Origin of the sequence: Micromonospora sp. WMMB482, assembly GCF_019038635.1 — a bacterium.
Lineage (GTDB): Bacteria > Actinomycetota > Actinomycetes > Mycobacteriales > Micromonosporaceae > Micromonospora > Micromonospora marina.
The window spans coordinates 6160915-6391600 of record NZ_JAHOPD010000020.1 but is presented as its reverse complement, the minus strand read 5'-3'; the positions used below and the strand labels follow the sequence as shown (position 1 = coordinate 6391600).

General features: G+C 73.1%; 177 protein-coding genes (1 of these 177 cut by a window edge). 98 read left to right on the top strand and 79 right to left on the bottom strand.

The window, feature by feature from the left end; translation table 11 throughout:
* Positions 1-204 precede the first annotated feature (204 nt).
* Positions 205-2187, top strand: a complete 1983-nt coding sequence (locus tag KSK32_RS30880; RefSeq protein ID WP_216935200.1) for a cellulase family glycosylhydrolase — start codon at positions 205-207, stop codon at positions 2185-2187.
* A gap of 146 nt (positions 2188-2333) precedes the next feature.
* On the opposite strand, the gene KSK32_RS30875 is transcribed toward KSK32_RS30880, so the two are convergent.
* On the bottom strand, positions 2334-3074 hold the full coding sequence (locus tag KSK32_RS30875) for an alpha/beta hydrolase (protein WP_216935198.1): 741 nt from the start codon (positions 3072-3074) through the stop codon (positions 2334-2336).
* Positions 3075-3453: 379 nt separating this feature from the next.
* Between KSK32_RS30875 and KSK32_RS30870 the strand changes: the two genes are divergently transcribed.
* From KSK32_RS30870 to KSK32_RS30860, 3 genes are all read left to right on the top strand, one after another.
* Positions 3454-4755: a DUF1800 family protein gene (locus KSK32_RS30870; protein ID WP_216935197.1), complete on the top strand. Its 1302-nt coding sequence runs from the start codon at positions 3454-3456 to the stop codon at positions 4753-4755.
* A gap of 11 nt (positions 4756-4766) precedes the next feature.
* The gene (locus KSK32_RS30865) at positions 4767-6008 is read left to right on the top strand and encodes a DUF1501 domain-containing protein (RefSeq protein WP_216935195.1); all 1242 of its coding nucleotides are present in this window, start codon (positions 4767-4769) and stop codon (positions 6006-6008) included.
* Between the two features lie 128 nt (positions 6009-6136).
* Positions 6137-6775, top strand: coding sequence for a nitroreductase family protein (locus KSK32_RS30860; protein ID WP_216936456.1), 639 nt, complete (start codon positions 6137-6139; stop codon positions 6773-6775).
* A gap of 82 nt (positions 6776-6857) precedes the next feature.
* On the opposite strand, the gene KSK32_RS30855 is transcribed toward KSK32_RS30860, so the two are convergent.
* The gene (locus tag KSK32_RS30855; RefSeq protein ID WP_254188853.1) at positions 6858-7241 is read right to left on the bottom strand and encodes a hypothetical protein; all 384 of its coding nucleotides are present in this window, start codon (positions 7239-7241) and stop codon (positions 6858-6860) included.
* Between the two features lie 152 nt (positions 7242-7393).
* Positions 7394-7993, bottom strand: coding sequence for a TetR/AcrR family transcriptional regulator (locus KSK32_RS30850; RefSeq protein WP_216935191.1), 600 nt, complete (start codon positions 7991-7993; stop codon positions 7394-7396).
* A gap of 129 nt (positions 7994-8122) precedes the next feature.
* On the opposite strand from KSK32_RS30850, the gene KSK32_RS30845 reads away from it, so the two are divergent.
* On the top strand, positions 8123-9358 hold the full coding sequence (locus KSK32_RS30845) for an alkane 1-monooxygenase (protein ID WP_216935189.1): 1236 nt from the start codon (positions 8123-8125) through the stop codon (positions 9356-9358).
* Positions 9359-9794: 436 nt separating this feature from the next.
* Positions 9795-12041, top strand: coding sequence for a tetratricopeptide repeat protein (locus KSK32_RS30840; protein WP_216935187.1), 2247 nt, complete (start codon positions 9795-9797; stop codon positions 12039-12041).
* A 166-nt stretch (positions 12042-12207) separates the two neighbouring features.
* Here KSK32_RS30840 and KSK32_RS30835 read toward each other — a convergent pair whose 3' ends face one another.
* Complete coding sequence (locus KSK32_RS30835) at positions 12208-12765, bottom strand: helix-turn-helix domain-containing protein (RefSeq protein ID WP_216935185.1); 558 nt, start codon at positions 12763-12765, stop codon at positions 12208-12210.
* Positions 12766-12841: 76 nt separating this feature from the next.
* On the opposite strand from KSK32_RS30835, the gene KSK32_RS30830 reads away from it, so the two are divergent.
* A complete protein-coding gene (locus tag KSK32_RS30830; protein ID WP_216935183.1) occupies positions 12842-14461 on the top strand; it encodes an FAD-dependent oxidoreductase in 1620 nt (539 codons plus the stop codon).
* 118 nt (positions 14462-14579) lie between these two features.
* Here the strand turns inward: KSK32_RS30830 and KSK32_RS30825 are convergent, their stop codons facing one another.
* A complete protein-coding gene (locus KSK32_RS30825; protein ID WP_216935181.1) occupies positions 14580-16142 on the bottom strand; it encodes a S8 family serine peptidase in 1563 nt (520 codons plus the stop codon).
* 302 nt (positions 16143-16444) lie between these two features.
* Between KSK32_RS30825 and KSK32_RS30820 the strand changes: the two genes are divergently transcribed.
* Entirely contained in the window at positions 16445-17419 is a 975-nt protein-coding gene (locus KSK32_RS30820; protein WP_216935179.1) for an ATP-binding protein, read from the top strand.
* Between the two features lie 198 nt (positions 17420-17617).
* Entirely contained in the window at positions 17618-20305 is a 2688-nt protein-coding gene (locus KSK32_RS30815; protein ID WP_216935178.1) for a penicillin acylase family protein, read from the top strand.
* Between the two features lie 282 nt (positions 20306-20587).
* On the opposite strand, the gene KSK32_RS30810 is transcribed toward KSK32_RS30815, so the two are convergent.
* The 9 genes from KSK32_RS30810 to KSK32_RS30770 form a co-directional block, all read right to left on the bottom strand.
* On the bottom strand, positions 20588-20932 hold the full coding sequence (locus tag KSK32_RS30810) for a helix-turn-helix transcriptional regulator (protein ID WP_216935176.1): 345 nt from the start codon (positions 20930-20932) through the stop codon (positions 20588-20590).
* 16 nt (positions 20933-20948) lie between these two features.
* Entirely contained in the window at positions 20949-21845 is an 897-nt protein-coding gene (locus KSK32_RS30805; RefSeq protein WP_216935174.1) for a metal ABC transporter permease, read from the bottom strand.
* Positions 21838-22671: a metal ABC transporter ATP-binding protein gene (locus KSK32_RS30800; RefSeq protein WP_216935172.1), complete on the bottom strand. Its 834-nt coding sequence runs from the start codon at positions 22669-22671 to the stop codon at positions 21838-21840. Before KSK32_RS30800 ends, KSK32_RS30805 begins: the two co-directional genes overlap by 8 nt.
* Positions 22671-23465, bottom strand: a complete 795-nt coding sequence (locus KSK32_RS30795) for a metal ABC transporter solute-binding protein, Zn/Mn family (RefSeq protein ID WP_289256437.1) — start codon at positions 23463-23465, stop codon at positions 22671-22673. Before KSK32_RS30795 ends, KSK32_RS30800 begins: the two co-directional genes overlap by 1 nt.
* A 457-nt stretch (positions 23466-23922) precedes the next feature.
* Positions 23923-25353 (bottom strand): ABC transporter ATP-binding protein, encoded by a 1431-nt coding sequence (locus KSK32_RS30790; RefSeq protein WP_216935170.1) that lies wholly within the window; start codon positions 25351-25353, stop codon positions 23923-23925.
* Complete coding sequence (locus KSK32_RS30785) at positions 25350-26189, bottom strand: ABC transporter permease (protein WP_216935168.1); 840 nt, start codon at positions 26187-26189, stop codon at positions 25350-25352. The genes KSK32_RS30790 and KSK32_RS30785 overlap by 4 nt, the downstream gene beginning before the upstream one ends.
* Positions 26186-27148: an ABC transporter permease gene (locus KSK32_RS30780; RefSeq protein ID WP_289256436.1), complete on the bottom strand. Its 963-nt coding sequence runs from the start codon at positions 27146-27148 to the stop codon at positions 26186-26188. The genes KSK32_RS30785 and KSK32_RS30780 overlap by 4 nt, the downstream gene beginning before the upstream one ends.
* A gap of 3 nt (positions 27149-27151) precedes the next feature.
* Complete coding sequence (locus tag KSK32_RS30775; protein WP_216935167.1) at positions 27152-28651, bottom strand: ABC transporter substrate-binding protein; 1500 nt, start codon at positions 28649-28651, stop codon at positions 27152-27154.
* Positions 28652-28971: 320 nt separating this feature from the next.
* Complete coding sequence (locus tag KSK32_RS30770) at positions 28972-29697, bottom strand: class I SAM-dependent methyltransferase (RefSeq protein ID WP_216935165.1); 726 nt, start codon at positions 29695-29697, stop codon at positions 28972-28974.
* Positions 29698-29844: 147 nt separating this feature from the next.
* Between KSK32_RS30770 and KSK32_RS30765 the strand changes: the two genes are divergently transcribed.
* On the top strand, positions 29845-30048 hold the full coding sequence (locus KSK32_RS30765; RefSeq protein WP_216935163.1) for a ferredoxin: 204 nt from the start codon (positions 29845-29847) through the stop codon (positions 30046-30048).
* Positions 30049-30082: 34 nt separating this feature from the next.
* On the opposite strand, the gene KSK32_RS30760 is transcribed toward KSK32_RS30765, so the two are convergent.
* Genes KSK32_RS30760 through KSK32_RS30740 form a run of 5 tightly spaced genes read right to left on the bottom strand, consistent with a single transcriptional unit; the run spans position 30083 to position 41519 of the window.
* Positions 30083-31810, bottom strand: a complete 1728-nt coding sequence (locus KSK32_RS30760) for an ABC transporter ATP-binding protein (protein WP_216935160.1) — start codon at positions 31808-31810, stop codon at positions 30083-30085.
* Positions 31807-33534, bottom strand: coding sequence for an ABC transporter ATP-binding protein (locus KSK32_RS30755; RefSeq protein WP_216935158.1), 1728 nt, complete (start codon positions 33532-33534; stop codon positions 31807-31809). The genes KSK32_RS30760 and KSK32_RS30755 overlap by 4 nt, the downstream gene beginning before the upstream one ends.
* The gene (locus KSK32_RS30750) at positions 33531-40037 is read right to left on the bottom strand and encodes a non-ribosomal peptide synthetase (protein WP_254187260.1); all 6507 of its coding nucleotides are present in this window, start codon (positions 40035-40037) and stop codon (positions 33531-33533) included. The genes KSK32_RS30755 and KSK32_RS30750 overlap by 4 nt, the downstream gene beginning before the upstream one ends.
* A complete protein-coding gene (locus tag KSK32_RS30745) occupies positions 40034-40291 on the bottom strand; it encodes a tautomerase family protein (protein WP_216935156.1) in 258 nt (85 codons plus the stop codon). The genes KSK32_RS30750 and KSK32_RS30745 overlap by 4 nt, the downstream gene beginning before the upstream one ends.
* Positions 40292-40301: 10 nt before the next feature.
* On the bottom strand, positions 40302-41519 hold the full coding sequence (locus KSK32_RS30740) for a DegT/DnrJ/EryC1/StrS aminotransferase family protein (protein WP_216935154.1): 1218 nt from the start codon (positions 41517-41519) through the stop codon (positions 40302-40304).
* Positions 41520-41730: 211 nt separating this feature from the next.
* Here KSK32_RS30740 and KSK32_RS30735 point away from each other — a divergent pair, with 211 nt between their 5' ends.
* On the top strand, positions 41731-42813 hold the full coding sequence (locus KSK32_RS30735; protein ID WP_216935151.1) for an LLM class flavin-dependent oxidoreductase: 1083 nt from the start codon (positions 41731-41733) through the stop codon (positions 42811-42813).
* Positions 42794-43936, top strand: a complete 1143-nt coding sequence (gene solA / locus KSK32_RS30730; RefSeq protein ID WP_216935149.1) for an N-methyl-L-tryptophan oxidase — start codon at positions 42794-42796, stop codon at positions 43934-43936. The genes KSK32_RS30735 and solA overlap by 20 nt, the downstream gene beginning before the upstream one ends.
* Here solA and KSK32_RS30725 read toward each other — a convergent pair.
* Positions 43914-45563, bottom strand: a complete 1650-nt coding sequence (locus tag KSK32_RS30725) for a (2,3-dihydroxybenzoyl)adenylate synthase (RefSeq protein WP_216935147.1) — start codon at positions 45561-45563, stop codon at positions 43914-43916. The two genes, solA and KSK32_RS30725, sit on opposite strands and share 23 nt — an antisense overlap.
* A gap of 102 nt (positions 45564-45665) precedes the next feature.
* Between KSK32_RS30725 and KSK32_RS30720 the strand changes: the two genes are divergently transcribed.
* From KSK32_RS30720 to KSK32_RS30685, 8 genes are all read left to right on the top strand, one after another.
* Positions 45666-51146, top strand: coding sequence for a non-ribosomal peptide synthetase (locus KSK32_RS30720; protein ID WP_216935145.1), 5481 nt, complete (start codon positions 45666-45668; stop codon positions 51144-51146).
* Positions 51143-52258 (top strand): saccharopine dehydrogenase NADP-binding domain-containing protein, encoded by a 1116-nt coding sequence (locus tag KSK32_RS30715; RefSeq protein WP_216935143.1) that lies wholly within the window; start codon positions 51143-51145, stop codon positions 52256-52258. Before KSK32_RS30720 ends, KSK32_RS30715 begins: the two co-directional genes overlap by 4 nt.
* Positions 52259-52317: 59 nt before the next feature.
* Positions 52318-54219, top strand: a complete 1902-nt coding sequence (locus tag KSK32_RS30710) for a Gfo/Idh/MocA family oxidoreductase (RefSeq protein ID WP_289256435.1) — start codon at positions 52318-52320, stop codon at positions 54217-54219.
* Entirely contained in the window at positions 54216-55412 is a 1197-nt protein-coding gene (locus KSK32_RS30705; RefSeq protein WP_254187259.1) for a cytochrome P450, read from the top strand. Before KSK32_RS30710 ends, KSK32_RS30705 begins: the two co-directional genes overlap by 4 nt.
* Positions 55409-56197 (top strand): thioesterase II family protein, encoded by a 789-nt coding sequence (locus tag KSK32_RS30700; protein ID WP_216935139.1) that lies wholly within the window; start codon positions 55409-55411, stop codon positions 56195-56197. The genes KSK32_RS30705 and KSK32_RS30700 overlap by 4 nt, the downstream gene beginning before the upstream one ends.
* A 12-nt stretch (positions 56198-56209) precedes the next feature.
* Positions 56210-56941 (top strand): trans-aconitate 2-methyltransferase, encoded by a 732-nt coding sequence (locus KSK32_RS30695; protein WP_289256434.1) that lies wholly within the window; start codon positions 56210-56212, stop codon positions 56939-56941.
* The gene (locus KSK32_RS30690; RefSeq protein WP_216935137.1) at positions 56928-58424 is read left to right on the top strand and encodes an MFS transporter; all 1497 of its coding nucleotides are present in this window, start codon (positions 56928-56930) and stop codon (positions 58422-58424) included. Before KSK32_RS30695 ends, KSK32_RS30690 begins: the two co-directional genes overlap by 14 nt.
* Before the next feature lie 100 nt (positions 58425-58524).
* Positions 58525-59049, top strand: a complete 525-nt coding sequence (locus KSK32_RS30685) for a flavin reductase family protein (protein WP_216935135.1) — start codon at positions 58525-58527, stop codon at positions 59047-59049.
* Between the two features lie 8 nt (positions 59050-59057).
* Here the strand turns inward: KSK32_RS30685 and aztD are convergent, their stop codons facing one another.
* From aztD to aztB, 4 genes are all read right to left on the bottom strand, one after another.
* A complete protein-coding gene (aztD, locus tag KSK32_RS30680; RefSeq protein ID WP_289256433.1) occupies positions 59058-60239 on the bottom strand; it encodes a zinc metallochaperone AztD in 1182 nt (393 codons plus the stop codon).
* A gap of 81 nt (positions 60240-60320) precedes the next feature.
* Positions 60321-61232 (bottom strand): zinc ABC transporter substrate-binding protein AztC, encoded by a 912-nt coding sequence (gene aztC, locus KSK32_RS30675; protein ID WP_216935131.1) that lies wholly within the window; start codon positions 61230-61232, stop codon positions 60321-60323.
* Positions 61229-62422, bottom strand: a complete 1194-nt coding sequence (locus tag KSK32_RS30670) for a hypothetical protein (RefSeq protein WP_216935129.1) — start codon at positions 62420-62422, stop codon at positions 61229-61231. The genes aztC and KSK32_RS30670 overlap by 4 nt, the downstream gene beginning before the upstream one ends.
* The gene (gene aztB, locus KSK32_RS30665; protein ID WP_216936444.1) at positions 62419-63297 is read right to left on the bottom strand and encodes a zinc ABC transporter permease AztB; all 879 of its coding nucleotides are present in this window, start codon (positions 63295-63297) and stop codon (positions 62419-62421) included. The genes KSK32_RS30670 and aztB overlap by 4 nt, the downstream gene beginning before the upstream one ends.
* Before the next feature lie 51 nt (positions 63298-63348).
* Between aztB and aztA the strand changes: the two genes are divergently transcribed.
* Positions 63349-63996, top strand: coding sequence for a zinc ABC transporter ATP-binding protein AztA (gene aztA, locus KSK32_RS30660; RefSeq protein ID WP_289256432.1), 648 nt, complete (start codon positions 63349-63351; stop codon positions 63994-63996).
* A gap of 139 nt (positions 63997-64135) precedes the next feature.
* Here aztA and KSK32_RS30655 read toward each other — a convergent pair whose 3' ends face one another.
* A complete protein-coding gene (locus KSK32_RS30655) occupies positions 64136-64588 on the bottom strand; it encodes a hypothetical protein (RefSeq protein ID WP_216935124.1) in 453 nt (150 codons plus the stop codon).
* A 133-nt stretch (positions 64589-64721) separates the two neighbouring features.
* On the opposite strand from KSK32_RS30655, the gene KSK32_RS30650 reads away from it, so the two are divergent.
* The 6 genes from KSK32_RS30650 to KSK32_RS30625 all read left to right on the top strand — a co-directional run bounded on the left by KSK32_RS30650 (position 64722) and on the right by KSK32_RS30625 (position 68796).
* Positions 64722-65717, top strand: a complete 996-nt coding sequence (locus KSK32_RS30650) for a class I SAM-dependent methyltransferase (RefSeq protein WP_216935122.1) — start codon at positions 64722-64724, stop codon at positions 65715-65717.
* Positions 65718-65815: 98 nt separating this feature from the next.
* Entirely contained in the window at positions 65816-65995 is a 180-nt protein-coding gene (gene rpmF / locus KSK32_RS30645) for a 50S ribosomal protein L32 (protein WP_216935120.1), read from the top strand.
* A complete protein-coding gene (locus KSK32_RS30640) occupies positions 65992-67224 on the top strand; it encodes a GTP-binding protein (RefSeq protein ID WP_216935118.1) in 1233 nt (410 codons plus the stop codon). The genes rpmF and KSK32_RS30640 overlap by 4 nt, the downstream gene beginning before the upstream one ends.
* Positions 67225-67235: 11 nt before the next feature.
* The gene (locus tag KSK32_RS30635) at positions 67236-67961 is read left to right on the top strand and encodes a trans-aconitate 2-methyltransferase (RefSeq protein WP_216935116.1); all 726 of its coding nucleotides are present in this window, start codon (positions 67236-67238) and stop codon (positions 67959-67961) included.
* Positions 67958-68281, top strand: coding sequence for a hypothetical protein (locus tag KSK32_RS30630; protein ID WP_216935114.1), 324 nt, complete (start codon positions 67958-67960; stop codon positions 68279-68281). Before KSK32_RS30635 ends, KSK32_RS30630 begins: the two co-directional genes overlap by 4 nt.
* A 107-nt stretch (positions 68282-68388) precedes the next feature.
* Positions 68389-68796, top strand: coding sequence for a Fur family transcriptional regulator (locus tag KSK32_RS30625; RefSeq protein ID WP_216935113.1), 408 nt, complete (start codon positions 68389-68391; stop codon positions 68794-68796).
* Positions 68797-68807: 11 nt separating this feature from the next.
* Here KSK32_RS30625 and KSK32_RS30620 read toward each other — a convergent pair whose 3' ends face one another.
* Genes KSK32_RS30620 through KSK32_RS30605 form a run of 4 tightly spaced genes read right to left on the bottom strand, consistent with a single transcriptional unit; the run spans position 68808 to position 71691 of the window.
* Positions 68808-69245 (bottom strand): Fur family transcriptional regulator, encoded by a 438-nt coding sequence (locus KSK32_RS30620; protein WP_216935110.1) that lies wholly within the window; start codon positions 69243-69245, stop codon positions 68808-68810.
* 6 nt (positions 69246-69251) lie between these two features.
* Positions 69252-70118, bottom strand: coding sequence for a trans-aconitate 2-methyltransferase (locus tag KSK32_RS30615; RefSeq protein ID WP_216935108.1), 867 nt, complete (start codon positions 70116-70118; stop codon positions 69252-69254).
* Complete coding sequence (locus KSK32_RS30610; RefSeq protein WP_216935106.1) at positions 70115-70375, bottom strand: type B 50S ribosomal protein L31; 261 nt, start codon at positions 70373-70375, stop codon at positions 70115-70117. The genes KSK32_RS30615 and KSK32_RS30610 overlap by 4 nt, the downstream gene beginning before the upstream one ends.
* Positions 70372-71691, bottom strand: a complete 1320-nt coding sequence (locus tag KSK32_RS30605; RefSeq protein WP_216935104.1) for a GTP-binding protein — start codon at positions 71689-71691, stop codon at positions 70372-70374. The genes KSK32_RS30610 and KSK32_RS30605 overlap by 4 nt, the downstream gene beginning before the upstream one ends.
* A gap of 49 nt (positions 71692-71740) precedes the next feature.
* Here KSK32_RS30605 and KSK32_RS30600 point away from each other — a divergent pair, with 49 nt between their 5' ends.
* The 13 genes from KSK32_RS30600 (at position 71741) to KSK32_RS30540 (ending at position 83073) form a co-directional block, all read left to right on the top strand.
* A complete protein-coding gene (locus KSK32_RS30600) occupies positions 71741-72226 on the top strand; it encodes a winged helix-turn-helix domain-containing protein (RefSeq protein ID WP_216936443.1) in 486 nt (161 codons plus the stop codon).
* Positions 72227-72301: 75 nt separating this feature from the next.
* Positions 72302-72538 (top strand): 50S ribosomal protein L28, encoded by a 237-nt coding sequence (gene rpmB, locus KSK32_RS30595; protein WP_216935083.1) that lies wholly within the window; start codon positions 72302-72304, stop codon positions 72536-72538.
* Positions 72538-72705: a 50S ribosomal protein L33 gene (rpmG, locus tag KSK32_RS30590; protein ID WP_018783846.1), complete on the top strand. Its 168-nt coding sequence runs from the start codon at positions 72538-72540 to the stop codon at positions 72703-72705. The genes rpmB and rpmG overlap by 1 nt, the downstream gene beginning before the upstream one ends.
* Positions 72705-73010, top strand: a complete 306-nt coding sequence (gene rpsN, locus KSK32_RS30585) for a 30S ribosomal protein S14 (RefSeq protein ID WP_216935076.1) — start codon at positions 72705-72707, stop codon at positions 73008-73010. Before rpmG ends, rpsN begins: the two co-directional genes overlap by 1 nt.
* A 109-nt stretch (positions 73011-73119) precedes the next feature.
* Positions 73120-74592 carry a choice-of-anchor M domain-containing protein gene (locus KSK32_RS30580; RefSeq protein ID WP_216935074.1) on the top strand — a complete coding sequence of 491 codons (1473 nt, stop codon included), beginning with the start codon at positions 73120-73122 and terminating at the stop codon, positions 74590-74592.
* 132 nt (positions 74593-74724) lie between these two features.
* Positions 74725-75885, top strand: a complete 1161-nt coding sequence (locus KSK32_RS30575; protein WP_216935071.1) for a WxL protein peptidoglycan domain-containing protein — start codon at positions 74725-74727, stop codon at positions 75883-75885.
* A gap of 41 nt (positions 75886-75926) precedes the next feature.
* Positions 75927-77501, top strand: a complete 1575-nt coding sequence (locus KSK32_RS30570; protein ID WP_216935069.1) for a TIGR03773 family transporter-associated surface protein — start codon at positions 75927-75929, stop codon at positions 77499-77501.
* Between the two features lie 71 nt (positions 77502-77572).
* Positions 77573-79093 carry an anchored repeat ABC transporter, substrate-binding protein gene (locus KSK32_RS30565; RefSeq protein ID WP_216936441.1) on the top strand — a complete coding sequence of 507 codons (1521 nt, stop codon included), beginning with the start codon at positions 77573-77575 and terminating at the stop codon, positions 79091-79093.
* Positions 79093-80085 carry a choice-of-anchor M domain-containing protein gene (locus KSK32_RS30560; RefSeq protein ID WP_216935067.1) on the top strand — a complete coding sequence of 331 codons (993 nt, stop codon included), beginning with the start codon at positions 79093-79095 and terminating at the stop codon, positions 80083-80085. Before KSK32_RS30565 ends, KSK32_RS30560 begins: the two co-directional genes overlap by 1 nt.
* Positions 80086-80111: 26 nt before the next feature.
* On the top strand, positions 80112-80825 hold the full coding sequence (locus KSK32_RS30555; protein ID WP_374226757.1) for an anchored repeat-type ABC transporter ATP-binding subunit: 714 nt from the start codon (positions 80112-80114) through the stop codon (positions 80823-80825).
* On the top strand, positions 80825-81730 hold the full coding sequence (locus tag KSK32_RS30550) for an anchored repeat-type ABC transporter permease subunit (protein WP_216935063.1): 906 nt from the start codon (positions 80825-80827) through the stop codon (positions 81728-81730). The genes KSK32_RS30555 and KSK32_RS30550 overlap by 1 nt, the downstream gene beginning before the upstream one ends.
* Before the next feature lie 36 nt (positions 81731-81766).
* Complete coding sequence (locus KSK32_RS30545) at positions 81767-82423, top strand: choice-of-anchor M domain-containing protein (RefSeq protein ID WP_216935061.1); 657 nt, start codon at positions 81767-81769, stop codon at positions 82421-82423.
* Positions 82420-83073 carry a choice-of-anchor M domain-containing protein gene (locus tag KSK32_RS30540; protein WP_216935060.1) on the top strand — a complete coding sequence of 218 codons (654 nt, stop codon included), beginning with the start codon at positions 82420-82422 and terminating at the stop codon, positions 83071-83073. The genes KSK32_RS30545 and KSK32_RS30540 overlap by 4 nt, the downstream gene beginning before the upstream one ends.
* A gap of 132 nt (positions 83074-83205) precedes the next feature.
* On the opposite strand, the gene KSK32_RS34300 is transcribed toward KSK32_RS30540, so the two are convergent.
* From KSK32_RS34300 to KSK32_RS30520, 4 genes are all read right to left on the bottom strand, one after another.
* Complete coding sequence (locus KSK32_RS34300; protein WP_216935058.1) at positions 83206-83532, bottom strand: helix-turn-helix transcriptional regulator; 327 nt, start codon at positions 83530-83532, stop codon at positions 83206-83208.
* Between the two features lie 144 nt (positions 83533-83676).
* Entirely contained in the window at positions 83677-84399 is a 723-nt protein-coding gene (locus KSK32_RS30530; RefSeq protein ID WP_216935056.1) for a TIGR03943 family protein, read from the bottom strand.
* The gene (locus KSK32_RS30525) at positions 84396-85379 is read right to left on the bottom strand and encodes a permease (protein WP_216935054.1); all 984 of its coding nucleotides are present in this window, start codon (positions 85377-85379) and stop codon (positions 84396-84398) included. The genes KSK32_RS30530 and KSK32_RS30525 overlap by 4 nt, the downstream gene beginning before the upstream one ends.
* A 172-nt stretch (positions 85380-85551) precedes the next feature.
* On the bottom strand, positions 85552-88815 hold the full coding sequence (locus KSK32_RS30520; RefSeq protein WP_216935052.1) for a S8 family serine peptidase: 3264 nt from the start codon (positions 88813-88815) through the stop codon (positions 85552-85554).
* A gap of 379 nt (positions 88816-89194) precedes the next feature.
* Between KSK32_RS30520 and KSK32_RS30515 the strand changes: the two genes are divergently transcribed.
* A complete protein-coding gene (locus KSK32_RS30515; RefSeq protein WP_216936438.1) occupies positions 89195-89578 on the top strand; it encodes a Fur family transcriptional regulator in 384 nt (127 codons plus the stop codon).
* Between the two features lie 44 nt (positions 89579-89622).
* On the opposite strand, the gene KSK32_RS30510 is transcribed toward KSK32_RS30515, so the two are convergent.
* Both KSK32_RS30510 and KSK32_RS30505 read right to left on the bottom strand, forming a co-directional pair.
* Entirely contained in the window at positions 89623-90660 is a 1038-nt protein-coding gene (locus KSK32_RS30510) for an LLM class flavin-dependent oxidoreductase (protein WP_216935050.1), read from the bottom strand.
* Complete coding sequence (locus KSK32_RS30505; RefSeq protein WP_216935048.1) at positions 90650-91042, bottom strand: SCO5389 family protein; 393 nt, start codon at positions 91040-91042, stop codon at positions 90650-90652. The genes KSK32_RS30510 and KSK32_RS30505 overlap by 11 nt, the downstream gene beginning before the upstream one ends.
* 652 nt (positions 91043-91694) lie before the next feature.
* Here KSK32_RS30505 and KSK32_RS30500 point away from each other — a divergent pair.
* From KSK32_RS30500 to KSK32_RS30490, 3 genes are read left to right on the top strand one after another with little or no spacing between them, the layout of a single operon-like run.
* Positions 91695-91964, top strand: coding sequence for a BON domain-containing protein (locus tag KSK32_RS30500; RefSeq protein ID WP_216935047.1), 270 nt, complete (start codon positions 91695-91697; stop codon positions 91962-91964).
* Positions 91965-91998: 34 nt separating this feature from the next.
* Entirely contained in the window at positions 91999-92370 is a 372-nt protein-coding gene (locus KSK32_RS30495) for a DUF1330 domain-containing protein (RefSeq protein ID WP_216935045.1), read from the top strand.
* Between the two features lie 38 nt (positions 92371-92408).
* The gene (locus KSK32_RS30490; protein ID WP_216935043.1) at positions 92409-92825 is read left to right on the top strand and encodes a hypothetical protein; all 417 of its coding nucleotides are present in this window, start codon (positions 92409-92411) and stop codon (positions 92823-92825) included.
* A 3-nt stretch (positions 92826-92828) separates the two neighbouring features.
* Here KSK32_RS30490 and KSK32_RS30485 read toward each other — a convergent pair whose 3' ends face one another.
* Positions 92829-93218, bottom strand: coding sequence for a DUF4190 domain-containing protein (locus KSK32_RS30485; RefSeq protein WP_216935041.1), 390 nt, complete (start codon positions 93216-93218; stop codon positions 92829-92831).
* Between the two features lie 70 nt (positions 93219-93288).
* The gene (locus tag KSK32_RS30480) at positions 93289-94503 is read right to left on the bottom strand and encodes a DUF2254 domain-containing protein (protein ID WP_216935039.1); all 1215 of its coding nucleotides are present in this window, start codon (positions 94501-94503) and stop codon (positions 93289-93291) included.
* A gap of 116 nt (positions 94504-94619) precedes the next feature.
* On the opposite strand from KSK32_RS30480, the gene KSK32_RS30475 reads away from it, so the two are divergent.
* From KSK32_RS30475 to KSK32_RS30465, 3 genes are all read left to right on the top strand, one after another.
* Complete coding sequence (locus tag KSK32_RS30475) at positions 94620-95459, top strand: L,D-transpeptidase family protein (RefSeq protein WP_216935037.1); 840 nt, start codon at positions 94620-94622, stop codon at positions 95457-95459.
* A 98-nt stretch (positions 95460-95557) separates the two neighbouring features.
* Positions 95558-95938, top strand: coding sequence for an SCP2 sterol-binding domain-containing protein (locus tag KSK32_RS30470; protein ID WP_216935035.1), 381 nt, complete (start codon positions 95558-95560; stop codon positions 95936-95938).
* Positions 95935-97968 carry a glycogen debranching N-terminal domain-containing protein gene (locus KSK32_RS30465; RefSeq protein WP_216935033.1) on the top strand — a complete coding sequence of 678 codons (2034 nt, stop codon included), beginning with the start codon at positions 95935-95937 and terminating at the stop codon, positions 97966-97968. Before KSK32_RS30470 ends, KSK32_RS30465 begins: the two co-directional genes overlap by 4 nt.
* 19 nt (positions 97969-97987) lie before the next feature.
* Here the strand turns inward: KSK32_RS30465 and KSK32_RS34295 are convergent, their stop codons facing one another.
* The 10 genes from KSK32_RS34295 to KSK32_RS30420 form a co-directional block, all read right to left on the bottom strand.
* Positions 97988-98113 (bottom strand): hypothetical protein, encoded by a 126-nt coding sequence (locus KSK32_RS34295; RefSeq protein ID WP_256451509.1) that lies wholly within the window; start codon positions 98111-98113, stop codon positions 97988-97990.
* 40 nt (positions 98114-98153) lie between these two features.
* Positions 98154-98774, bottom strand: a complete 621-nt coding sequence (locus KSK32_RS30460; RefSeq protein WP_216935031.1) for a DUF1264 domain-containing protein — start codon at positions 98772-98774, stop codon at positions 98154-98156.
* A gap of 97 nt (positions 98775-98871) precedes the next feature.
* Positions 98872-99552, bottom strand: coding sequence for a hypothetical protein (locus tag KSK32_RS30455; RefSeq protein WP_216935029.1), 681 nt, complete (start codon positions 99550-99552; stop codon positions 98872-98874).
* A 57-nt stretch (positions 99553-99609) separates the two neighbouring features.
* The gene (locus tag KSK32_RS30450; RefSeq protein ID WP_216935027.1) at positions 99610-99795 is read right to left on the bottom strand and encodes a hypothetical protein; all 186 of its coding nucleotides are present in this window, start codon (positions 99793-99795) and stop codon (positions 99610-99612) included.
* Positions 99789-100001 (bottom strand): hypothetical protein, encoded by a 213-nt coding sequence (locus tag KSK32_RS30445; RefSeq protein WP_216935025.1) that lies wholly within the window; start codon positions 99999-100001, stop codon positions 99789-99791. Before KSK32_RS30445 ends, KSK32_RS30450 begins: the two co-directional genes overlap by 7 nt.
* Before the next feature lie 87 nt (positions 100002-100088).
* The gene (locus KSK32_RS30440; RefSeq protein WP_216935023.1) at positions 100089-100616 is read right to left on the bottom strand and encodes a DUF421 domain-containing protein; all 528 of its coding nucleotides are present in this window, start codon (positions 100614-100616) and stop codon (positions 100089-100091) included.
* Between the two features lie 48 nt (positions 100617-100664).
* Entirely contained in the window at positions 100665-101210 is a 546-nt protein-coding gene (locus KSK32_RS34290) for a RidA family protein (RefSeq protein WP_256451630.1), read from the bottom strand.
* Complete coding sequence (locus KSK32_RS30430) at positions 101111-101794, bottom strand: GPP34 family phosphoprotein (protein WP_216935021.1); 684 nt, start codon at positions 101792-101794, stop codon at positions 101111-101113. Before KSK32_RS30430 ends, KSK32_RS34290 begins: the two co-directional genes overlap by 100 nt.
* Positions 101791-102510: a hypothetical protein gene (locus KSK32_RS30425; protein ID WP_216935019.1), complete on the bottom strand. Its 720-nt coding sequence runs from the start codon at positions 102508-102510 to the stop codon at positions 101791-101793. Before KSK32_RS30425 ends, KSK32_RS30430 begins: the two co-directional genes overlap by 4 nt.
* A gap of 26 nt (positions 102511-102536) precedes the next feature.
* Positions 102537-103418 carry an ABC transporter ATP-binding protein gene (locus KSK32_RS30420; protein WP_216935017.1) on the bottom strand — a complete coding sequence of 294 codons (882 nt, stop codon included), beginning with the start codon at positions 103416-103418 and terminating at the stop codon, positions 102537-102539.
* Between the two features lie 107 nt (positions 103419-103525).
* Here KSK32_RS30420 and KSK32_RS30415 point away from each other — a divergent pair, with 107 nt between their 5' ends.
* The 3 genes from KSK32_RS30415 to KSK32_RS30405 all read left to right on the top strand — a co-directional run bounded on the left by KSK32_RS30415 (position 103526) and on the right by KSK32_RS30405 (position 106225).
* The gene (locus tag KSK32_RS30415; RefSeq protein ID WP_216935015.1) at positions 103526-104677 is read left to right on the top strand and encodes a sensor histidine kinase; all 1152 of its coding nucleotides are present in this window, start codon (positions 103526-103528) and stop codon (positions 104675-104677) included.
* A complete protein-coding gene (locus tag KSK32_RS30410) occupies positions 104677-105279 on the top strand; it encodes a response regulator transcription factor (RefSeq protein WP_216935013.1) in 603 nt (200 codons plus the stop codon). The genes KSK32_RS30415 and KSK32_RS30410 overlap by 1 nt, the downstream gene beginning before the upstream one ends.
* A 64-nt stretch (positions 105280-105343) precedes the next feature.
* The gene (locus tag KSK32_RS30405) at positions 105344-106225 is read left to right on the top strand and encodes an NAD(P)H-binding protein (RefSeq protein ID WP_216935012.1); all 882 of its coding nucleotides are present in this window, start codon (positions 105344-105346) and stop codon (positions 106223-106225) included.
* Between the two features lie 455 nt (positions 106226-106680).
* Here KSK32_RS30405 and KSK32_RS30400 read toward each other — a convergent pair whose 3' ends face one another.
* The gene (locus KSK32_RS30400; RefSeq protein WP_216935011.1) at positions 106681-107238 is read right to left on the bottom strand and encodes a GNAT family N-acetyltransferase; all 558 of its coding nucleotides are present in this window, start codon (positions 107236-107238) and stop codon (positions 106681-106683) included.
* A 159-nt stretch (positions 107239-107397) separates the two neighbouring features.
* Here KSK32_RS30400 and KSK32_RS30395 point away from each other — a divergent pair, with 159 nt between their 5' ends.
* The 7 genes from KSK32_RS30395 (at position 107398) to KSK32_RS30365 (ending at position 116618) form a co-directional block, all read left to right on the top strand.
* Positions 107398-108108, top strand: a complete 711-nt coding sequence (locus KSK32_RS30395) for a siderophore-interacting protein (protein ID WP_216935009.1) — start codon at positions 107398-107400, stop codon at positions 108106-108108.
* The gene (locus tag KSK32_RS30390; RefSeq protein WP_216935007.1) at positions 108108-109349 is read left to right on the top strand and encodes an MFS transporter; all 1242 of its coding nucleotides are present in this window, start codon (positions 108108-108110) and stop codon (positions 109347-109349) included. The genes KSK32_RS30395 and KSK32_RS30390 overlap by 1 nt, the downstream gene beginning before the upstream one ends.
* A 221-nt stretch (positions 109350-109570) precedes the next feature.
* Positions 109571-111007 (top strand): MFS transporter, encoded by a 1437-nt coding sequence (locus KSK32_RS30385; RefSeq protein WP_254188828.1) that lies wholly within the window; start codon positions 109571-109573, stop codon positions 111005-111007.
* 73 nt (positions 111008-111080) lie between these two features.
* Positions 111081-112256 (top strand): acetyl-CoA carboxylase biotin carboxylase subunit family protein, encoded by a 1176-nt coding sequence (locus KSK32_RS30380; RefSeq protein ID WP_216935002.1) that lies wholly within the window; start codon positions 111081-111083, stop codon positions 112254-112256.
* The gene (locus KSK32_RS30375; protein WP_216935000.1) at positions 112253-113875 is read left to right on the top strand and encodes an IucA/IucC family protein; all 1623 of its coding nucleotides are present in this window, start codon (positions 112253-112255) and stop codon (positions 113873-113875) included. The genes KSK32_RS30380 and KSK32_RS30375 overlap by 4 nt, the downstream gene beginning before the upstream one ends.
* Entirely contained in the window at positions 113872-115467 is a 1596-nt protein-coding gene (locus KSK32_RS30370) for an IucA/IucC family siderophore biosynthesis protein (RefSeq protein WP_216934998.1), read from the top strand. Before KSK32_RS30375 ends, KSK32_RS30370 begins: the two co-directional genes overlap by 4 nt.
* Entirely contained in the window at positions 115464-116618 is a 1155-nt protein-coding gene (locus tag KSK32_RS30365) for an alanine racemase (RefSeq protein ID WP_216934996.1), read from the top strand. Before KSK32_RS30370 ends, KSK32_RS30365 begins: the two co-directional genes overlap by 4 nt.
* A 162-nt stretch (positions 116619-116780) precedes the next feature.
* Here the strand turns inward: KSK32_RS30365 and KSK32_RS30360 are convergent, their stop codons facing one another.
* The gene (locus tag KSK32_RS30360; protein ID WP_216934994.1) at positions 116781-116990 is read right to left on the bottom strand and encodes a hypothetical protein; all 210 of its coding nucleotides are present in this window, start codon (positions 116988-116990) and stop codon (positions 116781-116783) included.
* A 124-nt stretch (positions 116991-117114) separates the two neighbouring features.
* On the opposite strand from KSK32_RS30360, the gene KSK32_RS30355 reads away from it, so the two are divergent.
* The 3 genes from KSK32_RS30355 to manD all read left to right on the top strand — a co-directional run bounded on the left by KSK32_RS30355 (position 117115) and on the right by manD (position 119872).
* A complete protein-coding gene (locus KSK32_RS30355; RefSeq protein ID WP_254187257.1) occupies positions 117115-118215 on the top strand; it encodes a hypothetical protein in 1101 nt (366 codons plus the stop codon).
* A 187-nt stretch (positions 118216-118402) separates the two neighbouring features.
* Positions 118403-118573, top strand: a complete 171-nt coding sequence (locus KSK32_RS30350) for a hypothetical protein (RefSeq protein WP_216934990.1) — start codon at positions 118403-118405, stop codon at positions 118571-118573.
* A 90-nt stretch (positions 118574-118663) separates the two neighbouring features.
* A complete protein-coding gene (gene manD, locus KSK32_RS30345) occupies positions 118664-119872 on the top strand; it encodes a D-mannonate dehydratase ManD (protein WP_216934981.1) in 1209 nt (402 codons plus the stop codon).
* Between the two features lie 10 nt (positions 119873-119882).
* On the opposite strand, the gene KSK32_RS30340 is transcribed toward manD, so the two are convergent.
* From KSK32_RS30340 to KSK32_RS30315, 6 genes are read right to left on the bottom strand one after another with little or no spacing between them, the layout of a single operon-like run.
* Complete coding sequence (locus KSK32_RS30340; RefSeq protein ID WP_216934980.1) at positions 119883-121982, bottom strand: alpha-glucuronidase; 2100 nt, start codon at positions 121980-121982, stop codon at positions 119883-119885.
* A complete protein-coding gene (locus KSK32_RS30335; RefSeq protein ID WP_216934978.1) occupies positions 121979-122668 on the bottom strand; it encodes a hypothetical protein in 690 nt (229 codons plus the stop codon). The genes KSK32_RS30340 and KSK32_RS30335 overlap by 4 nt, the downstream gene beginning before the upstream one ends.
* Entirely contained in the window at positions 122665-124188 is a 1524-nt protein-coding gene (locus tag KSK32_RS30330; RefSeq protein ID WP_216934976.1) for a xylan 1,4-beta-xylosidase, read from the bottom strand. The genes KSK32_RS30335 and KSK32_RS30330 overlap by 4 nt, the downstream gene beginning before the upstream one ends.
* Positions 124189-124195: 7 nt before the next feature.
* Complete coding sequence (locus KSK32_RS30325) at positions 124196-125839, bottom strand: extracellular solute-binding protein (RefSeq protein ID WP_216934973.1); 1644 nt, start codon at positions 125837-125839, stop codon at positions 124196-124198.
* A gap of 38 nt (positions 125840-125877) precedes the next feature.
* Positions 125878-126804 (bottom strand): carbohydrate ABC transporter permease, encoded by a 927-nt coding sequence (locus KSK32_RS30320; protein WP_289256430.1) that lies wholly within the window; start codon positions 126802-126804, stop codon positions 125878-125880.
* Complete coding sequence (locus tag KSK32_RS30315; protein WP_254187256.1) at positions 126801-127736, bottom strand: sugar ABC transporter permease; 936 nt, start codon at positions 127734-127736, stop codon at positions 126801-126803. The genes KSK32_RS30320 and KSK32_RS30315 overlap by 4 nt, the downstream gene beginning before the upstream one ends.
* A gap of 61 nt (positions 127737-127797) precedes the next feature.
* On the opposite strand from KSK32_RS30315, the gene KSK32_RS30310 reads away from it, so the two are divergent.
* The 4 genes from KSK32_RS30310 (at position 127798) to KSK32_RS30295 (ending at position 131762) form a co-directional block, all read left to right on the top strand.
* On the top strand, positions 127798-128823 hold the full coding sequence (locus tag KSK32_RS30310) for an acetylxylan esterase (RefSeq protein WP_216934970.1): 1026 nt from the start codon (positions 127798-127800) through the stop codon (positions 128821-128823).
* Between the two features lie 82 nt (positions 128824-128905).
* Positions 128906-129436, top strand: a complete 531-nt coding sequence (locus KSK32_RS30305) for a hypothetical protein (protein WP_254187255.1) — start codon at positions 128906-128908, stop codon at positions 129434-129436.
* Between the two features lie 159 nt (positions 129437-129595).
* A complete protein-coding gene (locus KSK32_RS30300; protein ID WP_216934967.1) occupies positions 129596-131188 on the top strand; it encodes a beta-1,3-glucanase family protein in 1593 nt (530 codons plus the stop codon).
* A gap of 202 nt (positions 131189-131390) precedes the next feature.
* Positions 131391-131762 carry a nuclear transport factor 2 family protein gene (locus KSK32_RS30295; protein WP_216934965.1) on the top strand — a complete coding sequence of 124 codons (372 nt, stop codon included), beginning with the start codon at positions 131391-131393 and terminating at the stop codon, positions 131760-131762.
* Between the two features lie 66 nt (positions 131763-131828).
* On the opposite strand, the gene KSK32_RS30290 is transcribed toward KSK32_RS30295, so the two are convergent.
* Positions 131829-132185, bottom strand: a complete 357-nt coding sequence (locus tag KSK32_RS30290; RefSeq protein WP_216934963.1) for a nuclear transport factor 2 family protein — start codon at positions 132183-132185, stop codon at positions 131829-131831.
* A gap of 152 nt (positions 132186-132337) precedes the next feature.
* Between KSK32_RS30290 and KSK32_RS30285 the strand changes: the two genes are divergently transcribed.
* The 3 genes from KSK32_RS30285 to KSK32_RS30275 all read left to right on the top strand — a co-directional run bounded on the left by KSK32_RS30285 (position 132338) and on the right by KSK32_RS30275 (position 135149).
* Positions 132338-133378, top strand: a complete 1041-nt coding sequence (locus KSK32_RS30285) for a DUF4034 domain-containing protein (RefSeq protein WP_216934961.1) — start codon at positions 132338-132340, stop codon at positions 133376-133378.
* Positions 133379-133526: 148 nt separating this feature from the next.
* Complete coding sequence (locus KSK32_RS30280) at positions 133527-134474, top strand: hypothetical protein (protein WP_216934959.1); 948 nt, start codon at positions 133527-133529, stop codon at positions 134472-134474.
* Between the two features lie 33 nt (positions 134475-134507).
* Positions 134508-135149 carry a M23 family metallopeptidase gene (locus KSK32_RS30275; RefSeq protein WP_216934958.1) on the top strand — a complete coding sequence of 214 codons (642 nt, stop codon included), beginning with the start codon at positions 134508-134510 and terminating at the stop codon, positions 135147-135149.
* A 9-nt stretch (positions 135150-135158) separates the two neighbouring features.
* On the opposite strand, the gene KSK32_RS30270 is transcribed toward KSK32_RS30275, so the two are convergent.
* From KSK32_RS30270 to KSK32_RS30260, 3 genes are all read right to left on the bottom strand, one after another.
* A complete protein-coding gene (locus KSK32_RS30270) occupies positions 135159-135572 on the bottom strand; it encodes a DUF4260 domain-containing protein (RefSeq protein ID WP_216934956.1) in 414 nt (137 codons plus the stop codon).
* 145 nt (positions 135573-135717) lie between these two features.
* Complete coding sequence (locus KSK32_RS30265) at positions 135718-137202, bottom strand: class I adenylate-forming enzyme family protein (RefSeq protein WP_216934954.1); 1485 nt, start codon at positions 137200-137202, stop codon at positions 135718-135720.
* Between the two features lie 23 nt (positions 137203-137225).
* Positions 137226-138467, bottom strand: a complete 1242-nt coding sequence (locus tag KSK32_RS30260; protein ID WP_216934952.1) for a hydroxymethylglutaryl-CoA synthase family protein — start codon at positions 138465-138467, stop codon at positions 137226-137228.
* 126 nt (positions 138468-138593) lie between these two features.
* Here KSK32_RS30260 and KSK32_RS30255 point away from each other — a divergent pair, with 126 nt between their 5' ends.
* Entirely contained in the window at positions 138594-139133 is a 540-nt protein-coding gene (locus KSK32_RS30255; RefSeq protein ID WP_216934950.1) for a DUF1697 domain-containing protein, read from the top strand.
* A gap of 11 nt (positions 139134-139144) precedes the next feature.
* Here KSK32_RS30255 and KSK32_RS30250 read toward each other — a convergent pair whose 3' ends face one another.
* The 5 genes from KSK32_RS30250 to KSK32_RS30230 all read right to left on the bottom strand — a co-directional run bounded on the left by KSK32_RS30250 (position 139145) and on the right by KSK32_RS30230 (position 145648).
* Positions 139145-140425, bottom strand: coding sequence for a cation:proton antiporter (locus KSK32_RS30250; protein ID WP_216934948.1), 1281 nt, complete (start codon positions 140423-140425; stop codon positions 139145-139147).
* Positions 140422-141183, bottom strand: coding sequence for a Crp/Fnr family transcriptional regulator (locus KSK32_RS30245; RefSeq protein WP_216934946.1), 762 nt, complete (start codon positions 141181-141183; stop codon positions 140422-140424). The genes KSK32_RS30250 and KSK32_RS30245 overlap by 4 nt, the downstream gene beginning before the upstream one ends.
* A gap of 554 nt (positions 141184-141737) precedes the next feature.
* A complete protein-coding gene (locus KSK32_RS30240; protein WP_289256429.1) occupies positions 141738-143999 on the bottom strand; it encodes an acyltransferase domain-containing protein in 2262 nt (753 codons plus the stop codon).
* A gap of 5 nt (positions 144000-144004) precedes the next feature.
* Positions 144005-144763, bottom strand: coding sequence for an enoyl-CoA hydratase-related protein (locus KSK32_RS30235; protein ID WP_216934943.1), 759 nt, complete (start codon positions 144761-144763; stop codon positions 144005-144007).
* 6 nt (positions 144764-144769) lie between these two features.
* Positions 144770-145648 carry a DUF6039 family protein gene (locus KSK32_RS30230; protein WP_120569398.1) on the bottom strand — a complete coding sequence of 293 codons (879 nt, stop codon included), beginning with the start codon at positions 145646-145648 and terminating at the stop codon, positions 144770-144772.
* A 197-nt stretch (positions 145649-145845) separates the two neighbouring features.
* On the opposite strand from KSK32_RS30230, the gene KSK32_RS30225 reads away from it, so the two are divergent.
* The 7 genes from KSK32_RS30225 (at position 145846) to KSK32_RS30195 (ending at position 177293) form a co-directional block, all read left to right on the top strand.
* Positions 145846-151833, top strand: a complete 5988-nt coding sequence (locus KSK32_RS30225; RefSeq protein ID WP_216934941.1) for an SDR family NAD(P)-dependent oxidoreductase — start codon at positions 145846-145848, stop codon at positions 151831-151833.
* A 25-nt stretch (positions 151834-151858) separates the two neighbouring features.
* The gene (locus KSK32_RS30220; protein WP_216934939.1) at positions 151859-172258 is read left to right on the top strand and encodes an SDR family NAD(P)-dependent oxidoreductase; all 20400 of its coding nucleotides are present in this window, start codon (positions 151859-151861) and stop codon (positions 172256-172258) included.
* Positions 172255-173190 carry an LnmK family bifunctional acyltransferase/decarboxylase gene (locus KSK32_RS30215; protein ID WP_216934937.1) on the top strand — a complete coding sequence of 312 codons (936 nt, stop codon included), beginning with the start codon at positions 172255-172257 and terminating at the stop codon, positions 173188-173190. Before KSK32_RS30220 ends, KSK32_RS30215 begins: the two co-directional genes overlap by 4 nt.
* Complete coding sequence (locus KSK32_RS30210; RefSeq protein WP_216934929.1) at positions 173187-173435, top strand: acyl carrier protein; 249 nt, start codon at positions 173187-173189, stop codon at positions 173433-173435. The genes KSK32_RS30215 and KSK32_RS30210 overlap by 4 nt, the downstream gene beginning before the upstream one ends.
* Positions 173432-174667, top strand: coding sequence for a hydroxymethylglutaryl-CoA synthase family protein (locus tag KSK32_RS30205; RefSeq protein WP_216934927.1), 1236 nt, complete (start codon positions 173432-173434; stop codon positions 174665-174667). The genes KSK32_RS30210 and KSK32_RS30205 overlap by 4 nt, the downstream gene beginning before the upstream one ends.
* Positions 174664-175857 carry an alpha/beta fold hydrolase gene (locus tag KSK32_RS30200; protein WP_216934925.1) on the top strand — a complete coding sequence of 398 codons (1194 nt, stop codon included), beginning with the start codon at positions 174664-174666 and terminating at the stop codon, positions 175855-175857. Before KSK32_RS30205 ends, KSK32_RS30200 begins: the two co-directional genes overlap by 4 nt.
* Before the next feature lie 179 nt (positions 175858-176036).
* A complete protein-coding gene (locus KSK32_RS30195) occupies positions 176037-177293 on the top strand; it encodes a hypothetical protein (RefSeq protein WP_216934922.1) in 1257 nt (418 codons plus the stop codon).
* Between the two features lie 56 nt (positions 177294-177349).
* On the opposite strand, the gene KSK32_RS30190 is transcribed toward KSK32_RS30195, so the two are convergent.
* From KSK32_RS30190 to KSK32_RS30180, 3 genes are all read right to left on the bottom strand, one after another.
* Entirely contained in the window at positions 177350-178150 is an 801-nt protein-coding gene (locus tag KSK32_RS30190) for an ABC transporter permease (RefSeq protein WP_216934920.1), read from the bottom strand.
* Positions 178147-179133 carry an ATP-binding cassette domain-containing protein gene (locus KSK32_RS30185; protein ID WP_216934918.1) on the bottom strand — a complete coding sequence of 329 codons (987 nt, stop codon included), beginning with the start codon at positions 179131-179133 and terminating at the stop codon, positions 178147-178149. The genes KSK32_RS30190 and KSK32_RS30185 overlap by 4 nt, the downstream gene beginning before the upstream one ends.
* Before the next feature lie 83 nt (positions 179134-179216).
* Entirely contained in the window at positions 179217-180455 is a 1239-nt protein-coding gene (locus KSK32_RS30180) for a cytochrome P450 (RefSeq protein WP_216934916.1), read from the bottom strand.
* Between the two features lie 195 nt (positions 180456-180650).
* Here KSK32_RS30180 and bioA point away from each other — a divergent pair, with 195 nt between their 5' ends.
* Positions 180651-182012 (top strand): adenosylmethionine--8-amino-7-oxononanoate transaminase, encoded by a 1362-nt coding sequence (gene bioA / locus KSK32_RS30175; protein ID WP_216934914.1) that lies wholly within the window; start codon positions 180651-180653, stop codon positions 182010-182012.
* A 64-nt stretch (positions 182013-182076) separates the two neighbouring features.
* Here the strand turns inward: bioA and KSK32_RS30170 are convergent, their stop codons facing one another.
* Both KSK32_RS30170 and KSK32_RS30165 read right to left on the bottom strand, forming a co-directional pair.
* Positions 182077-182814, bottom strand: a complete 738-nt coding sequence (locus KSK32_RS30170; RefSeq protein WP_216934913.1) for a thioesterase II family protein — start codon at positions 182812-182814, stop codon at positions 182077-182079.
* On the bottom strand, positions 182811-189323 hold the full coding sequence (locus KSK32_RS30165) for a non-ribosomal peptide synthetase (protein WP_216934912.1): 6513 nt from the start codon (positions 189321-189323) through the stop codon (positions 182811-182813). Before KSK32_RS30165 ends, KSK32_RS30170 begins: the two co-directional genes overlap by 4 nt.
* A gap of 111 nt (positions 189324-189434) precedes the next feature.
* Here KSK32_RS30165 and fabD point away from each other — a divergent pair, with 111 nt between their 5' ends.
* The 11 genes from fabD to KSK32_RS30110 all read left to right on the top strand — a co-directional run bounded on the left by fabD (position 189435) and on the right by KSK32_RS30110 (position 203119).
* On the top strand, positions 189435-191684 hold the full coding sequence (gene fabD / locus KSK32_RS30160) for an ACP S-malonyltransferase (RefSeq protein ID WP_289256428.1): 2250 nt from the start codon (positions 189435-189437) through the stop codon (positions 191682-191684).
* Positions 191685-191729: 45 nt separating this feature from the next.
* On the top strand, positions 191730-192671 hold the full coding sequence (locus KSK32_RS30155) for a DUF6039 family protein (protein WP_216934908.1): 942 nt from the start codon (positions 191730-191732) through the stop codon (positions 192669-192671).
* Positions 192672-192674: 3 nt separating this feature from the next.
* Positions 192675-194540: a non-ribosomal peptide synthetase gene (locus KSK32_RS30150; protein WP_216934906.1), complete on the top strand. Its 1866-nt coding sequence runs from the start codon at positions 192675-192677 to the stop codon at positions 194538-194540.
* A gap of 1 nt (position 194541) precedes the next feature.
* A complete protein-coding gene (locus tag KSK32_RS30145; RefSeq protein WP_216934904.1) occupies positions 194542-195507 on the top strand; it encodes a chlorinating enzyme in 966 nt (321 codons plus the stop codon).
* The gene (locus KSK32_RS30140) at positions 195504-195734 is read left to right on the top strand and encodes a phosphopantetheine-binding protein (RefSeq protein WP_013287026.1); all 231 of its coding nucleotides are present in this window, start codon (positions 195504-195506) and stop codon (positions 195732-195734) included. The genes KSK32_RS30145 and KSK32_RS30140 overlap by 4 nt, the downstream gene beginning before the upstream one ends.
* On the top strand, positions 195731-196969 hold the full coding sequence (locus KSK32_RS30135) for a beta-ketoacyl synthase N-terminal-like domain-containing protein (RefSeq protein ID WP_216934896.1): 1239 nt from the start codon (positions 195731-195733) through the stop codon (positions 196967-196969). Before KSK32_RS30140 ends, KSK32_RS30135 begins: the two co-directional genes overlap by 4 nt.
* Before the next feature lie 6 nt (positions 196970-196975).
* The gene (locus tag KSK32_RS30130; RefSeq protein WP_216934894.1) at positions 196976-198160 is read left to right on the top strand and encodes an NAD(P)/FAD-dependent oxidoreductase; all 1185 of its coding nucleotides are present in this window, start codon (positions 196976-196978) and stop codon (positions 198158-198160) included.
* A gap of 105 nt (positions 198161-198265) precedes the next feature.
* Positions 198266-199825 carry an ABC transporter substrate-binding protein gene (locus KSK32_RS30125; RefSeq protein ID WP_216934893.1) on the top strand — a complete coding sequence of 520 codons (1560 nt, stop codon included), beginning with the start codon at positions 198266-198268 and terminating at the stop codon, positions 199823-199825.
* A complete protein-coding gene (locus tag KSK32_RS30120; protein ID WP_121684474.1) occupies positions 199822-200778 on the top strand; it encodes an ABC transporter permease in 957 nt (318 codons plus the stop codon). Before KSK32_RS30125 ends, KSK32_RS30120 begins: the two co-directional genes overlap by 4 nt.
* Positions 200775-201566 carry an ABC transporter permease gene (locus KSK32_RS30115; RefSeq protein ID WP_216934892.1) on the top strand — a complete coding sequence of 264 codons (792 nt, stop codon included), beginning with the start codon at positions 200775-200777 and terminating at the stop codon, positions 201564-201566. Before KSK32_RS30120 ends, KSK32_RS30115 begins: the two co-directional genes overlap by 4 nt.
* On the top strand, positions 201563-203119 hold the full coding sequence (locus KSK32_RS30110; protein ID WP_216934891.1) for an ABC transporter ATP-binding protein: 1557 nt from the start codon (positions 201563-201565) through the stop codon (positions 203117-203119). The genes KSK32_RS30115 and KSK32_RS30110 overlap by 4 nt, the downstream gene beginning before the upstream one ends.
* A gap of 64 nt (positions 203120-203183) precedes the next feature.
* On the opposite strand, the gene KSK32_RS30105 is transcribed toward KSK32_RS30110, so the two are convergent.
* Complete coding sequence (locus KSK32_RS30105; protein ID WP_216934889.1) at positions 203184-203594, bottom strand: DUF3224 domain-containing protein; 411 nt, start codon at positions 203592-203594, stop codon at positions 203184-203186.
* Positions 203595-203622: 28 nt separating this feature from the next.
* Entirely contained in the window at positions 203623-203988 is a 366-nt protein-coding gene (locus KSK32_RS30100; RefSeq protein ID WP_216934887.1) for a VOC family protein, read from the bottom strand.
* Positions 203989-204277: 289 nt separating this feature from the next.
* On the opposite strand from KSK32_RS30100, the gene KSK32_RS30095 reads away from it, so the two are divergent.
* The 6 genes from KSK32_RS30095 to KSK32_RS30070 all read left to right on the top strand — a co-directional run bounded on the left by KSK32_RS30095 (position 204278) and on the right by KSK32_RS30070 (position 216032).
* On the top strand, positions 204278-205015 hold the full coding sequence (locus KSK32_RS30095) for a class I SAM-dependent methyltransferase (RefSeq protein ID WP_013287017.1): 738 nt from the start codon (positions 204278-204280) through the stop codon (positions 205013-205015).
* 12 nt (positions 205016-205027) lie between these two features.
* Positions 205028-206962 carry a KedN5 family methylcobalamin-dependent radical SAM C-methyltransferase gene (locus tag KSK32_RS30090; RefSeq protein WP_216934885.1) on the top strand — a complete coding sequence of 645 codons (1935 nt, stop codon included), beginning with the start codon at positions 205028-205030 and terminating at the stop codon, positions 206960-206962.
* A gap of 65 nt (positions 206963-207027) precedes the next feature.
* A complete protein-coding gene (locus KSK32_RS30085; protein ID WP_289256427.1) occupies positions 207028-210132 on the top strand; it encodes a BTAD domain-containing putative transcriptional regulator in 3105 nt (1034 codons plus the stop codon).
* Between the two features lie 117 nt (positions 210133-210249).
* Entirely contained in the window at positions 210250-211947 is a 1698-nt protein-coding gene (locus KSK32_RS30080; protein WP_254187253.1) for a bifunctional 3-(3-hydroxy-phenyl)propionate/3-hydroxycinnamic acid hydroxylase, read from the top strand.
* Positions 211948-211986: 39 nt separating this feature from the next.
* Positions 211987-213882 (top strand): ABC transporter ATP-binding protein, encoded by a 1896-nt coding sequence (locus KSK32_RS30075; protein ID WP_216934876.1) that lies wholly within the window; start codon positions 211987-211989, stop codon positions 213880-213882.
* 116 nt (positions 213883-213998) lie between these two features.
* Positions 213999-216032, top strand: coding sequence for a hypothetical protein (locus KSK32_RS30070; RefSeq protein WP_216934874.1), 2034 nt, complete (start codon positions 213999-214001; stop codon positions 216030-216032).
* Between the two features lie 34 nt (positions 216033-216066).
* Here KSK32_RS30070 and KSK32_RS33685 read toward each other — a convergent pair whose 3' ends face one another.
* Entirely contained in the window at positions 216067-216270 is a 204-nt protein-coding gene (locus KSK32_RS33685; RefSeq protein WP_254187252.1) for a hypothetical protein, read from the bottom strand.
* A gap of 246 nt (positions 216271-216516) precedes the next feature.
* Between KSK32_RS33685 and KSK32_RS30060 the strand changes: the two genes are divergently transcribed.
* Positions 216517-217209, top strand: a complete 693-nt coding sequence (locus tag KSK32_RS30060) for an alpha/beta fold hydrolase (protein ID WP_289256426.1) — start codon at positions 216517-216519, stop codon at positions 217207-217209.
* An 83-nt stretch (positions 217210-217292) separates the two neighbouring features.
* Here the strand turns inward: KSK32_RS30060 and KSK32_RS30055 are convergent, their stop codons facing one another.
* Positions 217293-219272, bottom strand: a complete 1980-nt coding sequence (locus KSK32_RS30055; RefSeq protein ID WP_216934871.1) for an acyl-CoA dehydrogenase — start codon at positions 219270-219272, stop codon at positions 217293-217295.
* 170 nt (positions 219273-219442) lie between these two features.
* Here KSK32_RS30055 and KSK32_RS30050 point away from each other — a divergent pair, with 170 nt between their 5' ends.
* From KSK32_RS30050 to KSK32_RS30040, 3 genes are read left to right on the top strand one after another with little or no spacing between them, the layout of a single operon-like run.
* Positions 219443-221164, top strand: coding sequence for an ABC transporter ATP-binding protein (locus KSK32_RS30050; RefSeq protein WP_216934869.1), 1722 nt, complete (start codon positions 219443-219445; stop codon positions 221162-221164).
* Positions 221161-222933 carry an ABC transporter ATP-binding protein gene (locus KSK32_RS30045; protein ID WP_216934868.1) on the top strand — a complete coding sequence of 591 codons (1773 nt, stop codon included), beginning with the start codon at positions 221161-221163 and terminating at the stop codon, positions 222931-222933. The genes KSK32_RS30050 and KSK32_RS30045 overlap by 4 nt, the downstream gene beginning before the upstream one ends.
* Before the next feature lie 34 nt (positions 222934-222967).
* A complete protein-coding gene (locus KSK32_RS30040; protein WP_216934866.1) occupies positions 222968-224491 on the top strand; it encodes a class I SAM-dependent methyltransferase in 1524 nt (507 codons plus the stop codon).
* Positions 224492-224540: 49 nt separating this feature from the next.
* Here KSK32_RS30040 and KSK32_RS30035 read toward each other — a convergent pair whose 3' ends face one another.
* The 6 genes from KSK32_RS30035 to KSK32_RS30010 are packed head-to-tail and all read right to left on the bottom strand — an operon-like array spanning position 224541 to position 229632.
* Complete coding sequence (locus KSK32_RS30035; RefSeq protein ID WP_216934864.1) at positions 224541-225236, bottom strand: LysE family translocator; 696 nt, start codon at positions 225234-225236, stop codon at positions 224541-224543.
* Complete coding sequence (locus tag KSK32_RS30030) at positions 225229-225603, bottom strand: hypothetical protein (RefSeq protein WP_254187251.1); 375 nt, start codon at positions 225601-225603, stop codon at positions 225229-225231. The genes KSK32_RS30035 and KSK32_RS30030 overlap by 8 nt, the downstream gene beginning before the upstream one ends.
* Positions 225604-225608: 5 nt before the next feature.
* The gene (locus KSK32_RS30025) at positions 225609-226868 is read right to left on the bottom strand and encodes a lysine N(6)-hydroxylase/L-ornithine N(5)-oxygenase family protein (RefSeq protein WP_216934860.1); all 1260 of its coding nucleotides are present in this window, start codon (positions 226866-226868) and stop codon (positions 225609-225611) included.
* Entirely contained in the window at positions 226865-227908 is a 1044-nt protein-coding gene (locus KSK32_RS30020) for an FAD-binding oxidoreductase (protein WP_216934858.1), read from the bottom strand. Before KSK32_RS30020 ends, KSK32_RS30025 begins: the two co-directional genes overlap by 4 nt.
* Entirely contained in the window at positions 227901-229265 is a 1365-nt protein-coding gene (locus KSK32_RS30015) for a class I tRNA ligase family protein (protein WP_216934856.1), read from the bottom strand. Before KSK32_RS30015 ends, KSK32_RS30020 begins: the two co-directional genes overlap by 8 nt.
* Positions 229258-229632: a cupin domain-containing protein gene (locus tag KSK32_RS30010; RefSeq protein WP_216934849.1), complete on the bottom strand. Its 375-nt coding sequence runs from the start codon at positions 229630-229632 to the stop codon at positions 229258-229260. Before KSK32_RS30010 ends, KSK32_RS30015 begins: the two co-directional genes overlap by 8 nt.
* A 314-nt stretch (positions 229633-229946) precedes the next feature.
* Here KSK32_RS30010 and KSK32_RS30005 point away from each other — a divergent pair, with 314 nt between their 5' ends.
* Positions 229947-230686: the 5' portion of a helix-turn-helix domain-containing protein gene (locus tag KSK32_RS30005; RefSeq protein ID WP_254187250.1), read on the top strand. The gene runs 169 nt beyond the window's last position; the window shows 740 of its 909 coding nt (coding positions 1-740); the start codon lies at positions 229947-229949; its stop codon lies beyond the right edge, outside the window.

The window sequence follows — 230686 nt, the reverse complement described above, 5'->3', positions numbered from 1 at the left end:
GCAGGCGGCGACCCAGGGGGCGGCCTGATCGTGAACGGCGCATGTCGTCGCAGGTAATCGCGGGTTCACGCGGGCCTGCGCTGAGGCGCGGCCACGGTGGGCGCGTCACGCGACTGGACGGCGGAGCCCCTCATCCTGCTTATGCTCGCCGATGGAAGCGCTCCCAAGCGCACCGCCAACACCACCACCGGCAAAGGACAGAGCATGTCTGTGAAGAGATCCGTGCGCGGTGTCGCGCTCGCGGCCTGTGCCGTCGTCGGGCTGTCGGCCCCGGCAACGGCATCGGCGGCGCCCCCGCCCCGAGCGGCACTGCCACTGGCGGCCGACAGCGCGGCACCCACCGCGGACTGGCTGCACACCGAAGGCAACAAGATCGTCGACGAATCCGGAAACCAGGTCTGGCTCACCGGGGTCAACTGGTTCGGGTTCAACGCCACCGAACGGGTCTTCCACGGCCTGTGGAGCGGCAACATCGAAACCATCACCCGGCAGATGGCCGAACGCGGCATCAACATCGTCCGCGTCCCGATCTCGACCCAGCTGCTGCTGGAGTGGAAGGCCGGCCAGACGGTGATGCCGAACGTCAATCTCGCGGCCAACCCGAAGCTGGCCGGGATGAACAACCTGCAGATCTTCGACCACTGGCTCGACCTGTGCGAGAAGTACGGCCTGAAGGTCATGCTCGACGTGCACAGCGCCGAGGCCGACAACTCCGGCCACATCTACCCGGTGTGGTGGAAGGGCACCATCACCCCGGAGAAGTTCTACCAGGGCTGGGAATGGGTCACCGCCCGGTACAAGACCAACGACACGATCGTGGCGATGGACATCAAGAACGAACCGCACGGTCAGCCGAACGAGTCCCCGCGGGCGAAGTGGGACGGCAGCACGGACGTCGACAACTTCAAGCACGCGTGTGAGACGGCCGGCCGGCGGATCCTGGCGATCAACCCCAAGGTCCTGATCCTGTGTGAGGGAATCGAGGCGTACCCCCGGCCCGGCAAGACATGGGACTCGCCGAAGACCAACCCCGACCTGAGCCCGAACTACTACAACAACTGGTGGGGCGGGAACCTCCGCGGGGCGAGGGAGTTCCCGGTCGACCTCGGCGCGAACCAGGACCAGCTCGTGTACTCGCCGCACGACTACGGACCGCTGGTGTACGAGCAGCCGTGGTTCCAGGGTGACTTCGACAAGACGTCGCTGACCAACGACGTGTGGCGGCCGAACTGGCTGTACCTGCACGAGGACGACACCGCGCCGCTGCTGATCGGTGAGTGGGGTGGCCGGCTCGGCCAGGACGCCCGGCAGGACAAGTGGCTCAAGGCGCTGCGGGACCTGATGGGCGAGTACAAGCTGCACCACACCTTCTGGTGCCTCAATCCCAACTCCGGCGACACCGGCGGCCTGCTGCTCGACGACTGGAAGACCTGGGACGAGACGAAGTACAACCAGATCCTCAAGCCGGTGCTCTGGCAGCACAACGGCAAGTTCGTCAGTCTCGACCACCAGGTGCGCCTCGGCGGTGCCGCCTCGACCACGAGCATCAACCTCACCGAGCGCTACGCCGGTGGCAGCGAGGACGACACCGTCGCGCCGACCGCCCCCGGCCGGCCCGCCGCCAGTGACGTCACCGCCAACGCCGCTACGCTGACCTGGGCCGCCGCCACCGACAACGTCGGAGTCACCTCGTACGAGGTGCTGCGTGCCGTGGGCACCGCCCCCGCGACCGTGGTCGCCACGGTCTCCGGTACCAGCTACCGGGCGGGCAACCTCAGCGGCGACACGACGTACACCTTCACGGTGCGGGCCCGCGACGCCGCGGGTAACGTGTCGGCGCTCTCGCCGGCCAGAACCGTGACGACTCCGGCCGGCGGCAACGGTGACGGCGGGTGCGCCGCCACGTACCAGCTGACCAACGCCTGGCAGGGCGGCTTCCAGGGCGACATCCAGGTGAAGAACACCGGCACCGCACAGATCAACAGCTGGACCGTGACCTGGACGAACCCCTCCGGCACCACCATCTCGTCGGTCTGGAACGGGAAGCTGACCACCACCGGTGGCATGAACACGGTCAGCAACGAGCCGTACAACGGAAAGGTGGCACCGCAGGCCAGCACCACCTTCGGCTTCACCGGCACCGGTGCCGGCACCGCCCCGGCCGACCTGAGCTGCGCCGCGTCGTGACCGGGCCGGCGCGGCGGGCCGCGGGTCCACCGGCTCCGAAGACTCGTCAGTGCTGACAGGACACGGCCCGGCGGTGCTCCACCCGCCGGGCCGTGTCCCCGCAACATGCGCACGCGGTTCAGGATCTCCCCTCGACGGGCCCAGCCTCACTTCAGGTGCCGGGCGAAGAACCCGGCCGCGTCCTCCCCGGCGAACTGCGGGACACCGGTGTGTCCGCCCATGTTGGCGTGCAGCGTCTTCTCCTGGGAGCCGAAGGCGTCGAACAGGTCCAGGGCCGCCTGCCGGTCGTTTCCTTCGTCATCCCACTGCAGCAGGACATGCAGCGGAATGGTGACCTGCCGGGCCTCCTCGAACATGGCGCGTGGCACGAGACTCCCGGCGAAGAAGCCGGCGGCCACGATGCGGGGCTCGACCACCGCAAGCCGGATGCCGACGGAGATCACGCCCCCCGCGTACCCGACGGGGCCACCGATCTCGGGCAGCGAAAGGAGGGCGTCCAGGGCTGCTCGCCATTCCGGGACCGCTCTGTCGACGAGCGGGAGGACGAGGGCGTCGATGATCTCGGCGCTGACCGGCTCGCCCGCCTCCATGACCCGTCTCAGGTCGGCGCGGGCCTGCTCGGCGGCGGCCCACCGGGGCCGGACACCGCTGCCGGGAAGCTCGATGGTGGCCGCGGCGAAGCCATCCGCCGCGGCCTGCCGGGCCCGCGCCGCCAGACGGGGGTACATCTTGCGCAGCCCGAGCGGCGGGTGGCCGAGCAGGATCAGCGGTACCGGTGCGGCTGCGGATGCGGCGGCGGGTGTCCACAGGATGCCGGGGATCTCGCCGAGGGTGAATTCGCGTTCGAGGACGCCGTCACCGATGCGCTGCTCAGTGGTGAATCGCATGGTCGTGCCTTCCGGGAGTGCTCGTGTGAACGGCGCTCCCGGACGACCTATCGCCCGGCCGTGACCCCTGAGGGGAGCACCCACGTCGATTCGTTCACGGGTACCACCCCCTCGGTTTCTCTCGCACGGCCTCCGCACGTTAGCAACGCTCGCAGCAACTCGCCAGCACATTGTCGCGGAGAGTTCAGGGCCGGCGTGCCCCTTGCCAGGGTGACGCCACCGGGCAGCACGCACAGCACGCGTCCAGGGGTGCGCCCGCCGGGACCACCGGGGGTGACGGCTGCTGGTGGATGCCTGGTTCGTATCGACAGTCGCTTGTTTGTCCATCCCGGACCCAGTTCTTACCGTCGTCGTACATTCGTGCCGTAGCGTCGGCCGGATGAATGAGCGGGAGGCGGTGGCGCACCTGTTGCGCCGGGCGACGTTCGGGCCGACGGCCGAGGAGGTGGATGCGGCCGAACGCGACGGATTCGCCAGTACCCTCGATCGGCTGATCGGTCCCGACGGCCGGGATCGTGGCGCGGCGGCCACCCCGGTGCCGGTCCTCGGCCCGGACCCGGCCGCTCAACTCGACCGCAACGCGACCCGGGAGCAGCGGCAGCAGGCCAACCAGCAGCGCCGGGAGCAGATCACCCGGCTGCTCGACTGGTGGCTGGGACGAATGACCGCCGCCGAGCACCAGTTGACCGAGAAGCTGCTGTTCTTCTGGCACGGGCACTGGGCGACCAGTGTGCAGAAGGTCCGATCTGCCCCGATGATGTCGAGGCAGCTGGAGACCCTGCGCCGGCTCGGGCTCGGACCGCTGCCGCCGCTGGTGGACGCGATGGTGCGCGATCCGGCCCTGATCCGGTGGCTGGACGGGCAGCGGAACACCCGGCAGGCCCCGAACGAGAACCTCGCCCGGGAGCTGATGGAGCTGTTCACCCTCGGCATCGGTGACGGCTACAGCGAGGCGGACGTGCGAGAGGGCGCCCGCGCGCTGACCGGCTGGACGATCGACCGCCGCAGCGGGCAGGCGCGGTTCGAGCCACGCCGGCACGATCCGGGACCGAAGACGATTCTCGGCGTCACCGCCGCCTTCGACGCCCGGTCGTACGCCCGGCTGCTGGCCGAGCGACCGGAGACGTCGCGGTTCGTGGCCGGCCGGCTCTGGTTCCGGTTCGCCGGCCCGCACCTGCCGCCCCCGGACGGACTCGCCGGTGCCGACACCGCAGCGACGCTGCGCCGGATGTTCACCGCGCCGGACTTCGCGCGGACCCGGGACACCCTCGTCAAACAACCCGTCGAGTGGCTGGTGGGGGCGACGCGGCAGCTCGGGATCCGTCCGTCGGCCCTGCCCGAGAACCGTCGCCGGCAGTTGGTCACGGGCCTGAGCGCGCTGGAACAGGTGCCGCTGCGCCCACCCAGCGTCGGCGGCTGGCCGTCCGGGACCGCCTGGCTGACCACGTCGTCGGCGCAGGCCCGGCTGCGCGTCGCCGGCCATCTCGCCGGTGCCGCGGCACCGGCGGTGCTGTCCCGGCTCGCGGCGGCACCACGTGACGGCCGACCGGACGCCCTGGCCCGGCTGCTCGTGGTCGACCGGTGGAGCGAGCGCACCCGAGCGGTCCTGGCCCCGCTGGCCGGTGAGCCCCGCCGGCTGATCATCGCCGGTCTGGTGAGCCCCGAGTACACAGTCAGCTGAAGGAGATCGGTGTGGACATCCTGACCCGGCGACGGTTCCTGGTCGCCAGCGGCGTGGCCGGCGCCGCCGCCCTGGCGGCCGGTGCCGCCGCGTACCGGCTGGAGGATCTGCTGGCCACCGCCGGCGACCGGGACCCGGACGTACGTACGTTGGTGCTGGTCACGCTGTACGGCGGCAACGACGGCCTGAACACCGTCGTCCCGTACGCCGACCCGGCCTACCACGATGCCCGTCCCGAGCTGGCATACGCGGGGGAGGAGGTCAGGCGCCTCGATGACGAGGTCGGGTTGAACCCGGCGCTGGCCGGACTGCACTCCCTCTACGGCGAGGGTCGGCTCGCGGTGGTGCGTGGCGTCGGCTACCCGAAACCCGACCGCAGCCACTTCCGGTCGATGGACATCTGGCACACCGCCGAACCCGAGCGCCCCGGTACCACCGGGTGGGTGGGCCGGTGGCTGGACCGCAACGGCGGGGATCCGCGGCTCGCGGTCTCCTTCGAACCGGCACTGCCGCCGCTGCTGGCCGGGGAGCGCACCGCGGGTGCCTCGGTGTCGGTGAGCGGGCGGACGGCCCCACGTGGCCTGCCGGAAGCCGCGCTGGGGGCGCTGGCGGCGGTGGAGCCGGGGGAGTCGGCCGCCCGGGCACGCGCCGCCGCCTGCTTCGCCGACCTGCGCGCGGTCGACCAGATGATCCGCGACGTCCGCGACGCGGCAGCGGACGAGGAAGGCGACGAGGACGCGGAGACGGCTCCGGCCACCGCGACCGGCGGCGCCCGCACCTCACTGGACACGCAGCTGGACCTCGCCGCGGAGTGCATCGAGGCCGGCGTCACCACCCGCGTGTTCTCGGTGTCGCTCGGCGGGTTCGACACCCACGCCGACGAGAAGCAACTGCAGGAGGTGCTGCTCGGGCAGCTCGACCGGGCGCTGACCCGATTCGCCGCCCGGATGGCGCGCACCGACGCGGGCCGGAAGGTGGTCGTCGCCGTCTACTCCGAGTTCGGCCGCCGGGTCCGGGCCAACGGCTCCGACGGCACCGACCACGGCACCGCCTCGAACGTGCTTCTCCTCGGCTCGGGCGTGCGGGGCGGCCTGCACGGGGATCCGCCCAGCCTGACCGACCTCGACCGCGGTGACCTCAAGTTCACAGCCGATTTCCGGGACGTCTACGCGACCTTGCTCGAGTCGGTGCTGGACACCGAGCCGGAATCCGTCCTCGGCGGCTGGCGTGGCCGGCTGACCGGCGTGCTCTGAGGGCGGCCGATACCCGTCGCCGGCAGCACGCCCGGTCGGCAACGCGCGTACCAGCCGCCGCGTGGTGGTCATCCGCCGGCGCCGTCCGGCACACTGACGTGATGTCAGCAGACGGACCTGTGGTGCCGATGCGGGCTGCTCCCCGCTCCGATGTGCCGGCCGACGAGGCGCTGGCCAGGGCACGTGCGTTCGCCGCGAACCTGTCGGCCCGGCGCTCCATCCGGCAGTTCGCCGACCGCCCGATACCCGAGGGCGTCATCGAGGAGGCCGTGCGGGCCGCGGGCAGCGCGCCCAGTGGCGCCAACCTTCAGCCGTGGAGGTTCGTGGTGGTCACCGATCCCGGCGTACGCCGCGCCCTGCGCGAGGCCGCCGAGGCCGAGGAACGCGACTTCTACCGGCGGCGGGTCTCCGACGAGTGGCGGGACGCCCTGGCGCCACTGGGCACTGACTGGCGCAAGCCGTTTCTGGAGACCGCGCCGGGGCTGATCGTGGTGTTCGAGGTGCACAAGGGCCCGGAGTCGCCGAAGCCCTACTACGTCAAGGAGTCCGTCGGGATCGCCGTGGGGTTCCTGCTGGCGGCGCTGCACCACGCGGGGCTCGCCTCCCTGACCCACACGCCGAGCCCGATGCGGTTCCTCAACGACATTCTCGACCGGCCCCGCGAGGAGCGCGGATACGTCGTGATACCCGTCGGATACCCGGCGGCGGACGCCGAGGTGCCCGCGATCGACCGGAAACCCCTCGACGAGATCCTCGTTCGCAGATGAGGCGGATCCGGTGCTCTCGGTGCTCTGCCGGGCCTCGGCTGCGAAGTCGCGGCCTGCCGTACGGCGCGGAGGGCGTTTCGTGTCAGCCGTCGGGCGTGAACAGACCTTGGACGCCGACCACGATCGCGATGAGACCGAAGACCGCGAGCAGCAGCCGGACGCCCGTGGTGTCCTTCGGCTGATCGGCCTGCGGCGCCGCTCGTCCGGTCAGCCGGCTCCACAGCAGCGCCAGCCCGACGCCGATGCCGACCACCTCGAAGTGGAACAGCCGAGGGCCGGAGACGAGGTGGACGATGAGGTGGTACCCGCCGGTCACCAGCGCGACGAGGCCGACGATCCAGGCGACCGGGGCGGCCCGGCCGGCGAGGCGGCCGAGGTCGTCGCCGACCCGTGGCAACAGTCGCAGCAGCGCGGCGGCGAGTAGGAACCCGCCGACGATGTTGGCGAGGTCGAGCAACAGCGCCATGATCACGAGGAGCCTCCATTCTGGCGATCAGCTGGCGTGGGAGCGTACCCACGGTTCAGCCTCTCTTCCCGCTTCGGACCGGCGCCACGCCTGATCCGGGGGCGTGACGTGTCCGTCCGCGGGCGGCCTTCAGCGGTAGCTGCTGTGCTCGTTCACGCGCGCGGCGGGTCCAGGAAGCGTTGTGCCAGGTCGGCGAGGACGTCGGCGGTGTTGTCGGCGGGCGCGGTCGGCAGCACGATGTGGCTGACGACCAACCGCGCGATGGACTCGGCGCCGACTGTGACATCGTCGGCGGGCACCCAGGGCAGGTGGGTGCCCGCCCACTCTCTCAGCACCGTGACGGCGGCGGCCAGGGCCAGGTCGGCGCGGGTGGTGAGGTAGGGGAGCAGGGAGTCGGTGCCTCGGACACTGTTGACGACGGCTTTGATCAGCGGGTCGGCACCGGCATGCGTCAGCACGAACGTGACGGCTGCGTGGACGGCGGCCCTCACGTCGCCGCCGTGGGCGGACAACGCGTCCCGCACACCGTCCATGAACCGGTCGATCTCGCGGTGGGCGATGGCTTCGCCCAGGCCTGCCTTGTTGGTGAACTCGTTGTAGAGCGTCTGCCTGCTCACACCCACGCGGGCCGCTACGTCGGCCATCCGCACCGCGTCCCAGCCGCGGTCGATCGCCAGGTCGCGGCCGGCGGTGATGACGGCGTCACGCAGGTGCTGGCGCGCGGTGTGGCGATAACGCGGGGAGCCGGCCATGGTGCGCCGAGTCTATCGAGTGGACACACACGTCTCGCGTGCCCACGAAATTGACGCGAAGATACATATTGTCAAGCGTGAGCGTCCGTGTGACAGTCGACATGACGCTCGACACTCCGGAGGCGGTTCATGCAGACCTCGATCGATGCCCCGGCGGTCGCCGCCGGGTGGCGTGACGGCAAGAAGCCCCTGTGGCCCCTGGCTCTTCTCGTGCCGGTGCTGCCGTTGCTGGCGTACGCGTTGTGGGAGGCCGGCGCCGGACCTGCTGCCTGGTGGCTCACCCCGGCGGTGGTCTTCGGACTCATCCCGATCATCGACGTGCTGCTCGGTGACGACGGAGAGAACCCGCCCGACGACGTCGCCCGGCGGTTGCAGGAGGTCCGTTACTACCGCTGGATCACGTTCCTGTTCCTGCCGGTGCAGTACGCCGCCCTGCTGCTCGGAGCATGGGTGTGGACGCGCGGCGGTCTCGGTGTCGTCGGCGCCGCCGGCCTGGTCGCCACCATCGGAATCGTCAACGGTCTGGCCATCAACACCGCCCACGAGCTGGGCCACAAGCGCGAATCGGTCGAGCGGTGGATGTCGAAGATCGCGCTCGCGCCCACCGGGTACGGCCACTTCTATGTCGAGCACAACCGCGGGCACCACGTCCGTGTCGCCACACCGGAGGACCCGGCCAGCGCCAGGCTGGGGGAGAGCTTCTACGCGTTCTGGCCGCGTACGGTCTGGCGCAGCCTCGTCTCGGCGTGGCGGCTGGAGACCGGCCGCTTCCGGCTTCGGCACAGGAGTCCGTGGACGCTGCGCAACAACCTGCTCAACGCCGGGCTGATGACCGTCGTGCTCTTCGCCCTGCTGATCGCGGTGTTCGGGTGGCAGCTCGTGCCCTTCCTGCTCCTGCAGGCGATCGTCGGCTTCTCGCTGCTGGAAGCGGTCAACTACCTCGAGCACTACGGATTGTGCCGCCGGCGCACGGCCACCGGCCGCTACGAGAAGGTCGACCCACGACACAGCTGGAACAGCGACCGCCTCGTCACCAACGTGTTCCTCTTCCAACTGCAACGTCACAGCGACCACCACGCCAACCCGCTGCGCCGCTACCAGACGCTGCGCAGCTTCGACGTCTCACCGCAACTGCCCGGAGGCTACGCCTCGATGGTGCTGCTCGCTCTCGTTCCGCCGTTGTGGTACCGGGTGATGAACCCACGGGTCCTGGCGCACTACGGCGGCGATCTGACCCTCGCCAACCGCAACCCCCGCGCCGAGGCCCGGCTGCGTCGCCGCTACGGCCGGCCATCAGCGGACACCACGGTGGTGCACGCCGCCCGGCCCGGCCCGAGCCTGGGTTCTCCCAGCCCGCACTGCTGATCGTTCGGGGTGTGGTCGCCGAGGGCGATGCCGTCTCAGACCGCATCGTCGAACGTGTGGGCGAGGTCGGTGGCGGCAGCGACGACGTCCGGATCTGCGAGCAGGGCGATCTTCTTCTGTAGGAGCCACACAGGGTGGGTCCGCTCGAGCGCGTTGTCGTGGTCGACCGGGGTGGTGCTGCGGCCAGGCTGTCGCTCACGTCCCGACCGGTGGTCCCGACCAGGAGCCAGGGCCATGCCTTCGGGGCCCTGTCCGGTAGGCGCGACTGGCATCATGGCCGCATGCTGTGCGATACCAGGTCGTCGATGGCTTCGCGTGGTGCCGTGGTCCTTGCGCCGCTCGGCACGGGTGGGACGACTGCCGGTTGAGCGGCGACGGAGGGCGCGGTGGTCCGACGGAGGTCTCACCGAGCGCGAGACGCGGCCCGCGCGGGAGCGTGGCCCTGCTGCTGGTGACCGTGTCGAGCCTGCTCTCAGTCGTGCTGGCCGTCGTGGTGAACGTCGCGACCGGCGGCGAGCTGCCCGAGCCGGTCGCGGCGTACGGCTGGCTGGCCTGGCCCACCGTCGCCGCGCTGACCCTTGCCGGGGTCGGCCTCGCTCTGTGGCAGCACCGGCTCACACAGGCCGACGACCTGCCCGCGCCATCCGCCGTCCCGTCGGTGGACAGCCCACCGGAGCCGAGCGAACTCCCGGTCGCGCCGCACCTCACCGGCCGGGAGGCGGAACTCGCGGCCATCGAGGAACTGATCGCGGGGAAAGCGCAGGTCATCGTCATTTCTGCGGCGGCGGGCACGGGAAAGTCGGCGCTGGCCGTGTCGTACGCCCATCGGGTCCGCGAGCGGTTCCCGGACGGCCAGGTGTACGTCCCCCTGGGCGGTGCCGGTCCCGAGCCCGTGCCGGCGCAGGAAGCGCTGATCCGGATGCTCGGGGCGCTCGGCCGCGACGTGGAGGAGCGGCGGGGCACGCTGGAGGAGTTGTCGGCGCGGTTCCGGTCCGTGGTCGCAGACCTGCGGCTTCTCGTCGTACTCGATGATGCCTCTGACGTGGCGCAGGTGCGGCCGCTGATCGCGGCGGGCGCGGGCTGCCTCACCCTGGTCACGAGTCGCCGCCTGCTCGCCGACCTGCCGGGGGCCGCCGTGCTGACCCTCGGCGCGCTCCCGCCCGGACCGGCGCTCGAATTGCTGGCCGCGACGGTCGGTGCGGACCGGGTCGCCGCGGACCCCTCGGGCGCCCGACGGCTGGTCGAGGTCTGCGCGGGGCTGCCACTCGCGTTGCGCATCGTCGGGTCCCGGCTCCAGGCCCGACCCGGTTGGACGCCGTCCGGCCTGGCCGACCGGCTGGCGGACGAGACCGGCCGGCTCGGCGAGCTTCGGGTGGGGGACCGGACGATCAGGTCGGCGTTCCAGTCCACGTACGAGGAGCTGAGCGACGTGGACCGGCTGGTGTTCCGGCGAGCCGGGTCACACCCGGGTGTGTTGTTCGGCCTCGAATCGGCGGCGCGCCGGTGCGGGCTCGATCCGTCCGAGGTGCGGGACGCCCTCGACCGGCTGGGGAATGCCTTCCTGGTCGAGGCGCCGACCCCGTCGAGCTACCGGCTGCACGACCTTCTGCGGCTGTTCGCCGGCGAGCTGATGGAGCAGCAGGAGCCGCCCGGCGACCGTGCCGCCTGCCTCATTCGGCAGTTGGACTGGTTGCGGGGCCGGGCCGGGGACGGTGGCTGTGTCGCCGACGAACGCGACAACATCCTGGCCGTGCTGCGGACCGCGGTCGCGCAGGGGCTCACCGACCACGTGTGGGCGCTGGTGGAGGCGGTGCACCCGCTGCTGACCGCCGCCGACGACCACATCTACCGGCTTCAGCTCTGGCGATCGGCGGAGCAGGCGGCCGCTTCGGCGGGTGACGACCGGAGGCGCATACGCGCGTTGCGCTGGGTCTCGCACTCCTACGGCCTGGTCGGTGAGGTGGAGTCGGAGCTGGGTACGGCGCAGGAGGCCATTGCTCTCGCCGAGCGGCTCGGCGACAACGGAGAGTTGGCACAGACCACTCGCCGGCTGGGCGAGGCGCTACGGTCCTACGGCCGTCTGGAGGAGGCGGAGAGGTCGCTGCTGCGGGCGCTGCGCCTGTTCCAGCGGTTGCAGGCGACCGAGGAGGAGATCGAGGTCCGCTCCGCTCTGGGGACCCTCTACAACACCCTGGGCCGTCCCGAGTGCAGCATCCCCATCCTGGAGCGGGCGGCGGCACTGCTTCCGGCGACGGAGACAGCCCTGCACGGCTACGTTCTCCTGGGACTGGCCGCCGGGCACAAGCTCGCCGGCCACCCGGCCGAGGCAGCCGCTCTGTCGAGGCACGCGTTCGACGTCGCCGACCGGCTGGACGACGACTTCCTCCGCGGGTACTGCTTGCACGAGCGGGGCTGGCTCGCCGCGGGCGACGAGCGATACCGGGACGCCGAACAGGACTTCCGCGCCATGCTGGAGATCTTCTCGCGGATCCGGCACGGCGCGGGGGTGAGTGGGGCACACCACGCGCTCGGCGATATCGCGGCCGCCCAGGGCCGTCCGGACCAGGCGACCACGGAGTACGAGGCGGCAATCGGCGTGTACGAACGGCTGGGCAACACGGAGTCCGCGAACCGGGTCCGGAGTTCGTTGGCCGCCATGAGCCGGCCGGCGGGGGACGCGTAGGGCCGATGGCTGATCGGCTGGGCACATCGAACAAGGGCCGTGGCGTGCTGAGGGGTTTCCCGTTCCGGATCAGCGAACTGCGCGGCCGCAATCGCGGCTGCGGTTGGCGTACCGACGTGGAACGTGCTCGACGCCTGTCGGGAGATGGGAATTGCCCGTTGCACGCTCACTGGTGTAGATGTGCGCGCTGTCCCTCGCGGTCGAAGATCATGATCAGTTCGGCCGGTTCGTCGAGCGCTGTCATCGAGTGTGGCGTCATCGTCGAGAACTCGGCTGCCTCGCCCTTCTCGACCTCGATCTGCCGTTCGCCGAGCCACAGCAGCACCTTGCCCTCCAGCACCAGGAACCAGTCGTACCCCGGATGGACCCGCTGGGCGGGCATCGTCGCCTCGGGCTCCAACCGGATCTTCATCGCCATGGTGCGCCCGTCGACGCGGCTCAGTGGCCACGTCGTGCGTGATCCCGAGCGGTGCTGCACGGGACGGATCACCACGTCCTCGTCGCTGGTTGCCTCGAAGAGCACGTCGAGGCTGACCTGCAGGGCACCGGCCAGGGGCACGAGCACGTCGAGACTGAGCGTCCGTTTACCGGTCTCGACCCGGCTGATCGTCGACGGGCTGAGGTTGCTGCGCTGGGCGAGTTCGTCCAGGGAGTAGCCGAGCGTGGTGCGGATGCTGCGCAACCGGGTGCGCGCCAGCCGCTCCACCTCACTGCGGTCGTTCATGTCCCCAGCATGGAGGCGTCTTGCGGATTCCGCAAGGTGTCTGTCACATAATGCCAGATGTTCGTACGCTGGACCCATGACGGACCATGCCCACGAGACAACCGGACACACCCCGCACCAGAGCATCGTCCGCAGGTGCGACGTCGCCGTCATCGGCGGCTCAGCAGCCGGGTTGGCGGCCGCGCTGCAACTCGCTCGCCAGCGCCGCTCGGTCATCGTCGTCGACGACGGCACACCGCGGAACGCGCCGGCGGCGCACATGCACGGCTACCTCGGACGCGAGGGCACCCCACCGGAGGCGATGCGGGCCATCGGGCGCGAGGAGGTCCGCAGCTACGGCGGCAGCGTCCTCACCGGCCGGGTCCTTGCGGTGCGGAAAGAGGACGACGGGTTCCACCTCGCCCTCTCGGGCGGCCACGGCCTCGTCGCACGCCGGATCCTGGCCGCGACCGGCATCGTTGACGAGCTTCCCGCCATCGAGGGCCTCACCGAGCGGTGGGGCGCTCAGGTGTTCAACTGTCCGTTCTGCCACGGCTGGGAGGTCCGTGACCTGCGGGTCGTGCAGATCGTCGCGACGCCGATGGGACTGCATCCGACCCCGCTGATGCGGCACCTGACCGACCAGCTGACCGTGGTACTGCACGACGCAACGGGAATCGACCCGGCCACGGTGCAGAACCTCGTCGCCTCCGGAGTCCCGGTGCTCGAGAGCGCGGTGCGCCGGGTGGCCGACGCCGGCCCCGACGGGTCACTCGTCGTCGAGCTGGCCGACGGCCGCAGCCTGCCGGCCGACGCGATCCTCACCGGGGGTCGGTTCCGTCCCCGGGTCGAGATGCTCGCCGGGCTCGGCGTCGACACCACGGCCCACCCCAGCGGACTCGGTCATCTCGTCGCGGTCGACGCGACCGGACGTACCAGCGTGGAGGGCGTCTTCGCCGCCGGGAACCTGACCGACCCGAGCGCCCAGGTCCTGCAGTCCGCGGCGAACGGTAGCTGGATCGGCGCCCAGATCGCCTTCAGCCTCGCCGCCGAGGACATGATGGCCGGCATCCGCCCCTCCGGTGTCTCGATCGAGTGGGACAGTCGCTACGGGGACCAGGAACGCATGTGGAGCGCCAACCCGAACGGCACCCTCGTGGCGGAGGCGACGGACCTGCCGCCCGGGCGGGCGCTCGACGTCGGCGCGGGCGAGGGAGCCGACGCGCTCTGGCTGGCCGAACGAGGCTGGCAGGTGACCGCCTCCGACGTCTCCACCAGGGCACTCGACCGCATCCGGGCCGAAGCGCGACGCCGCGGGCTGGCCGTGCGTACGCTGCACCGCGACGCCAACGACCCCGCCGCGTACACAGACCAGACCTACGACCTCGTCTCCCTGCAGTACGGATCGTTCCAGCGCACCCCCGAACAGCGCGGACTGCGCAACCTGCTCGACGCCGTGGCCGTCGGCGGGACACTGCTCGTCGTCGGCCACGACCTGACCGTGTTGCGGCAGCCGTCGGACCCCGGCGAGCAGACCCGCATGTACGACCCGCAGGCGTACGTCGGCATCGACGAGATCGCCGCCGCCATCACGGCTTCGGGCCACTGGCGCATCGACGTGAACGAGACCCGCCCGCGTCCCCCGGGAGCGATCAGCACACACCACGTCGACGACGTCGTACTGCGCGCCGTCCGACTGGACCACCGCAAGGAGTAGGCCGGAGTGTGGATATTCGGGCAGACACGGCCCGACAACGACAGGTGCGGCCGGCTCGCGTGGCAGCGAGCCGGCCGCACCGTCACGATGTGCCGCTCCGTGAGGCGTGAGCGGATGGTCAGACGGTGAGGGTCCAGGTGTTGAGGTAGCCGGTGTCGGCGGAGTAGACGTCGCGCACCTGCAGCCGCCAGGTGCCGTCGGCCGCTTCCGAGGAGAGGTTGACGGTGTAGGTGGCGTTGATGTTGTCGGCGCTGTCGGAGCCGCTGCTGTTCTTCAACCGGTAGCTCGTCCCGTCCGGTGCGAGCAGGTCGATGACCAGGTCCCCGCGGTAGGTGTGGACGATGCTGACCGCGACGGTGGCGGTCGCCGAGGCGGCGCGTCCGCAACCGGAGATGGTGATGGCGCTGGTCACGGCGGAACCGGCGTCGGGGATCGCCACGTCGGTGCCGTTGGTGCCGGTGCAGCCGGGCGGCGGGGGCGGGGGCGGCGGGGTGCTGCCGTTGACGACGTAGAGCAGCTTGTTGGGGGAGCCGGTGCCGGGACTGGTCACGACGTTGCTGGTGGCGTTGTTGACCAGGTAGTCGCGGACCTGCTGCGGGGTCCAGGAGGGGTTGGCGCTGACGACCAGCGCCGCCGCGCCGACCACGTGCGGGGTTGCCATCGAGGTGCCGCTGATGGTGTTCGTGGCCGTGTTGCTGCTGTTCCAGGCGGAGGTGATCGACGAGCCGGGCGCGAAGATGTCCAGGCAGGTGCCGATGTTGGAGAACGACGAGCGGGCGTCGCTGCTGGTGGTCGAGCCGACCGTGATGCCCTCGGCGGTGCGCGCCGGTGAGCTGTTGCAGGCGTTCGCGCCGTAGTCGTTGCCGGCGGCCAGGCCGTAGGTGACGCCGGAGGCGATGGAGTTGCGCACGGCGGCGTCCAGCGTGGTGTCGACGCCACCGCCGAGGCTCATGTTGGCGACGGCGGGCTTGACCGCGTTGGCGGTGACCCAGTCGACACCGGAGACGACGCCGGCCGTGGTGCCGCTGCCGGAGCAGTTGAGCACCTTGACCGCGACCAGTTGCACACCCTTGGCCACGCCGTACGCGGAGCCGCCGACGGTGCCGGCGACGTGGGTGCCGTGGCCGTTGCAGTCGGTGTTGTTGGAGTCCACCGTGTTGGTGCCCCAGGTGGCCCGGCCGCCGAAGTCGGTGTGCGTGGTGCGGATGCCGGTGTCGATGATGTAGGCCCGCACGTTGCTGGCGGTGTTCGGGTAGGTGTAGGAGTTGTCCAGCGGCCGGTTGCGCTGGTCGATCCGGTCCAGGCCCCAGGAAGGCGGGTTGGTCTGGGTGCCGCTGATCGACATGGTGTGGTTCTGCTGCACGTACGCCACGTCCGGGTCGGCGGCGATCCGCGCCGCGGCGCGCGCGACGGCCCGCACCTCGAAGCCTCGCAACGCGGCCCCCCAGGTGCGGGCGACCGCCCCACCGTGCCGACTGGTCAGCCGCCGGGCGGTGTCACCGACCCGGGCCCGGGTGACCGAGGCATCCTTGAACACGACGATGTAGCTGTCGGCGACAGCGGTGGCGCCGCCCGCCTCCCGGACCACGCCGACCCGGTCGGCCGCCATGGCGGGGGTGGCCGCCATCAGCATCGTCAGGGCCGCCGCCCCGACGAGTGCGGACTTGCACGATGGACGCATCGCATTCCTCCTCAGCCGGAGCCAGGTCGTCGCGCTGCGGTAGCAGTGCGATCGATCGGCGCCGATTGACGACGATCATAGGAGTCATTTTCTCCCCAGGTAAATAGCGGATGATGGATACTTTGAGGGTATGACGGGTACCGGGCGCTCCGTCGCGTGCGACCGCACCGGCTCCGACCCCCGGCGGCTCCTCGTCACCGCTCGGATGACATGGCGTCCGCTTCCACCACCCCGAACGGTCCGGCAGCTACAGTAACGCCTATGAAAACGGTTATCGCTTTGGTGTGTCCGGAGGGTCGGCTGTGAAGATCGCGTTCGTCGGCAAGGGCGGCAGTGGCAAGACGACCCTCGCCGCCATGTTCGCCCGCCATCTCACCGGCCGGGGCCCGGTGCTGGCCATCGACGCCGACATCAACCAGCATCTGGCGGTGGCTCTCGGCGCGTCCGCCTCCGTCGCCGCACAGCTGCCGCCGCTCGGGGAGCACCTGCCCGCGATCAAGGAGTACCTGCGGGGAACGAACCCGCGGATCGGCTCCGCCGCCGAGATGGTGAAGACGACTCCGCCCGGCGCCGGATCCCGGCTGCTGCGGGTGGCGGAGGAAAATCCCGTCTACGCCGCGTGCGTCCGGGACGTCGGCGGCGTGCGCGTCGCGGCGACCGGGGCCTTCACCGCCGAAGACCTTGGCGTCTCCTGCTACCACTCCAAGGTCGGTGCGGTGGAGTTGCTGCTCAACCACCTGCTCGACGGGCCGGGGGAGTACGTGGTGGTGGACATGACCGCCGGCGCCGACTCGTTCGCCTCCGGCCTGTTCACCCGCTTCGACCGCACCTTCCTGGTCTGCGAGCCGACCCTGCGCAGCGTCGGCGTGTACCGGCAGTACGCCGGCTACGCCCGCGACTACGGTGTCGCCCTGTCCGTAATCGGCAACAAGGTCGAGGACGCCTCGGACGTGGACTTCCTCCGCGAGCACGTCGGTGCCGATCTCCTCACCTGGGTGAGCCGGTCGGCATACGTGCGGCGGGCCGAGCGCGGCGCGGTGGAGCCGCTGTCACAGCTGGAGCCGGCCAACCGGGCGGTCCTGGCTCAGCTCGCCGGCGCGGTGGACGACACCGTGCAGGACTGGGACGCCTTCACCCGCCATGCCCACGAGTTCCACCGCCGCAACGCCGCCGCGTGGGCCAACGACCGCACCGGTGTCGACCTCACCGCCCAGATCGACCCCGGCTTCCGGCTCGGCCCGGTCCGGTCGAGCGTCCCCGACGCGGTATCCGCGTAGAGCGCCGGGCGCGCGTTGACGGGCGTCCGACTCACCACGCTGCTGACTCGAATGTTCGCGGACCGCACGCCACGGGACAAGGGCGGTTTTTCGGGTGACGACGCCGGGGAGTATCGCCACCGGCCTCGGTGTACTGGCACACCGAGGCCGGTTGCCGGCCGATTGCAGTGGTACGCCGGGGCACTAGCATCTCGCGACATGAATGCCGTACCTCTTTTCTGGGTCCGGGTGCGCAAGGTCGCCCTCTGGGTGGTGGCGGTCCTCCTGGTGCTGAGCCTCGCGCTCGCCCTCACCGCGGTCTGGGCGGTCCGCCGCTCGTTCCCGCAGCAGGACGGCGCGTTGCGGCTCCCCGGACTGACCTCGCCCGTCACCGTGCACCGCGACGGCCACGGCATTCCCCAGGTGTACGCGAAGACCAGCGACGACCTGTTCCGTGCCCAGGGCTACCTGCACGCGCAGGACAGGTTCTGGGAGATGGACTTCCGGCGCCACGTCACCGGTGGCCGGCTCGCCGAGCTGTTCGGGGAGAGTCAGGTCGAGACCGACAGCTACCTGCGCACGATGGGCTGGCGCCGGGTCGCCGAGCAGGAGTGGCAGCTCCTGTCTCCGGACGCGCGGCGGTACCTGCAGGCGTACGCCGACGGCGTGAACGCCTGGCTCGCCGACCACGACGGGGGCCGGGCGAGCCTGGAGTACACGGTGCTCGGGCTGCAGAACTCCGGCTACACGATCGAGCAGTGGAGCCCGGTGGACAGTCTCGCCTGGCTCAAGGCGATGGCGTGGGACCTGCGGGGCAACATGGACACCGAGATCGCTCGCGCGGCGCTGCTCGCCGCCGGGCTGACCCGCCCGCAGGTCGAGCAGCTCTACCCGGCCTACCCGTACGACCGGAACTCACCCATCGTCGACCGGGGGGCCGTCGTAGGTGGCGTCTTCGACCAGGACGCCGGACCCGTCCCGTCCGGTGCCCCGACGGCGCCCGCCAGCGGCGGCGGCCAGGGCGGCGGCGGCCCGGACGAGGCCGGGACCGCCGCCGCGCGGACCGTCACCGAGCTGGCCGACGGCCTGTCCCGGCTGCCGGTCATGCTGGGCAACGGCGGCCCGGGCATCGGTTCGAACTCGTGGGTCATCGGTGGACGGCTGACCGCCACCGGCAAGCCGATTCTGGCGAACGACCCACACCTGAGCCCGAGCATGCCCGGTATCTGGTATCAGATGGGTCTGCACTGCGAGTGCGCGTTCGACGTCGCCGGGTTCACGTTCGCCGGCGTCCCCGGCGTGGTCATCGGCCACAACGCCCGTATCGCCTGGGGCTTCACCAACCTCGACCCCGACGTGACCGACCTGTATCTCGAGCGGGTGGACGGCGACCGGGTGCAGGTCGACGGCGAATGGCTGCCCCTCCAGACCCGCACCGAGACCATCGAGGTCGCGGGCGGCAAGCCGGTGTCGATCACGGTACGCACATCCCGGCACGGTCCGTTGCTGTCCGACGCGTCGGCATCGCTGCGGGACATCGGCCGCAGGCCGCCGATCGACCCGGCCGGCTCGCCGGCCGCCGTGGCCGACAGACCTCAGCTCGCTCCCGGGCGTCCGGCACCGCACGGCGGGACGCAGGGCGACGGCTACGCCATCGCACTGAGCTGGACGGCGCTGCGGCCGGGTCGGACCGCGGAGGCTCTCTTCGCACTCAACACCGCGGCGAACTGGACCGAGTTCCGCGCCGCCGCCGCATTGTTCGAGGTGCCCGCACAGAACATCGTGTACGCCGACGTGGCCGGCAACATCGGCTACCAGTCCCCTGGTCGGATCCCGGTGCGCGGCAAGGGCGACGGGCGGTGGATGAGCCCGGGCTGGGATTCGGCGTACGACTGGAAGGGTTTCATTCCCTTCGCCGAGCTGCCGAGCGTCCTCAACCCGCCCGGCGGCTACCTGGTCACCGCCAATCAGGCCGTCGTGGGCCCTGGCTACCCGCGCCTGCTGACCAGCGACTGGTCGTACGGCTACCGCAGCCAGCGCATCCGCGACATGATCACGTCAGCGCCCGGCGCGATCAGCGTGGCGGACGTACAGCGCATGCAGTTCGACAACCGCAACGGCTTCGCGCCGACCCTCGTACCGGCGGTTGTCGACGCTCTCGGCAGGGCGACCGACCCGTCCGACGACGCCCGCGTCACCGCCACCGAGCTGTGGAAGGACTGGGACTTCCAGCAGCCTGCCGACGGCCCCTCCGGCAGCGCCGAGGCGCGCCGGTCCGCCGCGGCCGCGTACTACAACGCGACCTGGCGCCACCTGCTCGCCGGCATCTTCGACGAACTGCCCGCGAGCTACCGGCCCGACGGCGGCGACCGGTGGTTCGAGGTGGTGCGGGGACTGCTCGCCCAGCCCGGGTCCCCGTGGTGGGATCGCCAGGACACCCCGGCCGTCGAGCGCCGCGACGACATCCTGCGCTCGGCGGCGGCCGAGGCAACCGCGGAGCTCCGTCGCGACCAGGGCGACCGGCCCGCCGACTGGCGGTGGGGCCGGATGCACATCCTGACCGCACGCAACCAGACCTTCGGCTCATCGGGTGTCGGGCCCGTCGAGTGGCTCTTCAACGCCGACCCGGTCGGGGTGTCGGGCGGCGACGCGATCGTCAACGCGACGGGTTGGAATGCCGCTGCGGGCTACGAGGTCGACGCCGTGCCTTCTATGCGGATGATCGTCGACCTGGCCGACCTCGACGCCTCCCGGTGGATCCAGCTGACCGGCAACTCCGGGCACGCGTTCCACCACAACTACGACGATCAGTTGCCGCTGTGGCGCGCCGGCCAGACGCTGCCGATGCGCTGGGACAGGGCCGCCGTCACGGATGCGGCGACCCAGACGCTGACCCTGCGACCGTGAGTTCGTCGCCCGAACCCTCCGGTGGGAGACGAGATGCCCGCCCGACGAGCGCCGCGCCACCCCGCATCGGCAACGACCGCGTCGCCGCACGTCGATGATCATGGTGCCGCCGCCCTCGGAGACCAGGAGTCATCGGCCCGCAGCGCCGACAACGCCCGGGCGATCTTTCCGCGGAGCGCAGCCACCCGGATCATGCGAGTTCTGGGACGAGCTCTACGGCGGCCTCGTGACGGACGGTTACGACTACCCGGGGGGCCTGCGCCCGGTGGGCCGTCGGCGGGATCAGTGCCGTGGCAGAGCTCCGCAGACAGGGTTCCCGTGCTCCCCGCGGGGCCCGGTCGTGACGAGGATGGCGCGCACCAGCAGGACGGCCGACGGGGTCGCGAGGTACCGGACGTGGTTCGCGCTCCGGTGACGGCGGACGAGGCCGGCAACCCGGAGGTGTCGTAGGTGTTTGGCGACCGTGGTGTATCCGACGCCGAGCCGTTCGGCCAGTTCGGCGGCCGTCGCCTCCCGATCGATGACGTCCAGGACCACTCGCAGGCGGATGGGCGAGGCGAGGGCCTGAAGAACGGCGGCGGCGGTCTCTATCGGCTCCTTCGTGGTGCTGCGGTCGCCCTTCGCCATTCGGCCGGCCCCGATCTCAGCGCGCCGCCGCGGACAACGGGGCCTCGGCGCGCCCGACGGTGGCCCAACCGCGCCGGTGCCGTCGTGCGCCGAGAACCCGGCAGGCGATGTAGATCATGAACGAGATCGTGGTGACGTAGGGGCTGATGGGAATGCTGCTGCCCAGGGCGAGCAGGATGCCGCCGACGATGGAGCCGACGGCGAACAGGACGCTGAGCACGGTGACGAGCGGCGGCGACGCCGTGACCCGCATCGCGGCCGCGGCGGGTGTGACGACGACGCTCAGCACCAGCAGCGCACCGACGATCTGCACCGACATGGCGACCGTCAGGCCCAGCAGCAGCATGAACACCGACGACAGCGCCGCGACCGGGACGCCGCGCCCGGCGGCCAGCTCCGGATCGACGCTGGCGAAAGCGAGCGGGCGCCAGATCACCAGCAGGCCGATCAGGACCACCGTCGAGGTCACCAGCATCCAGGACAGCTGTGGTGTGTCCACGGCGACGATCTGGCCGGTCAGCAGCCCGAACTTGTTCGCCGACCGGCCCTGGTAGAGCGCGAGGAACAACACGCCGAGACCCAGACCGAAGGGCATGAGAACACCGATGATGGAGTTGCGGTCACGGGCCCGGCTGCCCAGCATCCCGATCACCAGGGCGGCGAGGATGGAGCCGACCAGAGATCCGAGCACGACGTTCGCGCCGACCAGGAGCGCTCCGGACGCCCCGGCGAACGACAGCTCACTGATGCCGTGCACGGCGAACGGCATGTCGCGCATCATCACGAACGTGCTGATCAACCCGCCGACGAGACCCAGCACCGCGCCGGCGATGATCGAGTTGTGGACGAGACCGAGCAACTCGCCGTAGTCGGCGAAATTGAACACGCGGTCCCACAGTCCGGGGTCAGACATGCTCCGCCCCGACCTCGGTGCCGTCGTGGTGATGGTGCGACTCGTCGGCGCCCGGGATCCCCGCGACGAGGATCCTTCCGTTGACGCGAAGCACCTCGATCGGTACCCCGTACAGGTCGGAGAGCGTCGCCGAGGTGAACACCTCCTGCACCGTCCCGCTCCGGAATCCGCCGTCGGCCAGGTAGACGACGCGGTCCACGTAGGGCAGGACGGGGTTGATCTCGTGCGTGACGAACACGACGGCGGTTCCCTTCTCCCGGCGTCGCCGGTCGGCCAACGCGGTGATGGTCTGCTGGCTGCGCAGGTCCAGTGAGAGCAGCGGTTCGTCGCAGAGCAGCAGGCGCGGGTCGGCCACCAGTGCTTGCGCGACGCGGATCCGCTGTTGTTCACCGCCGGAGAGCAGTCCGACCGGCATGTCGGCGAACGCGGCGGCGTCGACCGAGCCGAGAGCCGCCCTGACCCGCGCATCCCTCCCTGGATGCCGGCCCAGGCCCCAACGGTGTCCGTCGAGACCTTGGCCGACCACGTCGCGGGCGCGTAGCGGCGTCAGCGGATCGATGCGCCGTTGCTGCGGCACGTATCCGATGTCGTCCGCGCCGCGGCGCGGTGGCCGGCCGGAGACGCGCAGCCGACCGGCGCTCAGACGCTGGAGCCCGAGGATCGCGCGGACCAGGCTGGTCTTGCCCGACCCGTTGGCGCCGAGGACGGCGATGAACTCGCCGGCCTCGACGCGCAGGGAGAGCCCCGACCAGAGCCGCCGCGGGCCGAAACTCAGCCCGGCATCCTCGAACTCCAGCACCGGAACCGCGCGGTGGTCGTCAGGCATCAGCCCAGTGCGGTCTTGACGGCGACGAGGTTCCCGCTCATCCACGAGACGTAGTCCTTGCCGGCCGGCAGCGTCTCGGTCACCGGCACGACGCCGACCTTGTTGTCCTTGGCCGCCTGGAGCACCTTCTCGGTCTCCGGTCCAGTCGTCTGCTCGTTGTAGGCAAGCAGCTTGACCTGCTTGCCGGTGAACAGAGCGACGGTCTCCTTCAGAGTGCCGGCGGAGACGTCGGTGCCCTCCTCGATGGCTTCGCTGAACTCTTCCGGAGTCTTGTTGACCAGACCGCACGCGTCCAGCAGGTAGCCCGGCACCGGCTCGGTGATCGCCACACCGGTGCCGCCGTGTGCCGCCTTGATCTCGCCTGCGGTGGCTTCCAGATCCCTGAGCTTCTGCTTGAAGGCCGTCGCGTTGGCGGTGAACGTCGCGGCGTCGCCGGGCTCCGCGGTGGACAGCGCACCGACGATCTGGTCGGCCAGCTTTCCCATCGATGGCAGGTCGTACCAGACGTGCTCGTTGAGCTCCTCGCCGCCGGTCGCCGCCTTGCCGGAGATCTCGACGGCGTTGAGCACCTTGGCGTCACTGTCGGCCGCCTTGAGCATCGTGTCGACGAAGTCGTCGTAGCCGCCGCCGTTCTCGATCACCAGGTCGGCCTTCGACAGCTCGAGTTGGGTGCGGGTGTTCGCTTCGTAGGAGTGCGGATCGGCAGACGGATCACTGATGATCGACGTGATCGTCGCCTTGTCGCCGGCGATCTGCCGCACGATGTCACCGTAGACGTTGGTGGACGTGACCACCGAGATGCCTGTCGCTCCTGAGGCCCCGGAGGAGGGCGCCGCCGTTTCGCCGTCGGAGGACGATCCGCAACCCGCACCGAGCATCGCCACCGAGATCAGGGCTGCGCCGAGCAGACCTGCGCGCTTATTGAACACCGGAACCGCCGCCTTTCCACGTCCGGTCAAATGACAAAGAGGTTCATTACCAGCAGGACGCTAGCGGTGGGGTGCGTGTGCCACAAGGCTACCGGAAGTGATTTCCATTATGATTAGAACGTCATGATATGACGATGTGTGCACCACCGGAGGCAGGGTGCGTTGAGCCAGGCGTTGCCCCAGGTCTCGAAGGGCGCTTTGGCGAAGACGCGGAAGGAGGAGAAGTCGTAGTAGTTGAGCTGGTTGCCCCGGCGGAGACAGGCCGAGGGCTGGGCACCCGCCCCACACGACCGGCGGCGGTGTGTACGGCGCCTCGGTGGAGTCACCACAGTTGTCCGTCGGAGAGGGTGAGGACTCGGTCGGCGCGTGCCGCGAGGTGGCCGGAATGGGTGACGAGCACGACGGGAGTGCCGTCGCGGCGGCGGAGGTGGTCGATCGTGTCCAGGACGTGGGCCTCGGTGTCGCGGTCGAGGGAGGCGGTGGACTCGTCGCAGACGAGAACGGCGGGCGCGGCGGCGACAGCCCGGGCGAGCGCGACGCGATGGCGTTGACCGCCGCTGAGCCGATCGGGCGTGCGATCGAGGACCTCGGCCGCAAGCGCGAACCGCTCGACGATCTCCTCCAGAGTCCAGCCGGCCGGACGACCTCGCCGGGCGTTCGCGGCGAGCGCTCGGGTGAGCGTGCGACGGACGGTTTCGTGCGGGTTCAGGGCCGCGCGGGCGTCCTGGCCGACGTAGGCGAGGTACGGCTGACCGGCACGCGCGCGGACGGCCGCGTCCCAGCTCACCGGCGCGCCGTCGACCAGCAGTCGTCCGGCGGCCGGAGGAGCGAGCCCGCAGAGCGCCCGCGCCAACGAGGTCTTGCCGCTGCCGGACGTCCCGCGGATGCCGAGAATCTCGCCGAACTCGACCCGTGCGCTGGCGCTGTCGAGAACCCGTAGCGCACCGTGCCGGACCGTCACCCCCTCGAAGGCGAGGGCGGCTCGAACCGTGCCGTTTCCGGTTGGCGGGGTCGCCGTCACCGAGGCGGGCGCCTCGGCGCGTGCCGGTGCCACCGGAGCGTGGCGCCGGGCGGGGGAGAGCCGGCCGCGGTCCATCACGAGCGTCTCGTCGGCGATCCGGTCCACGAGGGCCAGGTCGTGGCTGATCAGCAGGACCGCCGGCCGCCAGGGCAGCGCGGTGAACCGTTGACTGACCCGCAGCGCGGTGTCGGGGTCCAGGCCGCTGGTGGGTTCGTCGAGCAGGATCAGCGCCGGCCGGGTGACCAGCGTCCATGCCAGCACCCCACGTTGGGCCTGTCCTCCGGACAACTGACTCGGATAGCGGTGCAGGAGCGGCGGGTCGAGGGCGGCATCGCGGGCGGCCTGCTCGATCCGCGCGGCCCTGTCCGCCCGGTCGTCCTGCGGCCAGGCGATCCGGGCGGCCGTGCGCAGTTGCGCCCCGAGGCGACGCCGGGGGTCCAACGCGCTGGCCGGATCTTGCGGGACGTAGCCGGTCGTCCGGCCGCGTAGCCGGCGCCGGCCCGCGGGGGAGAAGGGGTCGACGCCGTCCACCTCGACGGTGCCGGCCTCGCGGCGGAGCCCTCGGCCGAGGTGCCCGAGCAGGCCGAGCGCGAGCGTGGTCTTGCCCGACCCGGACGGCCCGACGAGGCCGGTCACCCGGCCCGAGGTGAGATCCAGGCCGACCGCGTCCAGGATGCGAGTGCCGTCCGGCGTGGTGACGGTGAGCCCGCGTACCCGGGCGACCATGCTCATCCGGTCTGTCCGATCCGGTCGGGGCCGATGTGGCCGCCCCCGGCTTCGCCGAGAACGGGACCGGCGAGGCGGTCGAGGAGGAGCGTCACACCGACGGCGAGCGCGACGAGCAGCATGGCGGGGACCAGCACCGGCAACGGGTTGGTCGCGAGCCCGGAGCTGTTCTCCTGGACCATGCGCCCCCAGTTCGCGGCCGGCGCGCCGGTACCCAGGCCGAGGAACCCCGCGGTGGCGGCGAGCTGGACCGAGGCGACGAACCGGATCCCGGCCTCGGCGAGTGCGGTGGGGACCAGCCCGGGCAGCACGTCGTGGCGCAGTCGGGCGACGGCGGTGTCCCCCCTGGCCTGCGCCGCTCGGGCATAGTCCGTGGCGACGAGGGCGGCGACGCGTTCCCGGAGCACCCGCACCGAGAACGGGATGCTCACCAGGACGCTCGCCACGACGACGGCGGCCCCGCTGCCGGGGGCGCCGGCGGCGAGCACGAGAAGCAGCAGGATCGCCGGCAGGGCGGCGAGCGCGTCGACGCTGCGCACCGTGAGCCGGGCGGCCCGGTGCCGGCGTGTCATTCCCGCCCACGTGCCGAGGCCGAGGCCGATCAGGCTGCCGATCGTCGTGGCGACCGTGGCCAGGACGATCAGCGCCCGGCCCCCGTCGAGGACACGGGCGAGCACGTCCCTGCCGAGCACGTCGGTACCCAGGACATGCGCGCCGGACCAGGGTTCGTACGGTCCGGCGACCGGCGTGGTCGGGCTGGCGGCGGGCACCCAGGGTCCGATCACGGCAACGGCGAGCACGAGCAGGGGCGGCACCGTGCTCAGCAGGCGTCGTGCGGTCACCGGGCCCCCGCCGGGGAGTGCGACCGGTGACGATCCAGCAGCGCGGCGAGGAGGTCGCCGACAAGCAGGATCATCAACGTCGCGGCGCCGAGTGCCAGGCTCAGGCCCTGCACCAGTGGCACGTCCCGCTCAGCCACGGCCCGGGTCAGCTCGAAGCCGACGCCGGGCACGTTGAACAGCGTCTCCACCACGACGCTGCCGCCGAGCAGACCGGCGAGCATGATCGCCAGGCCGTGCAGCGCGGGTGCCGCGGCGTTGGAGACCACGGTCCAGAGGTAGCGGGAGCCGCGGACGCCGTTGAGGCGGGCGAACTCGGCGAAGCCGGTCGCGGCCGTCTGCGCGACCGATGCGCGCAGCAGCCGCATCGTCGCGCCGAATCCGCCGAGGGCGAGGGCGAGCGCCGGCAGGGCCACCAGGTCCGGGTGTTGCCACAGCTCGTCACCGGCGGGCACCAGGGCAACCGCCGGCAGCACCGGCCACCACGCGGTGAACACCAGGAGCAGGCCGGTGGCCAGCAGGAAGTCCGACGAACCGACGAGCCCGAGCGTGGTCGTGCTCAGCACCCGGTCCAGCCGGCCGCCCACGCGTAGTCCCGCCGCGACGCCCAGCGCCCCGGCGAGCACCAGGATCAGCGCCGCCGCCGGGACCAGCACCGCGAGGCTTGCCGTCAGCCGGTCGGTGATGATCTCACCGATGTCCCGTCCGGTGACGAGCGAGACGCCCAGATCGCCGCGGGCGGCATCGCCGATCCAGTCGAGGTAGCGCTCGTACGCGGGACGGTCGAGCCCGAGCGAGACGCGGATCGCGTCCCGCTCGGCGTCGGTGGCGTTCGGGCCCGACGTCGTGCCGACCGCGTCGCCGGGCAGGACCTCGGTCGCCCAGAACACCACGGCGGACAGGACGGTGAGGGTCGCCGCCGCAGCGGCGACCCGCACTGCCAGCCATCCGGCCAGTCGCACCCGTCAGCTCCGCATGGTGGCGCGGGACAGGTCGGGGAACTGCAGGTTTCGCACGCCGCCGACGCGGTCGGAGGCGGCGTTGATCGTGGGGACGAACACCGGTCCGATCTGGTCGCCCTTCTCCCACAGCAGCTTCTGCGCCTGGTGCGACGCGGCCGTCCGCTGCTCCTTGGTTCCCGCGCTGCGCGCCTTGAGCACGAGGGCGTCCACGTCCGGGAACGTGCCCGGCGTGTGGTTGATCTCGAAGAACGCGGGCGGGGTGTACCCGGCGCGGAACGGCCAGGAGAGGTAGGCGGGGTAGTCGGCGAACAGTTGCCCGGCCGGGAGTTCCCGCACGGTGGCCTGGACGCCGATCGCCCGCAGGTCCTCGACGAGGAGCGTCGCAGTCTCCACCATCCCGGGCAGCTCCGGCCCGGCGGTGAGCTCGACCTTCACGCCGCTCCCGCCGGCTGCGGCCAGCAGCTCCTTCGCCCGCTGCGGGTCATGGGCACGCTGGGGGAGCGAGCTGTCGTACGAGGGGAAGCCGAGGGCGGGCAGGTCGTTGCCGACGAACGCCCGGCCGTAGTAGACGGTCTTCACGATCCGCTCACGGTCGACTGCCAACCGGAACGCCTCGCGCACCCGGGGATCGTCGAACGGCTTGGCCTTGACGTTCATCGTGTACTGCAGGTAGGCGGCGTACGGCAGCTCGCTGCTGGTGATCTCGATCCCGTCGACACTGTCCAGCGTCTGCGCCTGAGCCGGGCCGACACCACTGACGAAGTCGACCTGGCCCTGTCGGAGGGCGTTCACTCGAGCCGTGCTGTCGGGGATCGAGAGCAACTCGATCCGCTCCAGCGACGGTGCCTCGCCGTAGTAGTTCCCGTTGCGCTTGAGCAGCGTCGACCGGCCGGGCTCGAAGGTGGACACCGTGAAGGGACCGGAGGAGGGCATGTCGGGGGTGAACTCGGTGGTCCCGTCGGGTATGGCGAGCATGCTCTGGCAGATCACCTCGCGCCCGTCGGCGATCGGCGACAGCGTCGGCAGGAGCACCGTGGACGCGTCCGGGGCGGAGGCCGCGTCCACGTTGAAGTTCCGCGAGATCAGCTTCGTGAAGGGCAGCCCCTTCAACAGGGTCGGTGCGCGCAGCGAGTACAACACGTCCGCGGACGTCAGAGCCTTTCCGTTGCTGAACCTCACCCCGTCGCGCACCCGCAACGTGTACGTCTTCAGGTCGTCGGAGACCGTGATCGACTCGACGACGCCGTACGAGACGCCGTCCGGTGCCTTCGGGTCGAGCTCGCACAGCGGGGCGTGGACCAGCTTCGCCCGTACGTAGTCGAGGGCGGTCGGGCCGACCAGGTAGTTGAGCGTCTCGCTGGAGCCGCCGCCGGCGAACGCCGCGCGCAGCGTCCCGCCGGTGGACGCCGCCCCGTCGTCGGTGTCCGCCGAGCATCCCGTCGCCGCAAGGATCGCTGCCGCGGCGACTACCGCGGCCAGTCTGCGTCCCGTGGTCGGAACCATCCCTCACCATCACTCTCGTTGTCGACCACGAAGATCGCGGCCGGATAGGTCCACTAGGTATACCAGTTAGTGAAAATGGTTGTCACCCCCGTTTGCCTGAGAAGTGAGAGCCGTGCGGTCGAGCCGGGACGCCGTCGTCGACGTAGCCATGCGGGCCGTCGCGGCGCGGTTCGACGTCACCGGGAGGACGGCATCGACGCCGCCTCACATCCGGCGAGGAGACGGGCCGCGCCGGTAGGGTGCCCGACGGCGAGCATGCCTCGCCTCGCCGGGAGTGAGCACGGGGCACGCGCAACGGAACCGGACCTACCGACCCCGTGTCACCGGACCACCGCGCGCACCAGGTCCATCTGGCCGGGGATCGCGTCGAAGCCGGCCGCGGACAGTTCGACGGCGAGCGCCTCCGGTGACACGACGTGCCATCGGTAGACGGCGGTGACCTCACGTACGAGTCGGTCGGCCTCGTCGAGCACCCGGTAGCGCATCCGCCACCTGATGGTGCCCGGCCCGTCCGGTTGCGCCGCGCCGCTGCCCACATAGGTGTGTGCACCCACCCGCACCGTCACGAACTCCGCCTCCGCGATCTCCACCGGCTCCGCCGGCGGCTGCGCGTTGACCACCAGCGGCGCGCCGTCCGCGAGCCGGTCGCGCAGCCGCCTCCACAACCGGCGACGGGCGTCGAGGTCCAGGTGCCCGATCATGTTCATTGCGATGGCGCCGCCGATCCGATCCGGGAGCGGGGCGTCCTGCGCTCCGGCCGCCACCACCGTGACCCGCTCCCGCAGGTCCGGGACGGGACCGAGCCGGCCGAACAGGGCCGCGCGTTGGGCTGCCGACGGCTCGATCGCCAGGACGCGTGCGGCGGGCAACACCTCGGCGATGAGCAGGGTGCCGAGGCCGCTGCCCGCCCCCAGGTCGACGATGGGGCCGGCGTGCGGCGCCGCGCCGGCCAGCGCGGCCAGCACGGGCTCGCGCAGCGTCCCCCATGCGTCGAGACTGAACAGGTCGAGGAACTCGCCCGACTCGTGGTACTCGTCGCCGTTCATCAGTGCCCTTCCGTCGGTTCGTCGTCGAACGATCCGTGCCTTGACCGACCGCTGAACGACAATCACTTCCGATACGAGATGCTCGCACGCCCTTCATTGCTCACCAAGCTGCTGGTTAGTGAAATTCATTTTCTATAGACTGCCGGCATGAGCCGACAGCTCGTCGTCGACGACACCCGGTGCATCGGTGCGGGGCAGTGCGTCCGATTCGCGCCGCACGCCTTCGACCAGGATCAGGAGACGGGCACCGTGCTGCTGGTCAGCGCCGCCTCCGAGATGGACACCGGCGTCGCCGACGCAGTGGCGCTCTGCCCTTCGGGCGCGATCCGGTGGGCGGACGACATGACGTGACACGGTGGCGTCGTCCCCGGCTCACTCCTCGCGCTCACCGGCCGACGAGGCGCCACCCTTCGGCCGCCGTCCGGTCGCGCCAGAACGACGCGTACGTGCCACCGGCGTCGACCAGGTCGTCGTGGTTCCCGCGCTCGGCGATCACGCCGTCGCGCAGCACCAGGATCTGGTCGGCGGCCCGGACGGTGTGCAACCGGTGGGCGATCACCAGCAGGGTGGCCTGTCGGGACAGGGCAGCGACGGCGGTACGCACCGCCGCGTCGGCCTCCGGGTCCAGGGCCGCCGTCGCCTCGTCGAGCACCACGATCGGCGCGCGCTTGAGCAGGGCGCGGGCGATGGAGACGCGTTGGCGCTGGCCGCCCGACAGGGCCGTGCCGCCCTCGCCCACCGGGGTGTCCAGCCCGGACGGCAGGTCGGCCAGCACGTCGTCGAGGCCGGCGGTCGTGGCGGCGTCGCGGACCTCGTCGTCCGTCGCGTCCGCACGGCCGAGGCGGATGTTGTCGGCGAGAGTGCCGTCGAAGAGATACACGTCCTGGAACACGAACGCGACGCGGGCCATGAGGTCGGCGGGGGCGATGTCGCGTACGTCGACGCCGCCGATGAGCACGGTGCCGGCGTCGGTGTCCCAGAACCGGGCGAGCAGTCGGGCGACGGTGGTCTTGCCCCCACCGGACGGTCCCACCAGGGCCGTCATGCTTCGCTCGGGCAGGCGGAAACCGACGCCGCGCAGCACCGGCCGGTCGTCGTACGCGAAGTGGACGTTGTCGAAGACCACCTCGGCGGACCCGGGCTGCCGAGGCTGGACGGGTTCGGGCAGGGTCGCGGCGTCCAGCACCCGGTTCACCGCGGCGAGCTGGTTGCCCGCGAGGCGCAGCGAGGCACCCGATTCGGCGGCGGTGCCCAACGGCTCGCTCAACCGGACGGCCAGCACGAGTACCGCGACCAGGGTGGCGGCGTCGAGCCGGCCGCCGAGCGCGAGGTGCACGCCGGCGAGCAGGACGACGCCGAGCAGCGCCCGGACCGCGAAGGCGAAGGCCACGATCCCCGGCACCGCCCGGCGCAGCAGGGCGTGATCGGTCCGGCTCTGCGCCACCAGGGCGTCGTCGAGCAGGCGATGCTCACCCGCGGTCCGGCCGAAGGCCCGCAGGAGCGGCTGTGCCTGTGCGTACTCGACGAGCCGGGAGGCGGCGTCGTCCATGGTCCGGTGTCGGTCGGCGTCGGCACCCGCCACCGCGCGGTTGCTCGCCCGCAGCACCAGGACGAGCAGCGGCAGGGCGAGCACCACGGCCAAGCCCAGCCGCGGTTCGACGACCAGCAGCGTCCCCCCCACCACGGTCGGGGTGACCACGGCGGTCACGACCGGACGCAGCAGGTGGGCCGGCACGTTCATCAGTTGCAGCACACTCTGGCTGGCGAGCCGGCTGAGCTCGCCGGTGCGCTCCGGGGTGAACCAGCCCAGCGGCAGTTGGATGATCTTCTCGCCGAGACGCTCGTGCAGCGCCCGGGCGACGTCGCGGCCCAGCCCGAACGCCCGGTTCTGGGCCGTCCACGTCAGCGCCGCGAAGACCGCGACGGCGGCGGTGAATCCGGCCAGCCACGGCAGGGCCGCCGCGGGGCGGTCACCGAGCGCGGCGCGCAGCAGCGGGACGAGCAGGGCGTACGCGATGCCCTGCGCGGTGGCGGCGGCCACGGCCAGAGAGACGAGCCGGCGCAGCGGGCCGGCGTGGGCGGGACCGAGCGCGGCTGCCATGGCGCGGATCATCGAGTCTCCTCGGCGAGGGCGGGGACGGCGGTGGCCTCCTGGGCGCGCCACATGCGGGCGTAGCGGTCGCCGGCGGCGAGCAGGTCCTCGTGCCGGCCGCGTTCGACGACCTGCCCGCCGTCGAGGACGACGATCTGGTCGGCCGCGCGCACGCCGGCGAGGCGGTGCGCGATGACCAGCATCGTCCGGCCGGCGGCCAGGGCGGACAGGGCCCGTTGGATCTGCGCCTCGGCGTGCGGGTCGGCGTACGCGGTGGCCTCGTCCAGGACCAGCACGGGCGGGTCGGCCAGCAGCAGCCGGGCGATCGACAGGCGCTGCGCCTCACCGCCGGAGAAGGCGACGTCCGTGCCGACCACCGCGTCGTACCCGCGCGGGTCGGCGACGATCCGGTCATGGATCTGCGCCGCCGTGGCCGCCGCCTCGATCTCGGCCCGGGTGGCCTGCGGCCGCCCCAGTGCGATGTTCGCCGCCACCGTCGTGCGCAGCAGGGTCACCTCCTGCAGGACGAAGCCGACGGTGCGGTGCAGCGTCGTCGGATCGAGTCCGCGCAGGTCGACGCCGCCCAGGGTGATCCGGCCGGCGGTGGGGTCGTGGAAACGGCCGATCAGCCGGGCGACGGTGGACTTGCCCGCCCCGGACGGCCCGACCAGCGCGGTGACGGTGCCCGGACGGAGTTCGAGGTCGACGCCGGACAACACGGTGGTCGTGCCGTCGTAACTGAAGTCGACGGCGTGCAGCCGCACGGTGGTGTCGTGCGGGTCGGCCGCCGCGGCCCCGTTGTCCACCACCGGCGTGTCCAGCAGCGCGGAGACGTCGGCCGCGGCGCTCAGCCCGGTACGCAACGCCTGCAGGTGCCGGCCGATGGTGGCGACGGGGCCGGCCAGCGCGGGTGCGAGCAGCACGAAGGCCACCAGTGTCGCCGGTGCCAGGAGGCCGGCCGCCGCGGCGGGCACCCCGGCGGCGAGGACCACCACCAGCACGACCGGGGCGGTCACCACCAGTTGCGACGCGGTGGTGATCCCGGTGGTGCCGGCCGCCCACGCGGTGAAGAAGTCGCTGAACGCGTCCGAGGCGGTGCGGAACCGACGGTGCGCCACGCCGGCGCGCCCGAAGGTCTTCAACACCGCGATGCCGTCGACGAACTCCACCGCCGCGTTGTTGATCTCCGCTGCGGCGCGTCCGTAGGCGGCCATCTTCGGTCCGGCGCCGGTCATCGCCCGCCGGAACAGCCACGCACCGGTGATCGTCGGCGCCAGGGCCAGCAGGGCGAGCCACGGGTTCACCGTCAGCAGGAAAACCAGCGCCACCAGTGGAGTCACCACCGCCGCCGTGACGTCGAGGGCGGTGTGCGCCACCAGGTAGTGCATGGCCTGCACGTCGTCGTGCACCGCCTTCTTCACCTGACCGGAGCCCCGGCCCGAGTACCAGGACAGTGGCACCCGGCCGAGCCGGTCGGCCAGGACTCGTCGCAGCCGCAGTTGCAAGGCGTTGTCGGCGAGGTGGGTCAGTACCGTGGCCGCGGCGGCCAGCAGGACGCTGAGCAGCGCCGCGACCACGGCGAGCACAGCCAGGTTCCGGACGCCGGCCGGGTCCGGTGCCGGCCGCAGGAGCCGGTCGCCGATCACCGCCATGGCGATGAGCACGCCGGCACCGGCCGCGCTGGACAGTGCCTGGAGGAGTACGGCGAGGACCAGCCTGCCGCGAACGGGGCGCAGGATCGTCATAGTGATCCGAAATCGTAGTCGTTTTCAATCAGGGCAGACAGCTCGATCGCCAGATCCGTCACCGTCGGCGCGGCCAGGAACCGCGCGATCGGCACGTCCACACCCCAGCGCTGGCGGATCGCGGCGACGAGGCGCAGCGCGGTAACACTGTCCCCGCCCAGCGCGAAGAAGTTCGCCGCCCGGTCGTCCACCCGATCACCGAGCAGGTCGGCCCAGATCCCGGCCAGCGCGGTCTCGACCGGACCGGTAGGCGGCGCGGCGGACGCCGCCACCCCGCGCGCCGCGTCGTGCTGCAACGCGGCCCGGTCGACCTTGCCGTTGGTGGTCAACGGCAACGACGGCAGCACCGCGACGGCGGCCGGCACGGCATACGCCGGCAGCCGTTCGGCCAGGAACGCCCGCAGCCCGTCGGCGACCGTCGTCGGATCGGCGTCGCCGGCCTCGACGAAGGCGTGCAGGCGGCGCCGGGTGCGCTCGCCGACGGCCACCACGGCGGCCCGGCCCGATCCCGGGTACGCCTCGCAGGCGGCCTCGATCTCGCCCAGCTCGATCCGGTGCCCACCGACCTTGACCTGGTGGTCGGCCCGGCCCAGGAACTCCAGCGTCCCGTCCGGCCAGTAGCGCCCGAGATCCCCGGTCCGGTACCAACGGCCGGCGGCGTCCTCGACGAACTTCTCCGCGGTCCGCGCCGGGTCACCGCGGTAGCCGAGCGCCACGCCACGACCGCCGATCCACAACTCACCCGGCACCCAGTCCGGCCGGTCCCGGCCCGCGTCGTCCACCACCCGGTAGGTCTGGTTGGCCAGGGGGAAGCCGTAGGGCACCGAACGCCAGTGCGTCGGCACCGCGGCCACCTCGAGGGCGTTCGACCAGATCGACGCCTCGGTGGCCCCGCCGAGCGCGACCAGAGCGGCCGGGCCGTCCGGCCGGTGCGCCGTGGCCCGCGTGAACCGCCCCGGCAGGTCGAGGCCGACCCAGTCCCCGGAGACCAGCGCCAGGCGCAGACCCGGAGGCAGCGGCTCCGGCTCGGCCGCCACCAGCAGCATGTCCAGCAGGGTCGGCACGGTGTTCCAGAGGGTGACCCGGTGATCGCGGACGAGTGTCAGCCAGCGCGCCGCGTCGCGACGCTCATCCTCCGCCGGCAACACCAGCGACCCGCCGGCACCGAGCACGCCGAAGATGTCGTACACCGACAGGTCGAAGTCCAGGGCGGACAGGGCCAGCACACGGTCGTGCGCCCCTACGCCGAAGCGTGCGTTGATGTCGGTGCACGTGTTGGCCGCGGCGTCGTGGGCGACCTCGACCCCCTTCGGGGCGCCGGTCGACCCGGAGGTGAAGATGACGTACGCCGGCTCGTCCGGCCCCCGCTCCACCGGGGCGGGCAGCGGCTCGGCGGCAGCCACCTGCGCCAGCACCGGTGCGTCGAGCACGAGCACGGCCCGGCTGTCCCGGTAGCACCGGTCTCGGCGCAGGGCCGGCTGTTCCACGCCCACCGGGACGTAGACCGCTCCGGCGGCGAGCACCCCGAGCACGGCGACGACCTGATCGGGCCCCTTCGGCAGGGTCACCGCGACCGCGTCGCCCGGCTGCACGCCGCGTTCACGCAGACCGGAGGCCACCCGCAGGGCTTGGTCGGCCAGCGCGCCGTGGGTCAGCTCACCGACGCCGTCCGGGCCGTGCCAGATCAACGCGATGCGTTGCGGATGGTCCCGGGCCGCGTCGAAGAAGGCATCGTGCAGCCGGCGCCGCGGGACCGGCGCCGCGGTGTCGTTGACCCGCAGCCGGGTCGCCCGCTGCGCGGCCGGTAGCAGGTCGGGCAGCGGAGCCTCCCAGTCGGCGTCGGCGAGCCGATCCAGCAACGCCGTGTACGCCCCGAACATGTCGTCGAGCACCCCGGGAACGAACAGGTCGTCGACCGCGTCCCAGGTGACCTGCAGACCGCCGCGGGACTCCAGGACCTGGTTGTCGAGACTCACCTGCGGCGACTGCGAGACACCCCACACCTCCGGTGGGAAGCCGTCGGAGCGGTCCATCGACACCCCGTCCCCGACCCCGATCGCACTGGTGAACACCACCGGCATGGCCTCCATGCTGCCGGTGCTCCGGGCCAGCCGGCGCAGGAGCCAGGCCGGACTGATCTCGCGGTGGTCGAGGTCGGCGCCCATCCGGGCGTGCAGGGCGCTGACGTCGGCGAGGAAACCACCGCCGCCCGGGCGGTAGTCGGCCAACGACAGGGTGGTGAAGTCGCCCAGCACCCGGTAGATGTGCGGGTGCACGTCACGCCGGTTGAACAGGGTGAGCGTGACGGTCAGGTCGCGGCGGGCGCTCCAGGCGCCGAGCACCTCCGCGTACGCCGCCAGCAGCACCGTGGACGGGGTGACCCCGTGCTGGCGGGCCCGCGCACGCAGCGCGGACCACCGATGTGCCGGCAGCTGGTGGCGGCGGCGGGTGAACCGGGGCCGGGACACCTCGGACGGGTGGCGCACGGTGGGCAGCTGCGGCGCCGGCGGCAGGTCGACCAGTCGGGCTTCCCAGTAGCGCTGGTCGCGGAGCTCGGCCTCCGGATCGGGACGGACCTGGAGGAGGTAGTCGCGGAACGACACGTCGATCGCCGGCAGTTCGGCGTCGGGATCGCGGTAGAGCAGGTCGAGTTCCGTGTAGAGAGTCATGATCGACAGTGCGTCGAAGACGATGTAGTCGAGCCCGACCGCGAGCCTGGTGCGCTGCCGGCCGTCCCGCCGGTAGCGCACCGCGGCGAGGTCGAACAGCGGCCACCGGGTGAGGTCGGTGAGCTGGTGCGAGCGGGCGGCCCGCATGCTCTCCAGCGCCGCGGCCGGATCATCGTCGCCGACGTCGGCCACGGCGATCTCGACCGGCGGCGCCGTGGCGAGGATGCGCTGGGCATCCGCGCCGTCGAAGACCGCGCGCAACATCTCGTGCCGTTCGACCAGTCGCTGCCAGGCCGCGCGGAGCCGGTCGAGGTCCAGGTCCGCGCCGTCGAACTCGGTGTACTGCCAGGTGCCCACCCCGCCCAGTGGCAGCCGGTCGTCGCGGCCGACGAAGTAGGCCCGCTGCACGTCTGTCGGCGGGAACGGCTCATGCCGGCGCGCCGGGTCACCGGTCACCACCGTCGTCTGGGTGTCGGCGCCGCGCCGCAGGTCGGCGGCGAAGTCGGCCAGAGTCGGCCGGGTGAACAGCGCGGCGAGCCGGGCACCGGACAGACCCACGGTCCGCAGCCGCACCAGCAGCCGGGTGGCGAGCAGCGAGTCCCCGCCGAGGGAGAAGAACGAGTCGCCGCGGCCCACCTCGGGAACTCCCAGCAGATCGGACCAGGCGGCGGCCACGAGCGCCTCGATCTCGCCGCGGGGCGGCCCACCGGTGCGGGTCGCCCGCCGATCGCCGGCCACCGAGTCGAGCAGGAGGCGTAGCCGCGCCCGGTCGACCTTGCCGTTGGCGGTGAGCGGCAGTGCGGGCAGCGCCGTGACCGTGTCGCAGCGCATGTGCTCGGGCAGCCGCTCCGCGAGCCAGGCGTCGAGGTCAGCCGGCAGCGGCGCGGCGGTGACGACGGCGGCGGCCAGCCCGGTGGCGGTCACCATCGCGACCGCGTGCTCCACCCCCGGGTGTGCCGCCAGCGCGGCCTCGATCTCGCCGAGTTCGATCCGGTGACCGCGCACCTTGACCTGGTGGTCGGCTCGTCCGAGGAACTCCAGCAGGCCGTCGGGGCGGTAGCGAGCCAGGTCGCCGCTGCGGTACCAGCGGGTGCCGGCGTGCGTGACGAACCGTCCCGCGGTGCGCTCCGGATCACCCCGATAACCCTCGGCCACGCCGGCGCCACCCACCCACAGTTCGCCGGTGACCAGGTCCGGTCGGTCGCGGCCGTCGGCATCGGTGACCCGGCACACGACGTTGTCCAGCGGAGTGCCCCACGGCATCGACGGCCAGGCGGGATCCACCTGGTTCACCTCGAACACGGTGGAGTGGATGGCGGCCTCGGTCATCCCGCCGAGCGCCGCGAAGCGACAGTCCGGCGCCGACCGACGCAGCCGGGCCGGGAGTTCGAGGCCGACCACGTCGCCGCCGAGCAGTACGGCGCGCAGCGTGGGCGCCGGCCGTCCGGCGCCGGCGACGAGGAGCATGTCCAGCAGCGCCGGCACGGTGTTCCACACGGTGACGCCGTACGTGGTGACCAGGTGCCACCACGCGGCCGCGTCCCGCCGCTGGTCCTCGGCGACCAGCACCAGCGCGCCACCGGCGGTGAGCAACCCGAACGTGTCGTAGACGGACAGGTCGAACTCCAGCGCCGACAGCGTCAGCACCCGATCGGCCGGGCCCACGCCGAAGCGCCGGTTCAGGGCGAGCACCGTGTTCATGGCGGCGGCGTGACTCACCTCCACGCCCTTCGGCTCGCCGGTCGAACCCGACGTGAACAGGACGTACGCGACCGCACGCGGATCGGACGGAGCGGGTGCGAGCGGCGCGTAACCGTCGGCGGCGCTCAGCAGCAGCGGCGTGACGCCCCCCGCGTCGGTGACCGACTCATGGTGTGCCGGGTCGGTCAGCGCGACCCGGGCTCCGGCCGCCGCGTGGATCAGCCGCCGTCGGTGCGGCGGCTGGTCGATGCTCACCGGCAGGTACGCGGCGCCGCAGGCGAGTACGGCCAGCGCGGCGACCACCTGGGCGGCCCCCTTCGGCAGGGTGATCACGACCGTGTCGCCCGGGCGTACCCCTTCGGCGTGCAGCAGCGCGCGGAGGCGCAGCGCACGATCGGCGAGATCGCCGTAGGCGATCTCCCGCCCGGCGTCGATCAGCGCGGTCCGCTCGGGCGTGGCCTGCGCGTGGGCGAAGAACCCGTCGTGCAGGCAGGCCGCCGGCCACGAGGCGGCGGTGGCGTTGACCCGTTCCCGGACGGCGAGCTGCCCCGGTGGCACCAGCGCGCCGACCGGCCGCCGCCAGGCCCCGTCGTCGTCGGTCAGCGCGTCGACCAGGCCGCGGTAGACGGAGAACGCGGCCTCGGCGACGCCGTCGGCCAGCACGTCCAGCCGCACGTCCCAGTTGAGCAGCAGCCCGCCGTCCAATTCGGTCACCTGCGCGTCGAGCCACACCTGCGGGCCCTGCGAGATGATCCACGACGGAGCGCCGAAGGTCTGCTGCATCGACTCGCCGTAGATCTCGCCCAGACCCAGCGCGCTGGTGTAGACGACCGGCGCCAGCACCGGGCTCCCGGCCCGACGGGACAGGTCACGCAGCACCTCCACGCCGGCGTACGCGCCGTGACCGATGGCCGCCCGCAGGTCGGCCTGCACCCGGGTGGCCCGTTCGGTGAACGGCGGCCGGCCGGTGGTGTCCACGTCGAGCAGCACCGAGCTGGAGAAGTCACCCACCAGGAGATCGGCGCCGTCGACGAGCGGCTCGCGGGCGAACAGCGGCAGGTTGAGCAGGAACCGCCGGTCGTCGCTGAACGCGCCGATCACCTCCGCGAACGCGGTGGCCAGCGCCGCGGCGGCGGTCACGCCGTGCGCGGCGGCCCGGCGCAGCAGCCGCTCCCGGCGCGCCGGAGCCAGCCAGTGGTGCAGCCGGACGCTGCGCGCGACCGCACCGGGACGGCCGGCGTCGGGGCGGATCGGCAGCTGCGGGCCGGCGGGAAGCTCGTCGAGACGCTGCGTCCACCAGGTGCGGGCCCGCTCCCGGGCCACCCCCACCGAATCCCGGTGCGCCGCCAGGTACTCCGGGAAACTCGCCGTGATCGCGGGCGGGTCGGCGTCCGGATCGTGGTACAGCGTGTGCAGGTCGCCGAGCAGGATCCGCATGCTCAGCGCGTCGGCGACGAGCATGTCCAGATCGACGTGCAGCCGGGTGGCGCCGCCGGGCAGCAGGCTCAGCGCGACCGTGAACACTTCGCCGTTCTCGACGTCCATGCGCCGGTGCGTGTAGTGCGCGCGCAGGCGGTCGAGCTCCCGGTCGACCTGGTGCGCACCGGTCAGGTCGTGCACGACCAGTGGGGTACGGGCCGCGGTGGCGATGCGCTGGCGGCCCTCTGCGTCGAACCGGGCCCGCAGCATCCCGTGCCGGGCGGTGACCGCGGCCAGCGCGGCACGCAGCCGGTCCGGGTCGACGGAATGACCGTCGAACTCGACGTAGAAGTGGGCGGCGACGCCCCCGAACGGTTGCTCGTCCTGCCGGCCGATCCAGTAGGCGTACTGCATCGTCGCGAGATCGAACGGCGCGGACGGGTCCACCGGGGTGGGCGGCGGCGACGGCACGGCCGCCGGGCCGGACAGCGCTCTGTCCCAGCCGGCCAGGGTCGGGTCGGCGACAAGGTCTTCGAAGGTGACGTCGTGCCCCGCCCGTCGTAGCTGCGCGACCAGCCGGATCAGGGTCAGCGAGTCCAGACCGGCGCCGAACAGGTCGGTGTCGTCGGCCAGCGAGCCGGGGTCGACCCGGAGCGCGGCGGCGAGTTCGGCGCGGATGGCGGCGGAGTCCACCGGACCGGCAGCGACCGTCATCGCGACGACCCCGGGGCGTCGGAGTCGACGGAAGCCGCGGCGACGGGGCCGGCGTCCGCGGTGCCCGGCGGGGTTCCGGGAACGCCGCCCACGCCCCAGCGCTGGGCCGAGGCGCCGGTCAGCACGATCCACGTCTGGTCGCGCACCGCCGGGCCGAGCACCTCGCTCACGGCGTCGGTGAGCCGGGCGATGAGCGCCTCCTGCACCGGCGGGGTGAGGCGCTCCTCGAAGATGCGGACGTCGATGAAGGGCATGACGCTCCATTCAGGAGAGATCGGACAGCGCCTCGTCGAGGGCGCCGGTGAGGTAGTCGACCTGGGTGTCGGTCAGTCCGGGGTGGCACGGCAGGTTGACCTGTTGCTCAAACCAGAGCTGCTCGGCGCGGGGGCACTCGCCGGGCCGGTGACCGCGCTGACGCCATTCCGGGGTCAGGTGCTGCGGGAAGTAGCGCAGCTGGATCTCGACCGCCCGCTGGTCGAGCGTCTTGACCAGGTGCTCCCGGGCGGCGGCGCCCGCCTCGACGAACATCGTGTAGAGGTGGTAGGCGTGCGCCACCCCGGCCGGAGGCCGGTGCAGCCGGATCCCGTCGTGGCGAGCGAGACAGTCGTCGAGCCGAGCCGCGACGTGCCGGCGGCGGGCCGAGAACTCCGGCAGGCGGGCCAGTTGCACCGTGCCGGCCGCGGCGGCTACCTCGGACATGGTGGCGTTCGTTCCCGGGTGCCGAAGGTCGGCGTACTCGTGCGCGTAGATCTCCTCGGAGTAGCGCATCCACGGCAACAACGGCGTCGGCGGCACCCGCGAGACAAACGGGCCCACGACGGCGTCCGCCTTGTTCGAACGGATGCGGTCCAACCTTTCGTACCATTCGTCGCGGTCGAACGTCAGCATTCCTCCCTCGCCCAGCGTGGTGAGGTTCTTGGAGCTGTGGAAACTGAAGCAGCCGATATCGGCAAGTGCCCCGGGGCGTCGGCCGTGGTATTCCGCCCCCAGCGCGTGCGCGCAGTCCTCGATGACGATCGCGCCGTGCGCGTGCGCGGCCGCGAGAATGCGCTCCATCGCGACCGGCAGACCGCCGTAGTGCACCACGATCACCGCGGCGGTGCGGTCGGTGACGGCGGCTTCGACCGCAGCCGGGTCGATGTTGAGCGTGTCCGGTTCGACGTCGCAGAACCTGACCCGCACGTCGCGGGCCAGCAGCGGTTGCACAGTGGCGGCGAACGTCTGCGGGGTGGTGACCACCTCGTCACCGGGTCGCAGTCCGGCCAGGTGAACGGCGAGTTCGAGGGCCACGGTGCCGCTGGTCACCGACAGGGCGTGCCGGCATCCGACGTGGCGGGCGAACCGCTGTTCGAACTCGGCGCGCCACCGCCCGCCGGACAGCGCGCCGTCCGAGTCGACGAGCTCGGCGACGGCGGTCAGCTCGGCGGGGCCTACGACGCTGCCGCGCGCCGGGAATGGGACCCGGTAGTCACGTTCCATCATGGATGTCAGCCTCCTCCAAGCGGCGAAGATACAGGACCGCCCGCGTATTCGATAATGTGAATAGCTTCTGGGTGTACGTTTTCTTTCCAGCCTTGAGAAGCGCATTGGCAAATGCGCTTCGGGTGTGTCGTAGGCGATATTCCGGCGGCCTCCTCATTGACTTGCCGGGCGGATGGCATTTCACTGGTCAGGTCTGTGAGAGAGGACTTCCATGCAATTCGGTGTTGGTTTCTTCCCGGTGCTGGACCCGGCTCAGAAAAGCGCGAGCCAGTGGTACGACGAGAGCCTTCGGCTGGCCGTGCGCGCGGAGGAGTTGGGCTACGAGCACGTCCAGGTGGTCGAGCACTACTTCACCGCGTACGGCGGCTACAGCCCCGACCCGGTGACCTTCCTGACCGCGGTGGCGGCACGCACGCGGCGGATCCGGGTGACGACCGGGGCGGTGGTCCCGGCCTTCACCCACCCGGTTCAGCTCGCCGGCAAGCTGGCGATGCTTGACAACCTGTCGCACGGCCGGCTCGACGTCGGGTTCGGCCGCGCCTTCCTGCCGGAGGAGTTCGCCGCCTTCGGGGTGCCGATGAGCGAGAGCCGGGCGCGGTTCGCCGAGGGCGTCGAGGCCTGCCGGCGGCTGTGGACGGAGGAGGAGGTCGTCTGGTCGGGGACGTTTGCGCGATTCGGGCCGGTGACGATGCTGCCGCGGCCGTACCAGCGTCCGCACCCGCCGATCTTCGTGGCCTCCACGACCAGTGCCGAGTCCTGCGCGGCGGCGGGCCGTGCCGGCTACCACCTCCAGGTGGTGCCGACGGTGACCTCGCGGGAAGGGCTCCAGGAGATGCTCGCCGCCTATCGGCACGAGCGCGCCGCGGCCGGTCACGGCCCGGGCCGCGTCCAGTTGAAGTACACCTGCTACCTGGCCGAGGACGCCTCCGAGGCGCTGGCGGCGGGGCGGCGCTGGGAACAGAACTACATCGAGAAGATGACCGGTGCGATCGCGTCCTGGGCCACCACGAGCAGCGCCGACTATCCCGGCTACGAGCAACTGGTCGACAAGGTGCGCCGGTACGACTTCGACGCCTCGCTGGCCGGGCACAAGGTCCTCGCCGGCAACCCCGCACAGGTACGGGAGCAGCTCGCCGTCGTCGCCGACTGGTTCGGCCGCGATGTGACGGTGTGCCTGCAGGTCAATCCGGGCGGCACGACGGAGGCGGAGGCGGAGCGCACGCTGCGCCTGTTCGCCGAGGAGGTCGCGCCGCACGTCGTCACCGGACCGGCCGATGCGCTCACCGGACGCTGAGGTCGCGGTCGTCGGGCTGGGCGCGTTCGGTGCGGCGTCACTCTGGCAACTGGCGGAGGCGGGCGTCAGCGTGATCGGGCTCGACCGGTACGAGCCGGGCCACGGGTACGGCTCCTCGCACGGCGGCACGCGCATGTTCCGTACGGCCTGTCTCGAGCACCCGGACCTGGTGCCGCTGGCCCGGCGCTCCGGGCAGCTCTGGCAGGAGTTGTCGGCGCGCGCCGGCGAGACGCTGCTCGCGCCGACCGGCGGGGTGCTGATCGGCCCGCGGGACGGGCACGTGGTGGCGGGCACGCTCGCCGCGGCCCGGCAGCACGACATCGCGGTCGAGGTGTGGGACGCGGCCACGCTCGGGGCCCGGCTGCCCCGGCACGCCGGCCTGGCCGCGCACCACGTGGCGGTGTGGGAGCCGGCCGCCGGGCTGATCCCGCCGGAGGCGGCGATCCGGGCCGCCGTCCGGGTGGCCGGCGAACTGGGCGCCCAGGTACGGACCGGCACGCGGGTGCTGGCGATCGAGCTGGTCGACGGCGGCGCGTTCGTGCACACCACGACGGACCGGATCGCCGTGCGCCAGGTGGTTGTCGCGGCCGGAGCCTGGCTGCCCGGGCTGGTGCCGGGGCTGACGCTACGGGTGCTGCGGGTGCCGATCACCTGGTTCCGGCCCGCCGATCCGAGCGCGACCGGGTACGACCTGGCCGCGGTGCCGGTGTTCATCCGTGAGTTGGACGACGGTGCCTGTCTGTGGGGACACGGCGCGGACACCGGCGGCGAGCTGAAGCTCGGTCTGGAGGACGCGGGAACCGCGATGCGCACGATGGACCCCGACGGTGACGACCGACGGGTGACTCCGTCCGACTGGCGGGAGCTGGCCGACCGGCTCGCCGTGGCGCTGCCGGGGTTGGAGCCGGAGCCGTCGCGGGCGGCGGTCTGCATGTACCCGCTGACTCCGGACCGGCAGTTCCTGCTGGGCCGGCCGGGCCGGGATCCTCGGCTGGTGGTGGCGGGCGGGGACAGCGGCCACGGCTTCAAGCACGCGGCCGCGATCGGGGAGGTGGTCGCGGACCTGGTCAGGCGACGTGCGCCCCGGGTGCCGGTCGCCTTCATGCATCCGGACCGCTGGTGATCCGGGACGCGAGCACCTTCTTGTCGATCTTGCCGACCGCGGTGAGCGGCATCGCCGTCTCGAAGCGGATCCGGTCCGGAAGCTTGTATGCGGCGAGCCCGCGCCCCCGCAGGAAGCTGGTCAGGTCGGCCAGGGACGGCCGGTCGTCCGGGCAGACCAGCACCGCGACCGGCGCCTCGCCCCACTGCGGGTCGGGAACGCCGACCAGGGCCGCCTGCCGGACCAGCGGATGGGCGAGCAGATGACCCTCCACCTCGGTCGCGGCGATCTTCTCGCCACCGCGGTTGATCTGGTCCTTGACCCGTCCCACGACGTTGAGGTGCCCGGAGGGCAGCCGGCGGACCAGGTCGCCGGTGCGGTAGAAGCCGTCCGGGGTGAACGACGCCTCGGCGGCGGCGTCGGCCCGGTAGTAGCCGCGCAGCGTGTACGGCCCGCGGGTGAGCAACTCGCCGACGTCGCCCTCGTCGACCGGGCTGCCGTCGACCGGGTCGACCACGCGCACCTCGTCCGCGGGCGAGCACGGGCGGCCCTGGGTGGTGCAGATCAGGTCGGCCGGGTCGTCGAGGCGGGTGTAGTTGATCAGTCCCTCCGCCATGCCGTAGACCTGCTGCACCGCCACTCCGAGGGTGGGGGTGAAGCGGCGGGCCAGGTCGTCGGCCAGTCGGGCGCTGCCGACCTGGACGAAACGCAGGCTGGACAGGTCGGGTCGGCTGTCGTCGTGCTCGGCGAACCAGTGGGGCACCAGCGGTGGGTTGATCGCGGTGAAGGTGACCCGCTCGCGGGCGATGAGCCGGAACGCGGTGGCCGGGCTGGGATTCGGAGCGATCACCACGGCCCCGCCCGACATCAGCGTGCCGAGCACCCCCGGGCAGGCGAAGGTGAAGTTGAAGGCGATCGGCAGGACCGCGAGATAGACGTCCTCCGGCGTCAGCGCGCACACCTGCGCCCCGGCGCGGGCGTTGTAGGCGTAGTCGTCGTGCGTGCGGGGGATCAGTTTCGGCAGGCCGGTGGTCCCGCCGGAGAGCAGCAGCAGCGCGAGGTCGCCGGCCGCCGGGCCGTCGCCGCTGCCAGGTGCGGCCAACGCCCCGGTCAGGTCCCGGTAGGCGGTGAAGCCACTGTCTCCGGGGTCACCCACCACCACCACGTGGTCGAGTGGCTCGTCGAGGGCACGCCGCTCGGCCCGGATCCGGGCGGCGAGCGCCCGGTAGTCGAACCCGAGGTGGCGGTCGGCGACCACGTAGCCGGCCGCCCCCGACAGCGCCGCCAGGTGGGCGATCTCGGCGTACCGGTGGCCGGGCATGGCGTGCACCGGTACCGCTCCCAGCCGTTGCAGGGCGAACCACACCTCGACGAACTCAGCCCGGTTGGGCAGTTGGACGACGACCCGGTCGCCGCGGCGCAGCCCGAGCCGGCGCAGCCCGGCGCACACCCGGTCGACGGCGTCGTCGAGCTGCCGGTAGGTCCAGCGCCGCTCGCCGTCCACCAGTGCGGTGCGTCCGGCGTGCCTGGTGGCCCACTCGTGCAGCAGGTCGCCGAAGGGGACGCCGGTCCAGTACCCGGCCGATCGGTACCGCTCGGCGTCGGTCTCGGACCATCCGGTCCACTCCGGACGGTGGAGCTGGGTCATGTGTGATCCATTCTGGTCTGTTGCCGGGCGGCGTGCTTTGCTATCTTTACCGCATCTGAAATTCGTTTTCAATAGTGCTCGACCGGGTGGAAGTGGGGCTCGATGGATGTCCACGACCTGATCACCGACCTCGACGCCGCCGGCGTGAGCCTCTGGCTGGAGCGCGACGAGTTGCGCTTCCGCGCCCCCAAGGGCGTGTTCACGGAGGACCGCCGGGCGGCCGTGCGGGCCCACCGGGCCGCGATCGTCGAGCGGCTACGTCAGGCCGAGGACGTCCGGCTGAGCCCGGACCCGGCGGGGCGGCACGAACCGTTCCCGCTGACCGATCTCCAGGCCGCCTACCTCGTCGGCCGGGGGCCGCACTACGAGTACGGCGGCGTCGCCTGTCACGCCTACGTCGAGTACGAGTACCCCGACCTCGACCCGCGACGGGTGCAGTCCACCTGGGACCGGATGGTCGCCCGGCACGACATGCTGCGCGCTGTCGTGCACCCCGACGGCTACCAGGTGGTTCTCGCCGACCCGCCGGAACACCCGATCCCGGTCACCGACCTACGTGGGCAGGACGCCGCGCTCGACGGACACCTGCGTGCCGTCCGCGACCGGATGTCGCACCGGGTCGCGCGGACCGACCGGTGGCCGTTGTTCGCGCTGCACCTCACCCGCACGGACCGGGGCGCGGTCCTGCATCTCTCCCTCGACCTGCTCATCGTCGACTACGCCAGCGTGCAACTGTTGATGAGGGAGTTCGACCGCTGCTACGCCGACCCCACGAGCGAACCGGCCACGCCGGAGATCAGCTTCCGCGACTACGTCATCGGACGACGCCGGGTCACCGAGACGGCCCGGTACGCCCGCGACCGTGACTACTGGCTCGGCCGCCTCGACGACCTGCCCCCGGCGCCCGACCTGCCGGTGACCGGCACCGGCGAGGTCACCGGTCCGGTCCGCTTCCGCCGACTGGAACACGTCCTCGACGCCGCGACGTGGGCCGGGCTGCGCGACCGGGCGGCCCGGCACCAGGTCACCGCCTCCGCCGCGCTGCTCACGGCGTACGCCGAGGTGATCGGCCGATGGAGCCGGTCGCCGCGGTTCACCCTCACCGTTCCCACCTTCCAGCGACTGCCCCTGCACCCCGACGTGGACCGGCTGGTCGGCGACTTCACCGTGGTCGAGCCGCTCGCCGTCGACCTCGCCGAGTCCGAGCCGTTCCAGGCACGCGCCGCGGGGCTCAGCGCCCGCCTGCTCGAGGACCTGTCGCACGGGCTGTTCACCGGCGGTGAGGTACTCGGCGAACTGGCCCGGCGCACCGGCACCCGACCGCTGCTGCCGGTCGTGTTCACCAGCACCCTCGACGCCCCGGTCGACGACCCGGACGGCCCCGGCCGTGGCACGGTCGGGTACGCCATCAGCCAGACCCCGCAGGTCTGGATCGACTGTCAGGTGATGCCGCGCGGGGGAGGGCTCGCCCTCTCCTGGGACGTCCGCGAGGACGTGCTCCCGGACGGCCTGGCCGACGACGCGTTCGCGGCCTGGACCGACCTGGTCGGCCGCCTCGCCGCCGGCGACCGTGACTGGGACGAGGCCGGGCCGGTCCGGCTGCCGGCCGCCCAGCTCGAGCGCCGCCGTCAGGCCAACGACACCGCCGGCCCCCTGCCGGACGGCCTGCTGCACGACGAGGTCGTCGCCCAGGCCCGACGCACGCCCGACCGGATCGCGGTGGTCGCCGGAGACGTCCGGCTGACCTACGGCGAACTGCTCCGCCGCGCCGCCGCGGTCGCCGACCACCTCCGGGCCGGTGGCCTGCGCCCGGCCGAGCCGGTGGCCGTGTTCATGGACAAGGGCTGGGAGCAGGTGGTGGCGGTCCTCGGCGTGCTGTGCGCCGGTGGCGCGTACCTGCCGGTCGACACCGCGCAACCGGCCGCCCGCCGCGACGCCATCCTCACCGACGCGGGCGTCCGGACGGTGCTCACCCAGTCCTGGCTCGCCGGCGGCGTCCGGCGGCTGGTCGGCGTCACCCACATCACCGTGGACGGCCTCGCGCCGGCCGACGTGCCCGAGGTTCCGGCGTCGGGGGCGGCGCCGGACGACCTCGCCTACGTCATCTACACGTCCGGGTCCACCGGATCCCCCAAGGGCGTCATGATCAGTCACCGGGCCGCCCGCAACACCGTCGACGACGTCAACCGCCGCTTCGCCGTCGGCCCCGACGACGCCGTCCTCGGCCTCGCCGGCCTCGGCTTCGACCTCTCGGTCTACGACATCTTCGGCCTGCTCGCCGTCGGCGGCCGGCTGGTGCTGCCGGACGCCGACCGCCGCGGCGACCCGTCGCACTGGGCCGACCTGGTGGACCGGCACGCCGTGACCCTGTGGAACTCGGTGCCCGGCCAGTTGCAGATGCTGCACGACTACCTGCGCGCCGTGCCGGGCGTGCGGCCGGGCACGCTCCGCCTGGCCATGCTCTCCGGCGACTGGATCCCGGTCACCCTGCCCGACGCGATCCGCGCCATGCTGCCGGCGCTGCGCGTGGTCAGTCTCGGCGGCGCCACCGAGGGAGCCATCTGGTCGATCTGGCATCCGATCGACCGGGTCGACCCGCGCCGGCCCAGCATCCCGTACGGCACCCCGCTGACCAACCAGAGTTTCCACGTGCTCGACGACCGGATGCGCGACCGTCCCGACTGGACGGCCGGTGAGCTGTACATCGGCGGCGCCGGAGTCGCACTCGGCTACCACCGTGACCCGGAGCGCTCCGCCGCCCGCTTCCCCACCCACCCGGTGACCGGCGAGCGCCTGTACCGCACCGGTGACCTGGGCCGGTACCGGCCGGACGGGACGATCGAGTTCCTCGGCCGCGAGGACGACCAGGTGAAGATCCGCGGATACCGGATCGAGTTGGCCGAGGTGGAGAGCGCCGTCCAGACGCATCCCGGGGTGGCGCACGCCGCCGTGCTGGTCGACGCGGACCACCCGGCCGGGAAGCGCCTCGCCGCCTTCGTCGAGCCGGCCGTCGTCGAGACCGACCCGATCGCCGCCGCCGAGGCCGGGGCGGTCGGCGCCGCCGCGGCGGCGGTCTCCCGGGCCGCGCAGGCCGGGGTCGACCGGCCCGCGCTGGCGACGTTCCAGCAGGCCTTGGCCGACGTCGGGTACGCGGTTATGACCCGCACGCTGCGGGACGCCGGGCTGTTCACCGACGACCGCGCGCACCGCGCGGAGGAGGTGGCCGAAGCCCTGTCCGCGACCGCGACCACCCGGCCCGTCGTGCGTCGATGGCTGGTCGCGCTGGCCCGCGCCGGGCACCTCTCCGCTGATCCGGGCGCCGGCGTGTACCACGGCCCGCTGTCGCTGCCCGCCGACCGGATCGAGGAGGCGTGGCGGCGGCTCGCCGAGGCAGAGGCGCGGGTGGCGTACAGCACCGACCTGATCGAGGCGGTCCGGACCTGCGCCGAGCGGCTGCCCGAGGTGATCGCCGGAACGGTCGACGTACGGGCGCTGTTGTTCCCCGGCGCCCGCGCCGACGCGATGGCCGCCGCCTACCGGGACAACCTGGCCGTGGCCCACCTCAACGAGGCCGCGGCGGCGGCCCTGCGTGCTTTGGCCGAGCGGCACGGCGGTGACGAGCCGTTGCGGATCGTCGAGGTCGGCGGCGGCGTCGCCGGCACCACCGCCGCGCTCGCCCCGGCGCTTGCCGAGTTCACCCCGGACTATCTGTTCACCGATCCGTCGGCGTTCTTCCTCGCCGAGGCCCGCGAGCAGTTCGCCCACCACCCGTGGATCCGGTACGCGCGGCTGGACCTGCGCGAAGACCTGACCGCCCAGGGGCTGGCGCCGAACAGCGCCGACGTGGTGATCTGCCCCAACCACCTGCACACCGCGCCGGACACCGTCGTCGCGCTGGACCGCCTGCGCGGCCTGCTGGCGCCGGGCGGATGGTTGCTGGTCATGGAGCAGACCCGGGACGACGATCCGGCGCTGCTGGTGTCGATGGAGTTCCTGGAGGCCACCGCCGGCCCGTTCGTCGACGCGCGCGCCGACGGTGGCCAGGCGTTCCTCACCGAGGCGCAGTGGCGGGAACTGTTCGGCACCGCACTGGTGGGTGTCCTGCCCGAGCCCGGGGAGCCGCTGCACCCGACCGGGCAGCAACTGTTCCTCGCCCGGGTCAAGACCGACCGGGCCGTCCTGACTCCGGCCGCGTTGGCCCGGCACGCCGGCACCCGGGTGCCCGAGTACATGGTGCCGAGCGTGTGGCAGCTCGTCGACGCGCTGCCGGTGACCGGCAACGGGAAGGTCGACCGCAAGCGGCTGCGCTCCCTGCTGCCGTCGGCCGGGGCCGGGGAGCAGGCCGCCGCGGTCGCCAGCGAGCCCGCCGACGCGCTGGAGCGGCAGATCGCCGCGCTCTGGGCCGAGCTGCTCGACCGGCAGTACGTCGGCCGCCACGACGACTTCTTCGACCTCGGCGGCGACTCCCTGCTGGTGGCCCGCCTGGTGGGCCTGCTCCGCGAGCGGGTGCCCGACGTGGTCGCCCTGGAGTGGGAGGTGGTGCTCCGGCACATGCTGCGCCGGCCCACCGTCGCGGCGCTGGCGGCCTACCTGCGCGGCGCCACCGCGACCGGCGACGCCGGACCGGAGGACGCGCCGGTGCGCACCTCGCCCGTGGTACGTCTGCACGGCTCCGGCGGCGACCCGGTGACCGTTCTGGTGCACGCCGGCACCGGCACGATCATGCCGTACCGGGCGTTGATCACCGAGATCCGACGCCGTTCGGCCGGCACCGGGACGGTCGTCGGGTTGGAGGTGCCGCACCTGCCGCACTACCTCGACGCGGACCCCGAAGGGCTGATCGAGACCATCGCCGCCGACTACGTACGCGCTCTCCTCGACCTGGGCGCGGGGGAGTTCCACCTGGTCGGCTACTGCCTCGGCGGACTGATCGCCACCGAGGTCGCCCGTGGTCTCGCCGAGGCGGGCGCGAACGTGGCGACGCTGACCGCGATCAGCAGCCACAGCCCTCGCTTCCGGTTGGACGACGAGATCCTGTCGGAGTACTCGTTCAGCGTCATGATGGGCATCGCCCCGGCGGATCTGGGCTTCCCCGCCGACGAACTGGCGGTGGCGCGCGCCGGGGACGCGGTGCTGGCCGCGAGTCCCGGGGTGATGCGCGACGGCGGCTTCGCCGCGCTGACCGGCGAGCACGCCGGCGTCGCGGAGGCGTTCCGGAGTCTCGCCGAGGTGCCCCGGGAGCAGCGGGTGGCCCGGATGTGCGAGGCCGTCCCCGCCTCCGCCGGCATGTACGAACCGGACCACATGATGCGCCTGTTCCGGACGTTCCGGCAGAGCGTCTTCGCGATCACCCGGTACGACCCGGAGCCCTACGCGGGGGACATCACCTTCCTGCGGCACAGCGGCGCGTACCCGTTCCCCGGCAGCCGCGACGCCGTCACCCAGCACTGGTCCGACCTGTGCCTCGGTGACCTGCGCGTCATCGACGTCCCCGGCGACCACTTCAGCTGCGTCGACGTCGCCCACGCCCCCGGTGTGGTCAAACTGCTCACCGAGATCACGGGCGGGGCGGTGACCCGGTGATCGGGGTGCTCGGGGCCACCGGATCGGTGGGCTCGGCGGCGCTGGTCCACCTGCACCGGCTGGGCGCCGGCCCGCTGCGGATCGGCGCCCGCCGCCTCGCGCCCCTGGAGAAGCTGGCCGCCGACGTCCCCGCCGAGACCGTGCCGGTGGACGTCCGTGATCCCGTCGCCCTGGCGGCCTTCACGGCCGGCTGCACGATCGTGCTCAACTGCGCCGGCCCGACGTACGAACTCAAGGAGACCGTGGCGCGGGCCGCGCTCGCCGCCGGGGCGCACTGTGTCGACGTGGCCGGCGACGACCCGGTCCGGGAGGCACTGCACGGTCGCGACCTCGGTGGCCGCACCGTGCTGCTGTCGGCCGGCACCCTACCCGGACTGTCCAGCCTGCTGCCGCGGTGGCTGGCGGGGACGGAGTTCGACCGGGTCGAGGCGCTGTCGGCCTGGGTCGGCGGAGTGGAGCACTGCTCCCCGGTCGTCGCAGTCGACATGCTGTTGTCCCTGCAGACCGGCGGCGCCGGTGGAGAGGCGTACGGGGAGGCGAACGCGGCCTGGCGGGCCGGTGGCCCGCGCGCGCGGGTGCTGCGTCCGGCCGAGGACGTCGTCGTGCCGATGTTCCCCGGCCCGGTGGCGGTGCAGCCGTTCCTGAGCGCCGAGACCCGCCGTCTGGCGGCCACCCTCGGTCTGACCACGCTGGACTGGTTCAACGTGTACCCCGGGCCGGCCGTACGCGCGCTGCTCACGGCGTTGCCGGCAGCGGCCCGGGAAGGAGCCGACCGGCAGCAGCTCGCCGACCGGATGATCCGTGCCGCCACCGTCGACCTGGCCGGTCGGCGGCCGTACTACCAGATGGTGTTCACCCTGCGCGGGCCGCGCGCCGGCCAGGCCTCCGAGGTGAGCGTCGTACTGCGCACGCCCAGCAGCTACCGGCTGACCGGCCTGGTGGGCGCGCTGGCGACCGTCGCCGTGGACCATGGCGCCGTTCCACCCGGCGTGCACTACGCCGCCGAGGTGCTCGACCCCGCTGCCGTCGTGGACGCGGTCCGCGCCGCGGGCGAGGCATCCGTGCGCATCGTCACCGCCCATGGCGACGACGAGGAAGAGGGGAGCCTGTGAGCACGCCGGCACCGCGGCCGCCTACCGAAGAATCCAGGACGCCCCCGCTCCGGGTGCTGGTGTGCGGCACCAACTTCGGGCGGTTCTATCTGCGTGCGATCGCCGACCTGGCACCCGGCCTGGAATTGGCCGGGGTGCTCAGCAGTGGGGGGACAGCGTCGCGGGAGCTGGCCCGCCGCTACGGCGTCGCCCATCACGAGAGCCTCGACACGGTGGGTGACGACATCGACCTGGCGTGCGTCGTGGTCGGCTCCACGGTCTCCGGCGGCCCCGGCACCGACCTGGCCCGTGCGTTGATGTCCCGCGGCGTGCATGTGCTCCAGGAGCATCCGGTGCACCACGACGAGATGGTCGCCTGCCTGCAACTGGCCCGCCGGCAGGGTGTGCAGTATCGGGTGAACGCCCACTACCACCACGTCGAGCCGGTGCGCCGGTTCCTTGCGGCCGCTGCCCGGCTGCGCGAACGGGAGCGGCCGCTGTTCGTCGACGCGGCCACCCCGGTCCATGTCCTGTACCCGTTCGTGGACATCCTCGGTCGCGCCCTCGGTGGGCTGCGTCCGTGGCGGGTGGACGAGCCGGGCGGAGACGGACCGCTGCGCTCGCTGACCGGCCGGCTCGGCGGTGTGCCGCTGACCGTTCGGGTGCACCACCAGCTCGACCCGGCAGACCGCGACAACCACGCCCTGCTGTGGCACCGGATCGCGATCGGCACCGGTGCCGGTGTGCTCACGCTCGCGGACACCCACGGACCGGTGCTGTGGAGTCCGCGCCTGCACGCCGGCCGGGACGACCAACGCCGGTTGGTGTTCGCCGGTCCCGGCCTCGACGAGCCCAGCACCGCCGTGCTGCCGGGCACCGGACCGGGCAGCGGGCAGGAGATCTTCGATCGGCTGTGGCCCGAGGCCGTGCGCCGGGCTGTCGCCGGGTTCGCCGAGTCCGTCCGGGCCGGCGGTGATCCGCTACGCGCGGCCCAGTACGACATCACCGCCTGCCGGGTCTGGGCGGAGTTCGCCGCGCGTCTCGGGCCGCCGGAGATCGTCAGACCTGCCCGCCCGGCTGTTGTCACGGTCGCGGACCTGGCTGACCCGCCGCAACCGGCTGCGGTGGGCCCGGCCCATTCGCGGGAACCCGCCCCGGCCGGGCAGCAGGGCCCGGCCCCGGATCGGCCCCGACCGCCGGAGCCGGCCGCGGAATCGTCGGGGTCGCGTGACAACGGGCCCGAGCCCTACTCGCCGACGGCCGAGTTCTTCGATCTGGCCGCCGCGTCGCACGTCACCGCCGGCAGCGCCCCGGCCGTGGTAGCCGCGCTCGCCGGCGCCGATCCCGGGGCCGGGCCGGTGGTGGAGATCGGCGCCGGCAGCGGGCTGATCACCGCCGCGGTGGCCCGTGCCTACCCGGCGCTGGAGCTGCTGGCCTGCGAACCGGCGACCGGCATGCGCGCGGTGCTCACCAGCCGCATCTACCGCGACCCGGACCTGCGCCGGCGGGTGACCGTCTCCGCGCAGGCCGCTCCGGATCTGGATCTGCCCGACACGATCAGCGGCGCCGTCGTCTGTGGCGTCGCCGGCCACCTCGATGCCGGTGACCGGCAACGGTTGTGGCGGCGGCTGGCCGACCGGCTGGCCCCGGGCGGGGTGATCGTCGTGGAGCTGATGAACATGGACCGTCCGCTGGTCCTCGCCCCCACCCGGCTGGCCGGGGCGGAGTTGGGCGCGCAGCGATACGAGTGGTGGCTGTCCGGGGAGCCCGACGGTCCCGGCCGGATGCGCCTGCACACCACCTGGCGGGTGCTGCACGACGGGCGGACCGTCCGCGAGGTGACCGACGCGTACCACTGGCACACCATCACGCTGGCGCAGGTGGCCGCCGAGTCCGGACTGGTCCTGCACGACGTTCCGCATGTGACGGGAGGGCCGCCGATCGGTGTGCTCGCCGCCGGCCGAGAGGAGACCCGATCATGACCGACGATCCGCCCGCCTTTCCGATCCCGCGGGAGTGCCCGTTCGCCCCGCCCGCGCGCTACGCCGAGCTGCGCGACAAGGAGCCGGTGTCTCAGGTGACGATCCCCACCGGCAAACATCCGTGGCTCCTCACCCGGTACGCCGACGTACGGCGGCTGCTCGCCGACCCGCGGGTCAGCTCCGACATCCGCCGGCCGAACTTCCCTGCACTGGGGGTCGGCGAACAGGAGGCGGGCGCGAAGTCGCGGCCATTCATCCGTACGGATCCGCCCGAGCACACCCGGCACCGGCGGATGTTGCAGGCCGAGTTCACGGTGAAGCGGATCCGGGACATGCGCCCGGCGATCCAGGCGACCGCGGACCGGCTGATCGACGAGATGATCGCCGCCGGGCCGCCGGCCGACCTGGTGACCGTGTACGCGAACGCGATCTCGACCACGACCGTGCTGGGCCTGTTCGGCGCGCCGACCGACGATCTGGCCCTGTTCCGTGACGTCACCCGTATCTCCGGTGGTCGCGGCAGCACCGCCGAGGAGGTGACCGCCGCGCTGGGCAGCATGTTCCGGGTGCTGGACGGGCTGATCACCGCCCGTGAGGAGGAGCCCGGTGAGGACCTGCTGTCCAAGCTCGTGGTCAACCACCTGCGTCAGGGTGCGGTGACCCGGCAGGAACTGCTCTCCACGATCGGCATCACCATCGTCGCCGGGCGCGAGACCACCACCAGCATGATCGCCCTCGGCACACTGATGTTGCTGGAGAACCCCGACCGGCTGGCCGACCTCCGTGCCGAGCCGGCCCTGATGCCCGCCGCCGTCGAGGAGCTGTTGCGCGTGCTCTCCGTCGCCGACTCGATTCCGCTGCGGGTGGCCACCGAGGACATCGAGGTCGGACCGACCCGGATCCCGGCCGGGGACGGCATCATCGCGCTGCTCGGCGCGGCCAATCACGATCCCGCCGTGTTTCCGGATCCGCACCGCCTCGACTTCACCCGGACCGCCAACCACCATGTCGCGTTCGGGTTCGGCCTGCACCAGTGCATCGGCCAGAACCTCGCCCGGCTGGAGATGGAGATCGCCATCGGCACCCTGATCCGGCGCCTGCCCGGCCTGCGCCCGGCCGTTTCGCTCGATGAACTGGATCTCAAGCACGACGCCGCCACGTTCGGCGTCGAGTACCTGCCGGTGGCGTGGTGACCGGCGCCGGGTCGCTGGGCCCGTGGCTGCGCCGGTACCAGGCGCGGCCGGCGGCGGCGGTACGGCTGGTCTGCTTCCCGCACGCCGGCGGGGGAGCGGGTAGCTACCGCCCCTGGGACACCCTGTTGCCGTCGTCGGTCGAGCTCGTCGCCGTGCAGTACCCGGGGCGGGAGGACCGGTTCGCCGAGCCGCCGGTGGCCGAGATGGACGAACTCGCCGGCCGTGTCGCCGGTGCCCTGCGGCGTGTCCTCGACCGGCCATACCTGGTGTTCGGGCACAGCATGGGCTCCGCGATCGCCTACGAGACCGTCCAGCGGCTGCGCCGCCTCGGCGTGGCGGAACCGGACGCGCTGATCGTCTCCGGTCGTCCGGCACCGGGCGAGGTGGTCGGCGGCGAGGTGCACCTGCGCGACGACGACGGACTCTGCGACGAACTCACCCGGTTGGGCGGCACCCCGGCGGAGGTGCTTGCCGATCCTGAGCTGCGGCGGGCGGTGCTGCGGTACGTGCGCAGCGACTACCGGCTCATCGAGACCTACCGGCCCGCGCCGACCCCGCCGCTGAACTGCCCCGTGTCCGTCCTGCGTGGCGGGGACGACCCGGAGCTGAGCGCTGCCCAGGCGGCGGGCTGGAGCCGGGTCACCACCGGGCCGCTGGACGTGCACACCTTCCCCGGCGACCACTTCTACCTCGTTTCCCAACGCCGGGCCGTGGTGCGGACCGTGCTGGGCACCCTCGATCCGGCCCTGACCCGCACCGGCGGGTCCTGGGCCGGCATACCGTGATCGGAGCTGCGGGTGCGTGACTTCTACTCCCCGATGGCGGAGTTCTACGAGATCGTCGCCGAGCGGCAGGCGGCCAGCAGCGGGCCGGCGCTGGCTGCCGCGCTCGCCGGCGTCGACGCGGCGGCTGGGCCGGTGGTCGAGATCGGCGCCGGCACCGGCCGGGTCACCGAGATCATCGCCGCGGCGGCGCCCGGGGCGGCGATCGTGGCCGCCGAGCCGTCCGCCGTAATGCGGGCCGTGCTGACCAGCCGGGTGGCCGCCGACGACGACCTGCGCCGCCGGGTCACGGTGGTCGATGGTGCGGCACCGGACCTGGACCTGCCGGAGGTGATCTCGGCGGCCGTGCTTTTCGGCGTCGCCGGGCACCTCGACGAGCCGGCCCGCCGGCGGCTGTGGTCCCGGTTGCGGGACCGCCTCGCGCCGGGCGGGGTGATCGTCGTCGAGCTGATGGGTGTGCGGCAGTCGCGGGAGATCCCACCCGCGCTGTCGGTGCGCGACTCCATCGGGCGCCACGACTACGAGTGGTGGGTGTCGGGCACCCCGGGTAACGGCACGTCGATGCGGTTCACGACCACGTGGCGGGTGTACCGGGCCGGTCGTCTGCTGCGGGAGGTGAGCGACACCTACGACTGGCACACGGTCGACGTCGCCCAGCTGTCCCGCGAGTCCGGCCTGAGCTGCCGGTCCGCGGCGGCGCCCACCGGCGCCGGAGCGCCGGAGGTGGTCGTCCTTGCCGTCGCCTGAGTCCGCCGACGCCCGCCGTACCCTGCTCGTGGTGAGCGTCGCCGCCGCGATGACCACCATGGACATCACCATCGTCAACGTGGCGCTGGGCGCGATCGGAGTGGACCTCGACGCCTCGTTCGGGCAGCTCCAGTGGGTCGTCAACGCCTACCCGCTGCTGTTCGCGGCCCTGTTGCTGGCCGGGGGGTCGTTGGCCGACCGGATCGGGCACCGCCGGGTGTTCGTCACCGGTGTCCTGCTGTTCACCTGTGGTTCGCTGCTGTGCGGCGCGGCGCCCGAGGCGGTGAGCCTGATCGCCGGCCGGTGTGTGCAGGGTGTCGGCGGTGCCCTGATCATGGCCGCCGCCGTGCCGCTGCTCGTTCTCGCCCATCCGGGCGAGCGGCGCACCGCGGCGATCGGCGTGTTGAGCGCCACCGCCGGTGTCTCCGCCGCCGTCGCGCCGGTCATCGGCGGTGCGCTGGTGTCCGGCCTGGGGTGGCGCTGGGTCTTCCTGGTGAACCTCGTCCCCGGTGTCCTGGTCGTGCTCGGCGCACGGCGGTGGCTGGCGGCCGACGATCCGGCCGGCCGGCGGCGTCTGGACCTGCCGGGCACCGCTCTGGGCGTGCTCACACTCGGCGCGACGAACCTGGTGGTGGTCTCCGGCACCGAGAACGGCTGGGCGAGTGCGCGGACGGTGGGCGTGGGCCTGGTGGCGCTCGCCGGCTTGGCCGCGTTCCTGGTCGTGGAGGTCCGCACCGCCGATCCGATGCTGGACCTCGCCCTGTTCCGGGTGCCGGCCTTCGCCGGTGCGGGTGCGCTCAGCTTCCTGACCCGAGCGGTCGGCTTCGGTGTGATGCCCTACCTGGTGCTGTGGTTGCAGGGTGTGCGTGGGCAGTCGGCGTTGGACGCGGGGCTCCAGGTGGTCGCGCTGCCCGCGGCCATCGTGGTGGGCAGCCTGACCGTGGCCCGGGTGCAGCGGCGGCTCGGGGCACGCGGCACGGTCGTCGCCGGCTTCGCGGCCATGGCCGTCGGATACCTCCCGTTGACCCGGATCGACGAGAGCGCCACCTGGCTGACCGCGCTGCCCGGCCTGGTGCTCATCGGTGCCGGCATGGGTCTGCTGTTCGCGCCGCTGATGAACCTGTCCGTGACCGTGGTGCCGCCGCGGCACGCCGGGATGGCCAGCGGCACCGCCAACTCCTTCTTCCCGCTGGGAACCGCGGTCGGGGTCGCGGTGTTCGGCGCGGTCCTGGCGGCCCGGATCGCGGACCTCTTTCCGGGTTCCGGACCGGCCCGGGACCTGGTCGAGGCGGGGCGGCCCGGCGAGGTGCCCGCCCCGGACGACGTCCTGGGCAGGATCGCGTTCACCGGCGCGTTGTCCACGGTGGCCTGGGTCGCCGCGGCTGCCGCGGTGGTCGGTGTCGTTGTCGCGTTGACAACCGTCCCGTCCCGTCGTGCCGCTGCCGTCGCCCCGCCGGCACGGGTGGACGCCGACCGTGCGTGACCAGCGTCGGGGTTCCGACGTTCGGGAAAGCGCGCCGGACCGGGGGATCTCGGACCGCCCGCCATCCGGGCGGGCCGCGTGTTCCCCGGATCCGGGCACCGTGACCGGTGACGATCTGCGGGCGTCGATGCGGTTGTTCCCCACGGGTGTCGTCGCAGTCACCGCTCTCGCCGGACCGCGGCCGGTGGGTCTGGTGGTCGGCTCGTTCTTCTCCGCGTCGCTGCACCCCGCCCAGGTCGGCTTCTGCGTCGGGAACGGCTCCACCAGTTGGCCGCTCGTCCGTGCCGCGCCGTGTTTCGCGGTCAACGTGCTGGCCGCCGGGCAGCAGGACGTGGCGGCGGCGCTGTCCCGTCCCGGCGCCGCCAAGTTCGCCGGAGTCGACTGGCAGGCGAGCGACGGGGTACCGGTCATCGACGACGCGCTCGCGTGCCTGGTGTGCACTCTGGTCGCCGAGCATCAGGCCGGCGACCACCGGATCGTGGTGGCCGGCGTGCGCCGGGCGCGGGTGCTGCGCCCGGCCGAGCCGCTCGTCTTCCATCAGCGCCGGTTCGCCACAGTGGCCGGTGGCGGTTACGGCGCCACAAACGCCACCGGCGGTGGAGACGAGCGCCTCCACCGCCGGTGACCTGAATGTCAGTGTCCCGACGACGTGCCGCTGATCTCGTTCGGAATCGCGTCGAGCGTCACCGAGCCGACGATCTTGCCGGTGGTGAGGTCGAGCCGGTGCACCTTCTTGGTGGCGGGCTCGGTGACGTACGCGTCGTCGCCGCGGACGAACAGGGCCGGGCGCGGCTCCTGCCACTCCATCGGCTCCTTCCACGCGCCGACCACCGGCCACGAGCTGGTCAGCTTGCCGGTGGCGGGGTCGATGACGTGCAGCTTGCCGTCGGTGCCGAGGATCAGGCCCTCGCCCTTCGGGCCGCGACCCAGCGAGCGGAAGCTGTAGCTGACGCCCTCGGGCATCGGTACGACCTGGAGCTTCTGGGCCGCCGTGTCGATGAGCGCGAACTGCTCGGGGAACTCGCGCTCCGCGTCCGGCTCGACCTTGTAGTCGCCGAGCAGGACCGGGGACTTCTCGCTGCCGGCCTGGGTGCCGACGGCACCGTACGCCCCCGCGCTCTTGACCTTCACGAAGGCGCCGTTCTTGAACAGCAGCACGCCGTCCTTGCAGCCGAGCCCCACGATCTCACCCTGCGCGACTGCCTCGCCGTGGACGCCGGGGCACTCCTCGCTGCGGGCGACCTCCTTGCCGTCCTTGTCCAGCGCGATGGCGCCGGAGCGGGACTCCTCGGTGCCGAGGGTCACCAGCAGGGTGCCGTCGGGGAGTTCCACGGCCACGCCGTGGTGCGGCTGCGCGGTCTTGTAGGTGCGTCCCTCGGGCTTGCCGTCGGCGAGCTTCTTCGGGTCGAAGCTGTGCACCTCGCCGGTGCCGTCGGTGAAGAGGATGGTGCGGTCGCCGTGCCGCACCACGTGGCCGGGCTTGGCGCCCGGGTAGCTGATGTCGGTCATCTTGCCGGCGGCCGCGTCGAGGACCTGGAACCCGGACTCGGTGGAGACGAACACGCCGGTGTCGTTGCCGGCCGAGTTCACCCGGTTGAAGCCGGGCAGGGTGACGTTGTGCGCCACCTTCAGCGCCTCACCGTCGAGGACGAAGATGCCGCCGTCGTAGGTGATCGCCACCGGCTCCTTCACCGAGGCCGCTGCGGATGATCCGGCCGCCGGTGCGGTGCCCTCGTCCGAACCGGACGCGCACGCGGTGAGCGCCAGCGTGGCCGCCACCAGGGCGGCTGCGCCGCTGATTCCACGATGCCTCACGAACTTCTCCCTCAAACTGAAACTGGCAATCATTTTCATTCACTCTACAGGGGGTGTCGCCCGACCTGACGCCGGGGTGTCTCAACCGGATAGGCCGCCGATGATCGCCTCGGTGTTGAAGCGCATCATGCCCAGGTAGCTGGGGGCGCCACCGTCGGCTTCACTGAGCGACTCCGAGTACAGGGCGATCACCTCGACGTTGATGCCTGCCTCCGAGACGAGCACCTCGGCCAGCTTGGCCGGCTGTGAGGTGTCGACGAAGATCGCCGGCACCCGGTGGGTCCGGATGGCGGTGACCAGCGAGGCGAGATCCGACGAACTCGGCGACGCGAGCGTCGTGCCGCTCGGGATGATCGCGCCGATGACCCGGAAGCCGTAGCGGTCGGCGAGATAGCCGAACACGTGGTGGTTGGTGACCAGGACCCGGCGCTCGGACGGGATGGCGGCGAACCGCCGCGCGAGCTCCGCGTCCAGCTCACCGACCTTCCTCGCGTACGCGTCCGCGCGCTCCCGCACCGCGCGGGCGTCCACCCCGTCGACGTGCTCGACGATCGCGTCGGCGAGCAGCCGTACCGCGGTGACCATTCGGGCCGGATCCGTCCAGAAGTGCGGATCCGGAAGCCCCGCGGCGTCGCCGTCCTCGTACTCCATCGGGCCGATCCTGGTCCCCACCTCGACGGTCGGGACCTTCTCGGCCTTCGCCGCCTCGACGTGGCGCAGTACGCCCTCTTCGAGCCCCAGCCCGTTGTAGACGACCAGGTCGGCCGTCTGCATGGTGTGCGCCTCCCGGGCCGAGATGGCGAACGAGTGCGGGTCGGCGTTCGGCTTCATCAGCACGCTGACCTCGGCCTCCTCGCCGGCGATCTCGGTGACGACGTCGCCAAGGATGTTCGTGGTGACCACGATGCGCGACTCGTCGGCTGAGGTGCAGGCCGCGCCGCCGGTCAGCAGGGCGCCGACGGCGAGCGTCGCGAGGAGCCTCCGTGCCCTCATCGGCCGACCTCCACGACGAGATCCGGTCGCTCGGCGACCTTCAGCGTGCGGGCGGTGCGCAGCCCGTCGCGGTAGTCGATCTCGTGGATGACCTGGCCCTCCGGATCGGCCAGGTAGGCGCGGTCGGCGTCCAGCGTCAGGCCGGTGGCACGCAGCGGCTTCCGGGCGAGGACCTTGCCGGTCCCGAGGTCGTAGCTGATCAGCGTGTCGGAGGCGTCGAGGGCGAGCACCGTGCTGCCGTCCGCCGGTGACGCGGCGGCCACCAGGTCGCGGCCGGTGGCCGGCACGTACCGCAGGGTGGCCTTGGCGGCGTTCACCGACCAGATGCCGGTGCGGTCCGCCACCGCGGCCTCATTGCTGCGCGGCCGGTAGCCGAACCCGCCCGGCGGGACCGGTGTGCGCGGGGAGGGCAGCACCTTGGCGGTCAGCTTGTCGCCCTCCTGCTTGATCCGGACGAGGCTGTCCTCGCACGCGATCACCGCGCCACCGCGCAGGACGGCCCAGCCGCGGGGCGCCGCGCAGGGCGTCTCGAAGGCGCCGGTCGGCTGGCCCTTCGCGTCCATGGCGACGATCCGGTCGGCCGGCCGTTGCGGATCGTCGCCCATGGCGACGAGGAGTTGCTCCGCGTACGGCACGGCCAGCGGCGTGGAGCTCTTCGAGTCGATCGCGGCCAGCTCGGCGACCCGGCCGGCCTCGAGTTCGCGTCGGTCGAGGACCGTCACCTTGCCGTCGGCGGTGCCGACCGTGGTGTGGGCCTCGAAGCCGGCGACCGTCCGGACCGGTGCGTCGAGCGGCAGGGTGCCGATCGACCGGGACGGTGCCCGGTAGTAGTGGACGTGGTCGGTGTGGTCGACGGTCCACACGCCGGCGTCGACGATCTCCAGAGTGCGGTCACCGTCGTCGACGTAGACGAAGCGGCCGTCCTCGGTGAGCCGCTCGGCGCCGACCGACAGGCCGACGTCCTTCTCGGATCCGGTGCTCAGGTCGAGCAGGCGCAACCGCTGCGCGCCGCGGGCCGCGTACGCGATGGCCGACTGCGGCTCGGCCAGTTCCTCCGCGCCCTCGACGTAGCCGTGCGGCGTCTCCTCGACGCCCTGTGGTTGTTGTCTGGGCGCGCCGCAGGCGGAGATCGCGAGCGTGAGGCCCAGGGCGGCCACGCCGAGGAATCGTCTGGTGGTGCCGATGATCACGAATGTCCTTCCGGTACCGGGTTGGAGGTGGGCGTGGGGGCCGGTGACCGACGGCGCCGCACCGCGGTCGTGAGCCGGCGCACGCCGAGAATCACGAAGAACAGCAGGACGGCGACGGCGGCGATGGTGGCGCCGGCGGCGGTCGCCGCGTACCACGAGATCCACAGGCCGACCACGGTCGCGGCCGAGCCGATGCCGAAGCTGGTGAGCATCACCGCCGGGAGCCGCCGCGCGACGAGCATCGCCGCCGCCGAGGGCGCGATCAGCATGCCGAAGGCGAGCAGGGTGCCGACGACGCTGAAGGCGACCGCCATCGTGATGGTGAGCAGGGCCAGCATGACGGCGTTGGCGATCTCGGGGCGCAGGCCGAGGGTCCGGGCCTTACGCGGGTCGAACGTGAGCGCCAGGAACGGCCGGTAGCAGACGGCGGAGGCCACCGCGACCACGGCGACCGCGCCGGCGAGCAGCAGCAGGTCGGGCCACCGGATCGCCAGCACGTCGCCGAACAGGAAAGCGGTGAGGTCCGTGGCGAAGGACCGCGAGTGCGAGACGACGATCACCCCGACCGAGAGCATCCCCACGAACAGCAGCCCGATGCTGGTGTCGCGCCCGAACTCGCGGCTGTGCCGCAGCGCGTTGACGCCGACCGCCATGGCGAACGCGCTCGCGGCGGCCCCGACGACGAGGTTGCCGCCGAAGATCGACGCGATGGCGACACCGGGCAGCATGCCGTGGCTCATCGCCTCGCCGAGGAAGGTCATGCCGCGGGCGATAACCCACACGCCGACCAGGGCGCACACCGCGGCCAGCAGGACGCCGCCGATCAGCGAGCGGACGACGAAGGACACGGTGAACGGTTCGAGGAGTGACGCCATCACCGGGTCGACTATAGTGGAACTGACAATCGATATCATTTAGGGGGAGTGGTGAGCACCGAGGTCCTGACCGCCGAGCACGTGGCGTTTCGATACGCCGGTGTCCCTGTTCTGCGGAACGTGAGCCTGCGCGTGGAGGCCGCCTCCACGGTCGCCGTGACCGGTGCGAACGGCTCCGGCAAGAGCACGTTGCTGCACCTGCTGGCCGGTGTCGAGCAGCCGGCCGAGGGCAGCGTCCGGCTGCGGGCCGGCTGCCGGCTGGCCCTGCTTCCGCAGCGAACCAGCGGCATCGACGCGCTCCCGCTGACCGTGACGGAGTGCGTCCAGATCGGCCGGTTCCGGCCGCGCCGGCGCCTGAGCCGCGACGACCGTGCCGCGGTGAGCGCGATCATGGAACGGCTCGACCTCGCCCGCCTGGCCCGGCGGAGGCTGCGTGAACTGTCCGGCGGGCAGCGTCAGCGCACCCTCATCGCCCAGGCTCTCGTCCAGGTCGCCGACATCTACGTGCTGGACGAGCCCACTGTCGCACTCGACGTGGCGAGCCGGCAGCACGTGCACGACCTGCTCGCCGAACGGGTCCGTGCCGGCGCGGCGGTGGTCTACGCCAGCCACGACGCCGCCGACGCCACCCTCGCCGATCGCACGGTGCGCCTCGCCGGGGCCGAGGGCTGCACCGTCACCGATGCCGCTGGGCACTGATCATGAGCACGGGGCCGGCCACCCGGGTGGCCGGCCCCCGCGCTCATGATCAGCGTGGCAGCAACGGAGCGACCGTCGTCCGGACGGTCACGTGGGCGCCACGGCCGCGGACCGGCGGGTGAGGCCGACCGGAACGGGGTCAGTGCTCGTCGTAGTGTCCGCCGTGTGCGGCGTGCCGGTGGCCGTCGTGCACGTAGTCCAGGTGGTCGCCGTGCAGCACGGGGGAGTGGCCGCACCCGTCCCCGTGGACGTGGTCGTGCTCCTCGGCGATCACGTGCTCGCTCGACGCGCACTCGTCGTAGTGGTCGTCGTGGGCGTGGTGAAGGTGCCCGTCGTGCAGGTAGTCGGTGTGGCCGTCGTGCGGGACCGACACGTGCCCGCAGCCGTCGGCGTGCCGATGTGCGTGCGTCTCGGCGGGATTGTGCCCTTCGGTGCTGCACTCGTCGTAGTGCCCGTCGTGCGCGTGGTGCAGGTGCCCGTCGTGCAGGAAGTCGACGTGCCCGAGATGCCGCACGCCCACGTGCCCGCACTCGGGCCCGTGCGTGTGCTGGTGTCCGGCGGGATGGGTCGGGTGGATGGTGCCCGTGCTCATGTCGTCCTCCTCGGTGTGACTCGTTCTCGAGTCCAAGATACATGCGCAGTCGCGCATTTGTTTGTGTGTTCCAACGAACAGTTCGACGTGCCGGCCGCGCCGACACCAGGCCAACGATCGGAGGCACCAGCCAATGGAGTTCCCCGCCCGGACCGATCCATCCGACGTCGTCCCGTCGGATGCCGACCCTGACCTGTCCTTCCTCGCCCCGCCGGGCGACCTCGCCGACTGGCGGCTCGTGCTGGCCTACGAGGCGGCCGCCGAGGCCGGGGTCTTCGACGCGCTGCCCGGTCCTGCCGACGCGATCGCCGAGCGCTGCCAACTCGACGTCGCCGCGCTGCGGGCAGTTCTAGGTCAGTTGACCGCCTGGCGAGTCCTCGCCGAGGACACCAACGGGTGCTATCACCTGGGCGAGCGTGCCCCCGTGCCGCCGGGCGGCGCCGTGCTGCTGCGGCACGCGGCCACCATTCGTCGCTGGGTGCTGTTGCTCGGCCCGCGGCTGCGCGACCGGACCGCCCTGCTCGACGGGATGCCCGCGCGGCCCGCGCCCCCGTCGCGTACCGAGCCGAACCTGCTGGCCATCAACGCTCGCCGGTTGACCGGGCCGATGGTCGACGTCTGCCTGCGGCACTTCCCAGCGGCCCGCCGGGTACTCGACCTCGGCGGCGGGCACGGTGAGCACGCACTGGAGTTCGCGCGCCGTGGCCTGCGCGTGACCATGCAGGACCTGCCCGACATGATCCGCATCGCGAAGGAGCGCGGCCGCCTGGCCTCTGCTGGTGTGGAACTCTTCGCCGGCGACCTGCGGACCGCCCTGCCGGCGGGCCCGTTCGACCTGGTGCTGTGCGCAGCCGTCACCAACATGTTCGGCGCGTCGGTGAACCGTGACCTGTATCGCCGGCTGCGTCCGGTTCTCGCCCCCGGCGGCGGCCTGGTGGTCGTCAGCTACATGTGCGGCCGGGACGAGGTGACCGCGAGTTTCGGCCTCCAGATGCTGGTCTGGACCGATGGCGGTGATGCGCACCCGGTGAGCGACTACCGCCGCTGGCTGACTGAGGCCGGTTTCGAGTCCATCGAAGTCCATGAGCTGGAGCGGCCTCCGCAGACCATGGTCATCTCCCGCCGTTGACCGCCGGGCCGCGCGTGTGTCGGAGGCCGATCGCGACGATTATGAAAACGAAAACCGATGCCGGTAGTCTGGTGTGACACCGAGCAGAAGGAGTTTCCATGGCTGTTCCGAAGCGGAAGATGTCGCGATCGAACACCCGGCACCGGCGGGCGCAGTGGAAGGCGGCCGTGCCGCAGCTGACCCCCTGCCCCTGTCCCCGCAAGGAGATGGTGGTGCCGCACCGGGCCTGCACGCACTGCGGCCTGTACAAGGGACGTCAGGTGGTGGACCAGCCGTGACCGGCCGGCTGCCGGTGACGGTCCTGTCGGGTTTTCTCGGTGCCGGCAAGACGACCCTGCTCAACCACGTCCTGGCCAACCGGGACGGGCTGCGGGTGGCGGTGATCGTCAACGACATGAGCGAGATCAACATCGACGCCGCGCTGGTCCGCGACGGCGGGGCGCTGTCGCGGACCGAGGAGCGGCTGGTCGAGCTGACCAACGGCTGTATCTGCTGCACGCTGCGCGACGACCTGCTCGACGAGGTGGCCCGCCTCGCTCGGTTGGGTCGGTTCGACTATCTGCTCATCGAATCCAGCGGGATCTCCGAGCCGATGCCGGTGGCCGCCACGTTCGCCTTCGGGGTGGAGGGCGGGCAGATCCTGGACGACCTGGCCCGGCTGGACACCACTGTCACCGTGGTCGACGCGGCGGGATTGCTGGCCCGGATCGAGGCGGGCGAGACGCTCGAGGCGCGGGGCCTCGCGGCGTACGAGGGGGACGACCGGAGCATCGCCGACCTGCTGGTCGACCAGATCGAGTTCGCCGACGTGCTGGTGGTCAACAAGACCGATCTGGTGTCCCTGGAAAACCTGGCGGTGGTGGAGGCGCTGCTGACCCGGCTCAACCCGGCCGCCCGGCAGGTCCGCGCGGTCCACGGTCGGGTCGACGCGGCGGAGATCCTGCATACCGGCCGGTTCGACCTGGATCGGGCGGAGACCGCGCCCGGTTGGGTCGCCGAACTCAACGGTGAACACGTGCCGGAGACCGAGGAGTACGGCATCTCCAGCATCGTGTTCCGTGACCACCGGCCGTTTCATCCGCAGCGCCTGTGGGAGCTGCTCGCCGGCGGCCTGGACGCCTTCGGTGTGGTGCGGTCGAAGGGGTTCCTGTGGCTGGCGAGCCGCCCGGACGTGGTGGCGCTCTGGTCCCAGGCCGGGCCGTCCGGTCGGTGCGATCCGGCCGGGGTGCCGATCGCGGTGTCGGGGGAGTGGCCGGAGGATTCCGTCGAGCGCACGGAGCTGGAGTCCCGCTGGCATCCGGTGTTCGGTGACCGCCAACAGGAACTGGTCCTCATCGGCGTCGGCCTCGATGGCGACGGGCTCCGGGCGGCCCTGACCGCCTGTCTGCTCACCGACGTTGAGGTCGCCGCCGGGGAACTCGGATGGCGGGCCCTTCCCGACCCGTTCCCCGAGTGGGACCTGGGCGACCTGGACGACCACGACCACGCCGAGCCGGTCCGGGTCTGATCATGTCGACGATGCTCGCTCCCGCTGACGTCGCCTGGTGGCGGCGGGACTGGGAGACGGTGATGCGGTACTACCAACCGGGCCGGGACGAATTTCTCGCCGCCGGCCTCGCCGCGGTCCAGGAGATGCACGGGCGGTCAGCGGAGCGGGTGCTCGACGTTGGCGGCGGGCCGGGCACCACCGCCGAGGCGGTGCTGCGATGGTGGCCCGATGCCCACGTCACCGTGCTGGACGTCGACCCGGTCCTGCTGGCGTTGACCGGCACCGCGCTGCCGCACGTGCGCACCGTCCGGGCCGACATCGCCACCGAGCAGTGGGTGGCGTCTGCCGGTGGCCCCTACGACGTGCTGCTGGCCCTGATGACTGTGCACTACCTGACCGCAGACCGGGTGCGCGACTGGTACGCCGAGGCCCGGCAGCTGCTGCGGCCGGGCGGGCTGCTGCTCGTCGGCGACGTGATGCGGGACGCTTCGACCGTGCTGACGGCACAGCCGGCAGACGGAGGCGCCGATCCCTGGACGGCCTGGTGGTCCAGGCTGGGCGGGAAACCGGCGATGGCGCCGCTGCTGCGTGAGCGGGCAGCCGCCCTGACCGGCCTCTCCTGCGCGGAGTTCACCGCGCCGGTCGACTGGCACCGGGATGCCGCCCGGCGAGCCGGCTTCCCCGACGTGACGGTGCTCCATCGGCGAGCAGATCACGCCCTGATGGCTTTCCGCCGTCCGGGGGACGGCCGATGAGCACCGGCGCGGCCGCCGGGGCCACCGTCATCTACTGCGACGGCCATCGCTGCCACGCGCTCCGCCAGCGCAGCCGACCGGGCGGTCCGGAGGACCCGGCGGACTACGTCGGTGCCCTCCGCGAAGCGGTGCGGTCCAGTCGGAACGGGGTCCTGATCCGGGCGGGCTGCCTCGGCGCCTGCCATCGGGCGCCCGCGCTGCTCCTGCTCACCGGCCCGGCGGTGGGCGGGCGACCGGCGTTGATCGGGCCGATCGAGGCACCGCACGACCTGCAGGCTGTCGTCGACCTCATCCGAGGGTCCGACCTGCGGCCACGCTGACCTGCGTCGGCGCGATGCCCGACCGGCACGGTGAGCTTGTCGGTTAGCATCACCATCGCGGTGCTCGGAGTGCAGGCCCGGGCGGAACAAGGAGGAGGTGACAGCCGATGACGACGAATCCGATCCCCGGTGCCGTCCGCAACACCCGACAGCGGGCGGAGGTGATCGAGCTGCTCGGCCGCTCGGACGAGTTCCGCAGCGCGCAACGCCTGCACGCGGAACTGCGCGAGCGGGGAGCAGCGGTGGGTCTCACCACCGTGTACCGCACCCTGCAGGCTCTGGCGGACGCGGGCGAGGTGGACATCCTGCGCCTGCCCACCGGAGAGCAACTGTTCCGGCGGTGCAGCCGCACCCATCACCACCACCTGATGTGCCGGCACTGCGGGCGCACCGTCGAGGTCACCGGACCGGCGGTGGAGGACTGGGCCCGCCGCACGGCCGGCCAGCACGGGTTCACCGACGTCAACCACACTCTGGAGATCATGGGCACCTGTGCGGCCTGCGCCGCCCGGTGATCCGGGCGGGCCTACGGCGACTCCGGTGACGTGGGGCAGGCCGCGCAGTGCCCGTGCAGATCGATCCGGTCAGCGTGCGGGGTGAAGCCGGTGGCCTCCCGTAGCTCACGGAGCCACGCCTCCACCAGGTGCGGCGGGCATTCGGTGACCAGGCCGCAGTCGTCGCAGAGCAGGTGTTGGTGCGGCGTGTCCGGGCAGCGCCGGTAGGCGCGTTCCCCGCCCACCTCGAAGGAGTGCAGCAGGCCGACCTCGGTGAGCCGGTGCAGCGCGCGGTACACGGTACTCAGGCCGATCCGGTGACCGGCGCCGGCCAGCGCGGTGTGCACGGCTTGGGCGGTCATCGGGTGGGTCCGACCGGTCAGCGCGGCGAGGATGGCCTGTCGTTGCCGGGTCGTGCGGACGCCGATTGCCCGCAGAGGCGCGTCGGCGGAAGGCACGGTCTCGGTCATGGCCGGTCAACCGCGCCGGCCGACGTGGACACTGCGCGCCTCGAGGAGGAACACGTCGCGGCGGTTGCCGAGCCAGACGGGATCGCCCGGATCGAGGAGCCGGTCCCAGGTGCACAGGTCCGCGGTGGTGAGCAGGCCGGTGCCGCGGAGCCGGCCGACGCGATCGGCGAGGCGGTCCACGACGGCGCGCCGCTCGGGCGGGGCAAGCGGCGGGGCCAACTCGGACAGGGCGGTGGCGGTCGTGGCCGGATCCAGGCCGGCACGGCGCAATGCCTCGTCCCAGCCGTAGGGCATGGGTCGGCCGCCGGGGAGCGCGGCTCGCATGCCGGCGAACCATCGGTCCTCGGCGGTGTGCAGGCGCAGCTCCAGCCCGGGGTCACCGACTCCGAGGTCCCAGGGCAGGTGGCGGGCGGGAAGACCACCCTCGGCGAGTGCCAGCCGCCCGCCCTGAGCCAGCAGAGCCGCCAGGGCATTGATGCCGCGTTGCTGGTCACCGAGGTGGTGCACCACGGCCGACGCCCACACGAGATCAGCGTGTCCACCGACCGTCTCCGCGAGGCTGTCGACGTCATCGATGTCGACGAGTGCGACGTCGACGCGGACGCGCGGGTCCGCCCACTCGTCGTAGATCCGCGCGCGGGCAACGTCCACGATCGCCGGTTCGGCGTCGACGGCGAGGACCCGGCCACAGGTCATGTGTCGGGCCAGGGCGAGGGCCATGCCGGCGCCACCGCAGCCGACGTCGACCGCGAGCCGGTCGCCGGGGGCGACCAGCTCGCGGGCGACAGCCTGGTACCAGGCCCGATCGGCGGTGGCGGCGTCGACGAGGCGCGTCTTGTGCGCCGCCCAGTCGATACGCGCCTCGGTCGTCACGACTGCTGGGATCCCCGGCGAGCGTACTTCTGGCGGAACTTCTCGACGCGGCCGGCGGTGTCGAGCAGGCGCTGCTTCCCAGTCCAGAAGGGGTGGCTGGCGGAGGAGATCTGAACGTCGATCACCGGATAGGTGTTGCCGTCGGTCCACTCGATCGTCTGGTCGCTGGTGGCGGTGGAGCGGGTGAGGAAGGCAAAGTCGGCGCCCTTGTCGCGGAAGACGACGGGGCGGTACTCGGGGTGGATGCCGGGCTTCATGCGGGCTGCGCTCCTTCGGTGTCGGTGTCGGTGTCGGTGTCGGTGTCGGTGTCGGTCAGCTCCTCCGCCCCGAGGGGGAAGCAGCCGGCGAACGGGTCGGGATACGTGCGCCAGGTCTGTTCTCCGTCGGCGAGTTCGGCGTCGGTGAGCAGACATCCGGCGAGAGTTCGGTGCAGGTCGACGGGGTCGATGTCGAGGCCGATGAAGACCAGGTGCTGGTGCCGGTCGCCGTAGTAGGGATCCCAGTCGAGGGCGGCGGCGAGGCGACGCTGGTCCTCGACGTGCTCCCAGTGCTGCTCGGGCAGGCTCACCAGCCAGTACCCGAGGGAACCCATGGCCAGGCCACCGCCGGCGAACTCCCAGGCCACCACCGTGTCAGGTTGGCTGGCCAGCCAGAAGTAGCCGCGTGAGCGGATCATCTCGGCGTTGACCTCTTCGAGGACGTCGTGCAGGCGCTGCGGGTGGAACGGTCGGCGGGCACGGAAGACGGCGGAGACGACTCCGCAGTCGGACTCCGGCTCGTGCGCGCCGAGGGTGTAGCCCTGAAGGCCTCGGTTCAGGATCCCCGGGGTCTCCGGCCGGTGCCGGTGGGTGTGGCGAAGATTCCGGGTCAACGTGCCGGCATCGACGAGGTCACCGTCGACGCGGACCTGCGCCGCCCACGGCGCCATGCGTTGCAGCAGCACCGACAGGCGACTGGTGTCGTAGGCGCCCTCGCGGGACTCGCCCCACAGGACGAGCGTGTCGGCGAACTCGATCTGCCGGACCACGACGTCGGCCAGCGCCCGGTCGTCGTTGTCGGCGGCCGCGATGCCGAGGGTGGTCAGGTCGTCCGTGCTGGCCAGGCCGTCGAGCAGGTGCTCGGCGTCGACCACTGTGACGTAGGAGTCGACCCGGATCAGGTCGGTGATCGGGGCGCCGTCGACGAGGCAGTGCGCGCAGACGGCGGCGACCGCCTCCGGCTCGACCACCTCGGGCAGCATCAGCAGCAGGTCGCGGTGCGGCTGGGCGCGGGCCAGCCGGGCGAGGGTGGGCAGCACGTCCTCCCGCAGCGTGCAGGAGACACATCCGTGCGCCAGGGTGATCCGCTCGTCCTCGATCACGCCGGCAGCGTCGCGCACGATGCGGTGCACGGTGCCGGCGGCCAGGTCGGCGAGATCGTGCCGGACCAGCACCAGCGCCGGGTCCGCCGCCAGCAGCGTGCGGGCGACGGCGTACGTCGCGGACGGCCAGAAGCCGCTGAGCACGGTCAACGACGGCCCAGTGCCGGCCGTCGTAGCGCCGGGGTCGGCGGGTGCGAGCGGTGACGTCGACATCACAATCCTCTCGACACGAGTTGAAAACGGTTGTCATTATAGGCACGTGATGGACGACCGATGGGTGGGGGTGTCGATGGAGGACGACGGTGGCGTGGTGGTCACCATCCGGCTGAAGGGCCCGGCGGGACCTGACGATGCCGACGCGACCCGCCTGCTGCGGCTGGCGGGTCGCATCGCCGCCCGTCATGCCGAGGGTGGGGTGGAGTCTTCTGCCGCGCGGGACGGGCACCTCCTTCGAGTCGTCCCGCACGCGCGGACGGTCTACTGCGACGGCCGCGAGATCCTTCTCACCCGACGCGAGTTCGATTTGCTCCGGCACCTTGCCGACCATCCCCGACGGGTGTTCACCCGGGACCAGTTGCTCGATCGGGTGTGGGGACACCCTTTCACCGGCACCCGGAGCGTCGACGTCCACGTGCGGCGCCTGCGGGTCAAGCTCGGCGCCGACCTGCCGGTGATCGCCACCGTCCGCGGCGTCGGCTACCGGCTCGGATCCGCCATGTCGGTCGAGGTGGTGGACGACCCCGGCTGAACGTTGTCCGATCGGCTGATGTAGAAACGAAAACCGTTGTCGTTACCGTTCGATCGAACCAAGAGGAGTTGAGTCGTGTCCCGACGCTGTGACGTCACCGGGGCGGAGCCGAGCTTCGGCAACGCCGTTTCCCATTCGCACCGGCGCACCCGTCGCCGGTGGAACCCGAACCTGCAGAGCCACCGCTACTGGCTGCCGTCGGAGGGCCGCTGGGTGCGGCTGACCTTGACCGCCAAGGCGCTGAAGACGGTGGACCGCAAGGGCATCGAGAAGGTCGTCGCCGAGATGCGCGCCCGGGGAGTGAAGCTCTGATGGCCAAGCAGACCGACGTCCGTCCGATCGTGCGGCTGCGCAGCACCGCCGGTACCGGCTACACGTACGTCACCCGCAAGAACCGCCGCAACGACCCGGACCGTCTGGTGCTGCGCAAGTACGACCCGGTCGTGCGCCGGCACGTCGAGTTCCGCGAGGCCCGCTGATGGCGAAGAAGAGCCTGAGCAACCGTCAGGCCCGCCGGGAGGACCTGGTCGCCCGGCATGCCGACCGCCGGGCGGAGCTGAAGCGGCTGATCGCCCACCCGGACACCGACCCGGTCGTACGCGCTGACGCGGTCCGCTCGCTCGGCCGGCTCCCGCGCGACTCCAGCCCGGTCCGGCTGCGCTCCCGGGACCAGATCGACGGCCGTCCGCGAGGCGTGTTGACCCGCTTCGGGCTGTCCCGGGTCCGGTTCCGGGAGTTGGCCCTGCGTGGCGAGCTGCCAGGGGTCCGCAAGGCGTCCTGGTGACGGTCGCCGTCACCGGTCTGGTGCGGGCCACCGCCCCGCGCCGGCTGCCGCCCGCACCGGGCGACGTGTACCACCGCGCGCGCACGCGCGCGGCGTGGAAAGGGGAGGTATGAATGCGACATTGAGGGCTCGCGGTTTCGCGGCCCTGCTCGCCGGGGCGGTGGTGGTCACCGGCACGGCACTGGCGCCCACCGCCGCTTCGGCAGCCGAGAAGGTGGTGCTGTCCAAGGGCCACACCGACGCGGTCGACGTGCACTACGAAGGTGGTGCGCTGTCGTTGAAGGTGCACGACGACACGGTCAGCCCGTCGGTGACGCGGAATCCGGCGGACGTCACGTTCCAGGCGTTGCCGGAGTCGGCCATGACCGTGCCGGCCGATCCGCGGTTCGCGTTTCTCGGTCCGGCCGGATCGCAGGTGTGGTTGCTGCCGATGACGCAGGACCCGGATCTGCTCTGGCCGGGCTGGAACACCACGACGCTCGACTCCGGCGTGTTCGAGGGCGACAAGGTGCGCCTGAGCCTGGTCGACGTGGAGGGCCCCGGCGACGTCACGCTGTTCACCCAGGACTCGTTCGGCGGACCGATCATCAAGTTCCGGTCCGACGACGGGCTGCCGGACGCGATCGACGTGCCGGTGCACACTCACGCGCACTCGAACTGGGCGTTCAGCGCGCTGGGCAACTACACGCTGAAGTTCCAGGCCGACGCGACGCTGACCAACGGCACCACGGTCAGCACCGGGGCGGTCGACTACTCGTTCGTCGTCGGCGAGCTGCCCGGCGATGGGCCGGATGTCAGCCTGTCGGTCAGCGGGATGGCGGACGAGTACCAGCCCAACGACACGGTCACGCTCACCGCGGTGCAGACGCCGCAGACCGAGCTGGACCACTACCACTGGTTCAGCAAGTGTCCGGACGCGGCCGACTGGAGCATCATCTCGGGCGAGGCGGGCGCGAGTTACTCGTTCACCGCGACCCGGGAGCTGAACGCCTGCGAGTACGTGGCCAAGCTCTACGACGACGACCACGAGGTCGTGGCGACCAGCGAGCCGGTGACCCTGTGGGTGGCGTTCCCGCCCCAGGAGCCGGGCGCCTCGCAGACGATCACCGCGTCGATCGCCGAGACGCAGGGCTCGCTGGTGATCAGCGTCAACCCCGACGACCGGGCCGTGGTGCTGCCGCCCGCGCAGCTCAACGCCGCCGGTGACCGGTGGGAGAGCAACGGTGAGCTGCGGCCGGTCACGGTGACCGACACCCGCGCCGGCCAGCCGGGGTGGAGCGCCTCCGGACAGATCCCGGCGGACTTCGCAGGCCCGGACGGGGCGACGTTCAGCGCCGGCTACCTCGGCTGGACCCCGCGTGTCCTGGCCCAGGCCGACGGGCAGGGCGTGGTGCCCGGCCCGGTGGTGGCGCCGTACGTCGTCGGAGCCGGCGGCGGTCTCGGCAACAGTGCGGTGCTGGGCTCGGCGCCGGACGGCGCCGGACGGGGTACCGCACAGCTCGGCGCGGACCTGCGGCTGAGTCTGCCCACCGAGACGGCGGCAGGGACCTACACCGCAACCCTGACCCTCACCGCCATCTGATCGCACCAACCCGTCCGGTGGCCGGGCCGTGAGCCCGGCCACCGGACGACCGCGCGGGGTGGGTGCGTCGTTGCCGCGACCCGCCCACCCCGCACCTCCCCTCGCACCTCCAGGAATGGACCCGTCCCCGTAATGCGCCTGCTCGCCACCATCGCCGTCGGGATCGGCCTGCTCGGTGTGGTCCCCGCACCACCTGCCTCCGCGCTGGCCGCACCCGCCCCCTCCAGCCCGCCGGCAACGCAACGGACGTCGCCGTCGCCGGCACCGTCGCCCGCCGCCGCGACCTGGGGCGTGGCTCCGTCGACCGCGCGTGGACCGAACGGCCGGCCGGCGTTCAGCTACAAGCTCGACCCGGGCGCCATCCTGACCGACTACGTCGGCGTCACGAACCACTCCAGCCGCCCGCTCACCCTGAACCTCTACGCCAGCGACGCGGTCACCACCACGCGGGGCGGGTTCGACCTGCTGGCCGCCGGTCAGAAGCCCACCGACGTTGGCTCCTGGGTCCGCCTCCCGCGCCGCACGGTGACCATCCCGTCGGCGTCCCGCCTGGACGTGCCGTTCACGCTCACCGTGCCGCGCAACGCCACCCCGGGAGACCACGCCGGAGGGATCGTCGCCTCGCTGACCGACGTGGGGAGCGACGCGCGGGGCAACCGGGTCGCCGTCGACCACCGGGTCGGTGCGCGCATCTACCTGCGGGTGACCGGTGAGCTGCAGCCGACGCTCACCATCCAGGATCTCCGGGTGCGGCACACCGGGTCGCTCAATCCGCTGACCGGTGGCACGGTCACCGCCACGTTCACCGTCCGCAACACCGGCAACGTACGGCTCGCCGGACAGCCCGTGCTCGGCGTGGCCGGGCCGTTCGGCCAGGCCCGGCGGTCCGTGACCGGTGCGGCCCTGCCGGAGATCCTGCCCGGCGGCGAGCTGACCACCACCGTACGCATGCTAGGTGTCCCGCCGCTGTTCCGGCTCACCGCGGACGCGACCGTCACACCGGTCGCCGTCGGCGACCAGGTCCTCGATCCACCACCGCGGGCCAGCACGGCCCGGACCGCCGTCTGGGCCGTGCCCTGGCCGCAGCTGGCCCTGCTCGCCCTGCTCGCCCTCGCCGGGTGGGCGCTGATCGCGACCCGGCGCCGCCGGGCGGCCCAGCACGCACGGGCGGTGGCCGCCGCCCGGGAGGAGGGCCGCGCGGAGGCCGGCCAGGCCCTGGACGCCGACCGTCCGGGCCCGGGCCACGACAACCGGCAACCTGCCATCGACCGCACGGGGAAGGACGAAACGTGAATCGGCTACGCCTGGGGGAGCGACCAATGAGGATGAGAAGCATGCGTGCCGGCGCCGCGAGCCTGGCTGCCGTCGTGCTGGCGCTGGCTCCCGCGGCAACGCCTGCCTACGCCGAACCGGCCACCGTCACCTCCGCCGGCGCCGACCTGGTCTCCGTCGGTCTCGACGGTGACACGATGTCGCTGCGCTTCCGCGGTGACGCGCGGGCGGCCGGGCACGACCCGGCCGAGGTGGTGCTTGGCCCGGACGGCGGGCTGGCCGGCCGGGTGCCGGACGAACCGGCCTTCGCCTTCCTCGGACGGGCGGGCCACCCGGTGTGGGCACTGTCCGCGGGTGACACCGGCTTTCCCGCCCTGGACACCACCGGGGTACGCCCCGGGGCCGTCGCCGACGGCCGGGTGACCCTCGCGCTGCGCTCGGTCGACGGGCCGGGAACGTTCACCGCCTACACCCTGTCCGGCCTGGGCGCGGCGACCCCGCTGTTCGGCAACGGTCCGGGCGTACCGGACTCGACGCGGCTGCCCGCCGGCACGCGTACCGGTGGCGTGGTCTGGGCCTTCGACGCCGCCGGTGAATACCGGCTCACGCTGACCGCGTCGGCCGTCCTGCTTTCGGGCGGGACGGCACGGGCCGAGGCGACGTACCGGGTGAAGGTGCCGACGATCGCCCCGGCCGGCCAGTCGACGCCCGCGCCGCTGGAGCCGGCCGTGCAGCCGAACGCGCGGGCCCTCGCCGCGCCGAAGGCGGCCGCCGCCGCGCCGAAGCCCGCCGCCGCCGCGCCGAAGCCCGCCGCCGCCGCGCCGAAGCCCGCCGCCGCGCCGCGGGCGGCGGCCGCCCCCGCCACGGGCCGTCAGGTGATCAGTGACGGGCACGTCGACATGGGCCCGCAGCTCAACGGCGACTCCTGGACCATCCGGATCAAGGACGACCGCAGCAGTCCTCCGGTCTGGCGGGAGACCGCCGACGTGGTCCTGCACGCCAAGGACAAGGCGAGGATCACGGTGCCCGCCGGCGCCGACTTCCTCGGCAAGCAGGGCGACACGGTGTGGCTGCTCCCGCAGACCCAGCAGGCGGGTCTCGTCTGGCCGGGGTGGAACACCCAGCACGAATCCGTCGTGTCGGGTGTCAAGGGCAACGTCACCTGGACGCTGAAGGGAGTCAACGGCCCCGGCCGGTTCGCTCTCTTCCTGACCGGCTCGTTCGGCAGCGAGAACGTGCTGTTCGACACCACCAAGCCGTTCCCGCAGAAGCTGGACATCCCGCTCAACACCCACACGCACGGCAACTGGGCGTTCGGCAAGCCCGGTCTGTACCGCCTGGCGGTGCAGATGAGCGGCACCACCAAGGCGGGCAAGGCGGTCAGCGACACGAAGACGCTCACGGTCGCCGTCGGCGACAGCACCGACCCGAACACCGGGTTCGGCTCTGGCGCCGGAACCGGCTCCGGAGGCGGTGGGAACGGCGACGGAGGCGCGGACCCGGGAGACGGCGGTCCGCTTCCGCGCACCGGCGCGGGCTGGGTGTTGCCGGCGGTGGCGGTCGGCGTCCTCCTGGTAGTGATCGGCGCTCTGCTGATGCTGCTGGCCCGTCGGCGCGCCGCGCTCCGGACCCGGTGACGGCGGTGCCGAGCACGGCAGGCCACCGCGGCGGCACGCGGTGGCTCGCCGTGCTGCCGCTGCTGGCCGCGATGCTCGCCGGGGGCTGCCGGTCGGACGTGGCGCTCAGCGCGCACGACCAGCGGATCCAGGTGTTGACGACCACCGGGATCCTGCGGGACCTGGCGCGCAACGTCGGCGGCGACCGGGTCGCGGTCACCTCGCTCGTGCCCGACGGCGCCGACCCGCACAGCTACGAGCCGTCGCTGCGGGACATCCGCGACGTCGTCTACGCCGACGTGGCGTTCAGCAACTACCTGCTCCTGGAGGAACAGGCCGTCATCAAGGCACTGGACGCGAACCTGCGCGACGGCGTGCCGAACATCTCGCTGGCCGAGGGAGCGGTGAAGTACGCGGCGGAGATCATCCCGCTGGTCGAGGACGTCTCGCTGGACACCATCTGGCTGGGCATGCGGGTGCGCGGCACCGGTGCGGGGCAGGGAGCGGACCGGTCCTCGGAGGTGCTGGTCAGCGCGACCGCCGTGGACGGGCCGGGGCGGATGTTCGCGTACCTCACCGAGTCGTTCGGCAATCCGTCGTTCTCCGTCGACTCGAGCGACGGGTTCGACCCCGCCAACGGCTACCGGGACGACACCGCGACGCTGCCGCCGGACGCGCACACCCACATGAGCTGGGCGTTCACCGAGCCGGGCATCTACCGGCTGACGATGCGGGCGCGGCTGGCCGTCGACCCGCAGACGGCGCCGGTTCCGATGGGCGAGCAGACGTTCACCTTCGCCGTCGGAGTCGACCCGCACTCGGTGCCGGGCATGTCGGAGGTGCTCAGCGGCGGCCACGCCGACGCCACAGTCGATCTCGACCAGCGCCGGCTCTACCTGCTCGCCGACCCGGAGGGCGGCGGCGAGGCGACCCAACGGGTGTACGACCCGGCGCGCACCGTGATCGAGGTACCGAACAAGGCGCTGCTGGAGGTCCCCGGGGACCGGCGGTTCCGGTTCCTCGGCCGGCCCGGGACCCAGGTCCACCAGCTGCCACAGGCGGTTCTCGGCAAGCACGTGCACGGTGAGATCGACCCGCACCTGTGGCAGAACGTCCGCAACGCGATGGCCTACACCCAGCTCATCCGGGACACGCTGATCAGCGTCGACCCCGAGGGGGCGGCGACCTACCGGGCGAACGCCGCGGCCTACCTCCGGCAACTGGAGGCGCTCGACACGTACGTGCGGGACACCATCGCGCAGATCCCGCCGTCCCGGCGTCACCTCGTCACCACGCACGACGCGTTCGCCTACCTGGGCCAGGCGTACGGGGTGCGGATCTCCGGGTTCGTCACCCCCAACCCGGCCGCCGAGCCGAGCCTCGCCGACCGCCGCCGGCTCACCGAGACGATCCGCAACCTGCGCATACCCGCTGTCTTTCTGGAGCCGAACCTGGCGGCCCGGTCCGCCACGCTGACCGAGGTGGCCCGCGAGGAGAACCTGCGGGTGTGCCCGATCTACGGCGACGCGTTCGACGGCGACGTCACCACCTACGCGCAGATGATGCGGTTCAACGCCGAATCGCTGCGCGACTGCCTGACCAAGGACACGTGATGGAGGAACCAGTGACGCCAGGACGGGCGCGCCGCCGCACCCGCGCGACCACAGTCATCCTGCGAGGGGCGCTCGCGGCGTCGCTCGTGCTGGCGACGGCACCCACCCCGGCGCGGGCCGCCGAGCCGGCGCCGGACCTCAGCCAGTCGATCGCGGCCGACCAGCCCCTCGCCACCGGGCGGACCACGCTCACCACCGGGCACATCGACATCGGGCCTCGCTACGTCGGCAACCGGTGGATGCTGCTGATCCACGACGGCACCCAGGCGCGACCGGTGTGGCGGAACCCCGACGAGACCCTGCTCCGGGTGTCCGACGCCGCGCTGCAGACAGTGCCGGACGACCCGGCGTACGCCTTCCTCGGCATCGAGGCCGGAAAGCGGGCGTACGTGGTGCCGCAGGTCCAGGATCGCAACGTCATCTGGCTGGGGTGGAACACCCAGGATCCCCGGGTGATGCAGACCGTCGACCGGGGTGCCACCCTGACCCTGCTCGGTGTGCGTGGCCCGGGGACGCTCACGACCTATCTCCAGTCGGGCAACTTCGCGGCGCCGCAGCCGCTCTGGCGATCCGCCGAGCCGAAGGCCCAACCCTTCTGGGTGGAGGTCAACACCCACACCCACGCCAACTGGGTCTTCTCCGCCCCGGGTGTGTACCTGCTGGCGGTGCAGGTGTCGGCCGACCTTGTCGACGGGAAGAAGGTGTCGGCGACCGGCACGCTGCGTTTCGCGGTGGGCGACGCCACCAGCGCCGACGACGCCTTCGCCGCCGAGGCGGACACGCCCGTACCCGCCGGTCAGGAGCAGCCCGCCGAGGACCCGGCCGGAGCCGGCGATCGGGCCGGCGGCTCGCCGACGCTGCTGATCGCGGCGCTGGCCGGGACGGCGGTCGCGCTCGCTGCCGGCCTGGTCGTCCTGTTGCTGCGCGGACGTGGCGCCCGACGGCGGGCCGAGCGGGAACGCGTCGTCGCCTCGCCGGAGGGCCGGCGGTGAGAGCACTGGAGATCGAAGGGCTGGACGTGGATCTCGGCGGCCGGCCGGTCCTGCGGGACGTCACACTGCACCTGGATCGCGGCGAACTGGTGGGACTGCTCGGGCCCAACGGCGCCGGCAAGACCACCCTGCTGCGTGCCGTCCTGGCCCTGATCCGCACCCGCGGCGGCCGGGTGCTGGTGGAGGGTGAACCGACCCGCCCCGGACGGTCGGGGATCGGGTACGTCCCCCAGCGTCACGAGTTCAACTGGGACTTCCCGATCTCGGTGGAACAGGCGGTGATGAGCGGGCGCACCGGACGGATCGGTCCGCTCCGCCGTCCCGGTGTGGCCGACTGGCGTGCGGTCGGCGACGCGCTCGACCGGGTGCAGCTCACCGGCCTGCGCCGCCGGCCCGCCGGTGAACTGTCCGGTGGGCAACGCCAACGCGTCCTGGTCGCGCGGGCGCTCGCGCTCGCGCCGAGCATCCTGCTGCTCGACGAGCCGTTCACCGGACTCGACATGCCTACCCAGGAACTGTTGGGCGAGCTGTTCACCAGCCTGGCCCGGGAGGATCACGCGGTGCTGATGACCACCCACGATCTGGTCGCCGCGGTGGACTCCTGCACCCGGCTGATCCTGCTCAACGGGCGGGTCGTCGCCGACGGTCGACCTGCGGACCTCCAAGAACCCGCGCTGTGGACGGAGACCTTCGGTGTGAGCGCGACCTCTCCACTGCTGAAGCTCGTGCGGGCGGCCTGATGTCGATCACCGATTTCCTCACCGACCTGCTCAACCCGGACCTCGCGTTCCTGCCCAAGGCACTGGCGATCGCGGTGATGTCCAGCATCGTCTGCGGCGTCGTCGGCTGCTATGTGGTGCTGCGCGGGATGGCCTTCATCGGCGACGCCGTGGCCCACGCGGTCTTTCCCGGCATCGCTGTCGCCTTCGTGCTGCAGGGCAGCCTGGTGCTCGGTGGCGCCGTCGCCGGCGTCGCCACCGCGCTGCTGATCGCGATCTTCTCGCAGAACCGGCGCGTCAAGGAGGACTCGTTGATCGGCGTCTTCCTGGTCGCCGCGTTCGCTCTCGGCATCGTGATCATCTCGCAGGCGCCCGGCTACGCCGGATCGTTGCAGCAGTTCCTGTTCGGCTCGATCACCGGCATCCCGGACCGGGACCTGTACGTCGTCGGCGGCACGGGTCTGGTCATCCTCGGCCTGGTGCTGGCGCTGCACAAGGAGTTCGTCGCGGTCTGCCTGGACCGGGAGATGTCGCGCTCCATGGGGCTTCCGGTCTTCTGGCTCGACATCGCGCTCTACGTCCTGGTGACGCTGGCCGTGGTGATCTCCCTGCAGACCATCGGCAACATCCTCGTCCTGGCGCTGCTGATCACCCCCGCCGCGGCGGCCCGCCTGCTCACCGATCGGCTCGCCGTGATGATGCTGCTCGCTCCGCTGATCGGCGGCTCGTCGGCGCTGGTCGGGCTGTACCTGTCCTGGAGCTACGACACGCCGGTCGGCGGCACCATCGTCCTGGTCGCCACCGCGGTCTTCCTCACCGCATGGCTGTTCGCCCCGCGACACGGCCTGGTGACCAGGGGCCGCCGATCAGTCGGGCGCGACACCTTTCCTCATCAAACTAAAACGACTATCATTTCCAATAACTGATGGTCCACCGAGGACCGTCGTGAGAGGAGTTTCTACGTGCGTAGCACCGTGCGTCACCTGCTGGCGTCGGGTGTCCTGGGCGTAGCGCTGGTCGCGACGGCACTGCCCGCGCAGGCCGCCACCGCGTCGGTCGTGACGTTCAAGGCCGGCCACCTCGACGTCGTCGACGTCGCCTACGAGGACGGCTCGCTGGAGATCGGCGTCCACGACGAGGACAACGACATCGAGTACGGCGCCGACGAGGTCAAGCTGGTCGTCAAGCGCCAGGCCAAGGTCACCGTTCCCGCCGACCCCGCCTTCGCGTTCCTCGGCACGCCGGGCGTGTCCAAGGTCTGGATCCTGCCGGAGATCCAGAACGAGAATCTGATCTGGCCGGGCATCGCCGCCGAGGATATCGAGGCCGGCGTTTTCACCGGCGATTCGCTGACGCTCTCCGTCCGGTCGGTCACCGGCCCGGGCCAGCTCGCCATCTACACCGAGAACGCCGTAGGCCAGCCGAGCATCCTGGCCGACAGTGGCGACGGCCTTCCCGACGCCCTGCCCCTGGCCGCAGGGGACCACACGCACGCCAACTGGGCGTTCGACAAGGCCGGCACCTACTGCGTGACCGTCCGGGCCACCGGCACCCTGGCCGCCACCGGCCAGCAGGTCACCTCCGCACCCGCCACGCTGCGTTTCGTCGTGAAGGCGTGAGCGCGATGCGCATCCGCAACCGTCTTCTCGGCGGTCTGGTCCTGACCGCCGCACTGCTCGCCGGCACCACCACGCCCGTCGCCGCCGCGCCGCTCGTGCTCACCAGCGGCCACGTCGACGTCATCGACGTCGACTACGCCGCCGGCGCGCTCACCGTCGCCGTCCTGGACGGCACCGGCCCCACCGACGTCGAGCGCAACCCCGCCGACGTGCTCTTCCGGGTGCCGAACACGGCCAAGGTCAGCGTGCCGGGCGGCTCGGCCTGGGCCTTCCTCGGCACCGGCGGCCAGGCCTGGGTGCTGCCGCAGTCCAACACGGCCGGGCTGCTCTGGGCCGGCTGGAACACCACCGAGGTGCCCACCGGCGTCTTTCAGAACAACCGCGTCACCTTCAAGCTCACCGGTGTGTCCGGGCCGGCGGGCTTCAGCATCTACACCGTCTCCGGTGGCGCCCCGAGCGTGCTGTTCGACAGCGGCAACGGACTGCCGGACAGCCTGAACGTCAACCGCAACACTCACGCCCATGCCAACTGGGGCTTCGACGCCGCCGGCACCTACGCTGTCACCTTCGAGGTGACCGGCAAGCTCGCCGCCACCGGCAGCACCATCACCTCGGGCCCGAAGACGTTCACGTTCGAGGTGCTGCCCTGACGCGCCTGATGTCCGTCCACTGTTCGGCGGTTCCCTGCGGTAGGGACGCCGCCGAACAGTGATCCCGGCCGGCGCGGAGCCCCGCCCACCTGGCTCCGCGCCGGCCGCCGGCAGAACTCGGCACGCCGGCGTTCACCGGCGTTGGGCGCGTGCAGCCGCATCGCCGCCGTCAGGGGCAGGGCAGAACCTCAGTACCTCCAGCACGAGAGCGACGCCCGGTACGCTGGTGAGTCCGTAGTACATGCGGCCGCCGCCGCGGTAACGGCGCACGAGGTGGGCGTTGCGGAGCAGCCGCAACTGATGCGACACGTAGGGCATGGGAACGTCCAGCTTGGCGCTCAGCTCCGTGACGCAGGCATCACCCTCCATGAGGTGCCGCAGGATCCGAAGGCGTGTCGGGTGGGCGATGGTGCGCAGGAGCTCACTGATCTCCTCGACGCTGCCGGTCTCGGGGGTCACGACACCGCCGGAACGGGGTGGCGCGGAACTCTGCGCATGCTCGACCGCTCCTTGCGCTCCTCGAAGTAAGCGCAACGGTAGTCATGTGCAATAGCGTCGTCTAGCTGTCAGATGCTGATATCAGCACTCGTGCAACCGTCGCGGCTACTCGTACGGCTCGGCGGGCGCGGGGATCTTCTCCCAGGTCTCCACGTGGAAGTAGGGGAGGTCGGCGTCGTTGACGGGATCCTTGGCGGTGTGCGGGATCCACCGGCCGGTGGCGCGTATCCAGGTGTTCGACGGCCCTTCGGGCACGTCGCCGCGCAGGCCGACCTTGACGGGGATCCCGTCGGCGGCACAGCAGGACAGCATGATGCGGGCGAGCATGGGCTCACCGTCCGGACCGGGGGCGAGGAACCCGGTCAGCTGGATGCGCCGGCCCTGCAGCGTGCGGCCGTGGTCGTAGACGGCTCGGTACCCGTACTCGAGAAGGGACAACTCGGCCGGGTCGCCGGGCGGCAGGGGCGGGAAGGCGATGTCCCGGTCGTCGGTCAGGGCGGAACCGGCGCGGGCAACGGTGTCGGCGCCGAGCGCCGGCGGCACGACGAAGAGCAGCGCGAGCGCCGGAAGCAGCAGCAGCCAACCGACGGCGGGACCGGAACGGCCGTGGCCGTGGCCGTCGTCGTCCGGCTGACCCTCGGGCCGGTTCAGATGACGCACCTCCTGCACGAGCGCCACCAGCGCGGTGATGACCAGCAGCAGACCGGCGGCGATGAGGAACGGACGCAGTCCCTGCTTGACGTAGCGCAGGTAGAGGTCGGTGAGGCTGGCGCGCAGGATCGCGCCGCCGAGGAAGACCAGTACCACCGCCTGCGTTCCGCGACTCACCAGATCACCGTCCCGACTCCGGCCGCGACGAGCACGGCGAGGGCGAAGGTGGCCGGGGCGAACCGGACGGCGAACCGCCTACCGAAGATGCCGGCCTGCATGGATATCAGCTTGAGGTCGACCATCGGACCGACCACGAGGAAGGCCAGCCGGGCGGTCAGGGAGAACTGGGACAGCGAGGCGGCGACGAACGCGTCGGCCTCGGAGCAGATGGACAGCAGCACCGCGAGGGCGGCGAGGGCGAGGACCGACAGCACCGGCCGGGCCGCGAGATCGTGCAGGAACTGCTGCGGTACGACCACGTTGATCGTCGCCGCCGCCATGGCGCCGACGACCAGGAATCCGCCCGCGTGGACCACGTCGTGCCGGCAGGCCGTCCAGAACGCGGCCATCCGGGGTAGCCCGTCGAGGTGGGCACGATGCGGCAGGCGGATCAGATCGGCGCGGCCCAGCCGCAGCCACAGCCAGCCCATCAGCAGCGCGACCAGGAGGCTGGCGCCGCCGCGGGCGGCGACCATCTCCGGGTTGCGGGGAAACGCGACGGCGGTGGCGGTGAGCACGATCGGATTGATCGCCGGCGCGGCGAGCAGGAACGCCAGCGCGGCGGCGGGGGTGACACCGCGACGGATCAGCGACCCCGCGATCGGCACCGACCCGCACTCGCAGCCGGGCAGCACCACTCCGGCCATGCCCGCCACCGGAACCGCGAGCGCGGGATGGCGGGGCAGGGCCCGCGCCCAGAACGAGCGGGGCACGAACACCGCGATGACGGCGGAGAGCACCACGCCGAAGACGAGGAACGGCACCGCCTGCACCATCACCGACACGAAGACGGTCAGCCAGGTCTGCAGCCGCGGATCGGTGACCAGGGCCGCGATCTGCCGGTGCAGCACGCCGACGAGAATGAGCAGGAAGCACAGCACCTCGGTCGAGCCGACCCACCGCTCGTGGCCGGGCGTCGCCGGTTCGGCGGCCGGCACGGTGGGAGCCTGCGGTTCGGGCCGCGCAGGCGCGGCGGGATCGGTCGTGCTCAGACGGATCACCTTCCAGCTTCGACGGCCGTATCTTACAGTGATCGGCCGATCACATTGCGCCCATGGTGCGGCGATGCCCGCCCCCGGCGGCGCCGAGGGCGGGCATCGCCCGTGCCGGTCAGTTCACGGTGCCGACGGACACCGCGCCGCGGCCGACGACCGCGCCTTCGTCGGTGACCAGGTTCAGCTCGCCGAACAACTGCCGACCCTCGGCCGGGGCCGCGTCGACGGTCACGGCGCCGGTGATGGTGGCGCTGGCGCCGTTGGGCAGGGACACCGTGGTGCCGGGTGCGGTGACCTGGCCCAGTGCGGGGGAGTAGAACACGTCCCGGTAGTCGAACTGCGTGGTGCCGGCCGGCACGGCGTACCCGTCGACCTGCACCGTGTACGTGCCGGGCTCGGGATTCGGGATGGACACCGACTCCTCGGAGTCGCCGTCGGCGGACTGGCCGACCTCGACGCCGTCACGCAGGACGGTCAGGTCCAAGTCGGCGGCCAGGTCGCTGGTGTTGCCGATGGTGACGTCGAGCCGGGTGGCGCCCTCGGGCACCTCGACGGTGTAGGTCTTGCGCTCACCGTCGGCGATGCTGTCCCGGGAGGAGGCCGAGCTGCCCAACGGACCGCCCTGACCGGTGATCACCACCGGGCCGAACAGGTTGGTGACAGTCCAGGTGACCGGAGTGGACTCACCGGCGGTCACGCTGGGCAGCGTCACCACGGCCGGCTCCACCTTGACGCCCTGCACCCGCGCGGTGAGCTGGAACGGGTTGTTCAGCGACGGCGAGGTACGCCGAGCCTCCACCTCGATCTCCCAGATGCCGGGCATCGGGTTGGCGTAGTCCCGCTCCTGCGGCTTGCACACCGCCGCGTCGGAATAGTTGGTGTAGCAGGCGGTGCTGGCGGTGCTCTCCACCGGCACGCCCCAGGGGTTGACGGCGATGAACCGGGTCTGGGAGCCGGTGGCGATACCGGACAGGTTCACCTGCAGTGCGGCCGCACCCTCGGGGACCGAAACGAAGAAGCTGGTGGTCGAGTTGCGGTCCACGCTGCCCGAGCCGGAGAACGCGTACGCCGGCTTGGTGGGCCGCTCGGCGGCGACGACGGTGTTCAGGACCTCGAAGTCGACCACCTTGGTCTTCGGGTCGTCGATGCGCAGGATGGCTCCGTGGGCGCCGGCCTGCGGGGTGGCGGTCACCGGGATGGAGACGGCCTTGTTCAGCGGCAGGTCCACCGACCTCGGGGCGCGGAACGTCCCGTCGTTGCCCCGCCACTGCAGCTTGTGGCGGATCACGCCGGCCGGACCGCTGGTGCGGGTGACCTTGACCTGGTAGGTGCGCGCCTGGCCGACCTTCTGTCCGCCCTGCCCGGGGGCGCAGCGGTTGTAGATGCCGGTACCCCGGCCGGGGGTGGCGAGGAAGTCGGAGATCGGCGTGCACACCGGTGCGCTCGCGGTGTAGCCGCGCGGGGTGACGGGCTTGGCCAGCAGCTTCCAGGCACCCGGTACGTCGAGCAGGCCGTTGCCCTGCGCGTACGCCGGCTCGCCCTTGATCCACGAGGCCGAGCTGACCAGGGCCCGGCGCAACGCCGCCGGGGTGACCCCGATGTCGGTCGCCCTGGCTGCGGACAGCAGCAGCGCGGCGCCGCCGGTGGCCTGCGGGGAGGCCATCGAGGTGCCGTTGAACATGGCGTAGCCCGGCGGCAGCGAGTAGCCGGCCTCGGCAGTCGGCGAGCCGGCCTGCCACAGCGGGATGGTGGAGATCGCCGAGCCGGGCGCGCTGATGGTCGGCTTGAAGCCGCCGTCCTCACGCGGCCCGCGCGAGGAGAACGGGTGCAGCTGGTACGGCCGGCGGGTGACCGAGCCGTAGTTCGCCAGCCAGGTCTCCCGGCTGATGCTGGAGGCGACGCTGACCACGTTGTCGGCGACGGACGGGTCACCCACGGTGTTGACGCCCGGGCCGGAGTTGCCGGCGGAGATGAACATCTGCACGCCGTAGTCGTTGATCAGCCGGTCGTACAGCTCGGCGCGGGCGTTGTTGGCGTCGTTGAGCGCCGGCAGGCCACCGATGGACATGTTCACCACGTCCACCTTGCGGTTGACCACGAGGTCCACCATGCCGGTGGTCAGCGCCGCCGCGGTGCAGCCCCCGCCCCAGGTACAGGCCCGGGAGGAGACCAGCTTCGCGCCCGGTGCGGCGCCGTCGAAGCGGGTGTTGCCGAGCATGTCGTTGGCCGCGGTGATGCCCGCGACGTGCGAGCCGTGCGCGTCCTCGACGATGCCGATGTTGACGAAGTCCGCGGTCTGACCGGGCAGGCCCGCCGGTCCGAGGTCGACGTCCTCGCGGTACTCGACCACGAACGGCATCTGCTCGCGCACGGCGGTGGCGGGATCGTCGGTGCCGAAGTGCCCGACGTCGAAGCGCTCCTTGTAGGGGCGCATCACCGGGTTGTCGGTGAAGTCACCGTCCTGGTCGGAGTCCACCCGGATGTCGTGGCTGGCCGGATCGTAGAGGATCCCGAAGCTGTCGGAGGTGTCACCGTCACGGTTGACGTCGCCACCCGGTTCGCTGCCCTCGGTGATCTTCTCGTTGAAGACGTTGAACAGCCAGGTGCCCGCCGGCGCGGTCCACTGGCGCCCGGCCGCGGTGAACGACGGGCCGGTGACCTGCGTGCGCATGGCCCGCCAGGTCAGGTCGCCCTCCAGCAACGGGTCGGTGGCGGTCACCCAGTCGACGATCTTCCGCTCACCCGTCGAGGTGGTCTGCAGAGCGGGATTGTCCAGGTCGACGCCGGAGTCCATGATGCCGATGGTGATGCCGCGGCCGTCCCACGTCGGGTGGGCCTTCTTGAACGCCACCGCGCCGGTCTCCCCGGTCGGCATGTAGGGGTTGTCCGCCGGTGTCGACGCTCCCGGGCCTGACGGAGCGGCCTGCGCGGCAGCCCGCCGGCCGGGCAGGGACTCGGCGCGGGGATCCGGCAGCGTGATCGACTCGTTCAGGTCCAGCGCCGAGACGCCGGGTAGCTTGGCGGCCTTGACGACCTTGTCCGTCGGAACCTGAGCCAGCACGTAACCGACCTGGTCGACCCGGTGGGTGACCGTGCCGCCGAGCTTGCGGATCTCAGCGGTGACCTGGCCGGCCTTGCCCTTGTCGGTGGCGACGATGACTGTCACCGCCGGCTTGCGCTGTGCCCGGGCGTCGGCGAGCAGCCCGGCGTCGTGGCTGCCCAGGGCCTCGGCCGGCGCTTCCTTCGGTGCCTCCGGCGCGGGTGCTGCCGGCTCGGCCGCTGCCGGGTGCGCGCCGGTCAGCGCGACCGCGCTGGTGGCGACGGTGGAGGCGAGCAGGGCGGCGAAGCCCCGCCTGCCCCACGGGGATGGATGTCTCACGGGCGGATTCCTCCCAGAGCGAGCGCCCGGTGACGGGCGCGACTGAAGGGGATCCTCCGCTCATCGAAAGCCATTGTCACCAAGTGCACGAGACGTTGTGACCAGGCCGTGACCAACCTGCGGCTCGGCGTCACACCGAGGCTTGGGTCAAGGCGTGGCAGGTGGGCGCGATGCCAGCCCAGACCGCGTTTCGGTCTCGGCGGGCATCAGTGCAGCACCGAGACGGTCAGCAAGACTATTGCACATATGCGTAATGCATAATGGGTGCGGATGTCGAAATGCCCGCAGCGAGGCGTGAGAGCGCGCCGTCGAACAGCCGCAGCGGGCCGGCCACGGATCGGAACGGAGACGGCAAACGGTGAGCGAGGCAACGACCGGCATGACCCGTAACACCCGCCAACGCGCCGAGGTGCTGGCGCTGCTGCGCGAAGTCGAGGGCTTCCACAGCGCGCAACAGCTGCACCAGATGCTGCTGGATCGCCAGGCGCGGGTGGGCTTGACCACCGTCTACCGGACGCTGCAACTGCTGGTCGACGCCGGTGAACTCGACTCCACGAAGCTGCCGGGCGGAGAGCAGCTGTACCGGCGGTGCAGCCAGAGCCGCCACCATCACCATCTGGTGTGCCGCGAGTGCGGTCGGACGGTCGAGGTCGCCGGGCCGGCCGTGGAGCGGTGGGCGGACCAGGTCGCCAGCCAGCACGGCTTCACCGACGTCGGCCACACCATGGAGATCTTCGGCACCTGCAGCACCTGCGCCGCCTGAACCGTACCGTGGTGGAGCCGCTCACCGCCGAGATCGGCCCGCTTCTACCGGCTGTGCAGCACTTCACTGCTGAACCGGTCGATGGTGCGCAGCGTGGTTGTCCGATCGCCGGTCGCCTCGACGAGGAACAGCAGGTGGCGTACGCCCGGAAGCGCGGCGGCGGCCGCCACTGCCGCCCGGCATCGGTCCGGTGAGCCGACCGGGTGCACGGCAACCAGGCGACGAACATACGCGTCGATGTCGGGCGGACCGGCTCGGCCGCCGTCGAGACGGACGTACTCCCGGGTGCCGGCCAACAACCCGGGAAGCTCATCGCGTACGGCGCGGGCCGCCGCCACGTCGGTGTCGTCGACATGGGCCAGGTGGACACTGCCGTGCGGCACCTGCGAACTGTCGTGACCGTGCTCAGCCGCGATCCGTCCGTAGCGAGCGAGCAGCGACCGCTTCTCGTCGAGATCGGCGTGCAGGCCCAGGAGTAACGGCAGACCGTGACGGGCGGCGAGGTCGACGGTCGCCGGGGACGTCGCCGCCACCCAGGTCGGAACCGGCCGTCGCGGCCGGGGCACCACCTGCACCGGCCGGAACGGAAAACGTGGGTTGCCGGCGACCGTTGCCGCCCCGGACAGCCACCTGAGCAGGATCTCCACCGCATCGGCCATACCGTGCGAGTAGCGATCCTCGCCGGTGCCGAAGACCTCGACGTCAACCCACGGGCCGCCACGCGCGATGCCGAGACGGAAGCGCCCGCCGGACAACTCGTCGAGTAGTACCGCCTCCTCGGCCAGGCCCACTGGATGCCGTACCGACAGCACGCACGCGGCGGTGCCGACGACGATCCGGCGGGTCGCCCCGAGCAGGTGCGCGGCGAAGGCCGTCGCCGAGGGGCACACCCCGTAGGAGATGAAGTGGTGCTCGGCGATCCAGACGCCGGCGTAGCCGGCGTCCTCCGCCGCCAGTCCGAATCGGTGCGCGTCCGCCAGGGCCTCGGCGTGGCTGCCGCCGGCCCGGTGCCCGGCGAGCAGGAACAGATGTGCCTGGACCTGCCCGCCGGGCGATCCGACAGCGTGGTGGTCAGCAGTCACGCAGCTCTGGTGACTGGTTGAGAAGCTGCCCTCGGGTCGAGACGAACCTGCGGTAGACGTCGGTGTCGACGGCGCTCAACCGGAACGCGGCCACCCGGTGACAGTTCTGAAATGCCAGCTTCACCCCGAAATGGCGCTCCAGACCTGAGCGGATCGCATCGCTGGCCAACGCCCGCAAGAGCTGGCCCCGCTCCGCCTCGGTCGGCGGCGGCACGACGTTGTCGGCGAAGTCACCGGTGGAGGACTGTAGATCCGCGACCACCCGGGTGACGGTGGCCCAGGCGTACGGGAGGGAGTCGCGGACACAGGCGACGAAGGCGTCGTCGTCCACGGGGCCCGCCTCGGCGGCTTCGAGCAGGGCAGGTGGGACGGTGAGAGACATGATCCTCCTAGGAACCTGAAACGACCATCGCTACCATTAGGGTTACGGAAGGAGCACACCACGTAGTCGTACGGCTCGTCAACAGTCCTCACTGGACCCCGCTCGGCGCGGGCCGCTCCGGGCGGCAGCGACGGCGGCCGGACGCTGTCTCGCCAGCGGTGACAGGCGATCCGATTCAGGTCGCCAGGGGTGCGGGTATCCGGGGGGCCGCTCCCGATGACAATCGAAGCGGAACTCATTATCGTGAAGCCGTCCGCGAGGTAGGGGGTACCTCAGGTGAGGCGGACCCGGCCGGCGCGGCGCCCACCTGCGGACGCACGTCGGCCGGCCCGTGCCAGAGGCGACGAGGGTCGGGGCGCCGGGTGGATCGCCAGTGCAAACCATAGTCAAAAGCGTTAGTGTCGCGCGGGCTGTCTGCCGGCGCCTGGTACCTCCGGCGAGGGGATCCCGCCGACGGACCGGCGCGGCAGCATGTCGTCCCCTGCCCGGGGCCAGCAGGAGAAACCGCGGCCGGCGCGGAACGGAGCGGCGATCGATCGAGGCGGCGAACTGTCGCACAGGCGGGTGCAGATCGTCACGGGTTTGTCGTATTTCCGGTCGAACCATCGGGGTACGGCCTGAAGAACCCGATCGCGATGTGAGGAGACCCGCCATGACCCACCCGTGGTTCTTTCCGGAAGGGCTGCCGCCGCTGTTTCACGAGGGCCCGGTCACTGACGACATTCGGTTGGCGTGCCACGTCGTCGAGCAGATGAGTCGTGACCCGCTGCTGCGCCACGAGCGCATCTGTGTCGAGGCGCAGAACCGGGTCGTCATCCTGGAGGGCCGGGTCGGCTCGGCCGAGGCGCTGGCCCGTGCACGCGCACTCGCGTGGGCCGTCTCCGGGGTGCACGATGTCAACGTCAGGGTGTACGTGGCGTGACGCCGGCAGGCGAGGACGACAGGAGAAACAGGTCATGGCAGTCGATCCCATCGGTGAGGACCTGAAGGCGTTTCTCGCCACCGACCCCGACGGTCCGGTGGTCATGCTCAACCTGCTGCGTTTTGCCGAAGGGGGACGGGAGTCCTACGCGCGGTACGGCGCCGCCCTACGGGAGACGTTCCTGCCTCGCTACGGCGGCAAGGTGCTCTACGCCGGTGAAGGTGGACCGGCCCTGGTGGCGGAGGAGGGGCAGCAGTGGGACGCGGTGCTGCTGGTGCGCTATCCGAGCCGGACGGCGTTCAGCCGGATGGTCGCCGACCCGGAGTATCAGGAGGTGAGCCGGTGGCGGACCCTGGCACTGGAGGAGGCCGTTCTGCAACCCACGTTCCCGTGGGCCGGGAAGTGAGCCGCAGCCGGCCGCGGCGAGGGAGGGAACGCCCGCGGGTGGACACGCGCCGGGCGCTGGCAGCACTCTCGGCAGCGACGATGCTCGTCGCCGGCTGCGCCCGTCAGCCGCGTGACCCCCAGCCGTCCCCGGAGCCGACCTCCACCGTCCGGCTGGGCACTGTCGCGCGCGCCGAGGCGGGCTCGCGTCTGACCGTGACCGCCACTGTCGACCGCGTCATCACCGGCACCGCCTTCGTGGTGCGCGACGTCGACTTCACCGACGGGACGCTGCTGGTGCTGTCCGCCGGTCCGGACATCCCGGAACCGCCGCAGTTGGTGACCGTGGTCGGCACGGTCGTCGACTTCTCGTACCGTGACCTGTCCGGCCGCTATGAGCTCGGGCCCTCCGGCCCCTATCGGGATTTCGAGGGCGGCCGGGCGCTCGTCGCCGGGGACGTGACCGTGTGGAAATGACCGTCAGCTGTCGAGTCGGTCGCGCAGGTCGTCGACCTGCTGCTGGAGTCGGTCCACCGCGCTTTCGTTGTTGAGGAACGTGGTGATGCCCGCACCGAGCGCCAGTCCGAGCAGCAGGGCGATCACACTGAGCACGAGGCCACCGATTGCCACGCCCCGGCCGGTCACCCCCGGTCGGGCGGCCATCTTGAGCCCTGCGATGCCCAGGACGATGCCGACGATGGCGAGCACCACGCCGATCCAGGCGAGGATGGCGGTGAGCACGCTGAACAGGGCGGCCACGCCGAACACGAGCGCGAGAGCGGCGGCTGTGCTGGTCTTGGCCGCCGTACCGGTTCGGCCGGCGCGGGTCGACGCGCCTGTTCCTCGGGCGGGCTCGCTGGACGCGGTCATGGCACTCCCTCCGGGTGAGTACGCCGTGCGGCGCGGACTCGTGCCCGCCGCCTTCCCCGGTTTCGGCGACTCATGCTTCCCGGTGCACGGTCCTGCGGGTGATGTCGGGCAGATGTTCCGGCAACGCCACGGAACGCAGGTCGGCCAGTACGTCGTCCAGGAGGCGGGTGATCCGCGGCTGGTCACGTCCCGCCCGCCGGACGTCGTCGACCGCGACCGCGAGGAAGCCGTCGAAGTCCTGCGTCCGCGCCCGTACGCGTGGTGTGCCGTCGGGATCGTCGACGAGCATGCGGTGACCGGGCCGGCCGGCCAGGCGGCGCAGCAGGTCGTGCATCTCCTGGACGCTGCGGACCGCGGTGGTGGTGTCGTTGATCCCGGGTGACAGGGCCCGCTCGGCGATGTCGGTCAGCTGGCGGAACCCGAACCCGACGTCCTGGCCCAGGGTCCGTTCGACGCCGAGGCTCACCGCGACGCACGCCCGCGCCTCCGGCACGGCCGCAGGGAAGGGACCGCCGGACAGCGGATGGACCGCGATCAGCGGCTGCCCGGCCACCACGAAGTCGCCCGGCGCGGGCAGGACCGACAGGGCGCAGTCGTGTTCGCGGGCCAGCGCGGCGAGCCGGTCGAGGTCGACGTGCTCGACCATGCCGGGCTGCACCGCGGTGATCACCTGCACCGGCGGTGGCAGCGGCGTGACGGGCGCGGCGGCCGGGCCGACCGGATACTGCTCCTCGATCACGCGGCGGGACTGGGCGCCGACCGCCGCGATGATGTGCGAGACCCGCATGACCGTGGTGACGTGGTGCAGGTAGTAGACGAACAGCCCGCTGCTGGCGAACACGAGCGTCATCGTCACGGCGAGCGACAGATCGGGCAGCCGGGCGTCGGCGTCGACGTCGGCCGGCAGCGCCGCCAGCACCACCATGGCGAACAGCGCGGTCGCCAGGAAGGTGCCCAGCGCGACCTGGGTGATCCGGTCCTGCAGGAAGGTCCGCAGCACCCGGGGCGAGTACTGGCTGCTGGCGAGTTGTACGGCCACCACGGTGATGGAGAAGACCAGCGCGGTGAACGAGATCATCGCGGTGATGATCGACGACAGCAGCGACCGTGCGCCGGCCACGCTGCTGGGCAGGATCCCGCCGGTCGGCAGGCCCAGTCGCAGCTCGGCCACCGACAGGCCGAGGGCCAGCAGCACGGCCCCGGCGGCGAACGCCGCCGGCACCAGCCAGAATCCCGACCACACCGCCGCCAGGCGGGACCGGAGGGTACGCGGAGCGCTGCTCATCCCGCAGTAGTCCCCTGCGCGTGCCTTTTGCATGCCTGCCGACGGGTCTGTTTACCTGAAGGGAGACCTCGAACGGACGCACGAAGGGGGTGGGCCGGGACTCCGGCACGCTGATCATGAAGAGCCGACACATCACGGCATCCGTCACCTGCGCCGCCCTGCTGGTGCTCGCGGCCGGCTGCGCCGACGGCCGGGAACCGGAGCCGACCTCACCCGGCCCGAGTCACACGGTGCCCTCGGCCTCGCCGCCGGGAACGCCGGCGGCTCCGACGACCGGCGAGGCGTCCACGCCCGCGCCGACCACGGCGGCGCCCTCGGCGACCCCGTCGCCGCCGAGCACCGCCGACGCCGACGTACGGGACGCCCTGCGACGCGGCGACACCGGCGACCGGGTTCAGGCGCTGCAGAAGCGGCTGGACCGGCTCGGATATTGGGTCGGCGAAACCGACGGCACCTTCGGCCTGCTCACCGAGCAGGCGGTGTACGCGCTCCAGAAGGCGGCCGGCCTGCGCCCCGACGGGATCGTCGGCGCGAAGACCCGGGCCGCGCTCGACGACGGGAGGCGCCCGGACGCCCGCAGCACCGGCGGCCACCTCGCCGAGGTGGACCTGGACCGGCAACTGCTGATGATCGTCGACGACGGCGAGGTGAGTCGGATCTTCAACACCTCGACCGGCACGTTCGAGCGTTACACCCACCAGGGGGAGACCTACCTGGCGGACACCCCGCGCGGCAGGTGGACCATCGACTGGCAGGTCGACGGCTGGCGCGACGGCCCGCTCGGCCGGCTGTACCGGCCGAAGTACTTCCAGGAGCAGGGGATCGCGATCCACGGCTACACCAGTGTCCCGCCGTATCCGGCGTCGCACGGGTGTGTGCGGGTGACGCTGCCGGCGATGGACTGGCTGTGGGCGCAGGACGTGCTGCCGAAGAAGACCCGGGTCTGGGTGTACTGAACGCACACCGCTGCCGTACCCGTTGCCCGCGCGAGGTTGTCGGACGCCTGATCCTGACATTCCCGGCAATAGGGTGCGAAACCCCTTAGGGTGGCGGCATGGACGCGCTCGTCGAGCAGTTCTTCAGCACGCTGCAGGCGAGGACGCCGCAGGGTTTGCGCAGCCCGGTCGACGGGGTGCTCCGGGTCGATCTCTACACCGGGGAGCACACCGAACACTGGGTGGTGACGATGAAGGCGGGCAAGCCGCTCGCCGCCCCCGGCTACGCCGACGCGGACACGGTCTGGCGCAGTGACGCCGAGCTGTTCGAGAAGCTGGTGACGGGTGAGTCCCAGCCGGTGGCCGCGTTGCTGCGCAACGACGCCACGTTGAGCGGCGACGTGACCCTGTTCCTGGCGTTCCGGCGGTTCTTCCCGCCGTCGCCGCACGCGCGTGACCCTCGGACCGTGGATGCGGTGGAACCGGAGACGCCGGCGTGAAGGAATTGATCAGCATCCTGGACGGCAACACGTTCCTGGTGTCCGACCGGCGCGGTGACATCGAGCCGTCGCTGGACTACCCGACCGGGCTCTTCTCCTTCGACACGCGATTCCTGTCCACCTGGGTGCTGACGCTGGACGGGGAGCGACTGAACGCGCTGTCGGTGGACGAGGAGACGTCGTACGACACCACGTACTTCCTCGTGCCGGGTGCGCCCAGCCACTACATCGACGCGAAGATCTCCGTCCTGCGCTACCGGGCCATCAACGGCAGCTTCGAGGAGACGCTGACCGTGCTCAACCACACCACCTCGACCGTCGAACTGACGCTGCGGATCGACATAGGCACCGACTTCGCCGACCTGTTCGAGATCAAGAACGCGCAGCGCAAGCCGGGCGGCGCGACCGTCCGGGTCGAGGGCGCCGACTTGCTGCTGAGCTACCGGCGTGAACGGTTCCACCGCGAGGTCCGCGTGACCAGCAGTGTCCCGGGTGCCGTGGACGAGCAGGGTATGACGTTCCACATCCGGGTGGAGCAACACGCCGAGTGGCGGACGAAGCTGGTGGCGCAGGCTCTGGTCGTCGGGGCCGACGGGCGGGACTTCCGGGAGTCGCTGCCGATCGGCCTCAACCGGACGGTCGACCAGATCCGCGCCGAGCGCCGCAGCTTCGTCGCGGCCGTCCCGCGGTTGATCTGCGACTACGAGCCGCTGGCCACGGCGTACCAGTGCAGTGTGCGTGACCTCGGGGCCCTGCGCTACGAGTCGATCACCTTCGGCAGCCAGCTCATCGCCGCCGGACTGCCGTGGTTCATGACGTTGTTCGGCCGGGACAGCATCTTTACCGGCCTGCAGGCGCTGCCGTTCCTGCCGCGTATCCTGCCGCCGACCATCGCGGTCCTGGCCGGCATACAGGGCAGCCGGCTCGACGACTTCCGCGACGAGGAACCCGGGAAGATCCTGCACGAGTTGCGCTACGGCGAACTGGCCGGTTTCGAGGAGCAGCCCCACTCGCCCTACTACGGCTCGGCCGACTCGACCCCGCTGTTCCTGATCCTGCTCGACGAGTACGAGCGCTGGACCGGCGACCAGAACCTCGTCCGGCGCCTCGAACCCGAGGCCCGGGCCGCCATCGACTGGATCGACACCTACGGCAACAGCCGCGGTACCGGCTACATCTACTACCAGACCCGCAACCCGGAGACCGGGCTGCCCAACCAGTGCTGGAAGGACTCACCGGACGCGATCGCCTATCGTGACGGCCGGCTTCCCGGCTTTCCCCGCGCCACCTGCGAGCTACAGGGCTACGCCTACGACGCCAAGGTCCGAACTGCCCGGCTGGCCCGCACGGTGTGGCACGACCACGCCTACGCCGAGCGGCTCGAGCGCGAGGCCGCCGACCTGAAACAACGGTTCAACCGCGACTTCTGGGTCGCCGACGGCGGCTATTACGCCCTCGCGCTGGATGCCGACGGCAACCAGGTGGACGCCCTGTCGTCCAACATCGGTCACCTGCTGTGGAGCGGCATCGTGGACGACGACCGGGCCAGGACCGTCGGCGACCATCTGCTCGGCCCGGACATGTTCACCGGCTGGGGGGTGCGCACACTGGCCTCCGGCCAGGCCCGCTACAACCCCCTCGGCTACCACGTCGGCACCGTCTGGCCGTTCGACAACTCCATCATCGCCTGGGGCCTCTGGCGCTACGGCATGCGCGAGGAGGCCGGGCGCATCTGCGCGGGCATGCTCGAGGCGGCCCGGCACTTCCAGGGCCGCTTGCCCGAGGCCTTCGCCGGCTACCACCGTGACCTCACCAACTACCCGGTGGAGTACCCCACGGCGTGCAGTCCCCAGGCATGGTCGGCCGGCACGCCGCTGCTCCTGCTCCGCGTCATGCTCGGCCTGCAGCCCCACGACGACCACCTCGTCATCGATCCCGACGTGCCCCCCGGACTCGGCCGCATCGAGGTCCTCGACATCCCGGGACGCTGGGGAGGGGTCGACGCGCTGGGCCGGAGCCGGCCTGACTGACAGGCCGGACAGCCGCCGGTCACATCGCGTCGGCCCGTCCGCCGACCCGTTGCGGGCCGTCGATGAGTACCGGCAGATCCCGGGCCCCTTCGCCGTCGGCGGGCTGCGGGCAGAGGATGGGGCCGGGCGGGGCGTCGGCGATCATGCGCCCTCGATGCGGGCCGAGCGTCCTCGGGTTCTGACGGCTACCGGCCGGTCTGCCGGTCGACCACGCCGAGAATCGGTGTGCTGCCGGGGAACGCGTCGTCGAGCAGGGCGACCCCGTCCTGGGGGTGTGCCCGGTCGACCAGGCCGGAACGGGCGTCGCGCTTCCGAGCCCGGTCGACGTCCGTGGCTTGGTTGCGATGCTGTTCGAGGGCGGGGTCGCACTGGCCGTCGCGGTTGAACGACCACATCAGCATCGGGTCGCCCAGGGGCAGGGTGTCGCCGGGGCCGGTGTCGAGGCGGCCGGTGTGCCAGGTGTGCCAGGTCTTGCCGTAGCTGTTCATGAGCATCGCCATCAGCGCCCGCTCGGCCGTCTCGGGCAGCGTGTCGTGAAGGCGTTCCGAGACGATGTACTCCACGCCGATCAGGTTGGCCTCGTCGGTGTTGCCGTCGAACAGCACGCACTGCAGGAAGTCGTCGTTCACCTGCCGGCAGTAGTGGTGCGCCTCCATCTGCATCGACGGATCCTCCTTCGCCGGGTGAAAACCGACGACGTACCCGTCGAAGCCCTTCAGCGGCGCCATGTTCTGCACCACCTTGGACCCCAGGGACAGACCGCATCGGTGCCCGCCGTGGCTGGTCGGGACGGACGACGCCCTCATCCTGGTTGTTCTCCCTGTTCGTTGCAGGGAAAAGCGACAAGCCACGTCGGCCACTCCGCGTCGCGTTCCCGGTCCGCTACCCGGCCGACTCCGGCGCTCACTCATCTGGTTGGCGACGTTCGTCCTGGGCGCGTTCCCGGCTGAGGAAGAACGCGCCGAGCGCGCCGGCCAGTGTGCCGAACACCGCCACCGAGTACGCGGCCAAAACCAGTTCCAGGATCTGGGCGAATGTGTCGTCCACGCGCAGCGGCTCGCCGGTGATGGTGGTGAGTGCGGCGTCGTGCAGGGCCCGGGGGAGGCTGCGGTAGGAGCCGGTGACCACGAGCAGTTGCCCGGCTGCGAGGATCACGGCGAGGGTCACGACGGCGAGCCAGGCCAGCCGGTCGGTGAGCAGCCGGCCGGCGGAGCGGGATCCGCGGATCGCAGCCGCGACGACGCCGCCGCCCCGGGCCGCCCGTAATGCGCTCGCCGCGCGCAGGAACCGCAGGAACGGCACCGCCAGGAAGATCAGCTGCCACCAGTTGCGTTTCCAGAACTCGCCGGCGCGGTGACGGGCGAGCCAGGCGCGAAGCGTGAACTCGGCGACGAAGACCGCCCACAGGATCCAGCTCGTGACGGTGAGCACGGTGCTGAGCGGCCTCTCGTGGACGATCGCCTGGGCCAGGACGAGCAGCAGGAAGATCAGCCCGAGGACGCCCATCGGCTTGTCCAGCCGGCGGGCGAGGCCGTTCAGGCGGGCGTCCTCCTCGCGGCGTCGCCGGCCCGGATCGTCGTTCACCCTGCCGCAGCCTACCCGCGCGCAGGTCCGGGGACCGCCGCTCGCGGCGGGACCGCCTCACAGATGCTGGTTCCGCCACGCGCTGACGGCCTCCTCGGTGGCGTGCTCCTCTCGGCGCGACACCGCCTTGATCCGCCTGCGGTCACCGGTCATCCGCTGGAACACCGCGAGCGCGCCGCAGGCCGCGACGAGCATCGCCAGGGCGGCCAGCGGCACGACCTGGGTGCCGGGCACCGTCAGCACGGCGGTGACGAGGGTGGAGCGTCTGGTGCGGTGGCCCGCACGATCAGGTAGGACGCGGCGAACACCGCCGCGCCCGCCAGCTCGCGGGCCACGAGCCCGGTGACGTTGAGGAAGGCGAAGACGAAGATCAGGTCGTAGAACATCCCGGCTACCCGGGCAGCCGGCACCAGCCACCGGGACCGGCGGAGACGTGGTGGCCTGCTCACCCGGCCAGTCTCGGGCATCGGGCGGGGGCGGATCCCGGCTTCGCCGTCGCACCCGCCGACCGGGCGCCGCGCCCGGCTGCCGCCCGGTCACCCGTCCGGCCGCGCCATCGCGTCGGGCACGTCCGCGAGACTGCTGCCGTCGCCCAGCCGGCCACGGGTGATGACGCTGAGGCTGCCGTCGGTCTCCAGCACCACCGCCGCGAGCTCACCCAGATCGCCGGTGCCCTGGCTACGCGCGGCCTGCCGGATCTCGCTCTCCGCCACCCGCACGCTGCGCATGGCCTCGTACCGGAGCCGCCCGTCCCGCAGCAGCAGGGTCGGGCGTGCCTTGAGCAGCCGCTGCGACGACGGCCACCGGACCGCGAGCAGCGCGGCTCCGTACTGCAGGCCGACCAGCAGCGCCAGCGCGAGGATCCCCTCGACCAGGGAGACGTCCCGGGACAGCAGGATCGTCGCCAGCGTCGAACCCAGCGCCACGGTGACCACGAAGTCGAAAGCGTTGAGCTTGGACAGCGTCCGCTTCCCGGACACCCGCAGGATCACCACCAGGGCCGGATAGACGAGCAGCGCAACGACGAGCAGACGTAGCAGGTCAGCCGGGTTCTTCCACACCATTCCGTAGAGCTACCCAGGTGGTCCGGCCCCTATCCGCCGCGAGCCGGATCACCTGACGCGGACGCGGCACTCAGCCGAGGACCGTGTCGCTTCGATCTCCACGACGAGCCCGGGCGTGAAGGGAGCCTGCACGCCGACGACGGTGACGGGCGGAGTCGGCGCGGGCAGACCCTCGTCCTGTTGCGCCCGCACGATGCCGGCGAGCAACTCGTCCCACTTCTCCGGGGCCCAGTCCACGACGTAGAAGGTCGGTCGGGCAAGGTCACCGATGTCCCCGCCCGCGCCTCTGACACCGATGATGATGTTGCGCAACGCGGCGTGGGTCTGACCGGCCAGATCCGATGCGGCGGGCCTGAAGTCCGGGGTTACGCCGGCCTGCCCGGCCAGCAGAACCAGCCGAGATCCGGTCGTGACGGCGACCGGCGAGTAGTCGGTCTGCTGAGCAGTCTGTCCGGGTGTATGAGTTCCACGGTCATCTGGTCTCCCTCTCGTAACTAGCTTCGCGGAAGCACCGTGATGGCGACGATGGCGCTGTTGACGACAGTTGCCGTCACGGTGCGGGTCACGGCCTGCGCCGTCGCGTCGGCGCCCCAGTCGCCGCGTTCGAGTTCCTTCGCCCGCGCGATCACCGACGAGGTCCAGGGGATCTCGCGGTGGAACTGCGGGAGGGTTCCGCTCGCCGAGAGCAGGGCCGCGAGCGCGGCGACCCGGGCCGTCGGCTGCACACCGTCGACGAGCGCCTGCCGGACGTCGGCGAGGAGCCGCGCCCGGCGTTCGGTCCGTCCTTCCCGCAGGGCCGTGGACCGGAACAGGCCGAGCACCTTGCGCGGCTGCCGGTCGATGTCCCCTCGCGCGACGAGCCGCTGCAACCCCGGCTCGCGCAGGGTGGGGCCGATCGCCGCGAGTGCCGTCTGCACCCCCCTCGGTTTCTCCGCGAGGTGGTCCCACGCCGGACGAAGGAGACCGTCCGGCGGTGGACTACCGACCACGCTGATCCGGCCCTTGGCCGCCGTGGTCAGGTGGTCACCGAGGGCGAGGTCGGCGAGGACGGCGCCGCCGAGGACGTAGAAGAGCGTGTTCTCACCCGCGACGGTCCCGGACGCGGGCTGGAACAGCAGCAGGAGAAGATCCTCCACCAGGGTCGGAGGGTCCGGGCGCTCCGAGGGGGTGGTGGTCATCGGCGGGGCTCCCAGCGGAAGAGTCGGGTGGCGAGGATGACCGCGACGGCGACCCAGCCCAGGGTGGGCCCGAGCAGGAGCAGGGAGTCGGCCACGGCCACGCCGCCGTTCCAGGCGTTTCTGGTCAGTTCGGTGGCGGCGCCGCCGGGCAGCAGCCGTTTGAGCCAGGCGAGGTCCGCGGTGCCGCTGATGCCCACCCAGGTAACCACGGCGATCACGCCGAGGGTAACGGGCAGGGTGGTGACCTGGGCGTGTTCGGGAGAGTTGGTCAGGCCGGCGGTGGCCAGGGCCAGGCCGATCATCATCGCCAGGGTCGCGAGGACCGCGAGCACGAGCAGGGCGGCGTTGGCCGGCCCGCCGGCGACGACGGCCAGCGCGGTCAGGATCGCGGCCACCTGCACCACCGCGATCGTGGTGGGCGGCAGCAGCAGGCCGGCCAGGATGGTGGAGTCGGCGACGGCGGTGGAGCGCAGTCGTTTGAGGAACAGGTTCTGGCGCCGGGAGGCCAGAGTGGTGACGGCGGTGGCGTAGAGCCCGAAAGCGGCGACGGTGAACAGGACGATCGCCGCGATGTAGCCGAGGCTGCCGATGGCGGCGAACGTCTCGTGCTGGCGGACGAAGAGGACGGAGACGGCGACCGGGATGATGAGGCTGGTGACCAGTACCAGCCGGTTGCGGAGGATCTGGGCCATTTCGCTGGCGGCGATGGACAACACGGTGGTGCTCCTGTCGGGCTGGCGGGTCAGTTGTCGAGGGCGCGGAAGACGTCGTCGAGGCGGGTCGGCCCGGCCTCCAGGCCCTGCAGCTCGACGGCGTGGTCCTGGGCCCACCGGAGCAGGACGTGCAGGTCCTTCTGCAGGGTGAAGGTCTCGACCCGGACCTTCCCGGCGCCGTCGGTCACGGCCGGCAGCGGCAGCGTCGGCACCGCCGCCGACAGCGAGAAGTGGATGACGGCCGGCAGGCTTCGGGTCAGCTCGGAGACGGTGCCCTCGCGGTGCAGGGTGCCCTGGTGCATGAGCCCGATGCGGTCGGCGCGCTGCTGTGCCTCCTCCAGGTAGTGCGTGGTGAGCACGACGGTGGCGCCGTTCTCGCGTAGCCGGTCCACAGTCGTCCAGACGGCGTCGCGGGAGGAGATGTCCAGGCCGGTGGTCGGCTCGTCCAGGACGATCAGCTCCGGGGTGCCGTAGGCGGCGGTGGCGAAGTCCAGCCGCCGCTTCTCGCCGCCGGAGAGCTGTGCCACCCGCCGGCCGGCCCGGTCGGTGAGGTCGACCAGGTCGAGCACCCGGTCGACGTCGTCGGTGCGTCCGCTGAGCCGACCGATCAGGCCGACGGACTCACGAACCGTGAGGTCCGGGGAGAAACCGCTCTCCTGGAGCATGACGCCCATCCGGGGACGGACCGCTCGGCGATCGCCGGGGCGGTGCCCGAAGACACGTACGGTGCCGGAGGTCTGTCTCCGGTGTCCCTCGACGACCTCCAGGGTCGAGGTCTTGCCGGCCCCGTTGGTGCCCAGGAGCGCGTAGAGCTCACCGGGGCGCACCTGGAAGGACAGGTCCTTGACGGCGTGGAAGTCACCGTAGGTCAGGTTCAGACGGTCGACGTCGATCACGGGTGTGGTGGACATGCACCTATGACAGCGCGGAGCCGACCGGACGGTCAGTGGCGTGGTGTCACGACCGGATGTGACGTGATGTCACTGGTCGGGAACGGTGGCCGCCGGATACTGGGAGGGTGACAGTATCGGCGCCGCGCTTCACCGCCTCGACGCAGAGAAGGCTGCGCCGGCTCAACCTCGTCACCTCACTGCCGCCTGTGGTCTTCGCCGCCGTGATTCTGCTCTACATGGACGCGCGTACCTGGTGGCACGTCCTCGTCCTGGCGCCGGGGGCGGTGGCGGCCCTGGTGGCATTCGAACGGTGGGCGGCCAACGACCTGGCCCGGTTCGCGCTGCCCTGCGTGGTCGTCGCCGGAGCGGTGTGGCCATTGGGAGTGCTGGTGACCGGCAGTCCCAACGCGTACTGGGGCGTCTGCGCCGTCGGCTCGCTCGCCATGCGCCAGGTAGGACGGCATCGACCCCGGGCGATGGCCGCACTGTTCGCCTACGTCGCCGCCGTCGGGGCGGCGCGGCTGCTGGTGCAGCGCGATGACATCGCGGGCGTCCTGGTCGCCTACGTCCTCGTCCCGACGGGCCTCACCGTGGTGGTGACCGTCCTCACGGTACTGGGGGAACGGTTCTACGACCTCATCCGCGAACTCGAACAGACCCGGGAGCGCGAGGCCGAACTCGCCGTGGTCCGGGAACGCGTCCGGTTCGCCAGCGACCTGCACGACATCCAGGGCCACACCCTGCACGTGGTCAAGCTGAAGATCGCGCTGGCCCAGAAGCTGCTGCTCAGTGACACCGATCGGGCGGAGAAGGAACTGCGGGAGACGTACGCGTTGGTCAGCGACACCATCACGCAGACCAAGGACCTCGCCAACGGCAAACGGCGGCTCAACCTCACCGCGGAGATCGAGAACGCGAAGAACCTGTTCGAGGCCGCGGGTATCCGCGTCCGCGTGACCCGGGAGGCCGAGGTCGACGCCCGCGTCAGCGAACTGCTCGGGCAGGTGCTGCGCGAGACGACCACGAACATCCTGCGGCACGCGCAGGCCGTCCGGGTGCAGATCACCCTCACCGAGTCGGGCATCACCATCGTCAACGACGGGGTGAACGCCGGCTCCCCGCCGAAGCTCAGAGGGCTCTCCGCGCTGCGGCAACGGGTGGCGGACGACGGAGGCGAGCTGACCGTCGAACTGACCGACGGACGGTTCCTGACAGCCGCGGTCTTCCCGCCCGCCCGGGTCGACGCCTCCCCGGCCGCATCGGAGAGGGACTGCTGATGACCACCATCGTGCTCGCCGACGACGAGGTCCTGCTGCGCACCGCGCTGGCCGCGCTGCTGCCGATGGAGGGCGACATCACCGTCCTCGCCGAGGCCGAGGACGGGCGGACGGCCGTCGAGGCCACCCTGGGGCAACGGCCCGACGTGCTGGTCGTCGACCTGGAGATGCCGGGCATGGACGGGCTCGACGCGGTCGCCGAGATCCGCCGCGCGCGGCCGGAGCAGGTGATCCTCATGCTGACCCGGCACGCCCGCCCCGGCGTGCTCCGCAAGGCGTTACGCCTCGGCGTCCAGGGCTTCGTCAGCAAGTCCGCCGAGCCGGCCCACATCACCTCGGTCATCGCCACCCTGCACGCGGGGAAACGCTGGATCGATCCGGATGTGTCAGCGCTCGCGGTCACCGAGGACTGCCCCCTGACCGACCGTGAGATCGATGTGCTGCGGGTCACCGGCGAGGGCTACTCGGTGGCCGACATCGCCACCCGGCTCCACCTCGCGCCGGGCACCGTGCGCAACTACCTGTCCAACGCCATGCGTAAGACCCAGACCCGGACCCGCCACGAAGCAGCGCGTTACGCCCGCGAACACGACTGGTTGTGACCGGCGCTCGACCGGCCGAGGCCGTGCGCCATGTCACCCGGATAGCGAACCAGAGGAGCTCACGATGCAGCGGAGATCGACCGGAGACGACGTGATTCGGGTGCTGGTGACCGGGGTCCGAGGCAAGACGGGGCTTCCGCTGGCGGAGTCGCTCGCGGCACGGCAGGGCGTCGAGGTGCTCGGCGGCAGTGGTGATCCGTCCACCGTCGGCATCGACGGCGTCCACCCCGTCGCCTTCTCCTGGGACGAGCCCGCCGGGTGGGCGACGGCGACCGATGGCGTCGACGCGGTGTACGTGGTCCGACCGGATCGCCCGGACGCACCCGAGCTCGTCGGGGCACTCGTGGCGCAGACCTCGCCCTCGACGCGGGTGGTCCTGCTGTCCGACAAGGACGCCGGCCACCCGGGCTCCGACTACCCGGCCGGCTGGGCGCCGAGCGTCGAGCGCGCGGTACGCGGTAGCGGGCGCCCCTGGACGATCCTGCGGCCGGGTTGGTTCATGCAGGTCTTCACCGACCCGCGCTTCTACCGGCACCAGATCGCCGACTCGGGGGAGCTGCCGTTTCCCAGTGGTGGCGCCGAGATGGCCTGGATCGACGCCCGCGACATCGCCGCGGTCGCCGGGCGGGCACTGATCGAGGACGGGCACACCGGCCGGACGTACCAGCTCTCCGGTCCGGAGAGCCTGTCGTTGCCACGTACCGCGGAGTTGCTCTCCGCCGCGGCGGGACACCCGGTGGTCCATCGGGACCTGACCGTGGACGAGGCCGTGGCCGGGACCGAGGGCTTCGAACGAGACCTCAACAGGCTGACGTTCGAGCGCGTACGCGCCGGCGGGTTCGCGGTGGTGACCGACACCGTCGCCCGCGTCACCGGCGCGGCGCCGAGGACGCTGGAGGACTTCCTCTCCACCAGCGGACCGGCCTTGCGACGCACGAGCCGCTGACCCGGTACTTCGCACCTGCAGGGCTGGCTCTGCGGCGCGTCGAGGTGGGGCGCCGCCACCTGAGCGATCCCGGCCGGCCGCCGACACCTCCCGGCCGTTCGGCGCCCACCTGCGCATGAGCTGGTGGAAGCCGCTCGTGGTCATCCTCGTGCCGCCGCCGGCGATGGTCCACCCGCTCGCCCGGCTGGACCGCCTCCGGTGTCACCGGCACGCCGATCGGCCTGATGGCGATCATCAGCCGGGGCATCGAGGCGCCGGTCACCTTCCACGTCGCCAACAACGTCCTGTTCGGGATCGTCAACACGGCGATGGCGGACGGCGAGGCCTTCACGATCGACCGGTCCACCGATACCGGCGACGCGTCCCTGCTGATCCTCGGCGCCGTCAACATCGCAGTGGTGGCGCTGGTCTGGCTGTGCGAGCCGCGTACGGGGGAGCCGCCAGAGGTGCCCGGATCAGGCCGGCGAGTGGCTCGCCTCGAACCGCTCGCGGGTCAGGAACGCCAGCTGTGCCCGCTTGTCGGGCATGTCGATCTCGGAGGCGAAGGTGAAGCCCTCGGTCCGCAGCCGTCGCAGCGCGGCCTCGTTGCGCACGTCCGGCTCGACCACGATGCGCCCCGCGGCGGGATTCCGCAGGAGGAACCGGGCCAGTGCCGGACCGATGGCTGTGGTGAGGCCGCGGGCGTAGCGCCGGGGCGGGTTGAGCAACAGGTGCATCCCGACGTCCCCGGGCTGAACCGGGTAGCGCTCGCCGACCGGGTCCGCCTCGGGGCGGTAGGTCTGGAACAGACCGACCGGTTCACCGTCGAGCAGGACCAGGTATGCGTGATGGGTGTCCAGTCCGTCGAGGAAGGTGTAGATCTCGCGCACGTCGTCGAGGCTGTGTCCGCCCATTCCCCAGAACGCGTTGCGGGGCAGGCTGACCCAGCCGTGCAGCAGTTCGGCGTGCTGGTCGGGGCGCACCGGCACCAGCGCCAGCTCGCCGAGGTCGGGAATCTGTTCCTGGTAGATCACGGTCTCCTCTTTCGGGGCTCCGGCGGGGGCCGGGACGCTGGAGGTGTCAGCACCGGTCGTATCGGCGAGGGTCACCGCCGGCCCGGGGGTGGCGGTTCCCCAAGTCGGAAACTTAGGTTAACCTAACCCGCCTGTGGTGGACCTTACCTGGAGGGGCTCGTGAAACGGAACTGGGAGGGCCTGGTGCTCAAGGCCATGGGGGGCCGGGACTTCCGGCTCACCGTGTTGGGCACCGAGTCGGTCGACGGGCACTACCAGCGCCTGCTCCTCGACGACGGCGGGCTGCTGGCGGCCTGTGGCACACACCCGACGATGTGGATCCGGCTCTGGTTCGACAACGACGGACGGGCCCACCAACGGGCCTACACGCTCGTCGACCCGGACCCGGCCGCCGGACGGTTCACCCTTGAGTTCGCCGTGCACGACGGCTGCGCCGCCCGCTGGGCGACCACCGCGCGGGTCGGCGACACCATCGACGCAACCGTGCAGGGCAGTGCGTTCGCGCTGCCCGACCCCGCGCCCGAGCACCTCTACCTGGTCGGCGACGCGGCCTCGCTGCCGGCGGTCAACAGCCTCCTCGACGCCGGCGCGGACATCCCGGCGACGGTCTGGCTGGAGTTCGCCCACGAGGGCGAGAAGGCGCTGACCCTGCGCACCCGCGCCCACCACGACGTGACGTGGGTGCCCCGCCGCGACGACGGCCGGCACCTGGTCGACACCGTCTGCGCGGCGCTGCCCGCCGGTACGGCCGCGCACTACTGGGTGGCCTGCGAGGCGGCCAGTACCCGCAGCATCACCCGGCACCTGCGGCGCACGCTCGGCGTCGGCAAGCACCAGCTCACCGCGCTCGCGTACTGGCGGGCCACCTGATGGGCAGCCTCGGGATCCTCACCTCGCTCTACGTCACGCAGTATCTCGGCATCGGCTTCATCACGGTCGGGCTGACCGCGATCCTCCGCGACGGCGGCACCTCGCTGGACACGCTGGCGTTGCTCCAGGTGGTCGGCCTGATCTGGCCGATCAAGTTCCTCTGGGCGCCGGTGCTCGACCGCTACGGCTCCCGGCACCGTGGCCACTACCGCTCCTGGCTGCTGGTGCTCCAGGCCGCGCTGGTGCTGACCCTGCTGGCGCTGTTGCCGTTCTCCCGGCCGGCCGACCAGCTCGGCCCGGTCATCGGCGTCTGCGCCGCGTTCGTGTTCTTCTCCGCCACCCAGGACATCGCCGCCGACGCCGTCGCGGTGCGCCTGCTGGCCACGTCGGAGCGGGGCACCGGCAACGGCATCCAGGTGGCCGCCAGCTACCTGGGCAACCTGCTCGGGGGCGGCGCCTGCGTGCTGGTGTACGACCGCTTCGGCTGGGCCGCGGCGGTCGGCTTGCTGGCCGCGCTGACGGCCGTCGGGCTGCTGGTGGTGTGGCGGTTCCGGGAACCGGAGCGCACCGACCGGGTCGTGCGTATCGGCACTGCCTACCGGGCGCTGGGGTCGGTGTTCGGGCAGCCCGGCTGCCGGTGGTGGACCTTCGGCGTGGTGCCGCTGGTCTACGTAGGCGCCGGGATGGCGTACGCGTTGGTGACGCCCGCGCTGGTGGATGCCGGCTGGTCGCTGGGCCGGATCGGCGTGGTGACCGGCGTGGTGACCAGCGTTCCGGCGATCGCGGCCGGTCTGGTCGCCGGTCTCGGGATCGGCCGCTTCGGTCGCGCCGGCGTGCTGGTGGCCGGCGGGGTCACGCTCGCCCTGTCCACAGTGGCGTTGCTGCCGCTGATGAACGGCCGCGCGCCGCTCGCCGGCACGGTCGCCGCGCTCTGCTTCTTCCTGGCCGCGTACACGATCGCCAACGTGGTGCTCTACACGGTCAACATGGACTACTCCCGGCCGGGCAGCGGGGGCACCGACTTCACCGTGCTGTCGTCGTTCGGGCTGGTCTGCTCGTTCGTGGCCGCCTCGCTCGGACTCGCCGCCGCCGAGCGGTTCGGCTACCCGGCCGTCGCGCTGGCCTCGCTGGTGCTCGTCGCGGCCGGGGTGGCGGTGGGCGTGACGCACCAGCGCCGGTTCCCGCCGTCCGGGCGGGCGATCCGGGACGCGTACCCCCGGGCGGACCTGCTCGCCAGGTAAGGCTGCCCGATCTGACCGCCGCGGCAGTCGCCGCGCGTCTCGTCCGTACTACCGCTGGGAAGTCGCATGAGTTCGATCGGGAGCCCGGCCGTCCGGCTCAACCGTCGCGTACCGGCGCCGGTGCCGGCACCGTGACGCTCGACCCCACGGGCGTCGGCCCGGCGCCCGCCGCGAGCGCGGACCGGGCCGCCACGCCACCGGCCGCCGTCCCGCACCGCTGGCTGATCCTGGCTGTGCTCTGCCTGGCCCAGCTCGTGGTGGTGCTGGACAACACGGTGCTGACCGTGGCCGTGCCGGTGCTCACCGTCGAACTGGACGCGGGCACGGCCGACGTCCAGTGGATGATCAACGCGTACGCGCTGATGCTGTCCGGCCTGCTGCTGAGTGCCGGCAGCGCCGCGGACCGGTACGGGCGGCGGCGGATGCTGCTTGCCGGGCTGGTGCTGTTCGGCCTCGGCTCGGCGGCGGCCGGGCTCGCCCGCACAGCCGAGCAGCTGATCGCCGCCCGCGCCGGCATGGGTGTGGGCGGTGCGCTGCTGGCCACCGCCACCCTGGCCGTCGCCATGCAGGTCTTCGACGCGGCCGAGCGGTCCCGGGCGATCGGCATCTGGGCGGCGACCAGCGCGCTGGGCTTCGCCGCCGGACCGCCGATCGGCGGATTCGTCCTGGCTCACCTGCCCTGGGGCGCGATCTTCCTGCTGAATGTCCCGATCGTGCTGGTCTGCCTGCTCGCCGGCCGGATGCTGGTGCCGGAGTCGCGGGATCCGACAGCGGGGCGCCTCGACCTGGGCGGGGTGACGCTGTCCACCGCCGGCCTGACCGCGATCGTCTGGGCGATCATCTCCGGTCCCGACCGAGGATGGGCTTCGGCGCCGGTGCTCGGCGCGGGCACGGCAGGAGTGCTGCTGCTGGTGCTGTTCGTCGGCTGGGAGCGGCGATGCACCCACCCGATGCTGGACATGCACTTCTTCCGGGACCGCCGCTTCGTCGGCGCGGTCTGCGGCGTCGTGCTGATCACGTTCGGCGCCACCGGGGCGCTGTTCCTGCTCACCCAGCAACTTCAGTTCGTCCGCGGCTACCCGGCCTGGGAAGCGGGGCTGCGGATGGCGCCGTTCGCGTTGTCCATCGTGGCGCTCAACGTCAGCGGCGTGGCCGCGCTGGTGATCCGTCGGCTCGGACTGCCGGCCGCCATCGCGGCCGGCATGACCCTGCTGGCCGGTGGCCTGGCGCTGGTCACGCACGGCCCGTCCGACGGCTACGGTGCGCTGCTGGCCGGGTTGCTGGTCATGGGTACGGGATGCGCGCTGGCGAACCCGGCCATCGTGGAGGCGGTGATGAGTGCGATCCCCACCCACAAGGCCGGTGCCGGAGCTGGTGTGGACGGCACCATGACGGAGGTCGGCAGCAGTCTGGGGGTGGCGGTGCTGGGCGCGGTGCTCAACGCCCGGTTCGGCGCGTTGCTGCCGGCCGCGCTGGCCGGCGCCGGCTCGTTCCCGGCCACGCTGGCCGCCGCCGGCCCGGACCGAGAGGTGGTGACCGCGGCCTTCGCCGAGGCGTTGCGGACCGGCCAGACGGTGGGGGCGGTCGCGGTCCTGGTCGGTGGTCTGGTTGCCGCCGCCCTGCTGTGGCGCGCCGACCGGTTGGCGCGTCGGAGCTGACACCGGTCAATCCGCAACAAAACAGCTATTTAGGGTAGGCTGACCTAAATAGTCGATCGGTCGAGGAGGTTGGATGCGGCTCTACCTGACCGCGCTGAACCCCACCGACGCCGTCCTGGAGGGCTTCCTCCCGGCGGCGGACGAGCTCGGCCTTCCGGCCACGGTGCTGACCGACCGGCCCGGCGAGTGGCCGGCCGACGTCCCGGTGCGGCACTGCGCGGTCCGCGACCCGGCCGCGATCATCGCGGCCACCGCCGCCGAGCCGCCCACCGCGCTGCTGTCCAACAGCGATCACCTCCAGGAGGCGACCGCTGTCGCTGCCGGCAAGCTCGGCCTGCCGGGCAAGGATCCGGAAGCGGCCCGGCGCTGCAAGGACAAGGCCGTCATGCGCCGGACCCTCGCGGCCGCCGGACTGGACCCGGTCCGGGCGGTCACCGTCGACCCGGGCGCCACCCCCATCGTCCCGGCCGACGTCTTCCCCGCCGTGCTCAAGCCCCGCGACGGCGTGGCCAGCGAGGACGCCTACCTCGTGACCGACCCGCGCGAGCTGGCCGCCCGGGTCACCGCGATCCGGCGACGGCGCCCGGAGGCGGCCCTCGTCGTCGAGGAATACCTGGCCGGTGAGCTGCGCACCTACGACACACTGGGCGACGGCGAATCGCTGGCGGTGCTGGGCGGCTGGCGTACCGGCCTCGGCCCGCCGCCGACCTTCACCGAGGTGAGCCTGGACTGGGCGCCCCCGCCTCCCGCCCACGACACCGGATTACGCGTACTGCTCGACGCGCTCGGCGTCGGCTTCGGTGCCTGTCACACCGAGTACGTCGTGCGGCCGGACGGAATCCGGCTGATCGAGGTGAACGACCGGCTCATCGGTGACCGGATGGACCTGATCCTCACCGACCTGCTCGGGGTGCCGCTGTTCGCCCATGTCATCCGGCTGCACCTCGGCGAGCCACTGGCCGCGCTGGACCTGCCCGACCCGGCCGCGCCCGGCAGGCACGCCCGGGTCGAGTACGTCTGCGCCGACCGGTCCGGCCGGCTCACGGCGGCGCCCGGGCCCGTGGACACCGTCCACGACGGCGTACGGCTCTCGTGCCGTCCGATGCGGGAGGTGGGCCGGGTCGCCGCGCGCACCGGCACCAACCGGGACTACCTGGCCGCGCTGCACGGCATCGGACCCGACCCCGGCACCGTGCGGGCCGCGCTCACCGCGTTCCGCGACGGTCTGCGCTGGACGATCACCGGATGACCGACGACAGCGAGCGGCAGATCTTCACCCGGGTGCTCGACGCGCTGCTGCGCGAGGACCACATCGGCCTGCTCCGGCGCGGCCGGCTCGCCGCGACCGGCCGGTGGGAGGTGCCGCACGCCGGTGGCCTGCTGCGCATCCCGGTCCGCGCCGACGGTTTCCAGGCGACGCTGCGCTGCGCGACCGCCACGCTCGACGTCCGCGACGCCGGCGGCCGCGAACGCCGGGTGGACACCCTCGACGCTCTGCTCGCGGTGCTCGCCCCGGTCGACGACCCTGAGGCCGAGGCCGGCTGGCAGACGTTCACCGCCGAGTGCCACGCCGACCTGCGGGCCCGCCGGCTCGCCACCCGGGGCCGGCCGGCGGTGTTCGCCGCCGTGGCCGCCGAACGGGTGACCGCGCCGGCCGGAATGGCAGCGGCACTGCTCGACGACGTGCTCGCCGCGCACGCCGGGCATCCGGTGTACCCGACCGACCGGTGCCGGCACGGTCTCGACGACGACGACCTGCTCCGGTACGCCCCGGAGCACGCACCCCGTTTCGCGCTGCGCTGGCACGTCGCGCCCCGGGCGGCGGTACGGCTCACCGGTCCGCTGCCGGCGTGGTGGCCGTCCGCGGACCGGGCCGGGGACGTGCTGCTGCCGGTGCACCCGCTCACCGCGGCGCGGCACGCGCTACCGGTGACCGACCGGCCGGCGGTGACCGTGCGGCCCACGCTCTCCATGCGCACGGTGGCGCTCGCAGACGACCCGTACACGCACCTGAAGCTACCGCTGCCCACCGCCACGCTGGGCGCGCGCAACCGGCGCGGCCTGCCGCCGGACACGCTGGCGGACGGCGCGGCGGTGGCCGGGCTGCTCGACCGGATCGCCGCGGCCGAACCCGCCTTCGCGGGCCGCATCCGGCATGCCGACGAGCGCACCTTCGGTCACGCCGGCGACGACGACCGGCGGGCCTTCCTGCTCCGCCGGTTCCCCCGGAACCTGGCCGGCACCCGGGTGGTGCCGGTGGCGGCCCTCGCCGCGCCGGACCCGGAGTCCGGCACGGTGCTGGAGCGCATCGGCGGCGGACGTCCACAGGCGGTGCTCGACGCCTACCTGGACCTGCTGCTCGACTGGCACGTCTGCCTGTGGCTCCGGTACGGCGTGGCGTTGGAGGCCCACCCGCAGAACATCCACCTGGTCCTCGCGCCGGACGGGACGGTCGGCCTGCTCTACAAGGACGACGACGGCGCCCGCCTCGACCCGCGCCACCGCGGCACCGTGACACTGCGGGACGCACGGATGTGGGTGACCGACCCCGGCGAACTGGCCGACGTGTTCGTCACCATCACCCTTCACCTGGCCGCCGCGGCGCCGTTGCTGGCGCTCGCCGCCCGCGGGGTGCCGGTGCCGGCTCCGGCCGCCGCGCTGACCCCGCGACTCGTCGCGGCCCGGGACCGGTGGGGCGACGGGCCGGCGGCGCGGGAGTTCACCGAACGGGTGCTGCGCGCCGCACGGCTGCCGGTCAAGGCGATGGTCACCGCCGGCACCCTCTTACCGAAGCAGCGGCTCGGATGCGCCGACGTGAACAAGTTCTACCGGCGCACCGGTCCGAACTACCTGCGGGAGACGCGATGACGAGCACCGGCCTGCGCCCCCGGGCTGCCGGGCACACCCATCCGGCAGACCTGGCCACCGCCCACGCCGTGTTCGGCTGCCTGGCCCGCGAGGTCGCCACCCCCGCCGGTGACGTCACCGTCACCGGAGACGTGGTGCACGTCCGGCTGCCGTCCACCGGGGTGACGCTGCGCTGTACGGCGGCTCGGCTGTCCCCGGTCGGCACGCATCGCTACACCGGCCCGGTGCGGCACCGGCCCGACGGCGGCCCGTGGCGCGACCTGGACGCCGAAGGGCTGGCCAGGCTGGTCGCCGCGGAGCTGACCGCGCGCACCGGCCACGACAACCCCGAGTTCGTCGACCAGGTGCGGGCCAGCCGGGACACGGTGGCCCACCTGCTGGCCGGGCGGCCGGCCGCCGACCCCACGCCCACCGGCGACCCGGCGGTCGACGCCTACGTGGCCTCCGAGCAGTCGCTCGTCCTCGGGCACCCGCACCACCCCACACCCAAGTGGCGCAGCGGCGACCCGGACGAGTGGCGGGCGTACGCGCCGGAACTGCGCACCGCGTTCCGGCTGCACTGGCTGGCCGTGCCGGACGACCTGGTGGCCGAGGCCGGGCCGGTGGATCCGATGCTGACCGCCCTGGAACCGCCGTGCCCACCGGCCGGGCACCGGGTGCTGCCGGTGCACCCGTGGCAGGTGGCGCTGGTACCGCCGGCGCATCCCCGGGTGCGCCGGCTCGGCCCGGCCGGGGTGCCGGTGCGCCCCACCGCGAGCGTCCGCACGCTCTACTCTCCCGACGCCGACCTCTTCGTCAAGACCAGCCTGCACGTGCGGATCACGAACTGCCTGCGGAAGAACGCCCGGTACGAGTTGACCTCCGCGGTCGCGCTGACCGGGCTGCTCGCCGGGATACCGCTGTCCGACGGCGTGGCGTTGCTCGCCGAACCCGCGTACCGGACCGTCGACGCGGCCGGCGCGGACGAGGCGTACGGGACGATCCTGCGCACCGGGCTGCGCGCCCATCTGCGGCCCGGTGAGACGCCGGTCCTGGCGGCGGCGCTGGCCGGCGGGCCGCTGCCGGTGCCCGACCCGCTCGACTGGTGGCGGCGCTACGCCGGGCTGCTGGTGCCGGCCGTGCTCGGCGCGTGGTTGCGGCACGGCGTGGTGCACGAGCCGCACCTCCAGAACGTCGTCGTGGTGTGCGACGCCGACGGGCGTCCGGCGCGGATGCTGCTGCGCGACCTGGAGGGGGTGAAGCTGGACACCAGCCGGTGGGCGAGCTGGCCGCGGGGGTTGCCCCGGCAGGTCGGGTACGACGCCCGGCAGGCCCGCCGGCGTGTCCTCTACTGCCTGTTCGTCAACCACCTGGCCGGAATCAGCGGCGCGCTCGCCGACGCCCGGCCGGGCGTCGAACCGGCCCTGTGGCGGGAGGTGCGGGACGTGGTCGCCGCGGTGGCAGCCGACCTGGACGAGCCACCCGAGCTGCGCGCGCTGCTGGCCGGCGAGCACCTCGTGGCCAAGGCGAACCTGCTGGTGCGGTGGCGGCGCGACGCGGACCGGGCCGCGCCGTTCGTGCCGGTGCCGAACCCCTTCGGCGGTCGCGGATGACCCGGCCGGTCTACGTCCACGACCTCGACGCGCTGGCCGGGCACGCCCGGGCGATCCGCGCCGCCCTGCCGCCGCAGGCCGAGCTGCTGTACGCGGTGAAGGCGAACCCGGAGCCGGACGTGTTGCGTACCCTCGCTCCGGTCGTGGACGGGTTCGAGACCGCCAGCCGGGGTGAGCTGCGGCGCCTCGCCGAGGTGCTGCCCGGCCGGCCGGCTGCCGCGTACGCCGGTCCCGGCAAGACCGACGCGGACCTGGCCGCCGCGCTCGCCGCCGGGGTGGCGCGGATCCACGTGGAGTCTCCGGCCGAACTGCGCCGCCTCGGCGCGCTGGCGGTCGCCGCCGGGGTGCCGGCGCGGGTGCTGCTGCGGGTGAACCTCCCGCTGGACGCGCCCGGGGCGAGTCTGGTGATGGGCGGTCGGCCCAGCCCGTTCGGGATGGACCCGGCCGACGCGGTGGCCTGCGCCCGCCGTCCACCGGCCGGGGTCGACGTGCGAGGCGTGCACGTCCACCTGGCCAGCGGACTGGACGCGCCGCTCGCCGCCACGGTGGCGCAGGCCGTGGTCCGCTGGTCGGTCGCCGAGGTCGGCGCGCGGGAGGTGGACGTCGGCGGCGGCATGGCGGTCGACTACGGCGACCCGGCGGCCCGCTTCGACTGGGCCGGCTACGGGCGGGCGCTGGCCGGCGTGTGCGACGCGTACCCGGGGGTGCGGATTCGCGTCGAGCCGGGCCGGTCGGTCACCGCCTACTGCGGGGCGTACCTGACCGAGGTGATCGACGTGAAGCGCTCCTACGGCGAGTGGTTCGCGGTGGTGGCGGGCGGCACTCACCACCTGCGTACACCGGCGGCCAAGGGCCACGCGCAGCCGTTCACCGTGCACCGGCGGCACGGTGGTGACGGCCCGTGCACCGACGGCGGGCCGGTGACCGTGGTCGGGCAGCTGTGCACGCCGAAGGACGTGCTGTCCCGGTCGACCGAGGCCGGTCCGGTGGGCGTCGGCGACGTGCTGGTGTTCGCCATGGCCGGCGCGTACGCGTGGAACATCAGCCACCGCGACTTCCTGCTGCACGAACCGCCGGACTTCCGCACCGGCGACCCGTACCGCGTCGCGGCCGAGTGGACGGCCGGCCGGGCTGGTCAGACCTTGCGGTAGCGCGCCTCGGCGAGCGCGAACACGCCGTACGCCGCGAAGCCGAGCGCGATCACGAGCAGCAGGCCGGTGCCGTACGCCTCGCCGGCCGGCGTCCGCGCTCCCGGAGCATCTCCGGCACCTGCCAGACCGCCGTGGCCACCAGCCCGACGACGATCGCCGCGATCAGCGCCAGCCCGAGCGGCTCGTCGGCGATCCCTGCATGGCGCCGGACTGGTCGCCGTCGGCGTTCGGCCCGCCCGAGGCGACCCGCGCGACGACCCAGGCGAAGCGCAGGCGCAGGATGCCGTAGCCGACGAAGCCGGCCCGGGTGAGGCGCTCCGGACCAGGGCTGTCGGTGGCGCGGGAGAGGACGCCGCGAGCCGTTCTTACCACTGTCTTACGGGACGGCAGCCGGGCGTACGCGGACCGTGCCGGAGCGCGATGCTGAGGACCGGATGTCAATCGGGGAAGAGGGGCCACCATGGGGAAACTGGCACGGTGCGGAATGTCGGCGGCGATGCTGTCCACTCTGGCGGCGGGTGTTCTGCTCCCGCCGGTCACGCCGGTCGCGGCCGCGACCCCGTCGACGTGGACGGCGACGGTTCCCGGGCTGATCCACGACAGCCGGCTGACCGACGTGGCCGCCACCGGCCCGAACAACGCCTGGTCCGTCGGCTACCAGGCGTCGACCTACTCGGGATACTCGATCGACCAGCCGTACGCCCTGCTGCGGTGGAACGGGCGGACGTGGAAGGAACGGCGGCTGCCGCACCAGGCGCATGTGCTGTACAAGGTGGACGCGGCGAACGCCCGGGACGTCTGGACGGTGGGCTCCCGGCGCTTCGGGGAGCCGTACGCCGGGCACTTCGACGGCGAGACCTGGACGTCCCACACGCCGTGGTCCGCCCCGTCCGGGACCTCGGACCTGCTGGACGTGGCCGCGACCGGCGGCGGGCGGGCCCTGCTCGTCGGTCACGAGAGCGGCCGGCCGCTGGTCGTCGAGGGCGACACCCGTCAGTTCAGCCGGGTGGCGATACCGGGGACGGAAGGGGTCAACGGTGTCCTCCGGGGTGTCTCGCACACCAAGGACGGTGCCGTCTTCGCCGCCGGTGACCGGTACGTCGCCGACGCCCCCTACCCGGAGCCGATGATCGTGCAGCGCATCGGCGGGTCGTGGCGGGTGGCCCCGATCCCGCCGATCGCGAGCGTCCAGCTCACCGGCGTGTGGGCCCGCTCGTCGACCGACGCCTGGGCGGTCGGCACCCAGGACTTCGACACCTCGCCCAAGCCGGTCATCCTGCACTGGGACGGCCGGACGTGGCAGCGGGTGGCCGGACCGGCGCCCGCCGGCCGGGCGTACGCCGTCGCCGGCGACGCGAACGGCAACGTGTGGATCAGCGGCACGAACCCGATTCCGCCGTACATCGAGTACCCGGGCACGCTGTTGCTGCGCTACACCGGCGGGCGATGGAGTGTCGCGTACGGGCCGAAGGTCGACGGCAACGACCCGCACCTGGACGCCCTGGCCAACATCCCGGGGACCTCGTCCTTCTGGGGCAGCGGCGCTGCGTCCGTTGACGGGTTCCGCCTGGCCGGGGTGATCGAGCGCACCAGGTGAGGGCGGGGCGGCCGAGACGGCGGTCGTGTTCGGGGCGCGGCGTGCCTGCTGGCGGGCCTGTGGCTGTGGTTCCGCAAGCCGGCGGACCGGTCGTCCGCGCCCTCGGCCGGCGACGGCGAGAGCCCGTGACGGCGCGTGGATCCGACGCCGGCGGGCGGTCCCGGCGGTGGCGTCGGATACTGGGCCGATGACCAACCCCGCTCTCGACCCCGAGGTGTACCCGCCGATCGACCCGCGTGAGGACGTGCCGGACGACCCCGGCGAACTCCTCCCGGACACGCCGGGCGAGCTGCCCGAGGCGCCGGTCGAGCCGATGCCGGACGACGGGGAGCCCGGGGGCGTGCCCGAACCGGCCTGACCGGGTCCGGCTCCGCGCCGGCCTCCCTCATTGATCGACGATGATGGATAATCCTGTGGTGACCGGCGCGCCGACCGCAGGGGAGACCGGATGAGAATCGTCGACGCCCGGGTCATCGTGTCCTGTCCCGGCCGGAACTTCGTGACCCTGAAGGTCGTCACCGACGCCGGCGTCACCGGCGTCGGCGACGCCACCCTCAACGGCCGGGAACTCGCAGTCGCGTCCTACCTGCGCGACCACGTCGTGCCGCTGCTGATCGGGCGCGACCCGGCCCGGATCGAGGACACCTGGCAGTACCTCTACCAGGGGTCGTACTGGCGGCGCGGGCCGGTCACGATGAGCGCGGTCGCCGCCGTGGACACCGCGCTGTGGGACATCAAGGGCAAGGTCGCCGGGCTGCCGGTCTACCAGTTGCTCGGCGGCCGGTCCCGCGACGGCGTGACCGTGTACGGCCACGCCAACGGCGAGACCGTCGACGAGGTGCTGGCCGAGGTCGCCCGCTTCGTCGGCCTCGGCTACCGCGCGGTGCGGGTGCAGTGCGGTGTGCCGGGCCTGCCCCGGACGTACGGCGTCAGCGCCGACAAGATGTTCTACGAGCCCGCCGACGCCGCGCTGCCGACCGAGACGACCTGGTCGACGGAGGCCTACCTGGCCCACGTGCCGGGCGTGTTCGCCCGGGTCCGCGAGGAGTTCGGGCCCAACCTCCGGCTGCTGCACGACGTGCACCACCGGCTCACCCCGATCGAGGCGGCGCGGCTCGGCAGGAGCCTGGAGCCGTACGCGCTGACCTGGATGGAGGATCCCGTCCCGGCGGACCTGCCGGAGGGTTTCCGGCTCATCCGCTCGCACACCACCACGCCGATCGCCGTCGGCGAGGTCTTCAGCAGCATCTGGGACGCCGCCCAGCTGATCCGGGAACAGCTCATCGACTACGTGCGCGCCACAGTGGTCCACGCCGGTGGGATCACCCACCTGCGACGCATCTTCGACCTCGCCGCGCTGCACCACGTCCGCAGCGGCTCGCACGGCGCCACCGACCTCTCCCCGGTCTGCATGGCCGCCGCGCTGCACCTGGACCTCGCCATCCCCAACTTCGGCCTGCAGGAGTACATGCGGCACACCGAGGCGACCGACGAGGTGTTCCCGCACGGCTACCACTTCGACGGCGGCTACCTGCATCCGGCCGAGACGCCGGGGCTCGGGGTGGACATCGACGAGCAGGCCGCGGCCCGCTACCCGTACGCGCCGGCCTACCTGCCGGTGAACCGGCTGGCGGACGGCACCGTGCACCCCTGGTGAGCGCGCCGGTTCAGTGGATGCGGCGACCGTGCGCGTCCGGCACCCCGGACTTGCGGAAGAAGTAGGTGTTGATCTGGTCCCGCCACTCGACGGCGCTGCGGAGCTGTTCGTCGAGGCGCTCGGCCACCCGGTCGTGGACGGCCGGGTCGACCGCCCCGGCGGCCAGCCGCCACCGCCGGCGCATCGCCGCCACCTCCTCGACCCCGGCGAAGTGCGTGTCGTAGATGTGCTGGATGACCGTACGGCCACTGTGCAGCACGTGCCGGTACGGGACGTGGTGGAAGAACAACAGCAGTTCGTCCGGGCAGTGCTCGCGTGACTCGTACACCTCCGACCACGGCGGCGGGTACTGGCCGGTGAAGCCGGTCCCGGTCGCCCGGGTCCGGTCCACCCCGACGCCGTCGCGGTCGGCGAAGTGGTAGGTGCCCCACGGGGTGTACTCGTAGCCGTCCACGTCCGGGCCGTAGTGGTGGCCGGGCCGGACCATGAAGCCGACGCCGAGCGGGGCGGTGTAGCGCTCGTAGGTGCGCCAGGAGTCGTCCATGATCGCGTGCATCGCCCGCCGCACCGGCTCCGGATCGCCTGTGGTGAGCGGCACCCAGGTCAGGTCGATCCACTCGTCGAGGATCGCGCCGGGATCCAGCAGCGGATCCCAGGCGAGCCGGCCGAAGGCGTACAGGTTCGCCTGGGCCAGCGGGTGCCCGGTCCAGAACGGGTCGTCGCCCGCGTTGGCCACGGCGACCAGGCCGCCACCGGTGCCCGCCACGTCGGCGATCGTGCCGCCGTTCTCGCCCCGGGGCCGGAACCGCAGCACCTCGCTCCACCAGGGTGCGAGGTAGCAGACGTGCCGCTGCTGGCCGGTGTACTCCTGCGTCGCCTGCACCTCCACCGCCAGCCGGGTGGCCGGCATCGCGGCGAGCACCGGGGACACCGGTTCGCGTGTCTGGAAGTCCATCGGGCCGAACTTCACCTGGAGGATCACGTTGCCGGCGAACCGTGCGTCCAGCGGCGCGAAGTGGTCGTACGCGGCCCTTGCCCGGTCGGTCGACCGGTCCCGCCAGTCCTGGCGGTGGTCGTAGACGAACGCCCGCCAGTGCACCACGCCGCCGTGGGGGGCGAGCGCCTCGGCGAGCAGGTTCGCGCCGTCTGCGTGGTCGCGCCCGTACGCGAACGGGCCGGGCCGGCCCTCGGAGTCGGCCTTCACCAGGTAGCCGCCGAAGTCGGGGATCCGCCGGTAGACCCGCCGGGTGGCGGCGGCCCACCAGGCCCGGACCCGGTCGTCCAGCGGGTCGGCGGTGGGCAGGCCGCCGAGGACCACCGGGGCGGCGAAGGTCACCGACAGGTGCACCCGGATGCCGTACGGGCGGAGCACCTCGGCGATCTCCGCGACGTCGCCGAGCCGGTCGGTCAGCAGCCGCGCCTCGGTGTCGTGCACGTTGACGTTGTTCACCGAGATGGCGTTGACACCGCAGGCGGCGAGCAGGCGCCCGTAGTCCCGGAGCCGGGCGGGCTCGTCCCGGGCGGCGCCGTCGCGCCAGAACAGGGAGCCGCCGGCGTAGCCGCGCTCGACCTGGCCCGACACCGGGTGCACGGCCACGTTGTCCCAGTGGTCGAGCATCCGCCGGTCCAGCGCCGGCCGGTGCCGCCGCGCCGGAAGGCCGTCGTCGAAGGCCGCCGCGCCGAGCCGGACCACGTGGAACATCCCGTACAGCAGGCCGGCCGGCGCGTCGGCCAGGACCACTGTCACGCCGTCCACCCGCGCCAGCAGGTACCCCTCGTCGCCGAGGGAGCCGTCACCGGTGCCGTTCACCGCCGGTGTCGCACCGAGCCGGGCCGCCTCCGCCGGCGCGTTCGGCACCGGGCCGGCCCCGCGCAGGGCCAGCACCAGATCGGCGTCGACCTGCCACGGTGGACCGTGCCAGACCCGTCCGCCGTACCGGGCGCAGGCCCGGCTCACCTCGTCGAGCACGGTGCCGACCAGGAGCCCGTCGCCGTGCACCAGCACCGGCCGGGAGCCGAGTTCGCGGAACGCCGCGGGCGGCAGCCAGGCGGCGTGCCAGGCCGACTCGCCGGCGTCGGCGGACGTACGGCCGGTGACCGGAACGCTCATGCGATGAACTCCGCCCGGATGTCGTCGATCATCGGATCGCCGACCCGCAGCAGCGCCAGCACCAGGAGCGCGGCCGCCAGGGCGAGCACCGCCTCGGAGAACACCGCTGTGACACCGGCGGCGGCGGCCAGCAGGACGACGTTACCGAACGTGACGCCGGGCCTGCGCGCCACGTAGTAGACGGCGAGCCGGAGCACGTCGCGGGTGCGGAAGGTGAACAGTGAGACGATCACCAGCGCGTTGAGGCCGACCAGGGTCACCCCCGCACCGACCACGACCAGCGGCACCGCCCACCAGCCGGGGACGCCGGCGGCGGGCAGGTTCGCCAGGTTGACCGCGACGACTGCGAGCCACAGCAGCGTCGGCGCCCAGACGCGCAGCACGCCCGGCAGGTTGGCCCGGTAGGCCCGGCGGAACACGGCCGCGGGACGCAGGTCGGTCAGGTCGGGGCGCTGGTGCCGCAGCGTGAACAGGGCGGCCGAGACCGCCGGACCGACCGGCAGCGCGGCGGCGGCGACCAGCGGGAGGTTGCTGCTGCCGCGGTCGAGCAGCACGAGCACGGCCAGGCCGGGCAGCATGCTCACCAGGAGCAGCAGTTCGACCACGAGCAGCGTGTGAACCACGGCGGCGGCCCGGGACAACGGCCCGTCGCCGAACTCCCGCATCCCGCCGGTCGCGCGGCTCATCGTCGGTCCCCGGGCGGGTCGAGCAGCCGGTCGTCCCACCACGGCGGGGTCTCGTCCACCACGGGGGTCAGCTCGGCGAGGGTCACCTCGTGCCGGGCGAGGACGAGGTCGAGGGCGGCCCGCCCGGCCGCGACCGGCAGGGCGCGATGGGTACGGGCCGGTTCGGCTGCTTCCCGCAACGCGTCGAGCTGCCGGGGCCGGGGCGAGTGCGGGCTGCCCATCTCCCGCCAGGCCGCCCAGGCGTTGCCGGCGTCCTCGCTCACCGACGAGCGGAGCAGGAACGCCGACGGGGTGCCCGGCGGGCCGATGGGAACCGACAGCGACAGGGTGTGCCGCTCGGGTGCCGGCTCCCGGCCGGTGACGTCGACCGGGGCCCAGGCCAGCACCGCGACCCGCCCGTCGGGGTGCCGGGTGACGAGGTGGTCCGGCCCGCGCGCGAGCACCTCGTCACCGAGCCGGGCCATGAACGCGTACAGGTGGTAGGTGGGTTTCTTGAGCTGCCGGTGGGTGAGCAGGCCGAAGCCGCCGTGCAGCGGCGCGGTCGGCACCCCCTCCTCCTCGAACACGTCGCTGAAGGTCCAGTAGGAGAAGGAGTCGGCCAGGTCCCCGCCGCCGGCCAGCACCGGAGCGAGGTAGGCGGCGTGGAAGGCCGTGTCGTGGATCGGGTTGTCCGGTCGGTAGGAGGAGTTGAACTCGGTGATGTGCACCGGGTGGTCGGCGAGCGCGGTGCCGGCCAGGTGCCGGCGGGGCGCGGCGAACTGCTCCAGCAGTTCCGCGGCCGGGGCCAGGGTCTGCCGGGTGCCGAACGGCAGGTGCCGCGCCGGGCCGGAGGTGTAGGCGTGCCGGCTGACGAAGTCGACAGGCACGTCGCGGTCGGTGACGAACTCGGCGAACGGTTTCAGCCACCCGTCGGCGCCGGGGGAGAGGGCCGGACCTCCGACCTGCAGCGCCGCGTCGACGTCCTTGACGGCGTGCGCCGACACCTCGTACAGGCGGTGGTAGGCGTCCTGGTCGGCACCCGACCAGAACGCCGTGAGGTTGGGCTCGTTCCACACCTCGACGGGCCAGCCGCGCACCTCGTCGAGGCCGTACCGGTCGACCAGGTGGGCCACCGTGGCGCGGACCAGGTCACCCCATTCGGTGTACGACCGGGGCTGCGTCACGTTGCCCCGCCACCAGAACACCGTCTGGTCGCCGGAGGCGAGCGCCGAGGGCATGAATCCCAGTTCCACGAAGGGCCGGATGCCCAGTGCGAGGTAGGCGTCGACGACCTGGTCCACGTAGGTGAAGGCGTGCCGCACCCGGCGCTCGCCCTGGTATTCGTAGGGCCGGTGCACGCCGACGCCGTCGCTGAGCAGCCCGTGCCCGCGGATGTGCCGGAAGCCGATGTCCCGCTGCACCAGCGCCAGCGAGTCCTGATAGTCGCGTCGCAGGGCCAGGTCGATCCGGCCGCTGCCGACGCAGGTACGCCAGGCGTCGGTCAGCCGGCCGACGGGCTGCTCGGGAACGGTGAGCCGCATCGCCGGGTCAGCCGTGGTTCTTGCGGTACCGCTCGTACGCCTTGTTCACCAGGTCGATGTAGGCCTGCGCGTTCTTGCCCTTCAGCTCCGAGACGTAGGCGTCCCACTCGCTCAGCGGCCGCTGGCCGAGGGCGAACTTCAGCGTGTTCTGGGTGACGTGGTCCTTCAGCGCGGTGGCCCACAGCGTCGTCTGCTCGCGCTCGGAGTCGCTGAGCGGCGCGGGTGGCGGAGTCACCCAGGGCGCGGGCCTGCGCGCGTTCATCTCCTTCTGGAACTCCAGTTCCTCGGGGGAGAAGAACGACTGCACCAGGTCGAGCCTTCCGCCGTAGGCGAAGACGCCGTTGTAGAAGCCGAAGTCCTTCTGGAGGTGCTTGCTGCCCTTGGGGTTGAGCCCGATGACGTCGACGTCCAGGGCGAGGGTGCGCTTGCCCGAGGCGTCCCGGGTGTACGTGGTGCCCTCGACGCCCCACTTGGCGAACTCCTGGCCGGCGTCGGAGTACCAGAGCCAGTCGACGAACTGCATCATGGCCACGAAGTTCTTGCCCTCCCGGGCCTTGCTGGAGATCATCACGCCGTTCTCCAGCCGGCTCGCCGCGTTGACCGGGCCGGCCGGCCCGACCGGAAAGAGAATCTTGCCGAGCCGGGCGTTCGGGTTGATCTTCGCGATGTCCGGGCGGTAGTCGTTCACCAGGGTCTGCGCGTTCGTGCTGATCACGAACGACTTGCCGCTGGCGAGCTTCTGCCGGGCCTGGTCGTCGGTCTGGGTGAACGTCTCCGGGTCGAGCAGACCTTCGGCGACCAGCTTGTGGAGATACGCCACCACCTGCCGGTAGCCGTCCGAGGCGCCGGTGAAGACGTACTTCCCGGCACCGGCGTCCCAGGCCGTCGGCTGGTAGTTCCAGCCGGCGCCGGGCAGCCCGTGCGCGAGGGCCAGCATGTTCAGCAGGTTGCCGGCCGGGTTGGGCTTGCCGAACCGGTCGGAGAAGGGGATGACGTCCGGGTGGGCCGCCTTCATCGCCTTGAGCATGGCGTACACCTCGTCCCACGTGGTGGGGGACGGGATCTTCAGCTGCTCCAGCACGTCGGTGCGGACCGCGAGGGTGTAGTCCTGCCAGGGCTTCTCGTGCAGCCCGGGCAGCAGGTAGAACTTGCCGTCCTCCTGCCGGAGCGTGTCCATCTCCGGCTGGAGGTTCCACCGCTCGATCTTGTCCTTGAAGTGCGGCATCAGGTCGAGGTAGTCGCTGACCGGCAGGATCGCGCCGGAGGAGACGTACGAGTTCTCCTGCGGGTGGTAGGTCTTCGGGATGATCAGCGGGGCGTCGCCGGAGCCGACCAGCACACTGCGCTTCTGCTCGTAGTCGCTCAGCGGCACGGCGACCGGGTCCAGCTTGACGTTCGTCCGCCCGGCCAGCTCGGTCCAGAACAGCCACTCCGGCTTGAGCGGGTAGTTCGGGTGGTTGTTGTAGAGGATCGAGAACGTGACCGGCTCGGTGGCCTTGAACTGGTCCCCGACTCCGTACTTCGCCATCGCGCCGGCACGGTTGCGGTCGAGGTCCTTCTTGTCGGGGGTGTCGTCGCCGCAACCCGTCAGGGAGGCGACGGCGGCCACGCCGGTGGCGAGCAGCACCTGGCGCCGGGACAGCTGGGCCATGGGTTCTTCCTTCCGGTGGTGGGGGTGTGCGGGGGCGGCTATCCCTTCACTGCGCCGAGCATGATCCCGGAGACGAAGTAACGCTGGATGAAGGGATAGACCGCGAGGATCGGCAGCATCGTCAGCACGATGGTCACGGACTGGATGGTGGCGGCGGACTGGACGACGTCGCCGGCGCTGCCGAGGCCGCCGCCGGTCTGCGTGGCGTCGGTCGCGCCCGCGACGAGGTTGCGCAGATAGACGGTGACCGGGAGCAGGTCCTGGCGGTCCATGTAGAGGAACGCGGCGAACCAGGAGTTCCAGAACGAGACGGCGTAGAACAGCACCATCGTGGCGACCATGGCCTTCGACAGCGGCAGCACGATCCGCAGCAGCGTGCCGTACGTGTTCAGCCCGTCGACGGCGGCGGCCTCCTCCAGCTCGACCGGCAGGCTCTCGAAGAACGCTTTCATCACCAGCAGGTTGAACACGTTGACGGCGTTGGGCAGCGCGATCGCCCACACGGTGTTCTTCAGCCCCAGGCTGGTGACCAGGACGTAGTTGGGGATCAGGCCGCCGGTGAAGAACATGGTGAACACGGCGATCCCGACCAGCGCGGTCCGGCCCCGCAGGTGTCGTTTCGACAACACGTACGCGTAGGAGGTGGTCAGCACGACGGAGACGAGCGTGGCGACCACGGTGTAGAAGACGGTGTTGCGGTAGCTGATCCAGAACGTCGGGTCCGACGTCACCACGCGGTACGCGGTGAGGTTGAACCCTCGCGGCACGAGGTTCACCTCACCGGCGACGATGTACGCGTTGTCGCTGAGCGAGCGGGCCACGATGGTGAGGAACGGATACAGGGTCACCACCACGACGCCGGTCAGCACGACGGCATTGACCACCTGGAAGACGCGGTAGCCCCGGGTGGGCCGGGGGCCACGCGGCCGGACCACCGGTTCCCGCGTACGGGCCTGCGCGCTCACCACAGGCTCGTCCCCACCGTGCGCCGGGAGATCGCGTTCGCCGACAGCACCAGCGTCAGCCCGATCACGGACTCGAACAGGCCGATCGCGGCGGCGTAGCTGAGGTTCCCGGAGACGATGCCCACCCGGTACAGGTAGGTCGAGATCACGTCCGCCGTCGGGTAGGTGAGCGGGTTGTACAGCAGCAGGATCTTCTCGAAGCCGACGGCCATGAAGGTGCCGATGTTGAGGATCAGCAGGGTCACCATCGTCGGCCGGATCCCCGGCAGCGTCACGTGCCAGGTCTGCCGCCACCGGTTGGCGCCGTCGATGCGGGCCGCCTCGTACAGGTCGCCGTCGACAGTGGTGAGCGCGGCGAGGTAGAGGATGGTGCCCCAGCCGACGGTCTGCCAGACCTCGGAGGAGACGTAGATCGTCCGGAACCAGCCGGCCTGCTGCATGAACGGGACCGGCTCGCCGCCCACGGCGCGCAGTAGCTGGTTCACCGCGCCGTCCACCGACAGCAGCTGGAGGACCATGGCGGCCACGATCACGATCGACAGGAAGTGCGGCAGGTAGGACACCGACTGGACGAACCGCTTGAGGGCGCGGTTGCGCACCTCGTTGAGCAGCAGCGCGAGGACGATCGGCAGCGGGAAGCAGAACACCAGGGTCAGCGCGCCCAGCACGAGCGTGTTGGTGAACACGTTCCAGAAGGTGGGGTCGGTGAAGAACAGCCGGAAGTACCGCAACCCGGTCCAGTACTCGCCGAAGAGACTGCCGCCCGGCTGGAAGCGCCGGAACGCGATCACGTTGCCGAGCATCGGCAGGTAGCGGAACGTCAGGAAGAACAGCAGCGGCAGGACTGCGAGCGAGTAGAGCTGCCAGTCCCGGCGCAGGGCCCGCCGCCACGGCGTACGACGACGGCGCGGGATCGGGGCTGCCAAGCTCATCCTCCCGCCTGACCGTCGGCTGGAACTTTCCGGTAATACTGCGTAAGCCTTTCGGAAATTTATGGGTATCGTTATCAGCGTGTCAAGAGCGTCGATTGATATCTCCCTCGACCAGCTCCGCCGCTACGTACCGGCAGTCGTCGAGCCCGTCGACTTCGACCGGTTCTGGCGCGCCACCCTCACCGCCGCCGCGGCCACGCCGGTGCTCGTCGGCGTCCGTCCCGAACCCACCTGCTTCCGGCTGGTCGACGTGTGGGACGTGACGTTCGCCGGCTTCGCCGGCGAACCGGTCCGGGCCTGGTACACCCGTCCCGCGGGCGTGCAGGCGCCGCTGCCGGCGGTGGTGGAGTACCCCGGCTACGGGCGCGGCCGGGGCCTGCCGGGCGAGCGGCTCACCTGGCCGGTGGCCGGCTACGCCCACCTGCTGGTGGACAACCGGGGACAGGCCGGACTGTTCAGCCACGGGGACACCCCGGACCCGCACGACGGGCCCGGCGGGCCCAGCCCCGCCACGCGGGGAATCCTGTCCCCTGACGACTACCACTACCGCCGCCTGATCACCGACGCGGTCCGCGCGATCGACGCCGTCCGCGTACTGCCCGGGGTGGACCCGGCCCGCGTCGCCGCGGTGGGCAACAGCCAGGGCGGAGGACTCGCGCTCGCGGTGGCGGGCCTCGTCGACGGCCTCGCCGCGCTCCTGGTCACCGCCCCGTTCCTGTGCGACATCCAGCGCGCCGTCGAACTGACCGACGCGTCACCGTACGGCGAGATCGCCCGTTACCTGGCGGTGCATCGCGAGGCGGAGGAGGCGGTCCGCCACACCCTGTCCTACGTGGACGGGGTCAGCTTCGCCCGGCGGGCCACCGCCCCGGCGCACTTCGGGATCGGCCTGCGCGACGAGGTCTGCCCGCCGAGCACCGGCTTCGCCGCCTACAACCAGTACGCCGCCGGCGGCTCGGCCACGCCGCCACGGGAGATGCACACGTACCCGTTCAACGGCCACGAGGGCGGGGAAGCCGTCCACGTCCGGCGGCAGCTGCGCTGGCTCGACGCGGTGATCCGTTCCGCCGGGACGGCAACCGGCTGACGCACTCACCGGATGCGCGCAGCGCAGCAAAGCGCCTGGACGTCCGTCCGGAGCGACTGTCGTCGGCCCCTAGACTGCGCCGATGGATGCTGAATTCGCGGCCAACGCCGCGGCCACCGCCGCGATCTTCGGAGTCTTCGGCCTCGTCTGGTTCGGCTGGGCGCAGGAGGCACCGCCCAGGGCATGGCGTCCGTGGCTCGGCGTCGGCTCGGTGTTGTCCCTGGCCGCGGCGATCATCGGCGGCATCGTCACCGCACGCACCTGGGACGAGGGCAGCTCCGTTGACGAGAGGACGGGGCCGGTCTTCGGTGTGGTCGTCCTGATCGAGGTGGTCCTCTGTGCCGCCGGCGCGATCTGGCTCCGGCGGGCCGGCCGCACGTCCCTGGTCCCGGCCTGGATCGCCCTGATCGTCGGCCTGCACTTCCTCCCTCTGGCGCCACTTCTGCGGTATCCGGCCCTCGCGATCTGGGCCGCGCTGGTCACCCTGGTCGCGCTCGTCAGCGTCACCGTCGCCCGGCGGTACGACCTCGCCCCCAGCGCCGTCGTCGGTGCCGGCGCGGGAGTGGCCCTCCTGGCCGGGGCCGCGACCGCGCTGGTGCACGCGCTCACCTAGGTGTACGGCCCAGGCAGGTCGGCTGAGGTCGTGTGACGGTACGGCCGGTCGGGTGACAGGCCCGCATCCATAGGAGATCACCTATTGACAAACAATATTAACAATTGGACTCTGCTGAGAGAGCGCTCTCCCTGTCCCCGTCTCCAGCGAGGTGTCGCCATGCGTCTCCGAAGAAAGCTGCTCGCCGCCGCGTCCGCCCTGCTCGCCGGGCTCGCGGGCACCGTCGTCGCCACGCCCGCCCACGCGGTCGGACCGGCGTTGCTGCCCGTGACCGTCACCAACACCACCGGCCGCAGCGACCCGGTCCACCTCTACGTCATCGGCGTCCAGCTGTCCTCCGGCCGGCTCGGCTACGTCACCTCCGGCGGCGCCTTCGTGCCGTGGACCGGCGGGCAGATCCCGCCGTCGCCCGCGCCCGACGTCTCCATACCGGGGCCCGGCAACGGCGGCAGCACCACGATCCGGTTCCCCCGTGGCTTCTCCGGCCGGGCCTACTTCGCCCTCGGGCAGAAGCTGAAGTTCTTCCTCACCCCGGACGGGCTGGTGCAGCCCGCACCCTGGGCAGCCGGTGACGCGAACCGCGACATCCTCTTCGACTGGAGCGAGTTCACCTACAACGACTCCGGGCTGTGGCTCAACAGCTCTCAGGTCGACATGTTCGCGATTCCGCACGCCGTCACCGTGACCGGCGCCAACGGCGTCACCAAGCGCACCGGCGACGTGGTGGCCAACGGGCGCAACGCGGTCATCGACGGCATCCGGGCACAGCCGGGCTGGGCCGGCACCGTCCACACCCGCTCCGACGGGACCGTGCTGCGCGTCCTGGCTCCGGGCAAGGCGGCGGGGGTCGGCCTGCTGAGCACCACCTACCTGGACTCCTACATCGCCTCCGCGTGGAACGCGTACACCACGAAGACGCTGACCGTGGCGCCCTTCGCCGACCAACCGGCCATCCGGTACTACGGCCGCACCTCGGGCAGCACCATGACCTTCACGAACGGCAGCGGCCAGGTGGTCGCCTCCTTCAACCGGCCCTCCTCGGCCAGCGTCTGGGGCTGCGACGGCGACCTGCCCGCGCCGAACGACCAGGTGGTCGGCCCGATCTCGCGCACGCTCTGCGCCGCCCTCAACCGGGGCACCCTGGGCACCGTCGACACCCAGCCCAGCACCGACGCCGCCGGCTTCTACCGCAACAATCCCACCAACCAGTACGCCCGCCTGATCCACGCCAACATGACCGACGGCCGGGCGTACGCGTTCGCCTTCGACGACGTCGGCGGATTCGAGTCGCTGGTGCACGACGGCGACCCCCGTTCGGCCGGACTGATCCTCAGCCCGTTCACCGGCGGTGGCGGCGGCAACCCGGCCACCGGGGTGCCCGTGGTCAGCAACTGGAACGACAAGTGCATCGACGTGCCGAGCTCCAACTTCGCCGACCGGGCGCCGCTGCAGATGTGGAACTGCAACAACACCAACGCACAGAGGTGGACGTTCAGCGGCACGGCGCTGAGGAGCCAGAACAACAAGTGCATGGACATCGACGCCGGGTCCACCGCGAACGGGGCGGTGGTGCAGCTCTACACCTGCAACGGCACCGGCGCCCAGCAGTTCACCCTGAACGCGGCCGGAGACCTGGTCAACCTCCAGGCCGGCAAGTGCGTCGACATCAAGGACTGGAACGGCGAGGACGGCGCGAGGCTCCAGCTCTGGGACTGTGCGGGTACGGCCAACCAGAAGTGGCGCAAGGGCTGACCGCCGTGCGACGAGGGCGGGGGCCGACCGTGAGTCGCCCCCGCCACCGGCGGGTCGACGGATGCGTCGGCCACCGGGCGAGCCGGGCGCGGGCGTCGCCTGCTCGCTGCGACCACGCGTCGAGGATCCGTGATCGGCGACGCACCGCCCGCTCGGCGTTGGATGATGGCGTGAGTCGTCCATGCACGAGAGGCTGCGGTGAATGACCGAGCAATTGCGGGCGCGCTCGGCACGCGAGGTGCTCGACGAGCATCTGCGCCTGTCGAACGAGGGCCGGTTCGCCGAGGACATCGAGCGCAACGTGTCGCCGGACTGCCTTGTCCTCGATCGCAGGGGAGTGTTCCGGGGGCACGCCGGGGTGCGGACACTGGCGCAGTGGCTGAGCGCGGAGCTTCCGGGCGCCCACTTCACCTACACGACGGTGCTGATGGAGGATCGGATCGGGTTCCTGGAGTGGACCGCTGACGCACCGGGCGCGCGGGTCCGCGACGGCGCCGACTCGTACGTCGTCGAGGACGGCTGGATCGTCGCGCAGACCATTCACTACACGCTGGAGTCGACTGCCGGGGCCTGAGCGGATCCGACCGGCGGAGTGGGTGCAAACCCCCGTCCGGGGCCCGACGTACAGCAGGTGGAGCGGTCACTGGACCGGGACGAAGGTGGCGGCCAGCACCCGCCAGTTGCCGTCCTCACGCACCCACAGCCGGGTGTAGCGCAACCGCGCGGACACGACGGCACCGCCCTGAACCGCTTCCACCGCAGCGACCGTGCGGGTCACTCCGGTCTCACCGTCGTCCTGGACGTCGAGTGACTTTTCCATCAGGCTGGTGATCCGCAGGGCCCCCGAGCGGTAGCTCTCCAGGTCGTCCTCCTTGGTGAAGACCGTGCCGTCCGGTCCGGCACCCACGACCCGGGGGTGCAGAAGTGCGTCGAGAGACTCGACATCGGCGGCACGCTGGGCGGCTTGGAGCCGCCGTTCCGCAGCACGGAGATCCATTCACCGATCCTCTACACCGCCCCGCGACTCGACAAGCGGGTTAGCTCGCGGCAGAACACGTCCACCGACGGCATCGCCGGGTCGGCTTCAGCGGTCCGGCTGATCGGCCGCCGGTGCGCACGCCGCCCCGCCGGCATCTACCATCCCTGATCATGATCCTGACCGTGTGGCGGCTGCTCACCCGCCAGATCGACATCAACCTGGCGCAGGACGACGCCGTGCTGCGCGAGGCGTGCACGCAGGCGCGGTACGGCTCCGACATCGGACCGGCCCGGAAGGCGCTGGCCGCCACCCGGGACGACTACGACCGCCGGGCACGGTACGTCCGTGTGCTGGCCGAATCGACTGCTCGTGGACTGGGATCCCGGGTCGACCGTACGACCGGCCGGGTCGACACCGTCGCCGCCTGGACCGATGGCTGGGCCTCGCGCGCGCCCGCCGATCCGGACGCCCAGCTCGTCCGTGCCCGTTCCCTGATGGCACGGGCGTGGGAGGTGCGCGGCGGCGACTGGGCCGCCGCCGTACGTCCCGAGCAGTGGGCCGAGTTCCACCGCCTGCTGGACCTGGCCCGGCAGGTGAACGATCGGGCGATGCGGCTCGCGCCCGAGGACCCCACGCCGTGGGTGCACCGGCTGGATCTGATGATCGACGAGAGTGCGCCACTGGAGGACGTCGAGGAGACATGGCGTGAGCTGACCAAGCGGGATCCCTGGCATCAGCAGGGCCACGTACTCAGGCTGACCTACCACTGCAGGAAGTGGAGCGGCTCGCACGAGGCGATGTTCGGCTTCGCCCGATCGGTCGCCGCCACGGCGCCTACGGGCTCGCCGCTGCTCGTGCTGCCGGTGCGGGCCGCCGCGGAGTGGGCACTGTGGGAGCAGGAGCGCGAACCCGACGGCGGTACCGCCGACGAGATCAGCGAGCGGTGGCGACAGGATCCGGTCATGCAGTCGGATCTCGACAACGCGCTGTCCCGGTGGTTCCACCAGCCGGCGACCAGGCACGCCGACTGGCTCGACGACGCCAACTTCCTGGCGTACGGGCTGGTGCGCACGGGCCGTGACGCCGAGGCCGCGCCGGTGTTCGCGTCGATCGGCCGGTACATGACCGGCGTTCCGTGGTCCTGGTGGGGCCTCGGCCGCGGCGACACCGCCTTCCTCCGAGCCCGTCGCCGCGCCCGCCGCGCCGCCTGACCGCCGGCGGTACGGCCCCGCTGCACCCGGTGCCCGGCTCCGACTCCGACGACCTGGACAGGGCCGGCGTGGCGGCGCTGCTCGGCGGCGTCGAGGCCGACCGACGGGCGGGCCGGACACTGTCGGAGCCCGTGGCTGTCCTTTCGCGGTGTCGTACGCCGATCTGACTTTCGCGCAGTGGAACGATCTCTCCGACGGCGCTGCCGGCCGGATCGCCCAGGACATCGCCACACGGCACGAGCTGACGGTGGTCGGCACCGGCGAGCGGGCGTACGCGGGGCGGTCGCACCGGACGGTGCTGTTCGACCGCGGCGGGATGCGGTTCGCGCTCGTACCCGGCGGCCGGCCGACGCTCGGCTACGACGCGGACCGGTTCCGGCCCCTTCCGCACCAGGCCGCCGACTACGCCGAAAGCGCCGCCGAATTCGGGCTTCCGTCGCTGACCGAGCACGTCGACGCGATGACGTCGCCCGCACGCGGCGCCGAGATGCCGGCGATGCTGGTCGCGGTGGACGCGTTCGATCCGTGCGAGATTCCGCTGGCGCCGGACGACCCCCGGGTGCGAGAGCTGGTCGCGTCGGCCGATGGGCGGTTCGGCGGGGTGCGCACCTCCGGATCGGGTGGTGACGGGCTGACCGTCGAGTTCGACCGGACCGGGCGGGTGGTGCGGGCCCGGGCGATCCGCGAGGTCTCGTACGACGAGGCGATGGCCGGGCTCGCGAGCCTCGGCCTGCGGACGGCCACCCCGGACGAGTGGGAGTGGGCGTGCGGCGCCGGTGCGGCGACGCTGTTCCGCTGGGGTGACGACTGCCCCGGCGACGGCTATCCGTACGACCACCGGACCGGCCCGCACCGGCAGGGCAACCTCTGGGGCCTGGCGATCGGGCAGGATCCCTACCGGCACGAGGCGACGACCGAGCGCACCGTCGTGTGCGGTGGCGACGGCGGCGGTGCCACCTGTGGCGGCAGCGGCTTCTTCCTGGGCTGGCTCACCCTCGCGACCGCGTTCCGCGACGAGGATTTCGGCCGGTGGTTCGCCTCCGACGACGGGTACGCCGACGAGATCCTGACCCGGCCCGTCATCGAGCTCGGCTGAGACCCGACAGCGCCACCTGTCATGCTCGAAGCGATGACCACCGAGCGTTCCCGAGGTTCCCGCCGCCCGCGCCGCCGCGCCTCGCGCGTCCTGCTGATCGTCGGCGTCCTCGCCGTGCTCGCCGCCGGCGCGGCGGTCGTGGTGCCGCTGCTGCGGCCACCCGGCCCGCGACCGGACTTCCGGCTCCCGGTGGCCTGCGGCGAGACGTGGCGGCTGTCGACCTATCCGGGGCACGACGACTACGACGTCGACTTCTTCCCGACCTCCGGGAACGCGTGGGGACGGCCGGTGCTCGCCTCCGCCGCCGGCACCGTCACGGTGGCGGGGATCAACGGCTCGCTGGGTGGCCGTACCCCGCAGGATCCGGACGGGCCGCGGGGACGCGGCGGTGGTTACTGGGTCAAGATCGACCACGGCGGCAAGTGGGAGACGCAGTACCTGCACCTGCTCGAACCGCCGTCGGTGCAGGCCGGTCAGCGGGTGGCCCGGGGGGACCAGCTCGGACGGGTGGGCAGCACCGGGAACTCCGGCGCTGCGCACCTGCACTACGAGCAGCGCCGGGGCTGGGAGAAGGTGGAGGCGTACTTCGACGGCGTACCGTCCGGGATCACGTCCGACGACCGTGAGTACTCGGTGCGGCTGACGAGCGCGAACTGCGAACCGACCCGCCCGTGACCGAAGCCGTCAGCGTTCGTCGGTGGCCGACCCGGCGCGGCGGGCCTTTCCGATCCGGCCGAGGTGGGTGTGCTCGAACCCCTGGGTGGTCTTGAGGCCGTAACCCAGGGCACGGTCGACGGCGATGTGGAACGCCCACGCGACGGCCAGGACTCCGAGCCAGTCGATCCGGTCGCCGGACGCGGCCGCCACCACTGCCACCGCGCCGAGCACCGCCGGCAGCGTGTACGAGTGCGCCACGTTGTAGCAGACGGCGCCGACGCGCGGCCCGCGCAGGTAGCCGAGCATGGACAGGTCGAAGACGAGGAAGAGGGCGAGCAGCGACCACCACGGGTACCCGGCCGCGACGGTCACGACGACGGCGAGGGCCGCGACGGCGACGGCCTCCGCGCGCTGCGCCGCGGCCGGGTCCAGCTGCGGCATCTCCCACCTCGATGTCTGTCCGTGGCCGCTGCGCAAGGCCCGATCACCCCGCTGGCCGAGGTGGTCGGAGGCAGCCGGCTCGTGCCGTCACCAGCCCCGACAGGGTACGCGGCGGAGGGCCGCTCGTCGGCGACAACCGCGACGGTCAGCCGCCGAAGCGTTGCCGCAACTGGTACTTCAGCACCTTGCCGGTGCCTCCGCGGGGCAGCGCGTCGAGGCGGTGGATGCGGGCGGGCACCTGGTGCGGTTCCAGCCGCTGCGCGAGGAACGCGGCGAGCGTCGCGTCGTCCAGGGCCGGGTCGGCCGCAACGACGGCGGCGACGACCTCGCCGTGCTCCGGGTCGGGCAGCGCGATGACTGTGGCCTCGCGTACCGAGGGGTGGTCGTAGAGCGCGGCCTCGACCTCCAGCGACGACACGAGCTTCCCGTCCGTGGTGATGACGTCGGTCATCCGGTCGAACAGGAACAGTTCGCCGTCGGCGGTGGCGCGTCCGAGGTCACGGGTACGCGTCCATCCGCCGGCGTGCACGCTGGCGTTGAGCGCCTGGTCGAGGTACAGCCGCTTGGGCGCCTCGCAGCGCAGCCACACCTCGCCGAGTTCGCCCGGCGGCAGCGGCTCGCCCTGCGGGTCGACGACGCGCATCTCGGTGCCGCGACCGGGGCGCCCCAGCCACATCGGCCGGTCCGGGTCGACGTTGCCCAGGATGATCGCCGGCACCGCCTCGGACTGCGCGTACGCGTTGGCGATGGTGGCGTTCGGCATGGCGGCGAGGAGGTCGCGGGCGATGCGCGGCGGCATGATCGCCGACGCGTTGCCGATGGTCTTGACCGAGCTGAGGTCGTAGCGGTCCTGCGGGCGGATGGCGGCGAGCCGGATCGCGGTCCACGGCGTGAGGATGAGCGTCGCGCAGCCGTGCGTGGCGAGCAGGCGGGCGATCTCCTCCGGGTCGTCGGGGGAGCACACGATCAGCGGGGACGGCGTCGTGGTGGCCAGCACCGCGACAGTCGTCGCGCTCGACGTGGTGCCCAGCGGCATCGGCGCGAGCAGCGGCGCGGGGTCGACCAGCTGCCCGAGGGCGGCGGACCCGCGCCCGTACGTCAGGTTGCCGTGCGGGTTGGTGAACGGCTTCGCCAGGCCGGTGGTGCCCGAGGTGTAGAGGATGTCGGAGATGTCCTCGGGGGTGACGCCGGTGTCGATGTCGCCGGTGTCGCCCTGGTCGAGGTCCGCGACGACCACCGACCAGCGTCCGGCGTCGTCCCGCCACGGCGGCAGCGCCGCGCCGCGGATCACGCCGGCCACCGCGCACTGGTCGAACCGGCGGCGCAGCTCCACCGCCGGCATCGTGTCGTTCACGTGTACGGCGGTGGCGCCGGCCTTGAGCACGCCGAGGTAGGCGACCGCGTAGTCGATCCAGTCGTCGCCGCCGAACAGCAGCGCCACCCGGGCGCCCCGCCCGGTGCCGCCGAGCCGGTCGAGCACCGCGCGGGCGACGGCGTTCGAGCGCCGGTCCCAGTCCCGGTAGGTGATCGCCGTCTTGCCGCGGACGTTTATCGCCTCCTGGTCGGGCATCAGGCCGGTGCGGTGCCGGAGCAGGTCGGGCACGACGACCGCGGACGTGGGCACACTCATGGGTCCTCCCTCGGATGGCGCGCTCAACTCCACCGGTACACGCGGTGGAAGTCTTCGATCCGGTCGAGCAGCAGCAGGCCCCGGCCGGCCACGTGACTGTCCAGAACGGAACGGTAGGGGGCGGTGTCCAGGACGGCGTCGCGGACACCGAAGGCACGGTCGGCGGTGTGCCGGTTCCAGTCGTCGAACTCGGCGACGGTGAGCCGGCGGCGTTCCTCGACGGCGCGGGCGAGCGGGCGGGCCGCGAGCCGGCCGGCGGCCCGCTCCGTGACGACCCCGCTGAAGAACTCGGACCCGCAGCCGGAGCCGTAGGAGAACAGGCCGATCCGGCGGGCCACTGAGAAGTCGGCGTGGTCGATCAGCGAGCAGAGCGCGAGGTAGAGCGAACCGGAGTAGAGGTTGCCGATCTGGCTCGTGTACGACAGCGACGGGGCCACCCGCGCCGCGAAGTCCCGGTCGATGTCGGCCGGCGCCATGCGCGTGGTCTTGCGCAGCAGCGTACGGTGGGCGCCCTTGACCATCCCGGCGAAGGGGATGTGGAAGACGAGGTGGTCGAACGTGGTGACGATGTCGGCGCCCTCGACGCGGTCCCGGTAGGCGGCGAAGCACCGTTCCAGACAGGTGAGATAGGCGAGCAGGGACAGGTCGGAGTTCACCACGTCGACGTCCGGGCGGGGCCGTAGCGTGTCCATCACCTCCTGGGTGTGGTACCCGCTGGCGCCCAGGTCGAGCCGCAGCACGTCGGGCGTACGGCTGACCAGCATCGCGACCGCGCCGGCCCCCTCCGACGGCTCGAAGTAGCTGCCGGCCGCCGCGACGCCGGCGATGTCGGTGGCGACCACGAGCGCCCGCGCGTCCGGTGCCGGGCTCGCGGCGATGATCGCCGCCGCGCTCTGCAGGGCGGCGGTGCCGCCATAGCAGGCGTGCTTGACCTCGAACGACCGGCAGCGCGTCGGCAGGCCGAGGAGGTCGTGGACGTAGGTGCTGATCGGCTTGCCGAAGTCCAGCCCCGACTCGGTGGCGACCACCACCAGTTCGATCGCCTCCCGCTGCTCCGGCGACAGCGCGTCGACCAGCGGCCGGGCGGCGTTGACCGCGTGGGTCACCTGGTCCTCGCACGGCAGGCTCACCGACCGGCTGCGCATCATCAGGTTCGGCAGCCGCGACGGGTCCAGGCCGCGCGCCTCGAACAGGCTGGGCACGTCGACGTACGCCCGGCCGGGATAGACGTGGAGATCCTCGATGCCGACCGCTGTGGTGATCATCCTCGGGCCTCTCCTCTTCGTGGATCCCTCACCGTCGCGGTCCCTGACGTTGTACGACCGGGGGCCGGGCGTGTCTGCTCAGAGTTGAGCGCCCGCGACCGGCCCGGCCGGTTACCATCCCGGGTCATGACGAGATACGTCGCTCTGTTGCGCGCGGTGAACATCGGTGGCGGTAGCTCGATGGTGATGACGGAGCTGAAAGAGGTCTTCGTCTCCTGCGGCTTCGACGGCGTGGCCACGTACATCCAGAGCGGCAACGTCGTGTTCGGCTGCCCCGAGACCGACGAGGCCGCGATCCTGGCCGAGATCGGCAGGGGCATCAAGCAGCGGTGGGGCCGCGACGTCCCGGTGCTGCTGCGCAGCCTGGCCGAGCTCGACGCGATGATCGCCGCCAACCCGTATCTCGACGTGCAGACGGATCACACGAAGCTGCTCGTCACGATGCTCGGCAGCGATCCCGGCGCGGACAAGCAGGCGGCGCTCGCCGCCCCGCCCGGCGAGACCGGCACGCTGACGCTGCTCGGCCGGGACGTGTTCGTGCACGTTCCCGACGGGTACGGGCGCAGCAAGCTCAGCAACGCCTTCGTGGAGAAGAAGACCGGCGTAATCGGGACGACGCGCAACTGGCGTTCGGTGCTGAAGCTGCGCGACATGGCGGCGGCCTGACCGCGTACCCGTCATCGGGGGCTCACCACTGACGGGCCGGACACGGCGCCCGAGGCGCTGTCGCCGGCGTCGGCGGCCCGCCCGAACCGGTCCGCCGACGACAGCAGCGGGCCGGTGAGAAGCGTCGTGACCAGCGCCATGATGAGCAGGGCGAGGAACAGCGGTGGGCTGAGGATGCCGGCCTGGAACGCGACCTGGAGCACGATGAGTTCGGTGAGCCCGCGCGTGTTCAGCAGGATGCCGACCCGTGTGGCCTCCGCGGGAGAGCAGCCGCCGAGCCGGCTGCCGAGATAGCCGCCGCCGATCTTTCCGACCAGGCCGAGGACGAGCACGACGACCACGAGCGACCACGGCGTGCTGGCGACCGCGCCGGTCAGCGCGGTGAGCCCGGCGCTCACGAAGAAGATCGGCAGCAGCGACCGCCCGAGCCGCGACACGGCCTCTGTCGGCGCGTCCCAGGGCTCGCCGGGCGGCACCGCCAGGCCGACCAGGATCGCGCCGAACACCGCGGTCAGCCCGAGGAGGTGGACGCCGAACCCGACCACGAGAGCCACCACGCCGAGCGCCACGGCGCTGGCGGCCGGCCACCGGCCGCACCACAGTGCCGCCCGGCCGCGGCGCAGCACCCATCGGATCCCGCCGGCCAGCAGCAACGCTCCGGCGAGGACCGCCATCGCGCGGCCGAAGGTCGCCGCATCCCCGGCGCTCAGGCCGACGGCCAGCGACAGCAGCAGCCAGCCGACGACGTCGACGACCACGGCGGCGGCCAGCGCGAGGGCCCCGGCCGCCGTCTCCGTCAGGCCCCGCTCGGTGAGCAGCCGCGCCAGCACCGGCACGGCGGTGATGGACAGCGTGACCGCGACTCCCAGCACGAAGGCCGGCATCGGCGCGTCGCCGCGTACGGCCGGGCCGGCGACGAACTGAACCCACAGCGCGACGAGCACGCCGCAGACCAGCGCCGGGACGAGCGCCCCGGCGGTCACCCAGGCCAGCCTGCGGTCGTCGCGCGCCGGCCCGACCCGCAGCTCACGCGCGAGGCCGACCAGGAAGAGCACCAGGGCGCCCTCGGCGACCAGGCGCAGGAGTGCGCGTACGTCCTCCGGCAGCACCTCCGCCAGCCCGTCGTGACCGGCGAACAGGACGAGGGCCGGGCCGACGAGGAGACCGGCGACGATCTCCCCGATCACCGGGGGCTGCCGCAACAGCCTTGCCGCGGCGCGTCCGATCCCGCCGACGAGCAGCAGCGCCACGAGCAGCACGGCTCCGTGCAGGAGGACCAGGACGGCGCTCACGCGGACAGCTCCCGGTCGCCGCGCAGCAGGCGTGCGCCGTTCACCGGCCGGATCGGGTCGGCGCCCCACCGGGCGGGCTCGTACTGTCCGCACTCCACGTAGCGGGTCAGCGCCGGCTCGTTGATCAGGAGATATCCGCCGGGCAGCTGATCCACCAGCTTCGCCGCGCGGAAGTGCTTGAGGAACAGCCCGACGCGGGACCGGGTGGTGCCGACCATGCTGGCCAGCTCCTCCTGGGTGATCTTCGCGTCGATCTGCATGCCGAGGTTGAGCCGCCGGCCCACCTTCCGGGCGAGTCGCAGCAGGGTCGCGGCCAGCCGGTGTTCGCTGTCCATGGTGACCAGTTGGGTGATGGCCTGCTGCTGGTCGAGCAGCTTGGCCATGAGGAACCGGGTGAAGTGCCAGTTGAGCTGCTCGTCGCTGCTCAGCAGGTCGAACAGCTTCGCCGAGTTGACTCTCCTGATCACGCTGTCGCGCATGGCCCGGGCGGTGTCGTGGCGCGGCCCGCCGAGCAGGCCGAGTTCGCCGAACATGTCGCCCCGCGTGTGGATCGACAGCAGGCACTGCTTGCCGTCCGCCGAGGATGCGATGGTCTTGAACTGGCCGACCTCGACGAGGTACATCCGCAGATCGTGGTCGCCGGAGTTGTACGCGGCCCCGCCTCGCGGGACGTGTGTGCGGACGGCGAAAGTCGGGTCGTCCCGGATCAGCCGATGCAGCTCGTTACGCAAACTTGTGGTGGCGCCGGCGATTCGCAAGGAGGCCTCCTGGCACCCGATGTCGTGGCTCGGGCGTGTTGTCAGGTTCCTGATCGTTCGCTGGTGAAATGCGTGACGCTATCAATCGTTGACAGTGCAGCCGCAACGTCGGCAAGTATTGTTTAGCCGGGTGTCGGCATCCTGTCTGAATTGCAATACGGCCCGTGCCGGCCGTTCGTGCGGTTGGTCGCGCTCGGCGTGCCGCACGCCCTACGATGAGGCGATCCACCCGCGTTTCCCCAGGCAGAGACGCTATTGATGGGCGGTGCCATGACGCGGCCTACGATGTCCATCTATCTGTAGTGTCTGCTTTCTTCCAGGTTCGGCACGCGTTCATCCAGTGAAGCAAATGCATGCAAAAGGCCTTTCGGGGGTGCGGGCGGGGGGTGCACATACCGCTTGATTGAGCGGTGTTAATGCCCGCCGCCATCGTAACTAATTGGGTGGCAGGTGTCTACGCAGAGCAATGACCAGGAATTTTGCCACCTCGGTTCGGTTCGTAGGGGGTGATTGTCAGCGGAATGGGAGTCGGCTGGCCTTTCAAATGATTTAGGTCAAATTGCCTCGCCGAGCAGCCGTTCGGTGACCAGCTCGGCGTGCCGGGCCCGCCAGCCGGCCAGCGGCTCCGCCGAGACCAGCCGGTTGAACGCCCCGACGTCGGTGGAGGCCGGCACCCGGTAGTTCAGCCGCTGACCCGGCGTGCCGCGCAGGGCCGCAGCGGTGGCCTCCCGGCAGTACGCGGCGCAGACCGACGCGAGCACGCGCCGGTCGTCCCGCCCCGCGACGCCGAGATCGGCGCGCACCTCGTCCAGCGGGCGGCCGAAGTGCGTCCGCTCCAACTCGGCGAGCCGCCGCGGACCGACGTCGGCCAGCCGGTCGTAGCGCAGGAACATCCGGTACAGCTCCTCGGCACGAGCGGCGAACAACGTGCCCCGGTGCGCCACCGGAGACCGCGCGCCGAGCTCGAACAGGTCCGGATCGGGCGCCTCACGGACGTCGGTCACGTCGAGCGCGGCGAGCAGATCCTTCGCCGCGTCCGAAGTGGCCGCCTCGGCGGTGCACTGGTTCACCGTCGTCGTGACGACGAAGTCGGCCCCGAGCGCGAAGGCGGCGGCGACGGCCGCCGGGGTGCCGACCCCGGCCACCCCGATCCGCGCCCCCGGCGCCTCCCGGTCGCGCAGAGCCACCAGGGCCGGCACCAGCGCGTGCGCGTCCCGCTCCACGGCCACGTCGGTGGCGACCGGCCCCCGTGCCGCCGCGCCCGCCGACGCGCCGTCCAGGTGCCCGGCGGCGGCCAGCGCCCGTACCGTCGCCGGGTCGGCGGGGCGCAGGAACCGGACCGCCGTGGCCAGGTCCGGGGCGCGGACCAGGAGCTGCCGGGGACCGTCGCCGTGCCGGAACCGCACGAGTTGCGGCGACACCACGGCGAGCGGACCGGTGACCTCCACATGGCGGACGTCGTGGGCGAGGTACAGGTCGCACAGCGTCCGCTCGTCACCCCCGGACGGCCAGGCCATGCCGTACCGGCGGACGCCGCGCAGCTCGGCCAGCGCGGCCCGGATCTCCGGCGGCGCCAAGCCCTGCGCGCCGAAGAAGCCGAGCAGCCCGGCCTCCGACAGCCGTCGCAGGAACGCCGGCGACGTGACGCCGAACGGCGACGACCCGGCCAGGCAGGCGTACCGGATGCCGTAGTCGGACCGCAGCCCGGACGAGCCCGCCGGACGCGGACGCGACGCGGCAGCCGGCGGCGGCCCGGAAGCGGGACCGGGCGCCACCGGCACGGACGGCGCAGCCACCGGAGGCGCGGCCGGGGCAGCCGGCGCCGGCGGGGCGACCGGCATGGCCGGCACGGCCGGCGCGGGCGGTGTGACCGGGTTGGACGGTGCGGACGGGGCTGGTGGTGCGACCGGTGTGGACGGTGCGGACGGCGGGACGGGCGCGGGCGGGGCGAGCGGCCCGCCGGGGGCGGGCGGCGGCAGGCTCCCGGCGGCCCGGCGCCACATCTTGGTCAGCACCTCACCGGGACCGACCTCGACCGGCTCGGTCACCCCCGACCGGGCCAGCAGGCACATCGTGTCCCACCACCGGACCGGCTCGACGAAGTGCCGCAGCAGCGTGGCCGGGATCTCGCCCGGGACATGAGGCGACCCGGTCACGTTGCTCACCACCGGGATCGACGGCGGGCCCGGCGCGGCGTCGCGCAGGGCCACCGCGAACGCCTCCGCGGCGCCGGCCATGAACCGCGAGTGCGCCGGCACGCTGACCGCCAGCGGCACGCACCGGCCGGTGCCGTGCCGCCGCACGGCGCCGACCACCGCGCGGACGCCCGCCGCGCTGCCGGCCAGCACGAACTGGTCGGGCAGGTTGTGGTTGGCGAGGTCGACGTCCGGGATCTCGGCCAGCAGCTCCGTCACCCGCGACAGCGGCAGGCCGAGCACCGCCACCATGCCACCGCCGGTCACGCTCTCCATCAGTCGCCCGCGGCGCACGACCAGGCTCAGCGCGCTGTCGAAGTCCAGACATCCGGCGAGATGCAGCGCGGCGTACTCACCGAGGCTGTGCCCGGCCACCACCTCGGGTGGCGGACGGCCGTCCGCCAGCGCGGCCCGGGCGGCCAGCACGCTGACCAGGAACACGGCGGGCTGTACGTACCGCGTGCGGCCGAGGTACTCGCCCCGGGTGTCCCGGCACAACTGCGCCGGAGGCACGCCGATGATCCGCTCGGCGGAGGCGCACTCGGCGGGGAAACGGTCCAGGAGACCCTCGCCCATGCCGGGGTGCTGCGAGCCCTGCCCCGGGAAGACCCACGCGCGCACGGCGATCACCGTTCCCAGGGGTAGCGGCCGTGCGCGACGAACTCCGTGATCCGCTGCCGCACCGCGGGCGCCGACATCAGCCGGCCGAACTCGGTCACCGCGTGCTCGCGCAGCCGGTCGTCGACGCCGGAGAACGCCCGGAAGTACCGCTTGGCGTCGCCGACGACCACGGGGTCGAGGCGGTTGAGGCGGAACAGCAGCTGCCGCAGCACCGTCTCGGGACGCTCGGCGACCTCGTCGACCAGATGGATCCGGTACGCCTCGGCCGCGGCGATCGTCTGCGTGCTCAACGTCGCGGCGTACGCCTTCTGAAACCCGACCCGCCGCACCAGGAACGGCAGCACGCAGCAGGGCAGCAACCCCCACAGCGCCTCCGGCAGCGCGAACGTGCTGCGGGCGGTGGCGTGCACGAAGTCGCTGGCGGCGACCAGCCCGACACCACCGCCGGCGACCTGCCCGTCCACCTGGGCCACCACCACCCGCGGCACCGTGGTGAAGCGTTCCAGCAGGGCGAAGAACGCCGCCCCGCCGTCGGAGGCGCCACCGTCGCCGGCGGCGCTCCGGAAGTCCATGCCGGTGCTGAACACGCCGTCCCGCCCGGCCAGGACCACCGCCCGGCAGTCGGCGTCGCCCTCGGCCTCGTCGAGCGCCGTGTGCAGCTCGCGCAGCGTCTCGTCGTCGATGCCGTTGCGCCGCTCCGGCCGGGCCAGCGTGACGCGCAACAGTCCGGGCTCACGCCGGAGCTCGATCGTGCGGTACGCCATCGGTGCTCAGGCCGCGCCGCTCGGCACCTGCGGCAGCAGCAGCGTGTCGCGGATGCTGCCCTCGATGAACAGCCGGTCCCAGGTGCCGCCGCCCTTGGACTCGTGCAGCCGGCGCCGGCCGAACACCTCGGTGGCCATCTCCTTGCTCCGCTCCAGCTCGGCCAGCTCGTGGTAGTCGTCGACGCTGCGCAGGTGGATCAGCTGGAACAGGTGGTCCTGCTGGCCCCAGGTCTGCTCGTACAGCGTCGCGGTGACCCGGCCGGCGAGCCGCTCGTTGACGAAGTGCTGCCAGTGGGCCGCGTACATCCGGCCCTCCTCGCGGAACTCGTACTTGACGTCCGAGGTCCGCATGACGATCGCGCCGGCCGTCGCCGAGTTGATCTGCTGCTCCGGCGGCTGGTTGAGCTGGGACGAGGCGGGCGGCACGAAGGTCGCCGGCTCCGCGTCGTCGCCGTCGTGGTCCATCCCGTGCTGCGGTACGAGCACGTCCTCGTGCAGGCTGCGGTGGACGAAGATGCGGTCCCAGTTGCCGCCGCCCTTGTGCGGCAGCCGGTCCTCGTCGGAGATCCGGCGGAACTCCAGGTCGTGGTCGACCATGTTGAGCAGGATCCGGTAGTCCTGCGGGGACTTCAGGTGGATGAACCAGTGCATCCGGTCCCGGCCGCCGAACACCTCCTCGAAGGCGAACGACGTCGCCACGCCCTCCTGCGAGGTGTTGATGTACTGCAGCAGGTCCACGCTGAACTGGCGCCCCTCGGCGGCGAACCCGTAGGCCATCTGGCCGACCCGGTGCAGGATGAAGCCGGAGTTGAGCGTGTGCAGCACCCGCTCCAGCGGCAGCGACGATTGGTTCAGCGCGCGGTACGGCTCGACCGTCGTGGTCATCGGTTCGCTCCTCAGGTGAGATCGCCGGTTCGGCCCGTTTCTACGGGGACGGCCGACGGCGTGTCTGCTCACGGTTGAGCGGGCGCCGGAAGCAACCGGCCTGCTCAACGTTGAGCAGGCGAAGCCGGGACGACTGCCTAGCGTGATGACTCGGCCGGGCCCCTCGGCCGTCGACCCTTCCCAGGCGGGCAGGTGCCGTGACGCAACAGACCGATCCAGCCCACGCCGTCGTCCTCTCCGCCGCCGATCCGGAGCGGCTACGCCGGTCCGCGTACCGGCTGCGCGAGCACGTCTCCACCGCGGACCCGGCGCTCGACCTCGCCGACGTGGCGTACACCACGCAGGTCGGCCGGATGCCGCTGCCGCACCGGCTCGCCGTGCGGTGCGCGAGCGTCGCGGACCTGGTCGGCGGACTCGACGCCTACCTGCGCGGCGAGGCCCGCGACGGGGTGCTGCACGGCGTCGCCGGTGCGCCGTTCGCGCCGGCCGCCGCACCGACCGACGCCGACGCCGCCGCGGACTGGGTCGGCGGCGGCCTGGTCGACTGGCGGCGGTACTGGCCGCAGCCCCGCCCGCGGGTGCCGCTGCCCGGCTACCCCTTCGGTGCGGCGCCGCCGGCCCCACCCGCCGCCCGGCCGCGCGATGAGGCCGGGTCGCTGCGGGCCTACCTGGTCGAGGTGTACGCCGAGGTGTCCGGCCTGCCCGCCGAGTCCGTCGACCCGCACCTGCCGCTGACCGAGCTGGGTCTGTCGTCGTTCCTCGTCACGCGGCTGACCGCCCGGCTGGAGAGCGACCTGGGCGAACGGTCACGGACGCTGTTCTTCGAGCACGCCACCCTCGCCGAGGTCGCCGCGGCGCTGGCGGCGGCCGGCCGCACGGCACCCGCCCGCGTGGCTCCCGCCGAGCCCGCCGAACCCTTCGCACCTGCCGAGTCCGCCGCACCTCCCGGCCCGGCCGTCGTGTCCGCTCCGGCCGTCGCCGTGGAGCGGGAGCCGGGGGAGGAGCGCGCGACGGAGATCGCGGTGATCGGTGTCGCGGGACGCTACCCGCGCTCGCCCGACCTCGACGCGTTCTGGGACAACCTCGCCGGTGGCCGCGACTGCGTCACCCCCCACCCGCCGGAACGGGCGCGACCGGGATGGCCGACCCACCTCATGGACGGCGGATACCTCGACGACGTCGACCGGTTCGACCCGCTGCTGTTCGGCATCACCCCCCGCGACGCCGCCCTGATGGACCCGCAGGAACGGTTGTTCCTCGAAGTGACCTGGGCCGCGCTGGAGAGCGCCGGATACACCCGCGCCCGGCTCCGGGAGCGGCACCACTCCTCGGTCGCCGTGTACGCGGGCGCGATGTGGAACGAGTACCCGCTGTTCGGGGCGGAGCGCACGCTGCGCGGCGTCCCGCAGGACTCCGGCGCGACGCTCGGCGGCATCGCCAACCGGGTGTCGTACTGCTTCGACCTGCACGGCCCGAGCCTCACCGTGGACACGATGTGCTCCTCCGCGCTCGTCGCGCTCGACCTCGCGGTGCAGAGCCTCCGTCGCGGCGAGGCCGAACTGGCGGTCGCGGGCGCCGTGAGCCTGTCGCTGCACCCGAACAAGTTCATCCAGCAGCACCGGATGAAGCTCACCGCGAGCGACAGGCGCAGCCGGACCTTCGGCGCCGGTGGCGACGGGTTCGTACCGGCCGAGGGGGTCGGCGCGCTGATCCTCAAGCCGCTGCGGCGGGCGCTCGACGACGGCGACCCGGTGCACGCCGTGATCCGCGGCACCGCCGTCGTCCACGCCGGACGGACGAACGGCTACATCGTGCCCAGCCCGGTCGCCCAGGCCGACGTGGTACGGCGGGCGCTGCGCGACGCCCGCACCGGACCCGCCGAGATCGGCTACGTGGAGGCGCACGGCGCCGGCACGGCGCTCGGCGACCCGGTCGAGATCGACGGCCTGACCCGGGCCTACCGGGACGCGGCCGGGACCGACCTGCCGCCCGGCAGCATCCCGATCGGCTCGGTGAAGTCGACGATCGGGCACACCGAGGCCGCCGCCGGACTCGCCGGTCTCACCAAGGTCCTCCTGCAACTGCGGCACGGCGTGCTCGCGCCGTCGCTGCACGCCGACGAACTCAATCCGAACATCCCCTGGGACGCCGTGCCGTTCCGGGTGCAGCGGCAGCGGGCCGAGTGGACCGGTCCCCGGGTCGCGGGCGTCAGCTCGTTCGGCGCCGGAGGGACCATCGCCCACGCGGTCGTCGCCGCGCCACCCGTCCGTACCCGGCCGCCCGCGCCGCCCGGGCCGCAGCTCGTCGTCCTGTCCGCCTACGACGAGGACCGCCTGGACGAGGTGGTGCGGCGGCTCGTCGCGTACCTGCGCCGGGATCGCGGACCGAGCACGGCGGACCTCGTCGCGGCGGTCCGGCGGATCGCGGCCGGGGAGCACTCCGGCTCGGCCGCCGACCACGCCGCCGCGCTGCTGGCGCACGACGGGCCGGCGCTCGCCGACATCGCCTACACGCTCCAGGTCGGCCGGGAGCCGCTGCGGCAGCGGCTGGCGGTCGTGGCCGAGGACGTCGCGACGTTGTGTGAACGCCTCACCGCCTACCGCACCGACCCCGCCGTGCTGCGCGGCCGCGCCCCCGCCGCGCCGGACCCGGACGCCGCGCCGCCGGCCGGCGCGAGCCTGACCGACCTCGCCCGGCACTGGGTGACCGGCGGAGCCGTCGACTGGGCCGCGCTCCACGAGCCGGGCCGGACGGTCGTGGACCTGCCGGCGTACCCGTTCGCCCGCATGCGGTGCTGGGTGCCCGAGGACACACCGGCCGGTGCCGGGCCGTCCGGCACGCAGGCGCCGATCGTCGAGCCGACGACGACGCCGCCCGCCGAGGTGCCGCTCTACGTCAAGGGGTGGGAGCCGGACCCCGATCCCGGACCGGCCGCGTCGCCGGTGGCCGGGGTGATGCTGTGCGTCGGCGGCAGTCCCGATCTCGTCGCCCGCCTCGGTGGCCAGGCCGTGCACGACGTGGCGGACCTCGGCGCCGTGCTGTCCCGCGTGCCCGGCGTCGGCGGGCTGGTCGGCCTGCCCGGCGGGCCCGGCTGGGAGACCCGGGTACGGATCGTGCAGCGGCTGCTGGCCGAGCGTCCCACCACGCCGTTGCGGATCCTGGAGACGAACGTCGGCGACGTCCGCACGGCCGGCTTCGTCAAGGTCCTCGGCGCCGAGTACGCCCGCGTCACCGCCACCGTGCTGCACACCGACCGGCCCGGCGACGACACCGACCTCGCCGCCCGGATCCTGACCGAATGGGTACGGGCCGACGCCTACGGCGAGGTCCGGTACGCCGGCGGCCGGCGGCACCGGCCGCGCCTGGACCTCGTACCGGCGCCCCATACGCCGCTGCGGTGCGACCCGGACGCGGCCTACCTGGTGACCGGCGGCACCCGGGGCGTCGGCGCGCTCGTCGCCCGGCACCTGGCCGGTCACGGCGCCCGGTCGATCGCCCTGGTCGGCGTCCACGCGGACACCGGCGTCGCGGACGACCTGCGCGCCCGTGGCGTGCGCGTGCTCCAGCACGCCGGCGGGTTCCCCGGCGTCGAGGAGTTCCTGCGGCAGGTACGCGCCGAACTCGGCCCGCTGCGGGGCGTGGTGCACTGCGCCGGTGTGGAGAGCCGGGGCAACCCGGCGTTCCTGCACAAGGACCTGGCGGACGTCCGCGCGGTGCTGGCGCCCAAACTGGACGGCTTCGAGACCCTTGTGCCGCTGTGCGCCGCCGACCCGCTCGACTTCTTCCTGGTGTTCTCCTCGGTGTGCGCCACGGTGACCGGGCTGGCCGCCGGGGTCTCCGACTACGCCGCCGCCAACATCGCCGTCGACGAGCTGGTCCGCGCGCGGATCGCCGCCGGCCGTACGGAGTTCCGCTCGGTGGACTGGCCGCAGTGGGCACAGACCGGCTCCACGAGCGGACGCCCCAACCCGTGCGCGCCGGCCGGTCTCGCCCCGCTGGACGACGCCGCCGGACTACGCGTCGTCGACCGCGTGCTCGCCCTGCCGGCCGGTGCGGTGGTGCTGCCGTGCCCGCCGCTCGGCGACGCCCCCGACCCAGACGGCCTGCTGCGGCTGCGCCCGCGCCGTCCGGCACCGGCGTCACCCACTGCCGCGACAGGCGCTCCGCCTGCCGGTATTCCCGCCCCGGGCTCGGCCCCGGCCATGTCCTCGATCCCAGCCTCGTCCTCGGCGCAGGCCCCGTCCTCGACCTCGGCCCCGGCCTCAGCCCCGCCGTCGGCCCTGGCTAACGGCGCGGCACCAGGGTCGGCTCTGGCCCCGGTCACGGCGTCGGCCCTGACTACGGACACTGCCTCGGCCGTGGTGGCGTCGGGCCGGCCGGTGGCCCCGCCGGGGTGGCTCGTGGGGATCTTCTCGGCGGCGCTGGGCATCCCCGAGCGCGACCTCGACCCGACCGTCGAGTTCGGCGACCTGGGCGTGGACTCGGTGCTGCTCGGCGAGCTGCTGGTCCGCATCGAGGAGCGGCTCGGCACCCATCTCGACCCGGCGACGCTGCTGCTGCATCCCACGTTGGAGCGCCTCACCGCCCACCTCGGCGTGCGGGCCGCGACTCCCGAGCCCGAGCCGCCGGATGCGCCCGAGGCGGTGAACGCGCCCGAGCCGGTGACGGCACCCGTACCCGTGACTGCGCCCGTACCCGCTGACGAGCCTGTGCCGACGGCGGCGCGGGCCGCGGCGGTGGCCGCGGGCGACGGGACGCGGCCGGACCTGGACGGACGGGTGGCCGTGATCGGCATGGCCTGCCGGTTCCCGGGGGCGACCGACGTCGCGACGCTGTGGGACAACCTGCTGCACGGACGCTGCGCGGTCACCGAGGTGCCGGCCGAGCGCTGGGACCACCGCCGCTGGTACTCGCCGGAGCCCGGCCTCGGACGGTCGATCAGCAAGTGGGGCGGCTTCGTCGAGGGCATCGAGTGGTTCGACCCCGGCTACTTCGACATGGGCGACGACGAGGCCCGCTGCCTGGACCCGGCGATCCGGATGTTCCTGGAGGGCACCGCGGAGTGCCTGGCGGAGGCCGGGTACGCCCCGGACGAGCTGCGCGGCCGGCGCGTCGCCGTCGTGGCCGGGGCGCGGCTGTCCGACTACGGCCGGCGCGTACCCATCCGCACCGACGTCCTGCGCTCCGACCAGAACTTCATCGCCGCCCGCGTCGCACACCACTTCGACCTGCGCGGCCCGAACCTGGTCGTGGACAGCGCCTGCTCGTCGTCGCTCGTCGCGGTGCAGGTCGCCTGCCGCAGCCTGCTCGCGGGGGAGTCGGAGCTGGCAGTCGTCGGCGGCGTCGAGGTGTTGCTGGACCCGGAGACGTACCTCGACCTGAGCGCCGCCCGGGCACTGTCCCCGACCGGTCGGTGCTGGACGTTCGACGAACGCGCCGACGGCTTCGTGCCCGGCGAGGGCTGCGGTGTGGTGCTGCTCAAACCGCTGGCGGCCGCGCTCGCCGACGGCGACCGCGTCCACGCCGTGATCGACGGCGTGGCGGTGAACAACGACGGGCACACCATGGGCGTCACCACCCCCAGCCCGGCCGCCCAGGCCGACGTGGTCCGGCAGGCGCTGGCCGCCGCCGGCCGGTGCCCCGCCGACATCACGATGCTGGAGGCGCACGGCACCGGCACGCTCATCGGCGACCCGATCGAGCTGCGTGCCCTCAACGACGTCTTCGGCGACCGGCCCGGCGGCCGGATCGAGATCGGCAGCGTGAAGTCGAACCTGGGCCATCTGCTCAGCGCCGCCGGGATGGCCGGGCTGTTCAAGGTGGCGCTCGCCCTGGAACACGGCACGATCCCGCCGACCCTGTTCTGCGAGACCCCGAACCCGCGGTTCGACTTCGACCGCTCGCCGCTGCACCCCACCACGGAACCGGTCGGCTGGCCCGCCGGATCCGAACGCGTCGCCGGCGTCAGCTCGTTCGGCCTCGGCGGCACCAACGCCCACCTCGTGCTCAGTGGCGCGCCGCCGGGGCCGGTCCGCCGGGCGCCGCTGCCCCGGCCGGTGTTCCGGCGCCGCCGGCTGTGGCTCGACGGCGACGGCGCGGCCGGGGCGCCACCCCCGGCCCGGACGGACCCGGGCGAGCCGCTCACGGCGTCCCTGCTGCGGCTGCAACTCGTCACCACCGACTGACCGGAAGACCGGAGGCAGGTTCCTGATGGCCGACGTCCAGAGCCGGTTCCGGCTCACCCACGACGACTTCGTCATGCGGAACCACCGGCTGCACGAGGTGTCGGTGCTTCCCGGCGTCGTCTTCTTCGACCTCGTCTACCGCACCGCCGTCGCGGCCGGCTGGGACCACCGCCGGCTCTGCGTGCGAGACACCGTGCTCGCCGAGGCGATCGTCACCACCGACGGCTTCGACCGCGAGGTCGTGCTCACCATCGGCGAACCACAGGACGCCGGGCGTCCGTTCACCGTCCGCAGCCGCTGGCTGCGCGGTGACGACCCGGTCTCCGGCTGGCACGACAACGCGCACGGGCTGATCTGCGTCACCGACGAACCGGTCCCGCCGCCGCTGGACCTGGCCGGACTGCGGGCCGCCGCCGACCGGCACGACGACATGGAGGTGCTCTACCAGCGGGCGGTACGGGAGCACATCCGCCACGGCCCGGCGATGCGCTGCCGCGGCACCCTCCACATCGGCGGCGGCGCGCTCCTGGCCGACCTGACCCGCGACCAGCACCCGGCGTCCAGCGACGCCGGGTTCCACCTGCACCCGGCCTCGCTGGACGCCTCGACGCTGGCCGGGTTCGGGCAGGTCGGGATGCCGACCGACGACCCGTTCGTGCCGATGTTCGTCAAGGAGTTCCGGGCGCCCGAGCCGCTGCCGCCGGCGTGTCACGTCCACGTACCGCGCCCGGAACGGCTCGCGCCGTCCGGCGACGTGATCACCACCGACTACACGATCCGCGACGCGGACGGCCGGTTCCTGGCCGGGTTCACGGGCCTCACCTGCAAGCGCATCCGCGAATCCGGCCTGGTGCACCGGCTGCTCGCCGACGTGTCGGCCGACGCCGCACCGGTCCGGTCCGGGATGAAGGCGACGGCGCCCGGACAGCCGGCGGTGTCCTCGCCGGGCATCGCGAACGGCTTCACCGACACGCTGCGCGCCGCCGTCGCGGACATGCTCGGCCGGCCGGCCGCGGAGGTGCCGACCGGCACCGGGTTCTACGACCTCGGCTTCGACTCGGTCGCGCTGCTCCGGCTCACCGAGCGGGTCCAGCAGCTCGTCGGCCGCAAGCTCTATCCGACGCTGCTGTTCGAGCACACCACCATCGACGCGCTCGCCGCGCACCTGTCCACCGGGCAGCCCTCGGCCGTCCCTCCGTCGCCCGACGCGCCGGTGGCCGACGCGGCTCCGGCCGCCCCCGAGTCCGCGGTGCTGGCCTTCGTCGACGCCTGGGTGCCCGCGGACCCGGCGCCGCCGAGCACCGGCACCCCGGAGGCGCTGGTCGTGGGCGGCGCGCTGCCCGCCGGGCTCGCCGCCGCCCACGTGGACTCCGTCGACCGGCTCCGCGATGCCCGTGACCTGCCGCCCGCCGTCGTCCTGCTGACCGACGACCCGGCCGCCGACCTGTGGCGCGCCGCCACCGCCCTCGTCGACGCCGGACCGCGCGACCTGCTCGTCGTGCATGCCGGCGAACCCACCGCCGAGCAGGCGGCGACCGCGGCGCTGGCCCGGACCGTGACGGCCGAGATACCCGGTCTGCGCTGCCGGTTCGTCCAGGTCGACCACGCCCGCGACCTCGCCGCCGCGGTACGCGCGGAACTGCGGTCGGCCGACACCGAGCCGGAGGTCCGCCACGTCGGCGGCCGGCGTCTCGTGCGGCGCTGGCGCGAGGTGGACCCGGCCGCCGGGGCCACGGGCGGGGAGCCGTTCCGCGACGGCGGCGTCTACCTGATCACCGGGGGGTCCGGCGGTCTCGCCGCCGTCCTCGCGACGCACCTCGCGCGCCGGCACCGGGCCCGGATCGCCCTGCTGTCGCGCACCGCGCCCGCGGCGGCGCTCGTCGACCGGTGCCGCGCGGCGGGCGCCGAGGTGCACGTCGCGATCGCCGACGTCACCGACGCCGCCGCTGTGGACGCGGCGGTGGCCGGTGTACGGGAGCGGTTCGGCCGGATCGACGGGGTCCTGCACTGCGCCGGCGTCACCCGGGACGGCCTGTTCTTCCGCGGCGATCCGGGCGACCTCGCCGCCGTCGCCGCCCCCAAGCTCGACGGCCTGCGCCACGTCGACGCCGCCACCGCCGGTGACGCGCTTGACTTCCTGGTCGCCTTCTCCTCCGCGTCGGCCGACGTGGCGAACCCCGGCCAGGCCGCCTACGCGTACGCCAACGCGGGCCTGCGCCACGTCGAGCGGCGTGGCCGCGGCCGGACCGTCGTCATCGGCTGGCCGTACTGGGCGCAGGGCGGCATGCGTGCGCCCGCCGACGCCCTGCGCCGCTCGACCGAGCGCACCGGCCAGGAGCCGATGCCCACCGGCACCGCGCTCGACGTCCTGCGCGACGTGCTGCGCGGTCCGTACGACGCGGTCCTGGTCCTGCACGGGCGGCCGGAGCGGCTGCGGGAACTCGTGCCGGCCCTCGATACGGCTGCGGCCACCGGAACCGCCGTCTCGCACCCGGCCCTCGGAGCCGACGGCGTCTCGCGCCCGGCCGCCGGTGCTGCCGCCGTCTCGCGCCCGGACGCCGGGCCCGGCGGCGGACCGGCCGCCGGTGAGCCGGCCGTGGGCGGACCGGCCCTGGTCGGGCCGGGTGACGACGCGGTAGCGGTGGTCGGCGTGGCCGGGCGCTACCCCGGCGCGGACGACCTGGACGCGTTCTGGCGCAACCTGGCCGGCGGCGTCGACGCGATCACCGAGGTGCCCACCGGCCGCTGGGACCACGCGGCGCTGTTCGACCCGGAGAAGGGCACCCCCGGACGTACCTACGGCCGGTGGGGCGGGTTCCTCGACGGCGTCGACCGCTTCGCGCCGACCTTCTTCGGCGTGTCCCGGCGGGACGCCGAGCGGATGGACCCCCAGGAACGGCTGTTCCTGACCACCTGTTGGCACGCCCTGGAGAACGCGGGACATCCGCCGGAGACCCTGCGCGGCGAGGTCGTCGGCGTCTACGCGGGCGTCATGTGGAACCACTACCAGCTCGTCGGCGGGGCCACCGACGGCGTCGCCCCGACCGCGATGCACTGCGCGATCCCCAACCGCGTCTCGCACACCTTCGACCTGACCGGGCCGAGCCTGGCCGTCGACACCGCCTGCTCGTCGTCGCTTGTCGCCGTGCACCTCGCGGTCGAGAGCATCCGGCGGGGCGAGTGCACGCTCGCCCTGGCCGGCGGCGTGAACGTGACGGTGCACCCGCAGAAGTACCTCCAGCTCGCGCAGGGGCAGTGGTTGTCCACCGACGGCCGGTGCCGGGCGTTCGGCGCCGACGGCACCGGCTACGTACCCGGCGAGGGGGTCGGCGCGGTGCTGCTCAAGCCGTTGTCGCGCGCGCTCGCCGACGGCGACCACGTGTACGGCGTCATCCGCGCGACGTCGGTGAACCACACCGGACGTACCGCCGGGGCGACGGTCCCGAGCCCCGGCTCCCAGGCCGCGCTCGTCCGCGCCGCCCTGGAGTCGGCCGGCTGGACCCCCGCCACCGTGGGCTACGTCGAGGCCCACGGCACCGGCACCGCGCTCGGCGACCCGATCGAGGTCGAGGGCCTCCGGCAGGCGTTCGACGGTGCGGACCTGCCGGCCGGGGCGTGCGCGATCGGTTCGGTCAAGTCGAACATCGGGCACCTGGAGGGCGCGGCCGGGATAGCCGGCCTGACGAAGGTGCTGCTGCAACTGCGGCACCGCGCGCTGGTGCCGTCGCTGCACGCCGGGGAACTCAACCCGCACATCGACTTCGCCGCCGTGCCCCTGCGGGTCCAGCGCACGCTGGAACCGTGGACGCCGCCGCCCGGCGTCCCGCGGCGGGCCGGCGTCAGCGCGTTCGGCGCCGGGGGCACCAACGCCCACGTGCTGGTCGAGGAGTTCGCCCCCGCCGCCGCGCCCGCGCCGGACGGGCCGGCACTCGTGGTGCTCTCCGCGCCGACCGCCGAGACACTGCGGGCGTACGCGAGCGCGATGGCGGCCGGCCTGCCGGTGGCGACCGGCCCGACGGCGGCGGTGGCCGACCTTCTCGGCGTACCCGAAGAGGCGCTGGAACCGTCGGCGACCCTCGGCGACCTCGGGCTCGACCCGGCGCGGCTGGCGGACCTGGTCGGGGTGGAGGCGATCGGCCGGCTGACCGTGGCCACGCGCCTCGACGAACTCGCCGCGGACCGGGGCGTCCGCGACATCGCCTACACGACGCAGGTGGGACGGGCGGCGCAGGCGGTCCGCGTCGCCGTCGTGACGTCCGGCACCGACGCGCTGCGCACCGCGCTGGAACGCTTCGCCCGGGGTGAGGACACCGCGGACGTGGTGAGCACCGGCGCGCCCGCCACCGGCGACCCGGTGGCGGCGTTCCGAGCCGGTGACCTGCACGAGGTGGCCCGGCACTGGGTCGGCGGCGGCGCGGTCGACTGGTCCGCCTGCTACCCGGACGGGCATCCCCGCCGCGTCCCGTTGCCGGCCTGCCCGCTGCCGGAGGAGCCGTGCTGGCTCGGCGGCTGGGACGCCGCCCGCACCGGCACGGCCGTCGCCGGCACGGCCGTCGCCGGCACGGCCGGTACGCACGTGACCCGTGCCGACACGCACGTGGCCGTCACCGACACGACCGGTACGCAGGCGGCTCGCGCCGGCTCGGTCGACTCGGTCCGAGCCGGGACGGGCGGCGACGTCGCGCCGGCGGCGGGCCCGCAACCGGCCGTCGACGGCGACGTGGTCGTCCCGGACGGGCCGGAGCTGGAGTTCCGCGTCCTGGACCAGGGCGTCGCGCTGGTGTCGATGCGCGCGCCGATGTTCACCGACGGGCTCCTGGCGGCGCTGGCGGACACGTTCGCGGAGATCGAGCGGCGCGACGACGTACGCGCGGTGGTGATCACCGGCCACGGCTCGGTCTTCAGCATGGGCGGCACGCCGGAGGCCCTGCGGGCGCTGGCCGAGGGCGAGGGCACCTTCACCGACGCCGCGCTCGTCTACGAGGGCATCCTGCGCTGCACCCGGCCGGTCGTCACCGCCGCGGCCGGGCACGCCTCCGGCGGGGGACTGGCGTTCGCCTGTTACGGCGACGTGGTCGTCCTCGGCGACACATCGGTCTACAGCGCGAACTTCACCCGCTACGGCTTCACCCCGGGCATGGGCGCCACGTACATCCTGGAGCAACGCCTCGGCCCTGCCCTGGCCGCCGAGATGATGCTGACCGGACGGTCGATGACCGGCGCCGAGCTGAGCCGGCGCGGCGCCGGCGTGACCGTGCTGCCGCCGCACGAGGTCGTCCCGGCCGCGCTGGACCTGGCCCGGTCCATGGCGGACAAGCCGCCGGCGGTGATCCGGTCGCTCAAGAACGAACTCGCCGGCCGGATCCTCGACCGGTTGCCCGACGTCATCGCCAGCGAGGTCCGCATGCACGGCAACGTCCTCGGCGCGGAGTCCGCCGCCCTGGTGCGGGAGCACTTCACCAAGGTCGACGGGTTCCGTGGCCGGGCGACGCCGGCGGCGCAGCCCGAGCCCGGCCCCGACGACGGCGCGGTGGGCGACGCCGTGACGGAGATCGTGGGCGCCCTGCTGTACCTGCGCCCGGACGAGGTGCTGCCGTCGCGTACCTTCGCCGACCTGGGACTGGACTCCATCGGCGCCGTCGAGCTGGTGCGGGACCTCAACCGGCGGTTCGGCACCGACCTGGACTCGGCCGCCGTGTACGACCATCCCACAGTGCCCGACCTCGCCCGGGCGGTGCTGCGCAACCTGGCCGAGTCCGCCTCGCTGCGTGCCCAGGCCGCCGCGCCCCCGGCACCGTCCGTCGTGGACGAGACGATCCCAGCAGGGGCGCCCGCGTCCGCCGCGCCCACGCCCACGCCCGCTGTCACGGGAGCCGCCGCGCCGGCCGCCGCCGAGGTGGCCGCGCCCGGTGCGGGCGAGGTCGCCGCGCCGACCGCCACCTCGCCGACCGCCACCTCGCCGACCGCCACCTCGGCGGCCGCCGAGGGCCCGCCGCCACTGGTCCTGACCGCGCCCAGCGGGGCGTCCGGGGCCGCCCCCGCCACGGCTCCGGAGCCGCCGCCGCTGACGTTCGCCGTCCGCCCACCGTCGGCGTCGCCGTCCCACCCGGAGCCGGCACCGGCCGCGACTTCGGCGTCGGCACCGGCAGCGGACGTGTCGCCGGCTGCGGACCCGTCCACCGCGATCGCGGTGATCGGGATGGCCGGACGGTTCCCGGGCGCCCCGGACCTCGACACGTTCTGGGACAACCTCGCCGCCGGCCGGTCCGCCATCCGGGAGATCCCGCCCGAGCGTTGGAACCTGACGGGACTCTACGACCCGGACCCGGCCGCGCCCGGCCGCACCCGCAGTCGGTGGGCCGCGCTGCTGGACGACGTGGACGCGTTCGACGCCGGGCTGTTCCGCATCTCGCCGCTCGAGGCCGAGGCGATGGACCCGCAGCAGCGGATCTTCCTGGAGCAGGCGTGGGCGGCGCTGGAGGACGCCGGGTACGCGGGGCGGCCGATGCGGTGCGGCGTCTTCGTCGGCTGCGGCGCGGGCGACTACCCCCGGCTGCTGGAGCGGCACGGCCGCGGCGACACCAGCGAGGCGTTCCTCGGCGGGGCCAGCTCGATCCTGCCGGCCCGGATCGCGTACCTGCTCGACCTGACCGGTCCCACGATGGCGATCGACACCGCGTGCTCGTCGTCGTTGACGGCGGTGCACCTGGCCTGCGAGAGCCTGCGCTCGGGTGACTGCGACACGGCGCTGGCCGGTGGCGTCGCCGTGATGTGCACGCCGCAGATGCAGGTCTGGACCAGCCAGACCGGGATGCTGTCGCCGACGGGCCGGTGCCTGCCGTTCGACGCCGCCGCCGACGGCATCGTGCTCGGCGAGGGCGTCGGCGTGGTCGTCCTCAAGCGGCTGGAGCGGGCGCTCGCCGACGGCGACCACGTCCACGGCGTGATCCTGGCCGGCGGCGTGAACGGCGACGGCCGCACCAACGGCATCACCGCGCCGAGCGCGGCCTCCCAGGTCCGTCTGCTGCGTGAGGTCCACGCGCGGGCCGGCGTCGAGGCCGGGTACGTCGAGACGCACGGCACCGGCACCGCGCTCGGCGACCCGATCGAGGTCAAGGCGCTGGCCCAGGTCGTCGGCCCGCACTGCCGGATCGGCTCGGTCAAGGCGAACATCGGTCACACCACCATGGCCGCCGGCGTGGCCGGCCTGATCAAGGTGCTGCTCAGCCTGCGGCACCGGCAGCTGCCACCGACCCCGCACGCCACCGAGCCGATCCCCGGGCTGCCGGTGGTGCGGGAACTCACCGGGTGGCACGACGACCGGCTGTTCGCCGGCGTCAGCTCGTTCGGCTTCAGCGGCACCAACTGCCATCTCGTGGTCGCCGAGGCGCCGGCCGCGACGGCGGGCACCGGCACCGGGCCGGTGGTGGTGCCGCTCTCGGCCCGGACCGCGTCCGCGCTGCGTGACCTGACGGACCGGCTGGCCCGGCGCCTGCGTACCGAACCGGCCGACGTCCACGACGTCGCCGCCACTCTCGCGCGCGGCCGGGCCCACCTGCCGGTCCGGGCCGCGTTCGTCGCCGCCGACACCGCCGACCTGGTCCGGCAGCTGGCCGGTGGACCGCCCGCCCCCGACGCCCCGGCCGACCTGGTCGCGCTCGCCGAGCGCTGGGTGGCCGGCGCGGACGTGGACTGGACGGCGATGCCGGCCGGGCGTCGCATCCCGCTGCCCACGTACCCCTTCGCCCGCGACCGTTTCTGGACCGGCCGCGACCGGCGGGAGACGGCCCTCACCCCGGCCGACCCGCTCGTGGCCGACCACACGCTGCACGGCGTCCCGGTCCTGCCCGGCGCGGCGTTCCTGCGCCAGGCCACCGCCGGTGGGATCGCCCGCGCCGCCGACGTGACCTGGCTGCGGCCCGTCGTGGTCACCGAGCCGGTGACGGCTGTCGTCACCCGGGACGACCGGATCACCCTCACCGTCGGCGGGACGCCGTACGCCGTCGCCACCCGCCCCGCCGCCGACCCGGCGCCGCCGGAGCGGGTGGACCTGCCGTCGGTCGAGGCCCGCTGTCCCGTCCGCCGTCCGGTCGAGGACCTGTACGCGGGGTTCGCCCGGGCCGGTCTGCGCTACGGGCCGTCCTTCCGGGTGCTGACGGAGCTGCGGCTCGGCGCCGGTGAGGCGCTCGGCACGCTCACCGCCGGTCCCGACGGCGACGTCCAGCTGCTCGACGGGGCGTTGCAGGCGGTCGCCGGGCTGGTCGATCCCGCGGACCGGATGCTCGTACCGTTCGCCGTCGAGTCCGTCTTCGTCGCGGACCGGCTGCCCGCGACCGCCCGCGTCCACGTGGTGAGCCGGCACGGCGGACGGTTCGACGTGGTGCTCACCGACCTGGCCGGTGACGTCAGGGCCCGGCTCGACGGTGTGGCGCTGCGCCCCTACGACGCGCCCGGCACCCCGTCCGCCGCCGCCGAGAGCCGGCCGGTCGTGGCGGCGCCGCCGGAGGACCTGCTGTACGTCCCGGCCTGGCGGCCGGCCGGTGCGCCCTCCGGCGAACCGCCTGCCGGGCGGGTCCTCGCCGTGCACACCCCCGCCGACGCCGCGCTCGCCGCCGCCCTCGGGGCCGACGACAGGCTGCCACTCGGCGAGCTGCCCACCGGCCGCTACGACACGGTGTACGTGCTTGCCCGCACGGCCGATCCGGCCGCCCCGCCGCAGGACGACACCGCGACGCTCGACGCGTTCCGCCTGCTGCGCCGCCTGCTCGACCTGGGCGCGGACCGGGGACCGCTGACGCTCACCTTCGTGGTGTCCGGGGTGGCGGGCCTGCCCGGCGAGCCGGTCCACCCGCACGCCGCCGGGCTGGCCGGGCTGGCCAGCGCGATCGCCGCCGAGTACCCGCAGTGGCGGGTCACCTGCGTCGACGCCGGTCCCGGCGACGCCACCTCGGCGGAGGCGATCCGCCGCGAGGACGGCACCGACCGGTTCGTCGCGCTGCGCGGGGACCGCCGCCTGGTCCGCCGCCTGGAGCCGGTGGCCGGACCGGCGGGCGAGGCGCCGCTGCGCGACGGCGGGGTCTACCTCGTCGTCGGCGGCACCGGCGGCATCGGATTCGAGGTCAGCCGTCACCTCGCCCGGACCCGGCGTGCCCGCCTGGTGTGGCTCGGCCGGTCGGCGGAGGACGAGCGCGTCCGGTCCCTGGTGGCGCAGATCGAGGCGCTGGGCGGGCAGGCCGTCTACCTGCGCGCCGACGTCACCGACGCGGTCGCGGTCCGCCGCGCGGTGGCCGAGGCGCGACAGCGGTTCGGGCCCGTCGACGGCGCGTTCCACGCCGCGCTCGTGCTCCGTGACCGCGCCCTGTCCGCGATGGACGAGGCGGCGTTCACCGAGGCGCTGCGGCCGAAGGTCGCCGGTGTCGGCGTGCTCGCCGACGCGCTGGCCGGCGAGCCGCTGGAATTCCTCGCGCTGTTCTCCTCGGCGCTGTCGTTCGCCCCGGCCCCGGGGCAGGCGAACTACGCCGCGGCGAGCACGTTCGAGGACGCGTACGGGCTGGCGCTGCACCGCCGCGGGCAACCGGTACGCGTGGTCAACTGGGGCTGGTGGGGCAGCGTCGGCGTGGTCGCCGACCCCGGATACGCGGCCCGGTTCGCGGCGCTGGGCATCGGCTCCATCGAGCCGGCCGAGGGCGTCGCGGCGCTGGAACGGATCCTCGCCGGCCCGCACGCGCAGGTCGCAGTGCTCAAGGGCACGAGGGACGGGCTCGCCGCGCTCGGCGTCCACCCGTCCCCGCCCGCCGACGAGGCCGTCACCACAGCCCCGCCCGCGACGGTCGGCGCCGCCGGGGACACGGACCCGTCGCTGGACCGGTCCAGCGCGGCCTTCCGTACCCTCGACGGGCTGGCCCGCGACCTGCTGCGCGACCGGCTCCGGGACCGTCCCGGGCCGGCCTCCGGGCCGCTGGCGGCCGCCGTCGCCGCCGCCGTGGCCGGGCCTCCGGCCGGCCCGTCCACCGCCGACGTGCTCGCCCGGCACCCCGACCTCGCCCCGCACGTCGCGTTGCTGGCCCGGTGCGTCGACGCCCTGCCCGGCGTCCTGGACGGCCGGACCGCACCGACCGAGGTGCTCTTCCCCGGCGGCAGCACCGACCTGGTCGCCGCCGTCTACCAGGGGCAACGGGCCGCGGACTTCTACCACCGGCTGGTGGCGGCGCAGGCCGCCGCCGCGCTCGACCGGACCGACGGCCGGCCGGGCCGCGTGCTGGAGATCGGCGCCGGCACCGGCGCCGGCTCGGCGTTCGTCCTCGACGCCTGCCCGGGAGTCCGGTACGACTTCACCGACGTCTCGGCCGCGTTCCTCCGCGAGGCCGAGGACCGCTTCGGCGGACGCCATCCGGGCCTGCGGTTCGGCGTCCTCGACATCGAACGGGAACCGGCCGGGCAGGGCTTCGAGGCCGGCTCGTACGACGTCGTGCTCGCCACGAACGTGCTGCACGCCACCGCGGACGTGGTCCGCAGCCTGCGCCATGCCCGGTCCCTGCTGCGCCCCGGCGGTGTGCTGCTGCTCAACGAGGTCACCCGCGCCTCCGACTTCCTCACCGCGACGTTCGGCCTCCTGCCGGGCTGGTGGCGGTTCACCGACGCCCACCGGCGGCTGCCGCACTCCCCGCTGCTGTCACCGGCCGGGTGGCGCGCGGCGCTCGCCGAGGCGGGCCTGACCGGCCGGATCCTCGGCATGCCCGGTGTCCCCGACGACGAGCAGGAGCAGTGCGTGCTCGTGGCGACGGCCGGTGCGCCGCCGGTGGACCCGGTGCCGGCCCGCGCCGCCCGGGACTACGTCCGCGCGGTCTTCGCGGAGGTTCTCAAGTACCGCCCGGACCAGCTCGACGACGACGTCACATTCGACAACTTCGGCGTCGACTCGCTGGTCAGCCAGCACCTCGTACGCCGGTTCTCGACCGACCTCGGCGACCTGCCGGCCACCCTGCTGTTCGAGCACCTGACGATCGAGCAGCTCGCCGAGCACCTGGCCCGGGAACGGCCGGGCCCGCTCGCCGCCACGCTCGGCGTCGCAGCGGCGGACGCCGGGCCGGCACCCGTCCACGAACCGGAGCGACCGGCCGCCCCGGCCACCACGGCCCTCGCCGCTCCTGCCTTCGCCGGCCGGGGCGACGCGGAAGCGGTAGCTGTCGTCGGCCTGTCCGGCCGCTACCCGGGCGCACCGGACCTGGAGCGGTTCTGGCAGAACCTGGTCACCGGCACCACCTCGATCACGGAGGTGCCGCCGGAACGGTGGGACTGGCGCGAGCACTTCGACCCGCGCCGCGGCCGGCCGGGGCACACGTACAGCCGGTGGGCCGGGTTCCTCACCGACGTCGACCGGTTCGACCCCGGCTTCTTCGGCATCCTGCCGAAGGACGCGGCCGCGATGGACCCGCAGGAGCGGCTGTTCCTGGAGACCGTCTGGCTGATGCTGGAGGACGCGGGTGCCCTCGGGGGAGCGCTGCCGCGCGACACCGGTGTCTTCGTCGGCACCATGTACGGCTCGTACGGCAGAATCGCCGCCGCGCAGGGCTGGCCGGAGGGCCGCTACACCGACGGGCACTCGGCGTACTGGTCGATCGCCAACCGGGTGTCGTACACGCTCGACCTGACCGGGCCGAGCTTCGCCGTCGACTCGGCCTGCTCGTCCTCGTTGACGGCGGTCCACCTGGCCTGCGAGAGCCTGCGCCGCGGGGAGTGCTCGGCGGCCGTCGCCGGAGGCGTCAACCTGGTCCTGCACCCGGCCCACCTGGTCGCGCTGTCGTCGATGACCATGTTGTCGGCCGACGGCGCGTGCAAGGTGTTCGACGAGCGTGCCGACGGGTTCGTGCCGGGCGAGGGCGTCGGCGCGGTACTGCTCAAACCCCTGTCCGCGGCCCTGCGCGACGGCGACCGGATCTGGGGCGTCATCGAGGGCGGCTTCGTCAACGCGGGCGGCCGGACCGCCGGCTACACGGTGCCCAACCCCACGGCCCAGGCCGACCTGGTGGTCCGGGCGCTCGCCGCGGCCGGCGTGGCACCCGGCGACGTCGGCTATCTGGAGGCGCACGGCACCGGCACGGCCCTCGGCGACCCGATCGAGATCGCCGGTCTCGGCCGGGCGCTCGGCGGCGCGCCGCCGGACGGCCGGCGCATCCCGGTCGGCTCGGTCAAGGCCAACATCGGTCACCTCGAAGGCGCCGCCGGCATCGCCGGCCTGACGAAGGTGCTGCTGCAACTCGCGCACCGCACGATCGCGCCCTGCGCGAACCTGTCCACTGTCAACTCCCGAATCGACCTGTCCGGGTCGTTCCTGCTGCCCACGAGCGCGCAGCCGTGGACCGCGCCGCGCCGCGCCGGGGTCAGCTCGTTCGGCGCGGGCGGCGCGAACGCCCACCTCGTGGTCCGGGAGCATCCCGCGCCGCCGCCCGCGTCCGTCCAGCCGGGGCCGCACGTCGTGGTGCTGTCGGCGCGGACCCCGGAACAGCTGCGAACGCTCACGGCCGCCGTGGCGGACCTGGCCGAGCGGACGCGCCCGCGCCTCGACCAGCTCGCGTACAGCACCCAGGTCGGGCGGGCGGAGTTCGACCACCGGCTGGCCGTCGTCGTGTCCGACGTCGACGAGCTGGTCCGCCGGCTGCGGTCCGGCGAGGTCGTCACCGGCACCGCCGGCACCGATCCGCTGTTCGACGGCGACGGCGGCGCCGAGATCGCCGCCGACCTGCTGCGCCGCGGCCGGCTCGACCAGTCGGCGAAGCTGTGGGTACGCGGTGTCCCGGTCGACTGGGCGGGCCGCTGGCCGGTACGGCCGGGACGGGTGTCGCTGCCGCCGTACCCGTTCGACAGGCAGCGGCTGTGGCTGCCCGAGCTGGCCGGTGCCGCACGGCCACCGGCGCCGCCGTCCGTACCGGAGGGCGACCGGGCCGCCGACGGCCGGGCCGTCGTGTCGCCGAGCCCGGCGGTTCCGGAGGCGGCACCGGAGACCGCCGTGCCGGAGACCGCCGTGCCGGGGCACGTCGTGCCGGACGCGGCGGCGCCGGAGAACGCCGTGCCCGACGACGACCCGTGTGTGTACCTGCGGCCGCAGTGGCGGGCCGAGCCGCCGCCGGAGGGCGGGCGCCCGCCGGCCCGCATCCGGGTGATCGGCGAGGGCCCGACGTTCGGCGGCCGTCACGACCAGGCCGACCCGGACGTGGTCGTGGTGCACCTGCCGGCTCGTGCCGGCGGGCTCGCCGACGAGGTGCGCGAGAGCCTGCACACGGTCCTGCGGACCGCCGCCGAGGTGCTCGCCCCCGATCCGGCCGCGCCGCTGCGGATCGTCGTCGGCTGCCCGGACGAGCGGCCCGCGTACACCGCCGTGACGGCGGCGCTGCGCACGCTCGCCCTGGAGCACAGCGGCTTCTCCGGGGCGGTGGTCCGGGGCGGCGTGACCGCCGAGGCGGACCTGTGGCACGTCTCCGGGCCGCCGGAGCAGCGGGTGGACGACGTCCGCTGGACCGGCGGCGTCCGTGAGGTACGGCGGATGGTGCCGTTCCGGCCCGGCCCGGCCGTCCGGCGCACCGGCGGTGTGTACGTCGTGGTCGGCGGCACCGGCGCCGTCGGCTGGCACCTCGCCGTCCACCTCGCCGCGACCCGCGCGCCGTCGGCGGTGGTGCTGGTCGGCCGGACCGCGCCGGCCGACGACGCCTTCGCGTTCGTCCGCGCGGACGTGACCGCCGAGTCCGACGTGCGCAGTGCCGTGGCCGAGATCCGCCGCCGCTACGGGCGCATCGACGGGGTGGTCCACGCCGCGGGCGTGCACGACGACGCCCGCGCCCTGACGAAGCCGGCCGCCGCCGTCGACGCGGTGCTGGCCCCGAAGGTGTCCGGCCTGCGGCATCTGGTGGACGCGCTCGGCACGGAGCCGCTGGAGTTCCTCGCGCTGTGCTCGTCGATCGCCGGGCGCACCGGCAACCTCGGGCAGGTCGACTACGCCTACGCCAACGCGTTCCTGGACGAGTCCGCCGCCGGTCGGCCCGGCACGGTGTCCGTCTGCTGGCCGCTGTGGGCCGACGGCGGCATGGCCGTCGACGACGCCACCCGCCGGTTGTTCGCGCGGCGCTGGGGGAGTGCGCCGCTGCCGACGGCCGAGGCGGTACGGGCGTTCGACCGTGTCGTGTCCGGCACCGAACCGGTGGTCGCGGTGCAGCTCCCGGCCGAGACCGCGCCGGAGTCCTCGGACGTCCCGGCCGGCGGCCCGGAGCCGGGACCGGATCTGGACGCGGAACTGCGCGCGCTCGCCGCCGGGTTCCTGCTCGTCGAACCGGACGAGGTCGACCCGGACATCCAACTGCTCGACCTGGGCTTCGACTCCATCTCGCTGACCGAGCTGGTGAACGAGACGAACGAGCGCTTCGGTGCGGACCTGCTGCCGACGGTCCTCTACGAGCACCCGACGCTCGCCGCCTTCGGCGCGTACCTGCGCACCGTACTCCCGGCCCAGCCGGCCCCGGCCACCGTGGACGCCGGGCCCGCGGCGGACCGGCCCGCGGCGGACGCCGCCGAGCCTCCGGCGGACCTGCCGGCCGACGCGGTGGCCGTGGTGGGGATGGCCGGGGTGCTGCCCGGCTCGCCGGACCTCGACGCCTTCTGGCGGCACCTCGCCGCCGGCGACGACCTCGTCCGCGCGGTCCCGGCCGACCGCACCGACCTGCTCGGTGACCCCGCCACCGCCGGCGTCCGCGCCGGCTTCCTCGCCGACGTACGCTCGTTCGACGCCGACCTGTTCGGTATCGCGCCGCGCGAGGCCGCGCTGATGGACCCGCAGCAGCGGCTGTTCCTCCAGACCGCCTGGCAGGCCGTCGCCGACGCGGGATACCGGCCGGCCGACCTCGCCGGCACCGACACCGGGATCTTCGTCGGCGTGTCCGCCTGCGACTACGACGACCTGCTCCGCGCGCACGACGTGCCGGTCGAGGCCCACACCGCGAGCGGCCTCGCCGACTGCATCCTGGCCAACCGGGTCTCCTACCTGCTGGACCTGCGCGGCCCCAGCGAGGCCGTCGACACCGCCTGCTCCAGTTCGCTCGTCGCGGTGCACCGCGCGGTGCGGGCGCTGCTGGCCGGGGAGTGCTCGACGGCGCTCGCCGGTGGCGTGAACGTGCTGCTGAGCCCCGGCCTGTTCGTGGCGTTCCAGTCCTCGGGCATGCTCAGCGCCGACGGCCGGTGCAAGACGTTCGACGCGTCCGCCGACGGGTACGGCCGCGGTGAGGGCTGCGGTGTGGTGCTGCTCAAGCCGCTGCGCGCGGCGGTCGCCGACGGGGACCAGGTGATCGCCGTCATCCGGGGCAGCGCGGTCAACCACGCCGGCCGCGGGCCGTCGCTGACCGCCCCGAACCCGCAGGCGCAGGCGCAGGTGGTCAGCCGGGCGTACCGGACCGGTGGCGTCGACCCGGCGAGCGTCAGCTACATCGAGGCCCACGGCACCGGCACCCGGCTCGGCGACCCGATCGAGATCGAGGGGCTGAAGAAGGCGTTCGAGGGCGTGGACGCCACCATCGCGGTCGGGACGGTGAAGACGAACATCGGCCACCTGGAGGCCGCGGCCGGCATCGCCGGGCTGCTCAAGGTGCTGCTGAGCCTGCGGCACGAACGGCTGCCGCGCACGCTGCACCAGCACCGGCGTAACCCGTACCTGCGGCTGGACGGCACCCCGTTCACAGTGCTGGACCACGACGTGCAGTGGACCGGCGACCGGGTCGCCGGGGTCAGCTCGTTCGGTTTCGGCGGCACCAACGCCCACGTGGTCGTGCAGTCGCCGCCGCCGCTGCCGGCGGCTCCCGCGTCGGGCCCCTGGCGCCTGGTGCTGTCCGCGTCCGGTCCCGCGGCCCTGGCGGAGTACCGGCGCCGGGTCGCGGACCACCTCGCGGAGAGCGCCGACATGGCCCGTGCCACGTACACCCTCCAGGTGGGACGGGAGGCCCTAGCCCACCGGTTCGCCGCGGTGGTCGCCGACGCCGCCGAGGCGGTGGCGGTGCTGCGCGGCGAGGCGCCGCCCCGCCTCGACGCGGAGACCGAGACCTGGCTGGCCGGCGGAGACGTGGACTGGGCGGCGACCTGGGACCACCGGCCGGCCCGGATCTCCGTGCCCGCCCCGCCGCTGGCGGCCCGGCCGTTCTGGTTCGACGAGGGCCCGGCCCGCGCCGTGGCCCGGCCCGAACCGGCCGGGCGGCCCGCCCCGCGTGTTCCGGCCGAGCCGCCCGCCCCGGTCGGGCGCACCGCCGCCGGCCGGATCGTGCTGCGTGATCCGTCGGCGCTGCGCCGCAACGGCACGGGCCGGCGTACGGCCGCGAACGCGGGGACACGCAACGGCGGACGCGCGTCGAACGGCGCGTCGTCGGTGGGCGTCCTCGCCCGGCCGGACGCCCACCCGGCCGGAGCCGGTCCCGCAGCGGCAGCGCCACCGGCCGCCCCCGAGCGACCGGCCGCACCTGAGCGCCCCGCCGAACCGCACGACCGCGTCGAACGGCCGCGTCCCGCCGACCCGCAGGGCCTCGTCGAACCGCAGGGCCCCGCCGACCCGCAGGGTCTCGTCGAACCGCAGGGCCCCGCCGAACGGCCGGCCGCCGTCGTTCAGCAGGCCGCGGTCCCGGCCGCGCCCGCGGAGGTGGCCGAGGCGGTACGCGACTGCGTGGCGCGGGTGCTCGGTGCCGACCGTACGGAGATCACCGCCGACCGGGCGTTCGCCGACCTCGGCCTCGACTCGATCTTCCGGATGGAACTGGCCCGGCTGGTGGTGGCGACGTTCGACGTGGAGGTCACCGCCGCGGACCTGTACGAGCACGACACGGTCGAGGCGGTGGCGGCACTCGTGGCCGCCGGCACGCAGGCCCCACGGCCGGGCACACCGGCCGGCGGCGGCGTCGAGGAGATCGTGACCGGGGTGCTGGAGCGTCCCGTCGAGCCGGGCCGGACGTTCGCCGACAGCGGCCTCACCTCGTTCGACATGCTGCGGGTCGTCGGCGCCCTGGAACAGCGCTACGGCGCGCTGCCCAAGACGCTGCTGTTCGACCACCCCACGATGGCCGACCTCACCGCGTTCCTGGCCGGGCGGTCCGCCGCGACCGGCGCCCGGACCGAGCCAGGCTCCGGTCCACATGCCACCGGCCGGACGATCGAGAGCGGCGCCGAGGTCGACGGCGAGCCGGTCGTCGTCCGCAAGCGGACCCTGCCCGGCCGCCCGGCCCTGCGTGACCTCCTGGCCGACCTCGACCGCCGCCATGCCAAGGAGGGCGGACTGGCCGGCCGGGACATCGCGCCGTACGCGTTCGTCGACTCGGCGCGGGCCGGCTACGTCAACTTCTCGGTCCGCGGCGACGACGTGTTCGCCTGGAGCTTCGTCGGGCACCACGACCACTTCCACGACCTCGTCGCGGAGTGGATCGCGTGGGCGCGGCGTCACGGCCTGCGGCCCAACTTCCTGTCCCTGGCCCACCTGACCGAGGTCGCCGGGGAACCGGTCACCGCGACCCCGTTCGGGGCGGTGCAGCGCCTGACGGACCTGGCCTCGTTCACCGTACGGGGCGGCCGGATGCAGCGGCTGCGCAGCCTCCTGCACCGGTTCGAGCGGGCCGGTGACTGCCGGATCGAGGAGTACCGGGCCGGCGCGTCGCCGGAGACCGACCGGCAGATCGTCGGCCTGATCGACTCCTGGGGCCGCCGCAAGCAGATGGTGAACCCGTACGTCGGCGTGGTCCGCGAGGAGATCAGCGGCGGCACGCTCGACCCCCGGCACCGGGTCTTCCTCACCCGGGTGGACGACGTTCTCGTCAACGCGGTCATCGTGACCCGGATCCCGTCGGAGCGGGGATACCTGCTCGATCTGGAGTTCTACGCCGACGAGATGCCCGCCGGTGGCCTGGAGTGGGCGATCGTCCGGATCATCGAGCTGACCGCCGCCGAGGGCTGCACCTCGTTCAGCTTCGGGGCGAGCTTCGGCGTCGCCATCACCGAGTCGCGCAACGCCGACCCGGCGGTGGCGGACGCGCTGGCGGAGCTGCACTCGGTGGGCGTGTTCGGGCCCGGCAACTTCCAGTTCAAGAACAAGTTCCGGCCGGAGAACACGCCGATCTACCTGTGCCAGCCGGCGACCGGTGACCGTACGTCGGTCACCGACATCATCCTGATGATCGCCAACCCGGACCTCGTGGACGGCGCCGCCGCCGCCCCCGCGCCGCCGCCGGACGACGCCGCGCGGCCGAGGGACGCCGCCGCGACGCCGCCGCGCGCCACCGTGCCGCTGCCGGAGAAGACCGCGCCGCCGGCGGACGCGGGACCGCCGCCGGACCCGGCGCTGCGGCCGGGACGTACGGATCTGCTGGCCGCGCACGGGTACAACGCGCTCGCCCTGCCGACCGAGCTGGTCCCCTTCGACCTGCTCACCGACTCCTGGGCGGAGCGGGCGGACGGCTTCGTCGCCGCCCGGGCGCGGCTGCTCGCCGAGCGGTCCGCGCCGCCCGAGCTCACCGCGCACGACTGGCTGCCCATGCCCGAGGTGGTGCCGACCCGGTCCGGGCGGACGGCCGAGGAACTGCTCTGCCGCTGCCACCCCGGCCCGCGCGGCGTCGTGCTGCACGCCGCGGCCTTCCCGACCTGGCTGTCCACGCTCGCCGACCTCGGCTACGAACCGGTGGCCGTCGGGGCGGGCCGGCTCGACCCGGAGACGATCGCGGCGTTCGCGGCGGAGCTGACCCGCCGGCCCGCCGGGTCGGTGTCGTTCGTCGTGGTGGAGGCGGCGAACAACGCCGCCGGTGGCGTACCCGTCGCACCCGGCGTCCTCCGGGAGCTGCGCCGCGTCACGGCCGCGCACGGGGTGCCGCTCGTCCTGGACGCCAGCCGGGTGGTCGACAACGCGGTCCGGCTCGCCGGCCCCGGCGGTGATCCCTGGCCGGTGGTGCGGGACATGCTCGCCGTCGCCGACACGGCGACGCTCAGCCTGTCCAAGGACTTCGGCGTCACCGCGGGCGGGCTGGTCGCCACCCGCGACCCGGAACTGGCGGCGCGGCTGCGCGAGCACGTGGCGCGGCGCGGCTCCGAGGTGGACCGGGCCACCCGGATGACGCTGCGGGCCGCACTGGCGGACCGCGACGGCGTCACGGAACTGGTCCGGCGACGCGTCGCCGCCGTCGCGGTGCTCCGCGACGGCCTGCGGGCGGCCGGCCTGCCGGTCGTGGACGTCGACGGCGCCCACTGTGTCCTGCTCGACCTCGCCCGGATGCCCGGCCTGGCCGGTCGGGAGCATCCCACGATGTCCGGGCTGGCCTGGCTCTACGCCGGCGCCGGAGTCCGGGGCGGGCCGCACCTGGCGATCGGCGGGCCGCTCGCCGGCACCGTCCGGCTGGCCGTGCCGGTCGGCTTCGGGCCCGGCGACGCCGAGGCGGTGGTGGCCGCCGTCGCCGCGCTCGCCGCCGCACCGGGGGAGATGCCCGAACTGGTCACCGGCGGGGTCCGCACGGCCGGGGAGGCGGCCCGGGCGGTCTACCAGCCCGCCGACCGGGTGCCCGACGACGTCCGGCAGGCGCTGCGCGACGAGGCGCCGGCCGACGACAACGGCACGGTGCTGCGGGAACACCAGCCGGCAGTACGCCGGCGGGTGGTGCCGGTGGCCGGCGCCCAGGTGGAGGTCTTCACCGCCGGCGACGGGCCGCCGCTGCTGCTCGCGCACCCGTTCAACATCGGCGCGGGCGTCTTCGCGCGGCAGTTCGAGGCGCTGGCCGGGCGGTACCAGGTGATCAGCGTCCACCACCCGGGCGTCGGGGCGAGCACCGCCTCGGCCGACCTCACCCTGGACGGGATCGCCGCCCTCCAGCGGCGGGTGCTGCGGGAGATCGGGGTCGACGGCCCGGTCCACGTGGCGGGCGCGTCGTTCGGCGGCCTGGTCGCGCTCACGTTCGCCCTGAACCACGCGGAGGACACCGCGTCGCTGATCCTGCTGGGCAGCTCCTACAAGATCGGCAATCGGGTCGGTGAGATCAACCGGCTGGCCGTCGTCGCGGCCCAGGACCTCGACCGCACGATCGAGGGGTCCGGCGCGGACCGGCTGCGGCACGAGCGGGCCGCCGTGGAGGCGCTGCTGCTGCGCTGCGAGAGCATGGACCCCCAGACGGGACTGCGCTATCTCGACGTGTTCGCGGCCCGGCCGGACCTCCGCGACCGGCTCGGCGAGCTGGACCTGCCGGCGCTCGTGGTGCAGGGCCGGCACGACACGGTCATCCCGTCCGAGACGGCGCGGCTGCTGCACCAGGGCATCCGGGGCGCCCGCTACGCGGAGATCGCCGACGCCGGCCACTTCCCGTACCTGACCAGCCCGCAGGAGTGCAACCGGATCCTGACCGGCTTCCTGCGCGACGCCGGAGTGGAGGGGCCGTGACCGTCCTGACTCCCGAGCTGGAACTGCTCGGTCCCGACGCGACGACCCGGACGACAGTGGTGCGGCCCGGCATGTGCGGGCCGGGGTCACTGTTCGTCGGCCAGGTCGGCGACTGGACCTGGGACACCGTCAGCGCGCTCTGCGACACAAACGTCTACACCGCCCGCGACGCCGACGGGATGCCGACCTACCTGGCGTTCCACTACATCCACCTGCGCGGCGGAGCGGACCTGCACGTGCGCGGCATGACCTTCGGCGACGTGCTGCGGGTGGACTCGCGGTCCTTCGCCTCCGGCAGCGAGTCGGTGCTGACGCTGCACGAGATCCGCCGTGGCGACCGGCCCGGACGGGTCGTCGACCCGGACGAGTTCTACGCCCACCCCGACCCGGGATGCCTGTACGCGCAGAACTTCAACCGCTGGGTGGTGCGGGGCCCGTCCGGCGGCAACGGCGATCTGCGCAGCGCGTCGCCACCGGGGTTCCGGCACGGGCACCTGCCCGTGCTGCCCGCGCGGCACTCGCCCCGGCGGGCGTACGCCGAACTGCGCGCCCTCGGCGGCGAGCCCGACCCGTCCGACCCGCTGGACCGGCTGGCGCTGGACTACCCGGTCGATCCGAGCCGCGACCTCAACGGGGTGGGGCTGCTCTACTTCGCGTCCTACTTCTCCATCGTGGACTGGGCGTCGCTGCGGCTGTGGCGGCACCGCGGCGGCACCGACGGCGGCTTCCTCCGGCGGATCGTGCTGGACCAGCGGATGAGCTACCTCGGGAACGCCGACGTGGGCGCGGTGCTGCGGGTGCGGGTGTCCCGGCGGCCGGGCGGTGACGTGCCCGGCGCCGACGAGACGGTCCGGGTGGTGCTCGCCGACCGCGACACCGGACGGCCGCTCGCGGTGGCCCTCGCGCAGACCCGGACGGAGGCGACGACATGAGCGTCAGCGACGAAGCGGTCCGGCGGGTGGTCCACGAGGTGATCGCCGAGATCCTGCCGGCGGTCCCCGGGGACCGGATCTCCGGCGGCGCGCACCTGCGCGACCTGGGCGCCGACTCGATCGACCGGGTCGAGATCATCCTGGCCCTCCGGGAGCGGCTCGGCGTCGACGAGCCGCTCGCCAGCTTCAGTGACCTGCCCGACATCGACCATCTGGTCGCGTACCTCTGCGAGGTGACGGCATGAACGTGGGCATCGAGGCCCTGAACGTGTACTGCGGGGTGACCTCCGTCGCGGTGCCGGTCCTGTTCGAGGGGCGCGGTCTGGACGCGACCCGCCTCGGCAACCTGATGATGACCGCGAAGTCGGTCGCGCTGCCGTTCGAGGACCCGGTCACGCACGCGGTGAACGCGGCCAAGCCGATCCTCGACGCGATGGACGGGGCCGACCGCGACCGGATCGAGCTGCTGGTGACCTCCAGCGAGTCCGGCCTGGACCTGAGCAAGTCGATCGCCTCGTACGTGCACCGGCACCTCGGGCTGAGCCGCCGCTGCCGGATGCTGGAGGTGAAGCAGGCCTGCTACGCCGCGACCGGTGTGCTCCAGCTCGCCTGCGGCTACCTCGCCGCCGGCCTGTCGCCGGGCGCCAAGGCGCTGGTGATCGCGACGGACGTGTCACTGGTCAACGAGAACGCCTCGTACACCGAGCCGGCCATGGGCACCGGCGCCGCGGCGGTGCTGCTCGGCGACGACCCGCGGGTGCTCGACGTGGACCTCGGGGCGTTCGGGGCGCACAGCTACGAGACGTTCGACTCGGCCCGGCCGGGCCCGACGTTCGACGTCGCCGACGCCGACCGCTCGCTGTTCGCCTACCTGGACTGCCTGACGAACGCCTACGCCCACTACGCGGAGAAGGTGGCCGACGTCGACTTCGCCACCACGTTCGGCGGGCTGGCCATGCACACGCCGTTCGCCGGCATCGTCCGCGCGGCGCACCGCAAGCTCGCCCGCGAGCACCGGCTGCCCGACGCCGACGCGGACTTCGCCCGCCGGGTCGCGCCAAGCCTGGAGTACCCGCGGCTGGTCGGCAACCTCTGCTCCGGCTCGGTCTACCTGGCCCTGGCCAGCCTGATCGACCACCTGCGGCCCGACGAGCCGGTACGGGTGGGCCTGTACTCGTACGGCTCGGGCTGCGCCGCCGAGTTCTACAGCGGCCTGGTCGACGCGCGGTCCACCGCCGAGGTCGGCCGGATGCGCATCGGCGAGCACCTCGCCGGCCGGTGCGAGCTGACGTTCGACGAGTACAAGCGGATCCTCGCCGACAACGCCGACTGCCTGGTGCCGGTGGCGGACAAGCGGATCGACCCGGGGCGGTACGCCGAGGTGCTGGACCGGGTGGCCGGCGCGCGCACGCTGCTCGCCTGCACCGGCGTCCGCGCCTACCACCGCAGCTACGAGTGGATCGGGGCGGGCGCGTGACGCCGGGGCGGGATCTGGCCGCCGCGCTGCTGGCGGCGGGCCCGCTGCTGCGGGTGCTGCCGCCACCGGTACGGGTGCGGTGCGCCGACCCGGCCACCGCGGCCGCGCTGGCCCGGCTGTGCGCACGGCTGGACGTGCCGGCGCCGGTGCCGGTGGCCGGCGCCGCCGACCTCGGCCCGTTCGAGCGGGTGCTGAGCGGCCTGCTGGACCTCGACGCGAACCCGGCTCCGCCGCCGGCGGACGAGGCGCGCGCGGTCGCCGAGGCGCGCGAGCGGGACTTCACCTGCCGGTTCCGGCACACCGACGTGCGCACCGGCGACGGGGCGGTGCTGCCCACGTACGCCGCCGGAGACCCGGAGCGGCCGCCGGTGCTGATGGTGTCCGCGTGCGGGATGCCGGCCCGGCTCGCCGAGGGCTGGGCTGACCGGCTGTCCCGCGACTTCCACGTGCTCGTCCCCGAGACGCGGGGGTTGTTCGCGGACGTGGACGGGTTCTCCGGCGACACCGGTGTGGTGGCCCAGGCCGACGACCTCCTCGCGGTGCTGGACCGGTTCGGGCTGCGCCGCGCGCATCTGATCGGCCTGTGCGGCGGCGCGGTGCTCGCGGTCGTCGCGGCCGCGCGCGCTCCGGAGCGGGTGTCGTCGCTGAGCCTCTGGCACGGCGACTTCGACCTCGGCGGCGAGAGCCCGAAGACCGACCACCAGCAGAATCTGCAAGCCCTGATGGCGATGGCAGCCCGCAGCCCGCAGCAGGCGGCGGCGGTGCACGCGGTGCTCACCAACACCATGCTCGGCGTCGCCCCGCCCCGGCTGGCGCACCTGGTCACGTACCCGTACGCGACGCCGGAGCTGCTGCGCCGGTACTGCCGGCTCAACGGCGCCATCATGGGCACGGACCTGCGCCCGTACCTCGCCGGGCTGACCACGCGCACGCTCGTCGTCACCAGCGAGGACGACCACACGGCGCATCCCGCCGGGTCGCGGGCGGTGGCCGCCCGGATCGCCGGGTCAGTCCTGCACGTCGCCGAGCACGGCGACCACCTGTCCCTGTTCCACGCCGAGGAGAGCCTCGTCGACCTCGCCGCGCGGTTCGTCGCCGGCGACGTCGCCCTCGGCGCACGATCTCCCGCCGAAGCCGGCCGGCGGGTGCCCCCCGTTCCGACGAGAGGTGGAGAGGAGGTGTTCCCATGACCAAGGAGACCGCGCCCAAGAAGCCGCTTCCGGTGCGCAAGCTGGAGTCCATCAAGGCCAGCACCGTCGCCCCGTGCGCGCCCGCGCTGACCTGATCCCGGTGAGACGGGGGCGGGGGTCCGGCTGCCGGACCCCCGCCCTCGCGCCCAGTCCCGCACCGTCAGAGGAGAGGTCCCACAGTGACCGAGTTCGCCCTCGACGCACCGGTCCTGGTCCGGCCGTACACCGCCCGCAGGGACGGTGACTTCGCCGTGATCGGTGACGACAGTCGTCAGGTCTACCTGTCCATCCCGGCCGAGGGCCTCGACCTGCTGGAGTGGCTGCGCGACGGCGCCACGGTCGGTGAGGCCGTCCGCCGCTTCGAGGCGACGCACGAGGCGTCGCCGGACGCCGACGCGTTCCTCCAGGCGCTGGCCGACGAGGGGTTCCTCGCCCCGGCCGGCGTACCGGATCCGCCGCCGGAGGCCGGCCCGCGCCGGCCACGACGCGGCGGGCATCTGGAGTGGCTGTCCCCCCAGGCCGCGCGGCGCCTGCTGAGCCGGCCGGTGCTCGCCGTCTGTGCGGTGGTCGTCGCAGTCGCGGTCGCGATGGCCGTCGACCGGCCGGGGCTGGTGCCCGGGCCGTCCAGCCTCATGTTCCACTCCCACTTCTGGGCCTACCTGCTGGTCGTCCTGGGCATCGCGGTGATCGGCGTGTGGCTGCACGAGCTGGCCCACGTCGTGGGGGCGCGCGCCGCCGGCACGTCGGCCCGGATGACGGTCGGCAACCAGATGTACGCCATCGTCGCGCAGACCGACCTGTCCGGGATGTGGATGGCGTCCAAGCGGGAGCGTTTCGTCGCGGTGCTGGTCGGGCCGCTCGTCGACGTGATCGGCGCGGCGCTGCTGTTCATCACGCTGTGGCTGAACGACGTCGGCGTCCTCGGCCTGCCGGAGCCGGTGCGGCTGGTGGTGGCCGGCGTGCTGTTCACCTCGTTCATCCGGCTGCTCTGGCAGACGTTCCTGTTCCTGCGCACCGACTTCTACTACCTGATCACGACGGCGCTGGACACCCGCAGCCTGATGGCCGACACCGGCGCCTACCTGCGCAACCTCGTCCGGCGGGTGCTGCGCCGCCGGCTCATCGACCAGTCCGGGGTCGGGCGCGGCGAGATGCGCACCATCCGGATCTACGCGGTGGTCTGGGTGCTGGGCCGCGTCGTGGCCCTGGCCGTCCTGTTCACCGCGACGATCCCGCTGCTGTGGTTCTACCTGGTCCGGGTCGTCGGCTTCTTCCGCGGTGACGAGATGACCGGCCAGTTCACCTGGGCGGACGTGCTCGCGCTGGCGATGCTGTCGTTCCTGCTCGACGGCGGCGGCACCCTGATGTGGCTGCGGTCGCTGCGGCGTTCCAGCCGGCTGCGCCGCCGCGCGCCGGACCGCGTCCTGGTGGAGTAGGCCCCGCGGACGACGACTCCGCCCGCACGCCGACGGCGCGGGCGGAGTCGTCGTTCTCAGCGCCCGGCGGACCTGCGGAACTGGGCGATCGCCAGGGGGATCGACAGGGCCAGCAGCGCGCCGATCCACAGCCCGGAGGCGGCGACCGGGTGTTGCAGCGGCCAGACGTCCGGCGCGGTGGACGGGTCGACGTTGCCGAACTGGACCCGGACCGCCTGGACGATCGCCGAGACCGGGTTCCACTCGGCGACCGGTTGCAGGACGCCCGGCATGGAGTCGATCGGCACGTAGGCGTTGGAGAGGAAGCCCAGCGGGATGGCGATGGTGAAGCCCGTGCTGCTGACCGCCTCCGGCGCCCGGGACGCCAGCCCCACCACGGCCATCAGCCACGACAGCGCGTACGCGAACGCCAGCAGGATTCCGAACCCCAGCGCCGCCTCGGGCAGCGACGTGTGGCTGCGCCACCCGACGAACAGGCCGAGCAGCGCGGTGACGGTGATGACCACGCCGCTGTTCACCAGGTCGCTCGTGGTGCGGCCGACGAGCACGGCGGAGCGGGAGATGGGCATCGACATGAGCCGGTCGACGATGCCGTTGCGCAGGTCGGCGGCGATCGCGGTGCCGGTGTTGACGGCGCCGAAGAGAACCGCCTGCACGAAGATGCCGCCGAGCAGGTACTCGCGGTACGGCACCCCCTGCACGTCGATCGCGCCGCCGACGATGAAGCCGAACAGCAGCGTCATCATCGCCGGCGCGATGGCCGCGTTGAGCAGCATCTCGGGTACGCGCAGGATCATCCGCAGGTTGCGCTTCGCGACGACGACGCCCTCACCGAAGGCCAGTACGACGGCGTTCACTGCTTCTCCTCCACGGTCTCCTTGACGGGCTCGTCGCCGGTGCGCGGGCCGGGGCCGCCGGTGAGGGCGAGGAAGACGTCGTCCAGCGTCGCGGTGCGCAGCGCGGCGTCCCGGACCGGGACGCCGGCCTGGCGCAGCAGCCGCGCGCCGGCCAGGAGCGTGTCCACCCCGTCGCCGGCCGGCACGGAGATCCGGCCGGCGGCCTCGTCCACACTCGCCGGACCGGTGCCGAGCGAGGTGAGCACCGCCTGTGCGGCGGTCAGGTCGGCGTCCGGCCCGACCGTGATCTCCAGGCTGGTGCCGGAGACCCGACGCTTCAGCTCGTCCGGCGTGCCGCGGGCGACCACCCGGCCGTGGTCGATCACCACGATCTGGTCGGCCAGCCGGTCGGCCTCCTCGAGGTACTGCGTGGTCAGCAGCAGCGTCATGCCGCCGGAGACCAGCTCGCCGATGGTGTCCCAGAGCGCCGTCCGGCTCCGGGTGTCCAGGCCGGTGGTCGGCTCGTCCAGGAACAGCACCCGGGGCGTACGGATCAGCGCGGCGGCCAGGTCGAGGCGCCGCCGCATGCCGCCGGAGTACTCCTTCGCCCGGCGCCCGGCGGCGTCCACGAGGTCGAAGCGTTGCAGCAGCTCGTCGGCCCGCTGCCGGCTCTGCCGGGAGCCCAGGTGCAGCAGCCGGCCCAGCATCTCCAGGTTCTCGAACCCGGAGAGGTTCTCGTCGACGGCGGCGTGCTGCCCGGACAGGCTGATCACCCGGCGTACCTCGGCGGCCTGGGTGACCACGTCGAACCCGGCCACCTCGGCCCGGCCGCCGGTCGGGGCGAGCAGTGTGGTGAGCAGCCGGACGGCGGTGCTCTTGCCCGCGCCGTTCGGCCCGAGGATCCCGGTGATGGTGCCCTCCGGCACCACCAGGTCCAGGCCGTCCAGCGCGGTCACCTTGTCGAACTGTCTGCGTAACCCGTCAGCGACGATGGCGTTCGCCACGTCGTCTCCTCCCTCTGCGGTTCGGTCGGATGCTCACCGGCCGGCCGGCCGAACCGCAGTGGGAGCCGGTCGTGCCGGCCCGGTCAGAACTCGACCGTGAGCGCGGTCAGCCCGCGCAGCGTGAGCCCGGGCCGCCAGGGCGTCTCGTCGAGGCTCTCCGCCGGGCGCAGGTCGGGCATCCGGGCGAGCAGCGTGGTGATGGCGACCTGTCCCTCGACGCGGGCCAGCGGCGCGCCCAGGCACATGTGGGCGCCCCGGCCGAACGCGAGGTGCCGGTTCGCGGTCCGTTCGATGTCGAGCCGGTCCGGCTCCGGGTAGCGGCCCGGATCGCGGTCGGCGGCCGCGAGGACCCCGATGACCATCTCGCCGCGGCTGATCGGCACGCCGCCGATCTCGGTGTCCTCGGCGGCGAACCGCGGGAAGCTGATCTCGATCGGGCCGTGGTAGCGCAGCATCTCCTCGACGGCGCCCGGCGCCAGCTCGGGCTTGTCGCGCAGCAGCCGCAACTGGTCGGGGTTGCGGAACAGTGCCAGGACCATGTTGCCGATCAGGTGCTGGGTGGTGCCGAGACCGCCGACCACGAGCAGCGCCACCATCTTCAGCAGTTCGTCGTCGCTCATCCGCTCGCCGTCGGCCTCGGCCAGGGCCATCCCGGAGATCAGGTCGTCGCCGGGCTCGGCGCGCTTGCGCTGGATCAGCGCGTCCAGGTAGCGCACGAACTCCTCGATCTCCGCCATCACCTCGGCCGGGCTCATGCCCTGCGGCGCGGACTGCGCGGACGTCGGGTCCAGCGACAGCAGCAGCTCCGACCAGAGCCGGAACCGGTCCCGGTCGGCGCGGGGGATGCCCAGCATGTCGGACATCACGGTGAGCGGCAGCGGCACCGCGAAGTCCTCGACCAGGTCGAAGGTCCGTCCCTCGCGGTCGAGCAGCCCGTCGACCAGCTGGTCGGTGATCTGCTGGACGCCGGGGCGCAGCCGTTCGACGTACTGCGGCGTGAACGCCTGCTGCACCAGCCGGCGCTGCCGCGTGTGCTCGGGCGGGTCGACGCTGCCCATGCTGCCGCCGAGCAGCCGTACCACCGCCTCGGGCAGCGACGGCGCCTCCATGCCCTCGGGCATCACGGTCGGGCTGGTCTTGAACCGGTGGTAGTCGGTGAGGAAGCTGGTGCACTCGTCGTAGCCGGTGACCAGCCAGACGTCCTGGCCGGTGGGCATCCGGACCCGGGAGACCGGGTTGGTGTCGCGGAGGGCGGCGTAGGTGTCGTAGGCCGTCTCCCGTGCGGCTGGTGACATCAGGTCCGGTTGTTCGGAGGTCGTCATGTCGGCGTCCCCTCTCCAGCGTTCGGCCGCACCGGTCGGCGCCGGCTCCGGATGAGCATTTCCGGGCCATGCCGACACCTCTGCTCAGAGTTGAGCACCGGCCACCCTGCGCACTACTGCGCAGACGTCACCGGCCCTGTTCCGGTGGACTGCGTGCTGTTGTCCTGGTTCCCTTCGATGACGGAGCGCCGACGCATGGACCTCGAAACCACGGAGACCGAACGCCTGCGCACGCTGGACCAGCAGCGCGTGTGGCACCCGTACACCCCCACCGACGCCTACCTCAGCGCCAAGCCCCTGGTGATCACCCACGGCGAGGGTGTCTACCTGGTGGACAGCGACGGCAACCGCTATCTCGACGCGGGTTCCTCGCTGGGCGTGAACATCCACGGCCACCAGCGTCGGGAACTGAACGAGGCGCTGGCCGCGCAGGCGGCGAAGATCGCGCACACCACGCTCTACGGCATGACCCACCCGGGCGCGGCGGAACTCGCCGACCGGCTGGTCCGGCTCGCCCCGGAGGGCATCGACAAGGTGCTGTTCCTGGAGTCCGGCTCCAGCGCCGTGGAGACGGCGATGAAGATGGCGTACTCCTACTGGGTCTTCAAGGGCTCGCCGCAGCGCAACAAGTTCGTGTCCATGGGCGGGGCGTTCCACGGCGACACCATCGGCGCGCTGTCCGTGGGCCAGATGACGATCCTGAAGAACTTCTACCAGCCGCTGCTGCGCGAGACCAGCTCGTTCGCCCAGCCGTACGCGTACCGCTGCGGGTTGTGCAACAACAACTGCAACCTGGCCTGCGCGGACACGCTGGAGGAGGTGCTGGAGCGCGAAGGCGACGAGGTGGCCGCCGTGCTCGTCGAGCCGCGCGTGCAGAACGTCAGCGGCATGATCGTCGCGCGCGACGGTCACCTGGCCCGGGTCGCCGAGATCGCCCGCCGGTACGGCGTCCTGCTCATCGCCGACGAGCTGGGTGTGGGCTTCGGCCGTACCGGCCCGATGTTCGCCTGCCAGGCCGACGGCGTGTCGCCCGACATCCTCTGCGTGGGCAAGGGCCTGACCGGCGGGTACATGCCGTTGACGGCGACGATGGCGTCGAAGGAGGTGTTCGACGCGTTCCGCGGTGACGGCAAGATGCTGCTGTCCGGGCACACGTTCTCCGGCAACCCGCTCGCCGTCGCCGTGGCGCTGGCGAGCCTGGACCTGTTCGAGAAGGACGACCTGATCCGGCACGGCCAGGCGCAGGCCGTGGTCCTGGCCGAGGAGCTGGACAAGTTCCGCAGCGTCGCGCACGTCGGTGACGTCCGGCAGTGCGGCCTGCTGGCCGCCGTCGAGCTGGTGGCCGACGTGGAGACGCGCGAGCCGTTCCCGATGGAGCTGGGCGTGGCGACGCGCATCACCGAGCGGTGCCGGGAGCTCGGCATGATCATCCACTCGGCGCCGAGCGACACCATCGTCATCGTGCCGCCGCTGGTGATGACCGAGGAGGAGCTACGCACGATGGCGCGGATCCTGCTCCAGGCGACGCAGGAGGTCGTGGCCTCGTTGCCGGCCTGAGCACCGGAGAAACGGGAACGGGACGGGCGGAGGGCCCGTCCCGTTTCGTCGTCCCCGGACCGTCTCAGGACCGCACGGCGAGATCGGCCAGCAGCGCCTCGGCCAGCTCGGCGGGCGGACCGGCCAGATAGAAGTGACCGCCGCTGAACACCCGCAGGCTGAAGCCGGCCGACGTGACATCGGCCCAGGAACGCATCTCCACCACGTCGACCTCCGGGTCGGCGTCGCCGGTGAACGCCGACACGGGACAGCGCAGCGGCGGGCCGGGCAACTGCCGGTACGTCTCGTTGACCGCGAAGTCAGCGCGCAGCCCCGGCAGGAACAACGCCATCAGGTCGTGCCGTCGCAGCACCTCGTCCGGCGTGCCACCGAGCGCCGCGACCGCCGGCAGGAACTCGTCCGCGCCGAGCGTGTGCCGGTCCGGCCGGCGGGCCGGCAGGTGCGGCGCGCGCCGGCCGGAGACGAACAGCCGCGCCGGGCCGCCCGCCCCGGCGGACAGCCGCCGGGCGGTCTCGTAGGCGACCACCGCGCCCATGCTGTGGCCGAACAACGCGTACGGGCGGTCCGCGTGCGCCCTGATCGCGGCGGCCAGCGGCGGCACGAGACGGTCGATGCTGGTGTACGGCGGCTCCCGCAGGCGGGACTCCCGGCCGGGCAGCACGACCGGGCAGACGCCCAGGTACGGCTCCAGCGCGGCGCGCCACGGCCGGAAGAACGAGCCGCCGCCGCCGGCGTGCGGGACGCAGTACAGCAGCATCGGGGCGTCCGGGGCGGCCGGGCCCTTGATCCACGGGTTGCTCATCGTTCCTCCTCGTCGGACCGCAGCACCACGTGCCCCACCGTGCCGGTCGCGCCGACGGCGGTGACGAGCGCGCGCAGCGGGACGCCGGTCCACGGCTCGGACCGGCGCACGAACCGCACCGGCAGCGCGCCGAGGTCGACGAGCGGGTGGGGCGCCTCCGCCAGCAGGGTCGGTACGAGCCGGCGGTGCCGCAGCTGGAGGAGCACCTTGGTCAGCTGCGCGAGCCCGGACGCGGCCTCCGCGTGACCCAGGTTCGGCTTGAGGGTGCCGATCGGCACGCGTACCCCCTCGGGACCGGGCGCGGCGGCCAGGAACCGGCCCACGGCCTCGATCTCGGCGGCGTCGGAGAGTACGGCCCCGGAGGCCGCGCACTCGACGTACCCGATGTCGGCGGGGGTGAGCCCGGCCCGGCTCACCGCCTCGGCGAGCGACCCGGCGAGGGTGGCCGCGTCGGGCGTGCCGAACCGGTTCGTCGCGCCGCTGTGCCCCACCCAGGTGCTCTCCACCACGGCGTCGACGCGGTCGCGGTCCCGGCGCGCGTCGCCGAGCCGGCGCAGCAGCAGGGCGCCGGCGCCCTCGCCGGGCGACCAGCCGCCGGCGGCGGCGTCCAGTGCCGGGTGCGGCGTCTCGGCGACCAGGCCCAGCCCGCGCAGCACCGCCGCGTGGTACGGATGTCCCAGCAGGTTGACCGCGCCGACCACGGCGGCGTCGCAGTCGCCCCGGTCGAGGCTCTCGGCCGCCTGGCGCAGGGCGGTGAGCGCCGAGGAGCAGGAGGTGTCCACGGCGAGGCTCGGGCCGCGGAAGTCGAAGGCGTGGGAGATCCGGTTGGCGATCTCGGACCCGGTGCCGGAGATCCGGGCCGGGTCGCCGTCGCGCCACCGGTCGGTGCCGGCGAGGCGGTGGTCGTGCCACATCACACCGACGAAGACACCGACCCGGCCGAGGGACGCCGGGGTGTGGCCGGCGTCCTCCAGGCACGCCCACACCACTTCGAGCAGCACGCGTACCTGCGGGTCGAGGACGGCGGCCTCGGCCGGCGCGATCCCGAAGACCATGCTGTCGAACGTCTCCAGGCCGGACAGGTAGCCGCCGGCCGGTCCGTCCCCCCGCCCGGGCGGGGGCGGCGTGATCGCGCAGTGGCTGGCGTCGAGGTTGCGCCAGAGCGTCAGGACGTCGTCCGCGCCGGGATAGCGGCCCGCGACCCCGACCACGGCGATCTCGCGGGGCCCGGCGGCGGACGGCGGACCGGCTGCGGACGTGTCGGCCTCGTCGTCGCGCGTCACCGGACCGCACAGGAACGCCTGCTGGAACACGTGGTCGTCGTCCAGCCGCAACGCGGCGCGGACCGGCGCCTCGGCGACCGCGCCGATCGGGCACAACCCCAGCCCGTGGTCGGCCTGGGCGCCCATCAGCACCTGGCCGAGGTAGCCGGCCTCCAGCGCGAGGTACCGGTCGGCGTCGTCGCCGTACAGCGGGCGGATCGCCCGCGCCTGCCCGACGAGGAGGAGCTGGAACGCCGCCCGGTCGTACACCGGCCGGTTGTAGACGAAGTGCGCGGTGCGGTCCAGGGCGGTTCCGTCATCGACGCGGCGCAGCGTGTGCTCGTCGGGGTGGTGGTAGTAGACGCCGGCCGGCAGCCCGGTGACCCGGTCACCGGGCACGTGGACGTAGACCTGCACGCCGTAGGTGTCGCCCGCCGACGGGTACAGCCGCCGCGTCCGGTCGCCGTCGGTCAGCGGGCGAAGCAGGCTCAGCAGGCCCGCCACGGTGGACAGCGGCACCGGCCGGTCGAGGAAGTCGCGGCGCGAGGCCCGCCGCCGGTACCGCCCGCGCGCGGGGCGATCCCCGGGCAGCGGTACGGCCTCGCCGTCGTCGCGCAGGTCGAGCCGCGCCGCGGCGAAGGCGGACCGCTCGGTGGGGGAGAGCACGTCGACAGTGCGCGGTGGCGGCACGGCGGCCGGGGGCGGGCCCGCGGGTACGGGTGCGGGTGCCGGCGGGCCGGGCGACAGGTGCGCGGCGATGCCGTCGATCGTCGGGTGCTCCAGCAGCGCCGCCACCGGCACCCGGGTGCCGAGACGCTCGTGCAGCCGGGCCGAGACCTGGACCATGGTGAACGAGGTGGCGCCCTGGTCCCACAGGTCGGCGGCCGGGTCGACGGTCTCGCCGAGCAGGTCGGCGAACAGTTCCGTGAGGACCTGACGGACACCCGGCGCGGGCGGGGCGTCCGCCGGTTCCGGCGGCGCGACCGGTGTGTGTGCAGCGGCCGGCGGGACCGGCGGCAGCGGCCACGGCAGCCCGGCGCGGTCCAGCTTGCCGTTGTCGGTGGCGGGGAACTGCTCCAGCACCGCCAGGTGGCTCGGCACCATGTAGTCCGGCAGCGTCTCGGCGGCGAAGGCCCGCAGGTCGCGGACGGCCGGAGCGACGCCACCGGAGGACAGCAGGTACGCCACCAGCTTGCGTTCGCCGCCCTCCTCGCGGGCCACCACCACCGCGTCCTTGACGCCCGGGTGGCCGCGCAGCCGGTGCTCGATCTCGCCGAGTTCGACCCGGAACCCGCGGATCTTCACCTGGTGGTCGGCCCGGCCCAGAAAGGTCAGGTTGCCGTCCGGCAGGAACGCCGCCCGGTCGCCGGTGCGGTACATCCGGTCGTCGGGCGGCCCGAACGGGCACGGCACGAACCGGTCCTCGGTGAGGTCCGGCCGGTTGTGGTAGCCGGAGCTGAGCACCTCCCCGGCGATATAGAGGTCGCCCTCGACGCCGGGCCGGCACGGGCGCCGGTCGACGTCCAGGACGTAGTAGCGGGCGTTGTCGATCGGCCGGCCGTAGGGGATGCTGCGCCACCCGGGATCGACCGTCCCGACGCGGTACCAGTTCGACCACACGGTGGCCTCGGTCGCCCCGCCGAGGTTGACGATCTCGGCGGCGGTGAAGCAGGCCCGCAGCTCGCCGGGCAGGGACAGCGGCGTGTGGTCACCGCTGAGGAACACCAGCCGCAGGTCGGTCGTGCCGGGCCCGCCGCGGTGCGCGGCGGTCAGCGGTACGACGTGCGCCAGTGTGGTCGGCGCGGAGTTCCAGAACGTGACCGGCTCCCGCAGCAGGACGTCCAGCAGCAGCGCCGGGTCCTTCTGCTGCTCGGAGTCGGCGACGTAGATCGAGGCGCCGTAGCCGAGCAGCCCGAGGATGTCGAACACGGACAGGTCGAAGCCGAGCGACGTCACGCACAGCCCGGTGTCCTCCGGTCCGAAGCGGAACGTCCGGCGCGCCCAGTGCAGGAGGTTGTGCACGGCCCGGTGGGTGACCGCGACGCCCTTGGGCCGGCCGGTGCTGCCGGAGGTGAAGATGACGTACGCGAGGTCGTCCTCGCCGGTGCACGGCTCCGGGTCCGGCACGGCTGCCGAACCGACCCGGTCGGCGTGGACCACGGCGATCCCGTCCGGCCCTCCCGGCGCCGGCAGGCCCAGGTCGCTCGTCGTGACGAGCGCGACCGCGCCCGCGTCGGCGAGCATCAGCGCGGCCCGGGCCGGCGGCAGCGACGGCTCCACCGGCAGGTAGGCGCCACCGGCCTTGAGCACGCCGTACACGGCGGCGACCATGAGGGGCCCCCGGTCGACACTGATCCCGACCACCGACCCGGCGCCGACGCCCGCGGCGCGCAGCCGGACCGCGATCCGGTTCGCCACCGCGTTCAGCTCACCGAAGGACGTGGTCCCGCCGCGCCCGCGTACGGCCACCGCCTCGGGCCGGGCCCTGACCTGGGCCTCGAACAGCAGGTGCACCGGCCCGGCGTGCGGGAACTCGACGGCGGTGTCGTTCCACCCGTACACGACGTCGCTGAGGTCGGCCAGTTCGGCCAGCGCCGACCGGTACGCGTCGAAGATCCGGTCCAGGTCGTCGTCGCCGATCGCGCCCTCGGTGGCGTCCCAGAACAGCCGCAGCGTGTCGTCGCCCTCGTTAATCGCGATGCAGTCCAGCGCCACGTCGGGCGTGCACGTCAGCCACGGGCCGGCGCGCACGCCGTCCGGCAGCGGCACGTCGCCGAGTTCGAGCAGCCCGGTGCACACGACCGGGTACCCGCCGCCGCCGTCGCGCATCCGCCGCAGCACCAGCCGCCGCAGCTCGGCCAGGCCCGAGGCGCCGTCGGCCGCCGCGTCGGCGGTGATCTGCCGGTCGTAGCGCTGGGCGAGGTCGAGCAGGTCCTCGCCCGGTTCGCCGGCGGCCAGCCAGCTCAGCGCGGTCAGCTCGGCGGGCCGGAACGGCTCGGACCGCGGCGTCCAGCGCACCAGCGGCACCGCGAAGCGGTCGTGGTGGCAGGTGCCGAGCGCGGTGGTGAGCGCGGCCATGAGCAGCGCGTCGAGGGCGAGGCCGCGTTCCCGGGCCAGCCGCCGGATCCGCGTCCAGCCCGGCACCCGGGCGGTACGCCGCCGCCGCGGCCCGGTGCGCGCCTCGATCGGCGGGCCGGGCGGAAGGTCGGCCAGGCGGTCCTGCCAGTACCGGCGGGCGTGCGGGTCCGGTGCCGCCTGCGGCGCGCGGGGCGGCCCGGCCACCGGCGTGCCGGGCTCGGCGTAGCGGCGCATCAGCTCGCGCAGCAGCAGGTGGATGCTGCGGCCGTCGGCCACCAGCAGGTCCAGCGCCACGTGCACGGTCGCCGCGCCGGCCTCGTCCACCTGGACGCGCAGCTCACCCTGGGGGAGCCGGCCGAGCGGGAAGGCCCGCCCCACCATGTCCCGCTGCACCGCGTCGCACGACGGCCCGCCGGGCCCGGTCACCGGGATGTGCCACCGGTCCGGCACGTCCTCGCCGGTGACCAGCCGTCCGTCCGGGGTGACGACGGTCCGCAGCGGCTCGTGCGCGGCGAGCAGGCCCAGCCAGGCCGCCTCCAGCCGGGGCAGGTCGAACCGGTCGACGGCGAAGGCGTGCACCACCTGACAGCCGCTCCACGGCCCGGTGCCGCCCGTGGTCCGGGCCACGAAGTACGCCTGCTGGAGGTCGTTGAGGGCCCGGCCGGCGTCGTCGGGCACGGGCCGCAGCCAGCGCAGCGTGTTGACGAACCAGGCGAAGGTCGCGGCGATGACACCCGGGCCGAAGGCGTCCTCCGCGACGTCCCACCGCACGCGCAGCTCCCCGTCGCGCTCGCCGATCTGCGCGTCGAGCGTGACGCCGGTGGTCTGGCTGACCGCGTACCGTCCGTCGGCGCCGGTCCCGCCCACGTCGAGCAGGCTGGTGAACACCACCGGAAGCTGCGCCGGTACCGGTAGCCGGCGGGACCGCAGCTCGCGGAGCGCGGCCACGCCGGGCACGTCGGCGTGTTCGAGGTCGCGGCGCAGCCGGTCGTGGACCGCGCGGGCGGCCTCGGCGAACGGCCGCCCGGTCGCCGGCTCGGCGACGAACACGGCGGTCGAGGTGAACGGCCCGGGCACACGCGCCGCCTCGGCGGGCAGCCAGAGCCGGCTGTTCGTGGTGAGCACGAGCGAGAACGCCGCGTCCGCGCCGGCCCGCCGCAGCGCCTCGGTGAAGGCGGTGAGCACCACAGCGGTCGGTGAGACGCCGAGATCGGCAGCGTACGCGGTCACCGCCGTCCACTCGCGCCGCGTCAGCGCCGCCGTGTACGGCACCCGGACCGGGCCGGGCTCGGCGCCGGACGTGGGCAGGGCGGGGCCGGGCGGCAGGTCGCGCAGCGCGTCGGCCCAGTACTCCAGGCCGGCGCGGTACCCGTCGCCGTCGCGGTGGGCGGCGAGGGCGACGCCGAGGTCCCGCAGCGCGGCGCCGGGGGCGGGCAGCTCGTGCCCGGGGTCGTCGTGGAGCGCCCGGAGCTGCTCGACGATCAGCTCCAGCCCGGCGCCGTCGACGATCGCCGCGTCGACGCTGAGGTGCAGCACGCCGCCGCCGTCCGCGGCACGGGTCACCTCGACCGTCCACAGCGGCTCGTCGGCCGGTCCGTAGGAGTGGTGGGAGAGGCGCCGGCGTACCTCCTCGGCGTCGTCGCCGACCGGCATGGTCCAGTCCGGCGGCCGCTCGGCCACCCGCTGGCGCCCGTCCGGGGTCAGCACGAGCCGCAGCGCCTCGTGGTGCCCGACGAGCCGCCCCCACGCCGCGCGCAGCCGGTCCACGTCCAGGCCGGGGATGTCGTACTCGCGGTAGAGGTGGCAGCCGGGCAGACCGGTCGCCTTGGCCAGCAGGTAGCCCTCCTGGAGCGGGGTGAGCGGGAACGGCTCGTGCCGCCGTGCGGGGTCGGGGCGTACGTCGGGACGCAGCCCCGACCCGGCGGGCGCGGCGCGGGCGGCCAGCCCGGCCAGTTCCCGTGCGGTGGCGCAGCGGCGCAGTGCGTCGGTCGGCAGGTCGGTGCCGAACGCGGCACCGACCTCCAGCAGCAGCCGCGCGGCGGCGAGGGAACCGAGCCCCAGGTCGCCCAGGGGCGTGTCGGCGTCGGCGGTTACCCCGGCCGGCAGCACGCCCGACAGGACGTCCAGGACGATCTCCACGCGGTCCGGGATGGCGGTCTGCTCGTTCATGCGCTCCCCGCTCCGAAGGCCGGCGTTCGCCGCAACCTAAGCGGCGCCGGACCGGGCGTGCTGCTCAACTCTGGGCAGCACGCCGGTCCGGCGGGCCGGACAGTCCAAGTCGTGTCCTTACGACCGAAGTCCGCCTGGGTGTTCCCGGGGCAGGGCGCGCAGCGCCGGGGCATGGGTGGTGACCTGTTCGACCGCTTCCCGGCCGAGTGCGCCGCCGCCGGCCGGATCATCGGCGTACCGGTGGCCCGGCTGTGCCGCGACGACGCCCTGCTCGGCGACACCCGGTACGCGCAGCCGGCGCTGTTCGTCGTCGGCGCGCTGGCCTACCTGGCGGCACGCGACGAGCAACCGCCGCCGGACTACCTCGCCGGGCACAGCCTCGGCGAGTACGCGGCGTTGTTCGCGGCCGGCTGCCTGGACTTCGAGGAGGCGCTGCGCCTGGTGTGCCGCCGCGGCGAGATCATGGCGCGGGCGGCCGGCGGCGGCATGCTCGCCGTCCTCGGACAACGGCTGGACCGGCTGCCCGGGGTGCTCGCCGACGCCGGGGTCGACGACGTGGACGTGGCCAACGACAACGCCGACGGCCAGGTGACGCTCTCCGGCCCGCGCGAGTCGCTGTCGGCGGCGGCGCGGGCGGTCACCGCCGCCGGTCTGGGCCGCTGCGTCCCGCTGCCGGTGGCCGCCGCGTTCCACTCGCGGTACATGCGCGCGGCGGCTGGTGAGTTCGCCGAGGTACTGTCGCAGGTCCGCTTCGCGCCGCCGCAGGTGCCGGTGATCTCCAACGTGACCGCCCGGCCGCACGACCCGCTGCTGCTGCCCGACCTGCTCGCCGTGCAGCTGCGCCGCCCGGTGCGGTGGCGCGAGACCATGGCGTACCTGGTCGGCCGCGGCGTGCGCACGGTGCGCGAGCTGGGTCCGGGCCGGGTGCTGACGGACCTGTTCCGTCCGGTGCTCGCGGCGGCGCCGGCCGTGCCGGACGGGCGCGACCCGGGACCGGCGGCGCTCGGCTGTCAGCGGTTCCGCGCCGACTACGGCGTCACGTGGTCCTACCTCGCCGGCTCGATGTACCGCGGGATCAGCTCGGTGGCGATGGTCGCCCGCCTGGGCAAGGCGGGCCTGCTCGGTTTCTTCGGCGCGGGCGGCTTCGACCGCGACGAGATCGAGGTGGTCCTGCGCTCGCTCACCGCGGATCCCGGCCCGGGCCGCTTCGGCATGAACCTGCTGGCGATGCCGGACAACCCGGCGCTGGAGTCGGCGCTGGCGGAGCTGTACGTCCGGCACGACGTCCGCTACGTCGAGGCGGCCGGGTACACCGGCGTCACCGCGGCCCTGGTGCGGTTCCGCTTCGCCGGCGCGCACCTGAGCGACGACGGCACCCCGGTCGCCGTCCGGCACGTCGTGGCGAAGGTGTCCCGGCCCGAGGTCGCGGCCGCGTTCCTGGCCCCGCCGCCGGCGGCGATGCTCACCGCTCTGGTGGCCGAGGGCGCGCTGTCCGCCAGGGAGGCCGCCGCGGCGGCCCGGCTGCCGGTGAGCGGCGACCTGTGCGCCGAGGCCGACTCCGCCGGGCACACCGACGCGCGGTCCGCGCTCACCCTCGTGCCGGACCTCGCCCTGCTGCGCGACGCGGAGATGCTCCGGCACCGCTACCCGGAACGGATCCGGGTCGGCGCCGCGGGCGGGCTGGGCACCCCGCAGGCGGTCGCCGCGGCGTTCGTGCTCGGCGCCGACTTCGTGGTCACCGGGTCGATCAACCAGGCCACCCCCGAGGCCGGGACGTCACCCGAGGTCAAGGACCTGCTGGCGCGCGCCGGGATCCAGGACACCGCGTACGCGCCGGCCGGCGACACGTTCGAGTTCGGCTCCCGGGTGCAGGTGCTGCGCCGCGGCACGATGTTCGCGGCGCGGGCCACCCAGCTGCTCCAGCTCTACCACCGCTACGACACCTGGGACGACGTGCCCGTCGCGATCCGCGACGCCGTGGAACGGACCACCTTCCGCCGGCCGTTCGCGCAGGTGTGGCGGGAGACCGAGCGGCACTACCGGGCCACCGGCCGGGCCGCGGAGGTGGAGCGGGCCGGCCCGCGACGGCGGATGGCCCTGGCGTTCAGGTGGTACTTCGCCCACGCCACGGACGTGGCGCTGCGCGGCGACACCACCGAACGGGCGAACTTCCAGGTCCACACCGGACCGGCGATCGGCGCCTTCAACCGGTACGTGCGCGGCACCGAACTGGCCGACTGGCGGCTGCGGCACGTCGACGTCATCGCCGAACTGCTGATGCGCGGGGCGGCCGACGTCCTGCGCCGGCACTGTCCGCCCGTGGCCATTAGTGAGCAGAGCGGCTGCTCCGATGCTGACTAGCGTGTCCGGGCGCCCACCGAACCAGCCGAAGCGAAGGAGTCTCCGATGACCACCACATCGAGTCCGCCGTTCGTGTTGCCGACCGCCCAGGCCCAGACCTCGATCGACCCGGCCGCGATCCTGCACTCGGGCAACGCCGGCGTCATCGTCGAACGGGTCGGTCAGTTGCGTGCCGAGTTCCGCTCCGAGGCCCGGCAGTTCGCCCGGGAGCTGTCGGAGTACCTCAACACCAACTACGCCGGCATCATCACGGTGTTCGTCTACGAGGAGACCTTCGGCACGAAGGACCGCCTCCACTGGCTGATGCACCTGAAGTCGCTGCACGCGTACGAGACGTTGATCGAGATGGGCAGCCGCGACGCCGGCTGGCGGGACATCATCATGCGCCAGCGCATCGACCCCGCCCGCGGCGGCGGCACGTGGGACCGGATGTTCCTCGACGGCGACCTGCACGAGACGGTGCTCATCCCGTCGGCCTTCGGCATGTACGGCACGTCGGACGAGACGCCGGACTCGGTGCGGACCACCGAGGGCGCCGCCACGTTCGCCGTACCCACCGCGCAGCTGCAGACCGACGTGCCGGTCGAGGAGCAGCTCAACTCCGCCACCTGCGGCATCCTCATGCACCGCACCGGCGAGCTGCGCTACGAGTTCCGGGCCGAGGGACGCGCGTTCGCCCGGGCGCTGTGCGAGAGCTGGAACCGGGCGCTGGCCGGCCACGCCACCATCTACCTGTACGAGGAGGCGTTCGGCCGGTCCGACCGCATCCACCACTTCATCCACCTGAAGTCGCTCAGCTCGTACTACACGCTGATGGGCGTCCGCGCGATGAGCGACCCGGCCACCCGCGAGGTGTTCACCCGCCAGTGGATCCCGGAGGAGAAGGGCGGCGGCGGCTGGGAACGGATGTTCGTCCAGTCCAGCCTGTCCGACCTGTCGCTCACGCCCCAGCACTGGGGCATGTACGCCACCAAGACGGAGCGGTGACCGATGCCCGTGACTGACTGCCTGCACACGATCTTCTCCCGGCGGGCGGCGGAACAGCCGCACCGGATCGCGGTGACCTGCGGCGACCACCGGCTGTCCTACAGCGAGCTGGACCGCCTGTCCGGCGAGCTGGCCGAGCGGCTGCGCGGGTACGGGGTCCGCCCCGGCGTCCACGTCGGAGTGTGCGTCGACCGCTCGGTCGACCTGGTCGTGTGCGTCCTGGCGGTGGTGAAGGCGGGCGGCGCCTATGTGCCGGTGGACGCCGAGCATCCGGCCGCGCGGGTCGCTGCGGTGCTGGCCGGCAGCCGGGTTCCGGTGACGGTGGCGGTCACCCGGACCGCGGACTCGCTCGCGGAGTGGTCGGGCCCGGTGCTGTGGGCCGACGACAGCGAGGACGACGACGACACCGACGGCGAGGACACCGACGGCGAGGCGGCAGACGGCGAGGTCGCGGCCGGCGCCGGCCCGGCGGACCGGGCCGTCGGCGCGGACGCGGTACGGGAGCCCGCCGGTGAGGCCGGGCCGGACGACCCCGCATACGTCATCCACACGTCGGGTTCCACCGGGGCGCCGAAGGGCGTGGAGGTGTCGCACCGCAGCGTCGTGGCGCTGCTGGAGCACGGCGCCGAGCGGTTCGGCTTCAGCGGCGACGACACGTGGACGCTGTTCCACTCGATCGGCTTCGACTTCTCGGTCTGGGAGCTGTGGGGGGCGCTGCTGTCCGGCGGGCGGCTCGTCGTCGTACCGGGGCGCGTCGCCCGGACCCCGGCGCTGATGCTGGACCTGGTGCGGCGCGAACAGGTCACGGTGCTCAACCAGACCCCGTCGGCGTTCCGCCAGCTCGCCGCCGCCTACCTGGCCGACGAGGGCCCGGACGAGCTGCGCCTGGTGGTGTTCGGCGGCGAGCGGCTCGACGTCGCGGTGCTGGCGCCGTGGATCGCCCGGCGCGGCGACGACCGGCCGGAGCTGGTCAACATGTACGGCATCACCGAGGTGACGGTGCACGCCACCGCCCGCCGGATCGTCGCGGCGGACCTCGACCGGCCGTCGGTGAGCCCGATCGGCCGGCCCCTTCCCGGCGTACGGGTCGAGCTGCGCGACGAGACCGGCGCGGTGGTGCCGGACGGCACGCCGGGGGAGTTGTACGTGGCGGGCGCCGGGCTGGCGCGGGGCTACCTGCACCAGCCGGAGCTGACCGCCGAGCGTTTCGCCACCTCCGGCGGTGAGCGCTGGTACCGCTCCGGGGACCGGGCCGTGCGCACCGACGGCGAACTGGTCTACCTCGGCCGGGTCGACAGGCAGTTGAAGGTCCGCGGCTACCGGATCGAGCCGGGCGAGGTGGAGGCGGCGGTCCTGGCCCACCCGGGCGTCGGCACCGTGCTGGTGACCGCCCAGGACTTCGGCGAGGGCGACGTACGCCTGGCCGCCTACGTCGCGCCCCCGCCGGGCGCGGACCCGGCCGGGCTCACCGAGGCGGACCTCGCCGCGACAGTGGCGGACCTGCCCGGCTATCTGCGACCGTCCCGCTTCCACGTGGTCGCCGACATCCCGCTCACCGTGCAGGGCAAGGCCGACGTGGCCGTCCTCGACCGCCTGGCCGACCTGGCCGGACCGGCCGAACCGGCCGACGCCGTGTCCGGGGTGAAGGCGATCGCCGACGAGGTGCTGCGCCGCGACGTACCGGTGGACGGCGACCTGTTCGACCTGGGCGCCACGTCGCTGGCACTCACCCGGATCGTGGCCATGGTGAACGACCGGTTCGGCATCGCGCTGACCGGCGCCGAGATGGAGGAGCCCACTGTCGGGTGCCTCGCCGAGGTGGTGGACGCGTCCCGACGCCACCATTCCCTGCAACAGGTAGGAGGATGACATGGAGGACGACTACACGCTCACCGACGAGGAACTGGCCGGCTTCCACCGCAACGGGTACTTCGGCCCGTTCCCGGTGTACGAGGTCGAGGAGATGCAGCGGCGGTGGCGGCGGGAACGGCTGCGCCTGCTGGACCGCTCGCACGCGGTCTACCAGGACGAGGCGGCGCTGTCCGGCAACACGAACATCTCCAACTACGACCGGCACCTGGACAACGAGTTCCTGGCCGACCACATCTGCCACCCGCGGATCGTCGACCGTGTCGTCAGCGTGCTCGGCCCGGACGTGCAGTGCTGGCGGTCGGAGTTCTTCCCCAAGTACCCCGGCGACGAGGGCACCGACTGGCACCAGGCCGACACGTTCGCCAACGCCTCCGGCAAGCCGCAGATCCTCTGGCCCGGCGACGCGAAGGACTTCGGCGGCACGATCACCGTCTGGACGGCCTTCACCGAGGCCAACGAGGAGACAGGCTGCCTCCAGTTCATCCCCGGCACCCACCGGACGATGTTCTACGACGAGACCAAGAAGATGCACTACGACCCGTCCTCCATCAACAGCACCGACAAGGACGGCGTACGCCGCGGCTTCTTCGGCTACGACTACCGCGAGCTGCAGATCGACCCGGACTGGAAGCCCGACGAGTCCAAGGCGGTGTCGATGGTGATGCGGCCCGGCGAGGCGATCATGTTCTGGTCCACGCTGATGCACGCGTCGCTGCCGCACGCGGGGCGTACCGAGGAGATGCGGCTCGGCTTCGCCGGCCGGTACGTGCCGGTGTCGGTGGACGTGTACCCGGACACCGACGTCATCGAGGAGTACGGCGGCGCCGTGTCGCTGGACCGCTGGGGCTCGGTGCTCGTCGCGGGACACAACGGCAACCCGCACAACCGGATGGCGACCGAGACCACGCGCGGCCACCGGTTCACCCGGCGGGACCGCCCCGGGGCGCGGGTGTCACCGGCATGACCGTCTTCGAGGTCGTGAAGGCGAGCCTCGTCGAGGTCGTCCCGGACGTCGACCCGGCCAGCGTCACCGCCGGGCGCACGCTGAGCGACCTCGGCTGCACGAGCATCGACCGGGCCGAGGTCGTGACGCTGGCCATGGAGCGGCTCGGCATCGTGGTGCCGATCTCCGAGTTCCGCGACGTCAACGACCTCGACCGGATCGTCGAGCTGCTGCGGACGCACATGTGAGCACGGTCGCGGTGACCGGCACCGGGATCGTCTGCGCGATCGGCGCGGACCTCCCGTCGTTCACCACGGCGCTGCGCGCGGGCCGCAGCGGTGTCGTCGGCACCGCTGACGGCCTCGCCGCGCCGATCACCGGGTGGTCGTTCGAGGACGCGGTGGCCGGCGCGCCCGAGCCGCTGCGCCGCCGGGCGGTCCGGGCCGCGGCCCGCGCGCCGCAGCCGGTGCGGGCCGCGGTCGCGGCGGCGCTCCAGGCGTGGACCGGGGCCGGCCTGCCCGGCGCCGGGATCCCCGGCGACCGGGTCGGGGTCGTGGTGGCCGGACACAACCTGACCGCCCGGTACACGCACGAGCTGCACCGGGCCTGGCAGGAGCGGCCGGCGTACCTGCCGGCTCGGTTCGCCCTGCACGTCCAGGACACCGACCACGTCGGGACGCTCAGCGAGGTGCTGTCGGCGACCGGCGAGGGGTTCACCGTCGGCGGCGCCTCGGCCAGCGGCAACGTCGGCATCGTGCACGCCGCCCGGCTGGTCGCCGCCGGCGCGGTGGACTGCTGCGTCCTGGTCGGCGCGGTCACCGAGCTGACACCGATGCACCACCGGGGCTTCGCCGTGCTCGGCGCGCTCGCCGAGCCGGGTGGCGAACCGGCCGCCGCCTGCCGGCCGTTCGACCAGGACCGGCGCGGTTTCGTGCCCGGCGAGGCCGCCGCCGCGCTGGTGCTGGAACACCCGGTCGCAGCGGCCCGGCGCGGTGCGGACGTCCTGGCGACGGTGGCCGGGTACGCGCTCGGCCTGGACGCCAACCGGCTCGCCGACCCCGACGCGGCCGGGCAGGCCCGCGTGATCCGGGCCGCCCTGGCCGCCGCGGGGCTGGCCCCGCACGAGGTGGACTACGTCAACGCCCACGCCACCGGTTCCCGGCTGGGCGACGAGACGGAACTCGCGTCGCTGCACGACGTGCTCGGCGCCGCCGCCGGCCGGCCGTGGGTGAACGCCACCAAGGCGCTGACCGGTCACTGCCTCGGCTCGGCCGGGGTGGTCGAGGCCGTCGCCACCGTCGCGCAGCTCACCGGCGGTTTCGTGCACCCCAACCCGAACCTGGCCCGACCGATCGATGCCCGGATCCGGTTCGCCGGCCCCGGGCCCGAGCCCGCCCGGCTGCGGTACGCGCTGTCCACCGGCTTCGGCTTCGGGGGCATCAACACGGCCGTGGTCCTCGCCCGTACCGCCGATGGAGGTTGAACGATCATGTACGACGTCGTCGTCGTCGGGGCCCGCTGCGCGGGCGCGCCGACCGCCATGCTCCTGGCCCGCCAGGGCCACCGGGTGCTGCTGCTGGACCGCAGCGCCTTCCCGGCCGACAAGCTCTCCACGCTGTACATCCAGCAGCCGGGCGTCGCTCGGCTGGCCCGCTGGGGTCTGCTGGACGCGCTGCGGGCCACCGGCTGCCCGCCGCTGGACCACGTCGTCTACGAGCTGGGTGACGTACGCGTCGAGGGCTGCTGCAGCGGCATCGACGGCATCCGCGCGGCGTACGCGCCCCGCCGCTCGGTCCTGGACCCGCTGCTGGCCGGCGCCGCGGTCGACGCCGGCGCCGAGTTCCGTGACGACTGCCGGGTCACCGGCCTGCTGTGGGAGGACGACCGGGTCGCCGGGGTGCGCACCGACCGCGGCGACGAGCGGGCCGCGCTGGTCGTCGGCGCCGACGGGATGCGCTCCACCGTCGCCCGGCTCACCGGCGCGCCGACGACGACGTCCCACCCGCCGCTGACCTGCGCGTACTACGCGTTCTGGGACGGGCCGAAGACGCACTTCGAGATGTACGAGGGCGACACCGGCTGGGTGTCGGCGGTGCCGACGAACGACGGCGCGGTGCTCATCGCCGCCTACTACCCGCAGCAGCGCTTCGACGAGGTCCGGCACGACGCGCGCGCGGCCTACCTCGACAACGTCCGGACCAACGCGCCGCGGCTGTACGAGCAGATGGAACGCGGCCGGCAGATCGGCGGCGTGCACGGCACCGGCGACCAGCAGAACTTCTTCCGCCGCGCGCACGGGCCCGGCTGGGCACTCGTCGGCGACGCCGGCCACCACAAGGATTCGCTGACCGCGCGCGGCATCGCCGACGCGTTCATGCAGGCCGACCTGCTCGCCGGGTCGGTGGGCGAGCACCTGGGCGACCGGACGCGGCTCGACGCCGCGCTGGCCGACTACGACCGGGAACGCGAGCAGCGGCTGATGGAGAACTACCAGGCGACCCTGCTGGTTGCCCAGGCCGAGGCGCGGGACAAGCGCCGCGCGTTGCTGCGTGCCGTCGGCAGCAGCCCCGAGCTGACCACCCGCTACTTCGACGCGGTGGCCGGGATCGTGTCGCTGCGGGAGCTGTACACCCCGGAACTGATGGCGCTGATGTCCGCCCCTACGGCCCCCTGACACCGCGCCCTATTGAGCAGACACCCGTGCCGATGATCGGCGACCGTCAGATCCGCAGACGTCTTGCGATCCGATTTCACCGGCACGACTCTTTGTGGAGGAACCATGTCGCCCACCCCGTACGACTCGCCCTTCAATCGCCGCGCGCTGCTCCGGATGGGGCTCGTCGCGGGCGCCGCGGTGGCCGGCGTGCCCCTGCTGTCGGCCTGCGGCGACGACGACGAGCAGCCGTCGCCGGCGGCGGCCGGCGGGGGGTCGCTGGCGGTGCTGAAGGTGGGCGCGCCGAACGCGGTCACCGACGCCGAAGCCGGCAACCCGCTGCTGACCAGCATCGGCGCGACCCTCATCGTGATGCGGCACGTGTACGACTCGCTGATGGTGCTCGACAACGGCGAGTACAAGTACCAGCTCGCCGAGTCGGTGCAGCCCAACGCCGACGGCAGCGTGTGGACGATCAACCTGCGTTCCGGAGTCACCTTCCACGACGGCAAGCCGGTCACCGCCGCCGACGTGGTGCACAGCATCCGTACGCTCGGCGCCAAGCCCAGCAACCGGGCCTCCGTCTACGCCAACGTCGACCTCGCGAAGGTGACAGCCGTCGACGACCGCACTGTCACGGTCCCGCTGCTGACCCCCCGCGGCGACTTCAAGGAAGCCGTCCTCGTCGTCTTCTCGCCGGTCTTCCCGGCCGGCATGACCGAGTTCAGCAAGCCGATCGGCTCGGGCCCGTACCGGCTGGCCGAGCGCAACGGCACCACGACCCGGCTGGTCGCCAACGAGCAGTACTGGGGTGGCAAGCCGAGCGTGGCCGAACTCCAGATCGTCGGCATCCTCGACGCCGGTGCCCGGCTGTCGGCGCTGAAGGCGGGACAGGTCGACTACGCCGTCAGCATCAGCTCCACCGGCGCGAAGACCGAGGCGGCGAACAGCGAGCTCACCGTCGTCCGCGGCGGTCCGGCGAACGCCAACGCGCTGTCGTTCGCGATGAACCAGAAGCTCGCGCCGTTCGACGACGTCCGGGTTCGCCAGGCGGTCCGGCTCGCGGTGGACCGGCAGGCCCTCGTCGACAACGCGCTGCTCGGGCTCGGCTCGACCGCCGACGACGTGGTCGGCAAGAGCCTGCCCGGCTACGCCGACCTGCCGGCGCGCGCCCGTGACCTGGAGCAGGCCAAGCGGCTGTTCACCGAGGCCGGGATCACCAAGCTCACGCTGCGGACCGGCGAGATCGTCCCCGGCATGCTCAACGCCAGCCGGCTGATGGCACAGCAGCTCAAGGAGGCGGGCGTCGAGCTGACCCTCCAGGAGATCTCACCCGACGCCTACTACGCCGACCTCATGACGCTGGCCACGCACCCGTTCCAGGCGTTCTACTACGTCAACCGGCCGGCCGCCGTGCACCTGTCGGCGGTCACCCACGGCAAGGCGCCGTTCAACGTCACCGGCACGTCGGCGGCCTACCAGGCGCGGCTGGCCAAGGCCCAGGCGACAGTGGACGACAACGCCCGCGCCGAGGCGTTCAAGGCGTTGCAGGAGGAGTTCTACAAGGAGGGCGGCGACCTGCTCTGGGGCTTCCAGGAGCAGCTCGACGCCGCCCGTAAGGGGATCAGCGGGGTCCGCACGATGCAGTCGGTCCAGCTGTTCGACCGGGCGACCGGGCCGGCGTGACCGCGCTCGGGTTCCTGGCCCGACGGCTGCTGGCGACGGTGGCCACGCTGTTCGCGGTGGCGGTGGTGCTCTTCGCCGGCTCGGAGGTGCTCCCGGGTGACGCCGCGTCGGCGTCACTCGGGCCCGACGCCACCATCGAGGAGGTCGCGCAGCGCCGGGCCGAACTCGGTGTCGACCGGCCCTGGCCGGTGCGGTTCGTCGAGTGGGGGACCGCGGCGCTGCGTCTCGACCTGGGCACCAGCACCTCGATGCACCGGCCGGTGGTGGACGTCGTGGCCGAGCCGCTGGCCGCCACCGGCCTCCTGGTCGGCCTCACCGCGGCGGTGACGGTGCCGCTGGCGATGGGACTGGGGCTGCTCACCGGGCTGCGGCCGGGCGGCCGGGTGGACCGCGCGGTGTCGGCTGTCGCGGTGGTGGCGGTGTCGATCCCGCAGTTCGTCACCGCCGGTCTGCTCGTGCTGGTCTTCGCCGACCTGTGGCCGCTGCTGCCGGCGATCTCGCTGCCGCCGCTGGGCGGCGGGCCGCTGGACCGGCCGGAGATCCTGGTGCTGCCGGTGGCCGCGCTGACACTGTTCGGCGCGGCCTGGGCGAGCCGGATCGTGCGGGCCACCGTCATCGACGCGGACGCGATGCCCCACGTCGAGGCGGCCCGGCTGGCCGGGCTGCCCGAGCGGGTGGTCGTGGCGCGGCACCTGCTGCCCGCGGCGGCGCCGCCGTGCGCGCAGACGTTCGCGTGGCTGCTGTCCGGACTGTTCGGCGGCACCACAGTGGTCGAGGTGGTCTTCAACTACCCGGGCCTGTCGCAGACGCTGGTGGCGGCGGTCCGCAACCACGACACCGCCGTCCTGGAGGGCGTCGGGCTGCTGCTCGCCGCGATCATCCTCGTCTCGTTCATCGTGGCCGACCTGCTCGTCCTCGCGGTCGACCCCCGGCTGCGGGTGGCCGCCCGATGAGGGCCGCGCGGTGGCTGCTCGCCGGGGCGGCCGCGGCCGTGGTGCTGCTCGTGCTGGGGGTGGCGCTGTTCGGCCCGCTGTTCGCCGGCGAGCCGGAGCGGATCGTCGGGTTGCCGTACAGCGCCCCGACGGCGGGTAGCCCGCTGGGCACCGACAGCGCCGGACGGGACGTGCTGGACCGGGTGCTGGCCGGCGGGCGGCCGCTGGTGGCCGTGCCGGTGGTGGCGACGATCCTGGCGACAGTGCTCGGTCTGGTGCTGGGCCTGCTCGGCGGCTACTTCGCCGGGATCACCGACGCCGTGGTCTCCCGGCTGGACTACCTGCTGCTGGGCCTGCCGCCGGTGCTGATCCTGCTGGTGCTGCTGCACGGCTGGGGGTACAGCGCCACCACGATGATCATCGTGGTGGTGCTGACGGGCACGCCGTTCGTGTCCCGGGTGACCCGCGCCGAGACGCTCCGCGCGGTCGAGGACGGGTACGTGGTGGCCGCGTACGCCGGCGGCGACTCGCACCTGTCGGTCATCGTCCGGGAGATCCTGCCGAACATCGTCCGGCCGGTGCTCGCCGACTTCGGCACCCGCCTCGCCATCGCGGTCACGCTGACGGCGGCGGCGGCGTTCCTCGGCTTCGGCTCCAGCGGCCCGAACTGGGGGGCCATGATCAGCCAGAACGTCGAGGGCATCCAGCTCACCCCGTGGGGCGTCGCGGTGCCGGCGATCCTGCTCGGTGTGCTCACCGTCGCCGCGAACCTCGGCATCGACCGGATCGTCGGGCGGGTGCTGCGATGATCGAGATCAGTGGGCTGCGGGTGGAGGACGCCGCCGGCCGCGTCGTCCTGGAGAACCTGTCGTTGCGGGTCGCCGAGGGGGAGCGGGTCGCCGTCGTCGGCGAGTCCGGGGCGGGCAAGACGACACTGGCGATGGCCCTCGTCGGCGCGGTACGGCGCGGACTGCGGGTGGCCGGAGGCACGGTCGTGGTCGACGGGCACGACGTGCTGACGGCCTCCGGTGCCGAGGTGCGCCGGGTCCGGCGGCGGGTGCTGGCGTACCTCCCGCAGGATCCGCCGTCGGCGCTGAGCCCGACGCTGCGGGTCCGGGCACAGATCCGGGAACTGGCCGCGGACCGGTCCGATACGGCCGTCAGCCGAGGGCTGGTCGAGGTGGGACTGCCCGGCGACCGGGCCTTCCTGCGCCGGTACCCGCACCAGCTCTCGGGCGGCCAGCAGCAACGCCTGGCGCTGGCCCGGCTGCTGGCCGGCGATCCGCGCGGCCTGGTGCTGGACGAGCCGACCACGGGCCTGGACGGGCTGGTGCGCAAGCAGGTGCTCGACCAGCTGGACCGGCTCTCCGCCGACCGCGGGCTGGCGGTCGTGTTCGTCACCCACGACCTCGCCGCGGCGGCCCGGATGACCGACCGCCTGATCGTGCTGCGGGGCGGCGTGGTGGTGGAGCAGGGACCGACCGCGCAGGTGCTCACCCGCCCGGCCGCCGCGTACACCCGGGATCTGCTCGCCGCGGTGCCGGACCTGCCGGCCGAGATGCGCCGCCGCGCCGCCACGCCGGTGCGGGGGGCGGAGGTCCTGACCGTGTCCGGGCTGACCGTGCCGCGCGGCGGCCGGGTCGTCCTGGACGACGTGTCCCTGCGGTTGCGCGCGGGCGAGGCCCTGGCCCTGCTCGGCACGTCGGGCTGCGGCAAGACGACGCTCGCCCGGGCCGTCGTCGGGACGCTGCGCCCCAGCGCGGGCCGGGTGACGCTGTCCGGCGAGGTCCTGGAACCGACGCTCGGACGCCGGCCGGTGCACCAGCGACGCCGCATGCAGCTCATCCCGCAGGACTCCGGCGGGTCGCTGAACCCACGGCGGCCGGTGGGCGCGGCGATCGGGCGGGTGGTCCGCCTGGCCGGTGGGATGACGGCCGAGGCGGTGGCGGCGGAGACCCGCCGGCTGATGGGGCTCGTCGGCCTGCCGGGGGAGCTGGCGTCGCGGCTGCCACGGGAGCTGTCCGGCGGGCAGCGGCAACGCGTCGCGATCGCCCGCGCGCTCGCCGCCGGGGCCGACGTGCTCGTCTGCGACGAGATCACGTCGAACCTCGACGCCCAGGTGGCGGCCTCGGTCCTGGCCCTGCTCGACTCGCTGCGGCGGACCCTGGGCCTGGCGGTGCTCATCGTGACGCACGACCTCGGTGTGATCGCCCGCAACGCGGACCGGGTCGCCGTGCTCAGCGGCGGGCGGATCGTCGAGGAGGGGACCGTCGAGCAGGTGTTCGGCAACCCGCGCCACGAGGCGAGCAGGATGCTGCTGGACGCCGCGCGGCCCGTCACGGCCGCGGCGGACGTGCCGTGACCGCCCGAGGCGGAGGGCCGCTCCCGGCTTCCCGGGAGCGGCCCTCCGCCTCGACCTCAGCGCGTCAGACGATCTCGTCGAGGAGCTCGTAGTTCAGCGTGAAGGTGTGGCTGCCGTCCTCCAGCTTGCGCATGGTGGCGGTGCCCTGGATGCCGGCGAGCCCCTCGGTGCCGGTCCCCGGCACGATGTGCCACTCGGCGCCGCCCTCCTCGTCGCTCATCAACCCGACGGCCTGGTGCTGGAGCATGAAACTGCCCTTGGAGCCGCCGATCGACACCTCGATCACTTCGTGACCGACGTATCCGGCGCCGCCCTTGCCATAGGCGAACAGGAACTGCGCGCGGCTGGTGCCCTCGAGCTCACCGGAATACGTCTTGGTGACCGAGGCCCGCGAGAATTTCATGCCGTCGGGGGTTTCCTGCCACTCGTCTTCGTCCCAGGAGTCGAGCGTAAATGAAGCGGTCGCGGTGCTCACCTTGTCTCATTCCTTCCGTGGTTCTCTTTCAGTCCCAGACCGAGGCACAGAACGGGTGACCGGCCGGGTCGAGGAAGACCCGCCACTTCGCGTCGCCGGGTTGGTCAGCGGGTTTCGTCGCACCCAGGCGCAGCAACTCGGTCTCGGCCGTCTCGATGTCGTCGACGGCCAGGTCGAGGTGCAGTTGCTGGGGAACCGTCTGCCCGGGCCACTCCGGAGGCCGGTAGTTCTCCACCCGCTGCAACGCCACGGCGACGCCGTCACCGTTGCTGAGGAACGCGCCGGACTCCGACTCGTGCACCGGCTCGAGGCCGGCCGCTTCCCGGTAGAAGGCCACCAGCGGGGCGATTTCGGAACAATCCAGTGTTACCGCCGCCAAGCGACCGACAGCCATTCATGTCTCCTGGAGATTTGTCGTCCGATCGAAAGCGTGGCCCGAGCCTAGCAATCCGCCGTCGTCCACGCCACGGTTGCCGGGTGTGTCGCGACCGGGCCTGCTCTTTAGACGGTTGCGAATGGACGGCACGCCCCGAAGGCTCGGCAGCATACCGGCTGAACCGTCGGCGGCGCCACCGTTGCACCAATCGAGTTGCCCTCACTTCGTGCTCACAACAGCGCAGCGTCAAGCGCACCCGTCCGCCACGATTCGCCGGTACCCAATCACCGGCGTGGAGGAGAACACGGTGGAAGGCTTCGAGATCTTCACCTACGGGGACGCCGTCGCCGACGTCTTCGACGGGACGGGATGGGCCGGCGACCCGGGTGACACCGAGGAGACGATCGAGTGGCTCGCCGAGAACGCCGGCGGCGGGCCCGTCCTCGAACTCGGCGTCGGCACCGGCCGGGTCGCCGTCCCGCTGGCCCGCAGGGGCATCGAGGTGCACGGCATCGACGCGTCGGAGGGAATGCTGACGCAGCTGCGCGACAAACCCGGCGGCGAGCTGGTGCACGTGCACGTGCAGGACTTCACCGACTTCACGCTGCCGTACAAGTTCTCGCTGGCCTACGCGGTCTTCGACACCCTGCCGTTCATCACCGACCAGGAGGAGCAGATCCGCTGCTTCCAGAAGGTCGCCGACGTCCTGGAGCCGGGCGGCCGGTTCGTGATCCAGACGTCCATCCCCGACCCGGCGCGGTACGACCGCAACCAGCGCACCCAGACCGTACGGGTGGAGAAGGACCACGTGGTGATGACGTTCACCCGGCGCGAGCGGATCTCCCAGTGCTCGTCGATCCAGTTCGCGGTCCTGCGGCCCGACGGCATCCGGTTCTTCCCGATGCGCATCCGCACCGTCATGCCGTCCGAGATGGACCTGATGGCCCGCCTCGGCGGGCTCACCATGGAGTCGCGCTGGGGCCACTGGGACGGACGACCACTGCGCGACTCCGACGAGCGGCACATCACCGTCTACCGCAAGTAGGGCGGCGGATCGGTGGAGCACAGCCAGACGAGCGCCGGCGGTGCGGACCGGCGCCTCCGGGTGGTCCTGGTGCAGCAGGGCGTCTGGGACATGCCGCTGGAGTCGCTGCCGCTTGCCTCGGCGTACCTCAAGGCGATGGTGTCCGGCGACGCCGAGCTGGACGCCCGGGTCTCGGTCGAGATCTGCAACTTCCGGGGACGGGTGACGCACGGCGAGATGGCCGCCCGGCTGTTCGCCGGTCCGCTGCCCGACGTGATCGGGTTCTCCGTCTTCGGCTGGAACCAGCGCGCCTTCGGGGCGCTCGCCGCCACCTACAAGCAGCTCAACCCGCAGGGGTGGGTGATCTTCGGCGGCACTCACGTCAGCGCGCAGGCCGACCGTGTGTTCCGGCTCTACCCGGAGATCGACGTGGTGGTCAACGGCGAGGGCGAACTGACCTTCCTCGACCTGCTCCGCGCCCGGCTGGACGGCGTGGCCCCCGACGCCCTCGGCGAGGTGCTGGGCATCTCCTGGCACCGCGCCGACGGCAGCGTGGTCACCAACCCGGACCGGCCCCGGATCGAGGACCTCGACATCATCCCGTCGCCGTTCCTCACCGGAGCCGTCGAACTGCTCGACGCCGACGGCCGGTTCCGCTACGACGTCGCGCTGTTCGAGACCAACCGCGGCTGTCCGTACAAGTGCTCGTTCTGCTACTGGGGCGGCGCGGTCGGCCAGCGGGTACGCGCGTTCTCCCGGGAACGGCTGCGCGCCGAACTGGAACTGTTCGCCCGGTGCGGCGTGCACACGGTGGTCGCCTGCGACGCCAACTTCGGCATGCTGCCGATCGACCTGGAACTCGTCGACGACCTCATCGACATCAAGCGGCGTCACGGGTTCCCGCTGGCCTTCGAGAGCTCGTGGGCCAAGAACAAGTCGAAGGTGTTCTACGAGATCGTGCGGCGGATGAAGGAGGCCGGGCTGCGCAGTTCCTTCACCCTGGCCCTCCAGTCGCTGAACCCGGACGCCCTGACGCTGATGCGCCGGCGGAACATGAAGGTCAACGACTGGCGTGACCTGGTGCGGTGGCTCAACCGGGAAGGGCTGGACTGCTACGCCGAGCTGATCTGGGGCGCGCCGGGTGACACCGTCGAGTCGTTCCTGGCCGGGTACGACGAACTCGCCCAGCACGTGTCCCGGATCGCCGTCTACCCGATCATGCTGCTGCCGAACACCGAGTACGCGGAGAACAAGGAGCTGTACGGCATCGTCGCGCTGCGCGGCGACAACGACGACTTCGAGTACGTGCTCGCCCACCGCACCATGACGTTCGAGGACAACGCGGTGATGCAGCGGTTCCTGTTCTGGGCCCGCGTGATGGCCGAGAACGCGGTCCTGCGTCACTGCTGGCTGCCGCTGCGGCGGCTCGCCGGGTGGGAGCAGTCCCGGGTCTTGAACAGCATCGCCGACTGGGCGGACACCACCACGGCACGGGAGGCGATCCCGCTGCGGGAGGCCGCGATGCGGGGCCACGGCGGGGGCGCGCCGGCGTACGCGGCCGCCATCGGCTACCTCTTCACCGAGGCGGACGGACGGCGGGCGCTGGAGCTGTGGTGGCAGGAGGTGGTGTCGCGGGAGCTCGCCGCCGACGTCCGCCCGTTCCTCGACGAGGTGTACCGCTACGACCTGCTGACCCAGCCGGTCTGCGAGCCGGACGAGCTCCCCGTCGTCGAGATCGGCGGCGTCGAGTACTTCCACCGCCCGGACGTGACCCTGGCGTACGACGTGCCGGGCGTCCTCGCGCGGATGCGCGCCGACGAGCCGGTCTCGCTGGAGCCGGACCCGATCCGGGTCGACATCTACTACCGCACCGGCGCCATGACCGCTGTCATGTCGACGAACCACGAGGAGATCCTGCACTTCATGGGGGAGGTGCGCCGAGCGGGCACCCCACTCACCGTCCCCTGACCGATCGTCGGGGTCCGGAGTGGACCGGGCGCTGCGATACTCGGCACGATGGGGTCGTCGTCGACGTGACTGTGCAGTTCCGGGTGCTGGGTCCGCCGGCGGTCGTCCGGCACGGGCGGGTGGTGCCCCTCGGCGGGCCCAAGCAGCAGGCACTGCTGGCGCTGTTCCTGCTGCGGCCGAACCGGATCGTCGCCGCCGACTGGCTGGTCGACGCGCTCTGGGACGCACGGCCGCCGGCCAGTGCCCGGACCACGCTGCGCACGTACGTGGCCGGGCTGCGCCGGGCGGTGGAACCGGAACGGTCCCCCCGCGAGCCGGCCCGCGTCCTGCGCGGCCACCCCAGAGGGTACGAGCTGCGGGTCGACGCCGGCGCGGTGGACGCGATCCGGTTCGCCGCCCTGGTGGACCGGGCTGCCGACGCGCTCGCGGCCGGGCAGGCGGCGGCCGCCGAGCGGGCGTACACGGAGGCGCTGGCGTTGTGGCGCGGCGAGCCGCTGGCGGGCGTGGCCGACCTGGTGGCGGTGCGCCCGGAGGCGGCCCGGCTGGCCGACCTGCGGCTGAGCGCCGAGGAGGGGCGGTTGACCGCCGCCGTCGCCGCGGGCCGGCACGCGCCGCTGCTGCCGGAGCTGCGCCGGTTCGTCTCGGCGCACCCGCTGCGCGAGGGCGCCCGGGCGCAGTTGATGCTGGCCCTGTACCGGTCGGGGCGGCAGACCGAGGCGCTCGCCGTCTTCGACGAGGGGCGCCGGATCCTGGCCGGCGAGTACGGGATCGACCCCGGCGAGCAGGTCCGCGCGGTGCACCGGCTGATTCTGGAGCAGGCCGTACCGCCGGACCGGAGCAGCCCGGCGCAGTCCGGCGGCCCGGCGGCGGCCGGACGCCCGGCCCCGCCGGAGCGGGACGGCGGACCGCTCGTGGGCCGGGACGCGGAGCTGACGCGGCTGCGGAACACGATGGACGCGGCCACCGGGCACGGCGGGCGGGTGCTGACGCTGGTGGGGGAGGCCGGCATCGGCAAGACCCGCCTCGCTGCGGCGCTCGGCGCGCGGGCCGCGGAGACCGGCGTCCCGGTGGTCTGGGGCCGCTGTCCGGACGTCGGGCAGGCGCCGCCGTTCTGGCTGTGGAGCCAGGTGGTACGCGCGCTGGCGGCGCTGCCGCAGACCGGCGCCACCGGCTCGGCGAGCCGCCTGGACGGGTTCGCCGCCGGCGCGCCGAGCGGACCGGCGGACGGTCGCGCTCTCGACCCCACGGCACGCTTCCAGGTGTACGAGGCGGTGGCGGAACTGGTGCACGCGGCGGCCCGGCAGCACGGGCTGCTCGTGGTCCTGGACGACCTGCACGCCGCCGACCCGGACTCGTTGCTGTTGCTGCGGTTCCTCGCCACCGCCCTGCCCGCGTCCCGGGCACTCGTGGTCGCCACGCTGCGGCCGTACGACGACGACAAGGCCCTGGTGGCGACCGTCGCCGAGCTGGCGCGCGGACCCGCTTCCGTTCAGGTCCGGCTCGCCGGGCTGGACGCCGCGGCGGTCGCCGACCTGGTCCGGGACCGCACCGGCGCGGCGCCGCCGGAGCCGGTGGTGACCCGGCTCGTCACCCGCACCGGCGGGAACCCGTTCTTCCTCACCGAGCTGCTGCGGTCCGGAACCGACGCGGGCGCCGCCGCGGAGCTGCCGCCGAGCATCCGGGACACCGTGCGGCTGCGCCTCGCCGGGCTGCCCGGTCCCACCCGGCGGTGCCTCGACCTGCTCAGCGTGGCTGGACACGACCTGGACCTGGCGGTGCTGGCGGCGGCACTGGACAGCACCGCCGAGGCGGTCGCCGAAGACCTCGCCCCGGCGTACCCGGCCGCGCTGGTGGTCGAGACCGGACCGGGCGCGCTCGCGTTCCGTCATCCGCTGATCGCCGAGGTCACCTACGCCGAGCTGGTCCCGCCGCGCCGGGCCGCGCTGCACGCCCGGCTGGCCGCCGCGTACGAGCGGACGGCCAGCACCGCACCGGCCGAGCTGGCCCACCACTACGGCGAGGCGGCCGGGCTGGGGCACGGCGAGGACCACCTGCGCTGGTCGCTGCGCGCCGCCGACGACGCCACCCGCCGGGTCGCCTACGAGGACGCGCTCGGTCACCTGGAACGCGCCGCGCTCCGGCTGGCCCCGGCCGCGCGGCTCTCACCCGACGCGGCGGCCACCGAGCTGACCGTCCAACTGCACCGCGCGTCCCTGCTCCAGATGACGGTGGGCGTCGGCAGCGACGCGGTCGACCGGGTCTGCGCCCGCGCCCGCGAGCTGCTGACGCTCGCCGGGCCGGACGCCGACATCCGCCACGCGCTCTGGGCGCTCGGCGAACTCGCCGCCAACCGGGCCGAGTTCGCCATCTGCGCCGACCTCGCCGGGCGGCTCGTGCGGGCGCCCGACGACGGCAGTGGGCTGATCGCCGTCGCCGGTGAGTACCTGCTGGGCGCGGTCGCGTACTTCAGCGGCCGCCACGCCGAGGGCGAGCGGCGGCTCACCGCGGGGATCGAGCGGCTGCGCACCGTCGACCAGGCCTTGCTGCGGCGCGAGGCCGGGCGGCGTCCGGTGCTGGCCTGCCACAACTTCCGGGCGCTCGTGCGGTCGATGCGCGGCGACCCGGCCGGCGCGTGGGCCGACATCGCCGCCGCCGAGGCCCTCGCCGAGGAACTCGACGACCCGTACGGCCGGGCCAACGCGGCGCTCTACGCCGCCTGGCTGGCGATGCAGGAACACGATGTCGCCGCGGCCGACGCGGCGGGGCGACGGTGCCGGGACATCGGCCGGGCCACCGGCCTGCCGCACATGACCGCGACCGGCGCGTACTTCCTGGAGTGGGCGGCCGCGCGCGGCGGCGACCGCGGCCGGCTCGACGCGATGCGCGCCGCCGCCGAGGAGTTCTACCGTCCCGGGCTGCGGTCCACCCGGACCATCACGCTCTGCGCGGTGGCCGAGGCGCACCTGACCGGCGGCCGTCCGGACACCGCGGCGGCGCTCGCCGGGGAGGCGCTGGCACTGGCGGACCGGGTGGGCGAGCGCGTCGTCGTCGCGGAGCTGCACCGGATCCGCGGCGTGGCCCGGCGCGACCGCGCGGAGTGGGATCTCGGCGCGCGGATCGCCGCCGAACAGGGAGCGGCTCTGCTGCTGCCCCGGTTCGCCGTTTTCTGACCGGTGTGCAGGCCCGCCTCCACGCCGTCTCCACACCTTTTCCACGCCCGGCTGGTGCCCTGGTCGGTGCGGGACGGCCGGAGCCGTCCGGGACCACGTTTTCGAAGGGGCACCACCATGGGATCAGTTCAGCCGCCGGCTCACCAGGAGGTCCAGGAGGTCGAGGTCGCCGTCATCGGCTGCGGGCCGGTGGGCGCGCTCACCGCCAACCTGCTCGGCGTCCGCGGCGTCACCGCGCTCGTCGTGGAGCGCAGCGCGGCCCCGCACGGCCAGCCTCGGGCCTTCTCCTGCGACGACGAGGCGCTGCGCATCTACCAGCAGGCCGGCCTGCTCGACGAGGTACGCGACGAGATGATCGCCCCGCCGCTGGTCCGGTACGTCAACCGCGCGGGCCGGGTGTTCGCCCGGATGAAGCTGTCCGAGACGGACTTCGGGTACGGGCACGCGCCGCTGCGCTTCTTCGACCAGCCGCGACTGGAACACACGCTGCGCGCCGGGCTGGGCCGCTTCCCGCACGTCCGGCTCGCGCTCGGCACCGAACTGGTCGGCCTGGCCCAGGACGAGGACGGCGTGACGGTGCTGCTGTCCGACGTGGCCACCGGGCAGCGGCGGGCGGTCCGTGCCCGGTACGTGCTCGGCTGCGACGGCGCCCGCAGCGCCACCCGCGCCGCCGTCCGGATTCCGCTGTCCGGGGCGAGCTACGCCGAGCCGTGGCTGGCGGTCTCCGGCGACGTGCCGCCCGACGCCGTGCGGGTGCCGGACACCACGTTCGTCTGCGACTGGCGGCGCCCGGCGTTCGTCTCTCCCGGCGCGGCCGGCAGCTACCGGATGGAGTTCATGCTGCGCCCGGGCGAGACCGAGGACGAGGTGCAGCGTCCGGAGACCGTCGCCGCGCTCGTCTCGCCGTACGTCGACCCGGACCGGTTCGCCGTCACCCGGGCGGTGGTCTACACCTTCCACCACCTCGTCGCGCAGCGGTGGCGGGAGGGACGGGTGTTCCTGCTCGGCGACGCGGCCCACCAGATGCCCCCGTTCATGGGCCAGGGCCTGTGCAGCGGCCTGCGCGACGCGGCGAACCTGTCGTGGAAGCTGTCGCTGGTGCTGTCCGGCGCCGCCGGCCCGGCCGTGCTCGACACGTACGAGACCGAGCGGCGCCCGCACACGGTGGAGATGGCACAGACGAGCGTCCGGCTGGGACATGTCTTCCTCGCCCGCAACCGGATCACCGCGTGGATGCGAGACACCGCGCTGCGGGCGGTCCAGACGGTTCCCCGGGTACGGCGGTTCGTGGAGCGCTTCGAGTTCAAGCCGGTGCCGGCGTACCGGCGGGGCCTGATGGCCGGCGGCCGGCGCGACGGCGTGGTCGGGACGATGTTCCCCCAGCCGCGGGTCCTCATCCCGGGTGTGCCCGGCGGGCGCCTGCTCGACGAGGCGCTCGGCGACGGCTTCGTGGTGCTCGGCGCCGCCGGCGTGGACGGGCCGCCCGGCGCGCGGTGGCAGGGACCGCCGGTGCGGTTCGTCGCGGTCCACCCGGCCGGTACGCCGCTCGCCGGACTGCCGGACAGGTCCGGCGACGGCGGATACGACCGGATCGACGTCGTCGACGCCGACGGGGTGCTCGGCGGGTGGCTGCGGCGGCACGACGCCGACCTGGTGGTGCTGCGGCCGGACCGGTTCGTGTTCGCTCTGGCGACGGCCGGTGGGATCGAGCAGGCCGCACGGGACCTGTCGGCCGCCCTCGGTGTACCGCCCGCCGCCCTCCTTCTCCGAGGCGGCGGGCGGCGGAGCGGGTGGCCGCGCGGCGGCTTGACCTGAAGCGGACGCGAGGTTCTAGCCTCCCCGTGGAGGTACGGCATGAGCATGGAAGTGACAGCGTGGACGTCCCTGCACCACGCCCTGAACGCGCAGGACGAGCGACCGCTGTCCCGGGCGACGTTACGGCGCGTCGCCGGGTTCGCCCGGCCGCACCGTACCCTGATCGCCGCGTTCCTGCTGTTGAGCGTGGTGACGGCGGTCCTCACCGTGGCGGCGCCGATCCTGGCCGGACGGGTGGTCGACGCGATCGTCAGCGGTGCCGGCAGCGGCGTCGTGGTGCGGCTGGCGGTGCTGATCGCCGTGATCGCGCTGGCCGAGGCCGGCCTGGGGCTGCTGACCCGGTACCTGTCCGCCACCATCGGGGAGGAACTCATCGTCCAGCTGCGGACGGCGGTCTTCGACCACGTCCAGCGCATGCCTGTCGCCTTCTTCACCCGGACCCGTACGGGCGCGCTGGTCAGCCGCCTGAACAACGACGTGATCGGCGCGCAGCGGGCGTTCAGCGACACCTTGTCGACTGTGGTCGGCAACGCCGTCACGCTGCTCCTGACCCTGGCGGTCATGCTGACCTTCTCGTGGCGGATCACGGTGCTGGCGCTGGTCCTGCTGCCGGTCTTCGTCCTTCCCGCACGCCGGATGGGTTCCCGGCTCGCCCGCCTGCAGCGTGAGGCGGCGGAGCACAACGCGGCCATGAGCAACCGGATGACCGAACGCTTCTCGGCGCCCGGCGCGACGCTCGTCAAGCTGTACGGGCGTCCGGCCGAGGAGTCGGCGGAGTTCGCGGCCCGGGCGCGGCGGGTCCGCGACATCGGCATCCGCGCAGCCATGCTCCAGTGGGTCTTCATCACCGCGCTCACCGTCGTCGGTTCGCTGGCCCTGGCCCTGGTGTACGGGCTCGGCGGCGTCTACGCCCTGCGGGGCGACCTCGACGCCGGCGCCGTGGTCGCGCTCGCGCTGCTCCTGTCGCGCCTCTACGCGCCGCTGACGTCGCTCGCGAGCGCCCGGGTCGAGGTGATGAGCGCGCTGGTCAGCTTCGAGCGGGTGTTCGAGGTCCTGGATCTCAAGCCGCTGATCCTCGACCGGCCCGGCGCGCGTCCGCTTCCCGACGGGCCGGTGGCCGTCGAGTTCGACAGCGTCCGGTTCGGCTACCCCTCGGCCGACAAGGTGTCGCTCGCGTCGCTGGAGGACGTCGCGAAGCTCGACACGCGCGGCGGCGAGGAGGTGCTGCACGAGGTGTCGTTCCGCGTGGAGGCGGGGCGGATGGTCGCCCTGGTCGGCTCCTCCGGGGCGGGCAAGTCGACGATCGCCCAGCTCGTCCCGCGCCTGTACGACGTCGAGCACGGCGCCGTGAAGCTCGCCGGTGTCGACGTCCGCGACCTGTCGACCGAGTCGGTCCGGGCGGCACTCGGCGTGGTCACGCAGGACGGGCACCTGTTCCACGAGAGCATCCGGGCCAACCTCGCGTTCGCCCGGCCGGACGCGCACGAGGACGAGATGTGGGACGTCCTGCGGCGGACCCGCCTCGAGGCCCTGATCCGGTCCCTTCCGGACGGACTCGACACCGTCGTGGGTGAGCGGGGATACCGGTTGTCCGGCGGGGAACGTCAACGGCTCACCATCGCGCGGCTCCTGCTGGCCCGCCCCCGGGTGGTCATCCTCGACGAGGCGACGGCGCACCTGGACTCCACCTCGGAGGCCGCGGTGCAGGACGCCCTCGCCGAGGCCCTGACCGGCCGGACGAGCGTCGTCATCGCGCACCGGCTGTCCACCGTCCGCGCGGCCGACGAGATCCTCGTGGTCGAGGGCGGGCGCGTCGTCGAACGCGGCCGGCACGGTGACCTGCTCGCCACCGGCGGACGGTACCAGGAGCTGTACCGCACCCAGTTCGGCCAGGAGAAGCCGGAGGTCCCGAGGGAACGCGCCGCCACCGGCTGAGCGCCCGTACCCTCACGCCGGACACCCCGGTCAGCTCACTGCGCCGCCGGGCCCTTGCCGGGATCCGGTCACGGGCGTAGGAAGAACACCACCGTCCGCTGTCGAAGGAGACACGCGTGCCCACCCCCAGACGGCTCCGTCTCGCCGTGTCCGCGCTGGTGACCGCGTCGGCCGTGCTGCTCGGCCCCGGCGCCGCCGCGGCGCCGTCCACGCCTCCGGCACCGGCCGGGCAGCGGTCCTGCGACCCGATCGACCCGGCGGCCTGCCTGCTGCCGTTCCCCAACGACTACTTCACCGTGCCGGACCGCAGCACCCCGACCGGCAAACGGGTCCGGTTCGCGGCCGCCGCGATGCCCGCCAACGTGCTCGGCGTGCCGATCGACCCGGCCGAGTGGAACCGGCAGGACGGGTTCAGCCCCGGCTCGCCGATCCTGGCGCGCGTACCCGGCCTCGACGCCACCCGGACCCGGATCGCGCCGGTCACCGACGTCGGCCGCTCACTGGCGCCGGACGCGCCGATCGTGCTGCTCGACGCCCGCACCGGCAGGCGTACGCCGTACTGGGCGGAACTGGACGCGCACGCCGCCGGCAACCCGGACCGGCAGGCGCTGATCATCCGGCCGGCGGTCGCGCTGACCGAGGGCGCCCGGTACGTCGTCGGCCTGCGCGGCATGCGCGACGGCGTCGGCGCGCTCATCCCGGCGCCGGAGACGTTCCGCAGGTACGTGACCGGTACCGGCCTCAACCGGCGGGATCCGCGCGCGCCGCAGATGAAGCGGATCCTCGCCGACCTGAGCCGGGCCGGCGTCAAGCGGCACAGCCTCTACCTGGCCTGGGACTTCACAGTGGCCAGCCGGCAGGGCCTGACCGGGCGGATGCTGGCGGTCCGCGACGGCGCGTTCGCCGGGCTCGGCCGCCGCGCGCCCTCGTTCACAGTCACCCAGGTCACCGACTACACGCCGGAGCAGGATCCGCTGATCGCCCGGCAGGTGACCGGCGCCGTCGCCGTACCGTCCTACCTGACCGGTGACGGCGGGCCGGGCTCCCGGCTGCACTACGGGCCGCCCGGCGGCGACGGCACCCCGCCGACGCCGGACGCCCTGCCGACGCCGTCCGGCGCGACCCTTTCGGCCGACTTCGTCTGCAACATCCCGCGCAGCGCGTCCGCCGCGAGACCGGCGCACCTCTCGCTGTACGGCCACGGCCTGCTCGGGCGGCCGACCGAGATCAACGCGGGCAACGTCAAGACCATGTCGCAGACGTACGACTTCACCTTCTGCGCGACGAGCTGGATCGGCATGGCAGCGGCCGACGTCCCGTACGTGGCGGGCGCCTTCACCGACCTCAGCGCCTTCCCCGCGGTGGCCGACCGGCTCCAGCAGAGCTTCCTGAACTTCCTCTTCCTGGGCCGGACGATGATTCACCGCGGCGGGTTCGCCGCCCACCCGGCGTTCCGCGACGCCGCCGGGCGACCGCTGATCGACGTGGCCGGCGGGCTGCACTACGACGGCAACAGCCAGGGCGGCATCAACGGCGGCGCGCTCACCGCCGTGGCCCAGGACTGGACCCGCTCGGTGCTCGGCGTGCCGGGGATGAACTACTCCACGCTGCTGCAACGCAGCGTCGACTTCGCCCCGTTCCAGACCGTCCTGGACGGCCACTACCCGGACCGGGTCGACCAGCAGCTCATCTTCGCGCTGCTCCAGATGCTGTGGGACCGGTCCGAGGCCAACGGGTACGCCCGGCACATGACCGACCGGCCGCTGCCGCGTACCCCGGCGCACCGGGTGCTGATGCACGTGGCGTTCGCCGACCAGCAGGTCTCGACGGTCACGGCGGAGGTCCAGGCGCGCACCGTCGGCGCCCGCCTGCACACCCCGGCGCTCGCCGCCGGCTGGTCGCCGGACGTGCGGCCGTTCTGGGGCATCGCGCCGATCCGCAGGTACCCGTACGCCGGCTCGGCGATGGTGGTCTGGAACAGCGGGGCCGCGTACGCGCCGCCGCCGACGAACCTGGCGCCCGCCGGACCGGAGTACGGCGAGGACTCGCACGAGTTCCCCCGTGCCCAGCCCGGCGCTCAGCGGCAGAAGGCGGTGTTCCTGCTCACCGGCAAGGTGATCGACGTCTGCGCGGGCGGTCCCTGTCCGTGACCCGCCGGCCGGGCGTGCCGAGCGGCACGTCCGGTCAGTCCCGCGGGGGAGTGCCGGCGCTGAGGTGACCGAGCACGCGGCGGTCGGGCGTGTCGCCCGACGCGGCCTGAGCACGGGGCCCGGCCGGGCCGCGCTCGCTGTTGACGCGCAGAAGCCCCGCGACCCCGCGCAGGAACGTCTCCGACACCAGCGCGGGGTCGAAGAGGCAGCCGGCCGCCATGGCGCCGTCGCGGAGCATGACGAAGTGGCGGGCGGCGGCGTCCGCCGTCGCCTCGTGGACCTGTGCCGTCTGGGCGGTACCAGCGGGATTCAGGCTGCTCGGATGACGGCGAAAGGGCCGGTGTGTCCGTTCGCCGACGTTTCCCGTTCCGCTGACAGCGATTCCGGGCGTGCCCGATATTGGAGACTCCACCGTGCCTGTCGGAAGGAACGTCAGATGAATGCCGCATCCATGCCGGAGACCGGAATGCCGACAGTTTTGCTCGTGCACGGGGCATTCGTGGACGGGTCGAGCTGGAACGGGGTGATCGCGGACCTCCAACGCCGGGGCTACCCGGCCGTCGCCGTCGCGAACCCGCTGCGCAGCGTGCCGGGTGACGCCGCCTACCTGCGCGCCCTCGTGGACAGCCTGTCCGGACCGGTCGTGCTCGCCGCCCACTCGTACGGCGGAGCGGTCATCACCGAGGCCGCGGACGGCGCCGCCAACGTCCGGGCCCTGGTGTACGTCGCCAGCTTCAGCCCCGAAGTCGGCGAATCGGTGGCCGACGTGAACGCGAAGTTCCCCGGCAGCCAGCTCGCCGACAACATCCAGGCGGTGCCGATCCCCGCCCGGGACGGCAGCGCGGACATGGACCAGTACGTCAAGCAGGAGACCTTTCCGGACTTCTTCGCTCCCGACGTCCCGCGGGAGGCCGCCGTGGTGATGGCGGCCACGCAGCGGCCGGCCGCGGCGAACACGCTGACCGACAGCGTGACGCGGGCCGCCTGGAAGAGCATCCCGTCCTGGACGCTCGTGACCACCCAGGATCTGGCGATCCCGCCGGATCTCCAGCGCTTCATGGCGCAGCGCGCCGGGTCGACGACGGTCGAGGTCGACGCGTCGCACGCGGTGACGGTGTCGCAGCCGGGCGCCGTCGCGGACCTCATCGACCGCGCGGCGCGCGCCACCGCGCAGTAGCCGCCATCGACCGGCGCACCAATGTCCTAGGACGTTCTAGAGGGTGTGCGGCCGCCACCGCGTCACCGCCGTAACGAGACGTGTCAGTCGGCGGCGGTCGATGCGTCGTGGGCGGCCATCTCCTCCTGCCGCCCCGGCTCCTCACGCAGGATCGCGGCGTGCAGCCACGCGTCCGGGATGGCGAAACCGTCCACGAGCGTGCGCATGTACGGCCGCAGCTCCTTGAGCAGCCCGTTCACCACGGTGGTGATCGTCTTCGAGCGGGCCGGGGTGAGCCGGCCGTGCTCCAGGAGCCAGCCCTTGTTCGACTCGATGACGCTCAGCGCGTACAGGTCGCAGACCCGGGACAGCAGTTCCTTGACCGCCGGGTCGGCGGTGGCGTCGATACCTGCGACGAACGCCTCCAGGGTCACCCGGTCGACGTGCGCGGCGGCGACGGCGAGGACGTGGTCCTGCACGTCGTTGAAGATGTCGAACGGACGGTCCTTCTTGCTGGAGGCGCCACCGCGCAGGCGGCGGACCGCGCTGTCGAGCAGGTGCTCCTCCCGGTCCTCGAAGACCTTGAGGTGCCAGCCCCGGTCGGTGACGGCGACCTCGTCGTCGCGGCCGGGCACGGCGCCGACCAGCCGCGCGATGAGCGCCCGCGCGGCGGTGCGCTCCAGCACCATCTCCCGTACCTGCTCGGCGACGAACGAGGCTCGCCCCCAGCCGTCCAGCGAGCCGAACTCGTCCCGGTAGCCGGTCAGCAGCCCCTTGGCGACAAGCTGGAGCAGGACCGTGTTGTCGCCCTCGAAGGTGGTGAACACGTCGGTGTCGGCCTTGAGGCTGGGCAGGCGGTTCTCCGACAGGTAGCCGGCGCCGCCGCACGCCTCCCGGCACATCTGGATGGTGCGGGTCGCGTGCCAGGTCTGCGCCGCCTTGAGTCCGGCGGCCCGGGACTCCAGCTCCCGCTGCCGGTGCTCGTCGACCGGCCCCTCGCCGCCCTGGATCTCGTCGAGCGCGGCGACCAGCTCGTTCTGGGCGAAGTGCAGCGCGTACGTGGTGGCCAGTGCGGGCAGCAGCTTGCGCTGGTGGGCCAGGTAGTCGTTGAGCAGCACCTCGCGGTCGCCCTCGGCGTCACTGAACTGGCGGCGGATGTCGCCGTAGCGCACCGCGATGGCCAGCGCCGCCCTGGTGGCCGCCGACGCGGCGCCGCCCACGCTGACCCGGCCCCGCACCAGTGTGCCGAGCATGGTGAAGAAGCGGCGGGAGTCGTCCTCGATCGGGCTGGAGTACGTCCCGTCCTCGGCCACCTGCGCGTACCGGTCCAGCAGCATGTCCCGCGGCACGCGTACGTGGTCGAAGGTGAGGCGCCCGTTGTCCACGCCGAGCAGGCCGGCCTTGGACCCGGCGTCGCCGATGGTCACGCCGGGCATCGGGTTGCCGTGCTCGTCGCGGATCGGCACCAGCCACGCGTGCACCCCGTGGCGGCGACCACCGCTGATCAGCTGAGCGAAGACCACAGCCATCCGCCCGTCCCGGGCCGCGTTGCCGATGTAGTCCTTGCGCGCCGCCTCGTGCGGCGTGTGCAGGTCGAAGGTCTGCGTCTGCGGGTCGTACTCGCAGGTGGTGCGCAGCTGCTGCACGTCCGAGCCGTGGCCGGTCTCGGTCATCGCGAAGCAGCCGAAGATCCGCCCCTCGACGATGTCCCGCAGGTAGGCGTCGTGGTGCCGCTTCGTGCCGAGCGCCGCGACCGCGCCGCCGAACAGGCCCCACTGCACGCCGGCCTTCACCATGAGTGACAGGTCGACCTGCGCCAGCATCTCGGTGGCGACGATCGAGGCGCCCACGTCCGACCGGCCCCCGTACTCGGCGGGGAAGCCCGCGGCGATGCCCAGCTCGACCGGCAGTTCGCCGAGCAGCCGGGTGATCCGCTCGCGCGCCTGGTCGCCGGTCTCGCCGTAGACCGGGAGGAACCGTTCGTCGAGGTGTTTGCGGTGAGCCTGGCGGACCTCGGCCCACGGCCCGTCGAGCGTCTCCTGAAGGCGGGCGATGTCGATGCGGCCGGACGCGTGATCGAGCATGGTCGCTCCTCGGGGCAGCGGACATATGGGTGCACTCTCGGCCTGATCAACATTACCGGCGGTCACCGGGCCCCGCTGGCGGAGGCCGTGGTGAGCCGTGCCACCCCACTCGGCCACCCCGGAGGCTGAGGTTAGGCTGTCCTCACTTCGAGCACTGGAGGCATCCCCTCGTGTCCCCGCACCCCGCCGGTGGCGCCGTCACGGCCCGGTACGTGCTGCGTCAGGCGTTGCGCCGCCAGCGGCGGCCGGTGCTGATCGGCGTGACGCTGCTCGGCCTGCACCAGGTCGCCGAGGCGCTCGTGCCGGTGGCGATCGGCGTCATCATCGACCGCGCCGTGATCACCGGCGACCCGTGGGCGCTGGCGTACTCGGTCGCCGGCCTCGCGGCCCTGTTCGCCGTGCTCGCGTTCGCCTACCGCAACGGCGCCCGCCAGGCGTTCGCGGCGGTGGAGCGGGAGGCGCACCTGCTGCGGGTCGAGATCGCCGAGCGCGCGCTCGACCCTCGCGGGCACCGCTCCGGCCTGCGCGACGGCGAACTGCTCTCGGTCGCCGCCTCCGACGCCGAACTCTCCGCGCTCGTCGTGCGGGTCGCCGGGTTCGGCGTCGCCGCGGTGACCGCGCTGACCGTCGCGGCGACCGCGCTGCTGGTCATCGACGTCCCCCTCGGGCTCGGCGTGCTCGTCGGCGTACCGGTGCTGGTGCTCGTGCTGCAGCGGATGGCGCCGCTGCTGTCCCGGCGCAGCACCTCCCAGCAGGAGGCCCTCGCGGAGACCACAGCGCTCGCCGTGGACCTGGTCTCCGGCCTGCGCGTGCTGCGCGGCATCGGCGCCCAGCACCACGCCGCCGGCCGGTACGCCGCCGCCAGCCGCAACGCGCTCGCGGTCACGCTGCGCGCCGCCAACACCAAGGGCCTGCACCTCGGGCTCACCACCGCCGCCAACGGACTGTTCCTCGCGGCGGTCGCCGGGGTGGCCGGCTGGCTCGCCCTGCGCGGCCGGCTCACCATCGGCGAGCTGGTGACAGTGGTCGGACTCGCGCAGTTCGTCGCCGAGCCGGTGCAGACCATGGGCTGGTGCGTGCAACTGTTCGCGATGGCCCGCGCCTCCGCCGCCCGGGTGGCGCGCGTGCTCGGCGCCGAGCCGCTGACCCGGCCCGGCGACATGTCGGCGCCGGCCCACCCGGACGGGCCGCGGCTGGCTCTCGACGACGTCGGGTACGCCGGACTGGCCGGGGTGAACCTGCGCGTCGGCCCCGGTGAGGTGGTCGGTGTGCTCGCGTACGACCCGGCCGACGCCGACGCGCTGGTGGCGCTGCTGTCCGGGCGGGTGCCGCCGGACGCGCGCCGGGGCGCCGTGCGCGTCGACGGCGAAACCGCCGACGACCTGCACGTCGACGCGCTGCGTGGCACCGTGCTCGTCGAGCCGCACGACGTGACGCTGTTCGAGGGCACCGTGGCGGCCAACCTCGCCGCCGGCGCCCCGGCCGACCGGGCGCGGCTGCTCGCCGCCGTCCGCGCGGCCGCCGCCCAGGACGTGGTGGACGCGCACCCCGGCGGCCTCGACCACCGGCTCGTCGAGCGGGGCGCGAACCTCTCCGGTGGACAGCGCCAGCGGCTCGGGCTGGCCCGGGCGCTGCACGCCGACCCGCCCGTGCTGGTGCTGCACGATCCCACCACCGCCGTCGACGCGGCCACCGAGGCGCAGCTCGCCGACGGACTGGCGCAGGCGCGCCGGGTGGTGCCCCGGGGCACGCTGCTGATCACCAGCAGCCCGGCCCTGCTGCGGATCGCCGACCGGGTGGTGGTGATCGCCGACGGCCGGGTGGCCGCCGAGGGACCGCACGAGCACCTGCTGGCCTCCGACGCCCGCTACCGCGAGGAGACGCTGCGGTGACCGCCGAACCGCGTACCCCCGGCCGGACGTTGCTGCCGGTCGCGTCCGCCCGGCAGACCTGGGCCACGCTCGGCGCCCGGTTCCGCGACCGGCCCGGCCTCAGCGCCGCCGCCGCGACGGTGCTGGTCGCCGCCGCCACGGGTGGCCTGGTCGCGCCCTGGGTGCTCGGCCGTCTGGTCGACGACGTCATCGCCGACGCCCCGGTCTCCCGGATCGCCGGGCGGGTGGCGGTGATCGCCGCCGCCGCCGTGCTCACCGGGCTGCTCACGGCGCTCGGTGCCGCGCTCGCCTCCCGGCTCGGCGAGACGGTGCTGGCCCGGCTGCGCGAACGCGTCCTCGACCGGGCGCTGCACCTGCCGTCCGCGACGCTGGAGCGGGCCGGCACCGGGGACCTGCTGGCCCGTGTCGGCGACGACGTGGCGGTGGTGACGAACGTGATCGCGGTGAGCGGCCCGGCCTTCGTCGGCGCGCTGCTGTCCGTCGTGCTCACCGTGTTCGGGCTGGTCGCGCTGGACTGGCGGCTCGGCCTCGCCGGGCTGGTCGCGGCGCCCGCGTACGCGCTGGCGCTTCGCTGGTACCTGCGCCGCTCGGCGCCGTACTACGCACGCGAGCGGGTCGCCACCGGCGAGCGTACGCAGGCGATGGCCGGCGCGCTGCGCGGCGCGGCGACGGTGCGCGCGTACCGGACCGAGGACGCGCACGTCGCAGCCATCGCCGAGCGCTCCGGCCTGGCCCGCGACCTGTCGCTGGAGATCTTCAACCTGCACACCCGCTTCGGCCTGCGGATCAACAGGTCGGAGTTCCTGGGTCTGGCCGCGGTGCTCGTGGCCGGGTTCTTCCTGGTCCGCGACGACCTGGTCACGGTCGGTGCGGCGACCACCGCCGCGCTCTACTTCCACCGCCTGTTCAACCCGATCGGCCTGCTGCTGCTGGAGTCCGACTCGGTGCTTCAGGCCGGCGCGAGCCTCGCCCGGCTGGTCGGCGTGGCGAACCTGCCCGACACCGCGCCGTCCGGCCCGCCCGCCGGCCCGCGCGGCCCGGCAGCGCTGGACGTCACGGTGCGCCGGCACCACTACGACGACGGGCCGCTGGTGCTCGCCGACGTCGAGCTGCGCCTGGCGGCGGGGGAGCGGGTCGCGCTCGTCGGTGCCAGCGGCGCCGGCAAGAGCACGCTCGCCGGCATCGCCGCCGGGATCATCGTGCCCACCGACGGGTCGGTACGCCTCGACGGCGTGCCGCTCGCCGAAACGGGCGAGGCCACCTCCCGGCACGACGTGGCACTGGTCAGCCAGGAGGTGCACGTCTTCGCCGGGCCGCTCGCCGAGGACCTGCGCCTGGCCGACCCGGACGCGACCGACGCCGAGCTGATCGACGCGCTGGAGCGGGTCGGCGCCACCGGCTGGCTGCGCGCCCTGCCGGACGGGCTGGCGACGCCGGTGGGCGAGGGCGGCCATCGGCTCACCGCCGCGCAGGCCCAGCAGGTCGCGCTGGCCCGGCTGGTGCTCACCGCGCCGGCCGTCGCCGTGCTGGACGAGGCGACCGCCGAGGCGGGCAGCGCCGGAGCCCGCGACCTGGACCGGGCGGCCCTCGCGGCCACGCGGGGGCGGACCACGCTGATCGTGGCGCACCGGCTCAGCCAGGCGGTGAGCGCGGACCGGATCGTCGTGCTCGAACACGGCCGGATCGTGGAGCAGGGCACGCACGAGGAACTGCTCGCCTCCGACGGCCGGTACGGCCGTCTCTGGCGCTCCTGGCGCGTCCCGGTATGATCACCGACCGCTCCACCGCCCAGGCGAGGTGACCATGACCGACCTGCCGACCCGCTTCGTGCTGTTCCCGGGGCGGCACCACCTGCTGACCCGGTTCCAGGCCGACTACCTGAGCCGGCTCGCCGGCGACGAGGCCACTGTCATCTGGGCGGTGACGTCGGCCAACCACGAGAACACCAGGCGCAACCCCGTCGCGTACCACAGGCGGGAGGCCGCCATCGAGCGGTTCAGCGTGCTGACCGGGCTGCGCTCGCTGGCCGTGCCGATCTTCGACACCGCGTACACCGACGCGTTCGCGGAGGTCACGCTCAAGAGCATCGCGGTGGCCACCGGGCTCGAACTCACGCCCGCCGACACCGTGGTGGCCTGCTCCACGCCGGAGGTCGCGAAGCGGTACGAGCGGCTCGGCTTCGTGATCGCGCAGGTCGAGGCCGACCCGGACCTGCGCGAGACGCCGGAACGGCCGTGGGACGTGCTGCTGCGCCTGGCCGCCGGCGACGAGACCTGGCGGACGCTCACCCACCCGGCGACGATCGACGTGTTCGAGCGCTACCGCCTGGTCGAGGCGATCCGGTCGGTGGTGAACGACCCGCTCGTCGGCGACGAGGGCGGGCTCACCGTCACCCGCGACTACCGGACGTACGTGGAGGCGTTCGCCTCGGCCGCGCACCGCAAGTGGGACTCGGTGCGCCGGTACGTGCAGCCCGGGCGCATCGTGGACATCGGCTGCGGCGCGGGCGCGGTCCTGGAGCTGGCCGACCGGGAGGCCGCGCTGCGGGAGAGCGACCTGATCGGCGTGGAGGTGGCCCGTCACCTCTACCAGGAGTGCCTGCACAAGAAGGCGCAGGGCGTGTTCCGCAACGCCAACGTGTACTTCTTCCACCGAAACGTCCTCGGTGGCGCGGTGTTCAAGGACCGGTCGGTGGACACCACGCTCACCTTCGCGCTGACCCACGAGATCTGGTCGTACGGGCGGCAGCGGGAGTCGTTGCTCCAGTTCGCCCGCCGCATCCACGACCACACGGTGCCCGGCGGTGTCTGGATCAACAGCGACGTGTGCGGGCCGGACGATCCGGACCGGCCGGTGATCCTGCGGCTGACCGGCGACGACGGCGCCAACCCCGCCGCGCCGCGCCGGGATCTCGCCGACCTGACCTCGGCCGAGGTCAAGCGGTACGTCTCGGGGCTGTCGACGCGGGCGCGCCTCGACCAGTTCGCCGTGGACTTCGCGTTCGGCTTCGACTACGAGCCGCTCGCCGACGGCGCGGTGCGCCTCTCCCTGGGCGCGGCGATGGACTACCTGACCCGCAAGGACTACACGGACAACTGGCTGTCGGAGACGAAGGAGCAGTTCTGCGGCCTGAGCTTCGCCGACTGGACCGGACTGCTCACCGAGGCGGGCTTCGAGATCGGCCCCGCCTCGTCGCCGGTCCGCAACGACTGGGTGATCGACAACCGGATCGCTCCCGTCGCGTCCCTCACCGACCCGGACGGCCGGCCGCTGGACTGGCCGACCACCCACGTCCTCACCGTCGCCCACCGCCCGCGCAACGCGTGACACCGGGGTGCCCGCCGTCACGGCGGGCACCCCGGTGCGGCGCGGTGGCTCAGTGACTCAGCGCGATCCGCACCGCCAGGACGACCAGGATCAGCCCGGTCAGCCGTTCGATCACCAGCAGCACCGACGGCCGGGTCAGCCAGGGCTGCAACCGGTCGATGAGCAGGATGTAGCAGGCCCACCAGAGCACGGCGAGGCCGATGAACGTGGCGGCCAGCACCGCCGTGCGGGCCGCCGCGCCGTCGCCGGGCTTGACGAACTGCGGCACGAACGAGACGTAGAAGACGACCACCTTGACGTTCAGCAGCTGGCTGGTGACGCCCATGACGAACGAGCGCCGGGCCACGTGCGGCTCGTCGGCGGCCGGGATGTCCCGGACCGGCGCGGCGGCGTCTGTGCCGGCACCGGCCCCACCCGCGCCGACCGGGACCGGCTGCGCCACCGGGGCGGCCCGGCGGGGCCGGGTGGCCCAGAGGATGGTGCCGCCCAGGTAGAGCAGGTACAGCGCACCGGCGACGCGCAGCACCGTGTAGAGCGCCGGTGAGGAGACCAGCAGCGCGGACAGGCCGGCGGTGGCGAGCGACGCGTGCACCAGCGCGGCGGCGAACAGCCCGGCCAGCACGACGAATCCGGCCCGCCGCCCGTACCGCACGGTCTGCCGGGTGACCAGGGCGAAGTCGACGCCCGGCACGATGATGATGAGCAGGCTGGCGGCGACGAAGCTGACGATCTGGATGTCAGACACGCTGCTCCTCCCTCGCCTCGGCGCGGACCGGTGCGGCCTCCTCGATGACGGAGACGCCGCTGTCGCGGCGCGGCCCGTGCCGGCGCCACTGCTCGCGCAGCCGGATCCGGCCGTCCGGCAGCCGCTCGGGCCGGGACTCGCACTCGCCGACCACGATCCTGCCGTCGGTGAGCACCTCCAGGTACGCGAAACGCACCACGCCCTGCGCGTCGCAGGTCCCGGCGAGCCGGCCGTGCCGTACCGGGCCGCCGGAGATCTCCGCCCAGACCAGGTCGCCGCGCTGGTGGTAGTGCCCCCGCAGCGGGTCGGCGTCACCGGCGTGGTCGACGGAGACGAAGATCCGGTCGTCGTAGTCGAATGACGTCATCGCGCTCACGCCCATCGGGTGCTCAGGTAGTCGTCGCGGAACCGGCAGACAGTGCGGCCGGCGATCGAGTTGAGGATCATCGCGCTGCGGATCGGCAGGATGCTCAGGTTGGAGTCGACGAGCCCCTGGACGTACCGCCCCCGGTTCAGCACGAAGATCTTGTGGTCGTCGGCGTGCTTCCACCGGATCGAGTAGTCCGACTCGATGACCGGCTCACCGCGCTCGTCCAGGTCGATCAGCGCGGTCAGCTCCGGATCGAAGGGCAGCGGCGCCTGCCGGCGTCCCGCCGCGACGACGAGGTTCACCGCCCGGTGCCGTTCCTCGCCGCTGCCGGCGGTCAGGCACTCCAGCTCGACCTCCCCGTCGAGCTGCCGGGCGCCGGTCACGGTACGGCTCGGCATGATCGTCACCGGGAACCGGCCGGTACGCAGCCGCTCCTCGTAGTTGTGCTGGTAGATGCCGCGCAACGTGCCCGGGGAGATGCCGTCGCTGGTCAGGATCTGGCCGGAGACGAGACGTTCCCGCACGTCCCGGGACAGGGTGAGGAACGCCTCCTGGTAGGCGGGCCGGTACAGGTCGTTCGCCGACGGGGAGTCCTCCAGCGGGGCGAACCACGACCGCCGCCCGATCCACCTGATGTCGCGGCACCCGCGGGCGAGCAGCGCCGCGACGCACTCCGCGCTGGTCTGGCCGCTGCCGATGACGATCCACGGCAGGTCCGGTGAGTCCGGCACGGTGGCCAGGCGCTGGTGCAGCTCGTCGGCGACGAACAGGTGCCGGGGGTCGAGGGCGTCCAGGAACTCCGGTACGAAGGGGACGGTCCCACTGCCGAGCACCAGGTGCCGGGAGCGGGCGACCTCCACACCGCCGCTGCGGCTCACCAGCGCGCCGTCGAACTCGACCCGGTCGACGCGGGTGCCGTACGTGATCCGCGGCAGTCGCCCCGCCGCCCACACCAGGTACTGCTGGTACTCGATCCGGGGGATGGTGTCGAAACCGGCGCCGAGCAGGGCGTACACCCGGCCGGTGGTGACCAGGTAGTTGAGGAACGACAGCGGGTGGGTCGGGTCGTAGAGCGAGACCAGGTCCTTGACCCAGCCGGTCTGCATGCGGACGCCGCTGTGCAGCATCCCGTCGTGCCAGCCCGGCCGTTCTCGCGCCTCGAACAGCGCGATGTCGTGCGGCGCGAGGGTGTCGTACATCGCCGCGAGGCTCAGGTTCGCCGGCCCGGCGCCGATTCCCACTGTGTGAAAGGTCTGCGTCATGAGTCTGCCTCTGTGTGGCCGTGGGGGACAGGGATCGCGGTTCGGGTGTTCAGCAGGGCGGTGGCGGCGAGCCGGCTGGCGGCCAGGACGGTCTTGGCGGCGCCGCCGCTCCCGCCGGTGAAGGTGTGCACGGCGCCGGCCACGTGGCGCAGGGCCAGCCCGGCGGGTTCGCTGTAGCAGTCGGCGGCGCTCACCGGCGGCCCGGCCGGTCGCGGGTCGAGGCCGGGCAGCCGCCGCGCGGCCACGGTCAGGACCCGTGCCGCGAGTGCGGCGTCCGGCTCCGGGGACGGCGGGTCGACGTCCCATCTGTCGCTCGGCAGCCCCAGCAGCACGCGCCCCGGACCGGCCGGCCGTCCGTAGAGGCCGCTGGTCTCGTCCACGAAGCACGGCAGGTCGCCGCGCGCGGTGACGTGGTGGGCGTACTGGATGTGCTTGGTGCGCAGCGAGGTCGGCAACCCGGCGGCGCGCAGCAGGCGCGGGGTCCAGGCTCCGGCGGCCACGACGACGAGGTCGCCGGTGAGCCGGCGGCCGTCGCGCAGCTCGACCACGCGGTCGTCGAGGCGGGCCACCGGTGTCGTTTCGGTCCGGCCCAGGCCACGCAGGACGGTCCGGCGCAACCGGTCCGGGTCCAGGTAGCCGGCCCGGCGCTCCCAGATCCCCACCGTGCCGTCCGGGAGCCCGGCGAGACCGAACCGGTGGGTGACCTCGTTCCCGGTCAGCACCTCGGCGCCGTCCACACCGGCCGCCGCCCCGGCGCCGAGCAGGTAGAGCGAGCCGGTCCGCCGCCACCCGGCCGCCGTCGCGAGGGACGGGTCGGCCAGCAGTTCGGCGAGGCTCGCGGCGGCGAGGGACCGGGCGGCCGGATCGGGCTCGAAGGCCCGCACCAGCCCGCCGGACGCGGCCGTCGCGTCGGCGGGCCGCCCGGCCGCGCCGCCGTGCGGGCCGATCAGGACCGTCTCGGCGCCCGCGTCCCGCAGCCGCCGGGCCAGCAGGACGCCGCTCACGCCCGCGCCGACGACGAGCACACGCGGCTCACCCATCGGACTCCGCCGGTCCCGCGCCGCCGATGACGCCGAGCAGGCGGGCGGCTCGCTCCGGCCGTTCGGGGTACGCGGCCAGCGCCGCCCGGACCGCGGTGGCGGGGTCGAAGTGCTCCGGGCGCAGCGCCTGCTCGCCGCGCGTCAGCTCGGTGTCGGCGAGCACGCCGTCCAGGCCGGCGGTGGTCCCGGCCAGGGTCGCGGCGTAGCGGGCGGTGAACGCCTCGTACGCCTCCGGGCGGAAGTCCGACTCGTAGCTGTCCGGCCGGTCCCAGCTCAGGAACGCCCGGACCACCGCCGGGTCCTCCGTGGGCAGGAACTCGTGCGCCCAGATCGCGTGCTCGCGGCTGGTGGAGAACTTGGCGCCGGTGAGCCGGTAGAACTCGTTGACGACCAGCCCGGTGGGCCGGTCGGGCAGCCCGGCGGCCAGGTGCAGGGCCGGGATGAGCAGCGCGTAGTAGAAGGCGTTGTCCACCCCGAGGAAGATCCACTGCTCGTCCACGTCCCGCCACGCGTCCAGGTACCCGGCCAGCGTGTCCACGTCCGGCCGCAGGTGACGGGCGGGCAGCACCAGGTTGGCCAGGGCCATCTCGGCCCAGACGTCGACGCGCAGGCCGTCGTCCCACTCGATGCCCCAGTCCGTCGGGTACGCCAGCGGCACCTCCGGCAGCCCGCCGTCCAGGTACGACGCGACGAGGTGCCGCAGCCGGGGCGGCAGCACCGCCCGGGACCAGAACTCGGCGAGACGTTCCCGGTGCTCGTCGAGCCGCAGCACCGGGACGGTGTGGGTGACCGGCTCGGGCGCCGCGTCGCAGCAGGTCGACCGTGCGTCGGCCAGGTTCGCGGCGGTGCAGAAGCCGCCGCACCCCTCGCAGGTGCCGCCGTTCGCGCCGGCGCCGCAGGCCGGGCAGCGCCCGGCGACCCGCACGTGGTGCAGGGTCCGCCCGCAGGCCGCGCACGCGCGCAGCGACACCGGGGCGACCTCCACCACCTTCGCCTCGACCAGTTCGGCGAGCAGACCGGCCACCGCCCGGCGGTAGCCCGCGTCGGCCAGCGGGTCGGCCATCACGTCGTACCTGATGCGCGCGGCGCGCAGCGCGGCGTGGATCGACGACCCGTACCGGGCGACCGTGTCGGCCGGAGTCTCGCCCAGGGCCTCCGCCCGGGCGAGCACGTAGTTCTGGTGCGCGTCCAGCCCGCACTGGGTCACCACCCGCCGGCCGGCGGCGCGCAGCGCGCGGGCCGCGACGTCCCCGGCGACGTACGGGCCGCTGAGGTGCCCGAGGTGCAGTGGCCCGTTCGGCGTCGGTGGCGGCGTCACCACCAGCACCGCGCCGGTGGCGGAGGGGGCCTCAGTCACGGCCGGTCCCGTCGCCCGCGCCGGCCTGCCCGTCGGGGCGGGGCATCCAGTAGATGCTGAGGATGGTGAGCGGCTGCTCCGGCGAGGGGTTGTGGATGACGTGGCTCTGCTCGGGTTCGAGCAGGATCACGCCGCCGGTCGGCACCTCGACCTTCTCGCCGCCCGCCTCGTAGATGGCCGTGCCGCGGGTCACCACGGCGAACTCGACCTCGGGGTGGACGTCCTCGCTGCTGCTGCCACCGGGCGGGATCACGCACCACATGGCGTCGAACGGCAACGGGCCGAGATCGCGGTACTGCGTCCAGCGGCCGATCCGGATGCCGTACTCGTCGGTGAGTTCGGCGGTGTCGCTGACGTACCTTCGCATGTTCGTCCTCCTGGTCGGCGCACTGCCCTCCGGGCCGCGCCGGACGGATCTGAGGTTTGCGGAGAGTGACCGGAAGTGCTGCTTCTGCGACGCTGCACCGATGCCGGGAAGGGCCCGTCTCGTCGACCGTCGATTCGACTCCGGTCGATAGCGTCGGACCCACTGTGGACTTAACCTCGGCTGGCCGACAGGAGCTTCACCGGCAGATCACCGGCAATGTCGCTGCTGACTGCCCGCTCAGCGGCCCCGGCTCCGGTGGTCCACCGGCATGAATCCACCAGAACCGGTACGGAGACGACGCTGTGATCGGCTACATGGATACGTTGGGTCATGAAATCGCTACCGCGCGGCGCCTGGCCAGCCTGACCCAGGAGGAGTTGGCCGCCCGCACCGGACTGAGCGTCCGGAGCATCCGCAACCTGGAGTCGTCGCGGGTGACCCGTCCGCGGCCCGCGACCGTCCGGCTGCTCCGCGAGGTCCTCGGGCTACCCGCCCACCCGGCGCCCGCGGCCCGGATCCGCCCCATGCAACTGCCGCTGGAGATTCCCGGCTTCACCGGCCGCTCCGCCCAACTGCGGCAACTCGACCGGCTGCTCGACGGCGGACCGAAGCGGATGTCGAGCGTCGTCGTGTGCGTCCTGTCCGGCCGGTCCGGCATCGGCAAGACGGCGCTGGCGCTGCGCTGGGCACACCGGTCGGCCGCCCGGTTCGCCGACGGGGTGCTGCACGTCCAGCTCGGCGGCAGCGGCCCGGGCAGAGCGGCGGTGGCGCCGGCCGAGGCGCTCGGCGGTCTGATCGAGGCGCTCGACGTACCCGGTGGTGTCCCGTGCGGCCCGGCGGCGCGCACCGGGCTCTACCGCAGCGCGCTCGCCGGACGCCGGATGCTCATCGTCCTCGACGACGCCCGCGACGCCGACCAGGTACGGCCGCTGCTGCCCGGCGTACCCGGCTGCATGGTGGTCGTGACCAGCCGGGACCGCCTCACCGGCCTGGTCGTCGGCGAGGCCGCGTGCCCGGTCGTGGTCGACGAGCTGGCCGCCGGCGAGGCGTGGGA

Coding starts and splice junctions, on each gene's coding strand:
- KSK32_RS30875 (WP_216935198.1), bottom strand. CDS start 3,074: ATGCGATTCACCACTGAGCAGCGCATCGGTGACGGCGTCCTCGAACGC.
- KSK32_RS30055 (WP_216934871.1), bottom strand. CDS start 219,272: ATGCTCGATCACGCGTCCGGCCGCATCGACATCGCCCGCCTTCAGGAG.
- KSK32_RS30265 (WP_216934954.1), bottom strand. CDS start 137,202: ATGAGTGTGCCCACGTCCGCGGTCGTCGTGCCCGACCTGCTCCGGCAC.
- KSK32_RS34295 (WP_256451509.1), bottom strand. CDS start 98,113: ATGATCGCCGACGCCCCGCCCGGCCCCATCCTCTGCCCGCAGCCCGCC.
- KSK32_RS30750 (WP_254187260.1), bottom strand. CDS start 40,037: ATGACGGTCGCTGCCGGTCCGGTGGACTCCGCCGCCATCCGCGCCGAA.
- KSK32_RS30515 (WP_216936438.1), top strand. CDS start 89,195: ATGACCCGTAACACCCGCCAACGCGCCGAGGTGCTGGCGCTGCTGCGC.
- manD (WP_216934981.1), top strand. CDS start 118,664: ATGAGAATCGTCGACGCCCGGGTCATCGTGTCCTGTCCCGGCCGGAAC.
- KSK32_RS30330 (WP_216934976.1), bottom strand. CDS start 124,188: ATGCGGCTCACCGTTCCCGAGCAGCCCGTCGGCCGGCTGACCGACGCC.
- KSK32_RS30145 (WP_216934904.1), top strand. CDS start 194,542: ATGGAGGACGACTACACGCTCACCGACGAGGAACTGGCCGGCTTCCAC.
- KSK32_RS30350 (WP_216934990.1), top strand. CDS start 118,403: ATGACCAACCCCGCTCTCGACCCCGAGGTGTACCCGCCGATCGACCCG.
- KSK32_RS30485 (WP_216935041.1), bottom strand. CDS start 93,218: ATGACCGCGTCCAGCGAGCCCGCCCGAGGAACAGGCGCGTCGACCCGC.
- KSK32_RS30030 (WP_254187251.1), bottom strand. CDS start 225,603: ATGACGTCATTCGACTACGACGACCGGATCTTCGTCTCCGTCGACCAC.
- KSK32_RS30275 (WP_216934958.1), top strand. CDS start 134,508: ATGACCACCGAGCGTTCCCGAGGTTCCCGCCGCCCGCGCCGCCGCGCC.
- KSK32_RS30815 (WP_216935178.1), top strand. CDS start 17,618: ATGAATGCCGTACCTCTTTTCTGGGTCCGGGTGCGCAAGGTCGCCCTC.
- KSK32_RS30635 (WP_216935116.1), top strand. CDS start 67,236: ATGCTCGCTCCCGCTGACGTCGCCTGGTGGCGGCGGGACTGGGAGACG.
- KSK32_RS30130 (WP_216934894.1), top strand. CDS start 196,976: ATGTACGACGTCGTCGTCGTCGGGGCCCGCTGCGCGGGCGCGCCGACC.
- KSK32_RS30205 (WP_216934927.1), top strand. CDS start 173,432: ATGAACGTGGGCATCGAGGCCCTGAACGTGTACTGCGGGGTGACCTCC.
- rpsN (WP_216935076.1), top strand. CDS start 72,705: ATGGCGAAGAAGAGCCTGAGCAACCGTCAGGCCCGCCGGGAGGACCTG.
- KSK32_RS30725 (WP_216935147.1), bottom strand. CDS start 45,563: ATGACCCAGCTCCACCGTCCGGAGTGGACCGGATGGTCCGAGACCGAC.
- KSK32_RS30580 (WP_216935074.1), top strand. CDS start 73,120: ATGAATGCGACATTGAGGGCTCGCGGTTTCGCGGCCCTGCTCGCCGGG.
- KSK32_RS30620 (WP_216935110.1), bottom strand. CDS start 69,245: ATGACCGAGACCGTGCCTTCCGCCGACGCGCCTCTGCGGGCAATCGGC.
- KSK32_RS30405 (WP_216935012.1), top strand. CDS start 105,344: ATGCAGCGGAGATCGACCGGAGACGACGTGATTCGGGTGCTGGTGACC.
- KSK32_RS30550 (WP_216935063.1), top strand. CDS start 80,825: ATGTCGATCACCGATTTCCTCACCGACCTGCTCAACCCGGACCTCGCG.
- KSK32_RS30760 (WP_216935160.1), bottom strand. CDS start 31,810: ATGATCCGCGCCATGGCAGCCGCGCTCGGTCCCGCCCACGCCGGCCCG.
- KSK32_RS30290 (WP_216934963.1), bottom strand. CDS start 132,185: ATGGATCTCCGTGCTGCGGAACGGCGGCTCCAAGCCGCCCAGCGTGCC.
- KSK32_RS30080 (WP_254187253.1), top strand. CDS start 210,250: ATGGGATCAGTTCAGCCGCCGGCTCACCAGGAGGTCCAGGAGGTCGAG.
- KSK32_RS30460 (WP_216935031.1), bottom strand. CDS start 98,774: ATGAGGGCGTCGTCCGTCCCGACCAGCCACGGCGGGCACCGATGCGGT.
- KSK32_RS30025 (WP_216934860.1), bottom strand. CDS start 226,868: ATGACGCAGACCTTTCACACAGTGGGAATCGGCGCCGGGCCGGCGAAC.
- KSK32_RS30220 (WP_216934939.1), top strand. CDS start 151,859: ATGGCCGACGTCCAGAGCCGGTTCCGGCTCACCCACGACGACTTCGTC.
- KSK32_RS30115 (WP_216934892.1), top strand. CDS start 200,775: ATGAGGGCCGCGCGGTGGCTGCTCGCCGGGGCGGCCGCGGCCGTGGTG.
- KSK32_RS30325 (WP_216934973.1), bottom strand. CDS start 125,839: ATGGCCCAGCTGTCCCGGCGCCAGGTGCTGCTCGCCACCGGCGTGGCC.
- KSK32_RS30560 (WP_216935067.1), top strand. CDS start 79,093: ATGGAGGAACCAGTGACGCCAGGACGGGCGCGCCGCCGCACCCGCGCG.
- KSK32_RS30255 (WP_216934950.1), top strand. CDS start 138,594: ATGACGAGATACGTCGCTCTGTTGCGCGCGGTGAACATCGGTGGCGGT.
- KSK32_RS30475 (WP_216935037.1), top strand. CDS start 94,620: ATGAAGAGCCGACACATCACGGCATCCGTCACCTGCGCCGCCCTGCTG.
- KSK32_RS30830 (WP_216935183.1), top strand. CDS start 12,842: ATGACGGACCATGCCCACGAGACAACCGGACACACCCCGCACCAGAGC.
- KSK32_RS30880 (WP_216935200.1), top strand. CDS start 205: ATGTCTGTGAAGAGATCCGTGCGCGGTGTCGCGCTCGCGGCCTGTGCC.
- KSK32_RS30870 (WP_216935197.1), top strand. CDS start 3,454: ATGAATGAGCGGGAGGCGGTGGCGCACCTGTTGCGCCGGGCGACGTTC.
- KSK32_RS30340 (WP_216934980.1), bottom strand. CDS start 121,982: ATGAGCGTTCCGGTCACCGGCCGTACGTCCGCCGACGCCGGCGAGTCG.
- KSK32_RS30020 (WP_216934858.1), bottom strand. CDS start 227,908: ATGGGTGAGCCGCGTGTGCTCGTCGTCGGCGCGGGCGTGAGCGGCGTC.
- KSK32_RS30500 (WP_216935047.1), top strand. CDS start 91,695: ATGACCCACCCGTGGTTCTTTCCGGAAGGGCTGCCGCCGCTGTTTCAC.
- KSK32_RS30170 (WP_216934913.1), bottom strand. CDS start 182,814: ATGAGCAACCCGTGGATCAAGGGCCCGGCCGCCCCGGACGCCCCGATG.
- KSK32_RS30765 (WP_216935163.1), top strand. CDS start 29,845: ATGAGCCGACAGCTCGTCGTCGACGACACCCGGTGCATCGGTGCGGGG.
- rpmF (WP_216935120.1), top strand. CDS start 65,816: ATGGCTGTTCCGAAGCGGAAGATGTCGCGATCGAACACCCGGCACCGG.
- KSK32_RS30845 (WP_216935189.1), top strand. CDS start 8,123: ATGCAGACCTCGATCGATGCCCCGGCGGTCGCCGCCGGGTGGCGTGAC.
- KSK32_RS30335 (WP_216934978.1), bottom strand. CDS start 122,668: ATGAGCCGCGCGACCGGCGGGATGCGGGAGTTCGGCGACGGGCCGTTG.
- KSK32_RS30355 (WP_254187257.1), top strand. CDS start 117,115: ATGCTGTCCACTCTGGCGGCGGGTGTTCTGCTCCCGCCGGTCACGCCG.
- KSK32_RS30110 (WP_216934891.1), top strand. CDS start 201,563: ATGATCGAGATCAGTGGGCTGCGGGTGGAGGACGCCGCCGGCCGCGTC.
- KSK32_RS30860 (WP_216936456.1), top strand. CDS start 6,137: ATGCGGGCTGCTCCCCGCTCCGATGTGCCGGCCGACGAGGCGCTGGCC.
- KSK32_RS30610 (WP_216935106.1), bottom strand. CDS start 70,375: ATGAAGCCCGGCATCCACCCCGAGTACCGCCCCGTCGTCTTCCGCGAC.
- KSK32_RS30735 (WP_216935151.1), top strand. CDS start 41,731: ATGCAATTCGGTGTTGGTTTCTTCCCGGTGCTGGACCCGGCTCAGAAA.
- KSK32_RS30605 (WP_216935104.1), bottom strand. CDS start 71,691: ATGTCGACGTCACCGCTCGCACCCGCCGACCCCGGCGCTACGACGGCC.
- KSK32_RS30770 (WP_216935165.1), bottom strand. CDS start 29,697: ATGAACGGCGACGAGTACCACGAGTCGGGCGAGTTCCTCGACCTGTTC.
- KSK32_RS30260 (WP_216934952.1), bottom strand. CDS start 138,467: ATGATCACCACAGCGGTCGGCATCGAGGATCTCCACGTCTATCCCGGC.
- KSK32_RS30210 (WP_216934929.1), top strand. CDS start 173,187: ATGAGCGTCAGCGACGAAGCGGTCCGGCGGGTGGTCCACGAGGTGATC.
- KSK32_RS30230 (WP_120569398.1), bottom strand. CDS start 145,648: ATGACCACGACGGTCGAGCCGTACCGCGCGCTGAACCAATCGTCGCTG.
- KSK32_RS30125 (WP_216934893.1), top strand. CDS start 198,266: ATGTCGCCCACCCCGTACGACTCGCCCTTCAATCGCCGCGCGCTGCTC.
- KSK32_RS30150 (WP_216934906.1), top strand. CDS start 192,675: ATGCCCGTGACTGACTGCCTGCACACGATCTTCTCCCGGCGGGCGGCG.
- KSK32_RS30040 (WP_216934866.1), top strand. CDS start 222,968: ATGACCGACCTGCCGACCCGCTTCGTGCTGTTCCCGGGGCGGCACCAC.
- KSK32_RS30295 (WP_216934965.1), top strand. CDS start 131,391: ATGACCGAGCAATTGCGGGCGCGCTCGGCACGCGAGGTGCTCGACGAG.
- bioA (WP_216934914.1), top strand. CDS start 180,651: ATGGACCTCGAAACCACGGAGACCGAACGCCTGCGCACGCTGGACCAG.
- aztC (WP_216935131.1), bottom strand. CDS start 61,232: ATGAGGGCACGGAGGCTCCTCGCGACGCTCGCCGTCGGCGCCCTGCTG.
- KSK32_RS30310 (WP_216934970.1), top strand. CDS start 127,798: ATGGGTATCGTTATCAGCGTGTCAAGAGCGTCGATTGATATCTCCCTC.
- KSK32_RS30650 (WP_216935122.1), top strand. CDS start 64,722: ATGGAGTTCCCCGCCCGGACCGATCCATCCGACGTCGTCCCGTCGGAT.
- KSK32_RS30740 (WP_216935154.1), bottom strand. CDS start 41,519: ATGATGGAACGTGACTACCGGGTCCCATTCCCGGCGCGCGGCAGCGTC.
- KSK32_RS30270 (WP_216934956.1), bottom strand. CDS start 135,572: ATGCCGCAGCTGGACCCGGCCGCGGCGCAGCGCGCGGAGGCCGTCGCC.
- KSK32_RS30625 (WP_216935113.1), top strand. CDS start 68,389: ATGACGACGAATCCGATCCCCGGTGCCGTCCGCAACACCCGACAGCGG.
- solA (WP_216935149.1), top strand. CDS start 42,794: ATGCGCTCACCGGACGCTGAGGTCGCGGTCGTCGGGCTGGGCGCGTTC.
- KSK32_RS30440 (WP_216935023.1), bottom strand. CDS start 100,616: ATGGTGTGGAAGAACCCGGCTGACCTGCTACGTCTGCTCGTCGTTGCG.
- KSK32_RS30075 (WP_216934876.1), top strand. CDS start 211,987: ATGAGCATGGAAGTGACAGCGTGGACGTCCCTGCACCACGCCCTGAAC.
- KSK32_RS30505 (WP_216935048.1), bottom strand. CDS start 91,042: ATGTCTCTCACCGTCCCACCTGCCCTGCTCGAAGCCGCCGAGGCGGGC.
- KSK32_RS30745 (WP_216935156.1), bottom strand. CDS start 40,291: ATGCCCTTCATCGACGTCCGCATCTTCGAGGAGCGCCTCACCCCGCCG.
- KSK32_RS30775 (WP_216935167.1), bottom strand. CDS start 28,651: ATGGTTCCGACCACGGGACGCAGACTGGCCGCGGTAGTCGCCGCGGCA.
- KSK32_RS30365 (WP_216934996.1), top strand. CDS start 115,464: ATGACCCGGCCGGTCTACGTCCACGACCTCGACGCGCTGGCCGGGCAC.
- KSK32_RS30315 (WP_254187256.1), bottom strand. CDS start 127,736: ATGAGCTTGGCAGCCCCGATCCCGCGCCGTCGTCGTACGCCGTGGCGG.
- KSK32_RS30390 (WP_216935007.1), top strand. CDS start 108,108: ATGGGCAGCCTCGGGATCCTCACCTCGCTCTACGTCACGCAGTATCTC.
- KSK32_RS30835 (WP_216935185.1), bottom strand. CDS start 12,765: ATGAACGACCGCAGTGAGGTGGAGCGGCTGGCGCGCACCCGGTTGCGC.
- KSK32_RS30480 (WP_216935039.1), bottom strand. CDS start 94,503: ATGAGCAGCGCTCCGCGTACCCTCCGGTCCCGCCTGGCGGCGGTGTGG.
- KSK32_RS30370 (WP_216934998.1), top strand. CDS start 113,872: ATGACGAGCACCGGCCTGCGCCCCCGGGCTGCCGGGCACACCCATCCG.
- rpmG (WP_018783846.1), top strand. CDS start 72,538: ATGGCCAAGCAGACCGACGTCCGTCCGATCGTGCGGCTGCGCAGCACC.
- KSK32_RS30850 (WP_216935191.1), bottom strand. CDS start 7,993: ATGGCCGGCTCCCCGCGTTATCGCCACACCGCGCGCCAGCACCTGCGT.
- KSK32_RS33685 (WP_254187252.1), bottom strand. CDS start 216,270: ATGCTCCGCGACGGCGCCATGGCGGCCGGCTGCCTCTTCGACCCCGCG.
- KSK32_RS30410 (WP_216935013.1), top strand. CDS start 104,677: ATGACCACCATCGTGCTCGCCGACGACGAGGTCCTGCTGCGCACCGCG.
- KSK32_RS30495 (WP_216935045.1), top strand. CDS start 91,999: ATGGCAGTCGATCCCATCGGTGAGGACCTGAAGGCGTTTCTCGCCACC.
- KSK32_RS30705 (WP_254187259.1), top strand. CDS start 54,216: ATGACCGACGATCCGCCCGCCTTTCCGATCCCGCGGGAGTGCCCGTTC.
- KSK32_RS30790 (WP_216935170.1), bottom strand. CDS start 25,353: ATGAGCATGGTCGCCCGGGTACGCGGGCTCACCGTCACCACGCCGGAC.
- KSK32_RS30570 (WP_216935069.1), top strand. CDS start 75,927: ATGCGTGCCGGCGCCGCGAGCCTGGCTGCCGTCGTGCTGGCGCTGGCT.
- KSK32_RS30380 (WP_216935002.1), top strand. CDS start 111,081: ATGCGGCTCTACCTGACCGCGCTGAACCCCACCGACGCCGTCCTGGAG.
- KSK32_RS30720 (WP_216935145.1), top strand. CDS start 45,666: ATGGATGTCCACGACCTGATCACCGACCTCGACGCCGCCGGCGTGAGC.
- KSK32_RS30010 (WP_216934849.1), bottom strand. CDS start 229,632: ATGCGAAGGTACGTCAGCGACACCGCCGAACTCACCGACGAGTACGGC.
- KSK32_RS30140 (WP_013287026.1), top strand. CDS start 195,504: ATGACCGTCTTCGAGGTCGTGAAGGCGAGCCTCGTCGAGGTCGTCCCG.
- KSK32_RS30100 (WP_216934887.1), bottom strand. CDS start 203,988: ATGGCTGTCGGTCGCTTGGCGGCGGTAACACTGGATTGTTCCGAAATC.
- KSK32_RS30430 (WP_216935021.1), bottom strand. CDS start 101,794: ATGACCACCACCCCCTCGGAGCGCCCGGACCCTCCGACCCTGGTGGAG.
- KSK32_RS30800 (WP_216935172.1), bottom strand. CDS start 22,671: ATGCCTGACGACCACCGCGCGGTTCCGGTGCTGGAGTTCGAGGATGCC.
- KSK32_RS30180 (WP_216934916.1), bottom strand. CDS start 180,455: ATGACGACCTCCGAACAACCGGACCTGATGTCACCAGCCGCACGGGAG.
- KSK32_RS30470 (WP_216935035.1), top strand. CDS start 95,558: ATGGACGCGCTCGTCGAGCAGTTCTTCAGCACGCTGCAGGCGAGGACG.
- KSK32_RS30855 (WP_254188853.1), bottom strand. CDS start 7,241: ATGGCGCTGTTGCTCGACCTCGCCAACATCGTCGGCGGGTTCCTACTC.
- KSK32_RS30810 (WP_216935176.1), bottom strand. CDS start 20,932: ATGGCGAAGGGCGACCGCAGCACCACGAAGGAGCCGATAGAGACCGCC.
- KSK32_RS30155 (WP_216934908.1), top strand. CDS start 191,730: ATGACCACCACATCGAGTCCGCCGTTCGTGTTGCCGACCGCCCAGGCC.
- KSK32_RS30420 (WP_216935017.1), bottom strand. CDS start 103,418: ATGTCCACCACACCCGTGATCGACGTCGACCGTCTGAACCTGACCTAC.
- KSK32_RS30300 (WP_216934967.1), top strand. CDS start 129,596: ATGCGTCTCCGAAGAAAGCTGCTCGCCGCCGCGTCCGCCCTGCTCGCC.
- KSK32_RS30285 (WP_216934961.1), top strand. CDS start 132,338: ATGATCCTGACCGTGTGGCGGCTGCTCACCCGCCAGATCGACATCAAC.
- KSK32_RS30825 (WP_216935181.1), bottom strand. CDS start 16,142: ATGCGTCCATCGTGCAAGTCCGCACTCGTCGGGGCGGCGGCCCTGACG.
- KSK32_RS30755 (WP_216935158.1), bottom strand. CDS start 33,534: ATGACGATCCTGCGCCCCGTTCGCGGCAGGCTGGTCCTCGCCGTACTC.
- KSK32_RS30655 (WP_216935124.1), bottom strand. CDS start 64,588: ATGAGCACGGGCACCATCCACCCGACCCATCCCGCCGGACACCAGCAC.
- KSK32_RS30165 (WP_216934912.1), bottom strand. CDS start 189,323: ATGAACGAGCAGACCGCCATCCCGGACCGCGTGGAGATCGTCCTGGAC.
- KSK32_RS30600 (WP_216936443.1), top strand. CDS start 71,741: ATGGACGACCGATGGGTGGGGGTGTCGATGGAGGACGACGGTGGCGTG.
- KSK32_RS30630 (WP_216935114.1), top strand. CDS start 67,958: ATGAGCACCGGCGCGGCCGCCGGGGCCACCGTCATCTACTGCGACGGC.
- KSK32_RS30575 (WP_216935071.1), top strand. CDS start 74,725: ATGCGCCTGCTCGCCACCATCGCCGTCGGGATCGGCCTGCTCGGTGTG.
- KSK32_RS30235 (WP_216934943.1), bottom strand. CDS start 144,763: ATGGCGTACCGCACGATCGAGCTCCGGCGTGAGCCCGGACTGTTGCGC.
- KSK32_RS30805 (WP_216935174.1), bottom strand. CDS start 21,845: ATGTCTGACCCCGGACTGTGGGACCGCGTGTTCAATTTCGCCGACTAC.
- aztB (WP_216936444.1), bottom strand. CDS start 63,297: ATGGCGTCACTCCTCGAACCGTTCACCGTGTCCTTCGTCGTCCGCTCG.
- KSK32_RS30565 (WP_216936441.1), top strand. CDS start 77,573: ATGCTCGCCGGGGGCTGCCGGTCGGACGTGGCGCTCAGCGCGCACGAC.
- KSK32_RS30375 (WP_216935000.1), top strand. CDS start 112,253: ATGACCGACGACAGCGAGCGGCAGATCTTCACCCGGGTGCTCGACGCG.
- KSK32_RS30305 (WP_254187255.1), top strand. CDS start 128,906: ATGGATGCTGAATTCGCGGCCAACGCCGCGGCCACCGCCGCGATCTTC.